Consider the following 210,357-nt stretch of genomic DNA (forward strand, 5'->3'; position numbering starts at 1 on the left):
CACATCTTACCGCGACTTTCGAGTCTGTCAACACCGTGTGAAGCGTGTTTCGAACTCTGCCCCGTTCGAGCGCTGCGCCGAAGTGCAGCCCGTCAAGCGGGGCGCGAATTATGCATAGACGAAACCGGTTTGCAAAGACCCTGACACAGAAATTTGTAGAAGCCGGTTAAAGCGCGCCGCGTGTTCAGTGCGAGCGCCTTCGCGTCGCTACTCGACGGTCACCGACTTGGCGAGATTGCGCGGCTTGTCGACGTCGGTGCCGCGCGCCAGGGCGGTGTGATACGCCAGCATCTGCACCGGAATGGTGTGCACGATGGGGCTGAGCACGCCCACATGTCGCGGCGTGCGGATCACGTGCACGCCTTCGGACGCACTGAAGTTGCTGTCGGCATCGGTGAACACGAACAGTTCGCCGCCCCGTGCGCGGACTTCCTGCATGTTCGATTTCACCTTTTCGAGCAATGCGTCCTTCGGTGCGATCACCACGACCGGCATCGCATCGTCTACCAGCGCCAGCGGCCCGTGCTTCAGCTCGCCCGCCGGATACGCCTCGGCATGGATATACGAGATTTCCTTGAGCTTGAGCGCGCCTTCCAGTGCAATCGGATAGTGCACGCCACGTCCGAGGAACAGCGCGTGGTGCTTGGGCGTGAACTTCTCGGCCCAGGAAGTTATCTGCGGCTCGAGATTGAGCGCGTGCTGCACGCTGCCCGGCAGCTGGCGCAGATCCTCGATGTAGCCGGCCTCCTGTTCGGGCGGCAGACGCCCGTTGAGCTTGGCCAGCGTGACCGCCAGCGCAAACAGGCCGACCAGCTGGGTGGTGAAGGCCTTGGTCGAGGCCACGCCGATCTCGGCGCCGGCGCGCGTGTAGAACACCAATCCGCTCGCACGCGGGATCGCGCTCTCCGGCACGTTGCAGATCGACAGCGTGCGCGTATGCCCAAGCGACTTGGCGTACTTGAGCGCCTCCATGGTGTCGAGTGTCTCGCCCGACTGCGAGATGGTGACGATCAGATGCTTCGGATTGGCCACCGCCGTGCGATAGCGGTACTCGCTGGCGATTTCGACCGTGCAAGGCAGGCCGCTGATTGCCTCGATCCAGTAGCGCGCGACCGAACCGGCGTAGAAGCTGGTGCCGCAGGCCAGGATCTGCACGCCTTCGATCTCACGCAGAACATCATCGGCATCCTTGCCGAACAGGGCCGGCTCGAATGCCGCGGCATCGATGATCGCTTCGATGGTGTCGGCGAGCGCGCGCGGCTGCTCGTGGATCTCCTTCTGCATGAAGTGGCGATACGGCCCGAGTTCCAGCGAGGCCAGCGACACGTCCGACAGGTGTTCTTCGCGCGCGACGTTCTCACCATTGCCGTCGAAGACCTGCACTGCGGCACGGGTCAGCACGGCGGTGTCGCCTTCCTCGAGGAAGATCACCCGGCGCGTGGCCTGCAGGATCGCCGAGACATCGGAGGCGACGAAGTTCTCGCCCTCGCCCAGGCCGACCAGCAGCGGACAGCCCATGCGCGCGACCACCATGCGTTCGGGGTCGGACTTGTCGACGACGGCCAGCGCGTAGGCGCCTTCGAGCTCCTTGACCGCCGCCTGCAACGCTGCGAGCAGGTCGAGCCCCTGCGTCTGGTGATGATGGATCAGATGCGCGATGACCTCGGTATCGGTCTGCGACTCGAACACGTAGCCGAGCTGCGTCAGCCGCTCGCGCTGCGCCTCGTGGTTCTCGATGATCCCGTTGTGGACCAGCGCCAGCGTGTCGTGACTGATGTGCGGATGCGCATTGGATTCGGTGACGCCGCCGTGCGTGGCCCAGCGGGTGTGGCCGATGCCGAGCTCGGCATGAAGCCCCTCGGCGGCCGCGGCTGCCTCCATCTCGGCGACACGGCCCGTGCGACGGACACGCCGGACACGCCGGACAGCGTCACCGGTGACCACCGCGATACCGGCCGAATCGTAGCCGCGATACTCCAGCCGCTTGAGGCCCTCGACGAGCACGGGGACCACATCGCGACCCGCGATCGCACCGACGATTCCACACATGCGGCCTGCTCCTTCTGATAAGACGCCCATTCTAGCGACGTGGCCGGGTATCGCTCGCACCAGAACGCCGCGGCGTTCAGCGCCAGACCGCGCGTCCAGCTCCAATGCTCGACGTGCACCGGCGTCAGGCCTCGGAGGCCGAGGCGCGTCGCCCTCAATGCATGGCCAGCGCCGCAGCACGCTTCCGTCTCGGGGCGACGTGTCTCACGCCTGTTCTGAAGCGCTGGGTCGAGCAGGACCCGTGCAGCTGTTCCCAGCATTCCAACCTCGTCCGATTCGCTCGCAGACGCCAGGTGCGGCGGACCCGCATCCGTCCGGCCACGGACGTCCGGACAATGCGCGGACAGCACCCATCCAGAAATTTATTCAATCAAATCATATGGTTGAAGTTGGCACGCAGCATGCTTTGAAGGAACCGAACCCAACGGATCTTCCGCATGTCGCAGCCCGCTTCCAATCCGCCGTCCCGCCCCGCCGGTATCCGCGATACCACCGGCCAGGACACCGTGCGCTCGGTGCCCCGTACCGGACGTCGACGCCCGTGGCTGATCGCAGGCATCGCGGCCGCGCTGGTGGTCGCCGCGGTGGTCTGGCTGTTGACCGGCTGGGCCTCGGGCGCGCGTTCGGTCGACGCACAACGCCTGCGCTTCGCCGAGGTCACGCGCGGCGACCTGGTACGCGACATCGCCGCCGAGGGCCGGGTGATCGCCGCCAACAGCCCGACGCTCTATGCGATCTCGGGCGGCACGCTCACCCTGAAGGTGGTCGCCGGCGATCGGGTCGAGAAGGGCCAGGCGCTGGCCGAGATCGACAGCCCCGAGCTGCGCAGCAAGCTTGCCCAGGAAGAGGCCACGCTGGCCGGCTACGAGGCCGAAGCCGGCCGCGCCGCGCTCGATGCGCAGTTGCGTCAGGCCGCCGCGCGCAAGGTGCTCGACCAGGCCAGGATCGACCGCACTGCCGCCCAGCGCGATCTCGAGCGTTACCAGCGCGCCTTCGAAGGCGGCGCGGTGGCGCAGGTCGATCTGGCCCGCGCGCAGGACACGCTGCAGAAGACCGAGATCGGCGTGACCTCGGCCACCGAGGATCTCGGCCTGCAGGGCCGTGGCGCCGGGCTCGACACCCGCAACAAGCAACTGGTCGCCGAACGCCAGCGCAGCGTGGTGGCGGAGATGCGTCGCCAGGTGGACGCGCTGACCCTGCGCGCGCCCTTCGACGGCATCGTCGGCCAGGTGCAGGCGGTGCAGAGCAGCAATGTCGCGGCGAATGCCCCGGTGCTGTCGGTCGTCGACCTGTCGGTGTTCGAGGTCGAGATCAAGGTGCCGGAAAGCTTCGCGCGCGATCTCGAGATCGGCATGCCGGCCGAGTTGCGCAGCGTCGGCACCACGTATCCGGCCAAGGTGTCGGCGGTTTCGCCCGAGGTCGTCAACGGCGAGGTCGTCGCCCGCCTGCGCTTCGACGCAGGCAGCCAGCCGCCCGGCCTGCGCCAGAGCCAGCGCCTGACCGCACGCATCCTGCTCGACACGCGCAAGGACGTGCTGATGGTCGCGCGCGGTCCCTTCCTCGACCAGGAAGGCGGCAGCGCGGCCTATGTGATGGACGGCAACACCGCCGTGCGTCGCCCCATCACCGCCGGCGCCAGCAGCCTGTCGGCCGTGGAGATCATCGAAGGGCTGCAGCCGGGCGACCGCGTCGTCGTCGCCGGCACCGACCAGTTCGACAACGCGGAACGCATCCGCATCTCGGGACTTTAGACCATGAAGACCTTCCACGATTGCCCGTTTCCCGCCGCCTGGAGCGCCGACGAACTCATCGGTGCCGTACCGCGTCCGCTGTCCTCGCTGTTCGCGAACGGCATTCCCGCCGACCCCGGCGCCCTGCGGCCGGCGGGCTTCACGCGCATCCGTCGCCGTCCGCTCGATCGCGGCCTGCCGACCCTGTTCCGCGTCCGCTGAGCGCGACGCGTCTTCCTTCTTCCGCTTCACGCCACAGGACACATACCCATGCTCGACATGCGCCAGGTCGCCAAGGTCTACCGCACCGAACTCGTTGAAACCCATGCCTTGCGATCGCTCGACCTGCACGTCGCCGAGGGCGAGTTCGTCGCGGTCACCGGCCCGTCGGGCTCGGGCAAGACGACCTTCCTCAACATCGCTGGCCTGCTGGAAACGTTCACCGGCGGCGAATACCGCATCGATGGTGTCGAGGTCCGCGGCCTGGGCGACGACGCGCGCTCGAAACTGCGCAACGAGAAGATCGGCTTCATCTTCCAGGGCTTCAACCTGATTCCCGATCTCAACCTGTTCGACAACGTCGACGTGCCACTGCGTTATCGCGGCATGGGCGCCGCGGACCGCAAGCTGCGCATCGAAGAATCGCTGTCGCTGGTGGGGCTGGGCTCGCGCATGAAGCACTTTCCGGCAGAACTGTCAGGTGGCCAGCAGCAGCGCGTGGCGATCGCCCGCGCCCTCGCCGGCAGCCCGCGCCTGCTGCTCGCCGACGAACCGACCGGCAACCTCGACTCGCAGATGGCGCGCAGCGTGCTGGAGCTGCTGGAGGACATCAACGCGCGCGGCACGACGATCGTGATGGTGACCCACGATCCCGAACTCGCCGCGCGCGCGCACCGCAACGTGCACATCGTCGACGGCATGGCGACCGACCTGCAGACACTGCACGCCGCGCCGTCGCCTGCGTCGCGCGCCACCGCAGACGCCTGAGGAGACCGGACATGTTCGGCTACTACCTGCAGCTCGCGCTGCGCAGCTTCCGCAACAGCAAGGTGCTCACCGCCCTGATGGTGCTGGCGATCGCGCTCGGCATCGGCGCCAGCATGACCACGCTGACGGTATTCCACGTGCTGTCGGGCGACCCGATTCCCGACAAGAGCGATCGGCTGTTCTACGTGCAGCTCGATGCGGCCAGCATGGACAGCTACGTCGCCGGCGAGGAGCCCGACGGCAACATGCCCCGCTTCGATGCCGAAACGCTTTTGCGCGAAGCACGCGGCACGCGTCAGGCGATGATGAGCGGTGGCTTCGTCGCCGTCGCGCCGGACGGCACGCGCGAGCCCTTCTTCACCGACGCACGCTACACCTCGGCCGATTTCTTCCCGATGTTCGACGCGCCGCTCGCCTATGGGGGCGCGTGGACCGCCGAGGATGACGCGGCGCGCGCCCGGGTGGCGGTGATCTCCGCCGAGACCAACCAGAAGGTCTTCGGCGGCGGCGACAGCACGGGCAAGACGATGCGCATCAACGGCGCGGACTTCCGGGTGATCGGCGTGCTCGACGCCTGGCTGCCCACGCCGCGGTTCTGGGATCTGACCCTGCAGAGCTTCAACGAACTCGAATCGGTCTTCATTCCCTTCTCCACCGCGATGGAACAGAAGCTCAGCCGCATGGGCAGCATGAACTGCTGGGGCGATTCGGGAAGCGATCCGAATGCACTCAACGCGCCCTGCAGCTGGGTGCAGTACTGGGTGGAGCTGCCCGCTGCCGGCGATGCCGACGCGTACCGCGACTATCTCGCCAGCTACTCGGATCAGCAGCGCAGCGCGGGACGGTTCGAGCGTCCCAACAACGTGCGACTGCGGGATGTGCCCACCCTGCTCGACCACCGCCAGGTCGTGCCCAGCGACGTGCGGCTGCAGCTGTGGCTGGCGATCGGCTTCCTGCTGGTGTGCCTGGTCAACACTGTCGGCCTGCTGCTGGCCAAGAGCCTGCGCCGGGCGTCCGAGATCGGCGTGCGTCGTGCGCTCGGTGCCTCGCGCCGGGCGATCTTCGCGCAGTTCCTGATCGAAGCCGGCGCGATCGGCGTCGCCGGCGGCATCGTGGGTCTGGGCCTCGCCCTGCTGGGCCTGTGGGCCGTGCGCCAGAACCCGAGCAGCTATGCCGAGCTCGCCAGGCTCGATCTGACGATGCTGCTGACCACGTTCGCCCTGTCGATTGTCGCGAGCCTGCTCGCCGGCCTGCTGCCTGCCTGGCGTGCGATGCAGGTGACGCCGGCCATCCAGCTCAAGTCGCAGTGATCCGACTTCCTTCGAGGACCTCCATGGACATCCGCCCCATCTTCTCGACGCTGCGCCGGCACAAGACCGCGGCCGCACTGATCGTGATCGAGATCGCACTGGCCTGCGCGATCATCTGCAACGCGATCTACCTGATCGACCGCCGCATCGACCACATGTCGCGCCCCAGCGGCACGGTGGAAAACGAGCTGCTGCGCATCCAGATGCCCAGCATCGACGAGACTGCCGACGTCGACCGCAAGGCCGGCATCCAGCGCGACCTCGTCGCCCTGCGTGCAATTCCCGGCGTGCGGCATGTCGCCGCCGTCTCGCAGATCCCCTATGGCAACAGCAGCTCCACCAGTGGCGTGCGGCTCAATCCGGACCAGCGCAACAACACGATCCTGGCTTCGCCGTATCTGGGCACCGAAGACCTGCTGGATACCTTCGGTCTGCAACTGATCGCCGGACGCCGGTTCAATCCGGACGAGTTCGTGGACATGGGCGATCTTTCGCGCGAGGGCGGCGGCATCAGCATTCCGTCGGCGATCGTCAACCGCGCGATGGCCGAGCGTCTGTTCCCGGGCGAGGACGCCATCGGCAAGCAGTTCTACAGTTGGGGCGACCGGCCGATCCGGATCGTCGGCGTGGTCGAGACGCTGGCGCTGCCCAACGACAGCAACGGCAGCGTGACCGCGACGATGCTGTTTCCGGTGCGCGACGACTCCAACGGCACCAACTACGTGATCCGTACCGACCCCGCGCAGCGCCGGCAGGTACTCGACGCCGCGGTGGCAGCGCTCAAGCAGATCGATCCGAACCGCGTCGCCGTCAACAGCGACCTCATGAGCGACCTGCGCGAGAAGTACTACCGCGAGGACCGGGCGATGGCGATGCTGCTGGTCGTGGTCTGCATTGCGCTGCTGGTGGTCACGGCACTGGGCATCGTGGGCCTGGCCAGCTTCTGGGTGCAGCAGCGCAACAAGCAGATCGGCATCCGCCGCGCGCTCGGCGCCACGCGCGCGCAGATCCTGCGCTACTTCCAGCTGGAGAACTTCCTGCTGGCGACGATGGGCATCGGCCTGGGCATGTTGTGCGCCTATGGGCTCAACCAGCTGATGATGTCGCGTTACGAGCTGGGCCGGCTGCCGCTGGTCTACCTGCCGATCGGCGCGGTGGCCCTGTGGCTGCTCGGGCAGATCGCGGTCTACTGGCCGGCACGCCGCGCGGCCTCGGTGCCGCCGGCCGTGGCCACCCGCAGCATCTGATCACCGTTGCGCGTCGCCGGTTGCGTCCACCGCAGCCGGCGACGACCATGCCTCTCCACTCACGCATCCATCTCTCCGGACAGCCTCCACCCGATGCCCAAGATCCTCGTCATCGACGACAACCCCGCCGTCGCCACCGCGCTGGAGGTGCTGTTCTCGCTGCACGACATCGCCACCGAACATGCCGCCACGCCGGAAGACGGGCTTGCGCGTCTGCGCGCCGGCGGCATCGATCTGGTGGTGCAGGACATGAACTTCCACACCGACACCACGTCGGGCGAGGAAGGCATCGCGCTGTTCCACGACATCCGGCGGTTCGATCCCGACCTGCCGGTCGTGCTGCTGACGGCGTGGACGCATCTCGAATCGGCGGTGGACCTGATCCGTTCGGGCGCCGCCGATTACCTCGGCAAGCCCTGGGACGACGGCAAGCTGCTGGCGACCGTCAATACGCTGCTGGAACTGTCGTCCACCCGGCGGGAGCTCGACGCACGCACTCGCGGCGATCGCCGCCGGCGTGATGCGCTGGTGGACGGGCGCGATCTGCGCGGCCTGGTCTGGGACGATCCCTCGAGCGAGACCACGCTGTCCTTGGCGCTGCAGGTCGCGGCCTCGCCGTTGCCGGTGCTGATCACCGGCCCCAACGGCAGTGGCAAGGAAAAGTACGCCGAGATCCTGCACGCCAACTCGTCGGTACGCGACGGACCCTTCGTCGCGGTCAATTGCGGCGCGTTGCCGAACGAGCTGGTCGAGGCCGAACTGTTCGGCGCCGAAGCCGGCGCCTACACCGGCGCGACCCGCGCGCGCGAAGGTCGCTTTGAGGCGGCCGACGGCGGCACACTGTTCCTCGACGAGATCGGCACGCTGCCACCGTCGGGCCAGGTCAAGCTGCTCCGCGTCCTCGAGACCGGACGCTTCGCACGTCTGGGCGGCCACCGCGAGCGCAGCGTCTCGGTGCGTGTGCTCAGCGCGACCAATGCAGACCTGCCGGCGATGATCGCCGATGGCCGCTTCCGCGAGGACCTCTACTACCGGCTCAACGGCATCGAGCTGCGACTGCCGCCCTTGGCGCAGCGGCCGCGCGACATCCTGCCACTGGCGCGGCATTTCCTGGCCGGGCGCAAGCCGCTGTCCGAATCCGCCGAACGCGCCCTGCTGCAGCACGGCTGGCCGGGCAACGTGCGGGAACTGCGCAACGTGATCCAGCGCGCCGAACTGCTGGCGCGTGGCGCGACGATCGAAGCGGCCGATCTCGCCCTGCCCGCCGCCGCTTCGGTGTTCGTCGCCGATGCCGATGCACACGAGCCCGATCGCGCGCAGATCGAAGCTGCGCTGTCGCGCGCGGGCGGCGTGCTCGCACAGGCGGCCGGCGAACTCGGCCTGTCACGGCAGGCGCTGTACCGGCGCCTCGACCGGCTCGGCATCCGGCGCGACTGACATGCGCTGGCTGCAGCGGCTGCCCTTGACCGCGGTGGTCGTTGCCATCGCGATGTTGCACGTCGCCATCGGCGCGGCCCTGGCCATGCTGCTGTTGCGCTGGCTGCCGGTCTGGGCGGCAATCGGCGCCGGCGTGATCTGCACGCTGCCGACGCTGGTCTGGTCGATGCAGCGCGCCTTCGCGCCTGCGCATGCGCTGTTCCGCGCCCTCGCCGGCACCGTGGCCAGCTACCGCGACAGCGACTACGGCTTTGGTGTCGCCTGGGCGGGCCGTGGCGCGCTGGGCGAACTGGTCGCCGCGCACAACGAACTCGGCGAGACGCTGCGCGCGCAGCGGCTGTCGCTGGTGCAGCGCGAACTGCTGCTCGACACGATGGTGCAGAACACGCCGGTGGCGATGCTGCTGCTAGACCCCAACGACCATGTGGTGCATGCGAACCTCGCCGCGCGTCGTGCGCTCGGCGGTGGGCGGCGCCTCGAAGGCCAGACGTTCTCGACGCTGCTGGCCGATGCGCCGCCGGCGCTGGCCGATGCCTTCGCGCGCGGCGGCGATGGTCTGTTCACCGTCGGTGACGGCGAGAACGAGGAGATCCACCACCTCTCGCGCCGGCATTTCCGGCTCAACGGCCGGCGCCACGAACTGCTGCTGCTGCGGCAGATGACCACCGAGCTGCGCCGCCAGGAAGTGCAGACCTGGAAGAAGGTCATCCGCGTCATCAGCCACGAGCTCAACAATTCGCTGGCGCCGATCGCCTCGCTCGCGCACTCGGGCGCGGAGCTGTTGCGCCGCGGCCAGACCGAACGCCTGCCGGGCGCCCTGCGCACCATCGAGGAACGCGCGCGGCATCTCGAAGGCTTCATCCGCGGCTACGCGCACTTCGCCAAGCTGCCGGCGCCGCGGCGCGAGCCGGTGCAGTGGCGCGCCTATCTCGACCAGCTGCGTTCGCAGGTCGAGTTCGTCGATGCGATGCCGATCGATCCTGCAGCCAGCGCGCATTTCGATCCCGCGCAGGTCGAGCAAGCGCTGCTCAATCTGTTGCGCAACGCGCACGAGACCGATGGCGACCCCACGCAGGTGTCGGTCGCGCTGCGCCGCGCCATCGATGGCTGGCGCGTCGACGTGCTCGACCGCGGACCGGGTATGAACGAGGCGGTCCTCGCCAACGCGTTGCTGCCGTTCTATTCGACCAAGCGCAATGGCACGGGTCTGGGCCTGGCGCTCGCGCGCGAGATCGCCGAAGCGCATGGAGGCCGCATCGCCCTGCTCAATCGCGAAGGCGGCGGCCTGTGCGTGTCGCTGGTGCTGCCGGACTGAGCCTCCGGCGCCGCCGGCGCGCCGAGATCAACGCTTCTTCGGCCGTTCCCAGCCTTCGACGATGGTCTGACGTCCGCGCGCGACGGCGAGCTTGCCGTCCGGAACGTCATTGACGATCACCGATCCGGCCGCGGTCGTCGCGTCGTCGCCGATGCGCACCGGCGCGACCAGTGCGGCGTTCGAACCGATGAAGGCGCGGTCGCCGATGACCGTCTTCGACTTGTTCACGCCGTCGTAGTTGCAGGTGATCGTGCCGGCGCCGACGTTGCTGCCGGCGCCGATCTCGGCATCACCGAGGTAGGTCAGGTGATTGGCCTTGCTGCCGACGCCGAGCGTGGTGTTCTTGGTCTCGACGAAGTTGCCGATGTGCACGCCATCGGCAAGCACGGTGCCCGGGCGCAGGCGCGCGAAGGGACCGATGGTCACCGCGCCCTCGGTCCGGGCGCCTTCGAGATCGCAGTGCGCGCGCACTTCGGTCCCGACCCCCAGCGCGACATCCTTCAGACGGCAGAACGGGCCGACGCGCACGCCATCCCCCAGCGACACCCGGCCCTCGAAGATCACGTCGACGTCGATCTCGACATCACTGCCCACCTTGACCTCGCCGCGGATGTCGACCCGCGCCGGATCGGCGAAGCGCGCGCCGGCCACGCACAGCGCACGGACCGCGCGCAGCTGCCACGCGCGTTCGAGCTGCGCGAGCTGCCAGGGGTCGTTGGCGCCTTCGGCCTCCAGCGCGTCGTCGACCATGACGATCTGCGCGGCGCTGTATTCGTCGGCGGCCATGGCGAAGACGTCGGTCAGGTAGTACTCGCCCTGCGCGTTGTCGGAGGACAGTCGCGCGAGCCAGGCCTTCAGCGCGGTCGCCTCGGCCGCGAGGATGCCGGTGTTGACCAGGTTGATGCGGCGCTGTTCGTCGTCGGCATCCTTGTGCTCGACGATCGCGCCGACGTGACCTTCCGGATCGCGGACGATGCGCCCGTAACCTGTGGGATTCTCGAGCTGCGCGGCGAGCACCGCGAGTCGCCCGTCGACGCCGATCAGCCGGCGCAGCGTCTCGGCGCGCAACAGCGGCACGTCGCCGTAGAGCACCAGCACCTGCGCGCCGTCCGGCACCTCGGGCATCGCCTGTCGCACCGCATGCCCGGTGCCCAGCTGCTCGCGCTGCTCGGACCAGTGCAGGTCCGGCTGGTCGGCGAACGCCGCCTGCACCTGCTCGCCGCGATGGCCGTAGACGATGTGGATGCCCGCCGGCTCGAGCGCGCGCGCCGCCTCGACGACATGCCACAGCATCGGCCGCCCGGCGATCTTCTGCAGCACCTTGGGCAGCGACGATTTCATGCGCTTGCCCTCGCCCGCGGCGAGGATGACGACGTGCAGGGGTGCGGTCATGGGGTCGGGCTACTGGAAAGGGCGCCTGATGATAAGCGACGCACCCGGGGCAGGCGCCGACGACCCGATCACCGGCCCGCGCCCGCAAGCGAATGCAGCCCTCGCCGGGCGCACGAGGTTCGACCGCCGCCGGGAAGCGCCTGCGCGCGCCGGTCACAGGGATTCGCGAATGTTCGACACACCCGGGACGACCATGCGCGACGCGGCCGACGCATGAGGAAAATCTAACGCCGGCTGCGTACGATGCCAGCCGTCGCCCGCGCCTCCTGCACCCGACGCCCACACGATGAGCCTGACCAAACAAGGACGCGACTATCTGGCGATCGGCCTGCTGCAGTGGCTGGTCGACTGGGGCGTGGTCGTGGGTCTCACGCATGCCGGGCTGCCCGTTGCACCTGCGAACGTCATCGGGCGCATCACCGGTGCGCTGCTGGGCTACTGGCTCAACGGCAAGCTCACGTTCGCCGGCGACGGCACCGCGATGGGGACGACGCAGTTCCAGCGCTTCATGCTGATGTGGGTGACGACGACCCTGGTCAGCACCTGGGCCATGAGCCAGATCGACGACGTGCTGGGACTGAAGTGGGTGTGGCTGGCCAAACCCGCGATCGAGCTCGCGCTGGGCGCCATTGGCTTCGTGCTGTCGCGCTACTGGATCTACAAGCGCTGAAACGCGCGGCGTCCGCTCAAGGCATCGAAACGCCCTGCGCCTGCGGCGACCGCAGCAGCGGCAGCACCAGATCCAGCGGCAACGCGGGCACTGTGCCCTGATGGCCCGACACCGTGGTCGCGCGGAACACCGAATTGAGGATCGCCTCTTCGGTGGCGTCGGCCACGGCGACGAACAGCGGCGTCATCGCGTCGTTGGCCAGCACTCCGACATCATGCGAGGCCGCAGCCGGCGAACGCCTCACGTTCTGCGCAGTCGAGAACGCGATCACATAGTCGCCCGAGCCGTTACTCATCGATGCACCGGTGCGACCGAGCCCGATCAGCGCGCGCGTCGCGAGCCTGCGCAGCAGGCGATCGTCGAGCGGCGCATCGGTGGCGACGACGATCATGATGCTGCCGTCGCCGGTCGTGGGCGGCGCGGTCGCGGCGGTCGACTGCAGCCAGGCCTGCGGGTCGGGCAACCGGTCGCCGACCGGCACGCCGGCGATGGTCAGACGGCCCCCGAAATTGCTCTGCACGAGAACACCGACCGTGTAACTGCCGGCATCGGTACGCGACACACGCGAACTGGTGCCGATGCCGCCCTTCCAGCCGAATGCGACGGTGCCGGTACCGGCGCCGATGCTGCCTTCCTCGATGTTGTCCTCGGATGCGCCATCCAGCGCTGCGCGCACGTGCCCGGCGCGCAACGGACGCGCGCGAATGTCATTGAGCCAGCCGTCGTTGGTTTCGCCGACCACCGGATTGATCGAGCGCACCTGCTCCATGCCCGGCAGCGCGAGCTGCCGTTCGACCAGGGCATCGGCCGCGCGCCAGACGCCCAGGGTGCCGGTCAGCAGGATCGGGGTTTCCAGTTCGCCGAGTTCCTGCACCTGGGTCACGCCCAGCAATTTGCCGAAACCGTTGCCGACGACGATCGCCGCCGGGACGCGATCGCGAAACAGATCGCCGCCGTGCGGCACGATCGCAGTGACACCGGTGCGGACCGCGTCGCCTTCGACCACGGTGGCATGGCCGACGCGGACGCCCGGCACGTCGACGATGGCGTTGCGTGGACCGGGATCGAGGGTGCCGATCACGACCCCGGTGTCGCGCAGGCGGGGGCGCTCGGGATCGGATGCGGTGGCGGACAATGCCGTTGCGCCCAGAGCCAGCACCGCACATGTTTTCAGCATCAAGTGATTCATCTGTGCGACTCGGCCGTGTCTGTGACGTGCATTGTGGGTCTCTGCATAGACTCGGGAAACTACTCCCCGTCATTCCGGCGAAAGCCGGAATCCAGTGCCTTTCAGCTTCAAGGCGAGCAAAAAAGCTGGATTCCGGCTTTCGCCGGAATTCCGGGATCAGTTGCATAGGCTTCAGTCGCGCGGCGGCGCGCACGTGGATGCAATCGCCAAACAAAAACGCCGGCACATGGCCGGCGCTCTTTGGTACCGCGTGAAGCGATGCCTCAGTGCTTGAGGTTCTTGCGCAGACGTTCGAGCGCCTGCAGCTGGACCACGGCCTCGGCCAGCTTCTGCTGGGCTTCGGCCACGTCCATCGCCTCGCTGCGGCCGGCCAGAATGCGCTCGGCTTCGTCCTTGGCCGCCTTGACGGCGGCCTCGTCGATCTCGTTGGCGCGGATCGCGGTGTCGGCCAGAATCGTCACGACCTGGGGCTGCACCTCGAGGATGCCGCCGCCGATCGCGAAGTCGAGCACTTCGCCGTTGGGCTGGGTCACGACGACCTTGCCCGGCTTCAGGCGCGTGATCAGCGGGGCGTGGCGCGGCGCGATGCCGAGTTCGCCGAGCTCGCCGGTGGCCACGACCAGCGTCGCTTCGCCGTGGAAGATCTCGGCCTCGGCGCTGACGATGTCGCAACGGATGGTGGTGGTCATGGTGTGTCTCGCTCTGCTCGACGTTGGAAGATGAAGCGTGAGGATGGCCGCGTGCTGCGCACGCTCAGGTGGTGAGAAGTCAGAACTGACGTCCTGACTTCCTCACGCCCTCACGGCTCTTTACGCCGCGATCTTCTTCGCCTTCTCGACCGCTTCCTCGATGCCGCCGACCATGTAGAACGCCTGCTCGGGCAGGTGGTCGTACTCGCCGTCGACGATGCCCTTGAAGCCGCGGATCGTTTCCTTCAGCGGCACGTACTTGCCCGGCGAGCCGGTGAAGACCTCGGCCACGTGGAAGGGCTGCGAGAAGAAGCGCTCGATCTTGCGCGCACGCGACACGGCCTGCTTGTCCTCTTCCGACAGCTCGTCCATGCCCAGGATCGCGATGATGTCCTTGAGCTCCTTGTACTTCTGGAGCGTGGACTGCACGCGCTGCGCGGTGTCGTAGTGCTCGGTGCCGATGACGTTCGGGTCCATCTGGCGGCTGGTCGAGTCCAGCGGATCGACGGCCGGGTAGATGCCCAGCGAGGCGATGTTGCGGCTCAGCGTCACCGTCGAGTCGAGGTGGGCGAAGGTCGTCGCCGGCGACGGGTCGGTCAGGTCGTCCGCGGGCACGTAGACGGCCTGGATCGAGGTGATCGAACCCGACTTGGTCGAGGTGATGCGCTCCTGCAGCACGCCCATTTCCTCGGCGAGCGTCGGCTGGTAGCCCACGGCCGACGGCATGCGGCCGAGCAGCGCCGACACTTCGGTACCGGCCAGCGTGTAGCGGTAGATGTTGTCGACGAACAGCAGCACGTCCTTGCCCTTGCCGGACGCGTCCTTCTCGTCGCGGAAGTACTCGGCCATCGTCAGGCCGGTCAGCGCGACGCGCAGGCGGTTGCCCGGCGGCTCGTTCATCTGGCCGTAGACCATCGCCACCTTGTCGAGGACGTTGGAGTCCTTCATCTCGTGGTAGAAATCGTTGCCTTCGCGGGTACGCTCGCCCACGCCGGCGAACACGGACAGACCTTCGTGCGCCTTGGCGATGTTGTTGATGAGTTCCATCATGTTGACGGTCTTGCCCACGCCCGCGCCGCCGAACAGGCCGACCTTGCCGCCCTTGGCGAACGGGCACATCAGGTCGATGACCTTGATGCCGGTTTCCAGCAGCTCGGTGGTCGAGGCCTGGTCCTCGTACGACGGGGCCGCACGGTGGATTTCCCAGTGGTCGGAGGCCTGCACGTCGCCGGCTTCGTCGATCGGGCGACCCAGCACGTCCATGATGCGGCCCAGCGTGCCGGTGCCGACCGGCACCGAGATGCCGCGGCCGGTGTTGGTGGCGACCAGGTTGCGCTTCAGGCCGTCGGTCGAACCGAGCGCGATCGCGCGCACGATGCCGTCGCCGAGCTGCTGCTGGACTTCCAGCGTGATCTCGGTGCCGTCGACCTTCAGTGCGTCGTAGACCCGCGGAACTTCGTTGCGTGCGAACTCGACGTCGACGACCGCGCCGATGATCTGAACGATCTTGCCCTGACTCATTGCTGCATTCCTCTAGAAGAATTCTGGTGCGCGGTGCGGATCAGACCGCTGCGGCGCCGCCGACGATCTCGGAGATTTCCTGGGTGATCGCTGCCTGGCGGGCCTTGTTGTAGACCAGCTTGAGCGTGTCGATCAGCTTGGTGGCGTTGTCGCTCGCAGCCTTCATCGCGACCATGCGCGCGGCATGTTCGGAGGCCACGTTCTCCATCACCGCCTGGTAGACGAGCGATTCGATGTAACGCGTCAGCACGTGGCCGAGCACCGACTCGGCATCCGGCTCGTAGATGTAGTCCCAGTCGTGCTTGACCACCTGCGTCTCCGATGCCGGCAGCGGCAGCAGCTGATCGAAGCTGGCCTTCTGGGTCATCGTGTTGACGAAGTGGTTGTAGGCCAGGAACACACGGTCCAGGCGGCCGTCGGTGTAGCCGTCGAGCATCACCTTGATGATGCCGACCAGCTGCTCGACTTCCGGCGTGTCGCCGATGTGGGTCACGCTGGCGAGCATGTCCACCTTCAGGCGGCGGAAGAACACCGTCGCCTTCTGGCCGATCGTCACCACGTCGACCTGCACGCCCTTCTCCTGCCAGGCGCGGATCTCGCCAAGCAGCTTGCGGAACAGGTTGTTGTTCAGGCCGCCGGCCAGGCCGCGGTCCGAGGACGCGACGATGTAGCCGACGCGCTTGACCTCGCGCTCGACGAGATAGGGATGCTGGAACTCGGAACTGGCCTGGGCCAGGTGTCCGATCAGCTGCTTCATCGCGTTCGCGTACGGGCGCGAGGCGCGCATGCGGTCCTGCGCCTTGCGGATCTTCGACGCGGAGACCATCTCGAGCGCGCGCGTCACCTTGCGGGTGTTCTGCACGCTCTTGATCTTCGTCTTGATTTCTCTGCCGCCTGCCATATCCGCTCGCTCTGCTCGCTTGAGTTGGGGGTGAGGTGGAGCGCCCGCCGCGCGGGCTCAGATGTCGGTGGATGCGAGACACGCAACCACTGACCACCTCACTCCTGACCTACTGACGCCTTACCAGCTGCCGGTGGTCTTGAAGTCGGCGATGCCCTGCTTGAAGGCACCTTCGATCTCGTCGTTCCAGCCGCCGGTCTGGTTGATCTTGCCGACCAGTTCGCCCTGCGTGTTGTCGAAGTGCGCGTGCAGGCCTTCCTCGAACGCGAGCAGCTTGGCGACCGGCACGTCGTCGAGGTAACCCTCGTTGACGGCGTAGATCGTCAGCGCCTGATGCGCGATCGACATCGGCTTGTACTGCTTCTGCTTCATCAGCTCGGTCACGCGCTGGCCGCGCTCGAGCTGCTTGCGGGTGGCTTCGTCCAGATCCGAGGCGAACTGCGCGAACGCCGCCAGCTCACGGTACTGGGCGAGCGAGATGCGGATGCCGCCCGAGAGCTTCTTGATGATCTTGGTCTGGGCCGAACCACCGACGCGCGACACCGAGATACCGGCGTTCACGGCCGGGCGGATGCCGGCGTTGAACAGGTCGGTTTCCAGGAAGATCTGGCCGTCGGTGATCGAGATCACGTTGGTCGGCACAAACGCCGAGACGTCGCCCGCCTGGGTTTCGATGATCGGCAGCGCGGTCAGCGAACCGGTCTGGCCCTTCACTTCACCCTTGGTGAACTGCTCCACGTATTCCTCCGAGACGCGGGCTGCGCGCTCGAGCAGACGGGAGTGCAGGTAGAACACGTCGCCCGGGTAGGCTTCGCGGCCCGGCGGACGCTTGAGCAGCAGCGAGATCTGGCGGTAGGCGACGGCCTGCTTGGACAGATCGTCGTACACGATCAGCGCGTCCTGGCCGCGGTCCATGAAGTACTCGCCCATGGTGCAACCGGCGTAGGCCGAGATGTACTGCATGGCGGCCGACTCGGACGCGGTCGCGGCGACGACGACGGTGTGCGCCAGCGCGCCGTTCTCTTCGAGCTTGCGCACGATGTTGGCGACGGTCGAGGCCTTCTGGCCGATCGCCACGTACACGCACTTGATGCCGGTGTTCTTCTGGTTGATCACCGCGTCGATGGCCATCGCGGTCTTGCCGGTCTGGCGGTCGCCGATGACCAGCTCGCGCTGGCCGCGGCCGATCGGGATCATCGCGTCGACCGACTTGTAGCCGGTCTGCACCGGCTGGTCGACCGACTTGCGCCAGATCACGCCCGGCGCCACGCGCTCGACCGGCGCGCTGAGCTTGGCGTCGATCGGGCCCTTGCCGTCGATCGGCTCGCCCAGCGCGTTGACCACGCGACCGAGCATTTCCGGACCCACCGGCACTTCGAGGATGCGGCCGGTGGTCTTGGCCACGTCGCCTTCGCGCAGGTGCTCGTAGTCACCCAGCACCACGGCGCCGACCGAGTCGCGCTCGAGGTTCAACGCCAGTGCGTAGGTGTTGTTGGGCAGTTCGATCATTTCGCCCTGCATCACGTCGGCCAGGCCGTGCAGACGCACGATGCCGTCCGAGACCGAGGTCACGGTGCCTTCGTTGCGCGATTCGGCCGACAGCTTGACCTTCTCGATGCGGGACTTGATCAGCTCGCTGATCTCGGAGGGATTGAGTTGCGTGGTAGCCATCGGGAGTTCCCTTGGGCCGGCGTTGCCGCCGACGTTGCAATTGAAAATCGTGTCAGTGCGTCAGCGCGGACTGCAGGCGCGCCAGCTTGCCCTTGAGCGAGCCGTCGATCACCACGTCGCCCGCCGCGATCACGGCGCCGCCGATCAGCGACGCGTCCACGGCCGTCTCGACCTGGACCTCGCGGCCGAAACGGCGCTTGAGCGCGGCGCGGATCTGTTCCACTTCCGCGTCCGGCAGTTCGGCGGCCGAGGTCACCGTCGCCAGCACCACGTGCTCGGCTTCGGCGCGCAGCTGCTCGTACTGGCCCGCGATCTCCGGCAGCTGCGCCAGACGACCGTTGGTCGCCAGCGTCGCGAGGAAACCGGCGAACTTCTCGTCGGCGCCCTCCGGTGCGAGCAGGGCGACGGCGTCATCGTGCGACAGCGCCGGATGCGCCAGCAGCGCGGCCGCCTGCGGATCGGCAGCGACGCGGGCCGAGAACGCGAGCGCGTCCGACCACGGCGCGAACTGGCCGCCGTCGCGGGCGATCGCGAACGCGGCGCGGGCATACGGACGGGCGATCGTCATGGCCTGGCTCATCGGGCTCAGATCTCCGCGGCGAGTTCGTCGAGCAGCGCCTTGTGGGCGTTGGCGTCGATCTCACGCTTGAGCAGGCGCTCGGCGCCGGTCACCGCCAGGGTCGAAACCTGACGACGCAGCTCTTCGCGCGCGCGGGTGGCCGACGCCTGGATCTCGGCGTCGAACAGTGCCTTCTGGCGCAGGCCTTCGGTGACCGCTTCGGCCTTGGCGGCCTCGACGATCTGGTTGCCGCGCTGGTGCGCCTGCTCGATGATCTCGTTGGCCTTCGCACGCGCGGCCTTGAGTTCTTCGTTGGCGGTTTCCTGCGCCTGCGCGAGCGCGCGCTGGCTGTTGTCCGCCGCAGCCAGACCTTCGGCGATCTTCTTCTGGCGCTCTTCGATCGCATTGAGCAGCGGCGGCCAGATCTTGGTCGCGATGATCCAGATCAGGGCGGCGAATGCGATCGCCTGGGCAATGAGGGTCAGACCGATATTCATGGGCTTGTGACTGCCTGTCGTGAAGGGTCGGGCGCGCGGACGCGCCCCCTGTCATCCACCGGTGCGGTCATGCGCGAAGCACGCACCGCACCGGACGCGTCAGCTTCGATCAGCCCGCGATCTGCGCGGCGATCGGACCGACGAACGGCGAAGCGAACGCGAACAGCAGGCCGACGGCGACCGAGATGATGAACGCGGCGTCGATCAGGCCGGCGGTGATGAACATGCGGACCTGCAGCACCGGGATCAGTTCCGGCTGGCGCGCGGCCGACTCGAGGAACTTGCCGGCCATGATGGCCAGGCCCAGACCCGCACCCAGCGCAGCCAGGCCGATCATGATGCCGATGGCCAGAACGGTCGAAGCCTGGATCTGGGCGAACGAGGTCAGTGCGATTTCCATTGTTTTCTCCGGAGCGGATTGCTTGGTAAGGGTGGAACAGGGATTGGGGTGTTGCGAAAGCGGTGTCGCGTGACGCTGCCGATCAGTGGTCGTCTTCAGCCAGGCTGAGGTAGACGATCGACAGCATCATGAAAATGAAGGCCTGCAGCGGAATGACCAGCAGGTGGAACAGCATCCAGCCCAGGCCGAGCACGCCGCCGCCGAGCACGCCCAGCAGGCTCGCGCCGCCGAGGACCCAGATCAGCAGGAACACGATCTCGCCGCCGAACATGTTGCCGAACAGTCGCATCGCCAGCGAAATCGGCTTGCTCAGCCATTCGACGATGTTGAGGATCAGGTTGAACGGCACCATCCACTTGCCGAACGGCGCGAACAGGAATTCCTTCGACATGCCGCCCACGCCCTTGGCACGCAGCGCGAAGAACACCGTCAGGAAGAACACGCTGATCGACAGGCCCAGCGTCGCGTTGACGTCGGCGGTCGGCACCGGCTTCCAGTAGTGCACGCCCATCAGTTCGAGCGGCTTGGCGATGAAGTCCGCCGGAATCATCTTCAGCAGGTTCATCAGCAGGATCCAGAAGAACAGCGTGATCGCGATCGGCGTCACGAGCTTGCTGGAACCGTGGTACGTGTCACGGGCCTGCTTGTCGACGAACTCCAGGCAGATCTCCACGAAGGCCTGCCACTTGCCCGGCACGCCGGCGGTCGCCTTGCGGGTCGCCAGCCAGAACGCGAACACCATCAGGCCACCCATCAGCAGCGCGGTGATCAGCGTGTCCAGGTGCAACGTCCAGAACCCGCCCTCGCCGACCGGCGCGACCAGGTTCTGCAGGTGGTGCTGGATGTAGCTGGTTGGGGTCAGTTCCGCATCAGCTGCCATGAGATCGAAAACCCTAATGTTGTTGGATCAGTGCCTGGCCAGAGGCCGGGCCATTGCGAGCAACTGCGCGAAGAGCGCGACGATGACCCCGGCGAGCATCGGCACCGGCGGCAGACCCGCCCATCCCACGCCCAGCAGCAGAACCGCCACCACCACGACCCACTTCAGCGCCACTCCGGCCAGCAGGCGCGCCAGCGCACCTGCCGATGGATTGACCCCGCCCCCGAGCGCGATCACGCTCGACAGCCAGCCCCCCAGCGCGATCGCCGCGCCACCCAGGCCTGCCGCCAACGCCCAGTCGGCTCCCTTTGCGAGGAAGGCCAGCGCTGTCACCGCGACCGCGACCGCCTGCCAGGCGATTGCGCGCTGTGCCAGCCGCCGACCTGCAGCGACGGACGTCAACACTTCGAGGATCCCGGGTTCTGGAGGGCACGGTGCGCGTCGAAACGGCTCCGTCGAGCCGCAAAAGTATAGCAGCGGCGTCATTTGCCAGACAACCGGCGCAAGTCCCGAATCGGGTTCCGGGGCACATCGGCGGCGGTCAGCAGTCAAGCGCAGCGCGTATTCATTATTTTCCTGCAGATTGTCCGGAACTTCGGAACGCCGGACCGGTCCTACCCTGCGTGTCCGATCTGCCGTCCTTCCTCGTCGGTCCCGTCTGCAGATCGCCACCCGAGCCCCGGCCCCCTCGCCGGGGCTTTTTCTTGGCTTCTCGCCACGCGCTGTTTGGCCCTATGCCGTGGCCCGCGATCCGGCCGAGCACGGGAGGCGTGCAGATATCGTGTCGACGTTCTGTCGCGATCGCCGGCAATCGTCTTTCAGCTGACGACTTCACGCGCGCAAGACCGCGCGTTAACGAACATCGGCCGCCTCTCCCCAGAAGATCGCCACGATGTCCCGACCCCGCACCCGCCTTGCCCTCGCCATCGCCTCCACCGCCCTGCTGGCCACGCTCGCCACCGCCGCGCAGGCCCAGAGCCGCGACGACCGCTTCGTGCTGCGCCTGAGCGCGTTCAACCCCGAGGCCGAGCTGGGCTTCTCCGGGAACGGCACCGTGACCGACGGCACCGACTCGGCGACCTTCGCCTTCAACGAGGATTTCGACACCGGCCGCGAGTGGCGTCCGCGTGGCGCGATCGGCTTCCGCATCAGCGACCGCCAGGCGCTGGTGGGCAACTACTACGACTACCGCCGCGACGAGACCTGGACCTACGGCGGCAACGTGCTCGACACCGGCACCATCATTCCCGGCGGCGAGCCGATCGAGATCCCGGGCGCGCGCATCGACGGCCGCCTGTCGTTCAACCTGGCGAGCCTGAACTACGAATACGCCGTGGTGAAGAACGAGAACTTCGAGTGGGGCCTGGGCCTGGGCGTGACCTACGCCGAGCTGGAAGCCTTCGCCAACGGCAGCTCCACCGGCACCGATCTCGTCGATCCGCAGTTCGAGACCGTCAACTGGAAGCGCGACGGCTTTTCGCCGGGTCTGCACACGCGCCTGCAGTGGATTCCGGCCGATCGCTGGTCGGTGAGCCTGGAAGCCCAGTACCTCGACACCCGCTGGGGCGATTTCCTCGACGAGCGCGGCCACTTCGAGCGCGGCGGCCTGCTGGTCGAATACATGATCAGCGAGCGCGTCGGCATCCACGCCGGCTACGACTGGTTCCGCCTGAAGCTGTCCGACGACTACCGCGGCACCGCGCGCGCCCCGGACGGCATCGATGCCGGTCCGTTCCCCTACGGCGGCAAGGTCACCGGCGACCTGAAGGTGCACGGCCCGATGGCAGGCCTCACGTTCCGCTTCTGATCCGGCCACACCGCACGAAAAAGCCCCGGCATGCCGGGGCTTTTTTTCGGGCTGCTGAAGCGGATCACTTCTTCTTCGGAATGTAGAGATCGGTGATGGTGCCGTCGAACACTTCGGCCGCCATCGCGACCGATTCGCTCAAGGTCGGATGCGGATGGATCGTATGGCCGATGTCGGCGACTTCGGCGCCCATCTCGATCGCCAGCGCAGCCTCGGCGATCAGGTCGCCCGCATGCACGCCGACGATGCCGGCGCCGACGATGCGGTGCGTGGCTTCGTCGAAAACCAGCTTGGTGAAACCCTCGGTGCGGCCGATGCCGATCGCGCGACCGCTGGCCGCCCACGGGAACTTGCCCACGCCGACCTTCAGGCCCTTGGCCTTGGCCTCGGTCTCGGTGATGCCGACCCATGCGATTTCCGGATCGGTATAGGCGACCGACGGGATCACCCGCGCCACCCACTCCTTCTTCTCGCCGGCGGCGACTTCCGCCGCGAGCTTGCCCTCGTGCGTGGCCTTGTGCGCCAGCATCGGCTGGCCGACGAGATCGCCGATTGCGAAGATGTGCGGCACGTTGGTGCGCATCTGCGCATCGACGGCGATGAAGCCGCGATCCGACACGCGCACGCCGGCCTTGTCGGCCGCGATCTTGCCGCCGTTGGGCGTGCGGCCCACGGCCACCAGCACGCGGTCGAAGGTCTTCGTGTCCGGAATGCTCTCGCCGTCGAAGACGACATCGATGCCGTTCTTGGCCGCCTTGGCCTCGACGACCTTGGTTTTGAGGTGCGCGGACACGCCCTGCTTCTTCAGACGATCGGCGAGCGGCTTGACCAGATCCTTGTCGGCGCCGGGCATCAGCTGGTCGGCGAGCTCGACGACGGTCACTTCCGCGCCGAGTGCGTGATAGACCGTCGCCATCTCCAGACCGATGATGCCGCCGCCGACGACGAGCAGCTTCTTCGGCGTCTCGGCCAGTTCCAGCGCGTCGGTCGAATCCATGACGCGCGGGTCGTCCCACGGAAAGCCGGGAAGCTTCAGCGCCTGCGAGCCGGCGGCGATGATGCACTGTTCGAAACGCACGAGCTGGGTCTTGCCGTCGCTGCCGGTGACTTCGATCTCGTTCGGCGACACGAACAGGCCTTCGCCGGTCAGTACGCGAACCTTGCGCTGCTTGGCCATGCCGGTCAGGCCCTTGGTCAGCTGGCCGACGACCTTCTCCTTGTAGGCGCGCAGCTTGTCGAGCGCGATGGTCGGCGCGCCGAAATCCACGCCGTAGTCGCTGGCGTGCTTGGCCTGGTCGATGACCTCGGCCGCATGCAGCAGCGCCTTCGACGGAATGCAGCCGACATTGAGGCAGACACCGCCGAGCGTCTCGTAGCGTTCGATCAGCACGGTGTCGAGGCCGAGATCGGCCGCGCGGAATGCGGCGGTGTAACCGCCCGGGCCGGAACCGAGCACGACGATGCGGCATTCGACATCGGCCTGACGGCCCGACGACGGCGCGGCCTTGACCGCTTCGGGTTCGGCCGGCGCCGCAGGCGAACGCGCGACTGGCGGATTGCTGCCGGGCGCTTCGCTCTTCTTCGCCGGCGCGTCAGCCTTCGTCCCGGGCGCGGACGCCTTGGTGTCGGCGGCGGGCGCATCGCCCGCGCCTTCGACTTCGATCACCGCGACCACGCTGCCTTCCGACAGCGTGTCGCCGACCTTGACCTTCAGCTCCTTGATGACGCCGGCCTGCGTGGCCGGCACTTCCATCGTGGCCTTGTCCGATTCCAGCGTGACCAGCCCCTGGTCCTGGGCGACGGTGTCGCCGACGGCGACCAGCACCTCGATCACCGGCACATCGTCGTAGCCGCCGATGTCGGGCACTTTCAGTTCGAGGGTCTTGGCCATCAGGAATTCTCCGGGGTCTGCTGCGTGGGGTCGGCCAGCGCCATGCGCGACGCCGGGCGGCGGGCCCAGGTCAGCGAGTACAGGTCGTGGCGGCGGTCGTTGAGGTTCTGCACGGTGCCGTCGTTGCGGGCGACGACGAGATCGTTGAGGCGCAGGTCGGCGAACGCCACCTGCTCGACGTTCGGCGTGGTGTCGGCGGCGACGCCGTCACGCGCGAACGGGAAATCGCAGGGCGTGAGGATGCAGCTCTGCGCGTACTGGATGTCGAAGTTGTTGACGCCCGGCAGGTTGCCGACGTTGCCCGACAGCACGACGTAGCACTGGTTCTCCACCGCGCGCGCCTGCGAGCAGTAGCGCACGCGCAGATAGCCTTCGCGGGTGTCGGTGCAGAACGGCACGAACAGGATCATCGCGCCCTGGTCGACGAGGTGACGCCCGAGTTCGGGGAACTCGCTGTCGTAGCAGATCATGACGCCGATCGGACCGCAGTCGGTCATGATCGCCTGCGCGCTGTCGCCGCCGCCGATGCCCCACCAGGTGCGCTCGTTGGGCGTTGGATGCAGCTTGTCGCGGGTGTGCAGCGAGCCGTCGCGCAGGGCGACGTAGCAGATGTTGCGCACCTTGCCGTCGGCGTCGTTGCTGGTCCGCGTGGGATGCGAGCCGCCGATGATGTTGATGTTGTGGCGCACCGCCAGTTCGCACAGCAGCTGTGCGAAGCGCTCGGTGTAGCCGGTCAGCGCGAGCAGCGAATCGACCGGCGACAGCGGTTTGTTCTCCACCGACAGCAGCTGCAGCGTGAACAGTTCGGGGAACACCACGAAGTCGGCGCGGTAGTCGGCGGCGATGTCGACGAAATATTCGACCTGCGTGGCGAATTCCTCGAACGAGGCCACGCGGCGCTGCTGATACTGCACCGTCGCCACGCGCACCGAATCGGGCAGCGGACGCTGGGTGCCACGCGTGGTCGCGTTGGCGTCGATCTTGGGATTGCGCCAGACCAGATGCGCGGCGTAACCGGCGGACTCGAGATCCTGCGGCAGATAGCCCGGCAGGACGCCGATCAATTCGAACCCGTTGCGCAGCTGGAAGCTCAGCGCGCGATCGCGCACGCGGCCCGCCCGCACGTCCTCGACATAGGCGCGCACGTCGCCGCGATAGCGCTTGGCACGACGCGAGAAGCCCGGCAAGCGGCCACCGAAGACGATGCCCTTCAGGCCGAGGTCCTGGCACAGCCGCTTGCGCAGCTCGTACATGCGCCGGCCGATGCGCAGGCCGCGGTGCGCCGGATCGACGCAGACTTCCATGCCGTAGAGCCAGTCGCCGGTCGACAGATGCCGCGAGGCGTAACCGCCGCCGGAGATCTCCTGCCAGCGGTGCGGAGACATCGCCGCACGCTCGTCGATGCGGAACGTCGCGCAATAACCCACCGCGGCATCGTCGTAGAACGCGACGAACACGCCCTGCGGGAACTGCGCGATCTGCCCGTTGAGCATCTCGGCGGTGTAGCCGTTGTCGCGCCCGTAGATGCGCTCGCTGAGCGCGACGATCGCCGGGATGTCGGCGATGCCGGCATGGCGCAACGTCAGCCGCGCCCGCTCGCGCGTGGACGTTTCGGTCATGCCGGCGACCTTTCGTTTTGAACCCGCTCAATGTCCGTCGCGAGCGCAGCCAGGTGACGCGTGGCGGAGCGCAGGAGGCGCAGCGTACGCGTGGTACGTGAGCACTCCGAGCACCGCACGCGCGTCAGATGGCAAGCGCAGCAGGACATTGCGCGGGTTCTTACAGCAGCACCCGGCGCATGTCGCCGAGCAGCTGCGCCAGCGTCGCGGTGAAGCGCGCCGCGGCGGCGCCGTCGATGACGCGGTGATCATAGGACAGCGACAGCGGCAGGGTCAGGCGCGGCTGGAAGACCTTGCCGTCCCAGACCGGCTTCATCGCCGACTTCGACACGCCGAGGATCGCGACTTCCGGTGCGTTGACGATCGGCGTGAAACTGGTGCCGCCGATGCCGCCGAGCGAGCTGATCGAGAAGCAGCCACCCTGCATGTCGGCCGGGCCGAGCTTGCCGTCGCGCGCCTTCTTCGCCAGCGCCGACAACTCCTGCGAGATCTCCAGCACGCCCTTCTTGTCGGCATCGCGGATGACCGGGACGACCAGACCGTTGGGCGTGTCGGCGGCGAAGCCGATGTGGAAGTACTTCTTGAGCGTGAGGGTCTCGCCGCTCGCGTCGAGCGAGCTGTTGAAGCGCGGGTACTGCTTGAGCACCGCGACCGAGGCCTTGATCAGGAAGGCGAGCATGGTCAGCTTGATGCCGGACTTCTCGTTTTCCTTGTTGAGCTGCACGCGCAGCGCTTCGAGGTCGGTGATGTCGGCATCGTCGTGTTGCGTGACGTGCGGGATCATCGCCCAGTTGCGTGCGAGATTCGCGGCCGAGATCTTCTGGATGCGGCCCAGTTCCTGGACCTCGACCTCGCCGAACTTGGCGAAGTCGACCTTCGGCCACGGCAGCAGGTTGAGGCCGCCACCAGCCGCCGCCGGCGCACCGGCGGCCTGCTTGGCACCGCCGCCCTGCGCCAATCCGCCTTGGAGCAAGCCCTTGACGAAGGACTGCACGTCCTCGCGCACGATGCGGCCACCCTTGGCGCTGCCCTTGAGCTGCAGCAGGTCCACACCGAGCTCGCGTGCGAACAGGCGCACCGCGGGACTGGCGTAAGGCACCTTGTCGGGCAGGATGGCGTCGGCTTCGAACCGCACCGGCGGATTGCCGGCACCGGCCGGGCGATGCTCCATCGACGCCTGCGCGATCGGATCGGCCTTGGCCTGCGGCGCGACCGGCTCGACGGCGACGTCGTCCTTCGGCTTGGCCGGCGCGGCCTCAGGTTCCGGTGCGGACCTGGCGCTGCCGCCGGCGGCTTCGATGATCGCGACCACGCTGCCTTCCGACAGGGTGTCACCGACCTTGACCTTGAGTTCCTTGATGACGCCGGCGACCGCGGCCGGCACTTCCATCGTGGCCTTGTCCGACTCGAGCGTGATCAGGCCCTGGTCCTGTTCGACCGTGTCGCCGACCGACACCAGCACCTCGATCACCGGCACGTCGTCGTAGCCGCCGATGTCGGGGACCTTCGATTCCTGCGCGCCACCGCCAGCCGACGACGCCTTCGGCGCTTCGGTCTTCGCGGCAGGTGCGGCCGTCTCGGCCGCCGGCTTCCCGGCAGCGGGCGTGTCGGCCTTTGCCGGTGCGTCCGCCTTGGCGGGCGCCGCGGGGGCGTCGGCCTTGGCCGCGCCTTCGGCTTCGATGATCGCGACCACGCTGCCTTCCGACAGGGCGTCGCCCACCTTGACCTTCAGTTCCTTGACCACGCCGGCCACCGACGACGGCACTTCCATCGTGGCCTTGTCCGATTCCAGCGTCACCAGCCCCTGATCGACCGACACCGTATCGCCAACGGCGACCAGCACCTCGATCACCGGGACATCGTCAAACCCGCCAATGTCGGGAACGCGTGCTTCTATCAGGTCGGCCATGCGGCCCTCCGGGCATCTCGTGACCGGCTATTGTGGCGCCCCGCTCCGTCCGCGCCAACTGTTACGTGGCGTACGGAAGCGCATCGTGGCGCCGATCGGGCGCGTCGGCGACCACTGCACGCACACGACACCTCCACCAGTCGCACAGCGCGGAACACAGCGTCGCAATGCGTGCATTCGAGTGGCGTACAGCACCTGCGATGCCGTTGACAGGTGCGCGTTTCGCGCCACTGGCGTCTCTGCGCTGAACGCGCGATCCGGGTTCCCGAAGAACGCGTGAAGCGTTGGAAACGCTTCAGAAATCGCCAATCGCCGATTCAGGATGCGATTGCCAGCATGGCCCCGCCTTCCCGCAGAGGAAGGTCGCAGCGCCGCCTCCCGCACGCCGCGATAGGCCAAGACCGCCGGGCACTTCCACTTGCCCGGCTTCCAGAAGAAGAAGGAGTCACCCCATGCTGAAGTCCAACAAGCGCGTCCTTGCTCTCGCCACCCTGGCCAGCTTTGCCCTGTCGTCCGCCGCCTTCGCGCAGGACAGTGGCGATACCGCGTCGGGCAAGCGTTTCTCGGTCGTCGGCGGTGCCACCCTGCTGCAGCCGACCAAGCACAGCGCCAACGACGGCATCGAAGTCGATGGCGGCCCGGCGCCCACCGCATCGGTGTCGTACAACTTCACCGACAACATCAGCGCCGAACTCTGGGGCGCGCTCGATACCTTCGACCATCGTGTCAAGGGCAACGCCGGCAAGATCGGCACCGTCGAGTCGCAGCCCATTGCGCTGAGCGGCCAGTACCACTTCGGCCAGGCCGACAACACCTTCCGTCCGTTCGTCGGTCTGGGCTACCACCAGTCCAACATCAGCGGTGAAGACCTCAATCCGGGTGGCGACCACGTCAGCCTGAGCACGCCGAAGGGCGCGATCGGCACTGTCGGCGTAGACATGAACATCACCCCGACCTGGTTCGCCCGTGCCGATGCGCGCTACCTGCGCAGCCGTGCGGACATCAACCAGGCAGGCGCGTCGACCGGTCAGGAGCTCAAGCTCGACCCGTGGACCGTCGGTGTCGGCATCGGCGCACGCTTCTGAGTCCTCTCTCTCCCCAGAGTCGTGCCCAGCGGCCCCGCCTCGTGCGGGGCCGTTTTTGTATGGGAGGGGCGAGACGTCGCCATCCCGTATCGGCGCGCTCCGACTTGGACGATCGCAGCTGGCCTTCTAGAGCCAGCGCCCCAGCCGCCACTGCAGCAGCACGGCATACATCGCGTGGTAGCCGACGACCAGACCGGCAACGGCGAACAATCCGGCCGGCTCACCCAACGGCCCCCAGGCCGCGAGCGCGGCATGATCGCCACGCATGCGCTCCCAGGCCTGCCAGATGCCGGCGAACACGCGCGCCACCACGACCAGCGTCAGCGCCAGCACCAGCCAGCGGTTGGGCGTGTACCAGACCTGGCCCGGACGATGTTCGACCCGCGTCAGCGCCCAGCCCAGCCCGCCGAGCACCAGCCCACCCAGCACGCCGAGCGCTGCGTACGGAAATGCATGGACGACGAAGAGCTGCGCGATGCCCATGCCTGCGAGGAACAGCAGTGCCGACGCCGGAATCAGCCAGGCGTTGAGCCGCGTCAGCCAGCGCAGCGGGCGACGGCGCGAGGTGCCGACGCGGTAGCGGTTCCACAGCGCCAGCGGCCACAGCAGGAGCAGCAGCGCGAACACCAGCAACAGGACGACGGCAAGCAGCAGAAGGGGCATGGACGTTTCGCGATACGCAGCGAGCGGAAGCCCGCATGATCGGCGATCGCGCGCGCCGCGGCGATGAAAGGCTGCGCTATGGCCGTGGCGTCCCGTCGAGCCGCTTGACCTCGGAATCGACGGTGCCGGCGTCCGACAGCACCTTCTCACGCCGGAACATGTACAGCCCGCTGGCGACGATGATGCCCGCGCCGAGCCACGTCATGCCGTCGGGCAACACCTGCCAGACGAACAGATCCAGCAGCACCACCCAGACCAGCGCGGTGTATTCGAGCGGCGCAACCTGGCTGGCCTCGCCCAGGCGAAACGCATGCGTCAGACCGACCTGTCCCAGCGCACCGGTCACACCGATCAGCGCGAGCACCCACCAGTGCTCGCGCTGCAGCGGCTGCCAGTCCGGCAGCGCCAAGGCGCCGGCGAACACCGCCATCAGCACCAGGAACCAGAACACCAGCGCCTCGGGGCTGTCGCGCTGCGCGAGCTTGCGCACCGTCACCGACGCGATTGCGTAGCACAGCGCCCCGCCGACGACGGCCAGACCCGCCAGCGTCGCCATGCCCTCCCCGGTCGGGCGCAGCACCACCAGCACGCCGACCACGCCGAGCCCGATCGCCGTCCAGCGCCGCGGCCCCACCTTCTCGCCCAGCAGCGGCACCGCCAGCGCGGTCACCATCAGCGGCGACACGAAGACGATGGCGTAGGCCGTCGACAGCGGCATGCGCGCCAGGCCGTAGACGAAGCCGGCGATCATGCCCACGCCCAGCACGCCACGCAGCAGATGCAGCGGCCAGTGGATGCGCAGCAGCGTGCCCGCGCGTCCGCGCAGCAGCAGCCAGCCGACGATCAGCGGCAACGTCGCCAAACTGCGGAACGTCGCGACCTGGAACGCCGAGTAATCGTTGGCGATCCACTTCATGCCCGCGTCCATGCCGGCGAACGCCAGCACGGCGAACAGCATCCACAGCGCGGCGGCGCGGGCGTTGGTCGGAGCGGCGGAAGCGGACATGAGGGCGGGCAATGCGGAAAATCGGGACGCGCATCCTCGCATGGACGCCGATCGCAGGCAGCCGAGTGGCTCGCGACGACGTTGCGCATCCAGAGCCCTCCCCGCATCTCGGGGGGAGGGTTGGGTGGGGGCGAATCGTCAGGCCTCGTGAGCGCCCGACTCACGCATTCGAGATCGCTTGAAGCCCGTCCTCTGACGGCCGGAATGTTCGCCCCCATCCCATCTTTCCCCCGCAAGCAGGGGAGGAGTCGATCAAGGCACCTCTTGGCATTACCGACGTGCGGTGCTCAAGCGCAGCACCGGGACGCGCACTCAGCCCTTCAGCGTCGCCGTGTCGATGACGAAGCGGTAGCGGACGTCGCCTTTCAACATGCGCTCGTAGGCGGTGTTGATGTCGGCGATGTCGATGCGTTCGATCTCCGAGACGATGCCGTGCTCGGCGCAGAAATCCAGCATTTCCTGCGTCTCGCGGGTGCCACCGATCAGCGAACCGGTCAGGCGGCGGCGCTGCATGATCAGCGAGCCGGCGGCCACCGGCGCCGGCTGTTCCGGCACGCCGAGCAGGATCATCGTACCGTCGGTCTTGAGCAGCGACAGATAGGCGTTGTAGTCGTGCGGCGCGGACACGCTGTCGACGATGAAGTCGAAGGTCTTGGCCAGCGTCTTGAACGTCGCTTCGTCGCGCGTGGCGGCGAAATCGTGCGCGCCGAGCTTCAGCGCGTCCTCGCGCTTGGACTCCGAAGTGCTGAGCACGGTCACGCGCGCCCCCATCGCCACGGCGAACTTCACCGCCATGTGGCCGAGGCCGCCGAGACCGACCACCGCCACCGCATCGCCCGCCTTGACGCCGAAGTGGCGCAGCGGCGAATACGTGGTGATGCCGGCGCACAGCAGCGGCGCGGCGGCATCGAGCGGCAGGGACTCCGGCACGCGCAACACGTAGGCCTGGTCGACGGTGATGCGGGTCGAGTAGCCGCCATAGGTCGGGGCGCTGCCGTCGCGCTCCATGGCGTTGTAGGTGCCGGTCATGCCTTCTTCGCAGAACTGCTCCTCGCCGCGGGCGCACTGCGGGCACTCGCGGCAGGAATCGACGAAGCAGCCGACGCCGACGGCGTCACCGACCTTGAACGCGGTGACGTTGGCGCCGACTTCGGCCACGTGGCCGACGATCTCGTGACCGGGCACCATCGGGAAAATCGAGCCGCCCCACTCGTCGCGGACCTGGTGCAGGTCGGAATGGCAGACGCCGCAGAATGCGATGTCGATCAGCACATCGTCGGCGCCCGGCGCGCGACGCTGGATCGTGTGCGGCGCCAGCGGCGTGGTGGCGTCGGCGGCGGCGTAGGCGGGAGTGTCGAGCATGGCGAAGGTCTCGTCGGCGTGTACGGGATCGCCTAGTGTGCGCGCCGGACTGCGGCCCTGGCAGGGCAGCAGCGGAACAGCCCATACCACCGGTGCGGTACCCTGCGCGCCTTCGTCCCGCCAGCAGGTGCCCCGCATGCCGTCCTTCGACATCATTTCGGAAGTCGATTCCCACGAACTGACCAACGCCGTCGACCAGGCCAACCGCGAGCTCACCACGCGTTTCGACTTCAAGGGCGTGGACGCGAAGTTCGAGCTCGACGCGTCGACGATCAAGCAGTCGGCACCGAGCGACTTCCAGGTCCAGCAGATGACCGAAATCCTCCGCCAGCGCCTCGCCGCGCGGAAGATCGACATCAAGTGCCTGGAGTTCGGCGACATCGAGACCAACCTCGCCGGCGCGCGCCAGACCGTGACCGTCAAACAGGGCATCGAGCGCGAACTGGCAAAGAAGATCCAGAACACGCTCAAGGAAGCCAAGCTCAAGGTCGACAGCCAGATCAACGGCGACAAGCTGCGCGTCAACGGCAAGAAGCGCGACGACCTGCAGGCCGCGATGGCGCTGCTGCGCGGGCAGGACTTCGAGCTGCCGCTGCAGTTCGACAACTTCCGCGACTGATCCGATGGTCCCGAGCGCCGACCCGATCGCCGACACCCGCCTGTGGCTGGAGCGCGCGGTGATCGGGCTGAACCTGTGCCCCTTCGCCAAGGCGGTCATGGTCAAGGACCAGGTGCGCTTCGTGCTGAGCGATGCGACCACGCCCGAGGCGCTGCTCGAAGTGCTGGGCGAGGAACTGCTGCGGCTGCGCGACACGGCGCCGTCGCAGATCGACACCACGCTGATCGTGCATCCGCAGGTGCTGGGCGATTTCCTCGAATACAACGATTTCCTCGACGAAGCCGACGGCCTCATCGAGGCGCTGGAGCTCGATGGCGAGCTGCAGATCGCCAGCTTCCATCCCGACTACCAGTTCGCCGGCACCGCGCCCGACGACATCGGCAACTACACCAACCGGGCGCCGTACCCCACGCTTCATCTGCTGCGCGAGGAGACCGTGGCGCGCGCGGTGGACGCGTATCCCGAACCGGACCGCATCATCGACCGCAACCTGGCGACGCTCGAGCAGCTCGGACACGCCGGCTGGGCGCGGCTGTTCACCGCGGCGAACTGAGCTGATCCTTCTCGACCGCGGCCTGTCCCCGGTGTGGGAACGCGCTCGCGCGCGAAGGGCCCTCCCGGCAAAGCCCCTCGCGCGCAAGCGCGCTCACACCGGGGCATGGCGGCCGAGTTGATAAATAAACATATGTTTATACAATGGCGGTCACCGAGGACTCCGCCGCCATGCCGCACGACCACAACCACGATCACGACCATGCCCACGACCACGGCGCCGGGCACAGCCACGCGCCTTCGGTCTCGGCCGCCAATGAACGGGGGGTGCTGACCGGCTTCGCGCTGACCGCGGGCTTCATGCTGGTCGAGGTGGTCGGCGGCGTGCTGTCGAACTCGCTGGCGCTGATCGCCGATGCCGGCCACATGCTCACCGACGCCGCCGCGCTGCTGCTGGCCTGGGTGGGCTTCCGCATCGGCCGGCGCGCATCGGACGCGCGCCGGACCTTCGGCTACATGCGCTTCGAGGTGCTGGCCGGTCTGGTCAATGCGGTCACGCTGTTCGGCCTGGTGCTGTGGATCGTCTGGGAAGCGATCCAGCGCCTGCGCGCACCGGGCGAGGTGCTGGCCGGACCGATGCTCGCGGTCGCCGTCGTCGGCCTGCTGGTCAATTGCCTGGTGTTCTGGATCCTGCATCGCGGCGACCAATCGCACGTCAACATCAAGGGCGCCACCCTGCACGTGCTCGGCGATCTGCTCGGCTCGGTCGCGGCGATCGTCGCGGCGCTGGTGATCCACTTCACCGGCTGGATGCCGATCGATCCGATCCTCTCGGTACTGGTCTGCCTGCTGATCCTGCGCAGCGCCTGGTCGCTGCTGCGCAATGCCTTCGACATCCTGATGGAAGCGGTGCCGCCGGACATCGACATCGCCACCGTGCGCGCGCATCTGCGCCAGACCGTGCCGGGCGTTGCGGACGTCGACCACGTCCATGTGTGGTCGATCACCTCCGGCAAGGTCCTGGCGACGCTGGAACTCACGCTGGCCGACGAGGCCCATGCCGCACGCGTGGTGCCGGCGGTCAAGCGCGCGCTCGCCGAGCGTTTCTCGATCGGCCACGCGACCGTCGAAGTCGTGCACACGCCGCAGGCGCAGTGCGCGCTGGAGCGTCGCGGCAGGCACACGCACCATCACCACGATCACGACCACGCCCACGACGGCCCGCACGGACCGGAGCGCGCGCGGTGATGGCCGTCAACGATGCGCGGCTGTCGATCCTCGCCGAAACCTTCAAGCTGCTCGGAGATCCCACCCGCCTGCGCGTGCTGCTGACCTGTCTCGACGGTCCGGTCGCGGTCGGCGAGATCGCACGTCGCACCGGCGCCTCGCAGCCGCTGGTCAGCCACCACCTGCGCCTGCTGCGGGGTGCGCGACTCGTGCGCGGTGCGCGACAGGCGCGACAGGTGCTGTACGAGGCCGACGATGCGCACGTGCGCGACATGCTGCGCGACATGCTCGACCACGCCGGGGAGCATGCCTGAGCACCGGGCGCACGTTCACGTCGACGGCAGACGCCGTGCCCACACTGCGCGTATCCAGAGCCTCCGGGGGCATCGCATGTCGAGACCAGTTCGCACCGTTTTTCCGATGCTGCTGTTGGCCATCGCCGCGATCCCGAGCGCACACGCGGCCGCCGACGAGGCCTCGGCCGGATTCACACGGTGCATGGAGGCCGCAGAGGGCGTGACCGTCGACATGCTCAACTGCATCGACGCCGAAACGGTGCTGCAGGATGCGCGCCTCAACAGCGAGTACCGGCGCACGCTGGCGACGCTGACGCAGGAACGGCAAGCCCAGCTGCGTGCCGTACAGCGCGTGTGGGTGCAGTTCCGCGACGCGAACTGCAGCTTTCTGGCAGACCCGGACGGCGGCACGCTGCACACGGTGCTGTCGGTCGATTGCAGGCGACGCATGACGACCGAACGCGCTAGCGAGCTGGCCGACCTGCGACGCTGAGCACGCACCGCGTGCGTCGCGTCGCGCGGATCCAGCCCGTTGCTCAGGCGGTTCGCGCCGTTCCCGGCAGCCAGGGTACGAGCAGGCCGCGCACCACGTCCAGCGACTCGACGATGCGATGCCCCAGCGCGCGTACCGTGTCGTCCGGCGTCAGCAGATCGGGCACCTGGATCGCGGTCATGCCGGCGGCCAGTGCGGCGCGCACGCCGGTCGGAGAATCCTCCAGCACCAGGCATTGCGCCGGAACAACGCCGAGACGCTCGGCCGCGAGCAGATAGACATCCGGCGCGGGCTTGGGCGTGGCGACGTCGCTGCTGGTGCAGACCACATCGAAATGCGACAGCAGTCCGGCCGCGGCGAGTTTGCGCTGCGCCAGTGGCGACCGCGTCGAGGTTGCGACCGCCCGCGGCACGCCGTGCGAGGCCAGCAGCTCCAGCAGCGCGACGATGCCCGGACGATGCGGCACACCGGCTTCGGCGACCGCGACATAACGCGCATGCCCGTCCTCGAGCAGCGCGTCGGCCGCGGCCGCGCCGATCTTCTCACCGAGACGCGCACGACACACGGCGTCGGTGTGGCCGATCAGGCACAACCACCAGTCCGGATCGATGTCGGCGCCATGCTCGGTCGCCGCGGCGCGCAATGCGTCGAGGATCGCGCGCTCGGAATCGAGCATCAGCCCGTCCATGTCGAAGATCACCGCCGCCGGACGGAACGGCAGCGGCGCGATCTCCACGCTCATCCGGCGTCCATCAGCGCCGCGAGATCAGCCGCGTCCAGCGCACGCCAGTCGCCCTCGGCCAACCCATCCAGTGCCAGCCCGCCTACACGGCTGCGATGCAGCGCGACGACGTGGTTGCCGGTCGCCGCGAACATGCGCCGCACCTGGTGGTAGCGGCCTTCGGTGAGGGTAAGGCGCGCGTGCGTCTCGTCGATCACCTCCAGCGCCGCGGGTTTCAGCGGCGTTGTTTCCGACTCCAGCATCAGCGTGCCGCTGGCGAACAGCGTAGCCTCGTCGCCGCGCAGCGGCTGCGCCAGCATTGCCTCGTAGACCTTCGGCAGCGCGGCCTTCGGCGAGATGATCCGGTGCAGCAGCTGGCCATCGTCGGTGAACAGCAGCAGCCCGCTGGTCTCGCGGTCCAGCCGCCCCACCGTCGACAGCACCGGCGCGCGCAGGCGGAATCGCGGCGGCAGCAGGTCGTACACCAGCCGGCCGGTGTCCTTGGTCGAACACGTGTAGCCGGCCGGCTTGTGCAGCATCAGCGCCAGGCCCTGCGGCGGGTCCAGCGGTTCGCCGTCGACCCGCACGTCGTCATGGCCGACCTGGTCGTCGGCATACAGCACGTCGCCGGCGGCATCGGTGACCCGGCCCTCGCGGAACATCCAGGCGACCTGCTTGCGGCTGCCGTAGCCGAGATTGGCGAGCAGTTTGACCAGCTTCATCGCGGCTGCTCCGCGTGCACGATCTTGAAGCCCGCCATCGCCGCGACCTCGCGCACCTGCGCGAAGCGCGCGCCGAGGATTTCTTCGTAGGGCAGATGCCGGTTGGCGACCAGCCACAACTGACCGCCCGGCTTCAGCGCGCCGGCCGCGGCCGCGATGAAGGCACGTCCGATGTCGGGCCGTTCGCTGCGACCCTGGGCATGGAAGGGCGGATTGCTGACGATGGCGTCGTAGCGGCGCGACAGGCCACGCGTCACGTCGGCCCACTGGAAGTCCAGCGTCACGTCGTCGCGCAGACCCGTGAGGTTGCGGCGTGCCAGCGCCAGCGCGCGGCCTTCGGCCTCGACGACGTCCAACGCGCGGATGCCCGCGCAGCGTTGCAGCAGTTCCGCCGACAGGAATCCGTAGCCGGCGCCGAGATCGGCGACGTGGCCCGACAGCGTGTCCGGCAGTTGCGCGGCCAGCAGTGCGGATGCCGGGTCGATGCGATCCCAGGCGAACACGCCGGGCCGGCTGACGAAGCGGCCGCCGAGAATTGCGCGCGGCGCGTCGAGCGCGGCCCAGCGTGCGAGCAGCGCGGTGTCGGCGCGATCGTCGCGCTGCGCCCAGAACACGCGGCACTTGTGCTTGCTCTGCACGGCGATGTTGCCGGCGAGTCTGGCCAGATCGTCCTGCGACGATTTCGCGCCCTCGTCGTTGGCGACACTCGCGACGACCCAGCCGCCCGGCGCGGTCGCCTGCAACGCGCGCGCCAGTTCGGCGCGCGCCTCGTCGCGCTGTCGCGGGGGCAACACGAGGACCAGCAAACGCTGCGGCAGCGCGTCTTCCGGGTCGACCGGCAAGGTCTCGAAGCCGGCGCGCTGCAGCTCGGCGTGCGCCGGCGCGAAACTCTGCGCGCACAGCAATCCGGGCCAGCGACCGCCGGTGGTCGCCACGCCGGCCCGCGCACGCAGGAACAGCGCGCCCTCGGACGGCCACGGCAGCAGGCGCTGCTCGAACGGCAGGAACAGGGCATCGAGGGCGGGATCGGACATGCGGATCGAAAAGCGTCGAAGGCGGCCGCGCATTCTACCGGGGCGACTCCGGCGTCCCGCAGACGCGCTTGCCGTCACGGATCGGACCGGACGCACGCTTGGGCAACATCCCATTGATGTTTCGCCAACATCCGCGCCGCCACGATGACCGGCATCCCCCGAACCGAGGAGTCCGCAATGCCCATCCATGCCCTGTTCGTCGGCGGCACGATCGACAACAGCGAACTCGATCTCGACGGTCCCGAGCCGCCGGTCCGCTATCCGCCCGACACCGGCGGCGGCCAGTCCCGCTACCGCCTGCACGCGATCGGACGTCGCGACGACGAAGTCGTCTACGCCGTCTACGGCGGGCCGGACATCGCCCATGAAGAGGTCCAGCGCATCAGCGAGGAGCGCGATTACGCGCGCCGCTTCGAGGCCAGCGAGACGATCGTCGGCTGATCCACCGCGCGCCCGGCCTCGATCGCCGGGCGCGCATTGTCATTCCTGCAATGCGCGCAGCGTCACCGACGGCGGCGCATCGAGCACGCGGCGCGTGGCCCATAGCCCGGCGAGCAGAGTCATCAGCACGCCGATGCCGCCGCCGACCGCGGCCAGGGTCCAGTTCGGCGTCCACGGCAAATCGAACACCTGCACCGCGATCACGCCGGCCAGCACCGACGCCGCGATGGCCGCGACCAGGCCCGCGAGCAGGCCGATCGCCGCGAATTCCGAGGCCTGCGCGAGCCGCAACTGCGCCCGCTTGCCACCGAGCACCCGCATCACGCCGCCTTCCAGCAGACGCTCGTCCTGGCTGGCGCTGACCGCCGCCAGCAGCACCAGCACGCCGGCGGCGAGCGAGAACCAGAACACCACCTGCACCACCGTCGACACCTGGTCGGCGGTGCTGCGCACCTGGGTCAGTACCGCGTCGATGTCGACGACCGAGAGGTTCGGGAACTGCTGCACGAGATCGGCGGTGAACCGCGGCCGGTCGGGCGGCACGCGCACGGCTGTGATGTGGCTGGCCGGATACGCATCCAGCGCGCCGGGCGAGGCGACGACGAAGAAGTTCGGCCGGAAACTCTCCCACTCGATGCTGCGGAAACTCGTGATCGGCGCCTCGAAGCGCTGGCCGGCGATGTCGAAGGTGATGCGGTCGCCGAGCTGCCATCCCAGATCCTTGGCGAAGCCTTCCTCGACCGAGATCTCCGGCGTCGCCGGCGCCGTGTCGCCCCAGAAGGTGCCGGCGGTGACGCGGTTGTCGTCGCGCAGATCGCTTTGCATCGACAGGTTGAACTCGCGCTCGGCGCGGCGCTGCGCCTGCCTGTCCTGCGCCTCGTCGCCGGTCCTGTCGGCGTAATCGGCGCCGGTGACCGGTGCGCCGTTCCGCTCGATCAGGCGCGCGCGGATCATCGGGAACAGCACCGGCGGCTCGACCGACTGCGACGCGATGAAGTCACGCACCGGGTCGAGCTGGTCGGGCTGCACGTTGATGATGAAGCGGTTGGGCGCTTCCTGGCCGAGCGCGAGCTGCCAGCGGTCGAGCAGATCGGTGCGCACGAAGGTCAGCAGCAGCAATGCCATCAGGCCCAGGCCCAGCGCGGTGACCTGGGCGACGCTGGTGCCGGCGCGCCGGCTCACGTTCGCCAGGCCGTAGCGCAGGCTGCCGCGCAGCCGCGTGCGCAGCGCGCGCACCAGTGCGATCAGCCCCCAGGCCAGCAGTGCGAGCACCGCGAACGTCGCGGCGATGCCGGCCAGCATCGCGCCGCCCAGCGTCGCCGAGCCGGCCTTCCACCACAGCAACGCGGCGAGACCGACGAAGCCGGTCGCACCGACCAGCCATGCGCTCGGTTCGAAACCGCCGAGATCGCGCCGCAGCACGCGCAACGCCGGCACGCGGCGCAATGCCAGCACCGGCGGCGCACCGAAGGCCATCAGCACGACCAGGCCCACGCCGTAACCCTGCAGCGCCGGCATCAGGCCCGCGGCCGGAATCGACAGGCCCAGCATCGATTCGAGCCAGCGACCGACGCCCCACTGCAGACCGAACGCGATCACCACGCCCAGCGTGCAGGCCATCAGTCCGAGCAGCAGCAGTTCGCCGACGTGGATGCCGACCAGCGTCCGCTGCTGTGCGCCCATGCAGCGCATCACCGCAACCGACGACAGGTGCCGCGCCGAGTGCTGGCGCGCGGCCATCGCCACCGCCACCGCAGCGAGGATCACCGAGACCAGCGCGGCCAGACCAAGGAAACGGCCGGCGCGGTCGAGCGAGGAGCGCACTTCCGGGCGCGCGTCGCTGATCGTCTCGACGCGCTGACCGCGACCGAGCTGTTCGCGTGCGACACGCGCGAAGCCGTCGACCGCGTTCGCGTCGCCGGCGATGACGAGCCGGTAGCGGATGCGGCTGCCCGGCTGGATCAGCCCGGTGGACTCCAGATCGGACAGGTGCAGGAAGACCTTGGGCGCGACGTTGAAGTAGTCGATCGACGCGTCGGGTTCCTGCAGCACCAGCGCGGTCAGCCGGAAGCTGCGGTTGCCGAGCGTGACCGTGTCGCCGACCGATGCGCCCAGCGTGTCGGCACCCGCGCGGCTCATCCACGCGGTGCCGGCCTCGGGCACGGCCTCGGCGTCGCGCTCGACGCCATCGGCGCCGGCGATGCGGAAGCTGCCGCGCAGCGGAAAGCCGTCGCCCAGCGCGCGCACGTCGCCGAGCTGCAGGTTGGCGGTCTCGCCCGCGCCGACGCGGATCATGCTGTCGAGTTCGATGGTGTCGACCGACTGCAGACCGGGCGCATTCGCCGCGTCGCGGATCGCGCCAGCGATCGGCGCATCGCCGCGCACGACCGCATCGCCGCCCAGCAGGCGGTTGGCCTCGATCGCCAGCGCGCGCTCGGCGCGGTCGGTGACGAAGCCGACCGCGGTGACCGCGACGACGGCGAGCACGAGGGCCGCGAACAGGATGCGGATGTCGCCGGCCGCGAAGTCGCGACGCAACTGGCGCCAGGCCAGGCCTGCGGTCCTCATGCGGCGACGGCCTCGTCGGCGACTAGACGGCCGCTGTCGATGCGCAGGCGGCGCGCGCAACGCGCGGCGAGGCGGTCGTCGTGCGTCACCAGCACCAGCGTGGTCCCGGCATCGGCATTGAGCGCGAACAGCAGGTCGACGATCGCCTGTCCGGTCGCGGTGTCGAGATTGCCGGTGGGCTCGTCGGCGAACAGCAGCGAGGGCCGGGTCACGAAGGCACGCGCAAGTGCGACGCGCTGCTGTTCGCCGCCGGAGAGCTGACGCGGGTAATGGCCGAGGCGTTCGCCCAGACCGACACGCGCGAGCACATCGCGCGCCGGACCTTCGACATCGCGATCGCCGCGCAGCTCCAGCGGCAGCATCACGTTCTCGAGTGCGGTCAGCGACGGCAGCAGCTGGAAGCTCTGGAACACGAAGCCGACCTTCTCGCCGCGCACCTGCGCGCGGCCGTCCTCGTCGAGCGTGGAGATCGGCGCGCCGTCGAGCAGCACGCGGCCCGTGCTCGGCGTGTCGAGTCCGGCCAGCAGCGACAGCAGCGTGCTCTTGCCCGATCCCGACGCGCCGACGATGGCGACGGTGTCACCGTGCCCGACGCGGAAGCCGACGTCCTGCAGGATCGTCAGCGGCCCCGACGGCAGCGCCACCTGCTTGCCGAGCCCGTCGACGTCGAGCGCGTCGGCGGTGGTGAGGCGGGGCGTGCTCTGCTCAGCTTGCGTGGGGCGTCCGTCGTGCATATAGATCCTTCGCTGTTTCGAATCGCCGGCCTGCCGTTGCGGCAACGCCGGATCAACCGGAGACGTGGGTGATGACACTGGGAACTGCGGCCGTGCGCCGCCGGATGCAAGCGCAGGTCGCGTGCTGGATGCTGGCGTGTCTGCTGGCCCTCCCCGTTCTAGCACAGGCGCAAGCGGCGCAGACCGTGCCATCGGGCGAGGCGAAGACGGTACTGGTCATGGGTGATTCACTCTCGGCGGGCTACGGCATGGCGGCGTCCGAAGGCTGGGTGTCGCTGCTGCAACAGCGCCTGCAACGCGAAGCACCGGGCTGGCGCGTGGTCAATGCGAGCATCTCCGGCGAGACCAGCGCCGGGGGTGCTTCGAGGATCGTCGAGGCCGTGGTCCGCGAGCGACCCGAGGTGGTGATCATCGCGCTGGGTGCGAACGATGGCCTGCGCGGACTGCCGCTGGCCGATGCGCGTCGCAACCTCGCGCGCATGATCGGCGCGTCCCAGCACGTCGGCGCGAAGGTGCTGCTGGTCGGCATGCGCATGCCGCCCAATCTCGGCGCGGACTACACACGTGGCTTCGAAGAGAACTACCGCCTGCTGGCGAAGACCTTCGACACCGCGCTGCTGCCGTTCCTGCTGGAACCGGTCGCGACCGACCGCGCCAACTTCCAGGACGACAACCTGCACCCCACGGTCGCCGCGCAGCCGAAGATCCTCGACCACGTCTGGCCCGCACTGCGCCCGCTGCTCGACTGAGCGGCGCAGGAACGGTTCGGGAAGATCACCGTGGCGTGATGCATCCGCTGGCGGCGTCGCCCGCGTAGACGTCGCGAGCCCGTGCATCCGCACGGCGCCAAGCCCGTCTCCGGACGACACGAGGATCCGTCATGAAGCACACCCTGCTCTCTGCTGCCCTGCTCGCCAGCTTCGCCCTGACCGCCTGCCAGAAGGAGGCCCCGGCCGACACCGCCGCGGTCACGCCGCCGGCCGAAACGCCTGCCACCGCGCCGATGACGCCTGCCCCCGCCGAGCCGGCGATGGGCGCCGAAGCCGATGCCACCGCACAGACCGAGAATCCGATGGTCGGCGGCGCGCCGATGTATGCCGACCGCGACATCGTGACCAACGCCTCGGCCTCGCCGGAGCACACCACGCTGGTCTCGGCCGTGCAGGCTGCCGGTCTGGTCGACACCCTGAAGGGCCCGGGCCCGTTCACCGTGTTCGCTCCGACCAATGCCGCGTTCGCCAAGCTGCCGGCGGGCACCGTCGACGGCCTGCTGGCGCCGGACAAGAAGGCCGACCTGACCAAGGTGCTGACCTATCACGTGGTACCGGGCAACATCGACGCGGCCGCGCTGACCCAGCAGATCCAGGCCGGTGGCGGCACCGCGATGCTCAAGACCGTCGAGGGCGAGTCGCTGACTGCCAAGGCGGACGGCGGGACGGTCACCCTGACCGACGCCAAGGGCAATGTGGCCCGCGTGACCACGGCCGATGTGCGCCAGAGCAACGGCGTGATCCACGTGATCGACACGGTGCTGATGCCGTAATCGCATCGACCTGCAGCAAGCATGAAGGCGGCCTCCGGGCCGCCTTTTTGCGTCAGGGTGTCGTCGGGGCCGGGCGCTGCAGCAGCGGGTAGGGATTGACCGGCTCGCCGGTCCACCACTGCTTCTCGGGCGTGAGGCGGAAGATCGCGAAGTGCAGATGCGGCGCGGCGGGGTCCGCGTTGCCGGTGCTGCCGACGGTGCCGAGCACGTCGCCGCGCCGTACGGGCTGGCCCTCGACGATGCCCGGCGCATAGGCCTGCAGATGCGCGTAGTAGTACGCGTACGTGCCGGTCGGCTCGAACTGGTAGATCGTCAATCCACCGCGATCGCTGGTGAACAGTTTTTCGATCGTGCCGTCGGCCACCGCCAGTACCGGCGTGCCGGCCGGCGCCATGATGTCGAGCGCCTCGTGCCGGCGTTCGCTGCCGCGCGCGTCGTCGAAGGTGTCGTGCAGCGCGGCGAAGTCGACGCCCTGCACCGGCACGAGCAGATCCGTCGGCGGCGCACCGGTCGAAGTCGCCGGTGACGCAGGTGCAGGAGTCGGGGGTGCTGCAGGCGCGGCCGGCGTGGCCTGGGACGTCGGGGACGGCGACGCCCGCGTCACCGCAACCGCATCGTCGGGGAATGCAGGCGGCGCCGACGTCACCGGCTGCGCCGCCAGGCCGTCACCCGTCGTGCGCTGCACCAGCGGCCCGTCCTGCCAGACGAACCAGGCGACGTTGACCAGCAGCAGCACCGCGATCAGCGCGATCCAGATGCCCGGCCGTTTCATCGGTCACTCCTCCAGCACGGCGGTCGTGCCCGGCTTGACCACCTCGGCAACGCGACGTGCGCTCCAGTTGGTCATGCGGATGCAGCCGTGGGACTGGGTCTTGCCGATGTTCTGCGGCTCGGGCGTGCCGTGGATGCCGTAGTGGGGTTTCGACAGATCGATCCACACCGTGCCGACCGGATTGTTCGGTCCCGGCGGCAGCGTGGCCTTCGAATGCGCGGCGTCGGCATCCCAGAACAGGTCGGGGTTGTAGTGGAAGGTCGGATCGGTGGCCACGCCCTCGATCTTCCATTCGCCGATCGGCAACGGGTCGCGCTCGGTGCCGGTGGACGCCGGGAACTGCGCATAGGTCTTGCCCGCCGCGTCGACCAGACGCACGACCGAATCCGACTTGCTCACGACGACCCGCGCGGGCTCGGCCAGTGGCGTGGCTTCGGCGACATTCGGCACCACGATGCGCGTGCCGGCCTTGAAGTCGCTGCCCGGGTTGAGCCTGCGCAGCAATGCGGGAGATGCGTGGAAGCGCTCGCCGAGCGCCTCGACGACGTTCTCGAAACCCAGTGCCTGCTGTTTTGCCTGCGCCATCATGTCGTCGGGCACCGGTTCGAAGGGGCCCGCGACATCCTCGGCCGTCAGCGTGTGCGCCACCAGCGCCTGCACGCCCTCCCCGGTCAATGCGTCCCAGGTGCCGGTGTCGAGTTCGCCGCTCGTCTCGAGGCCGCGGAAGCGCTGGTAGGCGGCAATCGCACGCGTGGTGTTGGTGCCGCCGCGGGCGTCGATCTCGCCCGGCGAGAAGTGCGCGCGATCGAGCAGCACCTGGGCGCGCAGCATCGCGGCGTCGCCCGCATCCAGCTCGGCGTCATTGACGGTCTCGGCGGTCAGCGCCGTCCCTGCATCCGCCGACCGGGTGGTCGCGTCATCGGCGGACGCGGCGCCGGTCTGTGCGAACGCAGGCACGGCCATTGCGCACAACGCGAGCGCGCACGACAGCGCGAGAACATCGGGAATCCGGCGGACGGTCATGGCGCGCTCCTTGGGCGGTAATGCGCCGCATGCTCCGGACCGCGATGCGCCGGCTGCGTGAAGCCGCCCGCGGAGTGTTCAGCGTGCGGGGCAGTGCAGGAACGTCGACGTGCGCAGCCATGCCGGATCGTCGGCATAGGCGAACAGCAACTGTCCGTCCTTGAGGTCGTCGATGACCTCGCGCGCGACCGCACTGCGCACGGCCGGGCAGCCCCAGCTGCGACCCAGCCGGCCCTGGCGGCGCGCCTGAGCCGGGTCCACGTAGTCGGCGCCGTGCATCACGATCAGGCGTTCGCGGGCGCGGGCGTTGATCCCCGGCTCCAGACCATCCATGCGCAGCGAATAGCCGTTCTGTCCGGTGTAGGTCTCGGCCATCGCGAACAGCCCGAGGCTCGACTGGTAGCTGCCTTCGACATCGGAGAACACCGTGGGCACGTTGCCGCCGCTGCCCCGCCCGTGTGCGACGTGTTCGGCATGCAGCAGGCGCCGCCCGTCGACGTCGAACACCCACAGGCGCACCTCGGTCGAGGGCCGCGCGTAATCGATGACCGCAAGCCGCGGTCCGACCTCGCGATCGCGCGCTGCGCAGTCGCGCGCCTGCAATGCCATCGCCAGCACCTTGCGGTCTAGCGCGGGGGCGAGTGCGGACAGGCGCGACAGCAGGTCGTCGGCGCGCGCGAGCGGGGGCGCGAGCAGCGCGATGACCAGCAGCAGGCCTGGCAGACGGAGCGACATGCCGCACAGCCTAACGCCGCGCCACCACGCTGGCGGTACAGACGCAAGACCACGGGGCGGGACCCGCGCCTCGCGGAGCCGAACGGACCTGCAATGCGTGCGCCGAAGCGCTTGACTCCCGCTCAAGTGTATTGTTGTATTGATACACATGGACGCAAGCCTGCTCTCGATCCAGCCCAACGCCCCGGAACCGCTGTACCGGCAGATCACCGGGCAGATCCGGCGCCTGGTCGCAGGTGGCCAGCTGCGGGCCGGCCAGGCCCTGCCGTCGGTGCGGGAGGTGGCCGGACTCCACGCGATCAACCCGATGACCGTGTCCAAGGCCTACAGCCAGCTCGAAGCCGAAGGCCTGCTGGTGCGGCTGCGCGGCAAGGGCATGGTCGTCGCCGATCTGGCGACGCCGCCCGACCTCGTCGCGCGCTGGGCACTGGTCGACCCCGCACTCGACGCCCTCGCGCGGCATGCGCGCGAACTCGAACTCCCGGCCGACGCCCTGCTCGACCGGCTCAAGACCCGCCTCAAGGAGGACCTGCCATGAACGCGATGCTCGACCGTTCCGCCGTCGCCGCTTCCAACCCCGCCGCCGCGCCCGCGACCGCACCGCTCGCCGCGAACGGCCTGATCAAGCAGTACGACCAGACGGGCGTGCTCAAGGGCGTGTCGCTGGCCGTCGAGCCGGGCACGGTGCTCGGTCTGATCGGCCGCAACGGCGCCGGCAAGAGCACGCTGATCCGCGCGATGCTCGGTCTGATCGAACCCGACGCCGGCACCGCGACCGTCTGGGGAGAGTCGGCGCTGCGCATGGGCGATGCGGTCAAGGAACGCCTGGGTTACGTGCCCCAGCAACCCGAGGCGATGGCCTGGCTGCAGGTCGGCGAGATGCTGGATTTCATCGGCCGCTTCTACCCGCGCTGGAACGCGGCCTACGTCGACGCGACGCTCGAGCGCTGGCAGCTGCCGCGCAACCGGCTGCTGGCGAAACTCTCGCCCGGCGAGCGCCAGCGCGTGGCGATCATCCGTGCACTGGCATCGCAGCCGGAACTGCTGGTGCTCGACGAACCGGCCTCGGCGCTGGACCCGGTCGGTCGCCGCGAACTTCTGCGCGAGATCGCCTCGCGTGCCGGCGACTCGGGCACCACGGTGCTGTTCTCGACCCACATCGTGTCGGATCTCGAGCGCGTCGCCTCGCACGTCGCCTTCCTGCACGAGGGCCGCCTGCTGCTGCACAGCGAGCTCGACAGCCTCAAGGAGCGCAACCTGCGCCTGCACGTGCCCGAGGCGGTGGCCGCGCAACTGCGCGAGGACGTGCCCGGCGAAGTCTCGCGCCGCCCGCATCCCTACGGCGGCCTGTCGATCACCGTGCTGCGCGGCGAGGGTGCACCGTGGCCGGATCTGGTGCAGGTGCCGGGCGTACGTGCCGAGGCCCTGCCGCTGGAGGATCTGTTCATCGAGGTGTCGGCATGAACGCGGTGGCGGTGTCGGCACCCTCGCGCGGCCTGTTCGGCGACACGGGCGCGGCGCTGGCCGCCTGCACGTTGCGCCGGCACCGGTTCCTGATGGGCATCGTCTACTGCGTCCTGCTGGGCCTGGGCGCGCTGCTGGGTGCAGTCGGCCCCACAGGCTCGGAGTCGCGCGCCGATGGGCTGGGCTTCTTCGTCCTGGTCGCCAATTTCTCGATCTGGGCGGGATGGTTCGCGAGGCTGTTGCTGTTGCAGAGCACGGCCTCCCGCCTGAGAGCGCCGGGCGTCACGGCGGCGGTCCGACGGGCGCTGCTGTGGGCCGCGCTGGTGACGCTGGTCGTGCCCGCGACCATTCTGTTCTCCGTAGGCGTACCGACTTCGGTCGCGTTGGGCGCGCCGCTCCTCGGCGTGCTCGGTGGCCTGCTGTTCTCGGTCTTGCCTGCGCCAGCCGCGTTCGCGTTGCTGGTGCTCCCGGGTCTGGCGCAGATGTTCTCGTCGTATCTGCCGCCGATGCAGCCGTGGCATCTGGCGGCCGCGACTGCAGCAGGCGCGATGGTGCTGGCTGTCTGCGTCCGCAGCCTGCTGCGCGCGCGGGATCCGGAAGCGATTCCCGCCTGGCGTCGCCCGCTCATGCTGCAGGCACCTGCCGGCATGGTCGTCTGGACCGATCCGAAGAGCGCCGCAGTACACGATGCCCCGGCCATCCACGACGGCTGGATGGTGGCGATGCCACGGCCGGATCACGCCGGCCCGCACGCACCGCGCGCGGCGATCGATATGTTGCTTGCCGGTCCGATGGGCTACCTCGAGCGACGCGCGACCTGGAAGCAATGGGGATTCATGATCCTGGCCATCGCGGTGCTGATGATGATCCCGTTCCGGGGTGACACGCCCCTGATCCGGAACGCGCTGCTCGTCGGCGTCGTCGTCGGACTGCTCGCGAGCGGCTGGACACTGGCCCTGCGGCTGGAGCGGCAACGTCGCCGTCTTTCTGCAGAACTGTCCGAGCTCGCGTTGCTGCCGGGCCTGGGAACGCCTGCGCAAGCAGGGGCCCGGATGCGGCACAGCGTGATGCGCCGGCTCGGTCAACTGATGCTGTTCGCCTTCGCGGGTCTGCTGCTTCTTGCCTGGATGCGTGGACTCGCGTGGCCGCATGTCGCCCTGCTCCTGGGCATGCTGGCCGGCACCGGCGCGGCAAGCCTGCTGATGTGCGCGACGGCAGTGTCCGGAAGCACCGTCGCCAGCGTGCGCATGTTTCTGCTCATGTTGCCGCTGATGATCGCGGCGGCCGGAACGCTGATCATCGCGATGATCCGCATTCCGCTGGACGGCCAGGGGCTGATCTGGACCGTGGTTTGGACGATCCTGACTGTCGCCTACGGCGTCGCCGCTCTCGTTCCGTTGCGTCGCAGCCGCGCCCGGCCCCATGCCTTTCTGCTCGACTGAACCCGATGTCTTGATTGCCGGTTAAGCCCGCCCGGCGCATGCTCGGATTCCAGTCCACAAGCGCCGTGCGGGCCGCCGCACACGAGGGAGTCATCGCGATGCACCGCCGTTCCCTGCCCCTGCTGCTCGCCGCCGCGCTCACTGCGCTCGCGGCCCCCGCGTTCGCCGCCCGCAACGTCACCGATCCGGATCTGCCCCGCAGCCTCGGCGGCGACAGTCCGGTCGCCGTGCAGTGGACCGATCCCGAAGCCTTTTCCGACATCCGCAACAGCGGCAACCGCTGGGAGGCGCGACGCGGTGACTGGGTCGAGCAGATCGCGCGCTACGTGCGCCAGCGCGCGGAGCGCGAATTGCCGGCCGGCTCGACGCTCGACGTGACGATCCGCGACATCCGTCGCGCCGGGATGTACGAGCCCTGGCGCGGACCGCAGATGGACGATGTGCGGGTGATCAAGGACCACTATCCGCCGCGGATCGATCTCGATTTCGTCCTGCGCGACCCGGCCGGCAACGTCGTCGCCGAGGGCGCCCGTGAGCTGCGCGACATGGGCTTCATGAACCGCGCCGGCGTGGCGATGAACAGCGATGCGCTGCGCTACGAGAAGCAGCTCATCGACGACTGGCTGCGACGCGATCTGCGACAGGCGATGGCCCAGCGCTGATCGCCCCGTACGAGAACAAAAGGCCGCACATGCGCGGCCTTTTGTTTGCGTCTCCTGGCGCGATGCCTACCGCCCTGTGGGAGCGCGCTCGCGCGCGAGGGCTTCTCCGGCCAAACGCTTTCGCGCGCAAGCGCGCTCCCACAGAAGCGGAGCGGCGAAAAAAAAGGCGGCGCATCCGCGCCGCCTTTTCCTGACAACTCAGCGCACCACGTTGAGGAAGTGGATGTGCCGCTGGTACTGGTCGAGCACGTCGTGGATCAGCTCGTCCTTGCGCCAGCCCATAACGTCGTAGTCCTGGCCGCCTTCGCGCAGATGCACTTCGGCGCGGTAGAAGGTATCGCTCGCCTTCCGGCGACGGCGCGGATCCTCGAACATGAAGCTCGGCGGCTCGTAGGGAATCGGACGCACGGAGTAGAAGAAGTCCATCTCCTCGCCGTGGCCGACCTGCAGCCACACGCGGCCGTCCTCGCCGGTGTCGACCGTGACATCCAGCGCCTGCTTGCGCAGTTCGGTCGCCACATCCTCGAACGCCGGCTTGACCTGCGACTGCAGGAACGCCAGCACTTCCTTCTGCAGCGGATGGTGCGCCAGCGCCTTCAGGCGTGCGCGCCAGTCACCACCACCACCGGCCACCGGCGCCAGGCGTGCGTCGCGGATGCTGGTGCGCTTGACGACTTCCAGGCGCATCGCTTTCACCATGCCCCAGCACATCAGGATCATGACCACCGTAAACGGCAAGGCACTGGCGATGGTGCCCGCCTGCAGCGCCGACAGACCACCGGCCAGCAGCAGCGCGATCGCGATCGCACCCACCAGCAGCGCCCAGAAGATGCGCTGCCACACAGGCGACTCTTCCTCGCCCTTCGACGAGAGCATGTCGATCACCAGCGCGCCGGAGTCGGCCGAGGTGACGAAGAAGATCACCACCAGCAGCGTGGCCACGGCCGAGGTCACGGTCGCCAGCGGGTAGTCCTCCAGGAACTGGAAGATCGCCACCGAACTGTCCGCGGACACCGCCTGTACCAGCGACTGGCTGCCTTCCACCATGACCTGGTAGAGCGCGCTGTTGCCGTAGATCGTCATCCACAGGAAGGTGAAGCCCAGGGGCACCAGCAGCACGCCGACGACGAACTCGCGGATCGTGCGGCCGCGCGAAATGCGCGCGATGAACATGCCCACGAACGGCGACCAGGCGATCCACCAGCCCCAGTAGAACAGCGTCCAGCCACCGAGCCAGGTCGGGCGCTGGTCGTAGGCGTAGAGGTTGAACGTCATCGAGAACACGTTGGAGATGTACATGCCCGTGTTCTGCACGAAGGCCTGCAGCAGATAGACCGTCGGGCCCATGACCAGCACGAAGGCGAGCAGCGCCACCGCAAGGATCATGTTGAGCTCCGACAGTCGGCGCACGCCCCGGTCCAGGCCGGTGAACACCGAGCCGGTCGCGATGAGGGTGATGACCGTGATCAGCACCACCTGCACGCCGGTGCTGACGGAGACGTCGAACAGATAGTTCAGACCCGCATTGATCTGGATCACGCCCAGCCCCAGCGAGGTCGCCAGGCCGAAGATCGTGCCCAGCACCGCGAAGGTGTCGACCGCATGGCCGATCGGTCCGTGGATGCGCTCACCGATGATCGGGTAGAGCGAAGAGCGGATACGCAGCGGCAGATTGTGGCGGTAGGCGAAGTAGGCCAGCGACAACGCGACTACGGCGTAGATCGCCCAGGCATGGATGCCCCAGTGGAAGAAGGTGATGCGCATCGCCTGGCGCGCTGCGGCAACCGTTTCGGCATCGCCGACCGGCGGGTCGGCGTAATGCATGATCGGCTCGGCCACGCCGAAGAACATCAGGCCGATGCCCATGCCGGCCGCGAACAGCATCGCGAACCAGGTCGCGTAGTTGTAGTCGGGGCGGCTGTGGTCCGGGCCGAGTCGCAACCTGCCGAACTGGCTGATCGCGATGCCGATGATGAAGACCAGGAAGCCGGCGACCGCCAGAATCGTGAACCAGCCGGCCTCCTCGGAGACCCACGCCTTGGCGCGGTTGAAGACCGTCTCGGACGCCTCCGGCGCGATGAAGGACATCGCGACCAGCAACAGCACGATCGCCGCCGAGGGATAGAACACGGGACCGAGGATGCGCGAGTGCCAGCGTTCTGGCGGCGCGGCCGGATCGGTGTCCGGACGCACGGTGGAATCGTTCATGGGAAGTCCTCTTGGCAGGCGGCGACAGCGCAACGCGATGGAGCCTGCGCCGAGAGCTGCTGCAGCCGGGTGAAAAGCGCCGGCGCGTGCCGGCGGTACGACGGAATGCCCGGCCGGAACGGCCGGGCACGCGATCAGAAGTAGAAGCCGATGTTGACGTTGAGTCGCGAGTGCCAGCCGTCGTTGGCCGGATCGCGCACGCCGATGCCGGGGCCACCGGCGAACCACATGTTCTTGCCGGCGATCCAGTCGACGTAGGTCAGCATCGGCCCCTTGCCGAAGCTGCAGCCGGTGACGTTCTGGATGGAATCGCGCAGACCGGGGTCGCTGCGCACCGGCAGCGTCGCGCTGGCGTTGTTGTAGCAGGTGATGCTGTCGAACCAGCCGGTGCGCTGGACGTCCCAGGCGACGTTGAACGTCGGCACGTCGGCCTGCGAGGCGATCTCGAACGGGAACATGAAGGCCGACATCGCGATGCGCGACTCGGGATTGTCGTAGCGGTAGCGCGCCCACTGCGCCTGCAGCGTGAGCGGACCGCGCACCCACTGACCGTGGATCGCGGCACCGGTGTGGTCGTGCTTGCCGCCGTCGAGACGGTTCTCGATGCGGCCCGCGAAGGCCGACGCGCCCCAGGTCGTCTCCCAGCCGTTCGCTTCGCTGCTGTGCTCGTAGCGCACGATGCCGCGCTCGCGTTCGCGGTACGGCAGATCCTCGGTGGTCGCCACGTCGAAGGAATAGCGATCGTAGTTCGCGCCGGTGCCGTACTCGTCGCCGGAGAACACGCCCGCGTGCCACTGGTGGGCGCCGGACTGGCGCTGCCAGACGACGCCGAGGTCGTAATCGTCCTCGATGCCGAGGTAATAGCCCGAACCGAACCAGAAACTGTGCGAAGCCGTGGGCAGCAGACCGAACGGCACCTGCTGGATACCGGCGCGGATGTCGGACGTCGCACCCTCGCTGCCGTCCTCAAGCTTCCAGCCCGCGTAGGCGTGGTGCACGGCGTCGAAACCGTCGTACCAGCGGTATTGCAGCGAGAAGAACGCAGGACCGGCGTTGCCGCGCGCATCCACCCTCAACAGTTCGAGTTCGGGCCCGCTGCTGGGGCCGTAGTCGAGCCATCCGTAATTGAAGCGGACAGCGCCGCCGAGTTCGAAACCGGGTGCGTCATCGGCGCCATCTTCAGCCGACACCACCGGGGCCGCAGCCACCAGCACACCACACAACAACATCCTGAAACCGCGCGAAATCACGACGGGTCTGCCCTCCTCGAGAAACTCGTAAATGCAATGCAGACCGACCATCTTAACGATCCATGCACGCGGACCCAAACCCTGGCGCCTTTGAAATGTCCGAAAACGCCGGGAAAAACACGGGTTTCATCACCACAAGGAATATGCAACGCGCACGCGTCGACATTCCCCACCGCGCGAAACGCTGTGTCCGATGCAGAAGATTCGAAAGTCGATGACCGGGCGCATGGCCCGCATGCATGCGTCCCCGCATGCGGCCGCTATGATCGCGATCCCACGATGATGTTCATGTGCAGGGCCTTTGCGATGACGGTCTATGTCGACGACGCGGTCCATCCCTGGCGCGGTCAGCGCTGGGCGCATCTGCTCGCCGATACGCTCGACGAACTGCACGCATTCGCTGCGCTGCTCGGCGTGCCGCGGCGCGCGTTCCAGGACCGCACCAGCGGTGCGCATTACGACGTCACGGCGGACATGCGCGAACGTGCGATCGCGCTCGGCGCGCGTCCGATCTCGCGACACACCGATCGTGCGCTGGTGCATGCGGTGATCGCGAATGCACGTCGACAGGGCCGCGGCGAGGCGCCCTAGGTGAAGCCGGCACGTGGCGGCGGTATCCTGCGCGCAGTTCCCACGCCACCGTACCTGCCATGACCGACACGCCCCCCGATCATCTGTCCAACGACCCGCGCAGCCCGCACTACGACGAAGCGGCGATGAATCGCGGCATCGGCATCCGCTTCAACGGCAACGAGCGCCGCGACGTCGAGGAGTACTGCGTCAGCGAAGGCTGGATCCGCGTGGCTGCCGGCCGCGCGCTCGATCGCCGCGGCCAGCCGCTGACCGTCAAGCTGCGCGGGACGGTGGAACCGTATTTCCATCTCGACGCCTGACGCTTGCCCGCCCGCGCTTTTTCCGGAGACGCCCGATGCAGTACCTGCTGCTGATCTACACCGATGACGCGTTGATGGACGGACTGGCGGAAGGCGAGTTCGACACGATGATGCGCGGCTGCCTGGAACACGCGGATGCGCTGCAGGCCGAAGGCACGCTGGTCGGCTTCCAGCAACTCGAACACGCCAGCACCGCGAAGACCCTGCGCACGCGTGGTGGTCGCACACAGGTGTTCGACGGTCCGTTCTCGGAGACCAAGGAAATGCTCGCGGGCTTCAATCTGATCGAAGCCGACAGCGAGGAAGAGGCGCTGCGCATCGCCCGGGAATTTCCGTGGGCGCGGACCGGCAGCATCGAAGTGCGACCCGTGCGCGACGTCGCGCAGGTGCGGGCGCGCGCGGGCGCCTGAGTTTCCGCGTTGCCTGATGCGAAGGGCCGCCGTGTGCGGCCCTTCGCGTTGCAGGGAAGTGCCTGATCGAAGTCAGCGGTCGCGTAAGCCGCCCGATGATGCGTGGCGGCATGCGACGGAGGAGCGGTCCTGCGCATCGTCAGCCGCACCCGGCCCGCTGCGAGCCCGCGCGGCAAAGACCGTCAGATGCCGCCGGAAGGCGACACCTGCACTGCACGCTTGCTGCCCGTCGAGCGCAACAGCACGTCGCGCAGGTTCAGCCGCCGCGCGCTTCGGCGACGATCTGATCGGTAATCGCCTGCACCTGCTTGGTCGTCATCGGCGCGAAGATGCCCTGCCAGGCGCTCGACGTGGTGTCGTAGCTGCGGGTCGCGGCGACCCTGCCGCCCGGTACCTCGATGAACTGCGCACTGGCCTTGATGTGTGCATTGCCGGTCATCACGCCGAGGCCGTAACGCGCGCCGGTGGACACGTAGCGATAGCTGTCGACGCGCACGACCACGACCACGCCGGGCGGATCCAGCGAGGACGGACGGCTGTCGCGCACGCTGCCCTGGAGGCCGGCGGCCGTCGCGGACGTGCGGATGGCGTCGTTCCACAACGCGCGGAAGTCGGCCCAGTCCTCCTGCGCGCGGGCGGTGTCGCTGCCTTCGACGACCAGCACGATCTGGCGGACATCGCCGTTGATCGCGACAGGATCGACCGGCGCGGCCGCGGGCCGCTGCACGGTGGCCGCGCACGCGGACAGCAGCGCCGCGGCAGCGAGAAGGCTCAGGGAACGGAACGCGCGCAGGGCGCGGGATGCGGGTGTTGCAGGGGCAATGGCGTGCATGGCGGGCCTCGTCGGATGGCGGTCACGCACGCATCGGACACGTCCCCTGCGCCGCGTCCGGTGCGCGCGTCCGCAGCCTAGCGCGGGGGCATTCGGGTTTCGTGAAGTCCGACTCCGCCATCCAAGCGGAAGCCGAAACTCCGTCATTCCGGCGGCTTCTAACGGACGTACGTCCGGTCAAGCCGGAATCCATTTTGACCCTTGCGAGAAGCTCGCCAAGAAGCAACGGCCGAACAGCCAAATGGATTCCGGCTTCCGCCGGAATGACGAGATTATTGGTCTTTCGCGACACCTCCGTTCGCGCCGGAAAAGGCAACTCGCGCTGCAGAGCCGCTACAGCAGCCCGTCCCGCTTGACCGCCAGATACCGCTCCACCAGCGCCGACGGCAACTCTTCGCCGGTGACGTCCAGCACCGCGATGCGGTGGTTGCGCAGCGCATCGTGCGCGGCCTTGCGCTGGGCGAGATAGCGTGCGGTCGCGCCGGCATGGACGGCGTCCTGGTGTTCGCGGACCTCGGTCGACAGCACCTCGTCGAGCGCACGCTCGCGCAGCGAGGCGACGATCACCACGTGCCGCTTCTGCAACATGCGCACCGCGGCCAGCACGTCCTCGATGTCCTCGTCGCGCAGGTTGGTCACCAGCATCAGCAGGCCACGGCGCCGCTGGCGCAGCGAGAGTTCCGTGGCGGCGGCGAGGTAATCGGTTGCGACCGGCTGCGGTTGCAGGTCGTGGCTGACGCGCAGCAGCGTGTCGACCGCGCCCATGCCGCGTTGCGGCGCCATCCATCGGCTTTCGCCACCGGTGGCGAACAGACCGACCGCATCGCCCTGGCGCAGCGCGAGATAGGACACGACGAGCGCGGCATCGAGGGCGTGGTCGAAATGCGACAGCGCGCCGTCCTGCGCGAGCATGCGCCGGCCGGTATCGAGCACCACGACCAGCTGCTGGTTCTTCTCGTCCTGGTACTCGCGCGAGATCAGCTTGCGCGACCGCGAACTGGCCTTCCAGTCGATCTGGCGCAGGCTGTCGCCGACACGGTATTCGCGCATCTGGTGGAAGTCCGTGCCCTCGCCACGCCGCCGCTTGATGTGCGCGCCGACCAGGCGCGAGGCACGGTCGGCACTGAGCAGGGCGAAGCGCGTCAGCGGTGCGAAGTTCGGAAACACGCGCACCTGCTGGCGCGTGCCCGCGTCGCGCCGCTGCCGCCACAGACCCAGCGGCGAACGCAGTCGCAGTTGCACGCGTTCGAACACCGCCGCGCCGCGGACGTCGGGTTGCAGCGTGTAGTCGACGCGCGACACCGTGCCGGGCGCCAGTCGCAGGCGACGCGGCAGGCCCTCGACACGCCAGCCCGGCGGATGCAGGTCGAAGACCTCGATGTGCTGCGCCTGCGGACCGCCTTCGATCTGCAACCAGACGTGCCTTGCGATGCCGATCGGCCAGGCCTCGGACATCGTGCGCGCGACATCGGGCGTGGGCCGGCGCGTCAGCAGCATCAGGTCGAGCACCGACAACACCACCAGCACGCCGCCGAACACGTTCCACGGCAGCACCGCCGGCGACCACAGCGACGACGCGATGCCGCCCAGCCCCCAGACCACGAGCAGCACGATGAGCGCCAGCGTCGGCCTCATCCGTGCGCGTCCCGGTAGGGGCGCGACATGGCCAGAACCTGTTCAAGATCCGTCGCGAGCGCAGCAGGGTGGCGCGTGGTGGAGCGCAGGAAGCGCAGGAAGCGCAGGAAGCGCAGGAAGCGCAGGAAGCGCAGCGTACGTGTGGTACGTGAGCATTGTGGTCGCCATCCATGGCGCCCACCCTTCGGGCCAGCGGCAAGCGCTGTCAGGGATCGCAGTTCTGCAATCCCTTCCGAGCACCGCACGCGCGCCACCCGGCAAGCGCAGCAGGATATTGAACAGGTTCTCACTTGCGCGGCGCTTCCACGCGCGCGAGCAGCGCCTGCAAGACCTGATCGGCGTCCTGGCCTTCGATCTGCAGTTCCGGCGCCAGCGCGATGCGGTGGCGCAGCGCCGGCGTCGCGATCTCGCGGATGTCGTCGGGGGTCACGAAGTCGCGACCCGACAGCACTGCCTGCGCGCGCGCCGCGCGGACCAGCGCCAGGCTGCCGCGCGGGCCGGCACCGAGTGCGATGCCCGGCCACTTGCGGGTCGCGGCGACGATGCGCACCGCGTAGTCGATGACCGCCGCATCCACCACCGTCGCCGCCGTGCCCTGCTGCAAGGCGACGATCTCGCCGGGCTGCAGCACGGTTTGCAGTTGCGACAGATCGAAGTCGGCCGCGACCTTGCCGCTGCTGATCGCGGTGACCATCGCGACTTCGTCGGCGTGCTCGGGATAGTCGATCAGCACTTTCAGCAGGAAGCGGTCGAGCTGCGCTTCGGGCAGCGGGTACGTGCCTTCCTGCTCGACCGGGTTCTGCGTCGCCAGGGTCATGAAGGGCGGCGGCAGTTCGAAACTGTGGCCTTCGATCGTGACCTGCTGCTCCTGCATCGCCTCGAGCAGCGCCGACTGCGTCTTGGCGGGCGCGCGGTTGATCTCGTCGGCCAGCAGCAGGTTGGTGAAGATCGGGCCGCGGCGGACCACGAAGGTCTCGCTCTTGGTGTCCCAGACCGCGTGGCCGCTGACGTCGCTGGGCATCAGGTCGGGCGTGAACTGCACGCGGGCGAAGTTGCAACCCAGCGCCGCCGACAGCGCGCGCACCAACAGCGTCTTGCCCAGGCCCGGCACGCCCTCGATCAGCACGTGGCCGCCGGCGAGCAGCGCGACCAGGATCTGGTCGAGCACTTCGGGCTGGCCGATGAAGGCCTTGGAGACTTCGTCGCGCACCGCGGCGACGCGCGCGGCGAGCGCATCGCCGGTGATCGGGGCGGACGGGGACACGGGCAGCTCGGTCATGGTTCGGCTCTCAAAGTGCGTTGCGCATCTGGATCAGTCGGGCGATGCGCTGGCGGAAGCCGGTCGCATCATCGGGTCGGGGCGCCTGCAGCGCGTCACGCACCTCGCGCGGCGACAGGCCGGTGCGCGTGGCGATCGCTTCGATGCCGGCCTCGCCTTCGAGCGCGGCAGCCAGCGGGTCGCGGCGGCGCAGACGCTCGAGGAAGGCGGCACGGACCGCGTCATAGAGCAGCGGCGCGCGGCCATAGCGCACGAGGTGTTCGCCGCTGGCGCCCACGTGCTCGAGCAGCGCGCGGCGCGCGACCGGCGGCGCCGGCAGGACCGGGCCGAGCCGCTGCGTGCGCATCCACAGCCACGCCAGCAGGGCCAGCAGCAACGGCCCCCAGGCCATCCAGCCGTGCCGCAGGATCTGCACCCAAAGTGGCGGCACGCTGGCTGCGTAGATCAGGTGCATCGTGCCCTGGCCCCAGTTCGGCGCGAGCAACTGCCGCGTCAGGATCAGATGTGGCGGCTCGCGCAGCGCGTCGTTGCGCATGAAGTCGAAGTCGGCCAATACGTCGATCACGCCGTCGCCGTGGGCCAGTCGCGCGAACACCAGGCCGTCCTCGCCGCCCTCGCCCCATTCGGCCAAGGGCTCGGCATCGACCAGCAGGAAACGGCGCCCGTTGCAGAACTCGACGTGGCCTTCCTGGCCTTCGACCAGCAGCGGTTCGCACTGCGTGCGCCCGGCGACGGTCTGCACGCTGATGCGCGCCAGCAGATCGCCGGGGCGCGTCCGTTCGTCGCTGCGACGCGGCAGCGGCGTGCGCACCAGCAGATGGCCGCCGGCGTCGACCCAGTCGAGCAGCGCTTCGACTTCCGAGGGCAGCAGATTGCCGGGATCGCTGAAGAGCAACACCGTGTCGCGCGGACCGGGCGGCACGGCCGCCAGCTGCAGACGCTGGCGCGAGCGCGCGGGCACGCCATCGGCCACCAGCGACTCTCGCAGTGCGTACAGCGGGTTGTAGGCGGCCTCGCCGCGCGGCGGCAACTCGACGGTGTCGTCGACACGTTCGTGGGTGTGCAGGAACCACAGCACGCCCAGCGCGACGATCAGCGCGCCGAGCAGTGCGAAGCCGATGCGGGCGGGCCAGCGCATCAGGCGCGCCATCCGAAGCGCGGTGCCAGCCGCGCGAGCAGCGCATCGAGGCCGGCGTCGTCGGGCAACCGCTGGCCGTAGGCGGCGCGCTGCCACACGCGGACCATGTCGGCGAAGGCGTCGCGGTCTTCGTCGTCGGGCAGCCGGCGCGAGGCGCGCAGCACCTGCGCTTCGGTCGCGCCGGGCACCAGGGTCACGCCGGCGCGCACGGTCATCGCCTCGACGCTGCCGCGATACAGCAGCGCCAGCGCGCGACGATGCCGGCCTTCGGTCCACAGCCGGCGAACCTCCGCGACGAGATCGTCGGGCAGCGCTTCCGGCAACGGCGGTGCGTCCTCGACGACAATCTCGCTGGGCTCGCGCAGCGGTCCGAGGGCGTCGCGCATCCACGGCCACCAGCGCCGCGCGGTCCACGCCAGCACAAGCACGAGGATTGCCAGCACGATCCACAGCCCGTATTCGGCGATCAATGCGAACACCTGCCCGACGGCAGCCAGGACACCGAGGTTCGGACCGGCGCGGTCCTTCCGGTCGTCCTCGTCGTCGGTCGGCTTGCGCTGCCAGCGCTGAATCTCGCGCTTGTTGTCGAGCAGCGGATCGGCATACGCGCGTTCGACCGCCTGCGCGAAGGCCTCGCTGTCTTCGACCTCGCCGAACACGCCGGGCAGCGTGGGCGCCTGCGGTGTCTCCGCGTCGACATCCTTCTGCGGCGTGGACGCGTGATCGTCGTGGCGCCAGGTCTTGGTCGGATGGATCTCGCGCGCGGTGTCGCCGGTGTCCTGCGCCGCGCCGTCCTGCGCATGCCCCGACAGCGGCATCGCCAGCAGGCCGGCCAGCAGCAGACCCACTGCGAACGTCGCTGCCGGTGCCAGCCGCGCGCGCAGACGGCGGAAGGCGATCTCCAGATCCCAGGCTTCGAGTTGCGTGCGTCGATTGAGATACAGGCCGAAGCCTGCGCCCACGTAGAACGGCTCGACCAGCGACATTGCCGCCCAGAACGCCAGATTGCCGAGCACCTGCACCCAGCGCGGCGGCTGTTCGGAGATCAGCGCCCACATCGCGCGCGCGGATTCGGACAGCAGTTCGGTCGGCAAGAACATCAGCACCAGCAGCGCCAGCGACAACAGCAGCGCGGTCACGAACAGCTGGCAGATCGTCGTCAGCAGCAGTGCGTGGCCGCCGATGCCGTCGGCGACGAGGCGACGGCGTTGCGCGAGCGGCGGCCCCGACAGGCCTTCAAGCAGATCGACCGGCAGCGTCACCGCGCGCCACGGGCTGAAGCGTCGCCAGGTCAGATGGCCGATCAGCGGGCGCCAGCCCCACTGCAGCTGCGCCGCTGCGGTCGCACGGAAGCCCGGCGCGGCACCGAACACCGCGCGCGACAGCACGAACATCGGCACGCGGTCGAAGGCCGGCTTGATCCACCACAGCAACAGCGCGGCCAGCCAGAGCTGGTCGATCGCCCAGCCCAGCGCATTGAGCAGCACGAAGACCGGCAGACCGAGCAGCAACGACGGCAGCCAGATCGCGCGCGCATGGCGGCGCACCAGCGCATTGCCGAGTTCCATCGCCTCCCAGGCGCTGCGCGGCCGCAGTTCGACCTGCACGGTCTCAACGCGCATCGGCCACTCCGCGTCCACCGCGCCACAGCCACAGCAGCGTCAACAGCCACAGACCGCCACCGACGCCGAACTTGACCGGATCGGGAATCGACGCCGTCGACGACCAGAACGCCTCGACGAACGCCGCGAACACCAGCATGAAGAGAATGCCCAGGCACAGCCGTCCACCTTCGCGACCGGCCTGCACCAGGGCATCGATCCGGCGCAGTTGCCCGGGTGCGACCAGTGCCAGGCCCAGCCGCAGGCCGCCGGCGCCGGCGATGACGATCGCGGTCAGCTCCGGCGCCGAGTGACCGACGACGAAGCGCCAGAACGGTCCGCCGTGGCCGATCGCCTGCAGGTGCCCGGCCACGGTGCCGATGATCACGCCGTTCGACAGCAGCACGAAGATCGTGCCCAGCCCGGCCAGCAGCCCGCTGGCGAAGGTGCGGAAGCCGATGCTGACGTTGTTCCAGATGTAGTAGCCGAACATCTGCATGTCGGTCTGGCTTTCGCGTGCCAGACGTTCGGCATGCGAGGCCGGGTCGTACATCGCCTCCATCTGCGCCAGCTGTCCCGGTGACATCACCCCGTAGGCGAGTTCGGGCTGGACCTGCAGCAGCGCGTACATCACCACCAGCGGCAGCGCGAACAGCACCAGCGAGGCCCACAGGCAACCGCGCTGCGCGCGCACCAGCCGCGGAAAATCCGCCATCAGGAACCGCAGCGCACTGCGCCACGGCGGCGGCGCGGGCCGGTACAACACGTTGTGGCCGCGCTGCATCAGCGCCTGCAGCCGCGCGGTCACCTGCGGGCTGTAACCGCGGTGCCGGGCCAGTGCCTGCTGCTGGCACAGGCGGCGATAGCGCGAAGGCATGTCCTCGTCGGCCAGGCCTGTCCAGCTGCGGCGCGTGGCGCGCGCCCGGCGCGGGCTGCCTTCGCGCGCATCGAGCCACTGCTCGAACGCATCCCACTCGGCCGCATGCCGGGCGACGAACGCCTCCTGCCTCATGCGCGACGCCCCAGCAGCCAGTTGGCGACGCCGAGCAGGCGCATCACACCGGTCTCGCCGCGCGCTCCGGTGACCGGCGCGACGATGTCGGCCAGTTCGCGCTGGCGCGCGTCCGTGAGCGCATGCGCGCGTTCGGCGAATGCGATCACCGCCAGTTGTTCGTGCGCCTGCAGCGGCGCGGCCGGCGCGAGCGGCGAAACCTGCAATGCGGCGGTGCGGGTGCGCTCGCGCGGCGCGTGGATCACCAGCGTGCCGGCGACCATGTCGCCGAGCCGTCGGCTCCAGGGATCGGCAAGGCTCGCCACCAGCCCGGCGCCATAGCCGAACGGCAGCATGTCGACGGTGCGCATCAGATTGCGCACGAAGCTTGCCATCCAGCCGATCGGTGCGCCGTCGGCGGACACCACGCGCAAGCCCAGCGCGCGCTTGCCCGGCGTCTGCCCGCCGTACATCGCCTCAAACACCACCGGGTAAGCCCAGAACACGACGAACAGCAGGATCAGATACACGCCGTTGCCGAACGCGCCGAGCATCCCCAGCACCATCGAGATCGCCATCAGCAGGGCCATGCGGATCGCCAGATCGATCAGCCACGCCAGCGAACGCGGCACCGGACCGGCGGCGGGCAGCCGCAATGCGACGCCCTCGGGCGTGTGGACCTCGCGCACGGTGTCGAGCATCAGGCGTCGCGACTCCATGCGCGCCGATGCGACCGTGTTCCTGCGGTGTGCGTCATGCGTCGTCCCTGCGCCGGCGTGCTCAGCCCGCCACGGCGGCGAGGTACTCGTCCTTGAGCCGCACGTAGTGCGCGGCACTGTAGTACAGGCCTTCGATCTGCGCGTCGTCGAGCGTGCGCACGCAGCGCGCGGGATTGCCGACCCACAGTTCGCGCTCACCCACGACCTTGCCGGGCGTGACTACCGCGCCGGCCGCAATGAACGCGTGCTTGCGCACCACCACGCCGTCGAGCACCAGCGCGCCCATGCCGATCAGCACCGCGTCCTCGATCGTGCAGGCGTGGATCACCGCCTTGTGGCCGATGGTCACGTCGCTGCCGATGACGGTCGGAAAGCCGCCGAGCTTCGCGTGCGGGCCGGCATGGCTGACGTGGATCACCGTGCCGTCCTGCACGCTGGTGCGCGCGCCGATGCGCACGTGGTTGACGTCGCCGCGGATTACCGTGGCCGGCCACACCGACGCGTCGTCGCCGAGCTGCACGTCGCCGATGACGGTCGCCGCCGGGTCCACGTAGACGCGTGCGCCGAGCGTCGGTGCGGTGTCGCGATAGGGTCGAAGGTCCATGGTTCGAGTCTACCCGCGGCCCGCCGGAATGGCGCGATGGCGGCGCTACACTGCGGCGATGGACGCCCCTGCCCCCGCCGCCGCGACGCCGCTCGCCGATCTGCAGCCCACGCTCGACGCCCTGCGCGCGGCGTGGCGCGACCGGCGTCCCGATGCCGCGCAGCGGCGCGACGATCTCGCCCGCCTGCGCGCCGTGTTCGCGCGCCGGCTCGGCGACATGGCCGATGCGATCTCCGCCGACTTCGGCCATCGCGCGCGGCCGGAGTCGTTGATCGCCGACGGCATGACCGTGCTGAGCGAGATCGACGCGCTGCGCCGTCACCTGCGCGGCTGGATGCGCCCACGCCGCGTCGGCGCCGGCTGGCGGCTGTGGCCGGCGCGCGCGGAAGTGCGGCACGTGCCGCTGGGCGTGGTCGGCGTCATCGCGCCGTGGAACTATCCGGTCAACCTGGCGCTGATTCCGCTGGCGACCGCGATCGCGGCCGGCAACCACGTGTATCTCAAACCCTCCGAACACACGCCGCGCAGCAGCGCCTTCCTGCGCGAACTGCTGGCCGAGGTGTTTCCGCCCGGGCGCGTCGCCGTCGCCCTCGGCGATGCCGATGTCGGCGCCGCGTTCGCCGGCCTGCCGTTCGACCATCTGGTGTTCACCGGTTCGACCGCCGTGGGCCGCAAGGTCATGGCCGCGGCAGCGCCGAACCTCACGCCGCTGACGCTGGAACTGGGCGGCAAGTCGCCGGCCATCGTGTGTCCGGACTATCCGCTCGACAAGGCCGCCGCGCGGCTGGTCACCGGCAAGCTGTTCAACGCCGGCCAGACCTGCATCGCGCCCGATTACGTGCTGGTGGATGCCGCGCGCCGCGACGCCCTCGTTGAAGCCCTGCGCTACGAGGTGCGCGGCCGCTATGCCGATGCCGGCGTGCGCGCCGCCGACTACACCCACATCGTCAGCGACGCGCAGCACGCGCGGCTGACCGGTCTGCTCGACGATGCGCGCGCGCGCGGGCTGACCGTGCTGCCGCTGCTCGACGAGGTCTCCGGAGCGCGTGCACTCGCGCCGACCGTCGTGGTCGACCCCGACGACGATGCCGCGGTGATGCGCGAGGAAATCTTCGGCCCGATCCTGCCGGTGATCGCCTACCGTTCGCTGGACGCGGCCATCGCCTTCGTCGAAGCACGCGAACGCCCGCTGGCGCTGTACCCCTTCGGCGAACGCGCGCAGGCGGAAGCCGTCCTGGCCCGCATCGTGCCCGGCGGCGTCACCGTCAACGACACGCTGCTGCACTTCGCCGCGAACCGCCTGCCCTTCGGCGGCGTCGGCCCCAGCGGCATGGGCGCGTATCACGGCCGCGCAGGTTTCGACGCGATGACCAAGGCGCTGCCGGTGCTGTGGCAGTCGCGCATCGCGGTGACCGACTGGTTGCGGCCGCCGTACGCCCGCATCGCGAAGCTGGTGGATCTGCTCGCGCGCTGACGCGCGGCGCTTGGTCAGCGCACTGGCGCGGACTGGTACCACCCGCGTTCGTAGGCCAGCGATCCCCACAGCGCCTGCGCATGCGCCTCGCGCGCCAGCAGCGGCGAGAGCGGCGCCGGCTCGAGCGGCGTGCCGGGCGTGTAGCGGTACTGCGCGGGCGGCTTGTCGGGCTGCAGCACCACGACGTCGTCGCCCTGCAGCCAGGCGAAGTTGCGGTCGTATTGCATCAGCGCCCGGCCCGGCAGCCGCATCGCCGCGTCGGACAGGTCGCGGCCGGTCATCGGGGTCGCGTCGCCGATGCCGATCAGCGACAGCAGCGTCGGCCCCAGGTCGATCTGGCTGGCGAGGCGGGCATCGCGACGCGGCGCGATGCCGGCGCCGAGGATCAATCCGGGAATGTGGAAATTGTCGATCGGCACCAGGTCGCGCCCGAACACGCGCGAGTCGTGGTCGGCGACGACGAGGAACACCGTGTCCTTCCAGTAGTCGCTGGCCATGGCGCGATCGAAGAAGCCGCCCAGCGCATGGTCGGCGTACCTGGCCGCGTTGTCGCGCGTCTGCAGCGGCTGCTCCACCGGCGTGATGCGGCCCTCGGGAAACTCGAAGGGGTCGTGGTTGCTGGAGGTGAACACGAAACCGAAGAACGGTGTGCCGGCTGCATGCAGGCGCGCGAATTCGGCATCGGCACGGGTGAACAGATCCTCGTCGGACACGCCCCAGGACCCGACGAACGCCGGATGGCGATAGTCGCGCTGCTCGACGATGCGGCCGAAGCCGTTGCCGAGGAAGAAGCCGCGCATGTTGTCGAAGTGGCTTTCGCCGCCGTAGTAGAACGTGGTGTCGTAGCCGTGCGCGCGTAGCACCTGCGCCAGGGTGAAGAAGCCCTGCTGGCTGCGGTCACGCTTGACCACCGCCTCGGCCGGCGTCGGCGCGAAACCGGCGACGACGGCCTCGATGCCGCGCACCGAGCGCGTGCCCGTCGCATAGAGCCGCTCGAACGCCCAGCCCTGCGTGCTGAGCCGGTCGTACTCGGGCGACAACGGACGTCCACCGAGGCTGCCGATGAACTGCGCGCCGAGGCTTTCCTCGAGCACGATGACCAGATTCTTCGGCTTGCCCTGCCACGTCGGCACGCGTGCGGCGCGCGTCGGCTGGTGCGGGTCGGTGAACGCGGACGCCGGCAGGCCGGTGCCGCGGCGCACGGCGGCGACCACGTCGGCATCGGGCAGTGTGCCGTACAGCGCCTGCGCGGTTTCCTCGTGGCGCGCCCAGCCGTGCAGCGCGAATGCCAGCGAGTAGAACGAGTTCAAGGGCAGCACGTTGACGGTCGGGTTGTGGCTGAAGGCCAGCATCGCCGGGTTCATCGGCCGGTGGCCCAGCGTCGAGCGCACGCCGAGCGCGGCGCCCAGCAGGATCACGATCACGAGCAGGACCCGCCAAGGCAACGCGATCTCCGTGCCGAGCACCGACGGCCACCAGCGGCGCGCCAGGCGGGTCGTGCCCCAGGCCGCCAGCGCGGTCAGCACCAGCACCGCGATGCATTCGACCAGCCTGCCCTCGAGCAGCATCGCCAGCACTTCGCGCGGATACACCAGGTACTCGACGAACAGGCGGTTGGGCCGCAGCCCGTACTCGTGCATGAAGCCGGGCGTGACCAGTTCCAGCCACACCAGCAGGGTCATCGCCGCGGCCAGCCAGACGATCGCCACGCGCCGCACGCCGCGCCCTGCCAGCGCGCGTGCCGGCACCAGCAACAGCAACGCGGCCAGCGGACCGAACAGCAGGCACAGGCTGGCGATGTCGACGCGCAGCCCCTGCAGCAGCACCGGCGCCCAGCCGTCGACGTCCGACACCTCGGCGTGATGCCACAGCGACAGGCCCAGACGCGAGGCGCAGAGCACCACCAGCCCGAGCATGCACATGCCCAGTACCGGGCCCAGTCGCGCCAGCGCAGCCTGCAGAGTCCGCATCGTCGATTCCGTGCACCGCGCAGCGCGGCGATGCCAGCGTCGGCGGTGCCATGTCGGACCGCGGTGGGAAAGATGTCGGAGAACTGTCGGAACCCGCGCGGCGGGCGCCGTATCATCCGCAGCGTCAGGGAGTCGAGGCGACGCGGAGGCCGGATGCGACTGCTGGTGGTGGAAGACAACCGCAACCTGGTCGGCAACCTGTTCGACTACTTTGAACCGCGCGGCCACGAGATGGACGCCGCGCCCGACGGCATCGTCGGCCTGCATCTGGCGGTGACCCAGCCCTACGACGCCATCATCCTCGACTGGATGCTGCCGCGCCTCGACGGCCGGGCGCTGCTGCAGCGCCTGCGCGAACACGCGATCGACACGCCGGTGATCATGCTCACCGCCCGCGACGAACTGCCCGACAAGATCGCCGGATTCCGCGCCGGCGCCGACGACTATCTGACCAAGCCGTTCGCGTTGCCGGAACTCGAAGTGCGGCTCGAGGCCGTGCTCGCCCGCGCGCGTGGCCGTCGCACGCCGCGCACCCTGCAGGTGCACGATCTGCGGCTCGATCTGGACACGCTGGAGGCGAGCCGCGGCGGCCAGGTGCTGCACCTCTATCCGGCCGGGCGCAAGCTGCTCGAAGTGCTGATGCTCGCCAGCCCGGCCGCGGTGGAACGCCAGCAGCTCGAACACGCGCTGTGGGGCGATGCGCCGCCCGACGGCGACATGCTGCGCTCGCACGTCTACGAACTGCGCCGCAGCGTCGACGGTCCGTTCGAGACCAAGCTCATCCACACCCTGCCCCGCTATGGCTACCGCCTGGTCGCGCCGGCCGGCGCGGAGTCGGTTGCGTGAGCCGACCGCACAGCCTGCGTCGCCGCATCCTCTACTGGCTGGCGGCCTACGCGCTGCTGCTGGCGGCGGGCGTGTCGCTGCACGGCTTTCTGGTCAACGAGTACGCCGAGCGCCTGCTGTGGGATTCGATGCTGCGCACCGAGTTCACCCATCACCTCGAGCGGCGCGCCACGGACCCGACCTACCGCTGGAGCGATTCGGACAGCCTGCGCCTGTACGCCGGCGATGCCGATGCGCCGCCGGAAACGCGCGCGCTGCCGGACGGCATCCACGACGAGGTCGAGCTGCAGGACGGCACCGAGATCCTGGTGCTGGTCGATCACGTCGATGGCGTGCGGCACGTGCTGACCCTCGACATCACCGAGATGGAACGCGAGGAAGACCGGCTCACGCTCTTCATCCTCGGCTCCTCGGTCGCGCTGGTGCTGCTGATGGGCACGCTGATGGCGATCGGCCTGGGCCGCGCGTTGCGGCCGCTGACCACGCTCGCCGACGACATCGCCGCGCTCTCGCCAGACCGCGCCGGCCAGCGTCTGGTGCCCGAACCGCGGGCGAGTTCGGAGTTGCTGGTCATCGCCAGCGCGCTCAACGACTACCTGCAGCGCAACGAACGCTTCGTCGAACGCGAGCGCGACTTCATCCACACCGCCAGCCACGAACTGCGCACGCCGGTGGCGGTGATGGCGGGCGCGGCCGAGCTCGCGCTGGCCCCGGCCGACGTGCCCGCGACGACCGCGCACCAGCTGCAGCGCATCCTGCGCACCGCCGACGACATGGACCGCATGATCGCGCTGCTGCTCGCGCTGGCGAAGGATCCGGCCAGGCTCCTGCAGACCGGGCAACCGGTGGACCTGTCCGCGCTGTTGCCGGCGATCATCGACGACCATCGCCACCTCACCCGCGACAAGGCGCTCGACATCGCGCTCGACGCACCGCCCGCGTGCACGATCCTCGCGCCGCCCGGCGTGGTGCGCGCGACGGTCGGCAACCTGTTGCGCAATGCGATCGAACACAGCGACGACGGTCGCATCGAGGTGGTGCTGCAGGCCGATGCGACGGTGGTGATCCGCGACCCCGGCCACGGCATGTCGCCCGAACAGATCAGCGCGATCTATTCGCGCATGGCGCGCACCGGCGTGCCGACCGGCGACGGCATCGGTCTGGAGCTGATCGCACGGGTCTGCGAACACCTCGGCTGGGCGCTCGACATCCGCGCCGCGCCCGAAGGCGGCACCGTCGCCACCCTGCGCATGCGCGCGACCGGCGGCGGTGCGGACGCTAGAATCGCCGGATGAAAATCGCCAGCTGGAACGTCAACTCGCTCAACGTCCGCCTGCCGCACCTCGAACAGTGGTTGCGCGACGCGCAACCCGACGTGGTCGGCATCCAGGAAACCAAGCTCGAAGACGCCAGGTTTCCCGATTCCGCCCTCGCCGCGCTGGGCTATCGCAGCGTGTTCTCCGGGCAGAAGACCTACAACGGCGTCGCCCTGCTGGCGCGTGACCGCGCGATCGCCGACGTGCAGGTCGGCATTCCCGGCTTCGAGGACGAACAGAAGCGCGTCATCGCCGCGACCATCGACGGCGTGCGCGTCATCAACCTCTACGTGGTCAACGGGCAGGACGTCGGCACGGACAAGTACGCCTACAAGCTGCGCTGGCTGGCCGCGGTGCACGAATGGGTGGCGCGCGAACTCGCCGCGCATCCGAAGCTCGTGGTGCTGGGCGATTTCAACATCGCCCCCGACGACCGCGACGTGCACGACCCGGCGGTCTGGAACGACGGCCACATCCTGACCTCGACCGCCGAGCGCGATGCGCTGCGCGGTCTGCTCGGCCTGGGCCTGCACGACGCCTTCCGCCTGCACCACGAACAGGGCGGCATCTTCAGCTGGTGGGATTACCGGCAGGCCGGCTTCCGCCGCGATCTGGGCCTGCGCATCGACCTGACGCTGGTGTCCGATGCACTGCGCGACGCGGCGGTCGCCTCCGGCGTCGATCGCGAGCCGCGCACCTGGGACCGCCCCAGCGACCACGCACCGGCCTGGGTCGAACTGCGCGACTGAGCGCGCGTCAGGTGCCGGCGAGCAGCGCGTCGAGTGCGGCGCGCGGCAGCTTGCCGGTCTCGTTGCGCGGCAGCGCGTCGACCCGGCGCAGGCGGCGCGGCAGGAACACCGGATCCTGGCTTTCGCGCAGCGCGTCGAGCAACGCGGCATCGGTGAGCGCGTCGTCGGCGACGACGACCGCCTCGATGCGACGCACCCCGTAGGCATCGGCGACCGCCGATTGCAGCACCACGCCATCGCGCACGCCGTCGATGGCAAGCAGGCGCCGGGTCAGATCGCCCAGCGAGGCGCGCTTGCCGGCGATCTCGATCATGTCGGCCTGCCGCCCGCGCAGCACGAAGCCGCCGGTCTCGTCGAGCTCGACCAGATCGGCGAGCAAACGCGGCTCGGCCAGATGCGGCGCATGGACCAGGGTGCCGTCGGGCACCGGCTGCAGGCGCACGCCCGCGTAGGGTGCCCATGCCGCATCGCGCGCGGTACGGCGACGGGCGAAGATCAGGGTCTCGGTCGAACCGAACAGCTCGCGCACCTCGCAGCCGAAGCGCGCCTCGGCCGCCGCAGCCAGTTCGCGCGTCAGCGGTGCGGTCGCGGTGGCGATCGCGGCAATCGGCGGCAGTTCGATGCCGGACTCGACCAGCGAACGCAGGTGCACCGGCGTGGTCACCAGCAGCGCCGGACGCGGCGCATCACGCAGCGCGTCGGCGATGTCGCCGGGAAAGAACGGGCGGCCGCCATGCACGGCGACATTGCCGAGCATCGGCAGCAGCACCGACATCTCCATGCCGTACATGTGCTGCGGCGGCACGGTCGCAACGACCGGCAGGGTCGCGTCGCCGTGCAGGTCGGCAAGCATGGCGAGGTTCTGCAGCGTGCCCGCGTGGAAGGTCGCCCACGGCTTGGGGTTGGCGCCCGGCACGCCAGTGCTGCCGGACGTGAAGCCGATCGCGACCAGCGCATCGAGCGCGATCTGCGGCGTGTCGCCCGCTTCGGTCGGCAGCGCGTCGGGCAGTCGCACGTAATGCGGCGGTGCGGGCGCGTGCGTGAGCGCGTGCGCTCCGGGGCAGCCGCAATCGTCGAGATCGCCGATGCAATAGCTGTGCGGATGACGGCTTCGCACGTCGTCGATCGCGCCGCGCGTGCGCGACGGCGGCAACAGCGTGGTCTGGCCGCGCATCGCAACCGCGCAGAACGCGACGAGGAAGCGGTAGCGGTCCTCGCACAGGTTCAGTGCGAACGGCGCGTCGGGCAGCAGCGCGGCGACACCACGCACGTGGCCGAGGAAGGTCGACAGCGTCACCGCGCCATCGGGACCGAAGGCGATCGTTCGCGCGCCATCGCCAGCGACCAGCGCACGCGATACACCTGCCGTATCCGGCCTGCCGCCGAGTTGCGCGCCCTGTTCCAGTACCACTGCCGACATCGTGCTGCCACTCCGGAGAAGACGTCCCGCGCGCAGCGAAAGCCCGCGGAACAGCGGTTTAGCTTACGCTGGACGCCCTGCGGGATGCCAAGTGCGGATGTTCAGCGAAACACACAGCCTGCGCGCCGGCCCGGTGCATTGCGCGTGGCGCGATTACCGGCGCGGCCAATCCGCCGAAGCCCTGGTGCGTCCCTGGCTTGCCGACACGCTTGGCACCGATGCCTTCAGTCTCGACCGCGATGCCCGCGGCCGCCCGCAGTTGCGGGTGCCCGGCCGCCCGGGTCTCGACGCCAACTGGAGCCACAGCGGCGACGCGCTGCTGGTCGCGCTGGGCGATGGCGTGGCGGTGGGTGTGGACATCGAGTGGATGCGACCACGGCCGCAGGCGATGGCGTTGGCGCAGCGCTTCTTCACCGCCGACGAGGCCACTGCGCTCGCCGCCCTGCCGCCGGCGCTGGCCGAAACCGCCTTCGTGCGGCTGTGGTGCGCCAAGGAAGCGGTGCTGAAGGCGCACGGGCACGGCCTGTCGTTCGGACTGGACCGGTTGCGGTTCGAGGCGCGTGGCGACGACTGGGCGCTGGTCGATTGCGATGCGGAACTCGGCGGGCCGGGCGACTGGACGTTGCAGGCGTTCGTGCCGTTGCCGGGGTATCTGGCGACGCTGGCGTGGCGGGCCTGAGCTGACGCTCCGGGACGACACGCGAGAGGCAAGATCAAGTTGGGTCCCAGCTTCCGCTGGGACGACGAGCAATCTCACTACCGTCGTCCCAGCGAAAGCTGGGACCCATTTTCGAGACGGAAGGATCGGCGCTGGAAAGGCGCGGGCTGCCATCATGCGATGCGGCACGCCGTGACAATCGGACGGTTTTTCGTGGCGCGCCTCCCGGCTTCTACAATGCCCCCATGAACACCCCCATCGACGCCGCCCTGCGCACCGAACTCGAAGCCGGCTTGCGTACCCTCAGCCTGTCCACCGATCTCGCCGAACCGCTGCTGGCCTACCTCGCCCTGCTGCTGCGCTGGAACGGCACCTACAACCTGACCGCCGTGCGCGATCCGCGCGAGATGGTCGTGCGCCATCTGCTCGATTCGCTGGCGATGGTCCCGCACGTCGATGGCCTGGCCACGCTGGCCGATCTGGGCACCGGCCCCGGCCTGCCCGGCATTCCGCTGGCGATCGCCGTGCCCGGCCTGCACGTCACGCTGGTCGAGTCGAACGGCAAGAAGGCGCGCTTCATGCGCGAGGCGATCCGGCAGCTGAAGCTGACCAACGCCGAAGTCGCCGAGTCGCGCATCGAGGCCGTCGACCGCCCCGGCGCCTTCGACGCGATCACCGCACGGGCGCTCGCCACCCTGCCCGACATCCTGCATTTCGGCGGGCATCTGCCCAGGGCCGACGGCGGCAGGCTGCTGGCGATGAAGGGCGTCGATCCGGTCGACGAGATCGCCGCCCTGCCCGCGGGCTGGCAACTCGAATCGGTCACGCCGCTGTCGGTGCCGGGCCTGGACGCCGAACGCCATCTGGTCGTCGTCGCCCGCGTCTGAAGCGGTCTTCCCGGTCACACCCCGGATCAGCCCCAGTGCCGGCGCATCCGTGTCCGGCGGATGATCGGTCCGGTTACGCCCGGCCGCGCTTGGGGGGCATAATCCCCGGTCCGGCCGCCGCCCACGCGGTGTCCGGCTCCCTTCCTGAACCGTGCACGGAGCCCATGGCCCGCATCATCGCCATCGCCAACCAGAAGGGCGGCGTCGGAAAGACGACAACGGCCGTGAACCTGGCCGCGGCGCTCGCGCGCACGCCCAAGCGCGTCCTGCTGGTCGATCTCGACTCGCAGGGCAACGCGACGATGGGCTGCGGCATCGACAAGGACGCCGTGCCGGTCACCAGCTGCGACGTGCTGCTGGGCGAGGTGGAAGGCGGCGATGCCATCGTGCAGACCGAGGAAGGCGTCGACCTGATTCCCGGCAACACCGATCTGACCGCGGCCGAACTCGAACTGATGGGCGCCGAAGGCCGCGAACAGCGCCTGCGCACCGCGCTCGATCCGCTGCGCGCGCGTTACGACTTCATCCTGATCGACTGCCCGCCGGCGCTGTCGCTGCTCACGCTCAACGCGCTGACCGCAGCCGATTCGGTGCTGGTACCGATGCAGTGCGAGTACTACGCACTCGAAGGCCTGTCGGCGCTGCTGCGCACGATCGATGCGCTCACGCAGACGCACAATCCGAAGCTCGAGGTCGAGGGCGTGCTGCGCACCATGTTCGATGTGCGTAACAACCTCGCCAACGCGGTGTCGGCCGAGCTGACCAACCATTTCGGCGACAAGGTGTTCCGCACCATCGTGCCGCGCAACGTGCGTGTGGCCGAGGCGCCCAGCCACGGCCAGAGCATCGTCGGCTACGACAAGGGCTCGCGCGGCGCCATCGCCTATCTCGGCCTCGCCGGCGAAGTGATCCGCCGCCAGCGCGAACGCGACGCCACCCGCACCACCCAGGACGCACCCGCCACGGAGACCCCGGCATGACCGCTGCGAAGACGCCAGCCAAGAAGCGCGGCCTGGGCCGTGGGCTCGAGGCACTGCTCGGACCCAAGGCCGCCGCCGAGGCGCCGCCGAGCCTGGAGGCGACCGAACAGGACACGCTGCGGGTGCTGCCGATCGACGCGCTGACCGCCGGCAAGTACCAGCCGCGCAAGCACTGGGACGAGGACAAGCTCACCGAGCTTGCCGAGTCGATCCGCGCGCAGGGCGTGATCCAGCCGATCGTGGTGCGCGAGCGCCCCGACCGCACCTTCGAGATCATCGCCGGCGAACGCCGATGGCGCGCGTCCAAGCAGGCGGGTCTGGCCGAAGTGCCGGCCGTCGTGCGCAACGTCGAGGACCGCACGGTCGTCGCGATGGCGCTGATCGAGAACATCCAGCGCGAAGACCTCAATCCGCTGGAAGAAGCGCAGGCGCTGCAGCGCCTGATCGACGAATTCGACCTGACCCATGCGCAGGCCGCCGAAGCCGTCGGCCGTTCGCGTGCCGCGGTGTCCAACCTGCTGCGCCTGCTGGAACTGCCGCCGGCGATCCGCATCCTCGTCGAATCGAAGCAGCTGGAAATGGGCCATGCCCGCGCCCTGCTGACGCTGTCGCCGGAGCTCGCCAGCAAGCTCGCCAGCGACGCGGTCGAACACGGCTGGTCGGTGCGCGAAGTCGAGCACCGCGCCCAGCAGTTTGCTGCCGGCCGCGTGCCGAACGCGAACGGCCGCACCGCCTCGAAGACCAAGGCCCGCCCGCAGGCCGACATCGTCTCGCTGGAGAACGAACTGTCGGAGACGCTGGGCACGCGCGTGTCGATCGCCAACGGCCGCGGCAACAAGGGCCGGCTGGTGATCCACTACGGCAACCTCGAAGCGCTCGACGGCGTGCTGGAGCGGTTGCGCGCGGAGCGCTGAGCGTTGCCCGGCCGCGTCCTCGTTCAAGCGGCGCCTGCGCTTTTGGATCACCTTCGATAACGGCACATCTCTTCCCCGTCATCCCGGCGAAAGCCGGGATCCAGTGTCTTGCGCACAGCGACTCGACGGAACGACACCTCAAGTCGCTGGATCCCGGCTTTCGCCGGGATAACGAAACGTGGAGTGCGCGGATCTTCGGTGAAGCCTCGCAGCTCTCAACCGCGCGGACGCACTACCGGCCGCTGCAGCGGCACCCTCTCCACCGGCTCGCGCGGCGTGAGTCGTTTCTTCGGCAAGCGCGGCACGTCCAGATCGGGCCGGGTCACACGCCGCGGCACGCTCTCGACGAGACACCCGCGGAACAGGTAGTCGCCGGTGATCGCCTGTGCGGTGCCGTCCCGATACGCGACGAACTTGATCCGAGTGCCGCGATCGGCGTAGAGCGGGCCATCGACGCCCGCGGTCCAGACGATCTCGTCGTCCACCCGGCGCATCTCGTACCAGCCATCGGCACCGGATACGCGCGCTGCGAGATCGCCGGCGCGCAGGCCTGGCCCACGCAGCGACGCGCGGACTTCGCGGATTTCCAGATAGCGATCCGCCGGCACGAAATCCGATGACGCACCGCCTCCGCTGGTGTCAGCTGGCAGCTCGAACGTGCCGCGGTTCTCGAACGGCTGCGCGCATAGCAGCGTGACCGGTCGGATGTCTTGCGGCAGGCGATCGGCGACACGCGGGCCGGTTTGCGCGCGGTGTCGGGCGGTGCAGATGCTGCCGGTAAACAGACCACGGTCATGCAGAGAAGCACGGCCAGACGGATATGTCGTTGACGCATCGGAATGCCCTCGAAGTACGCGCTGCATGCGCTCCACAGGTCCAACGCGGAACGCGCGTGGAGCGGCCGCCCTGGGCGCAACGACGTGCTGGAATTGTGTAACGCGTCACGGGGCCACTACCCTGACGCGATGGTCCGTCGTCCCGCCCGCTCGTTCTGGTCGCGCCCGCTGATGCTGGCGCTGCTGGTGCTGGGCCTGGTGGTGGCGCCGGTGCTGGTCGCGATGGGCAACACCTACGAGGCTGCGCACGGCGAGACCGCCGAGCAGCACGACCATGCGGCAGATGCCCACGACGACGGCGGTGACCTGCTGCACGCGGTCGCACACTGCGCCACCTGCGGCGCGCACACGCCGGGCCTGCCGCCGCTGGCCGCGCCCATCGCGGCGACACCGGCCGTGCACCCCGACACCCGTGCGATCGACGCCGCGCCACTGCGCGCGCCCGATTCCCTGCTGCGGCCTCCGATTTCCGCATGACGCCAGTGCCGGCCTGAGGCCGGCGTTCCGTCATTCCGAAACCGGAGACACTCCATGTTGTTGCGATTGGCGGCCCTGGCCGCCCTCGCCGCTGCGCCGTGCTTCGTGCACGCGCAGACGGCGCCCGTGCCCGTGCGCACGGATTCCCCTGCGTTGACGCTCGATGACGCGTTCGCGCGCGTTGCCGATGCCCATCCCGCGCTGCGCCTGTTCGATGGCCAGCGCGACGTCCTTGATGCCGAACGCGAAGCCGCGCTGCTGCGGCCCGCGCTGGAAGCCGGTGTCGAGATCGAGAACCTCGGCCTCGACGCGGGCACGCGTAGCGTTGAGACGACGCTGTCGCTGGCCGGCGTGTTCGAACGCGGCGGCAAGCTCGATGCGCGTCGCGCCCTCGCGCAACGTCGCATCGATGCATTGGCACCGCAGCGCGAAGCGGCGCGCATCGATCTGCTGGCCGAGACCGCACGTCGACATCTGGACATCGTCGTCGCGACGCGGCGACAGGCCATCGCGCGTACCGATGTCGCGCAGCGCACGCGCTTCGTCGACGCCGCGCGCCAGCGCTTCTCTGCCGGCGCTTCATCCGAGGCGGTCGTACTGACCGCGCAGGCGGCGCAGGCGCAGGCCGAACTCGAGGTCGCGCGAGCGGGCATGGAAATCGACAGCGCACGTCGCAGCCTCGCGATGCTGTGGGGAGACCCCGAGGCCGCGTTCGAGATCGTTGAAGGCGATCCGCTGGCGTTGCCCCACATCGCCGATTTCGCCCGACTGCGCACGCTGCTCGCGCAGTCGCCGGAGCTGCTGCAGTTCAACGACCGCGAACGCATCGCCGAGGCGCGACTGCAGCTCGCCCGCAGCGATGCCACGCCCGACATCGGCTGGTCGGCCGGCATCCGTCACCAGCGCGAGAACGGCGACACCTCGCTGGTCGGCGGCTTCACCGTGCCGATCGGCAGCCGCGCACGCGCCCAGCCCGCCATTCGCGCCGCGGCCGCGGAACTCGCGCTGGTGTCGATCGAACGCGAAGCCGGCGACCGCACGCTGCAGGCGACGCTGGCCGAAGCGCATGGTCGATATCGCGTCGCGCAGGCCGAAGTCGCGCTGCTGCAACGCGACGTGTTGCCACGCCTCGCGCGTGCCGCAAGTGCAAGTGAGCGCGCCTGGCGCGCCGGTGCGGTGTCCTACCTCGAATGGTCGCAACTGCAGGACGCACGCAGCGATGCGCTGCGCCAGCAACTCGACGCCGCGCAGGCCGCGCAGATCGCCCTGATCGAACTGCAGCGCCTGACCGGCCAGTCACTCGTGGTCGCGCCTGCGACGTCCACCCCGGATTCCGGAGACGCCCCATGAGGACGTTCGCTTTCCGTATCACCGCACCGATGGTGCTCGCCCTGCTGCTGGCAGCCTGCAGCGATCCCGCGTCCACGCCCGCATCCGCCGACGCGGCGCACGGACATGATGATCACGCCGATGCCGGGCATGGCGAAGACGGTCATGCCGACGCCGGCGAACACGACGACCACGGCGACGAGGCCACGGTCATCCCGGCCGACGTCGCCGAAGAAGTCGGCATCCGCGTCGCGCCCGCGGCCGCTGGCACCATCGCCGACCAGCACGAAGTGCAGGGCCTGCTGACGACACTGGAAACCGGCAATGCCCGCGTCACCGCACGCTTCCCCGGTCCCGTGCGCCGCCTGCATGCCGAAGTCGGCGACCGCGTGCGTGCCGGCCAAGTGCTCGCGACGATCGACAGCAACCTGAGCCTGTCGAGCTACACCGTCACCGCACCGATCGCCGGCACCGTGCTCGCGCGCAATGCGTCGGTCGGCGAAAGCGCCGCCGAAGGTGTGGTGTTGTACGAACTCGCCGACCTGTCGAAGCTGTGGGTGGACCTGCACGTGTTCGGCCGCGATGCCGAACATCTCGCCGCGGGTTCGCCGGTGACGATCACCCGGCTCGGCGACGGCGCGACCGCGGACACGCGCATCGACCGCGTGTTGCCCGGCACTGCGACCGCGAGCCAGAGCACGATCGCCCGCGCGACGCTCGACAACGCCGACGGGAAATGGCGCCCCGGTTCCGCCGTGCGCGCGATGGTCACCGTGTCGACGCAACCGGCCGATCTGGTCGTGCCGCTGACGGCCTTGCAGCAGATGGACGGCGCCGACGTGGTGTTCGTGCGCGAGGGCGAGCGCTACGAGAAGCGAGTGGTGACGCTGGGCCGGCGCGATGCGCGGCAGGTCGAGATCACGGGGGGCATTCGCGTCGGCGAGGACGTGGTGGTGGAACAGAGCTACACGGTGAAGGCGGATCTGGAGAAGGCGGGGGCGGAACATGCGCATTGAACAGCCGTGTTGCGCGATCTCCTTCTACCGTCATTCCAGCGAACGCTGGAATCCATTCTCGCGGCGATCTAGCCCAAGCCAGTCTTCACGCAGTACAGCCAACGTCAAAATGGATTCCGGCTTTCGCCGGAATGACGGGGCCGTGGGCGGATGGTGTGCGTGGAAATCCCGACTGACCACAAGCGGGGCCCGCCCCCATGCTTGAGTCCCTCATCCACCTCTCCATCCGTCACCGCTGGCTCGTCCTCGCTGCCACATTGATGCTGATCGCCATCGGCGGCTGGAGCTTCACCAAGCTCCCGATCGACGCCACCCCCGACATCACCAACGTCCAGGTACAGATCAACACCGCCGCACCCGGCTACTCGCCGCTGGAAACCGAGCAGCGCGTGACCTTCCCGATCGAGACCGCGCTCGCCGGTCTGCCGCGTCTCGACTACACGCGCTCGCTGTCGGCCTACGGGCTGTCGCAGGTCACCGTGGTGTTCGAGGACGGCACCGATCTGTACTTCGCGCGGCAGCAGGTCGCCGAGCGCGTGCAGCAGATCCGCGGCCAGTTGCCGGACGATGTGGACGCCTCGCTCGGACCGGCCGCGACCGGTCTGGGCGAGATCTTCATGTACACGGTCGAAGCCGCGCCCGATGCACGCAAGCCCGACGGCACGCCCTACACCGCGACCGACCTGCGCACACTGCAGGACTGGGTGCTGCGGCCGCAGTTGCGCACCGTACCCGGCGTCACCGAGGTCAACACTATCGGGGGTTTCGCGCGGCAGCTGCACATCACGCCGGACCCGGCGATGCTGGTCGCGCTCGACTTCAGCTTCGAGGATGTCGTCACCGCCGTCGCCAGCAACACGCGCAACGTCGGCGCCGGTTACATCGAGCGTAATGGCCAGCAACTGCTGGTGCGTGTGCCCGGGCAGGTCGCCGACCTCGAGGCGATCGGCAACATCGTGCTGGCGCGGCGCGATGGCGTGCCGATCCACGTGCACGACGTCGCGACGGTCGGCGAAGGACGCGAACTGCGCACCGGCGCGGCCACGCAGGACGGCGAGGAGGTCGTGCTCGGCACGGTCTTCATGCTGGTCGGCGAGAACAGCCGCACCGTCGCGCAGGCCGTGGCCGCGCGCTTGGACACCGCCAATGCCAGCCTGCCCGAAGGCGTGCGCGCGACCGCGGTCTACGACCGCACCGCACTGGTCGACCGCACCATCCGCACCGTGGCGAAGAACCTGATCGAAGGCGCGCTGCTGGTGATCGTGGTGCTGTTCCTGCTGCTGGGCAACGTGCGCGCCGCGCTGCTGACCGCACTGGTGATTCCGCTGACGATGCTGTTCACCGTGATCGGCATGCGCCAGGGCGGCGTGTCCGGCAACCTGATGAGCATGGGCGCGCTCGACTTCGGCCTGATCGTCGATGGCGCGGTGATCATCGTCGAGAACTGCCTGCGTCGTTTCGGCGAAGCGCAGCAGCGGCTCGGGCGCCTGCTCGACACGCAGGAACGCCATGCCGTCGCCGCATCGGCGAGCGCGGAAGTGATCCGTCCCAGCCTGTTCGGCCTGGGCATCATCGCGGCGGTCTATCTGCCCGTGTTCGCGCTCGAAGGCGTGGAAGGCAAGATGTTCCACCCGATGGCGATCACCGTGGTGCTGGCGTTGACCGGCGCGATGCTACTGTCGCTGACCTTCGTGCCGGCGAGCATCGCGTTGCTGTTGCGCGGTCGCGTGGCCGAGCACGACAACCGGGTGATGCGCGCCGCGCGTCGCGGCTATGCACCGGCACTCGACTGGGCATTGCGTCACGGCGGCTGGCTGGTCGGCGGTGCGCTGATGCTGGTGCTGGCCTGCGGCTGGCTGGCGACGCGCATGGGCAGCGAGTTCATTCCCAGCCTCGATGAAGGCGACATCGCCCTGCACGCGATGCGCATTCCCGGGACCGGCGTCGAACAGTCGGTGGCGATGCAGCGCGCGCTCGAACGGCGCCTGCTGACCGCGCCGGAAGTCGCGCACGTGTTCTCGCGCATCGGCACGTCCGAGGTCGCCAACGACCCGATGCCGCCATCGGTCGCCGACACCTTCGTGATCCTGCACCCGCGCACCGACTGGCCCGATCCGCGCAAGACGCGCGCCGCCCTGGTCGCCGAACTCGAAGCGGTCGCCGAGACCATGCCCGGCAACAACTACGAGTTCACCCAGCCGATCCAGATGCGCTTCAACGAGCTGATCTCCGGCGTGCGCAGCGATGTGGCGGTGAAGATCCAGGGCGACGATCTGGCGCAACTGCAGGCACTCGCCGGCGAGGTCGAGCGCGTGCTGCAGGGCATCGACGGCGCGGCCGACGTGCGCGTGGAAGCGGTCGACGGCCTGCCACTGCTGGAGATCGCACCCGACCCGCGGGCGATGGCCCGTTACGGACTCAACCCCGGCGACGTGCAGCGCTTGGTGGCCGCGGCAATCGGTGGCGAGACGGCCGGACAACTGTTCGAAGGCGACCGGCGTTTCGACATCGTCGTGCGCCTGCCCGAATCGATGCGCGGCGATCCGGCGGCACTCGCCGATCTGCCAGTGCCGCTCGGCATCGATGCGAGCGGCGACGAGTCCGGACGCAGCGGCACCTGGGCCAGCGGCGTGCCACGCACGGTGCCGCTGCGCGAAGTCGCGACGATCGGCACGCAGCTCGGACCGAACCAGATCGCCCGCGAGAACGGCAAGCGCCGCATCGTCGTCACCGCCAACGTGCGCGGCCGCGACCTCGGCAGTTTCGTCGACGAACTGGAGACCGCAGTGGCGGCGTCGGTGACGCTGCCGACCGGCTACTGGATCACCTACGGCGGCACGTTCGAGCAGTTGCAGTCGGCCGTCCGGCGCCTGTCGCTGGTCGTGCCGCTGACCCTGCTGGTGATCCTGTCGCTGCTGTTCATGGCCTTCGGTTCGCTGCGCGATGCGCTGGTCGTCTTCAGCGGCGTGCCGCTGGCGTTGACCGGCGGCGTGCTCGCACTCGCCGCGCGCGGCATTCCACTGTCGATCTCGGCGGGCGTGGGCTTCATCGCGCTGTCGGGCGTCGCGGTGCTCAACGGTCTGGTGATGCTGAGCTTCATCCGCACGCTGCGCGAGGAAGGCGCCGACCTGCGTAGCGCGATCGTCGACGGCGCACTCGGCCGCCTGCGCCCGGTGCTGATGACCGCGCTGGTCGCCTCGCTGGGCTTCGTGCCGATGGCCTTCAACGTCGGCGCCGGCGCGGAAGTGCAGCGACCACTGGCAACGGTCGTCATCGGCGGCATCGTGTCGTCGACGCTGCTGACCCTGCTGGTGTTGCCGGTGCTGTACCGGTGGGTGCATCGCGGGGCGGAACAGGGCTGAGCGCGGGACAGCCGCACGGGCGGCGCCCGAGCGCTCGCCCTCGCCCGCAGCCTCGGCAAAGGCGCGGGCGCTGGCGTGGCCGCAAGGGCAGCCGGACAGTGCGCCGGAACCCCGGCTGTCCGTTGCACTGTAAAATCGCCGTCTTTTGCGCGCTTCGCCCTTGGACGCCCCACTCCGCCCCGCCTTCCACGGCCCGACCTTCGTCCGGCTGCTGGCCCGCCTGACCGACGATGCGCTGCCGCAGGGCGGCACGACGCCGGCCGAGCGGCTGAGTCAGTGGATCGACTGGACGCGGGCCGTGGTGTTGTCGAAGGTGCTGGACGCCAAGGGCGCCGAGGCTGAACCGGACGCGCAAGTGCCTGATCGGGACGACGCCGAGGCCTGCGCGCGGGCCCGGTCGACCTTGCTGGCGGCGATCGCCGCCGCGCCCGAACTCACTGCACCGCAGCCGCAGCCCGCTACGCCGGACGCAGAGGCAGGCAGGCCGGCGGTCGCGATCGACTTCGCCCCGTTCCGCCAGCGCCACATCACCCTGCAGCGCTCGATGCAGGCGGCGACCGGCCGGTTGCGGGGCGAGCTGCGCGAGCGGCTGGCGCAGCAGTCGGCCGACATGGCGCGGCTGGCCGAGGTCGACGCGGTGATGGAAGGCGCGCTGAGCCCGCGCGAACACGCGCTGCTGGGCGCGGTGCCGGCGCTGCTCGAAACGCATTTCGAGCGGCTGCGCGCCGCCGCAGGCGATGCGGCCACGGATCCGTCCGCGGCCTGGCTCGATGGTTTTCGCAGGGACATGCAGGGCGTGCTGATCGCCGAGCTGGATGTCCGTTTCCAACCGGTCGAAGGGCTGCTCGCAGCGCTTCGCACCCACTGACGCAGTGCCCATGTCCTCAAGCAACCGCACCATCGCCCTCGTTCCCGCTGCTGTCTTCGCCCTCGGTCTGGCCGTGGTGGCGTGGATCGCCATCGGCTACTTCGGCAACAACACGCTGGCGCTGGCCGTCACCCTGCTGATCGGCGCCTGCTACGTCGTCGGCGGCCTGGAACTGCTGCGCTATCGCCGCGCCACGGCGTCGCTGGCCGCTGCAGTCGATGGCCTGTCGACGCGGCCCGACTCGCTTGGTCCTTGGCTCGACACGCTCGATCCCAGCCTGCGCACCGCCGTGCGCCTGCGCGTGGAAGGCGAGCGCGTCGCGCTGCCGGTGCCTGCGCTGACGCCGTATCTGGTCGGCATGCTGGTGCTACTGGGCATGCTGGGCACGCTGCTGGGCATGATGGTGATGCTGCGCGGCACCGGCATGGCGCTGGAAACGGCGACCGACCTGCAGGCGATCCGCGATTCGCTGGCGGTGCCGGTCAAGGGCCTGGGCTTCGCCTTCGGCACCTCGATCGCGGGCATCGCGACCTCGGCGATGCTGGGTCTGGCCTCGGCCCTGCTGCGTCGCGAGCGCGCGCGCACCGTGCAAGGGCTCGATGCCGCCAGTGCGACCACGCTGCACGTGCATTCGCAGGCGCACCAGCGCGCCGAGACCTTGCGCCTGCTGCGGCAGCAGACCGAGGTGATGCCGGCGCTGGTCGATCGCCTCGGCGCGATGATGGCGACGATCGAGCAGCAGAGCGCCGCGTCGGGTGAGCGCCAAGCCGCCAGCCAGAGCGCCTTCCACGACCGTACCGAAGCGGTCTACACGCAGCTCGCCGCATCGGTCGAGCGCGCCCTGCAGACCAGCGTCGCCGAGAGCGCGCGCGCCGCGACCGCGGCGCTGCAGCCGGTGTTCGAGACCACGATGGCCGCGCTGTCGCAGGAAACCGCCGCGCTGCAGACCACCGTGCGCGATGCGGTCGAGCGCCAGTTGCAGACGCTGTCGAGCGGCTTCGAGACCTCGACCGCGACCGTCGCCGCGCGCTGGCAGGCCGCACTCGACGGCCAGACCGCCTCCAACGAAACGCTGGCGCGCGATCTGCGCGGCGCACTCGACGGCTTCAACACCACGTTCGAACAACGCGCGAGCGGTCTGCTCGACACCGTGGTCGCGCGTCTCGATACCGCGGCCGAACGCAGCAGCGCGCTGCACGACACCGTGCGCGATGCAGTCGACACGCAGCTGCAGGCGCTGACCACCGGCTTCGATGCCTCGACCGCCGCCGTCGCGGAACGCTGGCAGCAGGCGCTCGACGCGCAACAGGCCGCGCATGCCGCGCTGACTGCCGATCTGCGCACGGCGCTGGACGGCATCGGCATGCACTTCGAGACGCGTGCGACCGCGCTGGTCGACGGTGTCGGCACGCGCCTCGAGGCGACGGTCGGCGACGTGTCCGAAGCCTGGAACGCGGCGCTGTTGCAGCAGGCCGATCGCAACGAGGCAATGAGCGCGCGTCACGAGCAGGCGCTGAACGCTGCCGCGGCGACCTTCGAAATGCATTCGGCCTCGCTGCTCAAGACCATCGACGCCTCGCACGGCGAGCTGCAGACCGCGCTCGCGGCGCAGGACGCGCAGCGCCTGTCGGCGTGGACCGACAGCCTCGCCGCGATGTCGGCTGCCCTGCGCGAGGACTGGGCGCAGGCCGGCGCCGAGACTACCCGCCAGCAGCAGGCGATCGGCGAAACGCTGGCGCACACCGCCGACACCATCGCCGCGCAGACCCAGGCCCATGCCAGCGCGACCATCGCCGAGATCTCGCGCCTCGTCGACACCGCGTCGGAAGCGCCGCGCGCGGCTGCCGAAGTCATCGCCGAACTGCGGCAGTCGCTGTCGGAAAGCATGGTCCGCGACACCGCGATGCTCGAAGAGCGCACGCAGATGCTGTCGACGCTCGACACCTTGCTCAGCGCGGTGAACCACGCCTCGACCGAACAGCGCGCGGCGATCGACGCACTGGTCGCGACCTCGGCCGATCTGCTCGAACGCGTGGGCACGCGCTTCACCGACCACATCGAAGCCGAGACCGGCAAGCTCGATGGCGTGGCGACGACGCTCAGCGTCGGCGCGGCCGAAGTCGCCAGCCTCGGCGAGGCCTTCGGCGCGGCGGTCACGGTGTTCGGCGAATCCAACGACGCACTGGCCGCGCGTCTGGCCGGCATCGAAGACGCGCTGGAAAAATCGTTGGCGCGCAGCGACGAGCAGCTCGCCTACTACGTGGCGCAGGCGCGTGAGGTCGTCGATCTCAGCGTGCTGGCGCAGAAGCAGATCATCGAGGACCTGCAGCAGCTCGGCGTGACGCGCGCCGCGTCCGCATGAGCGTCGAGCTGGAAGGCGATCACGAGTCGAGCGCGCCGATCTGGGCCGCGTTCGGCGACCTGATGTCGGTGCTGCTGGGCGCGTTCGTGCTGATCCTGGTCGGCGTGATCGGCGTGCAGCTGCAGCTGGAACTCAAGCTGGACGCGGAGATCGCCCAGCGCGAGGCCGAGACCCAGCGTCGCCAGACGCTGGAACAGGCGCTGGCCGCACCGCTTGCCGCGGGGCGCATCACCCTGGTCGACGGCCGCATCGGCATCCGCGGCAGCGTGTTGTTCGCCGACGCATCGGACCAGTTGCAGCCCGAGGGCCGCGACCTGCTGCGCAGCCTCGCCGGTCCACTGACCGAATACCTGGCCTCGCGCGACGAGATCCTGATGGTCAGCGGTTTCACCGACGACCGTCTCGTGCGCGACGGCAACCGGTTCTCGGACAACTGGGAGCTGTCGGCCCAGCGCGCGCTCAACGTGACCCGTGCGTTGATCGGCGACGGGGTGCCGGCCGAGTCGGTGTTTGCCGCCGCCTTCGGCGCGCAGCAGCCGGTGCGCTCCAACGACGATGCCGAAGGCCGCGCGCAGAACCGGCGCGTCGAGATGGCCCCGGTGCCGCGGCAGCAGGCCGCAGCCCAGACCGATGCCCCCTGAGCTCGACGCCATCGCGCAGGTGATCGACGGATGGCGCACGCAGGGCGCCGACCGCGTCGCACCGCTGCGCTTCCATCGCATCGCCGCGCTTCATGCGCGTGCAGCGCAGCGCGATGGCGACGCGCGCCGTCAGCTCGAAGCGAAGCTGTCGGCGCTGGTCGAGGCGTACGCACACGAGATCGCGGAGGCCGATGACACGCACACCATGGCGCGTGCACGCGGGGATCTCGGTGTGCTCGCCGACGACATGACGGCGCGCGCGCGCGACGACGCGGCCTATCCCGAACTGCCCGCCGTCGACGATTTCCGGCGGCTGTGGTCGACGTTGCGTACGCGCACCCAGGTCCGCAAATCGCTGGCGCAGGCGCCGACCGGCGCCGGTCCGCTGAACTCCGCGGCCCTCGCCCATCGTTCGCTGACGCTGATGGGCGGCCTGTCGCCCGGATATCTGCAGCACTTCCTGTCCTACGTCGACACGCTGTCGTGGCTGGAAACCCTGCAGGACGCGGGCGTGCTGACCGGCAAGGAGACGGCGCTGCCGGTCGGGGCGAAACCGCGTGCGAAGCCGAGGGTGCGCAAGAAAAGTTGATGGGTGCGCACAAACGACTCGACGCCTTGCACGCGAACGCCGCCAGTGCTCGCCCCCTTCCCCCGCTTGCGGGGGAAGGCTGGGATGGGGGCAAAGAGTCAGATCGAAGCAAAATCGGATGGCCCGAAGGCCTGGCGCTCGAGTTGCAACTTCGCGTGGTCTGACGGTTCGCCCCCACCCAACCCTCCCCCGCGCGCGGGGGAGGGCTTCAAAGGCCCGTGATGGCATGCGTCAAGACGAGCACGCAAAAATCGCTCGACTCAGACGCGCGTCAAGCGCCTGCCCAGCACGGCCACTGCCACCAGCGCGATCGCGACCAGCACGAAGGCTGCCGGCAACGACCAGCCCTGCGCCAGAAATCCGATCAGCGCCGGACCGGCGAGCACGCCGGCGTAGCCCATCGTCGTCACCGCGGGAATCGCGACGCTCTCCGGCATCGCGGTCTGGCGACCGGCCAGGGTGAACATCACCGGCACGATGTTGGCGCAGCCGATGCCGACCAGCGCATAGCCGAGCAACGCGACGCCGAACACCGGCACCAGCGTCGCCAGCAGCAGGCCGGCGCCCGCGATCAGGCCACCGGCGAGCACGGCGGTCGCGCGCCCGATCTTCGCGATGACCGCGTCCCCGACGAGGCGCGCCAGCGTCATCGCGAGATTGAAGGCGACGAAGCCCCAGCCGGCGTGCTGCAATCCGACACCGCGCACTTCGTGCAGGAACACCGCGCTCCAGTCGAGCATCGAACCTTCGGTGAGAAACGAAACGAAGCAGACGATGCCGATCGCGATGACGATGCCGCGCGGCAACGCGAAGCTCGGCGCGTCCTGCGGCGCGCGATCGGTACGCCATGCACGCGCAACCGCCACGACCAGCGCCAGCGCGATGCCGACCGCGGCGAGCGTTGCCGCAAACGCACTTGTCCCGGCAGTCAGCAACAGTGTCACGCAGGTCGCGCCGACCAGGCTGCCGATGCTGTAGAACGCGTGGAAGCCGGACATCATCGGCCGGTCGGCATCCCGCTCCACCGCGACCGCCTGGATGTTCATCACGCAGTCCATCGCGCCGATCGCCGCGCCGAACACGAACAGCACCAGGCCGAGCGAGACCGGCGTCGAGGCGACGGTCAGCACGGGCAACGCGAGCAGCATCAGCGCGGCGGTCGCCAGCATCACCGCGCGGCAGCCGAGGCGCGCGGCGAGGATGCCCGACAGCGGCATCGCCACGATCGAACCCAGACCCAGGCACAACAGGAGCACGCCGAGCATGCCGTCGTCGAGGCCGATGCGCGTCTTCGCGAATGGCACCAGTGGCGCCCAGCTGGCGATGATGAAGCCAGGAATGAAGAACGCGGTGCGGGTGGCGTGCTGCTGGAAGCGCGCGCTCGGGAAGTTCATGGCGGTGTCCGGTAGGAGGCAGGCAGCGGATCAGGCCGATGCGACGCGATGCACCCGCGTGGCGCCGGTGTCGAAGCGCGCGACGAGGTCCGCATCGAGCCGGTCACCGAGCACCAGATGGTCGATGGCGTCCATCGCGAGCAGATGGCAGTGCCCGCGCGCGCCGACCTTGTCGTCGGTGGCGACGACGATCGTCATGTCGCTGGCGGCGACCATCGCCTGCTTGAAGGCGACTTCCTCGGCATCGAGGCCCCAGGCGCCGGTATCGGGTTCGACCGCGCAGGTGCCGGGCACGCAGACGTCGGCCTGCCACGCGGCGAGTTGCCCGATCGCGACGGCACCGATCGCGCCGCCGCCCGGTGCGATGCGCCCGCCGATCACCACCAGTTCGACCGACGCATCGCCGGCGAGCACGGCCGCCACGGCAGGCGCGTTGGTGATGACACGGACCTGCCGGCCGGCGAGCGCGCGGGCGATCTCGATATTGGTCGACCCCGCGTCCAGCAGCACCGACTGCCCGTTGCGTACGAGTCCGGCGGCATGGCGCGCCAGTGCAGTGCGCTGCGCGTCCGGACGCGCGGCGCGCTCGACGAGCGGCGGGAAGTCCGGGGTCGGCAGCAACGCGCCGCCATAGACACGCCGGCACAGGCCGGCGGCCGCCATGTCGCGCAGATCGCGGCGCACCGAATCCTCCGACACGCCGAACGCGGCCGCGAGTTCATTGGCGACCACGCGGCCGTCCCGCTGCAGGCGCTCGAGGATCTTCTGCTGGCGCTCCTGCGGCAGCACCTCGTGTGCGATGCGGACCATGGCCTAGCGCGCCAGCAGACCGTACGCGCGCAGCGCGTCGGCCAGTTGCGTCGGAGACTCGAAGCGCACCGCCTGCCAGCCCAGCGCGCGAGCGGCCTCGACGTTGCGCGGCGCGTCGTCGATGAACAGCGTGCGCGCCGGCTCCAGCCCGAAACGCTGGCGGGTGCGCTCGAAGATCGCCGCATCCGGCTTGGCCATGCCCTCCTCGCCGGACACCACGATGCCTTCGAACCACTGCAGGAAGTCGAAGCGTTCGCGCGCGAGCGGGAATTTCGATTGCGACCAGTTGGTGAGCGCGAACAGCCGCACGCCGGCCTCGCGACGCAGGGCATCGAGCAGCGCGACCGTCCCATCGAGCGCGCCGCCGAGGGTCTCGGGCCAACGCGCGTCGAACGCGGCGATGCGTGCGCGCTCATCGGGGAACGTGGCGCTGAGGCCCTCGACCGCCTCGCGCCAGTCGCGCCCGCGATCCTGGGCGTCGTTCCACGTCGGCGAGCAGACCTCGGCGAGAAAGCGTTCCATCCGGCCTTCGTCGTCGAAGAGCGTCCGGTAGAGATGGCGTGGGTTCCAGTCGATCAGCACCCCGCCCAGGTCGAAGACCACCGTGTCGACCACGGCGGGCGCAGGCGGCGGCACGGCGGAGAACGAGGCGAAGGCGTAGCGTCGGTAGTCGGCGTTCATTGCACGATTGTGCGCGATTGAACTTGAATCGTGCAATAACGTGCAATCCGGCAGCGGCCACGGCACCCGCGTCGCTTGCGGAATCCGCCAAGACCTTGCGCGACAAGGAGAATTTCAGCAGAATGGTCGGCTCGTTGCGTCCGGACCATCTCGACATGGCCGACCAGCCCCACGGAAGCGCGGTTCGGTGGCGGTGGTGCGACGAGGTTCCTTCCCGTTCCGTGCGATGGCCCTGCTGCCATCGGGGCCGCCGTCTTCCTGGCTAAGGGAGGCAACAATTACTTCGAGGTGCGTAATGTCCCGAGTCTGCCAAGTCACCGGCAAGCGTACGACGCATGGCAACAACGTGTCGCACGCCATGAACAAGACCCGCCGTCGCTTCATGCCGAACCTGCATGAGCGTCGCTTCTGGGTCGCCAGCGAAAACCGCTGGATCAAGCTGCGCGTGTCCACCAAGGCCCTGCGCACCATCGACAAGAACGGCATCGATGCCGTGATCGCCGAGCTCCGTGCCCGCGGCGAGAAGGTCTGAGGAGTAGAACATGGCAGGCAAGCGCGACAAGATCCGTCTGATTTCCTCGGCCAACACCGGGCATTTCTACACCACGGACAAGAACAAGAAGAACACCCCCGGCAAGATGGAGATCAAGAAGTACGATCCCGTCGTCCGGAAGCACGTGATCTACAAGGAAGGCAAGATCAAGTGACCTGACGGCCCACGCGCGAAGCGCGTGGCTGCCGGAAGGTCGTCCCGGCTAACGCCGGGATCCAGTGCCTCTGCGAAACCCGCCGACAGGCGGGTTTCGTGTTTTCAGCGCCCGCGCTTCAGCGCGGCTGACGTTGCGACATCCCCGCGCAGGCAGGGGATCCAGTGTCTCCAAGCAGAACCCGCCGCGAGGCGGGCTTTGTGTTTGTGCGGGCCACGCGCAGCAGCGCGTGGCTGCCGGAAGGTCATCCCGGCGAACGCCGGACACGCTGTTCAACAACCGGATGGCGGGTCATCCAATGCCTCTACGAAACCCGCCGACAGGCGGGTGTCGTGTGCGTGGACGTTGCGCAAGCCCTCCCTCGCCTGCGGGGGAGGGTTGGGTGGGGGCGAACGATCCGAAAAGTCGAACATCGTCTCGAGCGAATCTCGCGATTCGGCCGAACGCCGGCGCACCTTCGCGAACGGACGCTCTGCCTCCATCCCGATCTGCCCCGCAAGCGGAGGGAGGCGCAAACCGGTTCACCCGTGCGGACATGCCCGATGCCACACTCGTCCGCATGTCGAATCACGACCTGCACGTCGGCCTGTGGATCCTCGTTGCCGACTGGCTGATCCGGATCGCCGCCCTGTGGTGGATCCCTGCGCGCACGCGGCCGTCGGCGGCGCGCAGCTGGCTGCTGCTGATCGGCTTCGTGCCCCTGCTCGGCCTGCCGGCGTATCTGCTGCTCGGCCATCCGTGGCTGTCGCGCGAGCGGCGCGAACGCCAGGCGCGTGCCTCGCGGCTGATCCGCCAGCGCCAGTCGCCATTGACCGCGCTGCGCTGGCGTCCGCGCGATGCGTTCTCCGCGCAGGCGGACATCGCCCGCCTGGCCGAACGGCTCGGCGACTTCATGCCGACCAACGGCAATGCCGTCGAGCTCTACGATGACTACGCCGCGTCGCTGCAGCGCCTGGTCGCCGACATCGACGCCGCGCAGCGCGAAGTGCATCTGCTGTATTACCTGATGTTCGACGATGCAGCCGGGCGCTGCGTTGCCGAAGCGCTGCAGCGTGCCGCGCGACGCGGCGTGGGGTGTCGCCTGCTGCTCGATGCGGTGGGCGCGAAGCGCGGCCTGCGCGCGTTCCGCCGCGAACTGCGCAACGCCGGGGTCAGCGTGCAGGCCACCCTGGCCGGCGGACTGGCCTGGCGACGCAGCGCGCGCATGGATCTGCGCAACCATCGCAAGATCGCGGTCATCGACGGACGGCTCGCGCTGACCGGCTCGCAGAATCTCGCCGATCCCGGCTTCGTGCCGGGGCATCCGAACCGGGAAGTCGTCGCGCGCGTACGCGGGCCGGTGGTCGCGCAACTGCAGGCGCTGTTCGCCAGCGACTGGTACATCGAGACCGGCGAAGTTCTGGAGGTCGACGCGCCACCGATCGCGCCTAGCGGCCAGGTGCCTGCGCAGCTGTTGCCGAGCGGACCGGCGTATCCGTTCGAGAACGCGCGCGATGTCTTCATCGCGCTGGTGCAGCGCGCACGCCGGCGCGCAGTGCTGGTGACGCCCTACTTCGTGCCCGACGAGGCGACGCTCGGCGCGCTGCGCGTCGCCGCGCTGTCGGGCGTGTCGGTGCAGCTGATCCTCTCGGCGACCAACAACCAGCGCCTCACCGCCTGGGCGCAGGCGGGCTTCTACGACGAACTGCTGGCGGCGGGCGTGCGCATCGCGCTGTACCGGCCGCACTTCCTGCATGCCAAGCACCTGAGCATCGACGATGACATCGCGCTGGTCGGCTCGAGCAATCTCGACATCCGCAGTTTCATGCTCAATGCCGAGGCCGGCCTGCTGTGCTTCGATGCCGGCATAGTCGCGCGCCTGCGCACGATCGAGCAGGACTACCTGCGCCAGTCCGACGTGCTCGACGCCGACGACTGGCGCAAGCGGCCGGCATGGCGGCGCAGCGTCGAAGGCATCGCGCGGCTGGCGGATTCGTTCCTGTAGCCGGTACGCGCGAGGCGACGTGCGCGCTCGCGCTCATGCAGCACTAACGCAGCCTCAGAAGCCGCCGCCGGCGTCCAGCCAGGCCTGCTCGTCCGGCGTGTTGGTGCGCCCCAGCGCGCGATTGCGATGCGGGAAGCGGCCGAAGCGCTCGATGACGTCGAGATGCGCCTGCGCGTACTTGCGGTACTCGGCGTTGTCGACGTCCGCGAACAGCGCGACCGAGTGCCGCTGGTCCGCCAGATCTTCCGAATGCTCGAACGGCAGGTAGACGAAGCCGCGCAGGTCGGCGTCGAAGCTGCGGTCGGAGCCCGCGTCGATCATGCGCTGCGCGTAGTGCCGTGCCAGTGGATCGGTGGCGAAGGCATGGCCACTGCCGCGGAAGACGTTGCGCGGAATCTGGTCGAGCAGGATCAGCAGCGCCAGTCCGCCCTCGGCGGTGTCCAGCCAGTGTTCGAGTTCGCGGCGCCCGGCCTGGAAATGCGCATCGCGGAAGCGTTCGTCGCACTCGCGGTCGAAGGCGTCGCCGCCCTGGAACCATTTCTGCATGCCGGCGTCGCGCCAGAACGCGACGACCGTTTCGGGTGTGAGGGTGTCCATGCCGGCCAGACTAGCGCGGCCCGACGACCGGCGCACGACGCGCTGCATTCCTGCGGCGCCGCCCTATACTCGGCGCGATTGCCCATCCAACGGAGTGCTTCATGACGCGTCGCCTGTTCCGCCTGCTGCCCGCCTTGTTCGTCCTGTCCGGCGTCCTGCTGCTGGCCGCCTGCCAGCGTGGAGACGCCGACAAGGCCCTGATCGAGGCGCCCGCCGTGGGTGACGTCTATGCCGCCGAACTCAGCGCGTTCTCCGACTACGAGTTCACCGACGAGGACAACAAGCCGATCGATCCGGCCTACGGCCTGCTCAAGGTGGTGGCGGCCGATGCCGACGGCGTCGTGGTGATCACCGAGAACGCGGCGTCGGCGGAGAAGTCCGTGTCGCGCAGCGACATCCGTGGCGACCTGTCGACGATCGAGTTCGACGAGAGCGAGCAGATCCGGATCGGCAAGGCCGACCTGGTCAAGGCGCACACCGATGGCCTGATCTATGTGGTGAAGCGGCCGGACGCGAAGTGAGTTCCGCGATCGCCTGATGCGAAGAAGCCCGGCGCGTGCCGGGCTTCTTTCTGGGCGTTCGATGGGGTTCGCTGCGCTCCACCCATCCTGCGGCCCTGTATTACTCGTCGAAGCGCAGGTGCCGCACCGACTTGCCGTGGCGACGGATCAGCTTCAACGCTTCGATGCCGATGTTGATGTGCCGCTCGACGAAGTCCGCACTGACCTTCGCGTCCGAGGCCTCGGTCTTGACGCCTTCCGGGATCATCGGCTGGTCGCTGACCAGCAGCAGCGCGCCCGACGGAATGCGGTTGGCGAAGCCGGCGGCGAACACCGTGGCGGTCTCCATGTCGATCGCCATGCAGCGCATCATCCGCAGCCGCTCCTTGAAGGCGGCATCGTGTTCCCAGACGCGGCGGTTGGTCGTGTAGACGGTGCCGGTCCAGTAGTCGTGGCCGAGGTCGCGGATCATCGTCGACACCGCACGCTGCAGCGCGAACGCCGGCAGCGCCGGCACTTCCGGCAGCAGATAGTCGCTGCTGGTGCCCTCACCGCGGATCGCCGCGATCGGCAGCACCAGGTCACCGAGCTGGTTCTTGCGCTTCAGGCCACCGCACTTGCCCAGGAACAGCACCGCCTTGGGCATGATCGCCGAGAGCAGGTCCATCATCGTCGCGGCGTTGGGGCTGCCCATGCCGAAGTTGATCATGGTGATGCCGTCGGCCGTGGCGCTGGGCATCGGCCGGTCCAGGCCCACGACCTCGGCGCCGGTGAGGCGGGCGAAATGGTGCAGGTAGCCACCGAAGTTGGTCAGCAGGATGTGTTCGCCGAACTGGTCGAGCGGCACGCCGGTATAGCGCGGCAGCCAATTGCCGACGATCTCTTCTTTTTCTTTCATCGTCTTGTTCTCCGTGTACGCGGCCATTCTCGCACGCGGCCCCGGCGTGCCGTGGAACGCGCAGCGCGTCCCGGTGCGTGATGCGCAGCCGCGGTTACACTCGGTCGCATCGCCCGGCGCAGAGCGCCGGGCCGGGGAAGCACCATCCGTCCACACGTCTTCGGGGAGTCACCGATGTCCCGCCTGTTGTCCGCCGCGCTCGCGGTCGCCCTGTTCGGTGGCTGCGCCACCACGTCCACGTCCGGCACTGCCGGTGCGTCCAAGGACACCTCCCACGTCGGCGCCGCCGCCTACGCCAGCACCTATGTACCGATCGCGTCGGCGCCGACGCTGATCACCAACGCCACCGTGCTGATCGGCGACGGCCAACGCCTCGAAGGCGCGGACGTGCTGCTGCAGGACGGCCGCATCGCCGCGGTCGGCAACGGCCTCCAGGCACCGGCCAACGCGCAGCGCGTCGACGGCACCGGCAAGTGGGTCACGCCCGGCATCATCGACGTGCACTCGCATCTGGGCGTGTATCCGAGCCCGGGCGCCAGCGCGCACAGCGACGGCAACGAGATGACCGCGCCCAACACCGCGCAGGTCTGGGCCGAGCATTCGGTGTGGCCGCAGGATCCGGGCTTCGGCGCGGCGCTCGCCGGCGGCGTGACCTCGCTGCAGATCCTGCCCGGCTCGGCGAACCTGATCGGCGGCCGCGGCGTGACACTCAAGAACGTCGCGGCGACGATGGTCACCGACATGAAGTTCCCCGGCGCGCCGTACGGGCTGAAGATGGCCTGCGGCGAGAACCCCAAGCGCGTCTACGGCCAGAAGGGTGGCCCGGCCACGCGCATGGGCAACGTGGCCGGCTATCGCGCGGCGCTGATCGATGCCGCGGACTATCGCCGCAAGCAGTCCGGCGATTCTCCGGGCAAGCGCGATCTCAAGGTCGAAACCATGGCCGGCGCGATGGATGGCGACATCCTCGTGCACATCCACTGCTACCGCGCCGACGAGATGGCGCAGATGCTCGATCTCGCGAAGGAGTTCGACTTCAAGGTCACCGCGTTCCACCACGGCGTGGAGGCCTACAAGATCGCCGACCGTCTCGCGGCCGAAGGCGTCTGCGGCGCGCTGTGGGCCGACTGGTGGGGCTTCAAGATGGAGGCCTTCGACGGCATCCAGGAGAACATCGCGATCGTCGACCGCGCGCCGGGCGGCTGCGCGATCGTGCATTCCGATTCCGACGAAGGCATCCAGCGCCTCAACCAGGAAGCAGCCAAGGTCATGGCGTCGGCGCATCGCGCCGGCATCGAGATCACGCCCGAACACGCGATCCGCTGGCTGACCGAAAACGCGGCCAAGTCGCTCGGCGTGCTGGACCAGACCGGCACGCTGACCGCCGGCAAGATGGGCGACGTGGTCCTGTGGAACGGCAACCCCTTCACCGTCTACGCGCTGGCCGAACAGGTATGGATCGACGGCGCGCACGTCTACGACCGCGCCGATCGCACGCGCCAGCCGGTGTCGGATTTCATGCTCGGACAGGGCGCTGCCGCCAATGGAGGTGCCCGATGAGCCGCCGTCTGCCGCGCGCACTGACGCGCCTGCTGGTCACCGGCGCGCTGATCGCCGCCACCCTGCCCGTCGCTGCGCAAACGGTGCTGATCCGTGGCGCGACCGTGCACACCGCCGGTGCGCAGGGTTCGCTGCAGAACACCGATGTGCTGGTGCGCAACGGCCGCATCGCCGGGATCGGCGCGGGCCTGTCCGCGGGCGATGCGCAGGTCGTCGAAGCGCAGGGCCGTCCGCTGACACCGACGCTGTTCGGCGGCGTGACCGGCATCGGCATCGAGGAAGTCTCGGGTGAGAGCGGCACGCGCGATGACCGCCTGTCGCTCGGCGACGACAGCCACATGGCGGTGCGTCCGGAGTTCGACGTGACGTTGGCCTTCAATCCGGACTCGATCGTCATTCCGGTCGCGCGCGTGGAGGGCATCGGCTTCACGCTGATCTCGGCCGGCAGCGGCAGCTCGATCATCGGCGGACAGGGCGCGGTCATGCGTCTGGACGGCAGCGAGGAACCGGCCGGCCCGAAGGTGCTGTACCTGTCGCTCGGCGCCGACGGCGCGGCGCAGAGCGGCTCGTCGCGTGCGGCGCAGTGGATGATTCTGGACCAGTTGATCGACGAAGCGCGTGGCCGTCTGCCGGCCGATTCGCACGTCGCCGCGCTCACGCCCGCAGGCAAGCGCGCACTGGCGCCCTACCTCGATGGCCGCGGCACGATCGTCGTCGGCGTCAACCGCGCGTCCGACATCCGTCAGCTGCTGCGCTGGTCCAAGCGCCACAACCTGCGCATCGCGATCCGCGGCGCTGCCGAAGGCTGGCGCGTTGCATCGGAACTCGCCGCGGCGAACGTGCCGGTGTTCGTCGATCCGCTGGTGAACCTGCCGTCGGACTTCGACCAGATCGGCGCGACGCTCGAGAACGCCGCACGCCTGCAGGCCGCCGGCGTGCGCGTCGGCTTCGCCCAGGCCAGCGATGCCTCGCACAACGCACGCAAGCTGCGTCAGCTCGCGGGCAACGCGGTCGCGCATGGTCTGCCGTGGGAGGCGGGCCTCGCCGGCCTGACCCGCGTGCCGGCAGAAACCTTAGGTGTCGGCGATGCAATCGGCACGATCGCGGTCGGTCGCAAGGCCGATCTCGTGCTGTGGTCGGGCGATCCGCTGGACGTCAACAGCACCGCCGACCAGGTCTGGTTTGACGGCCGCGCGATCGAGATGCGCTCGCGCCAGACCGAGCTGCGGGATCGGTATCTGCCGCAGGCGACGCCGGCGAACGAAGGCGGGATGCCGCGGGCGTATCGGAAGCGGTGATGTCTCGAGCCCTCCCCTGCGCGCGGGGGATGAGAGCGATCCGTTTGCGCGGCATGCCGCGCGGATCGATCGAATGCCCGGTGTGCTTCGCCGGGCCGGACGGGTTGGGTGGGGGCGAACCGTCAGACCTCGCCGCGCTTGAATTCAAGCTGACCTTTGAGGATCCGCTTACCGCGCGATCGGATCGATTGCCCCCATCCCAGCCTTCCCCCGCGCGCGGGGGAAGGAGTCGTCACTGCACGAGTCCACTCACCGCGCGTCCGCCGGAATCCCGTCGAGATCCGGATCGACCGCCAGCTTGCCGGCGATCAGCACCGCCTGCGTGCGGTTGGACGCGCCGAGCTTGCGTAGCACGGCAGTCATGTGCGCCTTGACCGTCGCTTCCGACACACCCAGCTCGTAGGCGATCTGCTTGTTGAGCATGCCGTCGCCGAGCATCTGCAGCACGCGGAACTGCTGCGGGGTGAGATCGCGCAGGCGCGATGCGACATCGTGTTCGCCCGGCGTCACGGCCGGTGCGGAAATCGCGGCTTCGGGCACGAAGCGGTCACCATCGAGCACCTGCGCCACCGCGCGCGCCAGGGTTTCGGCGTCGGCGGACTTGGGGACGAAACCCGAGGCGCCGTGGTCGAGTGCGCGACGCATCACCGCCGGCTCCTCGCGCGCGGACACCATCAGCACCGGCAGTTGCGGGAACTGCGCACGCAGGTGCACCAGCGCGCTGAAGCCGTGCACGCCGGGCATGTTGAGATCGAGCATCAGCAGGTCGGCGTCCGGCTCGGACTCGACCATCGCGTACAGCGCATCGACATTGTGCGCCTCGCGCAGGCGTGCGTCGGGCACGGCGCGGGCGATGGCGCCACGCAGGGCTTCGCGGAACAGCGGGTGATCGTCGGCGATCAGCAGGGTCGTCATCGGAGCGGAGATCGTTCCATCGTCAGTGTGAGGTCGCATCGCCGTGACCCGTGGGAGACCGGCGGGCGCGCCACGGGCTCGCGGCGCGCCCGGCAGTGTCAGCCGCCCGGGATGTACCGCTCCTTGACCAGCGAGTCGACGACCGACGGATCTGCCAGCGTGCTGGTGTCGCCGAGCTGGTCGGGCGCGTTCTCGGCGATCTTGCGCAGGATGCGGCGCATGATCTTGCCCGAACGCGTCTTCGGCAGACCCGGCGCCCACTGGATGTGGTCGGGCGACGCGGTCGGGCCGATCTCGCTGCGGACGTGCCTGACCAGCTCCTTGCGCAGGTCTTCGCTGTACGCCTCGCCGGCCTTGAGCGTCACGTAGGCGTAGATGCCCTGGCCCTTGATGTCGTGCGGGAAGCCGACGACCGCGGCCTCGGCGACCTTCGGGTGCAGCACCAGCGCGCTTTCGAGTTCGGCGGTGCCGATGCGGTGGCCGGAGACGTTGATGACATCGTCGACGCGGCCGGTGATCCAGTAGTAACCGTCCTCGTCGCGGCGACAGCCGTCACCGGTGAAGTAGTTGCCCGGATAGGCCTTGAAGTAGGTGTCGATGAAGCGCTGGTGGTCACCGTAGACACTGCGCATCTGGCCGGGCCAGGAATCGGTGATGACGAGATTGCCTTCCGTCGCACCTTCGAGCACGGCGCCGTTGGCATCGACCAGCGCCGGCTGCACGCCGAAGAACGGCTTGGTCGCCGAACCGGGCTTGGTGTCGATCGCGCCGGGCAGCGGCGAAATGAGAATGCCGCCGGTCTCGGTCTGCCACCACGTATCGACGATCGGGCAGCGGCCGTCGCCGACCACGTCGGCGTACCAGCGCCAGGCTTCGGGATTGATCGGTTCGCCGACGCTGCCGAGCAGACGCAGGCTCTTGCGCGAGGTCTTCTTGACCGGCGCTTCGCCCTCGCGCATCAGCGCGCGGATCGCGGTGGGCGCGGTGTAGAAAATCGTGACCTGGTGCTTGTCGATGACGTTCCAGAAGCGCGAGACGTCCGGATAGTTCGGCACGCCTTCGAAGATCAGCGAGGTCGCGGCATTCGCCAGCGGGCCGTAGACGATGTAGCTGTGGCCGGTCACCCAGCCGACGTCGGCCGTGCACCAGTACACGTCGTCATCGCGCAGGTCGAAGATCGCCTGGTGCGTGTAGCTGGCGAACAGCAGGTAGCCGCCGGTCGTGTGCAGCACGCCCTTCGGCTTGCCGGTGGACCCCGAGGTGTAGAGGATGAAAAGCGGGTCCTCCGCGTTCATGCGCTCGGGTTCGCAGGTGTCGGGCTGGTCGTCGACGACGGCGTCGTACCAGCGGTCGCGCGGCATCTGCATCTCGACCGCGCCGCCGGTGTGGCGCACGACCAGCACGGTCTCGACGGTGTTGGTGCCCGGCAGCTTCAGTGCCGCGTCGACGTTGGCCTTCAGCGGCACGCTCTTGCCGCCGCGCAGGCCTTCGTCGGCGGTGATGATCAGCTTGCTGCCGCAATCGGAGACGCGGTCGGCGATCGAGTTTGGCGAGAAGCCGCCGAAGACCACGCAATGCACCGCGCCGATGCGCGCGCAGGCCAGCATCGCGACGGCGGCCTCGACGATCATCGGCAGATAGATGGTGACGCGGTCGCCCTTGCCCACGCCGAGATTGCGCAGCGCATTGGCGAGCTTGCACACGCGCGCATGCAGATCGCGGTAGCTGATGTGCTTCGCTTCGGTGTCCGGGTTGTCGCCTTCCCAGATCAGCGCGGTCTTGTCGCCCTTGCGCGCCAGGTGGCGGTCGATGCAGTTGACGCTGACGTTGAGCTCGCCGTCCTCGAACCAGCGGATGCGGAAGTCCTCGAGGTCGTAGCTGACGTTGCGGATCTTCGTCGGCGCCTTGAACCAGTCGAGCCGCTGCGCGGCCTCACCCCAGAACCCGTCCGGGTCCTGCACCGAGCGCGTGTAGTCGCGCGCGTAGGCATCGGCGGTGATCGTGTCGGGACCGGCGAAACCGGCTGGCACCGGATGGATTTCTGCAGAGCTGGACATCGTGGAGACCTCTGTCGAACACGTCGGGCCAGTGTGCCGGATTCGCCTGTGCGCATCGTCAGACCTTGGTCTAACCGGCGCGTACGGGTATCGACCAAAGGGGAATGGGCGCCGACCGGCGCAACGTGCAGTCTGCGTGAAACGGACCACCGCGCCTGCGGCCGGCCGCCTGTTCCGCCTTGCACACCTGGCTTGAAGTCCATCCCTTGGGAGGGGAGACCCGATGACACAGATCAAACCGGCACGTCCGCGCCTTCTGGCCGCCGCCGTGCTCGCCGCGCTCACCCTGCCCGGCGTCGCGTTCGCGCAGACCGCCAAGGAACGCGAGCTCGAAGCCCGCGTCGCCCAGCTCGAGGCGATGGTCCAGCAGCTGGTGACGCAACAGCAGCAGACCGACACCGCGGTGACCGAAGTGCGCACCGCCCAGGCTGCCCAGCCCGCACCGGCACCGGCGGGCACCGGCGCCGCGGCACCGATCCAGGCCACCACGATCACCCCGACCGCCAATCCCGGCACCAAGTTCACCGTCGGCGGCATGATCCGCACCGATGCGATGGTGACCAAGACCACCGACGGCGACATCGCCAAGGGCACCGCGGGCCGCGACTTCTACGTGCCCGGCGCGATTCCGGTCGGCGGCAATGCGCCCGACACCTACTCCGATGCGCACCTGAAGTTCTCGCGCCTGTGGTTCGACGCCAGCACGGTGCTCGATTCGGGCGACAAGCTCGGCGCCCGCGTCGAACTCGACTTCTTCGGCGGCGCGCTCGGCAATTCGGCGGCCACCAACACCTACGGCGCGACCCTGCGCCACGCCTACCTGACCTACAACAACTGGCTGGTCGGCCAGACGTGGTCGAACTTCATGGACACCAATGCGCTGCTCGACGCGGTCGATTTCGTCGGCCCGACCGACGGCGTCGCCTTCGTGCGCCAGCCGCAGCTGCGCTACACCAGCGGGCCGTGGGTGGTGTCGATCGAGAGCCCGGAAACGACCGTGCAGCCCTTCGGCGGCGGCGCGCGCGTGATCGCCGGCGACAACAGTGCGATTCCCGACGTCATCGCCCGCTACACCCACAAGGGCGACTGGGGCCACGTGAGCTTCGCGGGCATGGCGCGGCAGCTCAAGTACGAACCCGTCATCGGCAACGACAACACCGACACCGGCTTCGGCGCGCAGGTCAGCGGTTTGGTCAAGCTCGGCGACAGCACCGACATCCGCTACCAGGTCAGCGGCGGCGAAGGCATCGGGCGCTACATCGGTCTGGCCACGGTGCAGCAGGACGTGATCGCCGACGGCGCCGGCAACATCGATGCGCTGGGCGGCTGGGCGGGCTACTTCGGCCTGCGCCAGGTGTTCACCCCGAAGGTTCGCGGCAACCTGTTCTATTCGCGCTCGCAGTGGGACAACAACGTCGCCTGGACCGGCCTGGGCGTCACCCGCAAGGTCCATTCGGTGCACGCCAACATGATCTGGTCGCCGGTGCCCAAGCTCGACTTCGGCGTCGAGGCGATCTGGGGCGAGCGCACCCTCGAGTCGGGCACCGACGGCGAGCTGATGCGCCTGCACACGATGGCCCGCTACTCGTTCTGATCCATCCCGGCGGCGTGGCCACGTGCCGCGCCGCCGTCGCGCCACCGCCGCATGCCCGCGGCCCCCACCCGTTCCACCGCTTGATCCGCAACCGCATGCAGCACGTCTGACCGGGTGCCGGCATCCGCCGCGCCCGACCGCATCACGAACGCTTCGGAGGGGAAGCTTCCATGTCCAGCACGACCGCCAATGCACCAAAAGGCGAGCTGACGAAGGGCCACAAGAAGGTCATCTTCGCGTCCAGTCTCGGCACCGTTTTCGAGTGGTACGACTTCTATCTGTACGGCTCGCTCGCGATCATCCTGTCGCGCCAGTTCTTCAGTGGCGTCAATCCCACCACGGGCATGATCTTCACCCTGCTGGCGTTCGCCGCGGGCTTCTTCGTGCGTCCGTTCGGCGCGGCGTTCTTCGGCAGCCTGGGTGACCGCATCGGCCGCAAGTACACGTTCCTGGTCACGATCATCATCATGGGCGTGTCGACGTTCCTCGTCGGCGTACTGCCCAACTACGCGACCATCGGCATCGCGGCGCCGATCATCCTGATCGTGCTGCGCCTGGCCCAGGGCCTGGCGATGGGCGGCGAGTACGGTGGCGCGGCGACCTACGTCGCCGAGCACGCACCGCCCGGCAAGCGCGGCCTGTACACCAGCTTCATCCAGACCACCGCGACGCTGGGCCTGTTCCTGTCGCTGGCGGTGATCCTGCTGTGCCGCTGGCTGCTGGGTGTCGAGGCGTTCGAGGACTGGGGCTGGCGCATTCCGTTCCTGGGTTCGATCGTGCTGCTCGGCGTGTCGGTGTGGATCCGCCTGCAGCTGTCGGAGTCGCCGCTGTTCCAGCAGATGAAGGCCGAGGGCAAGGGCTCGAAGACCCCGTTCCGTGATTCGGTCAAGGGCGGCAACCTCAAGCTGATGGCGCTGGTGCTGGTCGGTGCGACCGCCGGCCAGGCCGTGGTCTGGTATGCCGGCCAGTTCTACGCGCTGTTCTATCTGCAGAGCATGCTGAAGGTCGATCTGACGGTGTCCTACCTGCTGATCGCGGCGGCGCTCGTGCTCGGCACGCCGTTCTTCCTGTTCTTCGGCTGGCTGTCGGACCGCATCGGCCGCAAGAAGATCATCATGGCCGGCTGCCTGATCGCGGCGGTGTCCTACTTCCCGATCTTCAAGGGCCTGACCCACTACGCCAACCCGGCGATCGAGGAAGCCGTGGCGACCTCGCCGGCCGTGGTGGTCGCCGACCCGAACACCTGCAGCTTCCAGTTCAACCCGACGGGCACGCGCAAGTTCACCAGCTCCTGCGACGTGGCGACTGCCGCACTCGCGAACGCCGGTGTGCCCTACAGCGTGGAAGCCGCGCCGGCGGGCACGCTGGCCGAGGTGCGCGTGGGCAGCAACAGCGTCGCGTCCTATGAGGCCGAAGGCCTGGCCGGCGATGCGCTCAAGACCCAGCAGGGCAGCTTCACCACGGACCTGCGCGGCGCGCTCAATGCCGCCGGCTACCCGGAGAAGGCGGATACCTCGCGCATCAATATCCCGATGACGATCTTCCTGCTGTGGATCCTGGTGATCTTCGTGACCATGGTCTACGGTCCGATCGCGGCATATCTGGTCGAGCTGTTCCCGACCCGCATCCGATATACCTCGATGTCGCTGCCCTACCACATCGGTAACGGCTGGTTCGGCGGCTTCCTGCCGGCGATCTCGTTCGCACTGGTCGCAGCCACGGGCAACATCTACTACGGCCTGTGGTACCCGATCGGCATCGCGCTGATGTCGCTTGTGATCGGTACGATCTTCCTGCGCGAAACCAAGGACGTCGACATCACCAAGTAAGTGCGACACACGCGCGGGGCCACGTCCCCCGCGCGTTCTCCACCGGACGCCGGCCCGCGAGGGCCGGCGTTCTTCGTTTCGGACCCCGTGATCAGGCGTCGGCCGTGTCGTCGGCCAGCGACGCGGCGAGGTGGTCGACATAGGCGCGGATGCGCGACGACACGCCCGAGTTGCGGTAGTACACCGCGTGCACCGGCTGGCGCACGTCGCGCGTGTCGTCGGCGAGCACCTCGACCAGTCGCCCCGCGTGGCGATCGTGCATGGCCGTGAAATCCGACAGACAGGCGATGCCGGCACCGGCCACCGCGAGCGCGCGCAGGGTTTCGCCGCTGGACGCCGCGATCGCCGGCGTGACGACGAGCGGTTCGTCATCGGCGGCCTGCAACGGCCAGACATTCAGATGCGGCAGACCGGTGAAGCCGAGCAGCGTGTGCGCCGCGAGCGCGGCGACATCAGCCGGCGTGCCATGCGCCGCGAGATACGCCGGCGATGCCAGCATGCGCAGACGGCTGTCGAGCAGATGCCGGGCGATCAGGCTCGAGTCCTTCAACGGACCCACGCGGATCGCGATGTCGGTGCGCTGTTCGAGCAGATCGATGGTGCGGTCGCTGCTGGTCAGCTCCAGCGTGATCTGCGGATACGCGACGCGGAATGCGGCCACGCGCGGCACCAGGACGTGCAGCAGGAACGAGGTCGCCGCATCCACCCGCAGCACGCCGGCCGGACCGTCGCGCAGTGCGCGTATCCGGTCCTCGGCCATGTCCATGCGGGCGAGCACGTCGCGGGCGTCCGCGAGAAAGGCGCGACCTTCTTCGCTCAGCGCGATGCGCCGCGTCGTCCGCTGCAGCAGCGTGGTGCCGAGCTTCTCTTCCAGACGTCCGAGCGCGCGGCTGATGCCCGACACGGTCTGGTCGAGCTGGCGGGCGGCCGCCGTGATGGAGCCGCTGTCGACCACCGCGACGAAGGCCTGCAGCTCGTCCAGCGTGGTCTTCATGGGCAGCGGCTCGTTGGGAGGACAGAGGCCGATTATTGACCGGAACGCAAAAGACATCTCACGCAGCGCCGGTTTTTCGACCGAATCGGTCGGCGCAGACTGCGCCGCATTGCCCACGCGAGACTTCCCATGCATCTCTTCCTGACCGGCGTCACAGGCTTCATCGGCGGCTCGCTCGCCACCGCCATGCTGCGCGACGGCCACACCATCCGCGGCCTGGTCCGCTCGCCCGACGCCGCCGCGCGGGTCGAGGCCCTGGGCATCACGCCGGTCCTCGGCACGCTCGACGACCGCGACCTGTTGACCGCCGAAGCCCGGCGCGCGGACGCGGTGATCAATGCCGCCAGCAGCGACCATCGCGGCGCTGTCGAGGCGCTGCTCGACGGCCTGCGCGGCTCGGGCAAGGCCTTCCTGCACACCAGTGGCTCGAGCGTGATCGGCGACGACGTCGCCGGCAACGCGCTGTCGCCGCACGTGTTCGACGAGGACACGCCCTTGATCGTCGAAGCCGGCAAGCAGGCGCGCCACGCGGTCGACACGCTGATCCTCGCCGCGGCCGATGACGGCGTGCGCAGCGTCGTGCTGTGCAACACGATGATCTACGGCAGTGGCACGGGCCTGGCACGTGACAGCGTGCAGATTCCGCCGCTGGTGCAGCAGGCGCAGCGCAGCGGCGTGGTCCGCATCGTCGGCGCCGGCATCAACCGCTGGTCGAACGTGCACATCGAGGACGTTGTCGCGCTGTACCGCCTCGCGCTGGCCAATGCGCCGGCCGGCGCGTTCTACTTCGTCGAGAACGGCGAAGCCTCGTACGCGGAACTGGGCGCGGCGATCGCGAAGCGGCTGGGGCTCGGCCCGGTCGAGTCGTGGACCGTCGACGAGGCCTCGAAGGTCTGGGGCGAAGGCCACGCACGCTACTCGTTCGGCTCCAACAGCCGCGTACGCGGCAAGCGCGCGCGTCGCGAACTGGGCTGGGCGCCGCAGCACGATTCGGTCACGCGCTGGATCGAAACGGAGATGCCGCTCGACTGAGCAGGCCTTTCGTAGGATGGGTAGAGCGTAGCGAAGCTAATCGTGGCGGATTCGAAGATCAATCGTTTTCGATGGTGCGCCGTAGTTTCGATCGTCGGCGTCGCAGCTTTAGGCGACGCCGACGAATCGCTCTGCGCTACATCTATCCCACGTCCTAAATCTCAGGCCGCCGGAACTCTATGACGTAGTTCTCACCGGAGACTTCAACAACACGACCGATCAAGTCATCACGCACAGCAAAGGTCTTTGGAATCTTGCTGCCGTCCTCGCCTCGTTGAACACGATCAGGCTCCAGTGCTCGCGCCAGAACCAAGCGAACCGAAGCCCCGCTCTCGAACGCTCGAATCACATTCATACGAAACTCGGAATTGCCGGCACCACTCCATCGATCAAATCTGTCACCAAAGGCCAAGACATTTCGACCGCGACCTTTGAGGTGATGATGATCCCAGAGACTGACGACCAGAGTGTCGCTATCCACCCAGGAACTTACTGACCAGTTGACGTTCTTCAGGGTTGCCCCATATCTACGGAACGCCTCGGAAATTCCAATTTTCATCGGGTATCTGGATTCACTTCTGCGGCGGCGCGGCGAGTTCGCGCGCGTCGAGATAGCCGTCTCGGTTGGTGTCCTGGCGGTTGAAGGTCGCCGCCAGCTTGACCATGTGCTCGGCGCGGGTGATCGCCCGGCCCTTGCCGCCCGGCAGCTCGTCGGGCGTCAGCACGCCGTCGCCATTGCGGTCCATGCGGTCGAAGGCGTAGCTCATCCACGCCTGGTATTCGGCCAGCGAGACGCGGCCGTCGCCGTCGGTATCCATGCGCTGCAGATACTCACTGGTCTGCGTGACCTGCGCCGATGCGCTGGCGATCAGCAACGCTGCACACCACGCGCAGACGACGGCGCGTGCCGCATTCCGCGAGGACAGTCGCGTCTTCAGGCGCGGACGCTCTGCAGCGAATAGCCCTTCAGCCGCGCCGAGTATTCCTGCAGCGCGCGGATCCCGCTGGCCTCGGCTTCGCGACACCAGGCCTGCAGATGCGCGAGCGTCTCACCCGCATTCTGCGAGCGCGCCTCGAGCAGTGCCGACAGCCGCGCGCGGTACTCGACCAGCGTGCGGATGCGCGGCCGCTGCGCAACCCAGCTGTGCAGCTGCGCGCGTGCATCGGGCTTGAGCCAGCGACCGTCGTCGACCAGGCCCTTGCGCAGCTGGCGCGGCAGCAGCGCGCGGATCTTCGCACCTGCCGCCTGCGCTTCTTCGCGCAGTGCCGGCTTGAGCACATTGCGCTGGAAGTCGGTCATGGCCTGGAAGCGGTGCGCCAGCAGCGCCTTCATCGTGTCGGTGTCGGGCACATGGATGTTCGGGCGGATGTCGAGCGAGGGCGCGACGCGCAGCACCTTGGCCAGACGCACCGACTCCAGTCCCTTGATGACCGCCCAGCCGATGTCGAACTCCCACTTGCGCAGCGCGAACTTCGCCGAGCTGGGGAACGCATGGTGGTTGTTGTGCAGCTCCTCGCCGCCGATCCACACGCCCCACGGCGTCAGGTTGGTCGCGGTATCGGTGGTCTCGAAGTTGCGGTAACCCCACCAGTGGCCGAGGCCGTTGACGACGCCCGCGGCCCAGAACGGAATCCAGGCCATCTGGATCGCCCAAACGGCGACGCCCTTGAAGCCGAACAGCACGAAGCTGAGCACCAGCAGCAGCGTCGGGCCGAGATTCGCGTGCGGGGTGTAGAGCTTGCGCTCGATCCAGTCGCCCGGCGTGCCCTTGCCGTACTGCTCGATGTCCGCGCGCATCCCGCGCGCTTCCCGGTACAGCTCCACGCCCTGCCAGAACACGGTGCGGATGCCCTTGAACTGCGGGCTGTGCGGATCGTCCTCGGTCTCGCACTTCGCGTGATGCTTGCGATGGATGGCGACCCACTCGCGCGTGATCATCGACGTGGTCAGCCACGTCCAGAACCGGAAGAAATGCGCGATGACGGGATGGAAATCCACGCCGCGATGCGCTTGGCTGCGATGCAGGTACAGGGTGACGGCGAAGATCGTCAGCTGCGTGGCCACCAGCAGCCAGACCAGCGTCGCGAGCCAGCCGAACTGCAGCAGACCGCCGGAGAGAAAATCGAGAATCGCGGAAGACATGAGGACGTCGAGGTTGCGTGAACCCCTGCATCATGGCGCCATCCATGAGGCCTTTCCATCCCTCCCGGGCCGTATGGTCGAGGTCGCGATTCAGCCTTGCCACGCCCGTCGCATTCATGCCGCCCTGCAGCGTGTGCGGGGATGAACGTCATGGCGGCGCGGTTGCTTCGACGCCTTCGGCGAACGGTGTTCGCAGACACATCAGGCGCGCCTGATACGTAGCGGCCCTGCGATTCCGCTCGGGTGCTATTGCGAGCCCGCGCGCCCGACCGCCATCGCGCGACGCGCGTATCCGACCACGCATCGCCGCGCACGCGACACGCCGATGTTGTCGTTGCAGGCATGCGCTGCGCGCCCGGCAGTTCCGTCGCGATGCGTGCGGAACGCGGGTCAGGGTCGGCAGGCGGCCCGCGATCTCTGACCGGCGTGACGTCGTCGGAATGCGCGCTCGCCACGCCCAGCATCCTCTGCACTCGGCCCGCCGGGTGTTCCGGATACGCATGCCCCGCGACTGCAACATGCCGCCCTGCCCGGCCTGTGCGATAGTCGGCGCGCACTACCGCTGCACCGCTGTTTCGTCTTGGCATACCGACTCTGGGAGGGGTTCCATGCTCGAGCAACACGGTTTTTGGCTGGCACTGGTCTGTGCCGCCATCGCGATTCTCTACGGCGTGGTCTCCGCCGCCTGGATCAACCGGCAATCGGCCGGCAACGCACGGATGCAGGAGATCGCAGGCGCGATCCAGGAAGGCGCGCGCGCCTATCTCAACCGGCAGTACCTGACGATCTCGATCGTCGGCGCCGTGCTGTTCGTGCTGATCGGCGTGTTCCTGGGCTGGGCGACCGGCATCGGCTTCCTGCTCGGTGCGGTGCTGTCGGGTGCGGCCGGTTACATCGGCATGAACGTGTCGGTGAAGGCCAATGTGCGCACCGCCGAGGCCGCACGCCGGGGCATCGGCGCGGCGATGGACGTGGCGTTCCGCGGCGGCGCGATCACCGGGATGCTGGTCGTCGGCCTCGGCCTGCTGGGCGTCGCCGGTTACTGGATGCTGCTGCCGCGGTTCGGCATCGAAGGCGAAGCCGCGCTGCACGCGCTGGTGGGTCTGGCCTTCGGCAGTTCGCTGATCTCGATCTTCGCGCGCCTGGGCGGCGGCATCTTCACCAAGGGCGCCGACGTCGGCGCCGATCTCGTGGGCAAGGTCGAAGCCGGCATTCCCGAGGACGACCCGCGCAATCCGGCGGTGATCGCCGACAACGTGGGCGACAACGTCGGCGACTGCGCGGGTATGGCGGCCGACCTGTTCGAGACCTACGCGGTCACCGTGATCGCGACGATGCTGCTGGGCTTCCTGATGTCGGCCACGGTCGGCGCGAACGGCGTGCTGTATCCGCTGGTGCTGGGCGGCGCATCGATCCTTGCGTCGATCGTCGGCACCTTCTTCGTCAAGGTGAAGCCAGGCGGCTCGATCATGGGCGCGCTGTACAAGGGCGTGATCGTCTCGGGGGTGATCGCCGCGGCGCTGTTCTGGCCGATCACCACGCAGCTGATGGCCGACAACACGCACGGCGCGACCAATCTCTATCTGTGCGCGCTGATCGGACTGGTGCTGACCGGCGCGATCGTCTGGATCACCGAGTACTACACCGGCACGCAGTACGCGCCGGTCAAGCACATCGCACAGGCATCGACGACCGGCCACGGCACCAACATCATCGCGGGTCTGGGCGTGTCGATGAAGTCCACCGCGATGCCGGTGGTCGCGGTGTGCTTCGCGATCTGGGCGTGCTTCTCGTTCGCCGGCCTGTACGGCATCGCGATCGCGGCGACGGCGATGCTGTCGATGGCCGGCATGATCGTCGCGCTCGATGCCTACGGCCCGATCACCGACAACGCCGGCGGCATCGCCGAAATGGCGGAGCTGCCGTCGGAGATCCGCGACATCACCGACCCGCTCGACGCGGTGGGCAATACCACCAAGGCCGTGACCAAGGGTTATGCGATCGGCTCGGCGGCGCTCGCCGCGCTGGTGCTGTTCGCCGACTTCACCCACAACCTCGAGGCCAAGTATCCGGGCACGGAGTTCCGCTTCGATCTCGCCGATCCGGCGGTGATCATCGGCCTCTTCGTCGGCGGCCTGATTCCGTATCTCTTCGGCGCGATGGCGATGGAAGCGGTGGGCCGCGCGGCAGGGGCGGTAGTCGAGGAAGTGCGGCGCCAGTTCCGCGAGATTCCCGGGATCATGCAAGGCACCGGCAAGCCGCAGTACGACCGCGCGGTCGACATGCTGACCAAATCCGCGATCAAGGAAATGATCGTGCCCTCGCTGTTGCCGGTACTCGTGCCGGTCGTGGTCGCGCTCGGCATGAATGCCCTGATGGGACCGGGCGCCGGCATCCGTGCGCTCGGCGGCCTGCTGATCGGCACCATCGTCACCGGCCTGTTCGTCGCGATCTCGATGACCACCGGCGGCGGCGCCTGGGACAACGCCAAGAAGTACATCGAGGACGGCCATCACGGCGGCAAGGGCAGCGAGGCCCACAAGGCGGCCGTCACCGGCGACACGGTCGGCGATCCCTACAAGGACACCGCCGGTCCCGCGATCAACCCCCTCATAAAAATCATCAATATCGTCGCATTGCTGCTCGTACCCCTGCTCTGACCGGAGCCGATCCCGCACGGCATATTCGCCCCTCTCCCGCTTCCGGGAGAGGGGAACGGGATGAGGGCGCACCGCCGGTGCGGATCAAGAGCATCAACATCGCCGCTTTGCTGCTCGTCCCGCTGCTCTGATGCCGAACGGACCCGCCTGCATGCCAGGCGGGTCCATTGCATCTCCGGCGGATGGGTAGAGCGACCGCGCTACCTTTCGAACGTGCCGCGCGCCATGTCGAACCAGGGCGTGCACAGCACCTGCTGATCGTCGGCGTAACCGAAATCGGCCTGCCAGACCTCGACCGCGCCGGTGGCGTCCGGAGACGACAGCCGCGCATCGTCCGCGACCGCGACGCCGATGCACCACTGCACCTGTGCCGGTGCATCCAGCCAGTTCGCGAACGCGAACGATGCATCGACCTGTTCGCCCGGGTGGACGCGGCGTGCGAGCGGCGTTGGCGGAACGGTCGGTGTGGGGGTCGGCAGCGCACGCGCGACATGCGACAGGACTGCGCGATCACCATCGCGCGTCTCCAGTCTCGGCACGCCGACATCGCCCGTCTTCTGTCGCCGCGTGAGCACCGCGTGCCGGTCGCCACGGTCGAAGACCACCAGGGCCTGCGTGCCCGTGTTGCGGAGCCGGTAGTCGACGCGCAGCGCCGCGCCTTCACGCACGAAGATCGCCTCGAGGACAACGCCGTCGGCTTCGACATGGGCGCGGGCGGAATCGGTGGGCGGCATGGCAGACCTCTCGGGCGTTCCGGATGTGTGACTGGACAGCGCGGGCGCCGGCGCCAGCGCGCCGACGAGGCAGGACATCGCGATGGTGAGGCGCCATGCAGCATGTACCTGTGGACGTGAGCGTGGCGCCCGCACCGTGGACGCGGGCGCTTTGGGAATCATGGGAAAGACACCTCGCGTGCTGGTTGCAGCCTGCACCGCGCGATCGTCAGCGTGCCGGTGCAAAGCAGAAAGGGCGACGCGTCATGCGCCGCCCTTCCAGACGTGACGGTTCGATCAGAGCGCGTAGCTCGGGCGATCCGGCATGCCCAGTTCGCGGCGGATGCCGTTCTCGGTCAGATGGATCGGGTTGTGGGTGATCGCACCGGTGCCGTCGAAGTCATACGGCGTGGCGCTGGTCTCCAGTCCCACGGCCTGTCGTTCGGCATTGGGCACCTGGCCACTGTCCGGACCCGTGCCGCGATAGATGCCCTGCAGGAAGGTACCGTTGACGCCGTTGTAGGCGTGCGACATCTCGTGGAACAGCACCACCGACGGCGCCGGGAACGCATCCATGTGGAACGACGGGTTGTAGCTGATGGTTACGTCGCCGCCGGCGCCCGGACGGCCGTTGACGATGTCGGCGTCGTTGCTGAAGGTCTGGGCGTAGCCGTTGTCCTCGTTCGACAGTTCCTGGATCGTCACGGTATTGCCCTTGGCCTCGGCCGCCTTGTCGAACTCGGCCAGCATCTGCTGCCCGTTCGGCGAGGACCTCAGGAAATCCAGTTCGGATTGCATGCGCTGCACGAAGGCATCGGAGCCCTGCACGCGAACGCCGCGGTCGCCCAGCGTGTTGTCGATCTCGACATTGACCACGGTCGGCTTGGCGCCGGTCGCGGCATTGATGAGGTCGCTGGCTTCCGAATAGACCGTGGTCTGCGCATGCGCGCCTTCGATCGTGTCGCTGCCGGCGCCGGCGTAGACGGTGGTGCGCCCCTCGCCGACGTTGACCACATCGTCGCCACCGCCGGCCGAGATGATGTCGAAGGTGCCGCCGCCGTGGATGACGTCGTCGCCGCGGCCACCGTCGATGTAGTTGGTGCCGCTGCCGGCATGGATGGTGTCACTGCCATCGCCGCCGTAGATCACGTTCTCGCCGCTGCCGCCGAAGATTTCGTTGGTGCCGCCCGTGGTGTGGATGTCGTTGCGGCCGCTGCCGGTGACGCGGATGGTGTCGTCGCCGTCGCCGCTGCTGATGCGGTTGTCGCCGTCGCCTTCCACGGTGATGTCGTTGTTGCCGTCGCCGGCGTCGACGATCACGTTGACCTTGACGTTGGGCGCGACCTGGATGGTGTCGTTGCCGGCCCCGGTGCGCAGCGTCAGCTCCTGGCCTTCGGCCAGATTGACCTCGTAGCTTTCGCCGTTGACGGTGACGTCGAGCGTGCCGTCGTCGCGCTGGCTCACGCCGACGTCGTCGTTGCCGCTGCCCGTGGTGAACACCACCTGGTCGCGGCTGATGTAGCCCTGCGCCTGGGTGCGCTCGCGGGTGACTTCGACTTGGCCGTCGCTGTGCAGCGGATCGCTGACGACCGGCTTGCCGTCGGGCGTGCTGGTCTGCGTGCGACCGCTCGAGTTGTTGCGGCCGCCGTCGATCGCGATCGCGCCGTTGGGCGCACGCTCCGGCGCGTCGGCCGAGACTTCCGGACCGTCGCCCAGCGCGCCGATGTCGGCATGGTCGTCGACTGCGCCCGGGCCGCCATGGTCATGGGTGTGCGGCGGCGCCAGCGGGTTTTCCCAGTAACCCTGGGTCGTCGCGGAATGGGCGGTCGGGGACAGCGAATCGAGCGTGGTCATCGGAATCGGGCCTGCAGGACGGAAGTCGGGTGTCCATGTGTACGCCTGCGTATGGACTCACCATACTGGGGCGTACCCTTGGTCCGGCGGGATCTTCGAAGTTGCGGCTGCAACCATTGCCGGCCGATCGCCGCTGCGCCGCAACATCGGATGCCCGTAAAATGGCGCTTCTATCGACCACTGGAAGCGCAACGCAATGGGCCTGGACTCCGTCCCCACCGGCAAGAACCCGCCGGACGAAATCAACGTCATCATCGAGATCCCCAAGGACGCCGAGCCGGTCAAGTACGAGGTGGACAAGGAAAGCGGCGCGATCTTCGTCGACCGCATCCTGTCCACGCCGATGCGCTACCCCTGCAACTACGGCTACGTGCCCAACACCGTCTGCGGTGACGGCGACCCGGCCGACGTGCTGGTGGTGCTGCCGCTGCCGCTGATCCCCGGCTCGGTGATCCGCTGCCGCCCGGTCGGCGTGCTGAAGATGACCGACGAGGCCGGCAGCGACGAGAAGATCCTCGCCGTGCCGGTGGAGAAGGTGTTCGGCGGCTACGCGCACGTCGACGACCTGGACAAGGTGTCGGCCCATTGGCTCGAGCGCATCGGCCACTTCTTCGAGCACTACAAGGATCTCGAGAAGGGCAAGTGGGTGAAGATCAGCGGCTGGGGCAACGCCGCCGAAGCGAAGGCGATCCTCAACGACGCCATCGCCGCCTACAAGGCCGGCTGAAACCCCGGGACGGCGGGTCACCCGCCGTTCCACTTTGCGACGCGCCGCCGGGTCTGCCGGCGGCGTGCTTGCTAGCATCGCCGGATGCCGACGCCACGGGGGTGGCGCGGTCTTTTCCGGGGATCTCCGTTCGTGCACATCCTGTTCGTGGGCGGCGACGACAGCCTGCCGTCCGATCTTCTCGCCCTGGTCGCCGACATGGACGACGGCTGGCACGTGGAACGCGCCGCCGACGGCACCGCCGCCATGGCCCGGCTCATCGATGCGCCGCAGGACGTCGTGGTGGTGGCGCCGCACCTGCCGGACATGGCGCCGGAATTGCTGCTCGAGCGTATCCGCGCGCTGCGCCCCGCGACCTCGCGCATCGCCGTCGCCACGGGCCACCCGTCGGTGCGGCTGCTCTCGCTCGCCCACCGCTTCCTGCCTGCACCGATCGACGAGGCCCAGCTGCTCGAAGCGATCGCCAGTCTCGACGAGCTGCGCGAACTGCTCGACGATCCGGCGCTGCGCGAGCGCATCGGACGCATCGAGAAACTGCCGTCTCCGCCGCAGACCTACCTCGCGCTCGTCCAGGCACTGGAATCGGACGACACCAGCGCCGCCGATATCGCACAGCTCGTCTCCGGCGATCCCGCGATCGCGGCGCGCGTGCTGCAGCTGAGCAATTCGGCCTACTTCTCGCTCGGACGCAGCATCACCGATCTGCGTTCGGCGGTGACGCGGCTGGGCCTGGTAACGATGCGCGACCTGGTGCTGGCCAGCGAAGTCTTCGCCTACGCCGCGCGCAGCGATCTCGACCGCCCCGCGATGCAGCAACGTGCGCTGATGGCTTCGCAGCTCGCGCGTCGCATGCTGCCCGAATCGAGTCTCGAGCTCGGTGCCACGGCCGCACTGCTGGCCGATATCGGCCTGTTGCTGCCGGGTATCCGCGACGAGCGTGTCCCCGATGATTCCCCCACCGATGACGCCGCCGGACATACCCGGGCCGGTGCCTATCTGCTGGGGCTGTGGGGCCTGCCGATGCCGATCATCGAGGCCGTCGCCTTCCAGCGCGACCCGCTCAAGGCCGGTACGCGCAGCTTCTGGATCACCGGCGCCGTCCACGTCGCGACGGCCCTCGCCGCCGAGCAGCCCGTGCACGAGGAATACCTGCAGCGCACTGGCGTGCTCGGCAAGCTCGATGGCTGGCGCGCGCATGCGGCGCAGCTGAGGGGCATGGGCGGTGCGCGCGCCTCCTGAGCACGCGCTGACGTGCCTTAAGCCGTGGAAGATGGGATCCCCGATACGGTGCATGGTCGCGCCGCTTTCCGTGGCCGATGGCGTAGTCGCGTCAGCAGCCTGACGGCGTGCGCTAACACGGGACGCTGGATGCCCGCCGTGCTGACCGTCTGCCGCGTGTGCCTGACGCTCGGCGTCGAGCCGCATTCCGGCCGCGAAGGCACGAGCGCGCTGCACCTACAAAAAGCTACGGCCCCTTTCGGGGCCGTAGCGATTCACACAGAACTTCGATGGATCAGAAGCGCTGCTGGTACTTCATGTAGGTGAAGCGACCGATGTCGAAGCCACCGTAGTACGAGAAGCCACTGTTGGGCTGCGTGTACAGCACCGGACCCACGCGGTCGAAGACGTTGTTGACGCCGACCGAGATCGTCGCGTTCCACGGCGCGCGCCAGCGGACCTGCACGTCGTTGAAGGTGTTTGAGCCCGTCTTGTTGATCGGGAACTCGTTGCCCTGGAAGTCGACGTAGTCCGGGTTGTTGCACATCGTGGAGAAGTAGCACTCCTCCTTGATGCTGGAAAAGTAGCGCGCGGTCCACGTCGCACCGAAGTCACCCAGATCCCAGTTGAGGCTTGCGACCGAACGCATGCGGAACGTGCTGCCGAAGCTGACCTGCGGCGACACGACCGTGTTTTCGGTGTTGTCCGACTTCACACCGAAATCGCTGTAGTAGGTCGTGGCCCAGTTGACCGCGAAGTTGCCGACACTGGTCTCGGGGAGCGCGTAATTGACCTCGAAGTCGTAGCCTTCCACTTCCCAGTAGCCGGCGTTGCGGCCGGTACGGGTCAGGGTGTTGACCACGCCGTTCTCGTCGCGCGTGAAGTAGCCGCACTGCGAGTCGATGCCGTAGATGTAGCAGTCGGCGAGGATGCCCGACGCAGTGAACGAGGTAACCACGTTGTCGATGCGCGTCTTCCACCAGTCAAGCGACACGCCCAGGCCCTGCACGAAGTTCGGGCTGTAGACGATGCCGAGCGAACGGCTGACCGAGGTTTCCGGGGTCAGATCGGGGTTCGAGCCACTCAGGAACGGCGTGCCGGTCTGGCCGGCGTAAGCCAGCGTGCCGCCCTGGCCGGTCTGCTGGAAGCCGACGTTGCCGTCTTCGTCGTCCGGATAGGTGAAGTTCGCATAGCCGGCGATGTCGGCGGCGCAACGGGCGTAGACCGCCGGGTTGTTGGCGGCCGAACCGCTGACCGTGTCACACGGATCGGCGTACCAGTCGAACGTCTGGCCGGTGCCACCGTAGAGGTCGGAGACCGCCGGCGCGCGGAAGCCCTCGGCCCACGTACCGCGGACGAGCACGTCGTCGATCGGACGCCAGCGGAAGCTCGCCTTGCTGTTGGTGGTGTCGCCGAACACGTCGTAGTCGGAGTAGCGGCTGGCGACGTTGAGCGCGAGCTCCTGCGCGCCCGGCACGTCGGCCAGCAGCGGGATGTCGAGCTCGATGTAGCCTTCATTGACGCTGTAGCCGCCCGAGGTTTCCTGCGCGGCCAGGTTGGTCGAATTGCCGGTCTGCGCGAACGCGTCGGGCGAGTAACGACCGTTGACGCGACGGTTCTCCAGACCTGCCGCGAACGCCAGGTCGCCGGCCGGCAGCGTCGCGATCGTGCCGCTGAGGTTGGCGAAGTAGTTGTGGGTCGTCGTCTCCGACGTCGCGTTCTCCATCAGGAAGAAGCGGCGCTGGATGTCCTCGTTCGACAGCGAGTTCGGGCCTTCGCTCAGCTGCGGCGCCCACGGGGTGCAGTCCGCCAGCGGGATCGGGTTGGCGGCCGAGCCGCACTGGACCACGCCGTCGCTGTTGAGGAACGACGGGCCGACGGCCTGAGCGACGGCGAGCTTGTTGAAATCGCCACGGCCACGGATCGTCGCGTCGCCGCGCGTGAACAGATAACCAGCATCCCAGTCGAAGAACTTCTCGCCCACTTCGAACGAGCCTTCGAACACGCCGCTGAAGCGGTAGGTGTCGAGACGACGCTGCGTGGTGCGCGGCACTTCCCAGCCGCGACGGCGGAAGTCGAGCGCTTCACCGGTCGGGTTGAAGTAGCTGTCGGCACTGATCGGCGTCTGCACGTCGACAGCTGCGCTCTGGTACGGATAGCCCGCCACCTGCACGTCGGTTTCGCGGCGGTTGAAGCTGCCGTCGGCGCGGAAGCGCACATTGTCGGTCAGATCGAAATCGGCGCTGGTGTAGATCGAGGTGCGCTCCATGCCGGTGCGGACCATCATCTGCTCGGCGGCGTTGCTCGTGTCACCGTTGGCGCCACCGACCTGCGGACGATAGTCGTCCAGGTTAGTCGGATCGCCGCCGGGATTGAGCACCAGCCACTGGGCCGGGTTTGCGGGGTTGCGGATGTTGCCGACCTGACCGACCACGGTGTAGCTGTAAGCCGGCTGGCCCGGATAGGTGTCGATGGACCAGAAGCGGTCCTTCGCCCACACCGGCTCTTCCTTGTCGTACTGCGCGCCGAAGATGATCGAGCTGCGCTCGCCGGTCGAACCGATGGTGAAGTCGAACGACTGGGTCTGTCCGTCACCCTCGCCGTACTGACCGACATAGGCGTTCATTTCGGCACCGTCGAAGTTGCGACGGGTGATGACGTTGATGACGCCCGCAATCGCATCGGAGCCGTACAGCGAAGACGCGCCGTCCTTCAGGACTTCAATGCGCTCGACAGCGGAAGACGGGATCGTTGCCAGATCCTGCAGACCGTCGTTGTTCACGCCGAGGCGACGGCCGTTGAGCAGCACGAGGGTGCGCTCGGGACCGAGATTACGCAGGTCGACGTAGGTACCGCCGGGGCTTTCACCCGAACTCAGCGGCGAAGAACGGCTCAGTGCCGGGCTGCCGGTCGCGGCGATGTTCTGCAAGATGTCGCCGACGGACTGGAAGCCCTGGTTCTCGATCTCGGTGCGCGAGATCGTCTGGATCGGCTGCGCGTTCTCGACGTCAACCTTGCGGATGCGCGAGCCGGTGACCTGGATGCGGTCGAGTTCGGTGGTGCCGCTCGCGGAGCTTTCCTGCGCGAACGTGATCGCCGGCGCAACGGCGGCGAGGATCGCGGCCGGCAGCAGGCCCTTCCGCAATGCGGGGGTGCGAAGGTTCTTCAAAGTTCTCTCTCCAGAGGGTGTGCGTTACTGACGCGTTAAGACGCCAGTGGCACGTTACGTCTGGAACCACCCCGAAGGCCTTGCTTCCACCACTGTCTGGGTTTGCCGATTCTGCTGTTTTCGCGTAGCAGCCCTATTCAATACGACGCATGTCACACCGCAGTGTTAAGCCGACGCGTATACCTCGTTGGCTTTGCGGCGTGCAGCCGTGCGATATCGGCTCGCCGGCACGCCATGATGGTTCTTGAACGCACGCGCGAAGCTGCAGCAGTTGTCGAAACCGGTCGCCGCAGCAACCTCCCCGACCATCATCGAGGTCGTCTTGAGCAGGTGACCGGCCCGTTCGAGGCGCAGACGCACCGAAAGCGCCTGCGGACTCTCGTCGTACAAGGCATGGAACGCCTTGGAGAAGTACCAGCTCGAGAAACTGGTCAGATCTGCGAGCTCGCTGATGCGCACCACGCGGTCCGCGTTGCCTTCGAGGTACAGCTTCGCCCGTTGCATCCTGCCGAACACCTGACGCTTGCGACTGCGGGACCGGCCCGGGCAGCGGCGCACGCGCGCCGCGAGGTCGCGTTGGACGTGAGCGAGCTGCAGGAGCAGAGGACGCACCGAAAGCGCGTCGCCCGACGACTGCGCAGCTTCACGCCACAGGCGCAGCAGCATCCGCAGCTCGCGGGCTGGAAGGCGACCGCGACCGGCGTACAGGCTGCCGTCGCTCAATGCCTGGAGAGATTCCAACGCTGCCGAATCGAGCGCGATGCCGATGCACAGGCCGTGGGGCCCGCTCTGCACGAGTGGCGCGGATTCCTTTTCGAACGCCATCCAGTCGCCGCGGCGCATGCGGAAGCGCCCCTCTCGCGACTCGATCCAGCCGTCTCCACGGATCTGGACCCAAAGATTGAAGACCGGTGCGGAGACCTGGATGCCACCGAGGCGCGCCGAGCCCAAACACTGGGCCACGCCATCGAGCTTTTCGAATCCGAGCATCTGGCCGCGAGCGGCCCACAGACAGTTCGACATCCCACACCATGCATACGCTGAGGAACGACTGTTGTGCCGGCTTCCCCGAATGCTTACCCGATATCACACGTAGAGTTTGCCGAAATCGTCGCGAAACCTGATCCGAAGATTTTACGAAGTCTTTTTTCTCAGTGAGATCAACCACTTGGCGATACCTTCTTGCGCATGCGCTGCTTCCGGCAGCGGCATGAATCCGATGTCGCTGCCGTCTTCGGACGCCAACGAGATAAACCAGGCCCCGCCATAGGTCGAGAATCCGTTGGTCGTGCTGCGGGTGACCGGATCCACGCACTCCACGCCATCCGGCACGAGTGACCCCTCGACCTGACGGAAGCGGGACACTTGCGCCCAGCACGCGGGCGTCGCTTCCAGATAGGCGACGTCGCCATCCTCCGCCAGCGTCCAGCTCCGATAGCGCCAGCGGGACGGCAGTCGATCGCTCAATCTGACGACCGTGTCGGATGCGAGCGAGGGTGCCACGCTCCACAGGCCGTTCGAATCCAAGCGCGTGTACAGCAAGCGTCTTCTGGCCGGATCGAAGCGGACGTGCGAAACGCCCTCGATGCGCGGGCCAGAGGGGCCCGTGGTGCGGCCGTACGCGACCAGCGACAACGCGCTCGCGCCTTCCCGGTCCCCTTCGAGCACGTAAACCGCGTCATCTGGTCCGTAAAGTGCCTGCGCCGGATGCTTCCCGCGCAACGCGACAGGCTCGATACGCCCGGACGCAGGTTCCACTTCCAGAATCACAGGCGCGTTCTGCGCGTCCAGCGCCGTGACCAGCAGGCGACGCCCGTCGGAAGACCACGTCGGCGACTGTCGCGTGTCGGGACGGACGCCTTCGATCGGTCGCAAGGACTCGAGCGAATCGAGGCGCGCCCACCACAGTTCGAAGCGGCCCGCGCGGTCGGAGGAGAATACGATCTGTGTCCCATCGGGCGACACCGTCGGCTGGGAGTCACGGCCCGAGGACGGAAACAGACGCTGCCACTCTCCGCTGCCGCCATCAATCCGGAACAGTCCGAACTGCGGGCGCCGGTGCACGAACGCCAGCATGCCCGTCCGCGCAGAGATGGACGGCGACTGCGCGTCTTCGATGCCGAGGTCGCTGACCGTTCCATCTGCAAGATCCGCGCGATACAGCCGCGACTCGCTGTCGACGCGCAGCCCGAACACCATCGAGGCCCCATCGGGCGCCCAACTCCAGCCGCGCATCTCGGCGCCCAGCCGCGTGATCTGCTCCGGCACCCCGCCTTCGATCGGCACGCGCCACAGATCGCCCATCTGGGGATTGCGGATGAATCCGATCCAGCGACCGTCGGGCGACACCTGCGGGGCGAAGTCGATGTCACCGGGGGCGCCCGCATAGTCGAGGTTGCGCCAGCGCCCACCGACCGGATCGAGAATCCGAAGGCGCGTCGACACGTCGGCGCCGGTCATGGTCCCGAACAACAGACCGCTCCCATCGGGCAGCCAGTCGAAACTGAGCAGATCGCTGCCGTCGCATCGCGCGATCTCGCGCTCGTCCCCGACGCCCGTCGACGCGACCAGCAACACACGGCATGCGCCGCCGGCTTCCCAGCGCGCGAATGCGATCTCCCGCCCGTCCGGGGCCCATGCGGGCAGATCGTCCCGCGAACCATCGGGTGGACGTGACAACTGGCGCGGGACCGCGCTTGAGGTGGTCTGCACGAAGATCGCGGACTGCCGCGTTGCATCTCCGGTGCCGGTGGAGGCATACGCGACCATCGAGGCGTCCGGCGACAGGGACGGCGACAGTTCGAAGCCCGCAGCGCTGGTGATCAGCCGGTAGGGGCGGCTGACGGGCGAGGGACCAGGACTGCCCGCGACGGTGTCATCCGGCAACCGGCCGGCCTCGTACGCGGTCCACAGGCCCAGCACGGCGATGCCGACCAGCATCAGCACCGCGCCTGCAAGCCACCAGCGACGCGCCGGGGCAGCAGGCGGCGGCGGAACCGAAAGGGCGGTCCCGGCGGGCACCGCCACAAACGCGGGGTCGGTCGTGGTGACGACCGCAGGCACCGTACGCCCTTCGAACGCCAGCACTTCGACGGCCACCGTCAACCGGTAACCGCCCTTGGCGATGGTTTCGATGTAGGCCTTGCCCCCCTCCGAACCGCTCGCGCCGGCACCGAAGGCCTTGCGCAGCTGCGTGATCGCCTGGGTCAGGACATCGTCGGTAGGCAACGTGTCGGGCCAGACCTCCGCCAGAAGCTCGTTGCGGCCGACAACCTCCCCCGGCACGCGCGCGAGCGCCCGCAGCACGCCGATCGCCTTCGGCGTGACGCGCCGGGCGGAACGGGCTTCGGGCATTCGGATCTCGCGCGTGGCGAGATCGACGACACCTTCGCCGACGCGGAGACGCGCGGGCGTCGGCGCGCCGGAGGACATCGATCCGGACATCACATTCCCAACGAACAAGCCACCAAGAGTAGTCAACACAGCCTGAATGACGCGCAGACTGCGGCCAGATTGCGCAAAGCGCGCGTGGCACAGGTCATGGGTGCCGCTCGGGTCAGCCCCAGCTGTGCACGGCGCATGTAGCTTCTATCGTCCAGCGCTCCGATGACAGCCTATGGGGCGCGAATGGACGCAACACTTGCAGGCACCGCATTCATGCCCACCGGATCCGCAGAACTGCAGGGGTCGGGCTCAGAGAGCGCTGTCTGCGCAGCCCTCGCGGAGACTGTGGATGCGCACGTACACGCACGGCTGGACACCGGTGACATCGAAGGCTTTCTCGCCGAGACCGGCGCGGCGATCACGCTCGCCGAGCGCAGCCCGGTGTTCGCCGAGGAACTGGCTCCGGCGCTGGGCGACATCCGCGACGCGCTCTCGAACCTGCCCGCGCAGTCGCTGTCGCGTGTCGAGCGCGACGCGGTCGAGGCGACCGTCGAGCGGATCGATGCCTGGCTCGGCCGCGTCGAATCCCCTGAAGGACCGGACGGTCCCGAAGGCGCCACGGAAGTGCCCGGTGGCGGACTGGAGGCGCACGAGGACGTCGGCGGACATCTGATCGAGCGCCACGTCGGCAAGAGCGAGCAGTGGCTGCTCGACCGGGTGAGCCGCGAGAACATCAGCGCGGCATCGAGCTTCCGCGATCTGCCGCAGGCCGAGCAGTTCGTCTCGGCGACCATCGCCGATCATCAGGAGCGCGTCGACGCCTGGGTCGACGGCAGCGGCGGCAACCGTCTGGTGATCGACACGACCTTCGACGCGAGCACCGGCATTTCGGTCACCCGCGGCGACACCAGCGCGGTCGACGTCTTCTCCGTGCGGCTGGTGCTGGAGCGTTCGAGCCAGCTCGACATCGGCTATAGAATCGTGACCGGCTATCCCAACAAGCCCTGACGAGTGCGTGCCGCCGATGAGTGCCTATCCCTCGCTCGAGAATTTCTTCGCCGCCTACTTCCACCAGGACTGGGCCGCCGAGCACGACACGCCTGAAGCGGTGGTCGCGTATTTCCGCGACGGCGAATCGCCCGAACATGTGTCGCGCACGCGTGCCGAGGCCGAGGCGCTGCTCGGCGAGCCGCTCGACGAGGCCGCGCTGGGCGCACGCATCGCCGCGCTCGGCAGCGAGTACGACCCCACGCGCGACGGGGCCACCTGGCGCGGCTGGCTGCAGCGCCTGGCGCAGGATCTGGGCGAAGCGCGCGCGTCCTGAGCGCGCGGAAAAAAAACGGGCCCTGCGGCCCGTTTCCTTCAATCAACTCCGGCGGAGCGTCGATCACATCGCCGGTGCGCGTGCGCCGGCCTGGTGCGGATAGTTGGCGAAGATCTCGGCGATCGTCGAATTGATCCGCTGAGCGCGCTGGTCCGGACGGTTGTTGCCGACGCGGCCCACCGCAATGCCTTCCCACACCAGACGCTTGGCGCGGGCGTCGACCAGATCGACGTTCATCGTGCCTTCGGTGTAGCGGTACACGCTGGTGCGCTCGTTCCAGTACGGCACCGCGAAATATCCACGGGCGCGATAGCTGTAGTAGTACGCGTAGTCAACCGTCGGGTAGCTGCTGACATCGGTGCGACGCTCCATGTAGGCGTTGATGTTCACCCACAGGTCCGGGTTCGATTCGCTGTAGCGGTAGCCGCGGCGCTCCATTTCGGCGCGGACGGCCGCTTTTGCGATTTCGCTGGTCTGGGTCTCGTAGCCTTCCTTCTCGATCGCGAGCGGCGAATAGAAAGACCACGTGCGATAGGCCGAGAAGTCCGCGCGCGGATCGGCTTCGGTGGTAATGCGGGGGCCGGTGGCGCAACCGGCGAGCAGCGCGAGGCCGCACAGCGCCACGAGCCAGGCGGCGACGCGGGACGTCGAGGTCTTCATATCGGGTCTCCCTGTAATGGGCGGATCGTGACGCGCTGTCCCGATACCGCTACTGAATGTACGCCGGCCTGCGTCGAACGGATGCGACGGCCGGATGAACGGTTCACCCGGCCGCCAGCCACTCATTCCGGCCGATAGACCTCGCTGCCCTGCGCGCGGAATTGCGCGGACTTTTCGGCCATTCCGGCCGCCAGCGCATCGGACGTTTCCAGCCCCTGCTCGGCCGCGTACTCCCGCACGTCCTGGGTGATCTTCATCGAACAGAAGTGCGGACCGCACATCGAACAGAAGTGGGCCGCCTTGTGCGCGTCCTTGGGCAGGGTCTCGTCGTGGAAGGACTCGGCCTTCTCGGGATCGAGTCCGAGATTGAACTGGTCCTGCCAGCGGAACTCGAAGCGCGCCTTGCTCAGGGCGTTGTCGCGCACCTGCGCGCCGGGGTGGCCCTTAGCAAGATCGGCGGCATGCGCGGCGATCTTGTAGGCCATGATCCCGTCGCGCACGTCCTCGCGGTTCGGCAGCCCCAAGTGTTCCTTCGGGGTCACGTAGCAGAGCATCGCCGTGCCGTACCAGCCGATCATCGCCGCGCCGATCGCGCTGGTGATGTGGTCGTAGCCCGGCGCGATGTCGGTGGTCAGCGGCCCCAGCGTGTAGAACGGCGCCTCGCCGCACTCGCGCAGCTGCTTGTCCATGTTCTCCTTGATCAGCTGCATCGGCACGTGGCCGGGGCCTTCGATCATGGTCTGCACGTCGTGCTTCCACGCGATCTTGGTCAGCTCGCCCAGCGTTTCCAGCTCGCCGAATTGCGCGGCATCGTTGGCGTCGGCGATGCAGCCCGGCCGCAAACCGTCGCCCAGCGAGAACGTCACGTCGTAGGCCTTCATGATCTCGCAGATGTCTTCGAAATGCGTGTAGAGGAAGTTCTCCTTGTGGTGCGCCAGGCACCACTTGGCCATGATCGAACCGCCGCGCGAGACGATGCCGGTCACACGTCTGGCGGTCAGCGGCACGTAGCGCAGCAGCACGCCGGCGTGGATGGTGAAGTAGTCCACACCCTGCTCAGCCTGTTCGATCAGCGTGTCGCGGAAGATCTCCCAGGTCAGCGCTTCGGCGCGACCGTCCACTTTCTCCAGCGCCTGGTAGATCGGCACCGTGCCGATCGGCACCGGCGCATTGCGCACGATCCATTCGCGGGTTTCGTGGATGTGCTTGCCGGTCGACAGGTCCATGACCGTGTCGCCGCCCCAGCGGATCGCCCAGACCAGCTTCTCCACTTCCTCGGCGATGCCCGAACTCACCGCGCTGTTGCCGATGTTGGCGTTGATCTTGGTCAGGAAGTTGCGACCGATGATCATCGGCTCGCTCTCGGGGTGGTTGATGTTGTTGGGCAGCACCGCGCGGCCGCGGGCGATCTCGTCGCGCACGAACTCCGGCGTGATCGCCTGCTGGATGCTCGCGCCGAACGCCTCGCCCGGGTGCTGCGCGCGCAGGTGCGCGTCGCGCACGAGATCGAGCCGCTGGTTCTCGCGGATCGCCACGTACTCCATCTCCGGGGTCACGATGCCGCGGCGTGCGTAGTGCATCTGGGTCACGTTGGCGCCCGCCTGCGCGCGGCGCGGCAGCACGCGCGAGGGAAAGCGCACGTGCGCGAGCTTCGGGTCGTGCTCGCGCGCGCGACCGAACTCGGAGCTCAAGCCGGTCAGCACTTCGGTGTCGCCACGCGCCTCGATCCAGCGCGCACGGATTGCCGCGAGGCCCGCGGACAGATCGATGGACACATCGGGATCGGTATAAGGACCGGACGGGTCGTAGACCGTCACCGGCGGATTGTCCTCGCCGCCGAACAGCGTCGGCGTGCGGGTCTGCGCGATCTCGCGCATTGCCACCCGGATGTCGGGCTGCGAGCCGGTCACGTGGATCTTGCGCGAGCCGGGAATCGGCCGCGTCACGGTTTCGGACAACTGGTCGGTCTGCTGCTGCAGCGTGGAAGGCACGGCGTTCATGGCATTCGTCCTGAAAATGAGCGGACGAAGCGGCGGCGCCGGGCACGCGCAGCGACCGGCCGCACGCACATGCGGAAGGACGGATCTGCAGCGGGTCCTGCGAAGCTTCCCTACGCCGGTATCAGCCGGATCAGGTTCGAAGGGACTGTCTCAACCGGCGACGCCGGTACCCCCGCTTCGGCGCGGATTAGAACACGGGGGCGCCGCACGCCCAAGGCCACGACCCGATCGTTACCGCGAAAACCGTTGACACCCTTTGCGACGGCGTGATTCCCTGCGGAAATGACGCACCGCACCAACCGCCGCCTGCACGCCGCCATCGCCCGCCCGGCGAGCGCGGCCCCGCGCGCGGGCGCTGCGTCCATCACCACGATCGTCACCATTACCGGCACCGGTACCACCGGCCACGGGATGTGGACGCGCGCCGCCAGTTGATCTGACCGCCCGCTCCGCATCCCGACCCGGGATGCGGACGCCACGTCCCGCCCGCCGGCTGCGGAGCTCCACCCAGGAGTCTCCCGATGTCCGCTGTCGCCCCACTCGATCCGCCCGCCTTCGCGCGTGCCCCGCAACGCGCCTGCCACGTACACAAGTTCGGCGGCAGCAGCCTCGCCGACGCGGCGCACATCGCCCGGCTCGCTGCGCTGGTTGCCACCGACGCACGGCTGCGCCCAGTCGTGGTCTCGGCGATGGCCGGCACCACCAACGCGCTGGTCGCCCTGGGCGACGCCGCATGCGCAGGCGAGGACTGGAAGCCGGGCTGGGCCGCGCTGCGTACGCGACATCTCGAAACGGCCGACGCGTTCGAATCCGATACGGGCGGCGCATTGCACATCGCGCTGGAAGCGGATCTCGGCGTGCTCGCCCGCGATCTGCAGACACTGGAGGCGCATGCGGATGCGCGGGACGACGACGCGACACTCGCGCGCATCCACGGCTGCGGCGAGCAGCTGTCCTCGCGGCTGGCGCAAGCCGCGCTCGGCCCGGAGTGGCACCGGCTCGACGCGCGCGAGGTGCTGGTCGTCCACGCCGCCGAGATGGGCGCCGTCGTCGACTGGGATGCGAGCCGGGCGAAACTCGCCGCCTGGCGTCTGGCGCACGGCGCGCGCGATGTGGTGATCACCGGCTTCGTCGCCCGCGATGCCGACGGCCGCGACACCACGCTGGGCCGCAACGGCAGCGACTACTCGGCGGCGATCTTCGCCAACCTGTTCGACGCCGACGCGCTGACGATCTGGACCGACGTCGACGGCGTGCTGTCGGCCGATCCGCGCCTCGTCCCCGACGCCGTGTGCCTCGACGCGATGTCGTATGCGGAAGCCTGCGAACTCGCCTACTTCGGCGCCAAGGTGCTGCACCCGCAGACGCTGGCGCCGGTGCAGTCGCGCGGGGTGCCGGTGCGCATCCGCAACAGCCGCAATCCCGCCGCGCCGGGCACGCTGATCGCGCCCGAGGCCGCGCCGGCCGCATCGCCGGTCAAGGGCCTGAGCCTGGTGCGCGATGTCGCCGTGCTCGAACTCGTGGGCAACGGCCTGGTCGGCGTGCCCGGCATGGCGGAGCGCCTGTTCGCCGCGCTGCACGGCGCCGGTGTCTCGGTGACGATGATCTCGCAGGGGTCGTCCGAGCACTCGATCTGCTGCGTTGTGCGCGCCGAACAGGCGCAGCGCGGACACGACGCGATCGTCGAGGCCTTCGCCGATGCGATCGCCGAAGGCCAGGCGCAGGGTGTCGCGATGACGGGCGATCTGTGCGTACTGGCCGCGGTCGGCGACGGCATGGTCGGCGCGCAAGGCGTCGCCGCGCGCCTGTTCGACGGCCTGGCGCAGGCGCATGTCAACATCCGCGCGATCGCGCAGGGCGCGAGCGAACGCAACATCTCGGTCGCGATCGCGCAGGACGACGCCACCCGCGCACTGCGTGCCGCACATGCCGCGTTCTGGCTGTCGCCGCAGACGGTGTCCGTCGGCGTGATCGGTCCCGGCAACGTGGGACGCGCACTGCTGGCGCAGCTGGGCGAGGTGATCCCGGCGCTGCGAGCGAGGGCCGGCGTCGACCTGCGCCTGCGCGCGCTCGCCAGCGGCCGGCGCATGCATCTGGCCGATGCGGCACTGGACCCGGCGACTGCAGGCACGCTGCTCGACGAAGCCGCCGCGGCGTGCGATCTCGACGCCTTCGCCGCGCACGTCCGCGGTGGCCACCTGCCGCACGCGATGATCGTCGACTGCAGCGCCAGCGACGCGGTCGCCGCGAAGTACGCCGACTGGCTCGCCGCCGGCATCCACGTGGTCACGCCGAACAAGCACGCCGGCAGCGGCGACTGGCAGCGCTACCTGCGCATCGCCGACGCGCGTGCGCAGGGCGCCAGCCGTTTCCTGTACGAGGCCACGGTCGGCGCCGGCCTGCCGGTCATCGTCACGCTGCGCAACCTGCTCGACACCGGCGACAGCCTGCATGCGATCGACGGCATGCTCTCGGGGACGCTGGCCTGGCTGTTCAACAGCTACGACGGCCGCCGTCCGTTTTCCGAGCTCGTCCGCGAGGCGCAGGCGCTGGGCTACACCGAACCGGATCCGCGCGACGACCTGTCGGGGCTGGATGTCGCCCGCAAGCTCGTGATCCTGGCCCGCGAGGCCGGACGCACGCTGTCGCTGGACGATGTGGCGATCGAAAGCCTGGTCCCCGAAGCACTGCGCGAGGTGCCGCTGGCGGTCTTCCTCGAGCGCCTTCGAGAGCTGGACGCGCCGATGCAGGCGCGGCTCGAGGCCGCTCGCGCCGACGGCTGCGGTCTGCGCCACATCGCCCATCTCGGCGCCGATGGTGAGGCGAGTGTTGGCGTGCGCGCGCTTCCCGCCGATCATGCGTGCATGCATACACGCCTGACCGACAATCTCGTCCAGTTCACCACCGCCCGCTACGCCGACAATCCGCTGGTCGTGCAGGGCCCTGGCGCCGGCCCGCAGGTCACCGCCGCCGGTGTGTTCGGCGACGTGCTGAGCATCGCGCACGCGCTCGGCGCCCGCACCGGCTGGCGCCACGCATGAGCAGCGCACCCGATTTCAGAGGCACGATTGCGCGCGCGTTCGCGCCTGCCAGCGTCGGCAACATCGGCGTCGGCTTCGACGTCCTGGGCCACGTCATCGACGGACCGCGCGATATCGCGCACGTCCGTCGGATCGACGCGCCGGAGGTCCGCATCGAATCGATCTTCGGCGATGTCGACGGCGCCGACCGGCTGCCTCTGAAGGCTGCCGACAACACCGCCGGACGCGCCCTGCAGTCCTTGCGCGAGGCGTTGTCGCTGCCGTTCGGTTTCGCGCTGACGCTGGAGAAGGGCATCCCGCTCGGCTCCGGACTCGGGGGCTCGGCCGCCTCCTGTGTCGCGGCGCTGGTTGCGGCCAACGCGCTGCTCGACGCGCCGCTGTCGCGCGAGGCGCTGTATCCGTTCGCGCTCGACGGTGAATCGGTCGCGTCCGGCGCACGCCACGGCGACAACGTCGCGCCGATGCTGCTGGGCGGCGTGACGCTGTCGACCGCCGACCGCGCACTCGCACTCGATGTGCCCGACTGGCTGCATGCGGTCGTCGTGCATCCGGCGCAGGTGCTGGAAACGCGCCGCTCGCGCGCGGTGCTGGCCGAGCCGTATGCGTTGCACGACGTGGTGGCACACAGCACGCACCTCGCGCTGTTCCTCACCGGCCTGCAGCGTGGTGATCGCGCGCTCATTCGCGAGGGCCTGCACGACGTGCTGGTCGAGCCGCGGCGTGCGAAGCTGATTCCCGGGTTCGACGCGGTCAAGGCCGCCGCGCTCGCCCACGACGCGCTCGGCGCCAGCATTTCCGGCGGCGGGCCCAGCGTATTCGCCTGGTTCGACTCGCGCGCGGCTGCCGACCGGGCCGCGCCTGCGATGCGCGCAGGCTTCACCGCCACGGGCATCGAGGCGCAGGCCTACGTGTCGCCGGTTGCGGGTCCGCGTGCCGACCTGCTCGACGGAGACGCGATATGAACTTCGTCAGCACCCGCGGAAAGGCGCCCGCGGTCGGCATCGACGCGGCACTCGTCGCCGGCCTTGCATCCGATGGCGGGCTGTACGTACCGGAATCGATTCCGAGGCTCGACCTGACAACACCGCGCCCCACGCTCGCGGCTACCGCGCAGGCCGTGCTCACGCCATGGTTCGCCGGGTCGCGCATCGCGGCGGAACTCGACGCACTCTGCGCGCACGCCTTCGCGTTCGAAGCGCCGTTGCGCCCGCTGTCGGGCACGGGCGACCACGTGCTGGAACTCTTCCACGGTCCCACGGCGGCGTTCAAGGATTACGCGGCGCGCTTCCTCGCCAGCGCACTCGGCGCGTTGCGCGATCCCGCCGCACCCGACACCACGATCCTCGTCGCCACGTCCGGCGATACCGGCGCGGCAGTCGCGTCCGCCTTCCATTGCCGGCCCGGATTTGCGGTCGTCATCCTGTACCCCGAGGACCGTGTCTCTCCGCGTCAGGCCCATGGGCTGGAATGCTGGGGCGACAACGTGCGTGCCTTCCGCGTGGACGGCAGCTTCGACGACTGCCAGCGCCTCGCCAAGCAGGCGCTGGCCGATCCCGATCTGCGCGCACGCGTCACGCTGGGCACCGCCAACAGCATCAGTCTGGGGCGTCTGCTGCCGCAGGCCGCGTACTACGCGCATGCCGCTGCGCACCACTTCGCGAACACCGGCGGCCTGCTGCACGTCATCGTGCCGACCGGCAACCTCGGCAATGCCAGTGCGGCATTCGTTGCGCGTGCGATGGGCGCGCCTCTCGGCGAGATCCGCCTCGCCTGCAACGCCAACGACACGCTGCCACGCTTCTTCGACGGCGGCGACTACGCCGCGCAGCCCACACGGGCGACGCTCGCCAACGCGATGGACGTCGGCGCACCGAGCAACTTCGAGCGCCTGCGCCACTGGCATGCCGATGACGCGGCGCTGCGCGCCGCCTTCGTCGCCGAGTCGGTCGACGACGCGACGATCCGCGCGACGATCGCGGCCGCGCCCGCGCGCCACGGCATCGTCGCCTGTCCGCACACCGCGACCGCTCTGCATCTGCTGGCGTCGCTGCGCGCGGCAGGCGACACGCGCGACTGGGCGGTGGTGGCGACCGCACATCCGGCGAAGTTTGACACCATCGTCGAGCCGCTGATCGGAGCGCCCGTGGCCGTGCCGCCGGCGCTGGCCGACTGCCTGTCGCGACCGGCACAAGGCGCGCCGTTGGACAACGATCGCGCGGCGCTCGCGCGCGTACTGCTCGGCGAAGCGTCCGGCTGATCGACGCCAACGAAAAAGGGCCTCCACGCGGGAGGCCCTTCGAATACTGCGGTAACGGCTAGCGGTCAGTTCGCCGGGCCGACCTTCAGCTGCGCGGTATCGACGCGTGTCACGCCCTCGATGTCTGTGGCGATCGCCTTGGCGCGATCGATCTGCGCCTGCGACTCCACATCGCCGGACAGGCTCACTGTGCCGTTGGTCGTCTCGACCTTGATGTCCAGGCCGGCAACGTCGCTCGATGCCAGCAGATCGGCCTTGACCTTGGTGGTGATCCACGTATCCGACACCGGCTGGTCGGATTCCGACTGCGCGGCGACGGTGCGCTCGGAGCGGTCCTGCATGTCCTGTGCGACGGCCGTGCCTGCGATGAGCATCGAGCCGGCGATCGCGGCGCCCAGAAGGGTGGTGTGCATCTTCATGGCGGTGTGTCCTTGCATTGGGTGTGACTGGAGTGTGCGAACGCATCCGTGCCTGCGAAGTGAAGCGATTCCTGTTCACGGACCACTGATGAGGCGCTTGTTATCAGCCGCTCATGAAATCCGCAGCCACGACCTCGCACGCCCTGCCCGCCGACCATCAGAACGTGCTCGCCGCGAAAGAAGCAGGGCTGCGCTGGGTCTGTGACGATCAGCCCGGTCTGAGTCGGCGACGCGTCGGCAAGGGCTTCAGCTATCGCGATGCGGATGGTCACGTTGTCCGCGACCGCGAGACGCTCGAGCGCGTGCGCAAGCTCGCGATTCCGCCTGCGTATCGCGACGTGTGGATCTGTGCGCGCGCGAACGGCCACCTGCAGGCAACCGGCCGCGATGCGCGCGGCCGCAAGCAGTATCGCTATCACCCCGAGTGGAGCGCAGTGCGTGGGCTGGGCAAGTTCGACCGCATCGTCGCATTCGCCGCAGCATTGCCGAAGCTGCGGCGCGCACTCGCGCGCGACCTGAAACTGCCGGGTCTGCAGCGCGATCGCGTCCTCGCCATCGTGGTGTCGCTGATGGCGCAGACCTTCGTGCGCGTGGGCAACGACAGCTATACCCGCAGCAACGGCTCCTTCGGCCTGACCACCTTGCGTAACCGGCACTTCGAGCTGATCCGTGGCGGTCGCGCGCGCCTGAAATTCCGTGGCAAGAGCGGACAGGAACAGGACATCGAACTCGACGATGCGAAACTCACCGCGCTGGTGCGCAAGGTGCAGCAGCTGCCGGGGCAGGCGCTGTTCCAGTACCTCGACGACGACGGCGAGCGTCACGGGATCGACTCGGGCATGGTCAACGAATATCTGCGCGACGCGATGGGCGGCACGTTCACTGCCAAGGATTTCCGCACCTGGGGTGGCACATTGATGGCGTTCCGACGCTTCGCCGCCATGCCCTTGCCCGAAGGCCGCAAAGGCGGCGCACCGACCGAACGCGCGCTCGCCAAGCAGGAGAAGATCGTCATCGCCGACGTCGCCGACGCGCTCGGCAACACGGTATCTGTGTGCCGGAAGGCCTACATCGATCCGGTGCTCTATCCCGCTTGGCGCGACGGCAGTCTGCAGCGTGCAGCCGCCACCGCGCGCGGAGCGCGGCAGTGGGAGATGGCCTGCCTGAAGCTGCTTCGGCGCGCGCATCGCAGCGTCCGCAAGTAGGACGCGGCGCCCGCGAATCGTTCGCCAAGTAACTGTTGACACGTCCTGCACGGCCGTGTTTTTCTCGACTCCATGACGCAGCGCAACAACCACCCGCAGACCGCCATCGCCGCACGCCTCCAGGCGCGCGACGAGCGCCTGCCGGTCGCGCTCACCTCGGCCATTCTCCTTCTCGTACTCCTTATTACCGTCCTACCAGGCGCGGGAATGGGGTTCGTGTAGGAAATACGAAACCCACGGTCGAAAGAACCGAAAACCCCGCGCCGAGAGGCGCGGGGTTTTTGTTTGGCCGGTCGAAAAGCCTCGCCGCATCCCCGCCTCCTTCCACCCGCAATCGGACATCACTTCCCATGAGCAATGCCACACCCTCCATCGCGATCGTCGGCTACGGCAGTCAGGGCCGCGCGCACGCGCTGAACCTGCGCGATTCCGGCTTCCAGGTCGTCGTCGGCCTGCGTCCCGGCGGCCCGACCGAACGACAAGCCAAGGCCGACGGCTTCACCGTCAGGACGCCTGCCGATGCGGTCGCCGACGCCGATCTGGTGGCCGTGCTGACGCCCGACATGGTGCAGAAGCAGCTCTACGCCGACGTGCTGGCGCCGCACATGAAACAGGGCGCCTGCCTGCTGTTCGCGCACGGCCTCAACGTGCACTTCGACATGATCGCCCCGCGCGCCGATCTGGATGTGGTGCTGGTGGCGCCCAAGGGCCCGGGCGCGCTGGTGCGCCGCGAATACGAAATCGGTCGCGGCGTGCCCTGCATCTACGCGGTGCATCAGGACCCCACCGGCAACGCCGAGCAGCTGGCGCTGACCTATGCCGCGGGCCTGGGCGGTGCGCGCGCCAACATCATCAGGACGACGTTCAAGGAAGAAACCGAGACCGACCTGTTCGGCGAGCAGGCGGTGCTGTGCGGCGGCGCGTCGTCGCTGGTGCAGGCCGGCTTCGAGACGCTGGTCGAGGCCGGCTACCAGCCCGAGATCGCGTACTACGAGGTGCTGCACGAGCTGAAGCTGATCGTCGACCTGTTCTACGAGGGCGGCATCACCCGCATGCTCGAGTTCGTGTCCGAGACCGCGCAATACGGCGATTTCGTCAGCGGGCCGCGGGTCATCGACGCCTCGGTCAAGGCCCGCATGAAGGACGTGCTGACCGACATCCAGAACGGCACGTTCACCCGCAACTGGCAGGCCGAATACGACGCCGGCCTGCCGAACTACCGGAAGTTCCAGCAGGCCGACAAGGACCACCCGATCGAGCACGTCGGCAAGCAGCTGCGCGCGAAGATGACCTGGCTGGGTGAGCAGACCGGGGCGCAGGCCGGCGCGCCGGCGCAACCGCAGAGCGAGGCCGCCTGATGAACGGCGCCCGCTGGCTGGTGCAGGCCCTGGAAGCCGAGGGGGTCGAGACGATCTTCGGTTACCCGGGCGGCGCGATCATGCCGTTCTACGACGCGCTGCACGGCGCGTCGCTGAAGCACGTGCTGGTCCGCCACGAACAGGGCGCGGCCTTCGCCGCGAACGGGTTCGCACGGGCCAGCGGGCGCACCGGCGTATGCGTCGCGACTTCGGGTCCCGGCGCATCGAATCTGATCACCGGCATCGCCGATGCGATGCTGGACTCGGTGCCGATGGTCGTCATCACCGGTCAGGTGGCGACGCCGCTGATGGGCACCGATGCATTCCAGGAACTGGACGTGTTCGGCATGACCCTGCCGATCGTCAAGCACAGCTTCCTGCTGCGCAGCGTCGACGAGCTGCCCAATGTCGTCGCCGAAGCCTTCCGCATCGCGCGTTCGGGCCGTCCGGGCCCGGTGCTGATCGACCTGCCCAAGGACGTGCAGATCGGCGATGCCACGCACCTGGGCGCGCATGTGCCCTCGCAGGCCGACGCCATGCCGGCCTGCGCCGACCATGCACTGCATGAAGCGGCGGCGCTGATCTCGCAAGCCGAACGCCCGGTGGTCTACGGCGGTGGCGGCATCATCCTGGGCGATGCGCTGGAGGCGTTCCGCGAGTTCGCCGACCTGACGCAAATCCCGACCGTGCTGACGCTGCGCGGTCTGGGCGCATTGCCGCCGTCGCATCCGGCGAACCTGGGCATGCTGGGCATGCACGGCACCCGCGCAGCGAATCTGGCGGTGCAGGAATCGGATCTGCTGATCGTCGTCGGTGCGCGCTTCGACGACCGCGCGACCGGCAAGCTGGCCGAGTTCGCGCCGCATGCGCGCATCGTGCATCTGGACGGCGACGGCTGCGAGATCGGTAAGCTGCGCGACACCGATGTGTCGGTCTGCGGCGATGTCGCCACCAGCCTGTCGCGCCTGGCCGCGCCGTGTGCGGCGCAGATGCAGGGGCGTCATGCGGTCGCGCGCAGCGCGTGGCGCGAGCTGTGCGCGCAGCGGCGCGAGACATTCGCCGCGCGCTACGACGCACCCGGCGACAAGGTCTTCGCGCCGGCACTGCTGAAGCGCATGAGCGAACTGGCGCCCGATGCGGTCGTGGCCTGCGACGTCGGCCAGCACCAGATGTGGGTCGCGCAGCACTGGCGTTTCGACCATCCGCGCAAGCACCTGACCAGCGGCGCGCTGGGCGCGATGGGCTTCGGCCTGCCGGCTGCGATCGGCGCGCAGATGGAAGATCCGTTGCGACGCGTGGTCTGCGTCAGCGGCGACGGCTCCTTCATGATGAACGTGCAGGAGCTGGCGACGCTGAAGCGCTACCGCGTGCCGGTCAAGATCATCCTGCTCGACAACTCGGCGCTGGGCATGGTGCGCCAGTGGCAGGAGCTGTTCTTCGAGCGCCGTTATTCCGAGATCGACCTGTCCGACAACCCGGACTTCGCCGAAGTGGCACGCGCCTTCGGCATCCAGGCGCTGTCGGTCGACAAGGCCGCCGATGTCGATGCCGCACTGGCTGCGCTGCTGGCCGCCGACGGCCCGGCGCTGCTGCACGTCGCCATCGACACCGCCGCCAACGTCTGGCCGCTGGTGCCGCCCAACCACAACAACGCGCAGATGCTCGATGCCGACGAGGTCACCTCGCTCGACGTCGGCGCACCGGCCGTGCCCGCTGCCGGACCCGTTACCACTGTCCCCAAGGAATCGAGCCATGCGTTACCAGTGTGAGATGACCCTGCGCCGCGCCGAAGGTGCGCTGGTGCGCGTGCTGGGCACGACCGAACGCCGCGGCTTCCGCCCGGTCGCGTTCGAGGGGGACGCGCGCGAGGACGGCGATCGCTGGAGCCTGCGCATGACCGTCGAAGGCGACCGCGCCGCCAGCGCGCTGCAGGGCCAGCTGGCCAAGCTCTACGACTGCCTGTCGGTGGAGGTCTCGCCGTGTCGTTGAACGTCGCCGCCGAAGCCGCGCCGGTTGCGGCGCCGTCGGTCGCCGAGACGCTGTCGTCGACCCGACCGCAGGTCTGGTTCGATGGCGCCCTGCACGACATCGACAGTCTGCAGGCCGGCCTGACCACGCATGCGATGCACTACGGCAGCGGCGTGTTCGAAGGCATCCGCAGCTATGCGACCGCCGGTGGCGCCGCCGTGTTCCGTCTGCCCGAGCACATCGAGCGCATGCGCCAGGGCGCAGCGCTGCTGGGCATGGCCTTCGATCCCGCGGTCGCGACCGGTGCGGTGCTGGCGACGCTGCGCGCCAACGGCCATCGTGATGCCTACATCCGTCCGCTGGCGTGGTTCGGCGAAGGCAGCTTCGGCCTCGACGTCGAAGGCCATGCCGAGCATCTGATGGTCGCGACCACCGCGACCCAGGTGCACCTGGGCGGCACGCGCGCGCGGCTGGGCATCAGCAGGTGGCGGCGCAATTCCGCCGACTCGCTGCCGCCGCTGAAGCTGTGCGGCGCCTACGTGAACTCGATCCTGGCCAAGCGCGAGAGCAAGTCGCGTGGCTTCGACGAAGCATTGTTCACCGATGCCGACGGCTTCGTCGTCGAGTGCACCGGCGCCAACGTCTTCATCGTCAAGGATGGCAGCGTGACCGCCGTGCAGCACCGCGACGCGCTGCCGGGGGTGACCCGCGACACGTTGATCCAGCTGAGCGGCGCGGACTCGCGCGCGGTCACCGTCGAGGAGCTGTACGACGCTGACGAGGTGTTCGCCTGCGGCACCGCGGCCGAAGTCGCCCCGGTGCACGGCGTCGAGGACCGCAGTTATGGCGATAACCCGGTCACCCGCGAACTGGCCGCGCTGTATGCGCGCGTCGTGCGCGGCGAGGCCGAAGCCGCGCGCAGCTGGCTGACGGCGGTCTGAGCATGTCCGAGCCCGACGTAGGCCGCGAGCCGCGCGCGACCGCCAGCGATGTGTTGGCGGCGCAGGCGCGGCTGCGCCGGCATCTGGACGTCACGCCGATGCACTACGCCGAGCGTTTCGGCTGCTGGCTGAAACTGGAGAACCTGCAGCGCACCGGCTCCTACAAGGTGCGCGGCGCATTGAATGCCTTGATGGCCGCGCGCGAGCGCGGCGACGACCGCACGGTGATCACCGCCTCGGCCGGCAACCACGCGCAGGGCATGGCGTGGGCCGCGTATCGCCTGGGCGTCCCGGCGATCACGGTGATGCCGAAGAACGCGCCCGCGACCAAGGTTGCCGGCGTCGCCCACTGGGGTGCCACCGTGCGCCTGCATGGCGACACCTACGACGAGGCCAAGGCCTTCGCCGCCGAGTTGGCCGCGCACAACGGCTTCCGCCTGCTGTCGGCATTCGACGATGTCGACGTCATCGCCGGCCAGGGCACGGTCGGCCTGGAAATCGCGTCGGCACTGGTCCCGGACGTGGTCATCGTGCCGATCGGCGGCGGTGGGCTGGCGTCGGGCGTGGCGCTGGCGCTCAAGTCGCAGGGCGTGCGCATCGTCGGCGCGCAGGTCGAGGGCGTCGATGCGATGGCGCGCGTGCTCCGTGGGGACCAATCGCCGTTCTCGCCGATCGCCACGCTGGCCGACGGCGTGCGGGTCAAGGACCCCGGCCTGCTGACGCGCGCGCTGCTGACCGATCTGCTCGACGACGTGGTGATCGTGCGCGAGGCCGAACTGCGCGAAACCCTCGTGCGTCTGGCGCTGGAGGAACACGTGATTGCCGAAGGCGCCGGCGCGCTGGCGCTGGCCGCCGGCCGCCGCGTTGCGGGCAAGCGCAAGGTGGCCGTGGTGTCGGGTGGCAACGTCGATGCCGGCGTGCTGGCGCAGCTGCTGTCGGAAGTGCGTCCGCGCGCGCCGCGCAAGCCGCGGCGCCGGGTCCGCGAACCCGTCGCCGAGGTGCCGGCCATTGCGGCCGTCATTCCGACCGTGCCCGCGGCCGCGCCGCGCCGCCGCAACGATCTGACGTCATCCGCGCCGTCCGGAGGCGGCGAACCGCGACTTCGACGCGCACCCGTACCCGCCGCCGAACGCACGCCACACCGAATTCCCGAGGAAATACCCGCATGACCGCTCCGGACACCATCCGCATTTTCGACACCACCCTGCGCGACGGCGAACAGTCGCCCGGCTGCAGCATGACGCCGCAACAGAAAGTCGTGATGGCGCGCGCGCTCGACGCGCTGGGTGTCGACATCATCGAGACCGGCTTTCCGGCCAGCTCCGAATCCGACCGCGAAGCGCAGCGCCTGATCGCGCGCGAGGTGCGTCGGCCGACGCTGGCGGTGCTGTCGCGTTGCCTGCCGGCCGACATCGAGGCCTCGGCGCGCGTGCTGGAAGGCACCGCCAATCCGCGCCTGCACATCTTCATTTCCACCAGCCCGCTGCACCGCGAGCACAAGCTGCGCATGAGCCGCCAGCAGGTGCTGGACATGGCCGCGACGAGCGTCGCCCATGCGCGCAGGCTGGTCGGCGACGTCGAGTTCTCGACCGAGGACGGCACCCGCACCGAAGACGATTTCCTGGAAGAGGTGATCGCCGCCGCGATCGCCAACGGCGCGACCACGATCAACGTGCCCGACACGCTGGGCTACGCGACACCCGAGGAAAGCCGCGCCCTGTTCCAGCGCCTGATCGCGACGGTACCCGGCGCGCGCGACGTGATCTTCAGCGCCCACTGCCACAACGATCTGGGACTGGCGGTGGCGAATTCGCTGGCCGCGATCGAAGGCGGTGCGCGTCAGGTCGAATGCACCATCAACGGCATCGGCGAACGCGCCGGCAATGCCGCGCTGGAAGAACTGGTGATGGCGCTGAAGGTGCGCAACGCCTTCTACGACATCGACACCGGCATCGACACGCGCAGGCTGGTCCCGACCTCGCAATTGCTGCGCCGCCTGACCGGTATGTCAGTACAGCGCAACAAGGCGATCGTCGGCGAGAACGCGTTCGCGCACGAATCCGGCATCCACCAGCACGGCATGCTGCGTCACCGCGGCACCTACGAGATCATGAATCCGTCCGATGTCGGCTGGCCCGATTCGAAGCTGGTGCTGGGCCGCCACAGCGGCCGCACCGCGGTCGGTCACCGCCTGCGCGCGCTGGGCTACACGCTGGAAGACGCGCAGCTGGAACAGGTCTTCATCGCGTTCAAGGATCTGTGCGAACGCCAGCGCGTGGTCGAGGACAGTGACCTGGAAGCGCTGATGCACGGTGACGTCAGCGGCCAGGGCTGGCGTCTGGCGTCGATGACGGTCAGCGACCGCGGCCAGCGCGCGAGTGCGCAGATCGAGCTGTCGGATCCCGAAGGCGCCAAGGTGTCCGAAAGCGCGCTGGGCGATGGCCCGGTCGACGCACTGTTCGCCGCACTGGCCGCCGCGACCGGCGTCGAGCTGGCGCTGGAGAGCTATCAGGTCCACAGCGTCGGCATGGGCCGCGACGCGCGCGGCGAAGCCAGCGTCAGCGTGCGCCACGGCGACGACATCCACGAAGGCACCGGCACCAGCCGCGACATCATCGAGGCCAGCGCGCTCGCGTGGCTGGACGTCGCCAACCGCATCCTGCGCGCTTCGCGCACCGTACCGGCGCTGCAGGCCGCGCACGCCTGATCACCATGCCCTGCCCCTGCATCCGCATTCCGAGCCCGCAATGACCGCCAGTCCGAAAACCCTGTTCGACAAACTGTGGGACGCGCACGTCGTGATCCCCGAAACCGAGGCCGCGCCCGCGGTGCTCTACATCGACCTGCACTTGATCCATGAGGTCACCTCGCCGCAGGCCTTCACCGAACTGCGCGCGCGTGGCCTCAAGCCGCGCCGCCCGGACCGCACCAAGGCGACGATGGACCACTCCACGCCGACCCTGCCGGCCGGCCCGGATGGGCGCCTGCCCTATGCCAGCGAAGCCTCGGAGAAACAGGTGGCGACGCTCGCGCGCAACTGCGCCGAGTTCGGCATCGAGCTGTTCGACATGAGCTCGGACCAGCGCGGCATCGTCCACGTGATCGCGCCCGAACAGGGCTTCACCCTGCCCGGCATGACCATCGTCTGCGGCGACAGCCACACCTCAACGCATGGCGCCTTCGGCTCGCTGGCCTTCGGCATCGGCACCAGCGAGGTCGGCAACGTACTGGCGACGCAGTGCCTGCTGCAGCGACGCGCGAAGACGATGTCGATCACCGTCGACGGCGCGCTGGCACCGGGCGTCGGTGCGAAGGACGTGATCCTGCACGCGATCGGCGTCATCGGCGTCAACGGCGGCACCGGTCACGTCATCGAGTACCGCGGCTCCACCATCGAGGCGATGGACATGGAGCAGCGCATGACCCTGTGCAACATGTCGATCGAGGCCGGTGCGCGCGCGGGCATGGTCGCGCCGGACGAGGTCACCTTCGACTGGATCGCACGCACGCCGCGTGGTCCGAAAGGCGCCGACTTCGACGCGGCCGTCGCGCACTGGCGCACGCTGCGCAGCGACGAGGGTGCGCGCTTCGACGTCGAGGTGCACATCGATGCCGCCGACATCCGCCCCACCCTGACCTGGGGCACGCATCCGGGCACCGCGATCGGTGTCGACGTGCCGGTGCCGGCGCCGGTCGATGCCGCCGAGCGCAAGGGCCAGGACTACATGCGCGTAGTCGCCGGCCAGCCGCTGGCGGGCATGCCGGTCGACGTGGTCTTCGTCGGCTCGTGCACCAACGGTCGCCTGCGCGACATGCGCGAAGTCGCCGACGTGCTGCGCGCGCATCGCGTCGCGCCCGGCGTGCGCATGCTGGTGGTGCCGGGCTCGGAAATCGTCAAGCGCGAGGCCGAGGCCGAGGGCATCGACGCGATCGTGCGCGCGGCGGGCGCCGAGTGGCGCGAGCCGGGCTGCTCGATGTGCATCGCGATGAACGGCGATCTGGTCGCGCCCGGCCAGCTGGCCGTGAGCACCAGCAACCGCAATTTCGAGGGCCGTCAGGGCCCCGGCGCACGCACGCTGCTGGCCTCGCCGACGACGGCCGCCTGGGCCGCGGTGCGCGGCGTCGTGGCCGACCCGCGCGAGCGCTTCTCCGACCACCGGGAGGTGGCGTGATGACCGCGAGCAACGCGAGCGGCTTTCCGGTCCGCTCCGCCAGCGTGGTGCTAGCGCAGACCAACATCGACACCGACCAGATCATCCCCGCGCGCTTCCTGTCGACGACCGAGCGCAGGGGCCTGGGCCAGCACGCCTTCAACGACTGGCGCTGGCGCGAGGACGGCAGCGCAAACCCCGATTTCGCGTTCAACCAGCCGCACAATGCCGGCCGCTCAGTGCTGCTGGCCGGACGCAATTTCGGCTGCGGCTCCTCGCGCGAACACGCGCCGTGGTCGCTGCGCGATCTCGGCCTGCAGGTCGTGGTCAGTAGCGAGATCGCCGACATCTTCCGGGGCAATGCGCTGAAGAACGGCCTGCTGCCGGTCGTGCTGCCCGAGGCCGTCGTGCAGGACCTGATGACCCGCCCGGACGACGTGCTGACCGTCGACATCGAAGCGCGCGAACTGCGCACGCCCGACGGCACCGTCCACACCTTCCCGCTCGACGCCTTCGCGCGCACCTGCCTGCTCGAAGGCGTCGACGAAATGGGCTATCTGTTGGCGCGCAGCGCCGGCATCCAACATTACGAGGACACGCACCATGCACGCTGACATCGTCGTACTGCCGGGCGACGGCATCGGCCCGGAAGTGACCGCTGCCGCGGTCGACGTGCTGCAGGCCGTCGCCACGCGCTACGGCCACCGCTTTTCGCTGCACACGCACCTGATCGGTGGCTCGGCGATCGACGCGACCGGCAAGCCGCTGCCCGACGACACCCTCGCCGCCGCGCGCGATGCCGATGCGGTGCTGCTGGGCGCGGTCGGCGGCCCGAAGTGGTCCGATCCGAATGCCACGGTGCGCCCCGAGCAGGGGCTGCTGGCGATCCGCAAGGCGCTGGGCCTGTACGCCAACCTGCGTCCGGTGCGCCCGCATGCCGCGGCGATCGGCGCCTCGCCGATCAAGTCGCATCTGCTCGCCGGCGTCGACCTGCTGGTCGTGCGCGAACTCACCGGCGGCATCTACTTCGGCGACAAGACCCGCGATGCCGACGGCGCCAGCGACCTGTGCCGCTATTCGATCGCCGAGATCGAACGCGTCGTGCGCCGCGCCTGCCTGCTGGCGCGTGGCCGCCGCGGTCACGTGACTTCGGTCGACAAGGCCAACGTGCTCGAGACCTCGCGGCTGTGGCGCGACGTCGCCAGCCGCATCCAGCGCGAGGAGTTCCCGGACGTCACCCTCGAACACCAGCTGGTCGATTCGATGGCGATGCACCTGCTGTCCAAGCCGCGCGCCTACGACGTGATCGTGACCGAGAACATGTTCGGCGACATCCTGACCGACGAGGCCTCGATGCTGGCCGGCTCGCTCGGCCTGCTGCCGTCGGCGTCGCTCGGCGAAGGCAGCGTCGGCATGTACGAGCCGATCCACGGCTCGGCGCCCGACATCGCCGGCCAGGGCATCGCCAACCCCTACGGCACCATCCTCAGCGCCGCGCTGCTGTTGCGCTATTCGCTGGGCCTGTCCCAGGAGGCGGCGTGCATCGAAGCGGCGGTGGATTCGGCGCTGGATGCGGGCGTGTTCACCGCCGATCTCGCATCGGAAGGCAGCGCGGTCTCCACGCGCGAGGCCACCGCCGCAGTGCTCGCGCGCATCGAATCGTGCGAAACCGAAGTCCTGGGCGACTGACCACGCCCGCAACGCGCTCCACGCCGTCCGCCGCTCCTGCGAGTCACCGATGCCCGAGTACCGCTCCAGAACGTCCACCCACGGCCGCAACATGGCCGGCGCGCGCGCGCTGTGGCGCGCGACCGGCATGCAGGACGCCGACTTCCACAAGCCGATCGTCGCGGTCGCGAACTCGTTCACCCAGTTCGTGCCGGGGCACGTGCACCTCAAGGACATCGGCCAGCTGGTCGCGCGCGAGATCGAACGCGTCGGCGGCGTGGCGAAGGAATTCAACACGATCGCCGTCGACGACGGCATCGCGATGGGCCATGACGGCATGCTGTATTCGCTGCCGAGCCGCGAGATCATCGCCGACTCGGTCGAGTACATGGTCAACGCGCACTGCGCCGACGCGCTGGTGTGCATCTCCAACTGCGACAAGATCACGCCCGGCATGCTGATGGCCGCGCTGCGGCTCAACATCCCCGTGGTGTTCGTGTCCGGCGGGCCGATGGAAGCGGGAAAGACGAAACTCGCCGAGCACGGTCTCGACCTCGTCGATGCGATGGTCGTCGCGGCCGATCCGAATGCTTCGGACGAGAAAGTCGCCGCTTACGAGCGCAGCGCGTGCCCGACCTGCGGCTCGTGCAGCGGCATGTTCACCGCTAACTCGATGAACTGCCTGACCGAGGCGCTGGGCCTTGCGCTGCCGGGCAACGGCTCGATGCTGGCCACGCACGCCGATCGCGAACAGCTGTTCCTGCAGGCCGCGCGCACCGTCGTCGAACTCTGTCATCGCTGGTACGGCGCCGAAGATCCGACCGCGCTGCCGCGTGGCATCGCGACCTTCGAAGCCTTCGAGAACGCGATGACGCTCGACATCGCGATGGGTGGTTCCACCAACACCATCCTGCATCTGCTGGCCGCAGCCCAGGAGGCCGAAGTCGCCTTCAACCTGCACGACATCGACCGCCTCTCGCGCCGCGTGCCGCAACTGTGCAAGGTCGCGCCGAACATCCAGACTTACCACATGGAAGACGTGCATCGCGCCGGCGGCATTGTCTCGATCCTCGGCGAACTCGCGCGCGGCGGCCTGCTGCACGTCGACCAGCCGACCGTGCACAGCCGCACGCTGCGCGATGCCATCGCACGCTGGGACATCACCGTCACCGACGACGATGCAGTGCACACGTTCTTCAAGGCCGGTCCGGCCGGCATTCCGACCCAGACCGCTTTCAGCCAGGCGACGCGCTGGGACACGTTGGACGATGATCGCGCGGGCGGCTGCATCCGCGATGTCGCGCATGCGTACTCGGAAGAAGGCGGCCTCGCCGTGCTGCGCGGCAACCTCGCGCCCGACGGCTGCGTGGTCAAGACCGCAGGCGTCGACGCATCGATCCACGTGTTCGAAGGCAGGGCGAAGGTATTCGAGAGCCAGGACGCCGCAGTGAGGGGCATCCTCGCCGACGCGGTGCAGGCCGGCGACGTGGTCGTGATCCGCTACGAAGGCCCGAAGGGCGGGCCGGGCATGCAGGAGATGCTGTATCCGACGAGCTATCTGAAGTCCAAAGGCCTCGGCAAGCAGTGCGCACTGCTGACCGACGGGCGTTTTTCGGGCGGCACGTCCGGCCTGTCGATCGGCCACGCCTCGCCGGAAGCCGCCAGCGGCGGCACGATCGCGCTCGTGCACGACGGCGACCGCATCCGCATCGACATCCCGCAGCGGCGCATCGAGCTGCTCGTCGACGAGGCGACCCTCGCCGCACGTCGCGCCGAGCAGGACGCGCGCGGCTGGAAACCCGCCGAGGCACGACCGCGCAAAGTCACCAGCGCGTTGAAGGCGTATGCGCTGCTGGCGACCAGTGCCGACAAGGGCGCGGTACGGGATCTGTCGATGCTGGGTGCATGAGCGGCGCGTCAGACGGCCTGAACACCAATGATGGTGTACTACCGGGATACGGGACGATCACCGAGAGCCCGGCCGCAGTGCGCTCTCCGACTTGAGACTCGCGCAAAGTGGCTCGGCACAGCATGGACTTTCATCGAGCAGCGGCATCACGGAATGTGCGAACGGATTGGCAATCGGACATCTCTCGTGAGATGTATCTCGCTCGCGGCGGGCTTCGCATCCATTCTTCTGTTTTTGACGATGGGCATTGTCGCGCCTCGCGCGCCCGAGTCGATTCAGCTCCTGCTCGGCTTGCTGATGATTTCGGCATTCGCGCTGTTCTTCGCGACTTTCGTGTTCGGCCTGCGTGCATTTCCAGCGACCAGCCTCCAGGGAATCTTGTGCAGAGCTGTGCTCTTTGTTCTGACGTTCGGAAATCTGGTCGTCGGCATCTCACTGATCAGCATCCTCAGCGCTTAAGTGATCGGTGTGGACTGAGCGCTTTCGACGCAGTCGTCCCGCTCGAAATCACCCGCCCCGAGATCGACGGTCATGTGCCGCACGGCCTGTCCAGGAACCCCGCGTGCGGAATGACGATCCACATGTTCGGCGCTGTCGACGCGCTGTTGGAACTGTGAGACCTGACGGTTTAAAAGGTCTGATGTCGCAGGCCAGACCGGACCCCGCACCATGATGCGATTGCTTGTTTCAGCCATGCTGGCGCTCGCCACGCCGTCTGACGGCGACAACACGCCCTGGTCGTCGAATCCACGCATGCTGGCATGCGCGCCGGAAGTACTGCGGCCTCCGGCGCCCCTGGTGCTTTCGCTGGGACCGGGTCACGGCCGTGAACTGGCGATCCGGCGGGTGGCGGACGACCGCTGGTATTTCCTCGTCGTCCAGCAGCCGCTGGAGGGCACGCCCCTGTTGATGACTCCCGAGGCGTTCACGCGCGCGAAGCGGGTCGAGGTGCCGATGTCGTTCGAGGGGCGCGCGTCGGTCGAGTCGCCGCTGGCGCCCGTCTTCCGTACACCCGGCGCCTACGAGGTCTACGTCTCCGACGCACTGGAATCCGACCTGGGCGGCCATGTCTGCAAGATCGAATACCGCGGCGTGTCGTCGCGCGCCCGGCCCGGCACGGCGGAACCGGCGCGCGGCACCTGATCGGCCGGCCCGGCCACCCGCACGGCGGACACGTCCCTGCACGTGCACCGGCCTCGGTCGCGGCACTGGCGAGAACGCGCCGCTAACGGATGCCTGCCTACCATCCGGCGTCCCCGCGCAGGCGGCGCCAGGAGGGTCGTGGATGCAGGCGATTCGATACGTTTCGATGGGCTGTGCGATCGCGTTGGCGCTCGCGGCATGCACGCGCAGTCCGGCACCCACGGACGATCCGGCATCCAGCACCGCAGCGACGCCTGCACCCGCCGCGCCCGATGCGCCCCGGGCCGATGACGCCGCCGTCGATCCCGCGGTGCCCGAGATGCCGGTCATTCCGACGATCGTCGTGCCCGACATCGTCGGCGTGACGCCGGCCCAACGCGCACTGGAGCGCTCGCTGGCGTCGATCCTCGATCCCGTTGCCGGGATCCGCGTGCAGCCTGCGCGCTGCGACGCCGACGGCGCGCTGCTCGACGGTGGTGGCATCACCCGCATCGACGAGACCGGCACGCTCGTGCGCAACGGCGATGCCGGCATCTTCCGGCTCGAGGCCGACGGCAGCGGCACGGCCAACTTCGAGGGCGGACTGGTCACGGTCAACGCCGACGGCAGCGGCACGCTCAACGGCGTGGCCGAGGCGGACGGCAGCGAGGCGATCGTGCGCGTCGAGGCCGACGGATCGGGCACCTACAACGGCGCGTGGGGCCTGATCCGTCTTGACGGCCAGGGCGGCGGCACCTGGAACGGCGAGCGCGGCCTGATTGCGACCCACGGCGATGGCAGCGGCAGCTGGAACGGCCCGGAAGGCCTCATCCGCATCGAAGCGGACGGCTCGGGCACGTGGAACGGCCCGCACGGCCTGATCACCAATCACGGTGATGGCACCGGCACCATCGGGCCGCCCGCGCGCACCGTGCAGATGCCGCCGATGCCGCGTGTCGCATCCGCGGGCCGATTCCCGCCGCTGCAGAAGTTCGCACCGCCCGGTGCGCCCTGCGGCTACGTGATCACGCTGGACGATCGCGTGCTGTTCGATTTCGACAAGTCCGACATCCGCTCTGATGCGGCGCGCACCCTCGACGTGCTGGCCGGCGCGCTGCGCGATGTGGAACGCCGCGCGATGGAAGTCCGCGGCCATACCGATTCGAAGGGTGACGGCGCCTACAACCAGGCACTGTCCGAGCGCCGCGCGAACGCCGTGCGCGACGCGCTGCATGCGCGCGGCGTATCCGGCGACATCGGTGCACGCGGGTTCGGTGAAGGGCAGCCCGTCGCGCCGAACACGCTGGACGGTCAGGACAACCCGTCCGGCCGCCAGCTCAACCGTCGCGTCGAGATCTTCGTCCGCGCGTGATTTTTTCCGGTCCCACGTTGAGGAGTTGTGCATGAAGCCGCTCGCCCTGACCTCGCTGATCGCTGGCCTGTCGCTCGCCCCGGCGCTCGCCGCAACCGCCGATGATTTCAGTCTCGGCTACGACGTCGACCGCTATCCCGCCACGCAGCTGAGCGTGAAGTCCTGCCTCGCGGCGCTCGCGCGCGGCGCGGCCGCGGTCGGGTACGTCACGCGCACGCAGAGCGACCAGGGCACGCTGGCGACGCACGTGTCCGGCCCGGCCGGCGGTGGCCGGGCGCTGGTGTCCTACTGCATCAGTGCCGGTACCCACACCGCGTTCGTGGTGCAGGCGCTCGACTACAGCAGCCCGGACAGTCGCGCCACCGATGCGGTCAAGGCGCGCGTGACCGCCGAGGTCCGCAAGGCGGCGGGCGCACGCTGACGCCCGCGCGGACACGCCCTGCTGCCATCAGTCGACGGCGGGCAGTAAGACCGTCGCGCGCAGGCCGCCGAGCGTCGGCGAGGCGTCGAGCACGATGCTGCCGCCGTGCAGGTCCAGCACCTGGCGCACGATCGACAGGCCCAGTCCACTGCCGACGACGCCGGTCCCCAGCTCGCGATGGAAGCGGTCGAACACACGCGCCCGCGCATCTTCGGGAATGCCGGGCCCGTCATCCTCGACGACGAGATGCACGCCGGTGTCACCACGCAGGATCGACACCCGCACGCGACCGGCATCCGGCGCATAGCGGCAAGCGTTGTCGACGAGATTGCCGACCAGCGCGTCGAGCGCGGCCTCGTCACCGAGCACCAGCTGCGCGTCACCGGCCAGTGCGATGTCGAGCCCGCGTGCCGCATCGAGCGCACGACGCTCGGCGACGTGCGTGGCGGCGAGGGCGTGCAGGTCGACGCGCTGCGCGGCCTTCACGTTCGCACCCGGTTCGACGCGGCTGAGCGCCAGCAACTGTTCCACCAGGCGTTCGATCCGCTGCACGGCCGCGTCGAGCAGGACCTGCGCCGCGTCCCGCTCGGCCGCATCGCGCGCGGTGCGCTGGTTGTCGGCATGCACCTTGAGCGCGGCGATCGGCGTGCGCAGTTCGTGGGCGGCGTCGGCGGTGAAGCGACGCTCGCGCTGGAACGCGGCATCGAGCCGCGCGAGCAATGCATTGATCGCCACGACCAGGCCCTGCACCTCGCGCGGCACGCGTCCGGGTTGCAGCGGCGCCAGCCGGTCGGCCGCGCGCGCTTCGACCTCGTCCGATACCCGGGCCAGCCCGCGCAGGCTCCAGCCCACCAGCAGCCAGACGAACAGCGCCATCAACGGAATCGCGACCAGTAGCGGCAGCAGCGTGCCCTCGGCGATGTCCTCGGCCAGCTCCATGCGGATGTCCGACAGTTCGCCCGACTGGTACCAGCGGCCGCGCGGCGAGCGCAGGGTGAAGGTGCGCCAGTGCGCGCCGTCGATGACGACATCGGCGTAGCCCGCGACCAGCGGCGCCAGTGGCACGTCGGGGCCGCTGTCGGAGCGCAGCAGCAGGCGGCCGCCGGCATCGCGCGCCTGGAAGGCGAGCTTGGTCTCGTAGGCGTGTCCGGTCGGGAAGGCGAGCGCTTCGCCCACGCCGTCGGCGCTGCCCTGCCAGACGGCCACCACGATCGGCGCGCCGTCTGCGTGCACGGCCACGTCGCCCAGCGGTTCGTCGACCAGGCTCATCAGCACGCGCGAGGAATGGGCGAGCTTGGCGTCGAACATCTCGCCCGCCTCCTGCAGGCCGGCGCGATAGCTGAAGGCACCGGCGACGATCATCACCAGCGTCATCACGCCGATCAGGCCGACCAGCAGCAGGCGGCGGATCGATCTCATGCGGCGTCGTTCGCGGGATCGTCGAGCGCGTAGCCCACGCCGCGCACGGTGCGGATCAGCGCCGGATGCAGCCGCTTGCGCAGGTGATGGACGTGCACGTCGACCGCGTTGCTGGCCACGTCCTCGTCCCAGCCGTAGAGCCGCTGCTGCGCGGTCTCGCGCGTGACGATGCGGCCGGGATGTTCCATCAGCAGGCGAAGCAGCGCGACCTCGCGACGCGGCAGGTCGACCACCCGGCCCTGCCACGTGACGGTCAGTGATGCGGGGTCGAGCGCGAGACCGGCGAAGGCCAGCGTCGGGCTGGCCTGGCCGCTGCTGCGCCGGAGCAGCGCACGCACGCGCGCGAGCAGTTCGCCGTTGTCGAAGGGCTTGCCAACGTAATCGTCCGCGCCCAGGTCGAGCCCCAGCATCCGGTCGGCGGCACGCTCGCGCGCGCTCAGCACGAGGATCGGCACGGTGGCGCCGGCGCGGCGCGCCTCGCGGATCACGTCCAGGCCGTCCTTGCGCGGCAGTCCGAGATCGAGCACCACCAGATCGAGTCCGCCACCGCGGATCGCTGCCAGCGCACTGGCGCCATCCTGCAGCCAGTCGACCGCGTACGCGGCGCGGCGCAGCACCGTGCGCAGGCCTTCCCCCAGCGATGGATCGTCCTCGACAAGCAGGATGCGCATCGCCGCAGTCTGTGGCGATGCTCAGCGGCTGGCAAGGTGCCGGCGGACCTCGGCGAGCCTGGCCGTGGCCTCGGCCCGGCGCCCGCGATCGGCGATCTCGCGACCGGGCCGGGCCGGCGCGGCGATCGCCTTTTCGAACGCCGCCGCGGCGCCCGCCCAGTCGCCCTGGTCGCGGAGGAAATCGCCGTAGAAGTAGTTGGCGTCGATGTCCTCGGGCGCGATGGCGAGCGCGCGCTGCAGGTGCATGCGGGCCTTGGCGTCGTCGCCGAAACCGACCGGCCAGCCGGGCACCTGGTAATAGAGCGCGCCGAGGCTGGTGTGCGCCGCGCCGCCGAGTGCGGTGTCGTCGACGGCGATGGCGGCTTCGAAATCCTTGCGCGCCTGCTTGACCAGCGACAACGCGCCCAGTCCGCCGCGCTCGCCGGCCAGGCTCGAGCGGACGATGCCGTCCCAGATCAGCGCGCCGGGATCGCGCGGATGCGCGGTCACCAGGGCCTGCGATCGATCCGCGAGCGCGGCCAGGGCTGCTTCGCGCTGCGGCTTGGGCGTGGCGTAGGCGGCCTGCGCCCACTGGTCGCGCACGGCGATGACCGGCGATGCGGTGTCGGCGGCCGTGGCCAGCGTGGGCAGGGCGATTGCCGCGGCGAGCAGCGCGGCGGCCAGGCGGTCAGAGCGGAAGCGGATCATGGCGGTTTTCCCGGTAGTCGTTGGACGGTGTGCCACCGGCGTGGTGGCGGATCTGCGGCAGTTGCCTGGCGAGGCTGCGATCGACCACGCCGGGCAGCAGCGCGTTGATGCGCGCGAACAGCCCTTCGGGCCAGCCGAGCTGGCGCCGGCGGGTGCCGCGCTCGATCGCGCGCACCAGCGCTTCGGCCACGCGCTCTGGCGCGTCGACGCGCGTGCCGAGCGTCTGGTTGAGCGCGTCGACGGCCGGCGTGTTGAACGGCGTGCGCGTCGCGCGGGGTGCGATGTACTGGAACCGCACCGGCCCGTCGGCATGCTCGCGGCCCAGCCCTTCGATCAGACCGCGCAGGCCGAACTTGCTGGCGCTGTAGGCGGCGAATCCCGGAAATGCGAGGCTGCCGAAGGTCGATCCCACGGCGAGCACCGCTGCCTGCGGATGCGCCTGCAGCACCGGCAGCAGGCAGCGGATCAGCTGCATCGGTGCGAGCAGGTTGCTGCGCACCAGCGCCTCGAACTCGGCCTCGTGCTGCGCGCCGAACATGCCGAAGGCCGGACGCGCGTGCGCGATCACCAGGATCGACGGCGACGGCAGCAACGTGCGCGCATGCGCCAGCAGCGCGGCGCGGTCGGCCGGCTCGGTCAGATCGGCGGCGAACGGGGTGATCGCGCCGGCCGGGTGGCGCCGCGCCAGCGCATTGAGCGGTTCGGGATGGCGCGCGACCGCGAGCACGTGCGCGCCGCGCGCGACCAGTCGCGTCGCCAGTGCCGCGCCGATGCCACCGCTGGCGCCGGTCAGCACGACGGTCTTGCCATGCAGGTCCATCACGCGGCCTCCGCCTGCGGCAGCGCCGGTGCCGGCACCTGCAGGTTGCGGAACACGTCGCCGTAGAGCCGGTAGAAACGACGCGCGGCATAGATCACCGCGGCCTGGTCGTCCGGATCGTCGAGGCGGTTCATGAGCCCCTCGAAGAAGCCTGCATGTTCGATGTCGAGATCGCCGTGCGAGAGCAGGTAACTGAAGGCCGAGCGCGGCAGTCCCAGCGCGGTCTCGATGCTGGTCGCCGCGCGCGTGGCGAGCGCGACGCTGGTGCCTTCGAGCACGAGCACCATGCCGAAGAAGCCGACCGGATTGCCGCGGGCGATGGTGTCGTAGGCGTAGGCGACCATCAGTTCGGTCGCCAGCGACGGCTCCGATGCCGCGGCCGCGGCGCGATCGGCGCCGCAGGCGGCAATGTCGTCGAGCACCCACTCCTGGTGGCCCATTTCCTCCTCGATGTATTCGCCGATCGCGGTGCGCAACCATTCCAGCCGCGCGGGCAGGCGCGCGCCGCAAGCCATCAGCAGCGGCACGGTGTGGCGCACGTGGTGATAGGCCTGGGTGAGGAAGTCGACATAGGTCTCGCGTGCGATGCGGCCCGCGAGCGCATCCTGGATGACGGGCAGGGTGACCAGGGTGGCGCGCGCGTCGGCAGTTTCGGCGAGCAGGCGGTCGTGGAAGTTCATGCGGGCAGGTCCTGAGGGTAGAGGGAGGCCGGAGAAACGGAGTCGCCGTAGGCACGGGCGATGGCGTCGGCGTAGGTATGCGCGATGGCATCGCGACGCGGCCGGCCGTTCGCGGTCAGCAGGCCGTCCTCGGCGCTGAAGGGCCGCGTGGCGCGGATCACGCGGTCGACGCGTGCGTAGTCGGGCAGCCCCGCGTTGACCGCATCGAGCGCACGCTGCATCGCCGCGGCATCGGCGTCGCGGCGCAGCCAGGCGACCGCGACATTCGTCGGCCGCGCCTCGCCGAGCACGATGGCCTGCGCGAACAGCGGATGCTGGAGCAGTTCGCTTTCCACCCATTCGGGCGAGACGTTGCGGCCGAACGCGGTGATGAACATGTGCTTGCGCCGACCGGTCACGTGCACGAAGCCGTCGTCGTCGACGTGGCCCAGATCGCCGGTGGCGATCGCCCCGGGCGGCGGCGCGTCCTCGCCCAGGTACGACAGGCAGCGCACGCCGTCGACATGCAGTTCGCCGTCGACGACGGACACGCGCGCATGTGGCAGGGGGCGACCGACGCTGCCCGGACGCACCGCGCCCGGGCGGTTGAGCGCGACCACCGAGACGCATTCGCTCAGGCCGTAGCCTTCGAACACCGGCAGTCCGATCGCCGCCGCGCGCGCCAGCAGCGCCGCGCCGACCCGACCGCCGCCCACGGCGACGAAGCGCAGCGACGCCGGCAGCGGCACGCCCTGCTCGGCCGCGCTGACCAGCGCCAGCAGCAACTGCGGGAACACGATCACGCTGTGCGGCGCGTAGCGGTGCAGGCAGGACAGCAGCCGCGGCACGTCGAGACCGGCGGCGCCGCTGTAGCCGATCTCGGCCAGCGGCGGCACCGCGATGTCGGCGCCCGACAGCAGCGCACCGTAGAGGCCCGAGATGTTCTCGAGCAGCGTCGACAGCGGCATCAGGCACAGGTGCCGGACCGGCGCGAGTGGACGCGAGGCCTCGACCAGCGCGCCGGCCACGGTCAGCAACGCGTCGTCGGCGATGCACACGCCCTTCGGCTGACCGGTCGTGCCCGAGGTGAACGTGATGCAGGCGGTACGCGCGGGCAGCACGGTGGCGGCCGCCTGCAGCGCACGCGCGCGCAGCCCCGGCAGCAGCGCGTGCGTATCCGCCGGCGGCAGTCCGTCGTCGACGAGTACCAGCAGATCGGCCCCGCTGCGCGCGAGCGCATGCGCGGTCTGCGCGGGGCTGAAGAAGGTCGGCAGCGGCACGTGGACCAGGCCGCGCGCGCGCAGCGCGAGATCGAGCGCCAGCCAGTCGGGACCGTTGTCGAGGCGGCTGGCGACCACGCGCGCGCCGCGCGTCTGCAGGGCTTCGGCGATGTCCAGTGCACGGCCGCGCAGCGCGTGCGCCGCCAGCGCGCCGTCGGCCGTCAGCACGCGTGTCGGCGCCCGTTCCAGCGCGTCGAGCAGATCGGCGAAGCCGCTCATGCCGGCACCGCCGCGCACTGGGCATGCACGCCGTTCCACGGCGCGACCGCGGGTGTCGCCCGGGCCTGCAGGAACGCCTGCCCGGCCGCGAGATCGCCGAACAGCACCTGCGGCTGGACCTCGTAGTAACGCCCCCAGTCGGTGCCGTCGTCGCGCACGCGCGCGCGGTCGGCGTCGGCCAGCACGACGGTGGACAGGTGCAGGCGGTCGAAGGCATTGCGCAACTGGCGGGTGGCGGTGAACAGCACCCAGCGCAGGCCGGCCGCATGCAGCGCGCCGGTCAGGTGCACGATCAGTGCGCGCGCGTCGCCTGCCGACAGCGCGGCGAGATTGCCCACCTCGACCAGCGCGTCCCGCGTGACCGCACGCCCCAGCGAAGCGGCAACGACCGTCTGCGCCGGCGCGTCGAGATACTGCTCGACGAACAGCGGTCCCTCGCGGCCGGTGCGCAGGCCGACCGCGGCGACCAGCCGGTCGTCCGCGTCCCGGAACGCGAGCAGGTGTGGCAGGAACCCGCGCAGGCGCGCGCCGTAGCGCGCGAGGTACACATGGGCGATGAAGGCCTCGACCTCGGCCCGATCGACGGCGCCGGTGTCGACGACGTCGCAGCGCACCCAGGTGGGCGATGCACGACGCTCGGTACGGGGGGAAGCGATGTCCATGGCGCGGCATGCTCTGGCCACGCGATTAAGCCTCGATTAGCCCGTTGTTAGGACTTCGTTGATGCGCCGCCCACCGCGTCGCCGGTCGCCTCGCGTTCATCCCGGCCCGCGCGCTCGTCGTCGCCCACGCGGAACCATGCGGCATACAGCGCCGGCAGGAAGATCAGCGTCAGCAGGGTGGCCACGGTGAGACCGCCCATGATCGCGACGGCCATCGGGCCGAAGAACACGCTGCGCGACAGCGGGATCATCGCCAGGATCGCCGCGAGCGCGGTCAGCACGATCGGGCGGAAGCGCCGCACCGTCGCGTCGACCACCGCATCCCAGCGCGCGTGGCCGGCGGCGATGTCCTGCTCGATCTGGTCCACGAGGATGATCGAATTGCGCATGATCATGCCGGCCAGCGCGATCGTGCCGAGCATCGCGACGAAGCCGAACGGCACACGGAACACCAGCAGGAACAGCGTCACGCCGATCATGCCCAGCGGCGCGGTCAGCAGCACCAGCGCGGTGCGCGAGAAGCTGCGCAGCTGCAGCATCAGCAGCGTCACCACGACGAACAGGAACAGCGGCAGGCCGGCCTTGATCGAATCCTGGCCCTTGCCCGAATCCTCGACGGTGCCGCCGGTTTCCAGGCGGTAGCCGGCCGGCAGATCGGCGCGGATCGCCTCGAGCGTCGGCAGGATCTGCGCGACCACGGTCGGCGGCGTGGTGTCGTCCCGGATGTCGGCACGCACGGTGATCGTCGGCAGGCGGTCGCGATGCCAGATGATGCCGTCCTCGAAGGTCGGTTCGAGTCGTGCGATCTGGCCCAACGGCACGGATTGCCCGTTCGACGTCGGAATGGCGAGGCTGTCGAGCATGTCGAGCTGGCCGCGCTCGTCGTCCGGGCCGCGCATCACGATGCCGATCAGCTCATTGCCCTCGCGGTATGTGCTGACCTGCAGACCCGACAGCGAGCTCGACAGGAACTGCGCGAGGTGCTGCGAGCTCACGCCGAGCACGCGTGCGCGTTCCTGGTCGACGACCAGGCGCACGATGCGGCTGGGCTCGTCCCAGTCCAGATTGACGTTGGCGACGTGCGGGTTGTCGCGCACCTTTTTGGCGATCGCATCGGCGATGGCGCGCACGCGCTCGACGTGCTCGCCGGAGATGCGCAGCTGCACCGGATAGCCGACCGGCGGCCCGGTCTCCAGACGCGTGACGCGCAGTTGCAGCTCGGGAAACTGCGGCGCGACCTCGTCGGTCAGCCACGCGCGCACGCGCTCGCGCGCCTCGACGCCGGTCGTGGTGACGACGAACTGGGCGAAGTTCGCCTGCGGCAGCTTTTGATCCAGCGGGAGGTAGAAGCGCGGCGAGCCGCTGCCGATGTAGGCCACGCGCGACTCGATGCCGGCGTGGTCGGCGAGCAGCGCGTCGAGCCGCCGGGCGGCGGCTTCGGTCGCGCGCAGCGAGCTGCCTTCGGCGAGTTCGACGTCGACCATCAGTTCCAGCCGTGTCGAGTCCGGGAAGAACTGCTGCGGCACGAAGCGGAACAGCAGCAGGGATGCGACCAGCGCCGCCGCGGTCGCGCCGATGACCAGCCAGCGATGCGTCAGCGACCAGTGCAGCCAGCTGCGGAAGCGGCGGTAGAACGGCCGCTGGTAGGGATCGTGGTCGTGCGCATGCGGATCGCGCGGCGCCAGCGCAAACGCTAGGCGCGGCCAGCGCGCGGCGGCACGGCCGCGCATGTCGCGCCAGCGCGCGGGCAGCGAGCCGGGGCGCGGCGGTTGCGGATTCGCGAGGTCGGGCAGCATCTTCGCGCCGAGCAGCGGAATGAACAGCACCGCGGCGATCCACGACACGACCAGCGCGATCGTCACCACCTCGAACAGCGAGCGCGTGTACTCGCCGGTGCTCGACGCGGCCGTCGCGATCGGCAGGAAGCCCGCCGCGGTCACCAGGGTGCCGGTCAGCATCGGGAACGCAGTGTGCGTCCAGGCATAACTCGCCGCCGCGAGCCGGCTGTCGCCCTGCTCCATGCGGATGGCCATCATCTCCACGGCGATGATCGCGTCGTCGACCATCAGGCCCAGCGCGAGCACCAGCGCGCCAAGCGAGATCTTGTGCAGGCCGATGTCGAACTGGTCCATCGCGATGAAGGTCATCGCCAGCACCAGCGGAATCGATACCGCGACCACCAGCCCGGTGCGCAGGCCCAGCGAGACGAAGCTCACCAGCAGCACGATGATCACCGCCTCGGCGAGCACCTTGACGAACTCGCCCACCGAATCGCGCACCGCACGCGGCTGGTCGGACACCTTGCGCAGGCTCATGCCGACCGGCAGCGTTTCCTGCAGCTGCGCAAATTCGGACTCCAGTCGCTTGCCCAGTTCGAGAATGTCGCCGCCCTCGTGCATCGCCACCGCGATGCCGATCGCGTCCTGGCCCATGAAGCGCATGCGCGGCGCCGCGGGATCGGCGAAGCCGCGCTCGACGGTGGCGATGTCAGCCAGCCGCACCGTGCGGTCACCGGCGCGGATGGGAAACTCGCGGATGGCCTGGACCGAATCGAACGGCCCGTCGACGCGCAACTGCACGCGCGCGCTGTCGGTCTCGAAGAAGCCGGCCGGGGCCAGCGCGTTCTGCTCGGCCAGCGCCTGCTGCACGGTGGCCATCGGAATGCCCAGCGTGGCCAGGCGCGTGTTGCTGACCTCGATCCAGACCTTCTCGTCCTGCAGGCCGACCAGTTCGACCTTGCCGACGTCGTCGACGCGCTGCAGCTCGCGCTGGATGCGGTCGGCGTAGTCCTTCTTGATCGCGTAGTCGAAGCCGTCTCCGGTGAGCGCGTAGATGTTGCCGAAGGTGTCGCCGAACTCGTCGTTGAAGAAGGGCCCCACGATGTCCTGCGGCAACGACGGCCGCAGATCGGCGACCTTCTTGCGCACCTGGTACCAGAGCTCGGGAATCTGCGCCGAGCGCATGTCGTCGCGCGCATGGAACACGATCTGCGATTCGCCCGGTCGCGAGTACGAGCTGACGAACTCGTAGTCGCCGGTCTCCATCAGCTTGCGTTCGATGCGCTCGGTGATCTGCTGCGAGACCTGCTCGGCGGTCGCGCCCGGCCACTGGGTCTGGATCACCATCGCCTTGAAGGTGAAGGGCGGGTCTTCCGACTGGCCCAGCCGGCCGTAGGAGAAGATGCCCGCGATCGCGACGACCAGCATCATGTAGACGACGAGCGTGCGGTTGGCGAGCGCCCATTCGGAGAGGTTGAAGCGGGTCATGGGGCGACGCTCCGATGCCGCGCGCTGTCATCGCATTGCCGCGGCGGATGCATGCCCCCACCCATCCTCCCCCGCAAGCGGGGGAGGTGAGGTTGCCCCGGGCGGGACCGGCTTGCGATCGACGCGTTGCTCATTTCGCGTCTACCGGCTTCGGGCGTTCCGGTTGTTGGGGCCGGTTCTCGCGATCGACCGGGCTCACCCGCTGCCCTTCGCGCAGCAGATGGCCGCCGGCCGCGACGACGAGGGCGTCGGGCTGGAGCCCCGACAGCACCGGCACCGTGTTCGCGCCGAAGGCGCCGGTCTGCACCGGCACTGCGTGCACCGTGCCCGTGGCGCGATCGACCACCCACACTGCCTTGGCGTCGCCGGCACCTGGCTGGATCGCGGTCAGCGGCACCTGCAGGATCCCGCCCGACGGGTCGCCCGACAGATAGACGCGCGCGCTCTGGCCCAGCGCGACCTCGTCGAGGGCGTCACCGTCCAGCGCCACGCGCGCGGCATAGGTCCGCGCCTGCGGGTCGGCCGCCGCGGCGATTTCGCGGATCGTGCCGGATACGCGCACGCCGGGCCGGTTCCACAGTTCGATCTGCGCCGGCTGTCCGATCGCGAACTGGCCGATGCGCGATTCCGGCAACGCGATCGCGACCTCGCGCCCGTCGTCGCCGGCCAGCATGAAGATCGCCTGCCCGGCCGCGACCACCTGTCCGGCCTCGGCCTCACGACTGGCGATCACGCCGTCGCGCGGCGCACGCAGCTGCGTGTAGCCGGCCTGGTTGCCGGCCACGTCGGCCTGCGCACGGGCGGCGCGCAGCTGCGACTGCGCGGCCTTGTAGGCGGCGTCCTGCGCATCCATCTGCGACCGGCTGATGAGCTGCTGGTCGACCAGTGCGGCGTAGCGGTCGCGATCGGTGCGGGCGCGGGCGTACTCGGCCTCCGCCGCGGCCACCTGGGCCTGCGCCGACTGCTGCTGCAGCCGCAGATCGTTCGGCTCGATCTCGGCGAGCACCTGGCCGCGCCTCACGTGCGCGCCGGCGTCGACGTGCCGGCGCAGCAGTTGGCCGCCGACCTGGAAGGCCAGCGCGCTTTCCTCGCGCGCGCGGATTTCGCCCGGAAACGCGGCGACGCCGCTGCCGGCGCCATCGGCGGGCGTCACCACCAGCACCGGACGCGCAGGCGGCTCGGGCGTCTCGCGTTCGCCGCAGGCCGACAGGGCCAGGACGCCGGCGATCAGCAAACCGAAGACGCGCCACGGGGCGTGCCGGGTCGAAGCGCGAAGCAGGATCAGGCGGCGCATGGAGACCGTCCGTGGACAGGGGATACGGAGCCGTATCGTATATTTTCAGAACTGATTGGTATAGTATTCCGCGCCATGTCCACGCGTCCGTCCCCGTCGTCCCCAGCCTCCGCGCCCGAGAAGGTCGCGGCCGGTCCCGGCCGGCCCAAGGATCTGGCCAAGCGCGCGGCGATCCTCGAAGCGGCCGAACGCATGTTCCTCAAACAGGGCGGCTACGAGGGCGTCAGCATGGACCAGATCGCGGCCGAGGCCGGCGTCTCCAAGCTGACCGTCTACAGCCACTTCGGCGACAAGGACACGCTGTTCACCGAGGCCGTGGAGCGCTACTGCGAGCAGCAGATGCCCGCGTCGGTGTTCGAAACCGCGCCGGAAACGCCGGTGCGCGCGCGCCTGATGGAGGTCGCCGAGGCGTTCTTCTCGATGATCTCCTCCCCCGAGGCCGTCGCCGGCCACCGCCTGCTGTGCACGCCGCAGATGGTCGAAAAGCGCCTGACGCAGCGGTTCTGGAAGGGTGGGCCGGAGCGCGTGCAGTCCGCGTTCGCCGCGATGCTGCGACGCCGGGTCGAGACCGGTGATCTCGACATCGAGGATGCGCTGGTGCCGACCGCGGCCGCACAGTTCTTCTCCCTGCTCAAGGGCGATCTGCACCAGCGCCTGGTGTTCGACTGCGACGATGCGGGCGCCTGCGCCCGGATGCGGCGCGCGCACCTGGACGCGTCGGTGGACATGTTCCTGCGTGCCTACGGGCGTCGCTGAACCCGTCACATCCCGCCCCCGCGTGCCGTCTGGGCCGGTGACTTCCGGCACTGCGTCGGCCGTACCACCCCCGCGATGATTGAACCGCGCCTGCGACCGCTAGAATTGCGGGCTGGCGAACGAAGGAACCCGCAACAATGACGATCGACTACGCCAAGGCCCGTGCGGCGATGGTGGAACAACAGGTCCGGCCCTGGGACGTGCTCGACCCGCGCGTGCTCGAGACCATCTCGCGCCTGCCGCGCGAAGCATTCGTGGCCGATGCGCGTCGCGCGCTGGCCTATGCCGATCTGGAACTGCCCATCGGCCATGGCGAGACCATGCTCAAGCCGGTCGTCGAAGGCCGCGCGCTGCAGGCGCTCGCGCTCGAACAGGGCGACGAGGTGCTGGAGATCGGGACCGGCAGCGGCTATCTGACCGCGTGCCTGGCCTACCTGGCGCGCGATGTCGTCAGTCTGGAACGCCACGAGGACCTCGCCGATGCCGCCCGCGGCCGCCTGCAGGCGCAGGGCATCGCCAATGCCGAGGTGATCGCCGCCGATGCGTTCGCATGGAACACCGACCGCCGCTTCGACGCGATCTGCGTCGGTGGTGCCGTCGACGTGGTGCCCGAACGCTTCGTGCAGTGGCTGCGTCCCGGCGGCCGCCTGTTCATCGTGCGCGGCCGTGCGCCGGCGATGGAAGCGGTGCTGGTCCACCGCGAAGGCGACGACGTCAACGCCACGCGCATCGAATCGTTGTTCGAGACCGGGCTCGCCTACCTCGCAGGCGCCGCGCCGGTGCCGCAGTTCTCTCTCTGATCGTCGAAGGATCCCCATGTTCCGCCGCCCCCTCTTCCTGTCGCTTGCGCTCGCGCTGACGTCCAGCCCCCTGCTGGCCGCCGACCTCGTCCAGACCTACGAGCTGGCCCGCAACAACGACCCGACCCTGTCGATCGCCGAGTCGCAGCGCCTGTCGACCAAGGAAGGCGCGGTCCAGGCGCGCGGCGCCCTGCTGCCGCAGATCGGGGGCAGCGCCTCGCTGACCGACAGCCGCGTCGCCGGCGTCTCCGGCCGTGCCCGCACGCGCAGCTACGGCGTCAACGCCAGCCAGGTGCTGTTCGACTTCGGCCAGTTCGCCACGCTGCGCTCGCAGCGCGCGCTGAGCACGGCGGCCGACTTCCAGCTCGACGCCGACAACGATTCGCTGATCACGCGCACCGCCGCGGCCTATTTCGACGTGCTGGTCGCGACCGAAACGCTGGCCGCCGCCGAGGCTGCCGAAGCGGCGTTCAAGCGCCAGTTCGACTTCGCCGACAAGCGCCTCGAAGTGGGTCTGGCCCCGATCACCGACGTGCACGAGGCCCGCGCGCAGTACGACAGCGCGCGCGCCAACACCATCGTCCAGCGCAATGCGCTGCAGGATTCGTATCAGGCGCTGGGCGAGATCACCGGCCAGCCGATCGCCGACCTGCGTGGCCTGCCCGACGACTTCACCCCGCAGCTGCCGGAAGGCCGCGATGCCGAGGCCTGGGTCGCGACGGCGGTGCAGCAGAACCCGCAGCTGCAGGCCCTGCGCTACCAGGTGACCTCGTCGGAGTACGGAGTGACGGCCGCGAAGTCGGGTCACCTGCCGACCCTGGATCTGAGCGCCAGCTACGGCAACAGCGACACCTGGGGCCGTGACAACGCCGAGGCCGCACTGCGTCGCGGCGAGACCAACAGCATCGGCGTCACCCTGACCGTGCCGATCTTCAGCGGCGGCATCACCCAGTCGCGCGTGCGCCAGTCGATCGCCCAGCGCGACATCGCCGCCGACCAGTACGAGGCGCAGCGTCGCGCGATCGAACGCAATACCCGCAGCGCCTACCAGAACCTCGTCGCCGGCATCACGGAGGTCGAGGCGCGTCGCCTGGCACTGGTGTCCGCCAACAGCGCGTACGAAGCCTCGCAGGTCGGCCTGGAAGTCGGTACGCGTACCGTCATCGACGTGCTGATCAACCAGCAGAACCTGTTCTCGGCGCGTCAGGCCTATGCCTTCGCCAAGTACAACTTCCTGCAGAGCCGCCTGCTGCTCGAACAGGCCGCCGGCACGCTGGACATCAGCCACGTGCAGGACATCAACCGTCAGCTGACGGTCGACGTCAACAGCATGGGCGCGTCCACCGGCACGGGCACGCAGACGCAGTAAGCGTTTTGCAGTTCAGATCGACGACGGCGCGGGTCGCAGGATCCGCGCCGTTTTCGTGTCCGGCGCCGGCAGGTCCGGCTCGATCAGCGCCAGCGTGCGCGCCAGCGCACCCCGACCGTTCTCGACCAGCGCCCGGCCGGCAGCCGCCATCGCCTCGCGCGCGGCAGCGTCTTCCAGCAGGCTCTCGATGTGGTATTGCACCGCGTCGGCATTGGCGCCGATGCGCAATGCGTCCGCGCGTCCGAGCTGTTTGGCGATGTCGGTGAAGTTCTGCAGATGCGGTCCGGTGACGACCGGCGTGCCGACCGCGGCCGGTTCGAGCAGGTTGTGCCCGCCGATGTCCTGCAGGCTGCCGCCGACGAAGGCGACGTCGGCGCAGGCGAAGAACAGGCCGAGTTCGCCGAGCGTGTCGAGCACGAAGACGTCGTCGCCGGCATCGGGCCATGTGGTCAGCGCACGCGTGGCGACGCGCCAGCCCGCATCGACGGCGAGTTGCGACGCGCCGCGGAAGCGTTCGGGATGACGCGGCGCCCAGATCATCAGCAGGTCCGGCCAGCGCGTGCGCAGCCGGCGGTGGATGTCGATGACCGCGGCTTCCTCGTCGGGGTGCGTACTCGCCGCGATCCACACCGGGCGCGCGCCCGCGTGGCTGCGGAACTCCGCCACCAACCCGGCGATCTTCGCCTCGTCCAGGGTGATGTCGAACTTCAGATTGCCGGTGTCGATCACCGCTTCGTGCAGTGCACCGAGCTTGACGAAGCGCTTGCCGTCATCGGCCGATTGCGTGGCCACGCGCTTGACCGTGCGCAGTGCGCGACCGACCAACGGCCGCAGCACGCGATAGCCGCGCAGCGAACGCGCCGACAGTCGCGCGTTGACGATGACCGTCGGCACGCCGGCATCGCGACAGCAGAACAGCAGGTTCGGCCACAGTTCGGTCTCGACGATCAGGCCGATTTCCGGGCGGAAATGGCGGAGGAAACGCCGCACGGCGCCGGACAGATCGTAGGGCAGATAGACGTGCTCGACGCGTTCGCCCCACAACGCGCGCACGCGCTCCGAACCGGTCGGCGTGATCGTGGTGACCAGCAGCCGGCGCGCCGGGTCGCGTGCGAGCAGGGCATTGATCAGGGGCGCGGCGGCGTTGACCTCGCCCACCGAGACCGCATGCACCCACACCGGCGTCGAGATCGGCGGCGTGCGATAGATGCCGTAGCGCTCGTCCCAGCGCAGCAGATAGGCCGACTGCCGGAAGCCGCGCCAGATCAGGTGATAGACCGTGATCGGCGCGAGCACGACCAGCAGGGCCGAATACAGGCCGCGCAGCAGTCGTTCGGTGGTGTCGGCACGCATCCGCACAGGATAGCGGAAGGCCATGTCGGCACCGGGGACCGTGGGCACGCGCTCGCGCGCGATCGCGTTGCGGAACGGAACGTGCGCCTTCGCGAGCGCACGCCTGCATCGGCACATCGTCCGCATCCGGCGTCTTCAACCCCGTCCGACGCCCGGCTTCTACAATGGCCGCATGTCCAGCGCCTCGTCCGATCTGTCCCGCCCGCCGCTCACGCCCCGTCATTGGCCGGCATGGTGCGGCATCGGTCTGATGGCCCTTGCCGCGCGGATTCCGTGGCCGCTGCAACGCGCGCTCGGCCGCGGACTGGGCAACGTGCTGCGTCTGACGCTGGCGAGCCGACGGAAGGTCGCGGCGCGCAATCTCGAACTCTGCTTTCCGGAGCTCGATGCCGACGCGCGCGACGCGCTGCTGCGCCGGCACTTCCATGCGCTGGGGATCGGGCTGTTCGAGTTCGGGCGTGCGTGGTGGGGCTCGATCGCGCCGCTGCGGCGCGGGTTGATCGTCGAAGGTGTCGAACACGTCGAGGCCGCATGGGCCGCGGGCCGCGGCGTCATCGTGGTATCGGGCCATTTCACGACGCTGGAAGTCTGCGGCCGGCTGATGTGCGACTACGTGCCGCTGGCCGGCATGTATCGCCCGCATTCGGAGCCGGCGATGGAATGGGCCGTGCGCCGCGGTCGTGCGCGTTACGCGGCGGCGATGTTTCCCAAGCGCGACGTGCGTGGCGTAGTGCGGCATCTCAAGCGCGGCGGCCTGCTCTGGTATGCGCCCGACCAGGATCCCAGCGGTGGTGACGCGGTTTACGTGCCGTTCTTCGGCCGCCCTGCGCACAGCCTCACCTCGACCCATTCGCTGGCGCGCTTGTCGGGCGCGACCGTGCTGTTCTACCGCCACGTACGGCGCGAGGACGGCGGCTACACGCTGACCCTCACGCCCGCGCCCGAGCCCTATCCCACCGCCGATGCGGCTGCCGATACGGCGACGGTCATGGCCGGCATCGAGACGATGGCGCGCGCCGCACCGGACCAGTACCTGTGGATCCACCGGCGCTTCAAGCGGCAGCCGGATGGTGCGTCGTTGTACTGAGTGACGCCGGACGTGTCAGGACATCGCCTTCAAAGCCCTCCCCCGCCAGCGGGGGAGGGTTGGGTAGGGGCGAGCGCCCAGATCATGCGATGTCGGGGCACGCTCGCGTCACTCGATGAGAAGTTCCCGGCCGACACCTGATCGTTTGCCCCCATGCCGGCCTTCCCCCCCACGCGGGGAAGGCACAGACAAACGCGTCACCCGGGTCGACCTCAGCGCACCGCGCCGTCGTCGGGCTGCGCCGGCTCCACCCGTGCCAGCAGGCTGCCGGCATAGAGTGCCGACAGCAGCAGCGTGAAGCCGCCCCAGAACGTCGAATAGAACGCCAGGTGCGTGTTGAGCGGGAACACCGTGACCGCCAGCGCGAGCATCGCCGGGCGCGCCTGTTCGCGCGCCGCGGGGCTGGCGAAGCGCCAGGCGCGCCAGGCCATCGCCACGCCGGCCAGCCACATCAGCAGGCCGATCAGGCCGGTCTCGCTGCCGATTTCGAGCACGATCTGGTGCGCATGGAAGGCCGGCCCGTCACCCCAGGCCGCGCGCGCGCCGGCATGGGGATCGCACTGCGGGAACGCCTCGCGGAAACCGCGCGCGCCGACACCGTTGATCGGGTTCTCGCGGACCATGCACAGCGCCGCGCCCCAGATGCGCGTGCGACCGGCCAGCGCGTCGTCGACGCCGGCCTGGTCGGCTGCGGACAGCCCCGTCACGGTGCGCTCCACGCGCTCCTGCACCAGCGGCGAGGTCAGCGTGACCACGACCGTAACCACCGCGGCTGCCGCGAACACGATCAGCAGGCGCCGCCAGCCCAGCAGGCGCCAGCCGGAGAACAGCAGCACCAAACCGTAGGTCAGCCACGACGCTCGCGAGCCCGCGAACAGCAGCACGATGCCGATCGCCGCGCTCGCCACGATCCAGCCGGCCGTGCCGAAGCGGCGCCCGGACCAGTACAGCGCGAACGGCGCCAGGCTCGCCAGCACGATGCCGAGCTTGAGGTTGCACGGGCCGAGCACGCCGCCGATGCGATCGGCCGCGGCGACCTGTTCGAGCGTGCACATCGGCCGGTTGCTGATCAGCTGCTTGAGCTGGTCGATGCCGAAGAACAGCGGACTGGTGCCGAAGAACACTTCGCACAGCGCGTCGAGCGTCCACACCGCCACGATCACCGCCAGACCGCCGAGCGTGATGCGGCGCCCCCGCCGCGTCGCCACAGCCGAGGCCACCAGCCACAGGAACGGCAGATAGCGCAGGTCCACCAGCGCTTCGCGCAGGGCGCGTCCGACATCGACCGAATCCACCGCCGAGATCAGTTGTGGCAGCCAGTAGGCGAAGAACAACACGCTGGTCAGCGCCCAGGCGGGTGCGCTGAGCAACTGCGCGCCGCCGCGGAAGCGCGCGCCAACCAGATGGACGATCGCGGCCAGCGCGCCCAGCACCATCACGCCTTCGGCATAGCCCGGCGCGGGCCACAGGATCACGAAGGCCAGCACCCAGTGCGGCGCCCAGCGCCAGCCCACGGGGCGCGGCGTGCGCGCGGTGGCGTCAGTTGTCGTCGTCGAACTCGTCATAGACCGCGAGGGTCGCCTCCTGCATCGCACGCAGCGTGTCGGGCATCGTACCGGCTCGCGATGGCCCTCGCGTGACCAGCGCGCGTGCGGCGCGTGCGAGCGCGTCGCGGTCGAAGGGCGTCACTGCACCTTCGGGCTGCAGTTGCGCCAGCAGTTCGCCGACACCGCCGTGGGCCCAGCCTGCGACCGGACGCGCGCACGACAGCGCTTCGAGCACGGTGCGCCCGAAGGCTTCGGGCTTGCGCGAGAGCTGCAGCACCAGATCGCTGGCCGCGTAGGCGCGCGCGATCGCGTCGGTCGGTTCGGTCATCGCCAGCGCATCGCCGCAATGCAGTGCGTCCGCTTCGCGCTGGAGTTCGGCGATATAGGTCTCGCGGCCGGCTTCGCGGGCGCCGGGCATCCACAGGCGCGCGTCGAGGCCATCGTTACGCAGATCGGCGAGCAGCGTGATCGCGTCGATGTGTCCTTTCAGGCGCGTACCGCGGCCGGGCAACAGGAGCAGTGGACCGGTGCCGCCGAGCTGCGGCCAGCGCGCGGCGACCTCGGCGCGCGCCGCGACATCCGGAGACGGCGCCGGCGGAAATTTCGCCGGATCGATGCCGCGCGGAATGACGCGCAGGCGGTCGCGTGGCGTATCCGGGTAATGCCGCAGCAGGTAGTCACGTACCGTGTCCGACACGCAGATCACCCGCTCGCCGCGCGCCATGATCGCGCTGTAGCGCGAGGGCGAGTTGAGGCCATGCATCGTGGTGACGAAATGCGGGCGGCGCGCCTCGGGCATTCCGCGCAGCGCCCACCAGCCGATCCACGCGGGCAGTCGCGAACGCGCATGGACGATGTCGGCGCCGGCCTCGGCGAACAGGCGGCGCAGCGTGCGCACGTGACGCAGCACCCACGGTGACTTGGCGCCGATGTCGAGCGTGACGTGGGTCGCGCCGGTCGCTTCCAGTGCCGGCACGAGGCGGCCGCCGGCCGACACGACGATCGCGCGATGGCCGGCGTCGACCAGCGCCTGCGCGATCTCGATGGTGGAGCGTTCGACGCCGCCGGACGACAGCGCCGGCAGCAACTGGACGACGGTCAGCGGTCGACGCATGCGGCCGCGATGTCCGGGCGATTCAGTCGACGAGGACGAAATGCGCACCGCAGTACGGGCAGTCCGATTCGCCGTTCTCGGCCTCGATCGGCAGGTACACGCGCGGGTGCGAGTTCCACAGCGCCATCGACGGCAGCGGGCAGCTCAGCGGCAGGTCGGCGCGGCGCACTTCATAGCGCTGGGCGGCGTTGGCTTGCGTCGGCTGGACGTTGGCTGCGGTCATGACGGCGGAGTTCATCGTGTGGAGGCGGCCATTCTAGCGCGCCGCCATGCAGGCGGGCTCAGCCCGGCAGCGTGAACAGCAGCAGGGTCGCGCCCTGCGGGCCGGCGACGATCGCGGTGTCCACTGCCTCGTCCTGCCAGCCCAGGGCATCGCCGGTCGCCAGCGTGTGGTCGTCGACGATGGTCTCGCCGCGCAGGATCTGCAGCCAATGGCGCCGGGTGGACTCCAGCTTCAGGTCGAGACACGCGCCGGGTGCAAGCGTCGCGTGCCGCAGCCAGGCCTGCTGGCGCACCGGTAGCGCGTCGGTGCCGATATCGGGCGACGCGCGCAGCGTCCATGCGCCATCGGCATCAGGCGCCATGCGCTGCACGCCGTCGGCCGGCGGCAGGTTGACGCGATCGGGCTGCAACGCGATGCGCAACACGCGCGCCTCTGCGCTGCCGGTCTCTTCGACCGGGGTATCGCTGGCATGGCCGGCGCCGGTCCAGGCCAGCGTGCCGGCCTCCAGGGCGACACCGTCGCGGCGCAGCGTGCCGTCGAGCACCAGGGTCAGCAGCTCCATGTTCGCCACGCGCTGCGCGGGCACCGTGGTCCCGGCGGGCAGGCGTTCTTCGTTGAGCTGGCGCAATGCGCCGAAGCCCATCCAGTCGGCGTCGTGGTAATCGCCGCTGGAAAACGTGCACAGGCGCGTGCGCGTGCCGTGGCGGCTGGTGCCGCGCGTGTCGGCGGGTCGGTGGAGTTTCATGGCAGATCCGGAACGCGGAAACGAAAACGCCGGCGCACGGGTCGCGTGCGCCGGCGTCGGGACGCGATGTTACTGCGCGGCCGGGGCAGCCGGCGCCGCGCCCTCGGCGACGATGGCCTCGGTGGTGATGCGCAGCTCGACGTCGTCGCTGACGTTCGGCGCATAGGCGCCGACGCCGAAGTCGCTGCGCTTGATCTTCGCGACGGCATCGAAGCCGGCGGCGGCGCGCTTGGCCATCGGCTGCTCGCCGAACTTGTTGATGGTGACGTCGAGCACCACCGGCTTGGTGATGTCCTTGATCGTCAGGTCGCCGGTGACCTTGAGCTTGTTGGTGCCGGCCGACTCGACCGCGGTGCTCTTGAAGGTGGCGTTGGGGAACTTGGCCGCGTCGAAGAAATCGGCGCTGCGCAGGTGGTCATCGAAATCACCGACGTGCGAGTTCAGACCCGACAGCGGCAGCGTGACCTCGACCGACGAGGCGCCGACGTTCTCGGCGTTGTAGACGATCTGGCCGGAGACGTCGCCGAAATGCGCGACCGGGTTGGAGAAGCCGAAGTGGCTCCACTGGGCGATCACGTCGGTGTGCTTGGGGTCGAGGATGTAGGTGCCCGAGACACCGGCGATCGGCTCGGCGGTCGGCGCGGTCTCGGCGAGCGCCTCGGAGGCCGGCGCGGCGGCGGCTTCGGTGGCGGGCGCGGCGGTCTGCGCAGGCGCGGCCGGCTCCTGCTGGGCGCAGGCGGCGAGAGCGATGGCGGCGGCAAGCGGGAGCAGCAGGTAACGGTGGCGCATGGCGGAATCCTCGTGGATCGGACGGGTGGTGGTGGGAACCGCGCGCAAGGCTGCGCGCGGGCGGAACGCAGGTGTCAGACGATGCGCGCAGCTTCGTCGAACGGCAGGCGCGGCGAGCGCGGGAAGATCGTCGACGGATCGCCCTTGCCCAGGTTGACCAGGAAGTTGGACTTGATCGAGGTGCCGGCGAAGAAGGCCTCGTCGACCTTGGCATTGTCGAAACCCGACATCGCACCGGTGTCCAGACCCAGCGCGCGCGCGGCCATGATCAGGTAGGCGCCCTGCAGGCTACCGTTGCGGAACGCCGGGACTTCGCGGTCTTTGCGCGGGCCGTCGAACCAGCTCTTGGCGTCCGTGTGCGGGAACAGGAACGGCAGCTTCTCGTGGAAGTCCTCGTCATGGGCGACGATCACGATGACCGGCGCGGACATCGTCTTCTCGTAGTTGCCCTCGCTCAACGCGGGGCCGAGCTTGGCCTTGGCCTCGTCCGATTTCACGAACACGAAGCGCGCGGGCGACGAGTTGGCCGACGTCGGCGCGAACTTCAGCAGGTCGTAGAGCTGGTGCAGCGTCTCGTCGCTGATGTCGCCGCTGAACCCGTTGTAGGTGCGGGCGGTGCGGAACAGCTGGTCGAGCGCGGCATCGGACAGGGTGTCGGTCATCGGCATCCTCGTGGGAAAGCGGGGTGGGACGAAGGCCGCAGTGTAGAGTCCTGCGGCAGCGCGACCGGTACGCCGGTCGGAACGGATGATCACATACGTGGAACGTCGACCAGGCAAAACCCGCGATTGCAGACGGATCTGGGCGGTCAGCGATGGCCGCGCCGGCAATGCCCGTCAGGCCGAAGCGCTGGCCGCCGCGCTGTCGCCGCGCGCCGAGGCCTTGCATCTCGAGCCGCGCGCGCCCTGGCGCTGGCTCGCGCCGCGGCGCCTGCCCGCCTCGGCTTGCGCCTTCGGTGACGCCTTCGCCACGCATCTGGACGACACGCCCGACGTCGCGATCGGCTGCGGCCGTCAGGCTGCGCTGGCGACGCGCCTGGCCGGCGCGCGTGGCGCGCGCACGGTGCAGATCCTCGACCCGCGCATCGATCCGCGGCTGTGGGATCTCGTCGTCGTGCCCGAGCACGACCGCCTGCGTGGACCGAACGTACTGGTCGTGCGCGGCAGCCTGCATCCGGTCGACGATGCGTGGCTGGCCGATGCGCGCGATGCGTTCCCGGCGCTGGGCGACCTGCCCGGCCCGCGGACCGCGGTGCTGCTGGGCGGCGACTCGCGGCACGGCCGTTTCGACGTGGCCGCGTTCGCGGCGCTGGCGGACCGGCTTGATGTCGTGACGCAACGCGACGGCGGCAGCCTGCTGCTGACCGCGTCGCGCCGCACGTCGCCCGAGGTGCGCGACGCGCTGCGCGCGCGCTACGCGGAGCGCGCCGCACTGGTCTGGATCGACGAGCGCAACGGCGCGAATCCCTACGCCGGCATGCTCGGCTGGGCCGACCGCATCGTGTGTTCGTCGGACTCGGTCAACATGCTCTCGGAAGCCTGCGCGACGCGCGCGCCGGTGTTCGTGTACGCGCCCGGGCCGCTCGACGGCGCGCCGCAGCGCTTCGTCGACGGCCTGCTGGCGGACGGGCGGGCACGTGCGTTCGAGGACGCGCTGCCGGACTTCGACGTGGTGCCATTGCGCGAGACCGCGCGGATCGCGGCCGAGGTGCGGGAACGCCTGGGCGTGCGTGTCTGACGCGCCGGGGTGCGCATTGGACACCCGCTGACGTCAGCGCAGCTCCAGCAACTGCTCGAACCGGTCGATGACCGCCAACGCACCGCAGCCATGCAGGTCGAAATCGCGGCGGTAGCCGTAGCCGACCAGCACCAGCGGCGCGCCGGCGGCGATCGCGGCGCCGGCATCGGCCGCGGAATCGCCGACCATCAGGCATCGGGTGATGTCCACGCCGAAGCCTTCGGCCAGATGCAGCAGCGGCAGCGGGTGCGGTTTGCGTTCGGGCAGATCGCCGGCGCCGAGCACCGCGTCGAAAAAACCGTCGATCTCCAGCGCTTCGAGCAGCGGCGGCACGAACTGCGCCGGCTTGTTGGTGCACACCGCGAGCCGCACGCCGCGGGCGCGCAGGGCCTGCAGCGTCGACACAACACCGGGGTAGAGCTGCGGATCGAGCAGCAGGCAATCGGCGTAGTGGCGCATGAAACGCGGCATCACCGCCTCGATGTCCTGCAGGTCGCCGGCATGGCGCAGCGCGGACGTGATCAGCTGCCGTGCGCCATCGCCGATCCAGCTGCGCACCGTGGCCTCGTCGACCTGCGCATGGCCGAGCTCGGCCAGCAGACGGTTGACCGCGGCGGCGATGTCGGACGCGCTGTCGACCAGCGTGCCATCGAGATCGAACAGCACCACCGGCCAGGGAAACGCGTGTGACGCGGCGGAATCGCCCATGAAACACCTGCACGGATGACGAAGCGGGCCGGCCATTGTGCGGCATCGGGCCTGCAACACTGCGTTGGCCGGCAGGGGTTCACCCGCGCCGCACGCTTGCCTATGCTGCGGCCCGCGGCGATGCGCCGAACGCTGGAGTCCCCACGATGTCCATCACCACCACCGCGACCACGTCCTCCAACGACGCGACGCGCCTGCTGCGCACGCTGTGCAACCACTGGCGGCACAAGTTCGAGATCACCCGCGACGACGAGGAAGGCCACGCTTTCATTCCGTTCCAGGGCGAGGACAACGGCGCCGACTTCTTTGTCGAGGACGGCACGCTGCGCATCGTGCTGACCCAGCCGACGGCCGAGGACAGCGAGCGCTACCAGACGGTGATCGAGAACCACCTCCAGCGTTTCGCGCGCGATGAGACGCTGGTGTTCGACTGGCAGCCGGGGTGATGAACCCCATCCGGATCTGCGTCTAGCTCGTCATCCCAGACGGTAGAAGTTGATTCGCGAGCGCCGTGCATTGCTGCAACCGGCGCTCCAACGGCACGCCACCTACCGGTACCGCGCCTCCAGCAGATCCAGGTCGTGCACCAGCTTGCGTGCGACCTCGTCGGAGATCTCGCGGTGCCGTGCCAGCTCGTAGATCCGCTCGCGCTCGGCATGCACACCGGCCAGACGCAGGGCGCGTTCGGCGTCGTCAGCGCTGCGCAGCGCGGCGGCATCCATGCCGGCCCGCACCTCGCGCTGGAAGCGGTCTTCGTACAGCGCCATGACCCGAACCGAGGCGCTGGCATAGAGATCGGGATTGGCCTGCGCGGCCGGCAGCGCGTGCTGCGCGCGTTCCACCGCGGCGACGGCCGCCACGGCCGCTTCATGCCGCGCCCGGTCGAACTCGCGGTCGTCCTCGGTTTCCTCGGGCACTTCCAGTCCGCGCAGCAGGCGCGGCAGCACGAAGCTGCCGAGCAGCAGCGACAGGATGATCACCGCCGCGGCGAGGAAGATCGCGAGGTCGCGCGTCGGGAACGGCGTGCCGTCGTCGAGCAGCAGCGGCAGGGTCAGCACGCCGGCCAGGGTGATCGCACCGCGCACGCCGGCCAGTGACATCGCAGCCACCAGCCGGACGCTGGGACGCCGCTGCCGGTCGCTGCGATACAGCGCGATGCGCAGCGACACCCACACCCACAGGAACCGCAGCGCGAACAGGCCGCCATAGATCGCGAACACGTAGACCGCCAGCCACCACGGGTCGACGTGCCCGGCCTCGCGCACCGAGCGCACCGCGCGTTCCACAATCCACGGCAGCTGCTCGCCCAGCAGCACGAAGATGATGCCGTTGAGCGAGAACTGCACCGTGTCCCACACCGCCGCACGCTGCACGCGCGTGGTCGCGAGCGCGCGACCGCTGAGCTCGACGTAGCTCATCGTGATGCCAGCCGCGACCGCGGCGAGGATGCCCGAAGCGCCGATCTGCTCGGCCAGCAGATACGCGCCGAACGGCGTCAGCAGGCTGATCAGGATCGGCGTGCCGGCTTCCTCGCCGAACACGCGCGAGACCAGCGCATGGCCGCGGTTGATGCCGATGGTCAGCGCCACGCCCACCACGACGCCGGCCAGCGCCAGCCACAGGAACGTCAGCGAGGCCGACATCAGCGAGAAGGTGCCGGTCAGCGCCGCGGCGACCGCGAAACGGAAGCAGACCAGGCCCGAGGCGTCGTTGAGCAGCGATTCGCCTTCGAGGATGTGCATCACGCGCTTGGGGATCGGCGCGCGCGCGGCGATCGACGACACGGCCACCGGATCGGTCGGCGACAGGATCGCCGCCAGCGCGAAGGCCACCGCCAGCGGCATCACCGGAATCATCCAGTGGATCAGCAGGCCGGCGCCGATGACGGTGAACACCACCAGCCCCAGCGCCAGCTGCAGGATCAGCCCACGGTCGCGGAACAGCCCGGTCTTGGGAATCCGCCAGCCGTCGAGGAACAGCAGCGGCGGCAGGAACAGCACGAAGAACAGGTGCGGATCCAGCGTCACGCCCTGGCCGAACACACCGGCGATCGTCGCGCCCAGCGCGATCTGCACCAGCGGCAGGGGCAGCGGCAGCCAGCGCGGCAGCACGCGGGTCAGATAGCCACTGGCGACCACGGCCAGCAGCATCACCAGCACGACTTCGATCGAATGCATCCGGAGGGGTTGAGCGCGGGAAAGCCGCCACGATAGTCCTCCCCTGCGTGACCTGCAGGTCGCGTGCACCCGCCGATGCCTAGAATCGGCCCGACCCCTGCCGTGTGTGGAGTGCCCGATGGACAACCCGCTGCTCGATTTCTCCGGCCTGCCGCGTTTCGACGAGATCGAACCGGCCCACGTCCAGCCCGCGATCGACGCACTGGTGACCGAGGCCGAAGCCGCGCTGGCACTGGCCGGCCGCGCGCAGCCGGTCGGCTGGGACAGCGTGGTCGTGCCGCTGGAGGATGCGACCGAGCGGCTGGGCCGGGCCTGGAACCAGGTCGGCCACCTCAATGCCGTGGTCAACACGCCCGCGATGCGCGAGGCCTACAACGCGGCGCTGCCCAAGGTCACGAAGTTCTTCAGCGCCCTGGGGCAGGACCAGGCCCTGTTCGCCAGCTACCAGGCGCTGTCCGACCAGGCTGACGCCCTGGGTCTGGACGCCCTGCAGCGCCGCGTGCTGGCCCATGCGCTGCGTGATTTCCGCCTCGGCGGCGCGGCGCTGGACGACGACGACCGTGCGCGCTTCGCGCAGATCCAGCAGGCGCTCGCCAGGACCAGCGCCGAATTCTCCGAGCATGTGCTCGATGCGACCGACGCCTTCGCGCTCTACGTCGAGAACGCCGACGAACTCGACGGTCTGCCCGACGACACGCTCGCGGCCGCGCGCGCCGCCGCCGAGCGTGATGGACGCAGCGGCTGGAAGCTCACCCTGCAGATGCCGTGCTATCTGCCGGTCCAGACCTACGCGACCAACCGCGACCTGCGCGAGCGCCTGTATCGCGCCTACGGCCTGCGGGCGTCGGAATCGGGGCCCGAAGCGCTCGACAACGGCCCGCTGATCGCGCGCATTCTCGAACTGCGCCAGGAACAGGCCGCCCTGCTCGGCCACGCCAACTACGCCGAGCTGTCGCTGGCCACCAAGATGGCCACCGCGCCCGACGCGGTGCTGTCGTTCCTGCGCGATCTCGCCGCGCGCGCCCGGCCGCACGCCGAGGAAGACCGCGAGGCGCTGGCGGACTTCGCCCGCGAGCAGCTCGGCCTCGATACGCTCGAGCCCTGGGACATCGCCTTCGCCAGCGACCGCCTGCGGCAGGCGCGCTACGACTACTCGGCGCAGACGGTGAAACGCTACTTCACCGAAGATCGCGTGCTGGCCGGCCTGTTCGACGTGATCGGCTCGCTGTACGGCCTGCGCGTCGAACGCGACGACGCACCGGTGTGGCACGAGGATGCGCGTTTCTACCGGCTCGTCGACGCCGACGGCGCGCTGGTCGGCCAGTTCTATCTCGACCTCTACGCCCGCGAGGGCAAGCGCGGTGGCGCGTGGATGGACGACTGCCGCAACCGCCGCGCGACGGCCGACGGCGTGCAGACGCCGCTGGTCTACCTGGTCTGCAATTTCGGCCGCGGCACCGGCGGCCGCCCGGCCACCTTCACCCATGGCGAAGTCACAACCCTGTTCCATGAGATGGGCCACGGCCTGCACCAGTTGCTGACGCGCGTGGACACGCTGCCGATCGCCGGCATCAACGGCGTGGAATGGGACGCGGTAGAGCTGCCGAGCCAGTTCATGGAGAACTTCTGCTGGGAGTGGGACCGCGTGCAGGAGATGACCGCACACGTCGAGACCGGCGAGCCGCTGCCGCGCGATCTGTTCGACCGCATGCTGGCCGCGCGCAATTTCCAGAGCGGCCTGCAGACTCTGCGGCAGATCGAGTTCGCGCTGTTCGACATGCTGCTGCATTCGGAGTTCAAGACCGGCCGCGACGACGTGCTGGCCCTGCTCGAGCGCGTGCGCGACGAGGTCGCGGTCAACCGCACGCCGGCCTGGCACCGCTTTCCGAACCAGTTCAGCCACATCTTCGCCGGCGGCTACGCGGCCGGCTACTACAGCTACAAATGGGCCGAGGTGCTGAGCGCGGACGCGTACGCGGCGTTCGAGGAAGACCCCGCGCGCCTCGCCGACACCGGTGCGCGCTTCCGCACCGAAGTGCTGTCGCGTGGCGGCAGCCGCGATGCGATCGAGAACTTCCGCGCGTTCCGCGGGCGCGATCCGGACATCGCGGCGCTGTTGCGGCACAGCGGGATGTGATCGAGCTGGATCTGTCGCCTTCCCCCGCACGCGGGGGAAGGTGTTGTGCGCCGCGATCAGGACATCCAACGACGTCGCAACACGTTCCCACGAAACCCTCACGCCGGCTTTGCCAGCATCCGCGCGATTTCCCGCCGGAACCGCCGCCATGCGTCTGCTTGTCCTGTTGTGCGCCATCGCGATGCCGGTGATCGCCTGGCTGTCGCAGACCGGCGTGTTCGGCCCGGACCAGGGCACGATCTCCGACCGCTATCCCACGCTGCTCGTCGCCGCCGGCTACGCGTTCTCCGTCTGGGGCCTGATCTTCCTGCTCGATCTGCTCTACGCCGTCTGGCAGGCCACCGGCACGCGCCGCGCCGATCCGCTGCTGGGACGCATCGCGCCGGTTGCGGCGCTCGGCTTCTTCCTCACCGCGATCTGGATGCCGCTGTTCTCGGCGGGCCTGTTCTGGGCCTGCGTGGTGGTGATCTTCGGCGCGCTGGCGTCGCTGGCCTGGTGCGCGGTGCAGCTCTCGCGCCCGGGCGCCGCGTCGCGACACCGGCTGGCGTGGCTGGCCCTGTCGATCCACGCCGGCTGGCTGTCGCTGGCCGCGTTCCTCAACCTCGCCCAGACCATCGTCGCCCACGGCCTGCTGCCGACCGGCCGCATGCTCGGCTGGAGCCTGGTGCTGTGGGCGATCTCGGCGGTGGTGCTGCTGACGCTCAACTGGCGCATGCGCGGCAACATCGCGTATCTGGCGATCGCCTGCTGGGGCCTGTTTGCGGTCTGGTTCAAGCAGACCGACTGGCCGCTGGCCGGCGCGGTGACCTCGGCCTGGGTGGCGATCGCGATCGGCGTGGTGCTGGCGATCCAGACCGTGCTGCTGCGCCTGCGCCATCGCTGAGGGCCGGCGTGTTCACGCGCCGTGCGGGCGGGGCTTGCGAGGCTGTGCGCCCACATCACAGGGGGTGACGCCATGTTCCGATCCGTCCGTGCCATCGCGCTCTGCGCGCTCGCCGCCGTTGCCGTCCCCGCCGCAGCGCAGGTCACCACCGCGCCCCTGCAGCAGGTCGACGATGCGCCCGCGCTGTCGTCGCAGGCCGGACGCCAGACCGGCGTGGTGACCTACGATCGCGAAGACGGCCAGCAGGTGATCATCCGGTCCTACGAGCCGCGCTCGGCGCGTTCCGAAGCCTACCGTGTCGATTTCGCGGCGCTGGATGTCGACGGCGACGGCTTCGTCAGTCGCGCCGAGGCCAAGGCGCATCCCACGCTCGACGCCGAGTTCAATGCCATCGACAGCAACCGCGACGGCCGCCTGAGCCGCGAGGAGCTGGCGGGCTGGCTGCGCTGATCGGTCGCACCCGCGGGCACGTCGTGGCGCACGCGCTGCGCTAGCCTATGCCGCCGCCCGCACGGGCCGGCACCGGAGCCAGGATGTGAGCCACCCCCTCGATGACGACCTCGGCTCGCGACGGCCGCGCGGCCCGCTGCTGATCGGCGCGGTGTTCGTGCTGATGTTCGGCATCTTCATCGGCGCGATCGCCACGACCGTGCTGTTGCGCACGAGCATCGGGTCGGCCGGCGATCTGAAGGCCCGCGAGGCGATCGCGCTGCAGGCGCTGATCGACGGTCCGCAGGGCCTCGCAACGCCGGACGCCGCATCGGAACGGACGGTCGCCGCGTTCGCCCACAGCTGGATCGTCAGCACGGCCGCGATCGATGCGGTGTCGTCGCTGGACGAACGCGCGAAGCTGGTGGAGATCGCGCGCTGGATGAACGCCACCGCTGCGCTGTCGTCGCGCGAGGATGCCGTCTCGCGCTGGGCGATGATCGCCGCGCGCTGCGTCGAGACCCATGCCGATGCGCCCAAGGACGCGGCGAACTGCGTGCGCGACGACATGCCGCTGGATGTGCCGATCCCCGAGCACCTGCGCAAGGACTGAGGTCCGCATACGAACCGCATACGAAGAACGCCCGGCCTGCGCCGGGCGTTCTTCGTTGCAGCGGGTGACGCTTCGATCAGTCGCGCGACTGGCTGACGATGCGGCCGTCCTGCGGGTCGAGCTTGAGGTCGACGCGCTGGCCTTCCTTCGTATCGGCCTCGGCCTTCCACATGCCGTCGTCGAACTCCACGTCTTCAATACGGGTGAAGCCGGCGGCGGTCAGCTTGGCGCGGATGTCGGCCTCGCCGAGACTGGTGGCACCGGCGGTCTCGGGATACACGCGGCCGGTGGCCGGGTCGAGGCGCACGTCGATCTTGTTGCCGTTGGCGTCGGTGACGTCGGCCTTCCACACGCCGTCCTTGAACTCGACGTCGTGGATGTCGGTATAGCCACCTTCGGTCAACGCGGCGCGGACCTGGGTGCTGGTCATGGCGTCCTGGGCGACGGCGGCACCGGCGGCCAGCGACAGCGCCAGCACCAGGCCACGGAGGGCGATCGTCTGCTTCATGGCAACGCTCCTGCGGTTGGGGTGGGGCGAGTCTTGGGACGACCGCGCGAAGTCGGGGTGAACAGGCACGTCGATGCATTCCGGTGCGTTCATCGAAGCCGCGCGAAGGCGGCGGCGACGCGGATTGCGCGGCTGAACGGGTTCAGGCCGCGAGCAGCAGACGCAGGTCGTCCACGAAGCCGGCGTAGGCCTGTGCCTGCGCCTCTTGATCGCCCTGGCGCAGCACCCAGGAGGGATGCACGGTCGCGAACGCACGCACGCCGTCCTCGCGCGTGCGCCAGATGCCGCGCTCTTCGGTCAGCCGCACGCCCGGCCCGAAGACCGCGCGCGCGGCGCTCGCGCCCAGACACACGATGCGCTCGGGCTGCACCTGCGCGATCTCGGCGCGCAGCCAGCCGTTGCAGGCTTCGATGTGGGCCACGTCGGGACGCTTGTGCAGGCGGCGCTTGCCGCGCGGTTCGAAGCGGAAATGCTTGACCGCATTGGTCAGGTACAGCGTGTCGCGCGGGATGCCGAGCTCCTCGAGTGCGCGCGAGAACAGACGCCCCGCGGGGCCCACGAACGGCCGACCCGACAGATCCTCCTCGTCGCCGGGCTGCTCGCCGACGATCATCGTGCGCGCCGTCGCCGGTCCCTCGCCGAACACCGTCTGCGTCGCCGGCTGCCACAGCGGACAGCGGCGACAGTCGCGCGCCGATTCGCGCAGCGCGTCGAGCGTGCCCGCGACGACCGGAGCCGGCGCAGGCGCTGCGGGAATGCGGCGGCGCGGCGCCTGATGTTCGCGCTCGGCCATCTCGCGCACGCGCAGGCCGGCATCACGGACCAGATCGGGCAGCAGCGCGGTTTCGGGCAGATGCTTCCAGTACTTCTGCGGCATCTCGGTGCGCATCATCGTGGTGTTGAGCCGCGCCGGATTGAAGATGTTGGCGTAGTAGGTGCGCCACAGATCCTCGCGCGCATCCTCGGCCGGCGCATCGGCGCGCGTGCCGCCGCCGGCGAAGGCCAGGGCTTCGCCATCCCAGATCGCGCTGCGGTAGGGGGTCACGATGGCCCAGCGCATGCCGGCGAAGCGCCGCGCGAAGAACGGCGCGACGCGATCGACGATGTACTGGTCCGGCTCGAACCAGGCGATGTAGCGGTCGGTGTCGCCGGGCACTTCGCGGAAGCGCACGAACGCCTTCATCTTGTGGCTGTCGCGCTTGACCGCCTGCGCCATCGTGCGGGCGCGATGCACGTCCGGATCGGCCGCGCGCAGCAACAGCGCGCGCTCGCCCTGCGCGATGCGCCAGAGCATGCGGTACAGCAGGCCGTGCCGGTCCTCGGCGCGATGGCAGAGCACCGCGTCGGCGAGCGTCAGGAATTCGGCCGGCACCCGCGGCGCGCTGCGCGTGGCCGGCAGCGTCGACAGATCGCTGCCCCCGAGCAGCGAGCCCTGCGCGCCGCCGGTCCAGTCGAGGTCTTCGGGCGCGAGGCCCGCACACAGCGCCGCGCGCGCGGCGCTGCGCCACGCGGCGGTGTCCCAGGGCGGATCGACTTGGGCGGAGATGCGCGACGTCGAAAGTTGGCGATTCATGCGCTTCTACGCAGCGCGCTGATCGCCGGGCGTTCTTCGACCTGTCCGCCGCCATCAGAATGAGCCCTCCCCCGCCCCGCGGGGGAGGGTTGGGTGGGGGCAAACGGTCCGATCAAAGGCTCATTCGACTCGTGCGGCTGCCGAGGCAAGTACGCGCTCGATGCATTCTTCCTGGCACCCACGGTTCGCCCCCATCCCAGCCTTCCCCCGCACGCGGGGGAAGGGGCAGACCGCGGCGCATCGAGGCTCGACCGGAACACCGCACTCACCAGGCGGTCAACGGCGAGAGATTCATCCCTCGCGATCCCGAGACGACCCGGCATCTCGATCAGAACAGACTCGCCTGCCGCGGCTGCGGGGCGAGTTCGGTGCGCAGGCGCGCGGTGTCGTCGAGGCGCTGGCGCGGGTGGTGTCCGGGCGTGATCACGAACGGCATGATCTTCTTCAGCGGCACGCGCAGGCGGGCGAGATCGTCCAGCCGCAAGGCGCCATGCGGTCGCGCGGCGATGATGCGTTCGACATTGCGCGTGCCCAGGCCGGGCACGCGCAGGAGCATCTCGCGCGGCGCGCGGTTGATGTCGACGGGAAAGCGCGTCGGGTTGCGCAGCGCCCAGGCCAGCTTGGGATCGACGTCGAGATCGAGCATGCCGGCCGTGGTGTCGGCAGCATCGGTCACCGGATCGGGTGCGATCTCCTCGACATCGAAGCCGTAGAAGCGCAGCAGCCAGTCGGCTTGGTAGAGCCGGTGCTCGCGCAGCAGCGGTGGCGACTGCAGCGGCAGATTCTTGGACGCATCGGGAATCGGACTGAAGGCCGAGTAGTACACGCGCCGCATCCGGTAGGTACCGTACATGCGGTTGCTGGTTTCCAGGATGCTGCGGTCGTTGGCGGCATCGGCGCCGACGATCATCTGCGTGCTCTGCCCGGCCGGCGCGAACCGCGGCGCCTTGGCGCGGCGCACGGTCACCGCCTGGCGCTTCACCCGGCGCGCGTCCTTGTCCTCGTCGATGCGCCACTTGAGTTCGCCCATCGCGCCATGGATGCCGGCGTGGGTCTTCTCCGGCGCCAGCGCCGACATGCCGGCCTCGGTCGGCAGTTCGATGTTGATGCTCAGGCGGTCGGCGTAGCGCCCGGCGGCGGCCAGCAGTTCCGGCGCGGCATCGGGAATCGTCTTGAGATGGATGTAGCCGGCGAAACGATGGTCCTCGCGCAGGCTGCGCGCGACCTCGACCATCTGCTCCATCGTGTAGTCGCCGCTGCGGATGATGCCGCTGGAGAGGAACAGACCTTCGATGTAGTTGCGCTTGTAGAAATCCAGCGTCAGCGTCACGACCTCTTCGGGCGTGAAGCGCGCGCGGCGCACATTGCTCGATACGCGATTGACGCAATAGGCGCAGTCGAAGATGCAGAAGTTGGTCAGCAGGATCTTCAGCAGCGACACGCAGCGCCCGTCGGGCGTGTAGGAATGGCAGATGCCCATGCCCTCGGTGCTGCCGATGCCGCCGGTCTTCGACGAGTCGCGCCTGTTCGCACCGCTCGACGCGCAGGAGGCGTCGTACTTGGCGGCGTCGGCGAGGATCGCGAGTTTGTCGGTCAGGTTCACGCGCCTACCTTGCCGTGGAAGCGTCTCAGCTTCTGAGACTGCCCGAGCTTCCACGCACGAGGCCGCACGCGCGTGAACGAAGGTGACGCGTGCCGTGCGTCACCCAGGTCATGCCGGCGTGTGATCGTCGTATTCACGTTACGTGGCCGCCCGCGTCGATAGGGTCTCCGCGGGCCTGTCGACCGGCGGCCCGCGACACGTGCTCTGCAGGGCGGCCAGCATCGACACCCAGTTCCGAATCCCACGACGCGCCAGCGTCCTGTCCGTCGTCGCGCTCGCCGGCGCGTTGCTGTCCGCCTGCACGGGCCCCCAGTCCGCACTCGATCCTGCCGGCCCGGCCGCGGCCGAAATCGCGCGCGGCTGGTGGCTCATGGTCTCGGCCTTCACCGCGGTCTGGGCGCTGGTGCTGGTGCTGTTGTGGCGTGCGCTGGCGCGCCGTGATGCCGATGCGCGCCTGCGGCGGCCGGACCGGCTGATCCTGTGGGGCGGCGTTGCGTTTCCCACCGTCGTGCTGGCCGCCCTGCTGGTCTACGGCAGCCTGACCAGCGCGCGCGTGACCGGCGTCGGCGTCGAGCCCGACGCGGTCGTCGACGTCACCGCGCGCCAGTGGCAATGGCATTTCCGCTATCGCGATGCGGATGGACAGGTGATCGGCGAGAGCGTCGATGAACTGGCCGTGCCGCTGGGCGCGATGGTCGAGTACCGCATCACCAGCGAGGACGTGATCCACAGCTTCTGGATCCCGCGCCTGGGCGGCAAGATGGATGCGATTCCCGGCCGCGTGAACACCCTGCGCCTGCGCGCCGAACAGCGCACGCCGATGCGGGGGCAGTGCGCGGAATTCTGCGGGCTGCAACATGCCCGGATGCTGTTTCCGGTGATCGTGATGGACGCCGGCGCGATCGCCGGCTGGCTGGCCGATCGTCCTGCCGCGCCGGCCGATGAACCGCCCGGCCCCGGCGCGCCTGCCGGACGCGCGCCGCCGCGCCACGGCGCCTCGGAGAACGTGCTGTGAGCGACCTGCGGCCCGACCACACGATTCCCACGCCGGGCGACCACCTGCGCCATACGGACCGCATCGCCGCGCTAGAACGCATCTGGGCCAACGGACGCGGCCTCGTCGGGCAGTTGACCGCGGTCAACCACACGACGATCGCATTGCGCTTCATCGTCACCGGCCTTTGCTTTCTGCTGGTCGGCGGCATGCTGTCGATGTTCATCCGCCTGCAGCTGGCGTGGCCCGGATTGAACGTGCTCGACCCCGAGCGCTACGCGCAGTTCGTGACCATGCACGGCACGACGATGATGTTCCTGTTCGCGGTGCCGATCATGGAAGGCTTCGCGATGTACCTCATCCCGAAGATGCTCGGCACGCGCGATCTGCCGTTCCCGCGCCTGTCGGCGTTCGGCTGGTGGTGCTACCTGTTCGGCGGCCTGTTCCTGTATTCGAGTTTCATCTTCGGCAGCGTGCCCGACGGCGGCTGGTTCATGTACACGCCGCTGACCGATTCGACGTATTCGCCGGGCAAGGGCGCCGACTTCTGGCTGATCGGCGTGACCTTCGCCGAGATCGCGGCCGTGACGGCGGCGGTGGAACTGATCGTGGCGATCCTGATCACCCGCGCGCCGGGCATGGACCTGACCCGCATGCCGCTGTTCGCGTGGGCGATCCTGGTCACGGCCTTCATGATCGCGTTCGGCTTTCCGCCGCTGATCCTCGCCAGCCTGCTGCTGGAGATCCAGCGCGCGTTCGACTTCGCGTTCTTCGAGGTCGCGCGCGGCGGCGACCCGCTGCTGTGGCAGCACCTGTTCTGGCTGTTCGGCCATCCCGAGGTCTACATCATCTTCCTGCCCGCGGCCGGCGTGGTGTCGACGCTGGTGCCGACCTTCGCGCGCCGTCCGATCGTGGGCTACACCTGGATCGTGCTGGCGCTGATCGCGACGGGTTTCCTGAGCTTCGGCCTGTGGGTGCACCACATGTTCGCGGTCGGCATTCCGCTGCTGGCGCTCGCGTTCTTCAGTGCGGCCAGCATGGCCGTGGCGATTCCGACCGGCATCCAGGTGTTCGCGTGGATCGCCACGCTGTGGGCCGGCAAGCCGTGGCTGCGCGTGCCGATGCTGCACATCATCGGTTTTTTCATCACCTTCGTCTGTGGCGGCCTGACCGGCGTGATGCTGGCCTTCGTGCCGTTCGACTGGCAGGCCCACGACACGCACTTCGTCGTCGCCCACCTGCACTACGTGCTGATCGGCGGGATGATGTTCCCGATGTTCGCCGGGCTGTACTACTGGCTGCCGCTGGCGAGCGGGCGCATGCCGTCCGAATCGCTGAGCCGCAGCGCGTTCTGGCTGGTGTTCATCGGCTTCAACCTGACCTTCCTGCCGATGCACATCACCGGCCTGGTCGGCATGCCGCGCCGCGTGGAGAGCTACGCGATGGAGCTCGGCGTGCACTGGCTCAACCTGGTGTCGACGGCGGCGGGGTTCGTGCTCGCGGTCGGCATCATCGCCATCCTCGTCGACGTGGCGCTGTGCTTCGTGCTCGGCCGACGCAACAGCGAGAATCCGTGGCAGGCGCCGACGCTGGAATGGGCGCTGCCGCACCCGGCGCCGAAGTACAACTTCGCGTCGCTTCCCGAGGTGTCCGATCGCAATCCGCTGTGGCGCGATCCCGACCTCGTCGCCGCGACGCGCCGCACCGACGGCCTGCTCGCCGACGCGCACGGCGGCTGGCGCTGGATTCTCGGCACGTCGATCCAGTCGGCGCAGCCCGAGCAGGCGATCCGCCTGTCGAACTCGACCTGGTTCCCTCTGCTGTGCGCACTGTGCATCGCAGTGCTGCTGGCCGGCTTCATCACCTCGCAGTACTGGCTGTCGGTGCTGATGCTGCTGCCGCTGATCGGCCTGTTCCTGCGCTGGCTGTGGACCGTCAACGGCCGTGATGCGCCGCTGCGGATCGAAGTGAAGCCGGGCTTGTGGCTGCCGACGCAGGCCGCGGCGAAGAATGCGCCGGGCTGGTGGGCGCTGGTCGGCACGTTGCTGATCGACGGCTCGCTGTTCGCATCGCTGGTCTACGCGTACTTCTACCTGTGGCTGCATGCGCCCGCCTGGCCGGCCGGTGGCGCCACGTTCACCGCGCTCGCCCCGGCTGCGGCTGCACTGGCCGCGCTGCTGCTTGCCGGCATCGCCGCGTGGCGCGCATCGGTCGCGGTGCGCGCCGGCCACGCGCAGCGCGCGATCGGCTGGCACGTGCTCGCCGTCGTCGCCGGACTGGGGTTCCTCGCGCTGCAGTTGCCGACGATCGCCGAGGCGGTCGGCGCGCCGCAGCGGCACGCCTACGGCTCGGTGGTGTGGACGCTGGCCGGCTTCCATGCCCTGCACGTGGCGGTGGCCGCGCTGATCGGCGGCTTCGTCGCGCTGCGCATCGCGCGCGGCCATGTCGACGCGGATCGACCGCTGGAGACCCGCATCGCGACCGGCTTCTGGCGCTACGTGGTCGCGCAGGGCGCGATCGCATGGGCGGTGCTGCATCTGTTCCCGAGGTTCGCATGAGCCTGGTCCGCACGCCCGGGCTGCTGCGTCTGTCGCTGCCGCTGGCGGTCTGGGCGCTGCATTTCGTCGCGATCTACAGCCTGCAGGGCCTGGCCTGCGCACGCGCGTTGTGGCGGACGCCGTGGGCGGGACTGGAAGCGATGACCTGGGTGCTGTGGGGCCTGACCGCCGTGGCGCTGGTCGCGATCGTCGCCAGCGCCATTCCCGCGTATCGCGCGTGGCGCGCGTTGCGTGCCGACCCCGACGGCCGCGCCGACACGGTGCGCCAGCGCTTTCTGCATGCACTGGCCGCCCTGTGTGCGTTGATCGCCACGATCGGCGTCGTCTTCACCGCCGTGCCGGTCGCGCTGCTGCCGACCTGCGCCTGATCCGGACCCCCGATGCGCAAGAGCCTCAAGCAACCCGTTCCCCGCACGCAAAGCCACACGGTGGAAAGCGTGCTGGCGATCGCCAAGCACCCGATCCATCCGATGCTGGTGACCTTTCCCATCGCTTTCCTGTCGATGGTGGTGGTCACCGACGTGCTGTACCTGTGGCTGGGCGCGACGTTCTGGGCGGAACTCTCGTTCTGGCTCAACGTCGGCGGTCTGGGTTTCGGCGTGCTGGCCGGCATCGTCGGCACGATCGACATGATGTCGATCCGCGTCGTGCGTCGGCACGTCTCGGCCTGGAACCACTTCATCGTCGCGGTGATGGTGCTGGCGATGGCCGCACTCGGCGTGTGGCTGCGCCTGCCGGGTCATGCCGAGGCGGTGTGGCCCTGGGGCCTAGTGTCGTCGGCGACGATGGCACTGCTGGTGATGGTGGCCGGCTGGCTGGGCGGGACCCTGAGCTTTCGCCACGGTATCGGCGTCTACGGCGACGAGGAAACCGATGCCGCCAGCGGACGCGACGCGGAGCGCAAGCCGCCGGCCGAATAGCGCGCGTCCGTCGCTGCGGATTTCAGGGCGTCGCGTCGTCGCCGAGTCCCGGCACCAGATCTTCGGCGTCCACCGTTCGCGCGGGCGGTGCCGGCAGATCCCCAAGCGTCTGCGGCTTGGCGCCGGTGAGCCCGGCGATCACCAGCAGCAGCACCAATGGCACCCAGCCGATGACACGGAAGAAGGTCGCGCCGTGCTTGCAGCGGTCGTGACCCAGTTCGTACAGCAGCAGCCCGTAGTACAGATGCAGCAGCACCGCCATCGCGACGACGACGAGCTTGAGCACGAGCCATGCGCCGGTCGGATTCCAGGCGATCAGGATGCCGCCGAAGGTGATCGTCAGCAGGGCGGCCGGGGTCATGATCCGGAAGAACAGGGTGTTGGTGACCGGATTCCAGAACTCCGGATCGGCATCGATCTCGCGGCGGTTGCGGGCGACGAACAGGCGCGGCAGGAAGAACAGGCCGGTGAACCAGACCGTCATCGCCAGGATGTGCAGGACCTTGAGCCAGAAGTACACCGGCGCTCCGGAAATCGATACCGGCGTGCAGGGTACGCAGGCGCGCATCAAATCCTTGTGGCCTCGACGCGCGCTGCAGCGCGCGGCTGCTACGGTCGATCCATGTCGCGCTCCGTCCTCCACGCATCGGCTGCGGCCGGCTTCGCGCTGCTGCTGGCCGCGGCGCCCGCCGCGGCGGTGACGCCGGACGGTCCGCCGCCGCCGCTCGCGCAGGCCTGGTCGCTTTCGCTCCGGACGCTGCTGCCGCTGGCGGCCGTGGTGGCGATGTACACCGTGGGCATCTGGCGCACGCGGCCGCCGTTCCTGCACGGGATCGCCGGTGTCGCCGGCCTCGTCGCGCTCGCGCTGGCGGTGCTGTGGCCCTTCGATGCCTGGGCCGCCTATGCGCTGTCGGCGCATGTGGCCCAGCACATGCTGCTGCTGGCGCTGGCACCACCGCTGCTCGTGATCGCGCGGCCCGCCCGGCTGCTGGCGGGCTGCGTGCCGGCGCGTCCGCGCGCGACGGTCGAACGATACGCGGCAACGTCGATGCGACGCCTGGAGGCGCCGCTCGGCCTGGCGACGCTGGTGCACGTGGTCGTGCTGTGGGCCTGGCACCTGCCGGCGGCGACGTCCGCCGCGCTCGTCAGCGAACCCGTGCATCGTCTGATGCTCGCCAGTGTGCTGCTGGCCGGCCTGTGGTTCTGGAGCGCGGTGCTGGCGCGGCTGCAGACGCGCGATGGCGCGATCGCCGGCGCCCTCGTCGCGCTGGTCACGGCGATGATGCTGATGGGATTTCTCGGCGCACTGCTGACGTTCTCGCCGCGGCTGCTCTACCCCGCCTACACCGACCGCGCACTGCTCGCCGGCCTCGACGCGCTCGCCGACCAGCAACTCGCCGGCCTGCTGATGTGGGTGCCGGGCGGGTTGCCCTATCTCGCGGTCGGCCTGTGGCTGGCGGTCGTCTGGCTGCGCGGCGTGCAGCGGGCGGCGGCGTGAACACCCGCTGGCGGCGACTGCTCGGCTGGTTGCTGGTCTGGATGGCGCTGGCCCTGCTGCCGATGTGCATCGCGCTGGCCGGTGACCCGCCGGCGGTGCGCGACCGCATCGTCGAGACCGGCGCGATGCTCGGCCTGCTGGGTCTGGGCGTGCTGTCCGCGCAGGCGCTGACCTCGGGCCGGCAACGCTGGTTCGCGCGCGGACTCGGCCAGGACGATGTACTGCAGTTCCATCGCCAGACTGGTCTGCTGGGATGGGGCCTGGTGCTGGCGCATCCGTTGACGATGTTCCTGGGCGATGCGCGGTTTCTCGACTATCTCGACCCGCGCGAGGACTGGCTGCGGGCGACGCCGCTGTGGACGGTGCTGCTCGCGGTCACGTGGCTGGCGACCACTTCGCTGTGGCGGCTGTCGTTCGGCCTGCAGTACGAGCACTGGCGCCTGCTGCACGGCGCGCTCGCGCTGCTGGTGGTGACGATCGGCCTGGGCCACGCGCTGATGGTCGACCACTACACCGGCCCGCTGTGGAAGAAGCTCGCGCTGACGATGGCGGTCGGCGCCTCGCTGTACGCGGTGATCGAGAACCGCGTGCTGCGGCCGCGCGGGCTGGCGCGCCGGCCGTGGACGGTGCAGTCGGTCGAGACCGCGCGCGACGGCAGCCACGTATTGCGGCTCTCGCCTGCGGGCCACGACGGCCTGCGCTTCCGCCCCGGCCAGTACGCGTGGATCACCATCGGCGATACGCCGTGGCGTGTGCAGCAGCACCCCTTCTCGATCAGCTCGAGCGCCGAGTCGTCCACGCTGGAGTTCACGATCAAGCCGCTGGGCGATTTCACCGCGCGCATCGGCGCGATTCCGGTCGGCACACGCGCGTTCGTCGAAGGGCCGTACGGCGAGTTCGTGTATCTGCCCGATGCCTGCCCGCAGGGCGCGGTCTTCATCGCCGGCGGCGTCGGCATCACGCCGATCCTGAGCATGCTGCGTACCGCGCGCGACGGTGGCGCGACTGCGCCGATGTGGCTGATCTACGGCAATCCGGCCTGGGACGACGTGCTGTATCGCGACGCGCTCGATGCGCTGTCGAAGGAATTGCCGTTGACGGTGATCCACGTGCTCGAAGACGCGCCGGACGACTGGGACGGCGAGACCGGCCACATCGATGGCGATCTGCTCGACCGGCACCTGCCCGAGCTCGCGTCGTTGCCGGTCTACGTCTGCGGACCGGACGCGCTCGCCAATGCGGTCGAACCGGCCCTGATCGCGCGCGGCGTCACCGCCGACCGGCTCTACTCGGAGCGTTTCGATCTCGTATGAGCAGTGGAGGATGCCAGCCGTGATGCATCGCCATCTGCGCCGCGCCGGCGTGATCGCCTCGATCGTGCTGGTGTTGATCGCGATCGCGGCGGCTTGGTTGCGCTGAAGAACCGGACGCCGCTGGGATCATGCGTCCCGCGCGTTGCCGCGACGTCACTTCCGATTTCCCGCCCGGATTGACGACGTGTGGACCCGCGCGCTCGCAAGCTGGCCCGCCGTCGCCGGTATCGCCATGACTTCGGATTGGACCCGCTTCGCCGCGATCGCGTGGCCCGTGCTCGTCGCCCTGCTGCTCGGCCTGGTGGTGCACTGGAGTCTGCGCAAACTCGCCCGTGCCGCCAGCCGACACGCGCGGGAGCATCTGCGTGCACGCATCGCGCAGGTCGTCGCGGTGCCGGCCGCGGTCGCGCTGCCCCTGCTGTTTCTCGCGGTCGCCTTGAATGCGACGCCGCTCGATCCGGTGCTGCTCGGCCAGCTGCGGCACTGGATCGCGATCGGCGGCATGTTGTGCCTGACCTGGCTGCTGGCACGCGCGGTGGGTGCGGTGGAGGACCGGATCCTGCGCGAGCATCCGGTCGACGTCGAAGACAATCTCACCGCGCGGCGCGTGCAGACGCAGACGCGCGTGATCAGCCGCGTGATCCAGGCCGGCGTGGTGCTGATCGGCGTGTCGCTGGCGTTGATGACCTTTCCGCAGGTGCGCCAGGTCGGCGCGGCGCTGCTCGCATCGGCGGGCATCATCGGCCTGATCGCCGGCGTCGCCGCGCAGCCGGTGTTCGGCAATCTCATCGCCGGCCTGCAGATCGCGCTCGCGCAGCCGATCCGCCTCGACGACGTGGTGATCGTCGAAGGCGAGTGGGGCCGCATCGAGGAGATCACCTCGACCTACGTGGTCGTGCGCGTCTGGGACGAGCGTCGACTGGTGGTGCCGCTGCAGTGGTTCATTTCCAACCCGTTCCAGAACTGGACGCGCCAGACCGCGCAACTGCTGGGCACGGTGTTCCTGTGGCTGGACCATCGCGCGCCGATACCGGTGATCCGCGAGGAGCTGCAGCGCATCTGCGAAGCCGACCCGCGTTGGGACAGACGTGTGTGCGTCACCCAGGTCACCGAAACCGACAAGCACACCATCGAGGTGCGCCTGCTGGTCAGCGCGCGGAATTCCGGCGAGCTGTTCGATCTGCGCTGCGCGGTGCGCGAGGCGATGCTGGCCTTCCTCGATGCCCATCACCCCAAGGCGCTGCCGCGCGTGCGCAACGAGGTCACCGACGGCGATGCGCGGCGCGCGGCCTCGCACACGGTCGCGCCGGTGGCGCATGGCGACACGCAGTCGCCGGGCGCCGAATCGGTGGCCCGCGGCGATCTCGACACGGGCTTGCCGGTCCGGCCTGCACAGTGACCGCTCGCATTCACCACGGAGCATCGCGATGAAGACCCGCACCCTCGGCCTCGGCGGCCCCACCGTGTCGGCCCTCGGCCTCGGCTGCATGGGCATGAGCGCGTTCTACGGCGGCCGCGGCAGCGATGCCGACGCGATCGCCGTGATCCACCACGCGCTCGATCAGGGCATCACCCTGCTCGACACCGCCGACATGTACGGCCCGCACACGAACGAGGAACTGGTCGGACGCGCGATCGACGGACGCCGCGACGACGTGTTCCTCGCCACCAAGTTCGGCATCCAGCTCGACCCGTCGGACCCGCAGGCGCGCGGCATCAACGGCCGTCCGGAATACGTGCAGCAGGCCTGCGAAGCCTCGCTGCGCCGGCTGAAGGTCGACACCATCGACCTGTACTACCAGCACCGCGTCGATCCCAATGTGCCGATCGAAGACACGGTCGGCGCGATGGCGCGTCTGGTCGAGCAGGGCAAGGTGCGCCATCTGGGCCTGTCCGAAGCCTCGGCCGAGACGCTGCGCCGCGCCGCCAAGGTGCACACGATCGCCGCGCTGCAGAGCGAATACTCGCTGTGGTCGCGCGACCCCGAGACCACAGGCACGCTCACCGCCTGCCGCGAACTCGGTGTCGGCTTCGTGCCCTATTCGCCGCTGGGCCGCGGGTTTCTGACCGGCACGATCCGCACCGTCGAGGATTTCGACGACGACGATTACCGCCGCCATTCGCCGCGCTTCCAGGGCGCCAACTTCGACCGCAATCTCGCGCTGGTCGAGCAGGTGCAGGCGATCGCGCAGGACTACAACGTCACGCCCGGCCAGCTCGCGCTGGCCTGGGTGCTGGCACAGGGCGAGGACCTGGTGCCGATTCCGGGCACCAAGCGCATCGGTTTCCTCGACGAGAACATCGGCGCGCTGGACATCCACCTGACCGAGGACGACCTGGCGCGCATCGATGCGATCTTCCCGCCGGATGCGGCGGCCGGGACGCGCTATCCGGAAGCCGGCATGGGCGCGTTGAACCGCTGAAGACGGCCCTTTCCCCCGCGTGCGGAGCATCGGGCCCTTCACGGGTCGAAGATTGGGATGGGGGCAGATCGTGCGTCCGAGCTGACGTTCCATCAGGCACGAAACCTCACGCTCGTGCCGGTTTCTTCCTCGATCTGATCGTTCGCCCCACCCAACCCTCCCCCGCGCGCGGGGGAAGACTTCAAGCAGAAGCGACTTATCGCGCAGCCGCGTCCGCCGTGCCTTGCGCATACCGCCGCGCGACCACCGCGCAGACGATCAGCTGGATCTGGTGGTACAGCATCACCGGCAGCACGATCGCGCCGAGGCCGCCACTGGCGAACATCACCTTGGCCATCGGCAGCCCGGTAGCCAGACTCTTCTTCGACCCGCAGAACACGATCGCGATCTCGTCGGCGCGGTTGAATCCGAGGCGGCGTGCGATCCAGGCGATCAGCAGCATCGCGATCGCCAGCAGCACCGCGCAGGCCACCGCCACGGCGACGAGCGTCCACACCGGCGTCTCGCGCCACAGCCCTTCGACCACCGATGCGCTGAAGGCGGTGTAGACCACCAGCAGGATCGTGCCCTGATCGGTCCAGCGCAGCACTGCGCGCCGACGCGTGACCCAGCCGCCGACCCACGGCCGCAGCAGATGCCCGACAACGAAGGGCAGCAGCAACAGCAGCATGATCTTGCCGATCGCAGTGACCGGATGCGCCATCGCGCCCTCCGTGCTGCCGACCAGCAGGCCCATCAGCAACGGCGTCAGGGCGACGCCGATCAGGCTCGACAGCGACGCGCTGCAGACCGCCGCCGGCACGTTGCCGCCCGCTATCGAGGTGAACGCGATCGACGACTGCACGGTCGACGGCAGCGTGCACAGGAACAGCAGACCGACGTAGAGCTCGGGCGTCAGCAGCCAGCCCGACAGCGGCTTGCCCAGCAGCCCCAGCAGCGGAAACAGCGCGAACGTGCACGCAAGGATGGTGAGGTGCAGGCGCCAGTGCAGCGCACCGGCGACGATGGCCTCGCGCGACAGGCGTGCGCCGTGCAGGAAGAACAGGGCCGCGATCGCCACGTTGGTGACGATGTCCAGCACCGCGGCTGCGCGCCCCTGCACCGGCAGCAGCGACGCCAGCGCGACGGTCGCGAGCAGCAGGAGGGTGAACGGGTCGATGCGGGGACGGACGGACATGCGGCGTGTTTCCTGTCGCAGACGCCGCCGGCAGCGTGCCGGCGGGGCTGCATGGTCGCAGCCACGGCACCCGGCGGCCAGTGAACGACGCGTGGCGCGCTGCGTTCACACGCTGCCAGCGCGCGCGTGTTCATAGTTCGGCTTCCTCGGTTCACGACGCCACGATGCAGACCCTGATCTTCGCAGCGGCGACCGGCCTGCTCGCCATTGCGACGCTGCTGCCCACGATCCGCAGCGGTGCGTGGTGGATCCGCGGCTTCGATTTTCCGCGTCTGCAGCTGGTGGTCCTCTCGGCGCTGCTGCTGGTCGTGCAACTGGTGGTCAATCCGATCGACGACCCGTGGACCACCGCGATCGTCGGCGTCAACGCTGCCTGCATGCTCTGGCAGGCGTGGTGGATCATTCCCTATACCCGGCTGGCGCGCGTCGAAGTCGAGGACGCGCCGGCCGATGCGCAGGCGCGCATCCGCCTGCTGGCCAGCAACGTGCTGACGACCAATCGCAACGCCGACCTGCTGATCGCACAGGTGCGCACGCAGCAACCGGACGTGCTGATCGCGGTCGAGACCGATGCTTGGTGGGAATCGCGTCTGGATACCTTGCTGGACGTGCTGCCGCACGCGGTGCGCTGCCCGCTCGACAACCTCTACGGCATGCACGTCTACTCGCGCCTGCCCCTGCACGACACGGAAATCCGCTATCTGGTCCAGGACGACATTCCGTCCGTGCACGCGACGTTGGAACTCGATGGCGGCCGCCGCATCGTGCTGCACGCACTACATCCGCGCCCGCCCAGTCCCACCGAGGCTGACAGCTCCGCCGAACGTGATGCCGAACTGGTGGTGGTGGGGCGTGCGGCGGAATCGGCGACCCTGCCGGTGATCGTCGCAGGCGATCTCAACGACGTGGCGTGGTCACGCACCACGCGGCTGTTCCGAAAGCTCAGCGGCCTGCTCGACCCGCGCATCGGCCGCGGCATGTACAACACCTTCCACACGAAGCTGCCCGGGCTGCGGTGGCCGCTCGACCATCTGTTCCACAGCCACCACTTCACCCTGGTGCACATGCAGCGGCTGGGCGACGTGGGCTCGGATCACTTTCCGATCCTGGTCGAACTGGCGCTGTCGCCCGGGGAGAACGACGCGGATGCGGGCCTCGAGCCGGATGCAGAAGACGAGGCGGACGCCGATGCGGCGATCGCCGAAGCCGGCGCGGCCAACACCTCGGCACCGGTCAAGGGTTGAGCATCGCCGTCAGGCGACGGCATACACGCGACGTGCGAACCGTCAGCGGTCCAGTCGCGCCCGCAGGTCGCGCAGGTCGCGCTTGGCGATGTGGCGCAGCGTGTCGTCGCGCCACGCATCGGCCGCTTCGGCGCCGGACGACGCCATGCGGCGCTCGTACTCGGGCTGCATCTGTGCACGGCGGAGTTCACGGATCCGCCGGTACTCGTGCTTGAGCGCCGACATGCGCCGCAGCGGCCGTGTTTCCTCGATGGGCTGCAGCCACGGCTGATGCGCGGTCTGCTGCGCGACTTCGCCCGGCGACTCGGCACCGGCGTGCGGTCCGCTCGCGCGTGCAGGCGAAGCGCAGGCGGCGACCAGCGCCAACGCGCAGCCACATGCGGTCGAAACGGCCCGGATGTCCATCGCACCCTCCCATGCGGAGACGGACGCGCGAAACGTAGCAGGGAATGCGCGAACGAAATGTTCAGTTCGCGCGTTCAGCCGGACGGGACGACGAACGGTCAGCCGGGGCCGGGCCGCAGGTCGAATCCGAGGCCATGGCCGATGACCCGCATGCCCTCGTCATCGTCGCGCGGCGCGATGACGCCCGCGACCGTGTCGTCGCCGGTGTCCCAGGTCCACAGCGTGTAACCGGCGACGCGCAGTTGGTCGTAGGCCGCTTCGAGCAGCGCACTGGTCGAGGCGCCCGCCAGCGCGTCGTCGTCGGTCGGATCTTCGACGTCCCAGTTGATCTCGACGCGAAAACGCTCGGACAGCGTCGTCAACGCGTCGATCAGCGTCGTGCGCTCGTCTTCAGCGATACGGAAACTCGAACGCCAGTCGGTCGCGGCCTCCAGCGCCGCCTGCACCGACTCGGGCGCGTCGTCGTCCCCGAGCGTCTCGCGGAAGGCCTGGAACTGCTGCACGGCGGACTCTTCGTCGCCGGGGTTGATGCGCAGCAGCCACTGCCAGGCCAGCACTTCGATGTCGCCTTCGTGCTCGCTGTCGTCCCCCTCGTCGTCGGCCGCGCCGAAGGCGAAGTTGTCGTCGGGGTCGAAGTCGTGGTCGCGGGCGGACATGGCGCTGCTCGTGGATCGGGCCACATAGTGTGCCGCGGCCATCGGGCCGCGGCACGTTCTGCCTGCGCCGCGTTGCGCTTGGGTCAGCCGCGCGCGGTGGTCTTCTTGACCGCGCGCTTGCCGGTCGCGGCGGTGCGCTGGGTTGCAGCCTTCTTCGTCGTGGTCGCCGTCTTCCTGGCTGGCGCGGCCTTCTTCGCGGTCGTCTTCGCCGACTTCGTCGCCGTGGACTTCTTCGCCGTGCGCTTCGCGCCGCCGCGTGCGTCGGCATGCGACGGCGGCAGGCGCGAGGTCTTGCGGTCGCCGCGCAGGTCGACGATGCGGTTCTCGCCCATCACCTCTTCGCGCTTGGTCACGCGCGCCACCGCGAAGGCGATCGCCTTGCCGATCAGCGAGCCCGGGCCGTCCCAGTATTCGGCGGTACGCACCTCGACCTCGATCAGCGTCAGCTTGGGGTCGTTGACGCCGCGCGGGAAGTAGGCCTTGAGCGCATCGTTCCAGAACGCCTCGATCTTCACCGGGTCTTCGTTGACCATGGCATCGCCGGTCATCGAGACGTAGGTGTTGCGGCCCTTGGATGCGTAGGCGAGGTTGACCTTGGAGTTGCGCGCGATCTCGGCGACCTTCGGGCTGTCGGACGCGACGAAGAACCACACACGCGAGCCGTCGAACTGCGCCTTCTGCGTCGACAGCGGGCGACTGACCAGATAGCCGTCCGGACCGACGGTGGTGAACATCGTGATGTCGATGTCCTCGATGAGTTTCGCGATCATCTGCGCGTCCTTCGCGCCCTTGGTGCTTCGCGATGCCATGTCGCACTCCGCATGTGGATTCGCGCGCAGTGTCGGCAGCGCCGCGACCAACGGGTGTGAAGGCGCCGCGGCGCGCGGCCTCAGCAGGCGCTGGGCGAGACGTCGCGACGACGCCGTTCGGCGCGACGCGCGAGCAGATAGATCGCCAGACCCGCGGCGGCGGTCACGGCGCCGACGACGCCGGTGGAGGTCGGCGCGAATCCGGCGGCGATCGCCATGCCGCCCAGCCACGGGCCGAGCGCGTTCGCGGCGTTGAACGCGGCGTGGTTCGAGGCGGCGGCCAGCGTCTGCGCATCGCCGGCGACATCCATCAGGCGCGTCTGCAGCACCGGCGCCAGTGCGCCCATCGTGCCGACCGCGACCAGCGACAGCAGGATCGACCACGGCGCATGCGCGGCCAGCGGGAAGCTGAGCAGCACCAGCAGCGACCAGCCCAGCGTCACCGGCACCGCGCGGAACGCGAGACGGTCGACCAGCCAGCCGCCGGCGATGTTGCCCAGGATCGCGCCGACGCCGAACGCGGCCAGCGCGACCGGCACCCACGACTCCGCCACGCCGGTGACCTGCACCAGCGTTTCGGTGACGTAACTGAAGACGCAGAACATGCCGGCGAACCCGACCGCGCCGATCAGCAGCGCATACCAGACCTGGGGCGTGTTGAACGCGCGCAGTTCACGCATCGGCGTCTGCGGGCGCTCGTCCGGATCGGGCGCGAGGAAACGCGCCACCAGGGCCACGGTCAGCACCGACAGCGCGGTAACAAGGCCGAAGGTCCAGCGCCAGCTGAAGTGCTGGCCCAGCCACGTCGCCAGCGGATTGCCGACGAGGATCGCGATCGACAGACCCAGCAGCACGCGCGCCATCGCAGTGCCGCGTTGCGCGGCCGGGCTGATCGAGGCGGCCACCAGCATCGCCACGCCGAAATAGGCGCCGTGCGGCAGGCCGGCAACGAAGCGCGCGACCAGCATCGCGGAATAGTTGGGCGCGAGCGCGCTGGCCAGGTTACCGAGCGCATAGAAAGCCATCAGCGCAAGCAGCAGCGGCCGGCGCGGAATGCGCGCGCCGAGAATCGCCAGCAATGGCGCACCGACGACGACGCCGACCGCGTAGGCACTGATCATGTGCCCGACCGCGGGCGCGTCCACGCCGAAGCCGCGGATCAGTTCCGGCATCAGGCCCATCATCGCGAACTCGCTGGTGCCGATCGCGAACCCGCCCATCGCCAGCGCGAACAGGATCAGCGTGCGGGTGCGCTGCGGCGGCAGCGCCGGTGCGGTGGCCATGCGGAAGCTCCGGAGCGTGACCGGCAATTATTGTGCATCGCAGCATCGGCGTCACGGCCGTGCCGGGGACCACAGCGTTGCACGGGCGCCGCTGTTCAGGCCGACAGCGCTGAACACGTGCCGACGACGACCGCTGGACGCGAGGGGCGCAATAGTCGCGGCCCCTTCCGCTTCCGGCCGGCCCCATGACCCTGACCGCCTTCGGACTGAACTGCACGCTCAAATCCGGCGATGCCGCATCTTCGACCCAGAAGCTGCTCGACCAGCTGCTCGACGCCATGGCCGGCCACGGCGCGGAGACCTCCAGCGCGCGCGTCGCCGATTTCGACGTCAAGCCGGGTGTGACCGCCGACGAGGGCGACGGCGACCAGTGGCCCGAGCTGCGCAAGCGCATCATGGACGCGCAGATCCTGGTCGTCGCCACGCCGATCTGGATGGGCCACCCGTCCAGCATTGCCCAGCGCGTGCTCGAACGACTGGATGCGGTGCTTTCGGAGATCGACGACGACGGCGTCTACCCCACTTTCGGCAAGGTCGCCGTGGCCGCGGTGGTCGGCAACGAGGACGGCGCCCATCACGTCTGCGCGCAGCTCTATCAGGGCCTGACCGACGTGGGCTTCACCATCCCCGGCGGCAGTCCGCCGTACTGGGTGGGCGAGGCGATGGGCAGCGTCGACTACAAGGACCTGCCGAAGACGCCGGACAAGGTTGCCGAGACCATCGCGACCATCGCCAGCAACGCCGTGCACCTGGCCGGCGTGCTGCAGGCGCAGCCGTATCCCAAGCCCAGGCGCTGAGCGACGGTGGTCCGGATCGGCTGCGCGGGCTGGTCGATCGGATCGCGCGTCGCCGACCTGTTCGGCGACGGCGCCAGCGCGCTGGCGCGCTACGCGAGCCGCTTCGACCTAGTGGAAATCAACTCGTCGTTCCATCGCGACCATCGCCGCGACACCTACGCACGCTGGGCCGACAGCGTGCCGCCACGCTTCCGCTTCTCGATCAAGCTGCCGCGTGCGATCACACATGACGCACGTCTGGCGGGCTGTGGTGCGCAGCTGGACGCATTCTTCGCCGCCGCGGACGGGCTGGGCGACCGGCTCGACTGCGTCCTGGTGCAACTGCCGCCCGGTCTCGACTTCGATGCGCGCACCGCGAGCACGTTCTTCCGGATGCTCGCGCGGCGCTGGCATGGTCGGGTCGCCTGCGAACCGCGTCATGCCGGGTGGCTGACGCCGCCCGCCGACGCCCTGCTCGCGCGGCACGGCATCGCCCGGGTCGCTGCCGACCCGGCGCGCCACGGCGACGATGCACGCCCCGGCGGTGACCTGCGCTTCGCCTACTGGCGCTGGCACGGCACGCCGAAGATCTACTACAGCGACTACGACGCCCATGCGCTCGATGCGATCGCGCGCGCGGTGCGGGCGGGACCGGCGGATGCGGTCGTCGTCTTCGACAACACCGCGGCAGGTCACGCCGTGCGCAATGCCGCTGCATTGCAGGCACGGCTGGGTTGAGGTCGTCATCACGTCGCGACGACACCCTGTGGCAGGATGCGCCGTCCTTTTTCCCCGCGTTGCCTCGTGACGTCCCCAGCGCTCGCCGCCAAGCTCGATTTCATGCCTGCGCACAGCGGCATGGCGCAGCGCATTGCGGCCTTCGACTGGTCGTCGACGCCGCTCGGTCCGATCGACGGCTGGCCGCAGTCGTTGCGCACCACGCTCGGCGTGATGCTCGACTCGCGCTTCGGCATGTGCCTGTGCTGGGGACCTGCACTGACGCTGTTCTACAACGATGCCTACGCGCCGATGCTGGGAGGCAAAGAACAGCGGGCGCTGGGCCAGCCGCTGCAGGACATCTGGTCGGACGTGTGGGACGACATCCGTCCACTCGTGGAGCAGGTGCTCGAAGGCACGCCGACGCTCAGCGAGGACATGCCGCTGACGATGCTGCGCAACGGCTATCCGGAAGAAACGTTCTGGACGTTCTCATATTCGCCGGTGCGCGACGAGGAAGACCGGATCCAGGGCCTGCTCAACATCACCACTGACGTCACCCGCAAGGTCCAGAACGAGCGACGGCTGACCGCGGATGTCGCGCAGCTGGGCCGCATGTTCGAGCAGGCGCCCGGGTTCATGGCGATGCTGACCGGGCCCGACCACGTCTTCCAGTACGTCAATCCGGCCTACCAGCAACTGATCGGTGACCGACAGGTCGTCGGCCGCAGGCTCGCCGACGCGCTGCCCGATGCGGTGCAGCAGGGCTATCTGGCGCTGCTCGACGAGGTGTTCCGCAGCGGCCAGGCCTTTGCCGCCGACAACATGCGCTTCGTGGTGCAGGCCTCCAGCGGTGGCGCCACGGCCGAACGCTTCCTCGATTTCGTCTACCAGCCGATCAGCGATGAACATGGCGTGGTCGGCATCCTCGTCCAGGGCGTCGACGTGACCGCGCGGCGGCTGAGCGATCTCGCGCTGCACGCGCGCGAGGCCGAGCTGCAGACGCTCAACAGCGATCTGGAACGGCAGGTCGTCGAACGGGCGCGCGACCGCTCGCTGACCTGGCAGGTCACGCCCGACCTGCTGGCCGTGGTCGACCCGGACGGCGTGATCGAGAGCATCAATCCGGCTTGGGAGCAGCTGCTGGGCTGGAGCACCGAGGAACTTGTCGGCCACCGCTGGATGGCGCGCGTCAGCAGCGACGACCATGCGGTGACCCGCGCGGTGCTCGAGTCGCTGCGCGCCGGCAAGCCGGTGCTGCGGTTCGAGAATCGCTGGCACACCCGCAGCGGCGGCCTGCGCACGCTGTCGTGGGTGGCGACGCCGGAAGGCGGCCGCTTCTACTGCAGCGCACGCGACGTCACCGACATCAATGCCGCCGCCGACGCGCTCGCGCGCTCGCAGGCGCAGCTGCGCACCTTGTTCGAGACCAGTTACCAGTTGCAGGGCATGTGCACGCCCGACGGCATCGTCACCGACGCGAACCGGCCGGTACTGCAGGCGGTCGGCGCGGGGTTCGAGGACATGATCGGCGTGGCGCTGTGGGACACGCCCTGGTTCACCGGCACGCCGGGCATGCCGGCGCGGATCCGCGCGATGTTCGAGCGCGCGGTCGCGGGCGAGACGCCGCGTGACGAGATCCAGCTGCAGTTGCCCGCCGGCCTGCGCTGCCACGATCTCTCGCTGCGACCGATCTACGACGACGGCCGCGTGATCGCGGTGGTGCCCGAGGCCATCGACACCACCGACCGGCGCAACGCCGAAGAAGCCTTGCGCCAGTCGCAGAAGCTCGAGGCGATCGGCCAGCTGACCGGCGGTGTGGCGCACGACTTCAACAACCTGCTCACGCCCATCGTCACCGCGCTGGATCTGGCCAGCGATCCGCACGCGCGACCGGACCGTCGCGCGCGCATGCTGTCGGTCGCGCGCCAGTCCGCCGATCGCGCCGCCACGCTGGTACAGCGCCTGCTGTCGTTCGCGCGCCGGCAGCCGCTGCAGACAACGGACGTCGACGTGGCCTCGCTGGTCGCCGGCATGGCCGAACTCGTCGAGAGTTCCAGCAGTCCGCGCATCCGGCTGGTGCTCGACATCGCCGACGACCTGCTGCCGGCAATCGCCGACCCCAACCAGCTTGAAATGGCGATCCTCAATCTCAGCGTGAACGCCTGCGACGCGATGCCCGAGGGCGGCACGCTGACCATCGGCGCGCGCAATGCCCGCGCACTCGACGAAATCCGGCAGACGCCGGTGCACTACGTCGTGGTGTCGGTCGCCGACACGGGCGTGGGCATGGACGAGCAGACGCGCCAGCGCGCGATCGAGCCGTTCTTCTCGACCAAGGGCATCGGCAAGGGCACGGGCCTGGGCCTGTCGATGGCGCACGGCCTGGCGTCGCAGCTCGGCGGCCGGCTGACCATCGACAGCGCGCCCGGCGCCGGCACCACCATCCATCTCTGGCTGCCGGTGGGCACATCCCACGGCGCCGTTCCAGACAACGAGGGCAAGACAGTGGACACGACAGACAGCCGCGGCATCGCACTGGTGGTCGACGACGAGGATTCGGTGCGCATGTGCACCGCCGACGCGCTGGAGGACATGGGCTACCGCATCGTCGAGGCCGGTTCGGCCGAAGAAGCTTTGCGCGCGCTCGACGACGGTCTGGCACCGGCCATCCTCGTCACCGATCACCTGATGCCCGGCATGACCGGCGCCGAGCTCGCCCGCACGGTCCGCGCGCGACTGCCTTCGACCGCGATCGTCATCGTGTCCGGCTACACCAGCATGGCCGACTTCGACACCGGCCTGACCATCCTCAACAAGCCGTTCCGCCAGCACGAACTGGCCGCGAGCGTGGAATCGGCAAACGCCGCTGCGCCGCACGCCGCCTGACGGCGACGACCGCGCAGGCGACGTCGCATCGACGCGCGGCCGCGCAGGCTGCGCGCATGGTTCCCGAATCCGCCAGCACGCATCGCCCGCCACTGCGCGTCCGCGCGTTCGCCATGCGCCCTCGCCCGTGCGCCGGCTGAGCCCCACGCTGCAGGCCTACGGCAACCGCCACGGCGGCAGCGGCGTGCGCGCCTTCGCGATTCTGGGCGACACCCTCTCGGTCGAATTCGTCGACGGCGCGGTCTACGACTACCGGCGCCGCGATGTCGGCGCGCGACGCTTCGACGCGGCCTGCGCCGCGGCGCGCACGGGGCGCGGCCTGTCCACCTGCGTCAGCCGCCACCTGCGCGACCGCTTCGCAATCCGCCACGCGAACCGGGCCGACTGGGCGCGCGCGCATCGCGACAACGCGGCGCCATCGGCACGCCGCACGTCCTCGAAGCCCTGATCCGGCTCAGCCGGCGCGGGTGTCCTGGCTTGCGATGATCCGCGCCATCAGCGCGTGCAGCTGCGCAAGGTGCCCCGAGCCGGCGACGCCGGTGGTCTCGTCGGACGTCATCGCCACCGTGAGTCCCAGCGACGGCACGATGTAGAGCATCTGCCCGCCGTGGCCCCAGGCAAAGCGCACGTCGTGATCGGCGATGCGCCGCGCGAACCAGCCGTAGCCATAGCCGTCGCCGGTGTAGACCGAGCGCGTGCGCGGCCGCCACGACTGCGCGATCCAGCTGGCCGGCAGCAGCTGGGCGCCCGAAGCCGCACGGCCGTGGTTGCGGTACAGCTCGCCGAACGCCAGCAGCGACCGCGGCGTCATGGCCATCTGGTTGCCGCCGAAGTGCAGGCCTTGCGGATCGGTGTCCCAGGACGCGATCGCGAAGCCCGCCTGCGGGCCCAGCCACTCGCTCGCGAGCGTCCGCACCGGTTTGCCGCCGACCCGCGCGAGCACCGCCGACAGCAGATGGGTCGAACCGGTCGAATAGATCATGCCGCCGCCGGGCGCGTCGACGAAGGGCTGCGCCAGCGCCGCACGCACCCAGTCGCGCTGCGACACCCAGCGCCCGTAACCGCGGCCGGACGTCGACTGCAGACCGGCCTGCATCGACAGCAAGTGCCCGATGGTCACCTGCGCCAGCCGCGGATCGGGATCGCGCGGCAGACGATCGGCGAGCAGCGGCGCGACCGGCTGGTCCACGCCCTCGAGCAGGCCGCGCTCGATCGCGATGCCGACCAGCGCCGACATCACCGTCTTGGAAGCGGATTTGATGTTGGCTGGACGCGTCGTCGACGCGCCGTGGTAGCCGCGCTCGGCCAGCATGGCACCGTCGCGCGCGACCAGCACCGTGCGCAGCGGCGCGAGGCGTACCGCGTCGTCGAGCACGCCGTCGAGCGCAGGCGAAGCGGCCTGCGCACGTGCGGCGTCGGGTGCGACTGCCGCCACACACATGGCCAGCAGCACAACGAACGTACGGAGCATGCGATCCATCACCCGAGTATCGCCGCAGTGACGCAACTGTCGATGAAACCGCGCAGGCTCAGTCGAGGTCGCGCACGATCAGCGCCTGGTGCGCGCCGACACCGGCCAGCAGTCCCGACGCCATCGCCAGCGGCACGCTGTGCATCGGCTGGGAAAGGTCGCCGGCCGCGAACACGCCGGGCACCGTCGTCTGTTTGAACGCGTCGACGCGCAGATGCGGGCCGAGCGGGCCTGCATCCCAGGCGCAGCCCAAGGAATCAGCGAGTCCGTCGACCGGCTCGACCCGTGACCCCACGAACAACGCCTGCACCGGCAGTTCGCGTCCGTCTGCGAGGCGTACGCCGGCGAGCGCGGGTGCGTCGCCGAGCAACGCGGTTACCGGAGCGCGTTCGAGGGTGACGCCGCGTTTCGCGAGCTTTGCGGCGGTGTCGGCATCCGGCTCGAAACCGTTCTCGAGAAAGCAGGTCGTCGGCCCCCAGTCCGGCAACATCATCGCGCGGTGCAGGCCCATCGCGTCACCGGCGAAGACGCCGAGCGTCTGTCCGGCCACCTCGTAGCCGTGGCAGTACGGGCAGTGCAGCACGCTGCGACCCCATCGCGCCTGCAGGCCGTCGAGCGGCGGCAACACATCGCGCATGCCGCAGGCCAGCACGAGGGTACGGGTGCGCAGAGTCCCCCCATCGGCAAGCCCGATGGTGAATCCGTCCGCATCCGGTGCTGCGCTTGCCGCTTCGGCTTCGAGAATCGAGGCGGTCCGGTAGCGGCGCAGCTCCGCGCGCCCCTTCGCCAGCAATGCAGCCGGCGGGGTGTCGTCGTGGCCGAACACGTTGTGCACGGCCGTCGCGAAGCGGTTGCGCGGTCGGCCGGCATCGATCACCAGCACCTGCCGCCGCGCGCGGGCCAGGGCCTGTGCGGCCGACAGGCCGGCACTCCCGCCGCCGATCACGATCGAGTCGTAATGCATCATCAGCCCTCATGTCACTTCAGTTGTTTCATGATCGGCGAAACCAGCAAATCATGCAACATCCGAAGTTTCGTGAGTTATCTGCGATATCGTGGCGCGTCCTTTCCGCAGGCCCCGCAATGCGTCACGACAGCCGCCTCAGCCGCATGCTCCACGTCCTGATCCATTTGGCCGAAGGCGATGGCCGCGCGACCTCGGACGAGATCGCCGCGATGCTGGACACCAATCCGGTCGTTGTGCGGCGGACCATGGCCGGACTGCGCGATCACGGCTACGTGCAGTCGGAAAAGGGTCACGGCGGCGGCTGGTCGCTGGCGGTGCCGCTGGCATCGATCCGTCTGCTCGACATCCACGAAGCCCTCGGTGCACCGGCGCCGTTCGCGCTGGGTCTGGCCAACGACGACCCTGACTGCCTGATCGAGAAGGCCGTCAACGCGCACCTCTCCGACGCGATGGCCGCGGCCGAAGCCCTGCTGCGCGACCGCCTGGCCGCGGTGACGCTGGCCGACATCGCCCAGGACTTCCAGACCCGGCTGGCCGCCGGCGGACGGCGCCGCGGCGCGCGCGGACGGTCCGCGTGACTTCAAGCACGCGCCACGCGCACGGATCCCGGCGGATGCTCGCCGCCATGCACCCGGGAATGCTGCCCATGTCCGTCCATACCGCACTCGTCGCCTTCGTTCTGGCGGGCATCTCGTGGTCCGCGTCGGCCAGCGACGACAACACCCCGCGGCTGTCCTCCGACCAGTGCTCGGTCTCCACGCCCTACAACGTGCTGGTCGACACCGGCGGCGTGTGGCTCTACCGCGACAGTGGCGTGCCGAAGGAGATCTTCTTCCACGACGGCACGCTCAGCGTGGACCGCGCGGTGCAGACCGTCAGCGCAGCCGATGCGACGCGCCTGCGCCGGCTCGAATCGGGTGCGCGCACGTTGATGCCGCAGGTGACCACGGTCGCTCGAGAGAGCACCGGCATCGCCTTCGACGCGCTGGCCGGCGTGGTCGAGGTCATGACCGGCAGTGCGCGCAAGGTGCGCCAGGTCGAGCGCTTCCGCGCCGACACGCTGGTCTACATCGACGGCACGCTGGGCAAGGGGCGCTGGGACCAGGACGTGTTCGGCGACGGCTTCGAATCGCGCATCGAGGAGGCCGCCGAGAAGATGACCGGCAGTCTGGGCCGCAGCGTGATGTGGCAGGTGTTCACGGGCCGCGCCGGCCGCATGGAGGCGCGCGCGGAGCGCATGGAGGCCGATCTGGACCGTCGCATCGAAGCGCGCAGTACCGCGCTCGAAGCCCAGGCCGATGCGCTGTGCGCCCAGGTGCGCGATCTGCAGGCAATCCAGGCCGCGCTCGACTACCGCTTCGAAGGCCGGAAACTGGTGATGCTGGAAGACGCGCCGCGCGAGCGCGACATCGGTGACGCCGCGCCGTTGGACGCGGTGCAGCCCGCGGACTGACGCGCGTCCCGGCGCGACCGCGAGGCACGTGCGCGCATCCGGCGGCATCGGCGCAGTTTCGCAGGCGATGTTCAGCAATCCGGTCTCGGCCCCCGCGACGCCGCGTGGGACAATGGGCGCATGGGCGACCCCACTTCCACCTCGCCGGCCCCGCAGGCGGCCGACGCGCCGCCGCGCGTACTCACCGATGCACTGAAGGCCGACATCCGCGCCGCCTACGCGAAGCTGCAGGCCAACACGCCGGGCTTCACCACGCGCCGCTCGCAGAGCGCGATGATCGGGCTGGTCTCGCGTGCGCTGGCAACCTCGGGCGGCATCGGCGTGGCCGAGGCGCCGACCGGCGTCGGCAAGTCGCTGGCCTACCTCACCGCCGGCGTACCGATCGCGCTGGCGACGAACAAGAAGCTGATCATCAGTACCGGCACCGTCGCGCTGCAGTCGCAGCTGGTCGAGCGCGACATTCCCGCGTTCCTCGCCGCGACCGGACTCGACGCGCGCGTGGCGCTGGCCAAGGGCCGCACGCGTTACCTGTGCACGCGCAATGCCGCCGAACTGCACGCAGAGCACAGCCAGGGCACGATGCTGCTCGACGGCGCGGGTCTCGACGAGGGCGGCGACTACGAGCGTCAGCTCTACGACCGCCCGCTGGCGCCGCACGAGATCGACGCCGCCCGCCGCCTGCTCGAAGCGCACGCCGACCGCCAGTGGGACGGGGACATCGACGCCGCACCCGAACCGGTTTCGCCCACACTGCGCACGCGCATCACCACGCCGGCGTCCGGCTGCGCCGGGCGGCGCTGCAGCTTCGCCCAGCAGTGCCCGGTGCTGAAGGCGCGCAACACCGTGCGCGAGGCGCAGATCGTGGTCACCAACCACGCGCTGCTGCTGTCGTCGCTGTCGATGGGCGACATCGAAAACGGCCAGCCGCTGCTGGCGCTGCCGGGCGAGATGCTGCTGGTGCTCGACGAAGGCCACCACGTCGCCAACGTCGCGATCGACCAGGGCGCCGCGCGCCTGCCGCTGGCCGACATGGCCAAGCGCACCGGGCGCATGCAGATCCTGATCGCCGGCAGCTATCGGCTGGTCGACAAGGAGAAGATCGGCACGCTGCTGCCGAACGAGGCGATCGAGCTCGCGTCGCGCGTGTCGAAGGCGCTCAAGGCCTTCCAGCTCGACGTCGACCGCGTGTGGCAGCCCGAGCCCGGCGACCGCGACCCGATGTGGCGCGCGCCGCTCGGCAAGCTGCCCGAGGATTGGGCACCGGCGATCGAAACGCTGGCCGAGGACACGCGCGCCCTGCTCAACTGGGTGCACGCCGCGCAGCAGGCGGTCGCGCGCACCAAACAGGAGGATCCGGGCCGCGAAAAGCTGCAGCGCAGTCTGGGCATGGCGCTGGAGATGGTCGAGCAGCAGCACGACCTGTGGACCGGCTGGCGCCGCGAGGACCGCGAGGGCGCGCCGCCGATGGCGCGCTGGATCACCGCCACGCGTGACGGCGATCTCGCCCTGCACTGCTCGCCGGTCTCGGCCGCGCACGTGCTGCGCACGCTGCTGTGGAAGGAGATCGACTCTGTAGTGATGACGTCGGCAACGCTGACCGGCGGCGGCGATTTCCAGTCCTTCGCCATCGACACCGGCCTGCCCGAGCACGCCGAGATGGCCTCGCTGCCCTCGCCGTTCGACCTGCCCAACCAGGCGCAACTGATCGTGCCGCCGTTCCCGGTGGCGCCCGACGATCGCGAAGGCCATCCGAAGGCCGTCGCCGAATGGCTCGCGCGCGAACTCGACTGGCACAAGGGCTCGATGGTGCTGTTCACCTCGCGCTGGAAAATGGAGAAGGTCGCCGAGCTGATGCCCGCCTCGCGCCGCGCGGCGATCCAGGTGCAGAGCAGCGGCAACAAGTCGCAGGTCGTCGCCGCGCATCTCGAGCGCGTCGCCGCCGGCAAGGGCTCGGTGCTGTTCGGTCTCAATTCCTTCGGCGAAGGTCTCGACCTGCCCGGCGAGGCCTGCACGACCGTGGTCATCACCCAGGTCCCGTTCGCGGTGCCGACCGACCCGCAGACCGCGACGCTCGGCGAATGGCTCGAAGCGCGCGGTCTCAACCCGTTCAACCTGATCGCGATTCCGCACGCGCTGCGCACATTGACCCAGTTCGCCGGCCGGCTGATCCGCACGTCCACCGACACCGGTCGCGTGGTGATCCTCGACTCGCGCCTGCTCAGCCGCCGCTACGGCCGCAAGATCATCGATGCGCTGCCGCCGTTCAAGCGCGTGATCGGCTGAAGCCGAGCGTGCCCTTCATGTGGGAGCGCGCTTGCGCGCGATTCCGGAGTTGTTTCGAGTGATGGTCTGCCGGAATCGCGCGCAAGCGCGCTCCCACGATTGCCGTTCGTAGGATGGGTAGAGCACAGCGAAACCCATCGCGCGACACCGCTCAGCCCTCGAACAACCCCGCCTGCACCGGCAACTCGTCCGGCTCGCGGAAGCCACCGATGCCCACGCCGACCAGTCGATAGCGCGTCGACGCCGGCAGTTCCACCCGCTCGCGCAACGCCAGCGCGATGCGCGTCAGTTCCGCCTGCGACGCCGGTGGCGCATCGGGCGTGAAGCTGCGCGTGAGAATGCGGAACTGCGCGGTCTTGAGCTTCAGCACCACGGTGCGCCCGACCCGCGCGGTCTTGCGCGTCGCGGCCCACGTCTTTTCGGCGAGCCGCTCGATCATCGGTGCGAGCTCCTCGATCGGCAGATCACGCTCGAAGGTGTCCTCGGACGAGATCGACTGCACCGGCTGGTCCGGCTCGACGGGACGCTCGTCGATGCCACGCGCGCGCCGGTAGAGGCTGGCGCCGAAGCTGCCGAAGCGCGCTTCGAGCGCTTCGAGCGGCAACGCACGCAGGTCGCCGACCGTGGCCACGCCCAGATCCGCGAGCTTCTTTTCCATCACCTTGCCGACGCCGGGAATCAGCCCGACCTTCAGCGGCATCAGGAAGGCGTCGACCTGCCCCGGCTTCACGACGAACAGCCCGTCGGGTTTGTTCCAGTCCGACGCGATCTTGGCGATGAACTTGTTCGGCGCCACGCCCGCCGACGCGGTGAGCTGCGTCGCTTCGCGGATCTGCGCGCGGATCGCCTGCGCGGTCGCGGTCGCGCTCGGCGACGGAATCTTCGGATCGGTGACATCCAGATAGGCCTCGTCGAGCGACAGCGGCTGCACGAGGTCCGTGTGCGCGTGGAAGATCTCGCGCACTTGCCTGGAGACCGCCTTGTAGCGCGCGAAATCCGGCGGCACGAAGATCGCGTCGGGGCACAGACGCTCGGCGGTGACCGCCGGCATCGCCGAGCGCACGCCGAACGGCCGCGCCTCGTACGAGGCCGCGCACACCACCGAGCGCGCGCCGCGCCAGGCCACGACGACCGGCTTGCCGCGCAGCGACGGGTCGTCGCGCTGCTCCACCGAGGCGTAGAACGCGTCCATGTCGATGTGGAGGATCTTGCGCACGCGCCCATTATCCGCCCGCCGGTCGCAGAAACCGCGCCTGCGCGGCCTGTTCACGATCCACCGACTTCCGACTCACGCCCGCGCGCGCAGGCTTGGCACTCGTTTCCATCGGAGCGCAGCCATGAGCCGCGGCGACAAGTCGTCCTATACGGACAAGCAGAAGCGACAGGCCGAACACATCGAGGACTCGGAGCGCGACAAGGGCCGTTCGAAGTCCGATGCCGAACGCATCGCCTGGGCCACGGTGAACAAGCGCGATGGCGGTGGCAAACAGTCCGGCTCGGGCCGCAAGGGCCACTGACTCAGTCGACCGCGTCGGCAACCGGCAAGCGGACGATCGCCACGGTCGCATCGTCCGGGTCCGGGGTGATCGAGAAACCCAGCTGGCGGCACATCGCCAGCATCGTCGTGTTTTCGCGCAGTACCTGGCCCTCGACGACGCGCAGGCCCTGCCAGCGGGCGTACTCGATCATGATCCGCATCAGGCGCCATCCCAGCCCCGCGCCCTTGAGGTCGGAGCGCACCATGATTCCGTACTCGCCGGTGTCGTAGTTCGCATCGGCCAGGAGACGTACCGCACCGAGCATCTCGCCGGTCGTCGGGTCGATCGCCGCCAATGCGATCGAGCGTGCGTAGTCGAGCTGGGTGAGGCGCGCGATGAACTCGTGGCTGAAATGCCGCACCGCGCTGAAGAAGCGCAGGCGCAGGTCCTCGGTGCTCACATGTTCGAAAAAGGTCCGGAACATCGCCTCGTCCTCCGGCCGTACCGGACGCACGAAGGCATCGCTGCCGTTCGACAGCGTGATCGTGCGCTCCCATTCCACGGGATACGGAAAGATCGCGAAGCGCGGGTGGCCGCGTCCCTTGTGCAGACGCTTGACCGGCGCGAGCAGCACCCGCGCGTCCACCGCGATGACGCCCTCGGCGTCGGCGAGCAACGGATTGATGTCCAGCTCGCGCAACTCGGGCAGATCGGCGGCCATCTGCGCCAGCTTCACCAGCACCAGCGCGACCGCGCGCTCGTCGGCAGCGGGCACGTCGCGATAGGCCTTGAGGATGCGTGACACACGGGTGCGGCCGATGGTTTCGTGGGCCAGCCGCAGATCCAGCGGCGGCAGCATCAATGCCTTGTCGTCGATGACGTCGACCGCGGTGCCGCCGCGCCCGAACACGATCACCGGCCCGAAGGTCGCATCGTCCGCGATGCCGGCGATCAGCTCGCGCGCCTTGGTCCGCGCGGCCATCGCGTGCACGGTGACGCCCGCGATGTGCGCGTCGGGACGCAATGTGCGTGCGCGCTGCAGGATGTCGTCGGTCGCCTGGCGCACCGCCTGCACCGTACCGAGATTGAGCCGCACGCCATCGACATCCGATTTGTGCGCGATGTCGATGGCGTCGATCTTCACCGCCACGCTCGCGCCGCGAGCGAACAGCGTTTCGGCGGCCGCGGCGGCAGCGTCCGCATCGACCGCCCGGACCACGTCGGCGATCGGAATGCCGTAGGCGCCGAGCAGGCGCGCGGTCGCCACCGGATCCAGCAGCGTCCGGCCGCGCGCCAGCGCGTCGTCGACGATGGCGCGTGCGGCCTGCAGGTCGACGACGAAATCGTCGGGCAGACTGGGCGGGGTTTCCATCAGCGCGGTCTGCGCCTCCTGGTGTCGCACCAGATACATGAAGCCACGCACGGCATCGGCTTCACTGTCGAACACCGGCACGCCGGCCTCGCCGAGCGTCCTGCGCGCCTGCGGCTGCTCGCCGAGCCAGACCGCGAACACCGGCTTGCGCGTGGCCATGCGCGAGCGTGCCTGCAGGGTGCGGACGACAGCGTTCGCGGTCTCGTCCGGGTCCGACAGCACGGTCGGCACCTGCATCACCAAGACCGCGTCGTTTTCCCGGTCTTCGAGCAGCGCCTCCAGCGTGGCCGCGTACCGGTTGCCCTCGGCATCACCGAGCATGTCGACCGCGTTGCGCCGCGACCAGCCGCGATCGAGCGCGGTGTCGAGCGTGTCGAGCGTCGTCTCCGAAAGCGAGGCCCGGGTGCCGCCCAGATCGACGAGTCGATCGAGCGCCAGCATGCCGACGCCGATGCCGTTGGTCATCACCGCCAGACGCTTGCCCGGCAGGCCGCCGAGGTGCGAGAGCGTCTCGGCGGCAGAGAAGAGTTCGTCGAGGGCATGCACACGCAGCAGGCCCGCACGCCGGAAGGCCGCGTCGTACACCGCATCCGGTGTGGCGAGTGCCGCGACGTGAGTGGTCGCCGCGCCCTCGCGCCGTGCGTGCCGGCCGGGCTTGACCACGACCACCGGCTTGGCACGCGCCGCCGCACGCGCCGCGGTCAGGAACTTGCGTGCATCGCGGATGCGTTCGACATACAGCAGGATCGCCCGCGTGTGCCGGTCGGTGGCGAAATAATCGAGCAGATCGGCGAAGTCGACGTCGAGCGCGTCGCCCAGCGACGCAACCGCGGAGAAGCCGATGCCACGCGGGCGGCTCCACTCGATCATGCCGGCCGCGACGGCGCCGGATTGCGAGATCAGCGCCAGATCGCCGGGGATCGGTGCATGCGCTGCGAAACTGGCGAAGAGCTTCGCGTGTGGCGCGATCACACCCAGGCAGTTCGGGCCGACGATGCGCAGGCCGTGCGCACGCGCCACCTCTGCCAGTGCCGCATTGTGCGAACCCGCGCCGTCGCCCATGTCGCGCGTGAGTACGATCGCGGCTTTCGCGCCCTTCCGTGCCGCGGCTTCCGCGACGCCCGCGACATCTGCGGGTGGCACTGCGATGACCACCAGCTCGGGCACGAACGGCAACGCGTCCATCGTGGCGGAAGACTGGACGTCATCGATCGCTGCATACCGTGGATTAACGAGGCCGATCGGTCCGTTGAAACCGCCCGTGCGCAGCTGCTGCAGCACCAGCCGTCCCAGCGAACGCGGACGCGGGCTCGCGCCGACGACCACGACGGACGCGGGGCGGAACACCGATTGCAGCGCGTAGGTACTCATCGCGGCAGACGCAGCCGTCCAGGACGAGCAAAGACGATACACGAGGCGTTGCATGCGGCTTGCACTGGACTGGCGGCCGGCATGTCACTGAACCTCGCGTGGGTTTGCTTCCACCACGGAACACGCGTGCAGCTGGCTGCGTTGGAGTGCGTTGTCTGGACTGAGCGGACGAAGTGCGAGTACGAGTCTGGAAACACCGCTCACGCTTGGTATTCCGCCTTAGCGGGCTGCATCGCGCTTGTCGTCGCAATACGCAGTGCATTCCATGTCGCACCACACTCGTGAACCTTCGCGTCGCCCCGAACGTGCAGCGGTCCGTCGCGCGCCTCACCGGATCGAAGGCAGCGCAATCGCGCTGTTCCGACATGTTCGACGCACGGTGCGTTCCGCGCTTCATGCCTCGCTACATGCGACCGCGCGCCTCGTCTAAGCTGCCGCGATGGGCAACCCGGACCACTTCCAACTCCGCATCCGGCTCGGCGACAGCGTGCTGGGCCCCGGGAAGGCGGATCTGCTCGAGGGCATCCGTGACACCGGCTCGATCTCGGCCGCAGGTCGCCGGATGTCGATGAGCTATCGACGCGCCTGGCAGCTCGTCGAACAATTGAACCTGTACTTCGGCGCGCCTGTGGTGGCCACGCTTACCGGCGGACGCGGGGGCGGCGGTGCGGAGCTGACGCCACTCGGCGAGGAGATCGTCGCAACCTATCGCCGCATGCAACAGCAATGCGCGGTCGCGATCGGCGATGACCTCGCCCGCCTGCACGGACTCGCCGCCCCGGACGCCGGGCCGTCTAAGGGCTGACGCGCACGCGGACTGCGCCGACTGTGGCGTGTTCGAAGTCAAACACGGCACGCGACCAGATCGATGCATGCCTGCACACAGGCATTCGTTGACGGCCGATGCGCGCGCGTTCGATTCCGTTTCGAGACAGTCGGGAAACTTCCGCGCGACCTGCCGGCAACGCTGGTGGGCCCACCAGGACTCGAACCTGGAACCAAAGGATTATGAGTCCTCTGCTCTGACCATTGAGCTATAGGCCCGCGGATTGGGATCGTAGCAAGCGGGGCGGCGATGTGCGGGTATCGGGCGCGCGACTTTGCCGATCCTGGATTCGATCTCCACGCACCCCAGATTCTCATCGCGTCGGCGCGATATTCCCGCCGTTACCCGACTTTCACCGCACAAAGAAAAACCCCCGCCGGATTCCGGCGGGGGTTTTGGGTAAAGACCCTGGCGATGACCTACTCTCGCATGCTAGATGCACACTACCATCGGCGCATGTACGTTTCACTTCCGAGTTCGGAATGGGATCGGGTGGTTCCATACAGCTATTGTCACCAGGGAGAGGGTGGAGGGTCGCCGGTCGGTCCGGTTGTCGGTCGCGGTGATGCGATCGAACGTGGGACTGACAGCGCTCACGCTCTCAGGGGTTGGGAAGTAGCGAACATTTGAGACACTCAACGTGTCGGGCCAAGGAGCTTCGATTGACGAAGCAACTTGAGGTTATATGGTCAAGCCGCACGGATCATTAGTACTGGTTAGCTCAATACATTGCTGTACTTACACACCCAGCCTATCAACCACCTGGTCTTGATGGTTCCTTCAG

190 protein-coding genes, 1 tRNA gene, 2 rRNA genes, 1 pseudogene and 1 riboswitch are annotated in these 210,357 nt (G+C 69.1%); of the genes and pseudogenes, 102 read left to right on the forward strand and 92 right to left on the reverse strand.

Features of this window, described 5'->3' with window-relative positions; all coding sequences use genetic code 11:
• Positions 1-207: 207 nt before the first annotated feature.
• Positions 208-2,049, reverse strand: coding sequence for a glutamine--fructose-6-phosphate transaminase (isomerizing) (glmS, locus tag E2F49_RS13565; protein ID WP_133394384.1), 1,842 nt, complete (start codon positions 2,047-2,049; stop codon positions 208-210).
• A 437-nt stretch (positions 2,050-2,486) separates the two neighbouring features.
• Here glmS and E2F49_RS13570 point away from each other — a divergent pair, with 437 nt between their 5' ends.
• The 7 genes from E2F49_RS13570 (at position 2,487) to E2F49_RS13600 (ending at position 10,075) form a co-directional block, all read left to right on the forward strand.
• On the forward strand, positions 2,487-3,800 hold the full coding sequence (locus E2F49_RS13570) for an efflux RND transporter periplasmic adaptor subunit (RefSeq protein ID WP_133394385.1): 1,314 nt from the start codon (positions 2,487-2,489) through the stop codon (positions 3,798-3,800).
• Between the two features lie 3 nt (positions 3,801-3,803).
• Positions 3,804-4,001 carry a hypothetical protein gene (locus tag E2F49_RS13575; protein WP_133394386.1) on the forward strand — a complete coding sequence of 66 codons (198 nt, stop codon included), beginning with the start codon at positions 3,804-3,806 and terminating at the stop codon, positions 3,999-4,001.
• A gap of 48 nt (positions 4,002-4,049) precedes the next feature.
• Positions 4,050-4,766 (forward strand): ABC transporter ATP-binding protein, encoded by a 717-nt coding sequence (locus tag E2F49_RS13580; RefSeq protein WP_133394387.1) that lies wholly within the window; start codon positions 4,050-4,052, stop codon positions 4,764-4,766.
• A gap of 11 nt (positions 4,767-4,777) precedes the next feature.
• The gene (locus E2F49_RS13585) at positions 4,778-6,076 is read left to right on the forward strand and encodes an ABC transporter permease (protein ID WP_133394388.1); all 1,299 of its coding nucleotides are present in this window, start codon (positions 4,778-4,780) and stop codon (positions 6,074-6,076) included.
• Positions 6,077-6,099: 23 nt separating this feature from the next.
• A complete protein-coding gene (locus E2F49_RS13590) occupies positions 6,100-7,323 on the forward strand; it encodes an ABC transporter permease (protein WP_133394389.1) in 1,224 nt (407 codons plus the stop codon).
• A 93-nt stretch (positions 7,324-7,416) separates the two neighbouring features.
• Positions 7,417-8,760 carry a sigma-54-dependent transcriptional regulator gene (locus E2F49_RS13595; protein WP_133394390.1) on the forward strand — a complete coding sequence of 448 codons (1,344 nt, stop codon included), beginning with the start codon at positions 7,417-7,419 and terminating at the stop codon, positions 8,758-8,760.
• Position 8,761: 1 nt separating this feature from the next.
• Positions 8,762-10,075, forward strand: coding sequence for a sensor histidine kinase (locus tag E2F49_RS13600; RefSeq protein WP_133394391.1), 1,314 nt, complete (start codon positions 8,762-8,764; stop codon positions 10,073-10,075).
• Between the two features lie 27 nt (positions 10,076-10,102).
• Here E2F49_RS13600 and glmU read toward each other — a convergent pair whose 3' ends face one another.
• On the reverse strand, positions 10,103-11,467 hold the full coding sequence (gene glmU / locus E2F49_RS13605) for a bifunctional UDP-N-acetylglucosamine diphosphorylase/glucosamine-1-phosphate N-acetyltransferase GlmU (protein ID WP_133394392.1): 1,365 nt from the start codon (positions 11,465-11,467) through the stop codon (positions 10,103-10,105).
• A gap of 286 nt (positions 11,468-11,753) precedes the next feature.
• On the opposite strand from glmU, the gene E2F49_RS13610 reads away from it, so the two are divergent.
• Complete coding sequence (locus E2F49_RS13610) at positions 11,754-12,137, forward strand: GtrA family protein (protein WP_055249940.1); 384 nt, start codon at positions 11,754-11,756, stop codon at positions 12,135-12,137.
• Positions 12,138-12,153: 16 nt separating this feature from the next.
• On the opposite strand, the gene E2F49_RS13615 is transcribed toward E2F49_RS13610, so the two are convergent.
• The 10 genes from E2F49_RS13615 to E2F49_RS13660 form a co-directional block, all read right to left on the reverse strand.
• Positions 12,154-13,314 carry a DmpA family aminopeptidase gene (locus E2F49_RS13615; protein ID WP_208004908.1) on the reverse strand — a complete coding sequence of 387 codons (1,161 nt, stop codon included), beginning with the start codon at positions 13,312-13,314 and terminating at the stop codon, positions 12,154-12,156.
• A 275-nt stretch (positions 13,315-13,589) separates the two neighbouring features.
• Complete coding sequence (locus E2F49_RS13620) at positions 13,590-14,015, reverse strand: F0F1 ATP synthase subunit epsilon (RefSeq protein ID WP_133394394.1); 426 nt, start codon at positions 14,013-14,015, stop codon at positions 13,590-13,592.
• 120 nt (positions 14,016-14,135) lie between these two features.
• Positions 14,136-15,536: a F0F1 ATP synthase subunit beta gene (gene atpD / locus E2F49_RS13625; protein ID WP_055249943.1), complete on the reverse strand. Its 1,401-nt coding sequence runs from the start codon at positions 15,534-15,536 to the stop codon at positions 14,136-14,138.
• A 40-nt stretch (positions 15,537-15,576) separates the two neighbouring features.
• Positions 15,577-16,437, reverse strand: a complete 861-nt coding sequence (gene atpG / locus E2F49_RS13630; RefSeq protein WP_133394395.1) for a F0F1 ATP synthase subunit gamma — start codon at positions 16,435-16,437, stop codon at positions 15,577-15,579.
• A 120-nt stretch (positions 16,438-16,557) separates the two neighbouring features.
• Positions 16,558-18,108 carry a F0F1 ATP synthase subunit alpha gene (gene atpA / locus E2F49_RS13635; RefSeq protein ID WP_133394396.1) on the reverse strand — a complete coding sequence of 517 codons (1,551 nt, stop codon included), beginning with the start codon at positions 18,106-18,108 and terminating at the stop codon, positions 16,558-16,560.
• Between the two features lie 52 nt (positions 18,109-18,160).
• Positions 18,161-18,688, reverse strand: coding sequence for a F0F1 ATP synthase subunit delta (locus E2F49_RS13640; RefSeq protein WP_133394397.1), 528 nt, complete (start codon positions 18,686-18,688; stop codon positions 18,161-18,163).
• Positions 18,689-18,693: 5 nt separating this feature from the next.
• Entirely contained in the window at positions 18,694-19,164 is a 471-nt protein-coding gene (locus E2F49_RS13645) for a F0F1 ATP synthase subunit B (RefSeq protein ID WP_055249947.1), read from the reverse strand.
• 109 nt (positions 19,165-19,273) lie between these two features.
• Positions 19,274-19,564 (reverse strand): F0F1 ATP synthase subunit C, encoded by a 291-nt coding sequence (gene atpE, locus E2F49_RS13650; RefSeq protein ID WP_055249948.1) that lies wholly within the window; start codon positions 19,562-19,564, stop codon positions 19,274-19,276.
• A gap of 82 nt (positions 19,565-19,646) precedes the next feature.
• Positions 19,647-20,444 (reverse strand): F0F1 ATP synthase subunit A, encoded by a 798-nt coding sequence (atpB, locus tag E2F49_RS13655; RefSeq protein WP_055249949.1) that lies wholly within the window; start codon positions 20,442-20,444, stop codon positions 19,647-19,649.
• A 27-nt stretch (positions 20,445-20,471) separates the two neighbouring features.
• Complete coding sequence (locus E2F49_RS13660) at positions 20,472-20,849, reverse strand: ATP synthase subunit I (RefSeq protein ID WP_133394398.1); 378 nt, start codon at positions 20,847-20,849, stop codon at positions 20,472-20,474.
• Between the two features lie 487 nt (positions 20,850-21,336).
• Here E2F49_RS13660 and E2F49_RS13665 point away from each other — a divergent pair, with 487 nt between their 5' ends.
• Complete coding sequence (locus E2F49_RS13665; protein WP_133394399.1) at positions 21,337-22,251, forward strand: porin family protein; 915 nt, start codon at positions 21,337-21,339, stop codon at positions 22,249-22,251.
• A gap of 64 nt (positions 22,252-22,315) precedes the next feature.
• On the opposite strand, the gene lpdA is transcribed toward E2F49_RS13665, so the two are convergent.
• The 3 genes from lpdA to aceF all read right to left on the reverse strand — a co-directional run bounded on the left by lpdA (position 22,316) and on the right by aceF (position 27,670).
• Positions 22,316-24,142, reverse strand: a complete 1,827-nt coding sequence (lpdA, locus tag E2F49_RS13670) for a dihydrolipoyl dehydrogenase (RefSeq protein ID WP_133394400.1) — start codon at positions 24,140-24,142, stop codon at positions 22,316-22,318.
• On the reverse strand, positions 24,142-25,761 hold the full coding sequence (locus E2F49_RS13675; protein ID WP_055249953.1) for a bifunctional GNAT family N-acetyltransferase/carbon-nitrogen hydrolase family protein: 1,620 nt from the start codon (positions 25,759-25,761) through the stop codon (positions 24,142-24,144). Before E2F49_RS13675 ends, lpdA begins: the two co-directional genes overlap by 1 nt.
• 160 nt (positions 25,762-25,921) lie before the next feature.
• Complete coding sequence (gene aceF, locus E2F49_RS13680) at positions 25,922-27,670, reverse strand: dihydrolipoyllysine-residue acetyltransferase (protein WP_133394401.1); 1,749 nt, start codon at positions 27,668-27,670, stop codon at positions 25,922-25,924.
• A 452-nt stretch (positions 27,671-28,122) separates the two neighbouring features.
• On the opposite strand from aceF, the gene E2F49_RS13685 reads away from it, so the two are divergent.
• Positions 28,123-28,755, forward strand: coding sequence for an OmpW/AlkL family protein (locus E2F49_RS13685; RefSeq protein WP_133394402.1), 633 nt, complete (start codon positions 28,123-28,125; stop codon positions 28,753-28,755).
• Positions 28,756-28,881: 126 nt separating this feature from the next.
• Here the strand turns inward: E2F49_RS13685 and E2F49_RS13690 are convergent, their stop codons facing one another.
• From E2F49_RS13690 to E2F49_RS13700, 3 genes are all read right to left on the reverse strand, one after another.
• Positions 28,882-29,418 carry a hypothetical protein gene (locus tag E2F49_RS13690; protein WP_055249959.1) on the reverse strand — a complete coding sequence of 179 codons (537 nt, stop codon included), beginning with the start codon at positions 29,416-29,418 and terminating at the stop codon, positions 28,882-28,884.
• Positions 29,419-29,494: 76 nt separating this feature from the next.
• On the reverse strand, positions 29,495-30,424 hold the full coding sequence (locus tag E2F49_RS13695; RefSeq protein WP_133394403.1) for a DMT family transporter: 930 nt from the start codon (positions 30,422-30,424) through the stop codon (positions 29,495-29,497).
• Positions 30,425-30,736: 312 nt separating this feature from the next.
• On the reverse strand, positions 30,737-31,786 hold the full coding sequence (locus E2F49_RS13700; RefSeq protein WP_133394404.1) for an NAD(P)-dependent alcohol dehydrogenase: 1,050 nt from the start codon (positions 31,784-31,786) through the stop codon (positions 30,737-30,739).
• 136 nt (positions 31,787-31,922) lie between these two features.
• Between E2F49_RS13700 and E2F49_RS13705 the strand changes: the two genes are divergently transcribed.
• The 5 genes from E2F49_RS13705 to E2F49_RS13725 all read left to right on the forward strand — a co-directional run bounded on the left by E2F49_RS13705 (position 31,923) and on the right by E2F49_RS13725 (position 34,913).
• A complete protein-coding gene (locus tag E2F49_RS13705; protein WP_133394405.1) occupies positions 31,923-32,405 on the forward strand; it encodes a YajQ family cyclic di-GMP-binding protein in 483 nt (160 codons plus the stop codon).
• 4 nt (positions 32,406-32,409) lie between these two features.
• A complete protein-coding gene (locus E2F49_RS13710; protein WP_133394406.1) occupies positions 32,410-32,958 on the forward strand; it encodes a DUF1415 domain-containing protein in 549 nt (182 codons plus the stop codon).
• Between the two features lie 170 nt (positions 32,959-33,128).
• Positions 33,129-34,145, forward strand: coding sequence for a cation diffusion facilitator family transporter (locus E2F49_RS13715; RefSeq protein ID WP_133394407.1), 1,017 nt, complete (start codon positions 33,129-33,131; stop codon positions 34,143-34,145).
• On the forward strand, positions 34,145-34,438 hold the full coding sequence (locus E2F49_RS13720; RefSeq protein ID WP_133394408.1) for an ArsR/SmtB family transcription factor: 294 nt from the start codon (positions 34,145-34,147) through the stop codon (positions 34,436-34,438). Before E2F49_RS13715 ends, E2F49_RS13720 begins: the two co-directional genes overlap by 1 nt.
• 106 nt (positions 34,439-34,544) lie before the next feature.
• Positions 34,545-34,913 carry a lysozyme inhibitor LprI family protein gene (locus E2F49_RS13725; protein WP_165971243.1) on the forward strand — a complete coding sequence of 123 codons (369 nt, stop codon included), beginning with the start codon at positions 34,545-34,547 and terminating at the stop codon, positions 34,911-34,913.
• A 43-nt stretch (positions 34,914-34,956) separates the two neighbouring features.
• Here the strand turns inward: E2F49_RS13725 and E2F49_RS13730 are convergent, their stop codons facing one another.
• The 3 genes from E2F49_RS13730 to E2F49_RS13740 are packed head-to-tail and all read right to left on the reverse strand — an operon-like array spanning position 34,957 to position 37,390.
• On the reverse strand, positions 34,957-35,655 hold the full coding sequence (locus E2F49_RS13730) for an HAD family hydrolase (RefSeq protein WP_133394410.1): 699 nt from the start codon (positions 35,653-35,655) through the stop codon (positions 34,957-34,959).
• Positions 35,652-36,356 (reverse strand): pseudouridine synthase, encoded by a 705-nt coding sequence (locus E2F49_RS13735; RefSeq protein ID WP_133394411.1) that lies wholly within the window; start codon positions 36,354-36,356, stop codon positions 35,652-35,654. The genes E2F49_RS13730 and E2F49_RS13735 overlap by 4 nt, the downstream gene beginning before the upstream one ends.
• Positions 36,353-37,390 carry a class I SAM-dependent methyltransferase gene (locus E2F49_RS13740; RefSeq protein WP_133394412.1) on the reverse strand — a complete coding sequence of 346 codons (1,038 nt, stop codon included), beginning with the start codon at positions 37,388-37,390 and terminating at the stop codon, positions 36,353-36,355. The genes E2F49_RS13735 and E2F49_RS13740 overlap by 4 nt, the downstream gene beginning before the upstream one ends.
• A gap of 183 nt (positions 37,391-37,573) precedes the next feature.
• Here E2F49_RS13740 and E2F49_RS13745 point away from each other — a divergent pair, with 183 nt between their 5' ends.
• Positions 37,574-37,831 (forward strand): hypothetical protein, encoded by a 258-nt coding sequence (locus E2F49_RS13745; protein WP_133394546.1) that lies wholly within the window; start codon positions 37,574-37,576, stop codon positions 37,829-37,831.
• 39 nt (positions 37,832-37,870) lie between these two features.
• Here E2F49_RS13745 and E2F49_RS13750 read toward each other — a convergent pair whose 3' ends face one another.
• Positions 37,871-40,399, reverse strand: coding sequence for an ABC transporter permease (locus E2F49_RS13750; RefSeq protein ID WP_133394413.1), 2,529 nt, complete (start codon positions 40,397-40,399; stop codon positions 37,871-37,873).
• A complete protein-coding gene (locus E2F49_RS13755) occupies positions 40,396-41,133 on the reverse strand; it encodes an ABC transporter ATP-binding protein (protein ID WP_133394414.1) in 738 nt (245 codons plus the stop codon). Before E2F49_RS13755 ends, E2F49_RS13750 begins: the two co-directional genes overlap by 4 nt.
• A 71-nt stretch (positions 41,134-41,204) precedes the next feature.
• Between E2F49_RS13755 and E2F49_RS13760 the strand changes: the two genes are divergently transcribed.
• Positions 41,205-41,882: an arylesterase gene (locus E2F49_RS13760; RefSeq protein WP_133394415.1), complete on the forward strand. Its 678-nt coding sequence runs from the start codon at positions 41,205-41,207 to the stop codon at positions 41,880-41,882.
• A gap of 281 nt (positions 41,883-42,163) precedes the next feature.
• Positions 42,164-42,676, forward strand: coding sequence for a fasciclin domain-containing protein (locus E2F49_RS13765; RefSeq protein WP_055251874.1), 513 nt, complete (start codon positions 42,164-42,166; stop codon positions 42,674-42,676).
• 52 nt (positions 42,677-42,728) lie between these two features.
• On the opposite strand, the gene E2F49_RS13770 is transcribed toward E2F49_RS13765, so the two are convergent.
• The 3 genes from E2F49_RS13770 to E2F49_RS13780 form a co-directional block, all read right to left on the reverse strand.
• Positions 42,729-43,448 carry a M23 family metallopeptidase gene (locus tag E2F49_RS13770; RefSeq protein ID WP_133394416.1) on the reverse strand — a complete coding sequence of 240 codons (720 nt, stop codon included), beginning with the start codon at positions 43,446-43,448 and terminating at the stop codon, positions 42,729-42,731.
• A 3-nt stretch (positions 43,449-43,451) separates the two neighbouring features.
• The gene (locus E2F49_RS13775) at positions 43,452-44,471 is read right to left on the reverse strand and encodes a L,D-transpeptidase family protein (RefSeq protein WP_243713610.1); all 1,020 of its coding nucleotides are present in this window, start codon (positions 44,469-44,471) and stop codon (positions 43,452-43,454) included.
• A 78-nt stretch (positions 44,472-44,549) separates the two neighbouring features.
• A complete protein-coding gene (locus E2F49_RS13780; protein ID WP_133394417.1) occupies positions 44,550-45,206 on the reverse strand; it encodes a murein L,D-transpeptidase catalytic domain family protein in 657 nt (218 codons plus the stop codon).
• 148 nt (positions 45,207-45,354) lie between these two features.
• Between E2F49_RS13780 and E2F49_RS13785 the strand changes: the two genes are divergently transcribed.
• The 4 genes from E2F49_RS13785 to E2F49_RS13800 all read left to right on the forward strand — a co-directional run bounded on the left by E2F49_RS13785 (position 45,355) and on the right by E2F49_RS13800 (position 48,774).
• Entirely contained in the window at positions 45,355-45,744 is a 390-nt protein-coding gene (locus E2F49_RS13785) for a GntR family transcriptional regulator (protein WP_133394418.1), read from the forward strand.
• Positions 45,741-46,670 (forward strand): ABC transporter ATP-binding protein, encoded by a 930-nt coding sequence (locus tag E2F49_RS13790; protein ID WP_425481388.1) that lies wholly within the window; start codon positions 45,741-45,743, stop codon positions 46,668-46,670. Before E2F49_RS13785 ends, E2F49_RS13790 begins: the two co-directional genes overlap by 4 nt.
• Positions 46,667-48,112 (forward strand): hypothetical protein, encoded by a 1,446-nt coding sequence (locus E2F49_RS13795; protein ID WP_133394419.1) that lies wholly within the window; start codon positions 46,667-46,669, stop codon positions 48,110-48,112. The genes E2F49_RS13790 and E2F49_RS13795 overlap by 4 nt, the downstream gene beginning before the upstream one ends.
• 98 nt (positions 48,113-48,210) lie before the next feature.
• On the forward strand, positions 48,211-48,774 hold the full coding sequence (locus E2F49_RS13800) for a DUF3016 domain-containing protein (RefSeq protein ID WP_133394420.1): 564 nt from the start codon (positions 48,211-48,213) through the stop codon (positions 48,772-48,774).
• Positions 48,775-48,972: 198 nt separating this feature from the next.
• On the opposite strand, the gene betT is transcribed toward E2F49_RS13800, so the two are convergent.
• A complete protein-coding gene (betT, locus tag E2F49_RS13805; RefSeq protein ID WP_133394421.1) occupies positions 48,973-50,982 on the reverse strand; it encodes a choline BCCT transporter BetT in 2,010 nt (669 codons plus the stop codon).
• A 134-nt stretch (positions 50,983-51,116) separates the two neighbouring features.
• Positions 51,117-52,211 (reverse strand): hypothetical protein, encoded by a 1,095-nt coding sequence (locus E2F49_RS13810; RefSeq protein WP_133394422.1) that lies wholly within the window; start codon positions 52,209-52,211, stop codon positions 51,117-51,119.
• 327 nt (positions 52,212-52,538) lie between these two features.
• Between E2F49_RS13810 and E2F49_RS13815 the strand changes: the two genes are divergently transcribed.
• Genes E2F49_RS13815 through E2F49_RS13825 form a run of 3 tightly spaced genes read left to right on the forward strand, consistent with a single transcriptional unit; the run spans position 52,539 to position 53,535 of the window.
• On the forward strand, positions 52,539-52,823 hold the full coding sequence (locus E2F49_RS13815; RefSeq protein ID WP_133394549.1) for a DUF4031 domain-containing protein: 285 nt from the start codon (positions 52,539-52,541) through the stop codon (positions 52,821-52,823).
• Positions 52,824-52,882: 59 nt separating this feature from the next.
• Positions 52,883-53,125: a DUF3297 family protein gene (locus E2F49_RS13820; RefSeq protein WP_133394423.1), complete on the forward strand. Its 243-nt coding sequence runs from the start codon at positions 52,883-52,885 to the stop codon at positions 53,123-53,125.
• 35 nt (positions 53,126-53,160) lie between these two features.
• On the forward strand, positions 53,161-53,535 hold the full coding sequence (locus E2F49_RS13825; RefSeq protein WP_133394424.1) for a YciI family protein: 375 nt from the start codon (positions 53,161-53,163) through the stop codon (positions 53,533-53,535).
• 256 nt (positions 53,536-53,791) lie between these two features.
• Here E2F49_RS13825 and E2F49_RS13830 read toward each other — a convergent pair whose 3' ends face one another.
• From E2F49_RS13830 to E2F49_RS13865, 8 genes are all read right to left on the reverse strand, one after another.
• Positions 53,792-54,367, reverse strand: a complete 576-nt coding sequence (locus E2F49_RS13830; protein ID WP_165971244.1) for a DUF4410 domain-containing protein — start codon at positions 54,365-54,367, stop codon at positions 53,792-53,794.
• Between the two features lie 333 nt (positions 54,368-54,700).
• On the reverse strand, positions 54,701-56,002 hold the full coding sequence (locus E2F49_RS13835; RefSeq protein WP_133394426.1) for a DUF58 domain-containing protein: 1,302 nt from the start codon (positions 56,000-56,002) through the stop codon (positions 54,701-54,703).
• A gap of 286 nt (positions 56,003-56,288) precedes the next feature.
• The gene (locus E2F49_RS13840) at positions 56,289-57,281 is read right to left on the reverse strand and encodes an AAA family ATPase (RefSeq protein WP_133394427.1); all 993 of its coding nucleotides are present in this window, start codon (positions 57,279-57,281) and stop codon (positions 56,289-56,291) included.
• A gap of 10 nt (positions 57,282-57,291) precedes the next feature.
• Entirely contained in the window at positions 57,292-58,419 is a 1,128-nt protein-coding gene (locus E2F49_RS13845; protein WP_133394428.1) for a DUF4350 domain-containing protein, read from the reverse strand.
• A complete protein-coding gene (locus E2F49_RS13850; protein WP_133394429.1) occupies positions 58,419-60,041 on the reverse strand; it encodes a DUF4129 domain-containing protein in 1,623 nt (540 codons plus the stop codon). The genes E2F49_RS13845 and E2F49_RS13850 overlap by 1 nt, the downstream gene beginning before the upstream one ends.
• Positions 60,031-61,032, reverse strand: a complete 1,002-nt coding sequence (locus E2F49_RS13855; RefSeq protein WP_133394430.1) for a stage II sporulation protein M — start codon at positions 61,030-61,032, stop codon at positions 60,031-60,033. The genes E2F49_RS13850 and E2F49_RS13855 overlap by 11 nt, the downstream gene beginning before the upstream one ends.
• The gene (locus tag E2F49_RS13860; protein ID WP_243713611.1) at positions 61,029-61,730 is read right to left on the reverse strand and encodes an RDD family protein; all 702 of its coding nucleotides are present in this window, start codon (positions 61,728-61,730) and stop codon (positions 61,029-61,031) included. The genes E2F49_RS13855 and E2F49_RS13860 overlap by 4 nt, the downstream gene beginning before the upstream one ends.
• 61 nt (positions 61,731-61,791) lie before the next feature.
• Positions 61,792-62,334: a gamma carbonic anhydrase family protein gene (locus E2F49_RS13865; RefSeq protein ID WP_133394431.1), complete on the reverse strand. Its 543-nt coding sequence runs from the start codon at positions 62,332-62,334 to the stop codon at positions 61,792-61,794.
• Positions 62,335-62,392: 58 nt separating this feature from the next.
• On the opposite strand from E2F49_RS13865, the gene E2F49_RS13870 reads away from it, so the two are divergent.
• Complete coding sequence (locus tag E2F49_RS13870; protein WP_133394432.1) at positions 62,393-63,808, forward strand: coniferyl aldehyde dehydrogenase; 1,416 nt, start codon at positions 62,393-62,395, stop codon at positions 63,806-63,808.
• Positions 63,809-63,822: 14 nt separating this feature from the next.
• On the opposite strand, the gene E2F49_RS13875 is transcribed toward E2F49_RS13870, so the two are convergent.
• On the reverse strand, positions 63,823-65,778 hold the full coding sequence (locus E2F49_RS13875; protein WP_133394433.1) for an LTA synthase family protein: 1,956 nt from the start codon (positions 65,776-65,778) through the stop codon (positions 63,823-63,825).
• Positions 65,779-65,931: 153 nt separating this feature from the next.
• On the opposite strand from E2F49_RS13875, the gene E2F49_RS13880 reads away from it, so the two are divergent.
• The 3 genes from E2F49_RS13880 to xth are packed head-to-tail and all read left to right on the forward strand — an operon-like array spanning position 65,932 to position 68,689.
• A complete protein-coding gene (locus tag E2F49_RS13880) occupies positions 65,932-66,624 on the forward strand; it encodes a response regulator transcription factor (RefSeq protein WP_133394434.1) in 693 nt (230 codons plus the stop codon).
• A complete protein-coding gene (locus E2F49_RS13885; protein ID WP_243713612.1) occupies positions 66,621-67,919 on the forward strand; it encodes a sensor histidine kinase in 1,299 nt (432 codons plus the stop codon). Before E2F49_RS13880 ends, E2F49_RS13885 begins: the two co-directional genes overlap by 4 nt.
• A complete protein-coding gene (gene xth / locus E2F49_RS13890; RefSeq protein WP_133394435.1) occupies positions 67,916-68,689 on the forward strand; it encodes an exodeoxyribonuclease III in 774 nt (257 codons plus the stop codon). Before E2F49_RS13885 ends, xth begins: the two co-directional genes overlap by 4 nt.
• A 7-nt stretch (positions 68,690-68,696) precedes the next feature.
• Here xth and E2F49_RS13895 read toward each other — a convergent pair whose 3' ends face one another.
• Positions 68,697-70,109 carry an AMP-binding protein gene (locus E2F49_RS13895; RefSeq protein WP_133394436.1) on the reverse strand — a complete coding sequence of 471 codons (1,413 nt, stop codon included), beginning with the start codon at positions 70,107-70,109 and terminating at the stop codon, positions 68,697-68,699.
• A gap of 97 nt (positions 70,110-70,206) precedes the next feature.
• On the opposite strand from E2F49_RS13895, the gene E2F49_RS13900 reads away from it, so the two are divergent.
• The 4 genes from E2F49_RS13900 to E2F49_RS13915 all read left to right on the forward strand — a co-directional run bounded on the left by E2F49_RS13900 (position 70,207) and on the right by E2F49_RS13915 (position 73,548).
• Positions 70,207-70,788 carry a 4'-phosphopantetheinyl transferase family protein gene (locus E2F49_RS13900; RefSeq protein ID WP_133394437.1) on the forward strand — a complete coding sequence of 194 codons (582 nt, stop codon included), beginning with the start codon at positions 70,207-70,209 and terminating at the stop codon, positions 70,786-70,788.
• Between the two features lie 224 nt (positions 70,789-71,012).
• A complete protein-coding gene (rsmG, locus tag E2F49_RS13905) occupies positions 71,013-71,654 on the forward strand; it encodes a 16S rRNA (guanine(527)-N(7))-methyltransferase RsmG (RefSeq protein ID WP_133394438.1) in 642 nt (213 codons plus the stop codon).
• 164 nt (positions 71,655-71,818) lie between these two features.
• A complete protein-coding gene (locus tag E2F49_RS13910; RefSeq protein WP_133394439.1) occupies positions 71,819-72,634 on the forward strand; it encodes a ParA family protein in 816 nt (271 codons plus the stop codon).
• The gene (locus E2F49_RS13915) at positions 72,631-73,548 is read left to right on the forward strand and encodes a ParB/RepB/Spo0J family partition protein (protein WP_055250027.1); all 918 of its coding nucleotides are present in this window, start codon (positions 72,631-72,633) and stop codon (positions 73,546-73,548) included. Before E2F49_RS13910 ends, E2F49_RS13915 begins: the two co-directional genes overlap by 4 nt.
• Positions 73,549-73,763: 215 nt before the next feature.
• Here E2F49_RS13915 and E2F49_RS16450 read toward each other — a convergent pair whose 3' ends face one another.
• Positions 73,764-74,411: a hypothetical protein gene (locus E2F49_RS16450; RefSeq protein ID WP_165971245.1), complete on the reverse strand. Its 648-nt coding sequence runs from the start codon at positions 74,409-74,411 to the stop codon at positions 73,764-73,766.
• A 102-nt stretch (positions 74,412-74,513) separates the two neighbouring features.
• Between E2F49_RS16450 and E2F49_RS13925 the strand changes: the two genes are divergently transcribed.
• From E2F49_RS13925 to E2F49_RS13960, 8 genes are all read left to right on the forward strand, one after another.
• Positions 74,514-74,861, forward strand: a complete 348-nt coding sequence (locus E2F49_RS13925) for a DUF2946 family protein (protein ID WP_055250032.1) — start codon at positions 74,514-74,516, stop codon at positions 74,859-74,861.
• A 54-nt stretch (positions 74,862-74,915) separates the two neighbouring features.
• Positions 74,916-76,211, forward strand: a complete 1,296-nt coding sequence (locus E2F49_RS13930; RefSeq protein WP_133394441.1) for a TolC family protein — start codon at positions 74,916-74,918, stop codon at positions 76,209-76,211.
• On the forward strand, positions 76,208-77,206 hold the full coding sequence (locus tag E2F49_RS13935; RefSeq protein WP_133394442.1) for an efflux RND transporter periplasmic adaptor subunit: 999 nt from the start codon (positions 76,208-76,210) through the stop codon (positions 77,204-77,206). The genes E2F49_RS13930 and E2F49_RS13935 overlap by 4 nt, the downstream gene beginning before the upstream one ends.
• Before the next feature lie 197 nt (positions 77,207-77,403).
• Positions 77,404-80,568 carry an efflux RND transporter permease subunit gene (locus E2F49_RS13940; protein ID WP_133394443.1) on the forward strand — a complete coding sequence of 1,055 codons (3,165 nt, stop codon included), beginning with the start codon at positions 77,404-77,406 and terminating at the stop codon, positions 80,566-80,568.
• 160 nt (positions 80,569-80,728) lie between these two features.
• Entirely contained in the window at positions 80,729-81,436 is a 708-nt protein-coding gene (locus E2F49_RS13945) for a DUF3348 domain-containing protein (RefSeq protein WP_133394444.1), read from the forward strand.
• Positions 81,437-81,446: 10 nt separating this feature from the next.
• On the forward strand, positions 81,447-83,798 hold the full coding sequence (locus tag E2F49_RS13950) for a DUF802 domain-containing protein (protein WP_243713613.1): 2,352 nt from the start codon (positions 81,447-81,449) through the stop codon (positions 83,796-83,798).
• Positions 83,795-84,439: an OmpA family protein gene (locus E2F49_RS13955; RefSeq protein WP_055250044.1), complete on the forward strand. Its 645-nt coding sequence runs from the start codon at positions 83,795-83,797 to the stop codon at positions 84,437-84,439. The genes E2F49_RS13950 and E2F49_RS13955 overlap by 4 nt, the downstream gene beginning before the upstream one ends.
• A complete protein-coding gene (locus E2F49_RS13960) occupies positions 84,429-85,028 on the forward strand; it encodes a DUF2894 domain-containing protein (RefSeq protein ID WP_133394446.1) in 600 nt (199 codons plus the stop codon). The genes E2F49_RS13955 and E2F49_RS13960 overlap by 11 nt, the downstream gene beginning before the upstream one ends.
• A 260-nt stretch (positions 85,029-85,288) precedes the next feature.
• Here E2F49_RS13960 and E2F49_RS13965 read toward each other — a convergent pair whose 3' ends face one another.
• The 3 genes from E2F49_RS13965 to E2F49_RS13975 are packed head-to-tail and all read right to left on the reverse strand — an operon-like array spanning position 85,289 to position 87,913.
• Positions 85,289-86,422 carry an MFS transporter gene (locus E2F49_RS13965; RefSeq protein ID WP_133394447.1) on the reverse strand — a complete coding sequence of 378 codons (1,134 nt, stop codon included), beginning with the start codon at positions 86,420-86,422 and terminating at the stop codon, positions 85,289-85,291.
• 30 nt (positions 86,423-86,452) lie between these two features.
• The gene (locus tag E2F49_RS13970; RefSeq protein ID WP_133394448.1) at positions 86,453-87,232 is read right to left on the reverse strand and encodes a DeoR/GlpR family DNA-binding transcription regulator; all 780 of its coding nucleotides are present in this window, start codon (positions 87,230-87,232) and stop codon (positions 86,453-86,455) included.
• 3 nt (positions 87,233-87,235) lie between these two features.
• Entirely contained in the window at positions 87,236-87,913 is a 678-nt protein-coding gene (locus E2F49_RS13975; protein WP_133394449.1) for an HAD family hydrolase, read from the reverse strand.
• Between the two features lie 295 nt (positions 87,914-88,208).
• Here E2F49_RS13975 and rpmB point away from each other — a divergent pair, with 295 nt between their 5' ends.
• From rpmB to cls, 3 genes are all read left to right on the forward strand, one after another.
• Positions 88,209-88,445, forward strand: coding sequence for a 50S ribosomal protein L28 (gene rpmB, locus E2F49_RS13980; RefSeq protein WP_055250051.1), 237 nt, complete (start codon positions 88,209-88,211; stop codon positions 88,443-88,445).
• A 10-nt stretch (positions 88,446-88,455) separates the two neighbouring features.
• Complete coding sequence (gene rpmG / locus E2F49_RS13985; protein WP_047137659.1) at positions 88,456-88,620, forward strand: 50S ribosomal protein L33; 165 nt, start codon at positions 88,456-88,458, stop codon at positions 88,618-88,620.
• 559 nt (positions 88,621-89,179) lie between these two features.
• Positions 89,180-90,604 carry a cardiolipin synthase gene (gene cls / locus E2F49_RS13990; RefSeq protein ID WP_133394450.1) on the forward strand — a complete coding sequence of 475 codons (1,425 nt, stop codon included), beginning with the start codon at positions 89,180-89,182 and terminating at the stop codon, positions 90,602-90,604.
• Positions 90,605-90,658: 54 nt separating this feature from the next.
• Here cls and E2F49_RS13995 read toward each other — a convergent pair whose 3' ends face one another.
• On the reverse strand, positions 90,659-91,201 hold the full coding sequence (locus E2F49_RS13995; RefSeq protein ID WP_133394451.1) for a DUF924 family protein: 543 nt from the start codon (positions 91,199-91,201) through the stop codon (positions 90,659-90,661).
• A 101-nt stretch (positions 91,202-91,302) separates the two neighbouring features.
• Between E2F49_RS13995 and E2F49_RS14000 the strand changes: the two genes are divergently transcribed.
• Positions 91,303-91,722, forward strand: coding sequence for a hypothetical protein (locus tag E2F49_RS14000; protein WP_133394452.1), 420 nt, complete (start codon positions 91,303-91,305; stop codon positions 91,720-91,722).
• A gap of 100 nt (positions 91,723-91,822) precedes the next feature.
• On the opposite strand, the gene E2F49_RS14005 is transcribed toward E2F49_RS14000, so the two are convergent.
• The gene (locus E2F49_RS14005; protein WP_055251897.1) at positions 91,823-92,599 is read right to left on the reverse strand and encodes an AMP nucleosidase; all 777 of its coding nucleotides are present in this window, start codon (positions 92,597-92,599) and stop codon (positions 91,823-91,825) included.
• Positions 92,600-92,773: 174 nt separating this feature from the next.
• Here E2F49_RS14005 and E2F49_RS14010 point away from each other — a divergent pair, with 174 nt between their 5' ends.
• Both E2F49_RS14010 and E2F49_RS14015 read left to right on the forward strand, forming a co-directional pair.
• Positions 92,774-94,159: an amidohydrolase gene (locus E2F49_RS14010; protein ID WP_133394453.1), complete on the forward strand. Its 1,386-nt coding sequence runs from the start codon at positions 92,774-92,776 to the stop codon at positions 94,157-94,159.
• Positions 94,156-95,457 (forward strand): amidohydrolase family protein, encoded by a 1,302-nt coding sequence (locus E2F49_RS14015; protein WP_133394454.1) that lies wholly within the window; start codon positions 94,156-94,158, stop codon positions 95,455-95,457. The genes E2F49_RS14010 and E2F49_RS14015 overlap by 4 nt, the downstream gene beginning before the upstream one ends.
• A gap of 249 nt (positions 95,458-95,706) precedes the next feature.
• Here the strand turns inward: E2F49_RS14015 and E2F49_RS14020 are convergent, their stop codons facing one another.
• Together E2F49_RS14020 and acs are read right to left on the reverse strand one after the other, a co-directional pair.
• Positions 95,707-96,372, reverse strand: coding sequence for a response regulator transcription factor (locus E2F49_RS14020; RefSeq protein ID WP_133394455.1), 666 nt, complete (start codon positions 96,370-96,372; stop codon positions 95,707-95,709).
• 98 nt (positions 96,373-96,470) lie between these two features.
• Positions 96,471-98,429 carry an acetate--CoA ligase gene (gene acs / locus E2F49_RS14025; protein WP_133394456.1) on the reverse strand — a complete coding sequence of 653 codons (1,959 nt, stop codon included), beginning with the start codon at positions 98,427-98,429 and terminating at the stop codon, positions 96,471-96,473.
• A 223-nt stretch (positions 98,430-98,652) separates the two neighbouring features.
• On the opposite strand from acs, the gene E2F49_RS14030 reads away from it, so the two are divergent.
• Positions 98,653-100,023, forward strand: a complete 1,371-nt coding sequence (locus E2F49_RS14030; protein ID WP_133394457.1) for a DcaP family trimeric outer membrane transporter — start codon at positions 98,653-98,655, stop codon at positions 100,021-100,023.
• 170 nt (positions 100,024-100,193) lie between these two features.
• Positions 100,194-101,852: an MFS transporter gene (locus E2F49_RS14035; RefSeq protein ID WP_133394458.1), complete on the forward strand. Its 1,659-nt coding sequence runs from the start codon at positions 100,194-100,196 to the stop codon at positions 101,850-101,852.
• Between the two features lie 91 nt (positions 101,853-101,943).
• On the opposite strand, the gene E2F49_RS14040 is transcribed toward E2F49_RS14035, so the two are convergent.
• Positions 101,944-102,846 (reverse strand): LysR family transcriptional regulator, encoded by a 903-nt coding sequence (locus tag E2F49_RS14040; protein WP_133394459.1) that lies wholly within the window; start codon positions 102,844-102,846, stop codon positions 101,944-101,946.
• 129 nt (positions 102,847-102,975) lie between these two features.
• Between E2F49_RS14040 and E2F49_RS14045 the strand changes: the two genes are divergently transcribed.
• On the forward strand, positions 102,976-103,878 hold the full coding sequence (locus E2F49_RS14045) for an NAD-dependent epimerase/dehydratase family protein (RefSeq protein WP_133394460.1): 903 nt from the start codon (positions 102,976-102,978) through the stop codon (positions 103,876-103,878).
• Positions 103,879-104,032: 154 nt separating this feature from the next.
• On the opposite strand, the gene E2F49_RS14050 is transcribed toward E2F49_RS14045, so the two are convergent.
• Genes E2F49_RS14050 through E2F49_RS14060 form a run of 3 tightly spaced genes read right to left on the reverse strand, consistent with a single transcriptional unit; the run spans position 104,033 to position 106,021 of the window.
• Complete coding sequence (locus tag E2F49_RS14050; protein WP_133394461.1) at positions 104,033-104,437, reverse strand: hypothetical protein; 405 nt, start codon at positions 104,435-104,437, stop codon at positions 104,033-104,035.
• 13 nt (positions 104,438-104,450) lie between these two features.
• On the reverse strand, positions 104,451-104,804 hold the full coding sequence (locus E2F49_RS14055) for an EF-hand domain-containing protein (protein ID WP_243713618.1): 354 nt from the start codon (positions 104,802-104,804) through the stop codon (positions 104,451-104,453).
• Positions 104,805-104,812: 8 nt separating this feature from the next.
• Entirely contained in the window at positions 104,813-106,021 is a 1,209-nt protein-coding gene (locus tag E2F49_RS14060) for a DesA family fatty acid desaturase (protein ID WP_133394462.1), read from the reverse strand.
• 608 nt (positions 106,022-106,629) lie between these two features.
• Between E2F49_RS14060 and E2F49_RS14065 the strand changes: the two genes are divergently transcribed.
• Positions 106,630-108,681, forward strand: coding sequence for a sodium-translocating pyrophosphatase (locus E2F49_RS14065; RefSeq protein WP_133394463.1), 2,052 nt, complete (start codon positions 106,630-106,632; stop codon positions 108,679-108,681).
• A gap of 200 nt (positions 108,682-108,881) precedes the next feature.
• Here the strand turns inward: E2F49_RS14065 and E2F49_RS14070 are convergent, their stop codons facing one another.
• Both E2F49_RS14070 and E2F49_RS14075 read right to left on the reverse strand, forming a co-directional pair.
• Positions 108,882-109,613, reverse strand: coding sequence for a hypothetical protein (locus tag E2F49_RS14070; RefSeq protein ID WP_133394464.1), 732 nt, complete (start codon positions 109,611-109,613; stop codon positions 108,882-108,884).
• 78 nt (positions 109,614-109,691) lie between these two features.
• The gene (locus tag E2F49_RS14075; protein WP_133394465.1) at positions 109,692-111,248 is read right to left on the reverse strand and encodes a M91 family zinc metallopeptidase; all 1,557 of its coding nucleotides are present in this window, start codon (positions 111,246-111,248) and stop codon (positions 109,692-109,694) included.
• 196 nt (positions 111,249-111,444) lie between these two features.
• On the opposite strand from E2F49_RS14075, the gene ppa reads away from it, so the two are divergent.
• Complete coding sequence (gene ppa, locus E2F49_RS14080; RefSeq protein WP_133394466.1) at positions 111,445-111,975, forward strand: inorganic diphosphatase; 531 nt, start codon at positions 111,445-111,447, stop codon at positions 111,973-111,975.
• Positions 111,976-112,059: 84 nt separating this feature from the next.
• A complete protein-coding gene (locus E2F49_RS14085; RefSeq protein WP_133394467.1) occupies positions 112,060-113,214 on the forward strand; it encodes an HDOD domain-containing protein in 1,155 nt (384 codons plus the stop codon).
• A 274-nt stretch (positions 113,215-113,488) separates the two neighbouring features.
• Here the strand turns inward: E2F49_RS14085 and E2F49_RS14090 are convergent, their stop codons facing one another.
• The 3 genes from E2F49_RS14090 to E2F49_RS14100 form a co-directional block, all read right to left on the reverse strand.
• Positions 113,489-116,362, reverse strand: coding sequence for a TonB-dependent receptor plug domain-containing protein (locus E2F49_RS14090; protein ID WP_243713614.1), 2,874 nt, complete (start codon positions 116,360-116,362; stop codon positions 113,489-113,491).
• 165 nt (positions 116,363-116,527) lie between these two features.
• Complete coding sequence (locus tag E2F49_RS14095; RefSeq protein WP_133394468.1) at positions 116,528-117,385, reverse strand: helix-turn-helix domain-containing protein; 858 nt, start codon at positions 117,383-117,385, stop codon at positions 116,528-116,530.
• Positions 117,386-117,496: 111 nt separating this feature from the next.
• Entirely contained in the window at positions 117,497-119,806 is a 2,310-nt protein-coding gene (locus E2F49_RS14100; RefSeq protein ID WP_341777529.1) for a winged helix-turn-helix domain-containing protein, read from the reverse strand.
• A gap of 285 nt (positions 119,807-120,091) precedes the next feature.
• On the opposite strand from E2F49_RS14100, the gene E2F49_RS14105 reads away from it, so the two are divergent.
• Together E2F49_RS14105 and E2F49_RS14110 are read left to right on the forward strand one after the other, a co-directional pair.
• A complete protein-coding gene (locus E2F49_RS14105) occupies positions 120,092-120,754 on the forward strand; it encodes an RNase A-like domain-containing protein (RefSeq protein ID WP_133394469.1) in 663 nt (220 codons plus the stop codon).
• Between the two features lie 16 nt (positions 120,755-120,770).
• Positions 120,771-121,070 (forward strand): contact-dependent growth inhibition system immunity protein, encoded by a 300-nt coding sequence (locus E2F49_RS14110; protein WP_133394470.1) that lies wholly within the window; start codon positions 120,771-120,773, stop codon positions 121,068-121,070.
• A gap of 63 nt (positions 121,071-121,133) precedes the next feature.
• Here the strand turns inward: E2F49_RS14110 and E2F49_RS14115 are convergent, their stop codons facing one another.
• Positions 121,134-121,730: a DUF4136 domain-containing protein gene (locus E2F49_RS14115; protein ID WP_133394471.1), complete on the reverse strand. Its 597-nt coding sequence runs from the start codon at positions 121,728-121,730 to the stop codon at positions 121,134-121,136.
• Positions 121,731-121,852: 122 nt separating this feature from the next.
• A complete protein-coding gene (thiC, locus tag E2F49_RS14120; protein ID WP_133394472.1) occupies positions 121,853-123,730 on the reverse strand; it encodes a phosphomethylpyrimidine synthase ThiC in 1,878 nt (625 codons plus the stop codon).
• An 89-nt stretch (positions 123,731-123,819) separates the two neighbouring features.
• Positions 123,820-123,914: riboswitch (TPP riboswitch) on the reverse strand.
• Between the two features lie 98 nt (positions 123,915-124,012).
• Here thiC and E2F49_RS16455 point away from each other — a divergent pair.
• The 4 genes from E2F49_RS16455 (at position 124,013) to thrC (ending at position 129,028) form a co-directional block, all read left to right on the forward strand.
• A complete protein-coding gene (locus E2F49_RS16455) occupies positions 124,013-124,165 on the forward strand; it encodes a hypothetical protein (protein WP_165971246.1) in 153 nt (50 codons plus the stop codon).
• 86 nt (positions 124,166-124,251) lie between these two features.
• Complete coding sequence (gene thrA / locus E2F49_RS14125) at positions 124,252-126,771, forward strand: bifunctional aspartate kinase/homoserine dehydrogenase I (RefSeq protein ID WP_133394473.1); 2,520 nt, start codon at positions 124,252-124,254, stop codon at positions 126,769-126,771.
• The gene (locus E2F49_RS14130) at positions 126,768-127,733 is read left to right on the forward strand and encodes a homoserine kinase (protein WP_133394474.1); all 966 of its coding nucleotides are present in this window, start codon (positions 126,768-126,770) and stop codon (positions 127,731-127,733) included. The genes thrA and E2F49_RS14130 overlap by 4 nt, the downstream gene beginning before the upstream one ends.
• On the forward strand, positions 127,730-129,028 hold the full coding sequence (gene thrC / locus E2F49_RS14135; RefSeq protein WP_133394475.1) for a threonine synthase: 1,299 nt from the start codon (positions 127,730-127,732) through the stop codon (positions 129,026-129,028). The genes E2F49_RS14130 and thrC overlap by 4 nt, the downstream gene beginning before the upstream one ends.
• Before the next feature lie 65 nt (positions 129,029-129,093).
• Here the strand turns inward: thrC and E2F49_RS14140 are convergent, their stop codons facing one another.
• On the reverse strand, positions 129,094-129,447 hold the full coding sequence (locus tag E2F49_RS14140) for a BON domain-containing protein (protein ID WP_133394476.1): 354 nt from the start codon (positions 129,445-129,447) through the stop codon (positions 129,094-129,096).
• A 113-nt stretch (positions 129,448-129,560) separates the two neighbouring features.
• On the opposite strand from E2F49_RS14140, the gene E2F49_RS14145 reads away from it, so the two are divergent.
• The 15 genes from E2F49_RS14145 to E2F49_RS14215 all read left to right on the forward strand — a co-directional run bounded on the left by E2F49_RS14145 (position 129,561) and on the right by E2F49_RS14215 (position 145,562).
• Positions 129,561-130,652, forward strand: coding sequence for a DNA topoisomerase IB (locus E2F49_RS14145; RefSeq protein WP_133394477.1), 1,092 nt, complete (start codon positions 129,561-129,563; stop codon positions 130,650-130,652).
• Positions 130,653-131,002: 350 nt separating this feature from the next.
• Positions 131,003-132,010: a ketol-acid reductoisomerase gene (ilvC, locus tag E2F49_RS14150; protein WP_133394478.1), complete on the forward strand. Its 1,008-nt coding sequence runs from the start codon at positions 131,003-131,005 to the stop codon at positions 132,008-132,010.
• Positions 132,010-133,779 carry an acetolactate synthase 2 catalytic subunit gene (gene ilvG / locus E2F49_RS14155; RefSeq protein WP_133394479.1) on the forward strand — a complete coding sequence of 590 codons (1,770 nt, stop codon included), beginning with the start codon at positions 132,010-132,012 and terminating at the stop codon, positions 133,777-133,779. The genes ilvC and ilvG overlap by 1 nt, the downstream gene beginning before the upstream one ends.
• Positions 133,763-133,999 carry an ACT domain-containing protein gene (locus E2F49_RS14160; RefSeq protein WP_133394480.1) on the forward strand — a complete coding sequence of 79 codons (237 nt, stop codon included), beginning with the start codon at positions 133,763-133,765 and terminating at the stop codon, positions 133,997-133,999. Before ilvG ends, E2F49_RS14160 begins: the two co-directional genes overlap by 17 nt.
• Complete coding sequence (locus tag E2F49_RS14165) at positions 133,990-134,919, forward strand: aminotransferase class IV (protein ID WP_133394481.1); 930 nt, start codon at positions 133,990-133,992, stop codon at positions 134,917-134,919. Before E2F49_RS14160 ends, E2F49_RS14165 begins: the two co-directional genes overlap by 10 nt.
• Positions 134,920-134,921: 2 nt before the next feature.
• Positions 134,922-136,088 carry a threonine dehydratase gene (locus E2F49_RS14170; RefSeq protein ID WP_133394482.1) on the forward strand — a complete coding sequence of 389 codons (1,167 nt, stop codon included), beginning with the start codon at positions 134,922-134,924 and terminating at the stop codon, positions 136,086-136,088.
• Entirely contained in the window at positions 136,085-137,626 is a 1,542-nt protein-coding gene (locus E2F49_RS14175; RefSeq protein WP_133394483.1) for a 2-isopropylmalate synthase, read from the forward strand. Before E2F49_RS14170 ends, E2F49_RS14175 begins: the two co-directional genes overlap by 4 nt.
• 40 nt (positions 137,627-137,666) lie before the next feature.
• Positions 137,667-139,091 carry a 3-isopropylmalate dehydratase large subunit gene (leuC, locus tag E2F49_RS14180; protein ID WP_133394484.1) on the forward strand — a complete coding sequence of 475 codons (1,425 nt, stop codon included), beginning with the start codon at positions 137,667-137,669 and terminating at the stop codon, positions 139,089-139,091.
• The gene (gene leuD / locus E2F49_RS14185; RefSeq protein WP_133394485.1) at positions 139,091-139,684 is read left to right on the forward strand and encodes a 3-isopropylmalate dehydratase small subunit; all 594 of its coding nucleotides are present in this window, start codon (positions 139,091-139,093) and stop codon (positions 139,682-139,684) included. The genes leuC and leuD overlap by 1 nt, the downstream gene beginning before the upstream one ends.
• Entirely contained in the window at positions 139,674-140,759 is a 1,086-nt protein-coding gene (leuB, locus tag E2F49_RS14190) for a 3-isopropylmalate dehydrogenase (RefSeq protein ID WP_133394486.1), read from the forward strand. Before leuD ends, leuB begins: the two co-directional genes overlap by 11 nt.
• Before the next feature lie 49 nt (positions 140,760-140,808).
• A complete protein-coding gene (ilvD, locus tag E2F49_RS14195) occupies positions 140,809-142,647 on the forward strand; it encodes a dihydroxy-acid dehydratase (RefSeq protein WP_133394487.1) in 1,839 nt (612 codons plus the stop codon).
• A gap of 240 nt (positions 142,648-142,887) precedes the next feature.
• On the forward strand, positions 142,888-143,106 hold the full coding sequence (locus tag E2F49_RS14200; RefSeq protein ID WP_133394488.1) for a hypothetical protein: 219 nt from the start codon (positions 142,888-142,890) through the stop codon (positions 143,104-143,106).
• Between the two features lie 210 nt (positions 143,107-143,316).
• Positions 143,317-143,790 carry a hypothetical protein gene (locus E2F49_RS14205; RefSeq protein ID WP_133394489.1) on the forward strand — a complete coding sequence of 158 codons (474 nt, stop codon included), beginning with the start codon at positions 143,317-143,319 and terminating at the stop codon, positions 143,788-143,790.
• A 142-nt stretch (positions 143,791-143,932) separates the two neighbouring features.
• The gene (locus tag E2F49_RS14210; protein WP_133394490.1) at positions 143,933-145,141 is read left to right on the forward strand and encodes an OmpA family protein; all 1,209 of its coding nucleotides are present in this window, start codon (positions 143,933-143,935) and stop codon (positions 145,139-145,141) included.
• A 31-nt stretch (positions 145,142-145,172) separates the two neighbouring features.
• Positions 145,173-145,562 (forward strand): DUF6180 family protein, encoded by a 390-nt coding sequence (locus tag E2F49_RS14215; protein ID WP_133394491.1) that lies wholly within the window; start codon positions 145,173-145,175, stop codon positions 145,560-145,562.
• Positions 145,563-145,589: 27 nt separating this feature from the next.
• On the opposite strand, the gene E2F49_RS14220 is transcribed toward E2F49_RS14215, so the two are convergent.
• The 9 genes from E2F49_RS14220 to E2F49_RS14260 form a co-directional block, all read right to left on the reverse strand.
• Positions 145,590-146,960 (reverse strand): ATP-binding protein, encoded by a 1,371-nt coding sequence (locus tag E2F49_RS14220; protein ID WP_133394554.1) that lies wholly within the window; start codon positions 146,958-146,960, stop codon positions 145,590-145,592.
• Between the two features lie 17 nt (positions 146,961-146,977).
• Positions 146,978-147,652, reverse strand: coding sequence for a response regulator transcription factor (locus E2F49_RS14225; protein ID WP_133394492.1), 675 nt, complete (start codon positions 147,650-147,652; stop codon positions 146,978-146,980).
• Between the two features lie 21 nt (positions 147,653-147,673).
• Positions 147,674-148,339, reverse strand: a complete 666-nt coding sequence (locus E2F49_RS14230) for a tetratricopeptide repeat protein (RefSeq protein WP_133394493.1) — start codon at positions 148,337-148,339, stop codon at positions 147,674-147,676.
• The gene (locus tag E2F49_RS14235) at positions 148,320-149,159 is read right to left on the reverse strand and encodes an SDR family oxidoreductase (RefSeq protein WP_133394494.1); all 840 of its coding nucleotides are present in this window, start codon (positions 149,157-149,159) and stop codon (positions 148,320-148,322) included. The genes E2F49_RS14230 and E2F49_RS14235 overlap by 20 nt, the downstream gene beginning before the upstream one ends.
• Entirely contained in the window at positions 149,159-149,839 is a 681-nt protein-coding gene (locus tag E2F49_RS14240) for an iron-containing redox enzyme family protein (RefSeq protein ID WP_133394495.1), read from the reverse strand. Before E2F49_RS14240 ends, E2F49_RS14235 begins: the two co-directional genes overlap by 1 nt.
• Positions 149,836-151,317 carry an AMP-binding protein gene (locus tag E2F49_RS14245; RefSeq protein WP_133394496.1) on the reverse strand — a complete coding sequence of 494 codons (1,482 nt, stop codon included), beginning with the start codon at positions 151,315-151,317 and terminating at the stop codon, positions 149,836-149,838. The genes E2F49_RS14240 and E2F49_RS14245 overlap by 4 nt, the downstream gene beginning before the upstream one ends.
• Positions 151,314-151,979 carry a thermostable hemolysin gene (locus tag E2F49_RS14250; RefSeq protein WP_133394497.1) on the reverse strand — a complete coding sequence of 222 codons (666 nt, stop codon included), beginning with the start codon at positions 151,977-151,979 and terminating at the stop codon, positions 151,314-151,316. Before E2F49_RS14250 ends, E2F49_RS14245 begins: the two co-directional genes overlap by 4 nt.
• Positions 151,980-152,026: 47 nt before the next feature.
• A complete protein-coding gene (locus tag E2F49_RS14255; protein WP_133394498.1) occupies positions 152,027-155,245 on the reverse strand; it encodes an efflux RND transporter permease subunit in 3,219 nt (1,072 codons plus the stop codon).
• A gap of 130 nt (positions 155,246-155,375) precedes the next feature.
• Positions 155,376-156,539, reverse strand: coding sequence for an efflux RND transporter periplasmic adaptor subunit (locus tag E2F49_RS14260; protein ID WP_133394499.1), 1,164 nt, complete (start codon positions 156,537-156,539; stop codon positions 155,376-155,378).
• A 75-nt stretch (positions 156,540-156,614) separates the two neighbouring features.
• Here E2F49_RS14260 and E2F49_RS14265 point away from each other — a divergent pair, with 75 nt between their 5' ends.
• From E2F49_RS14265 to E2F49_RS14275, 3 genes are all read left to right on the forward strand, one after another.
• Positions 156,615-157,295 (forward strand): TetR/AcrR family transcriptional regulator, encoded by a 681-nt coding sequence (locus E2F49_RS14265; RefSeq protein WP_133394500.1) that lies wholly within the window; start codon positions 156,615-156,617, stop codon positions 157,293-157,295.
• A gap of 137 nt (positions 157,296-157,432) precedes the next feature.
• Positions 157,433-158,095, forward strand: coding sequence for a protein-L-isoaspartate O-methyltransferase family protein (locus E2F49_RS14270; RefSeq protein ID WP_133394501.1), 663 nt, complete (start codon positions 157,433-157,435; stop codon positions 158,093-158,095).
• A gap of 16 nt (positions 158,096-158,111) precedes the next feature.
• Positions 158,112-159,464: a TolC family outer membrane protein gene (locus E2F49_RS14275; protein ID WP_133394502.1), complete on the forward strand. Its 1,353-nt coding sequence runs from the start codon at positions 158,112-158,114 to the stop codon at positions 159,462-159,464.
• A gap of 12 nt (positions 159,465-159,476) precedes the next feature.
• On the opposite strand, the gene waaA is transcribed toward E2F49_RS14275, so the two are convergent.
• Entirely contained in the window at positions 159,477-160,817 is a 1,341-nt protein-coding gene (waaA, locus tag E2F49_RS14280; protein ID WP_133394503.1) for a lipid IV(A) 3-deoxy-D-manno-octulosonic acid transferase, read from the reverse strand.
• Positions 160,818-160,989: 172 nt separating this feature from the next.
• Here waaA and lpxL point away from each other — a divergent pair, with 172 nt between their 5' ends.
• On the forward strand, positions 160,990-161,904 hold the full coding sequence (gene lpxL, locus E2F49_RS14285) for an LpxL/LpxP family Kdo(2)-lipid IV(A) lauroyl/palmitoleoyl acyltransferase (RefSeq protein ID WP_133394504.1): 915 nt from the start codon (positions 160,990-160,992) through the stop codon (positions 161,902-161,904).
• Positions 161,905-162,116: 212 nt separating this feature from the next.
• Here lpxL and E2F49_RS14290 read toward each other — a convergent pair whose 3' ends face one another.
• The 6 genes from E2F49_RS14290 to E2F49_RS14315 form a co-directional block, all read right to left on the reverse strand.
• Positions 162,117-163,469, reverse strand: coding sequence for an O-antigen ligase family protein (locus E2F49_RS14290; protein ID WP_133394505.1), 1,353 nt, complete (start codon positions 163,467-163,469; stop codon positions 162,117-162,119).
• Positions 163,444-164,565 (reverse strand): glycosyltransferase, encoded by a 1,122-nt coding sequence (locus E2F49_RS14295; protein WP_133394506.1) that lies wholly within the window; start codon positions 164,563-164,565, stop codon positions 163,444-163,446. The genes E2F49_RS14290 and E2F49_RS14295 overlap by 26 nt, the downstream gene beginning before the upstream one ends.
• A 22-nt stretch (positions 164,566-164,587) precedes the next feature.
• Positions 164,588-164,788 carry a zinc-finger domain-containing protein gene (locus E2F49_RS14300; RefSeq protein ID WP_425481391.1) on the reverse strand — a complete coding sequence of 67 codons (201 nt, stop codon included), beginning with the start codon at positions 164,786-164,788 and terminating at the stop codon, positions 164,588-164,590.
• A 58-nt stretch (positions 164,789-164,846) separates the two neighbouring features.
• Positions 164,847-165,533 carry a pirin family protein gene (locus E2F49_RS14305; RefSeq protein WP_133394507.1) on the reverse strand — a complete coding sequence of 229 codons (687 nt, stop codon included), beginning with the start codon at positions 165,531-165,533 and terminating at the stop codon, positions 164,847-164,849.
• Positions 165,534-165,602: 69 nt separating this feature from the next.
• Positions 165,603-166,322 carry a YceI family protein gene (locus E2F49_RS14310; RefSeq protein WP_133394508.1) on the reverse strand — a complete coding sequence of 240 codons (720 nt, stop codon included), beginning with the start codon at positions 166,320-166,322 and terminating at the stop codon, positions 165,603-165,605.
• Positions 166,323-166,396: 74 nt separating this feature from the next.
• Positions 166,397-166,984 (reverse strand): malonic semialdehyde reductase, encoded by a 588-nt coding sequence (locus E2F49_RS14315; protein WP_133394509.1) that lies wholly within the window; start codon positions 166,982-166,984, stop codon positions 166,397-166,399.
• A gap of 97 nt (positions 166,985-167,081) precedes the next feature.
• Here E2F49_RS14315 and E2F49_RS14320 point away from each other — a divergent pair, with 97 nt between their 5' ends.
• On the forward strand, positions 167,082-168,059 hold the full coding sequence (locus tag E2F49_RS14320; protein ID WP_243713616.1) for a mitochondrial fission ELM1 family protein: 978 nt from the start codon (positions 167,082-167,084) through the stop codon (positions 168,057-168,059).
• A gap of 33 nt (positions 168,060-168,092) precedes the next feature.
• On the opposite strand, the gene gph is transcribed toward E2F49_RS14320, so the two are convergent.
• Complete coding sequence (gene gph, locus E2F49_RS14325; protein ID WP_133394511.1) at positions 168,093-168,767, reverse strand: phosphoglycolate phosphatase; 675 nt, start codon at positions 168,765-168,767, stop codon at positions 168,093-168,095.
• A 146-nt stretch (positions 168,768-168,913) separates the two neighbouring features.
• Here gph and E2F49_RS14330 point away from each other — a divergent pair, with 146 nt between their 5' ends.
• Positions 168,914-169,213, forward strand: coding sequence for a DUF2218 domain-containing protein (locus E2F49_RS14330; protein ID WP_133394512.1), 300 nt, complete (start codon positions 168,914-168,916; stop codon positions 169,211-169,213).
• Between the two features lie 102 nt (positions 169,214-169,315).
• Here the strand turns inward: E2F49_RS14330 and E2F49_RS14335 are convergent, their stop codons facing one another.
• Positions 169,316-170,944, reverse strand: coding sequence for a Na+/H+ antiporter (locus E2F49_RS14335; protein ID WP_133394513.1), 1,629 nt, complete (start codon positions 170,942-170,944; stop codon positions 169,316-169,318).
• Positions 170,945-171,062: 118 nt separating this feature from the next.
• Here E2F49_RS14335 and E2F49_RS14340 point away from each other — a divergent pair, with 118 nt between their 5' ends.
• The 4 genes from E2F49_RS14340 (at position 171,063) to E2F49_RS14355 (ending at position 175,006) form a co-directional block, all read left to right on the forward strand.
• Positions 171,063-173,081 (forward strand): M3 family metallopeptidase, encoded by a 2,019-nt coding sequence (locus E2F49_RS14340; protein ID WP_133394514.1) that lies wholly within the window; start codon positions 171,063-171,065, stop codon positions 173,079-173,081.
• A 148-nt stretch (positions 173,082-173,229) separates the two neighbouring features.
• Positions 173,230-173,964, forward strand: coding sequence for a hypothetical protein (locus E2F49_RS14345; RefSeq protein ID WP_133394515.1), 735 nt, complete (start codon positions 173,230-173,232; stop codon positions 173,962-173,964).
• A 72-nt stretch (positions 173,965-174,036) separates the two neighbouring features.
• A complete protein-coding gene (locus E2F49_RS14350; protein ID WP_133394516.1) occupies positions 174,037-174,414 on the forward strand; it encodes an EF-hand domain-containing protein in 378 nt (125 codons plus the stop codon).
• Positions 174,415-174,499: 85 nt separating this feature from the next.
• Positions 174,500-175,006, forward strand: coding sequence for a hypothetical protein (locus E2F49_RS14355; RefSeq protein ID WP_133394517.1), 507 nt, complete (start codon positions 174,500-174,502; stop codon positions 175,004-175,006).
• Between the two features lie 76 nt (positions 175,007-175,082).
• On the opposite strand, the gene E2F49_RS14360 is transcribed toward E2F49_RS14355, so the two are convergent.
• The 3 genes from E2F49_RS14360 to E2F49_RS14370 all read right to left on the reverse strand — a co-directional run bounded on the left by E2F49_RS14360 (position 175,083) and on the right by E2F49_RS14370 (position 178,690).
• Positions 175,083-175,514 carry a PepSY domain-containing protein gene (locus E2F49_RS14360; protein ID WP_133394518.1) on the reverse strand — a complete coding sequence of 144 codons (432 nt, stop codon included), beginning with the start codon at positions 175,512-175,514 and terminating at the stop codon, positions 175,083-175,085.
• A gap of 142 nt (positions 175,515-175,656) precedes the next feature.
• Entirely contained in the window at positions 175,657-177,087 is a 1,431-nt protein-coding gene (locus E2F49_RS14365) for a UdgX family uracil-DNA binding protein (RefSeq protein WP_133394519.1), read from the reverse strand.
• Positions 177,088-177,415: 328 nt separating this feature from the next.
• A complete protein-coding gene (locus E2F49_RS14370) occupies positions 177,416-178,690 on the reverse strand; it encodes a putative DNA modification/repair radical SAM protein (RefSeq protein WP_133394520.1) in 1,275 nt (424 codons plus the stop codon).
• A 142-nt stretch (positions 178,691-178,832) separates the two neighbouring features.
• On the opposite strand from E2F49_RS14370, the gene E2F49_RS14375 reads away from it, so the two are divergent.
• Genes E2F49_RS14375 through E2F49_RS14390 form a run of 4 tightly spaced genes read left to right on the forward strand, consistent with a single transcriptional unit; the run spans position 178,833 to position 183,162 of the window.
• Positions 178,833-179,705, forward strand: coding sequence for a cytochrome c oxidase subunit II (locus E2F49_RS14375; protein WP_133394521.1), 873 nt, complete (start codon positions 178,833-178,835; stop codon positions 179,703-179,705).
• Positions 179,702-182,242 carry a cytochrome c oxidase subunit I gene (gene ctaD / locus E2F49_RS14380; RefSeq protein ID WP_133394522.1) on the forward strand — a complete coding sequence of 847 codons (2,541 nt, stop codon included), beginning with the start codon at positions 179,702-179,704 and terminating at the stop codon, positions 182,240-182,242. Before E2F49_RS14375 ends, ctaD begins: the two co-directional genes overlap by 4 nt.
• Positions 182,239-182,610 (forward strand): hypothetical protein, encoded by a 372-nt coding sequence (locus E2F49_RS14385; protein WP_133394523.1) that lies wholly within the window; start codon positions 182,239-182,241, stop codon positions 182,608-182,610. The genes ctaD and E2F49_RS14385 overlap by 4 nt, the downstream gene beginning before the upstream one ends.
• A 12-nt stretch (positions 182,611-182,622) precedes the next feature.
• Positions 182,623-183,162: a DUF2231 domain-containing protein gene (locus tag E2F49_RS14390; RefSeq protein ID WP_133394524.1), complete on the forward strand. Its 540-nt coding sequence runs from the start codon at positions 182,623-182,625 to the stop codon at positions 183,160-183,162.
• Positions 183,163-183,184: 22 nt separating this feature from the next.
• Here the strand turns inward: E2F49_RS14390 and E2F49_RS14395 are convergent, their stop codons facing one another.
• Complete coding sequence (locus tag E2F49_RS14395; protein ID WP_243713617.1) at positions 183,185-183,682, reverse strand: CopD family protein; 498 nt, start codon at positions 183,680-183,682, stop codon at positions 183,185-183,187.
• Positions 183,683-183,784: 102 nt separating this feature from the next.
• Here E2F49_RS14395 and E2F49_RS14400 point away from each other — a divergent pair, with 102 nt between their 5' ends.
• From E2F49_RS14400 to E2F49_RS14415, 4 genes are all read left to right on the forward strand, one after another.
• Positions 183,785-184,660, forward strand: coding sequence for a cytochrome c oxidase assembly protein (locus tag E2F49_RS14400; protein ID WP_133394526.1), 876 nt, complete (start codon positions 183,785-183,787; stop codon positions 184,658-184,660).
• Positions 184,657-185,973, forward strand: a complete 1,317-nt coding sequence (locus E2F49_RS14405; RefSeq protein WP_208004909.1) for a ferredoxin reductase family protein — start codon at positions 184,657-184,659, stop codon at positions 185,971-185,973. The genes E2F49_RS14400 and E2F49_RS14405 overlap by 4 nt, the downstream gene beginning before the upstream one ends.
• Before the next feature lie 232 nt (positions 185,974-186,205).
• Positions 186,206-187,372 carry a mechanosensitive ion channel family protein gene (locus tag E2F49_RS14410; RefSeq protein WP_133394527.1) on the forward strand — a complete coding sequence of 389 codons (1,167 nt, stop codon included), beginning with the start codon at positions 186,206-186,208 and terminating at the stop codon, positions 187,370-187,372.
• 28 nt (positions 187,373-187,400) lie between these two features.
• On the forward strand, positions 187,401-188,396 hold the full coding sequence (locus tag E2F49_RS14415; protein ID WP_133394528.1) for an aldo/keto reductase: 996 nt from the start codon (positions 187,401-187,403) through the stop codon (positions 188,394-188,396).
• Positions 188,397-188,592: 196 nt separating this feature from the next.
• Here E2F49_RS14415 and E2F49_RS14420 read toward each other — a convergent pair whose 3' ends face one another.
• The gene (locus E2F49_RS14420; protein WP_133394529.1) at positions 188,593-189,573 is read right to left on the reverse strand and encodes a bile acid:sodium symporter family protein; all 981 of its coding nucleotides are present in this window, start codon (positions 189,571-189,573) and stop codon (positions 188,593-188,595) included.
• Positions 189,574-189,737: 164 nt separating this feature from the next.
• Here E2F49_RS14420 and E2F49_RS14425 point away from each other — a divergent pair, with 164 nt between their 5' ends.
• A complete protein-coding gene (locus tag E2F49_RS14425; RefSeq protein ID WP_133394530.1) occupies positions 189,738-190,817 on the forward strand; it encodes an endonuclease/exonuclease/phosphatase family protein in 1,080 nt (359 codons plus the stop codon).
• A gap of 42 nt (positions 190,818-190,859) precedes the next feature.
• Here the strand turns inward: E2F49_RS14425 and E2F49_RS14430 are convergent, their stop codons facing one another.
• The 4 genes and pseudogenes from E2F49_RS14430 to E2F49_RS14445 all read right to left on the reverse strand — a co-directional run bounded on the left by E2F49_RS14430 (position 190,860) and on the right by E2F49_RS14445 (position 193,970).
• Positions 190,860-191,222, reverse strand: a complete 363-nt coding sequence (locus tag E2F49_RS14430) for a hypothetical protein (RefSeq protein WP_133394531.1) — start codon at positions 191,220-191,222, stop codon at positions 190,860-190,862.
• 98 nt (positions 191,223-191,320) lie between these two features.
• Entirely contained in the window at positions 191,321-191,878 is a 558-nt protein-coding gene (locus tag E2F49_RS14435; protein WP_133394532.1) for a DUF6630 family protein, read from the reverse strand.
• A gap of 302 nt (positions 191,879-192,180) precedes the next feature.
• Positions 192,181-192,687, reverse strand: a pseudogene (locus E2F49_RS14440) (pyridoxamine 5'-phosphate oxidase family protein); the annotation flags it as partial.
• An 80-nt stretch (positions 192,688-192,767) separates the two neighbouring features.
• Complete coding sequence (locus tag E2F49_RS14445; RefSeq protein ID WP_133394533.1) at positions 192,768-193,970, reverse strand: MFS transporter; 1,203 nt, start codon at positions 193,968-193,970, stop codon at positions 192,768-192,770.
• A gap of 185 nt (positions 193,971-194,155) precedes the next feature.
• Between E2F49_RS14445 and E2F49_RS14450 the strand changes: the two genes are divergently transcribed.
• From E2F49_RS14450 to E2F49_RS14465, 4 genes are all read left to right on the forward strand, one after another.
• Complete coding sequence (locus E2F49_RS14450; protein ID WP_133394534.1) at positions 194,156-194,767, forward strand: flavodoxin family protein; 612 nt, start codon at positions 194,156-194,158, stop codon at positions 194,765-194,767.
• A 6-nt stretch (positions 194,768-194,773) separates the two neighbouring features.
• Complete coding sequence (locus tag E2F49_RS14455; protein ID WP_133394535.1) at positions 194,774-195,484, forward strand: DUF72 domain-containing protein; 711 nt, start codon at positions 194,774-194,776, stop codon at positions 195,482-195,484.
• Between the two features lie 66 nt (positions 195,485-195,550).
• Entirely contained in the window at positions 195,551-198,352 is a 2,802-nt protein-coding gene (locus E2F49_RS14460) for a PAS domain-containing protein (protein ID WP_165971247.1), read from the forward strand.
• A gap of 127 nt (positions 198,353-198,479) precedes the next feature.
• Positions 198,480-198,800: a hypothetical protein gene (locus E2F49_RS14465; RefSeq protein ID WP_133394537.1), complete on the forward strand. Its 321-nt coding sequence runs from the start codon at positions 198,480-198,482 to the stop codon at positions 198,798-198,800.
• Between the two features lie 6 nt (positions 198,801-198,806).
• Here E2F49_RS14465 and E2F49_RS14470 read toward each other — a convergent pair whose 3' ends face one another.
• Complete coding sequence (locus E2F49_RS14470) at positions 198,807-199,823, reverse strand: serine hydrolase domain-containing protein (RefSeq protein WP_133394538.1); 1,017 nt, start codon at positions 199,821-199,823, stop codon at positions 198,807-198,809.
• A gap of 58 nt (positions 199,824-199,881) precedes the next feature.
• Positions 199,882-200,790, reverse strand: a complete 909-nt coding sequence (locus E2F49_RS14475) for an NAD(P)/FAD-dependent oxidoreductase (RefSeq protein WP_208004914.1) — start codon at positions 200,788-200,790, stop codon at positions 199,882-199,884.
• A 116-nt stretch (positions 200,791-200,906) separates the two neighbouring features.
• Here E2F49_RS14475 and E2F49_RS14480 point away from each other — a divergent pair, with 116 nt between their 5' ends.
• The 3 genes from E2F49_RS14480 to dinG all read left to right on the forward strand — a co-directional run bounded on the left by E2F49_RS14480 (position 200,907) and on the right by dinG (position 204,526).
• Entirely contained in the window at positions 200,907-201,368 is a 462-nt protein-coding gene (locus tag E2F49_RS14480) for an Rrf2 family transcriptional regulator (protein ID WP_133394540.1), read from the forward strand.
• Between the two features lie 68 nt (positions 201,369-201,436).
• The gene (locus E2F49_RS14485; protein ID WP_133394541.1) at positions 201,437-202,243 is read left to right on the forward strand and encodes a DUF2884 family protein; all 807 of its coding nucleotides are present in this window, start codon (positions 201,437-201,439) and stop codon (positions 202,241-202,243) included.
• Positions 202,244-202,363: 120 nt separating this feature from the next.
• Positions 202,364-204,526, forward strand: coding sequence for an ATP-dependent DNA helicase DinG (gene dinG, locus E2F49_RS14490; protein ID WP_133394542.1), 2,163 nt, complete (start codon positions 202,364-202,366; stop codon positions 204,524-204,526).
• 151 nt (positions 204,527-204,677) lie between these two features.
• Here the strand turns inward: dinG and dinB are convergent, their stop codons facing one another.
• Positions 204,678-205,742, reverse strand: coding sequence for a DNA polymerase IV (gene dinB, locus E2F49_RS14495; RefSeq protein ID WP_133394543.1), 1,065 nt, complete (start codon positions 205,740-205,742; stop codon positions 204,678-204,680).
• Between the two features lie 121 nt (positions 205,743-205,863).
• Here dinB and E2F49_RS14500 point away from each other — a divergent pair, with 121 nt between their 5' ends.
• On the forward strand, positions 205,864-206,043 hold the full coding sequence (locus E2F49_RS14500) for a hypothetical protein (RefSeq protein ID WP_055250204.1): 180 nt from the start codon (positions 205,864-205,866) through the stop codon (positions 206,041-206,043).
• 1 nt (position 206,044) lies between these two features.
• On the opposite strand, the gene E2F49_RS14505 is transcribed toward E2F49_RS14500, so the two are convergent.
• Complete coding sequence (locus tag E2F49_RS14505; protein WP_133394544.1) at positions 206,045-208,747, reverse strand: bifunctional acetate--CoA ligase family protein/GNAT family N-acetyltransferase; 2,703 nt, start codon at positions 208,745-208,747, stop codon at positions 206,045-206,047.
• A gap of 439 nt (positions 208,748-209,186) precedes the next feature.
• Between E2F49_RS14505 and E2F49_RS14510 the strand changes: the two genes are divergently transcribed.
• The gene (locus E2F49_RS14510) at positions 209,187-209,552 is read left to right on the forward strand and encodes a winged helix-turn-helix domain-containing protein (protein ID WP_133394545.1); all 366 of its coding nucleotides are present in this window, start codon (positions 209,187-209,189) and stop codon (positions 209,550-209,552) included.
• A gap of 163 nt (positions 209,553-209,715) precedes the next feature.
• Here the strand turns inward: E2F49_RS14510 and E2F49_RS14515 are convergent.
• The 3 genes from E2F49_RS14515 to E2F49_RS14525 all read right to left on the reverse strand — a co-directional run.
• Positions 209,716-209,791, reverse strand: a tRNA-Ile gene (locus E2F49_RS14515).
• 188 nt (positions 209,792-209,979) lie between these two features.
• Positions 209,980-210,093: ribosomal RNA gene (gene rrf / locus E2F49_RS14520) — 5S ribosomal RNA — on the reverse strand.
• Positions 210,094-210,258: 165 nt separating this feature from the next.
• A 23S ribosomal RNA gene (locus E2F49_RS14525) occupies positions 210,259-210,357 on the reverse strand; the annotation flags it as partial.

Origin of the sequence: Luteimonas terrae (assembly GCF_004358165.1) — a bacterium.
In the GTDB taxonomy this organism is placed as follows: domain Bacteria; phylum Pseudomonadota; class Gammaproteobacteria; order Xanthomonadales; family Xanthomonadaceae; genus Luteimonas; species Luteimonas terrae.

Coding starts and splice junctions, on each gene's coding strand:
- E2F49_RS13610 (WP_055249940.1), top strand. CDS start 11,754: ATGAGCCTGACCAAACAAGGACGCGACTATCTGGCGATCGGCCTGCTG.
- acs (WP_133394456.1), bottom strand. CDS start 98,429: ATGTCCAGCTCTGCAGAAATCCATCCGGTGCCAGCCGGTTTCGCCGGT.
- E2F49_RS14175 (WP_133394483.1), top strand. CDS start 136,085: ATGACCGCTCCGGACACCATCCGCATTTTCGACACCACCCTGCGCGAC.
- E2F49_RS13685 (WP_133394402.1), top strand. CDS start 28,123: ATGCTGAAGTCCAACAAGCGCGTCCTTGCTCTCGCCACCCTGGCCAGC.
- E2F49_RS13585 (WP_133394388.1), top strand. CDS start 4,778: ATGTTCGGCTACTACCTGCAGCTCGCGCTGCGCAGCTTCCGCAACAGC.
- E2F49_RS16450 (WP_165971245.1), bottom strand. CDS start 74,411: ATGCAGCGCGTACTTCGAGGGCATTCCGATGCGTCAACGACATATCCG.
- E2F49_RS14230 (WP_133394493.1), bottom strand. CDS start 148,339: ATGATCCGCTTCCGCTCTGACCGCCTGGCCGCCGCGCTGCTCGCCGCG.
- glmU (WP_133394392.1), bottom strand. CDS start 11,467: ATGACCGCACCCCTGCACGTCGTCATCCTCGCCGCGGGCGAGGGCAAG.
- thiC (WP_133394472.1), bottom strand. CDS start 123,730: ATGAACGCCGTGCCTTCCACGCTGCAGCAGCAGACCGACCAGTTGTCC.
- E2F49_RS14265 (WP_133394500.1), top strand. CDS start 156,615: ATGTCCACGCGTCCGTCCCCGTCGTCCCCAGCCTCCGCGCCCGAGAAG.
- E2F49_RS14500 (WP_055250204.1), top strand. CDS start 205,864: ATGAGCCGCGGCGACAAGTCGTCCTATACGGACAAGCAGAAGCGACAG.
- E2F49_RS13930 (WP_133394441.1), top strand. CDS start 74,916: ATGTTGTTGCGATTGGCGGCCCTGGCCGCCCTCGCCGCTGCGCCGTGC.
- E2F49_RS13580 (WP_133394387.1), top strand. CDS start 4,050: ATGCTCGACATGCGCCAGGTCGCCAAGGTCTACCGCACCGAACTCGTT.
- E2F49_RS13735 (WP_133394411.1), bottom strand. CDS start 36,356: ATGAAGCTGGTCAAACTGCTCGCCAATCTCGGCTACGGCAGCCGCAAG.
- E2F49_RS14015 (WP_133394454.1), top strand. CDS start 94,156: ATGAGCCGCCGTCTGCCGCGCGCACTGACGCGCCTGCTGGTCACCGGC.
- E2F49_RS14240 (WP_133394495.1), bottom strand. CDS start 149,839: ATGAACTTCCACGACCGCCTGCTCGCCGAAACTGCCGACGCGCGCGCC.
- rpmG (WP_047137659.1), top strand. CDS start 88,456: ATGGCAGGCAAGCGCGACAAGATCCGTCTGATTTCCTCGGCCAACACC.
- aceF (WP_133394401.1), bottom strand. CDS start 27,670: ATGGCCGACCTGATAGAAGCACGCGTTCCCGACATTGGCGGGTTTGAC.
- E2F49_RS14385 (WP_133394523.1), top strand. CDS start 182,239: ATGAGCCTGGTCCGCACGCCCGGGCTGCTGCGTCTGTCGCTGCCGCTG.
- E2F49_RS13840 (WP_133394427.1), bottom strand. CDS start 57,281: ATGACCGAGCTGCCCGTGTCCCCGTCCGCCCCGATCACCGGCGATGCG.
- dinG (WP_133394542.1), top strand. CDS start 202,364: ATGGGCGACCCCACTTCCACCTCGCCGGCCCCGCAGGCGGCCGACGCG.
- E2F49_RS13795 (WP_133394419.1), top strand. CDS start 46,667: ATGAACGCGGTGGCGGTGTCGGCACCCTCGCGCGGCCTGTTCGGCGAC.
- E2F49_RS14225 (WP_133394492.1), bottom strand. CDS start 147,652: ATGCGCATCCTGCTTGTCGAGGACGATCCATCGCTGGGGGAAGGCCTG.
- E2F49_RS13705 (WP_133394405.1), top strand. CDS start 31,923: ATGCCGTCCTTCGACATCATTTCGGAAGTCGATTCCCACGAACTGACC.
- E2F49_RS13935 (WP_133394442.1), top strand. CDS start 76,208: ATGAGGACGTTCGCTTTCCGTATCACCGCACCGATGGTGCTCGCCCTG.
- thrC (WP_133394475.1), top strand. CDS start 127,730: ATGAACTTCGTCAGCACCCGCGGAAAGGCGCCCGCGGTCGGCATCGAC.
- E2F49_RS13870 (WP_133394432.1), top strand. CDS start 62,393: ATGGACGCCCCTGCCCCCGCCGCCGCGACGCCGCTCGCCGATCTGCAG.
- atpG (WP_133394395.1), bottom strand. CDS start 16,437: ATGGCAGGCGGCAGAGAAATCAAGACGAAGATCAAGAGCGTGCAGAAC.
- E2F49_RS13820 (WP_133394423.1), top strand. CDS start 52,883: ATGACCGACACGCCCCCCGATCATCTGTCCAACGACCCGCGCAGCCCG.
- E2F49_RS13960 (WP_133394446.1), top strand. CDS start 84,429: ATGCCCCCTGAGCTCGACGCCATCGCGCAGGTGATCGACGGATGGCGC.
- E2F49_RS14020 (WP_133394455.1), bottom strand. CDS start 96,372: ATGACGACCCTGCTGATCGCCGACGATCACCCGCTGTTCCGCGAAGCC.
- E2F49_RS13830 (WP_165971244.1), bottom strand. CDS start 54,367: ATGCACGCCATTGCCCCTGCAACACCCGCATCCCGCGCCCTGCGCGCG.
- E2F49_RS14390 (WP_133394524.1), top strand. CDS start 182,623: ATGCGCAAGAGCCTCAAGCAACCCGTTCCCCGCACGCAAAGCCACACG.
- E2F49_RS13895 (WP_133394436.1), bottom strand. CDS start 70,109: ATGTCGGCAGTGGTACTGGAACAGGGCGCGCAACTCGGCGGCAGGCCG.
- E2F49_RS13760 (WP_133394415.1), top strand. CDS start 41,205: ATGACACTGGGAACTGCGGCCGTGCGCCGCCGGATGCAAGCGCAGGTC.
- E2F49_RS14075 (WP_133394465.1), bottom strand. CDS start 111,248: ATGACCACGCTCGATTCGCTGTCCCCGACCGCCCATTCCGCGACGACC.
- E2F49_RS13695 (WP_133394403.1), bottom strand. CDS start 30,424: ATGTCCGCTTCCGCCGCTCCGACCAACGCCCGCGCCGCCGCGCTGTGG.
- E2F49_RS13600 (WP_133394391.1), top strand. CDS start 8,762: ATGCGCTGGCTGCAGCGGCTGCCCTTGACCGCGGTGGTCGTTGCCATC.
- E2F49_RS14480 (WP_133394540.1), top strand. CDS start 200,907: ATGCGTCACGACAGCCGCCTCAGCCGCATGCTCCACGTCCTGATCCAT.
- E2F49_RS13640 (WP_133394397.1), bottom strand. CDS start 18,688: ATGAGCCAGGCCATGACGATCGCCCGTCCGTATGCCCGCGCCGCGTTC.
- E2F49_RS13765 (WP_055251874.1), top strand. CDS start 42,164: ATGGGCGCCGAAGCCGATGCCACCGCACAGACCGAGAATCCGATGGTC.
- glmS (WP_133394384.1), bottom strand. CDS start 2,049: ATGTGTGGAATCGTCGGTGCGATCGCGGGTCGCGATGTGGTCCCCGTG.
- E2F49_RS14170 (WP_133394482.1), top strand. CDS start 134,922: ATGTCCGAGCCCGACGTAGGCCGCGAGCCGCGCGCGACCGCCAGCGAT.
- E2F49_RS14435 (WP_133394532.1), bottom strand. CDS start 191,878: ATGTCCGCCCGCGACCACGACTTCGACCCCGACGACAACTTCGCCTTC.
- E2F49_RS14430 (WP_133394531.1), bottom strand. CDS start 191,222: ATGGACATCCGGGCCGTTTCGACCGCATGTGGCTGCGCGTTGGCGCTG.
- E2F49_RS14305 (WP_133394507.1), bottom strand. CDS start 165,533: ATGAAACTCCACCGACCCGCCGACACGCGCGGCACCAGCCGCCACGGC.
- E2F49_RS14290 (WP_133394505.1), bottom strand. CDS start 163,469: ATGACGAGTTCGACGACGACAACTGACGCCACCGCGCGCACGCCGCGC.
- E2F49_RS14350 (WP_133394516.1), top strand. CDS start 174,037: ATGTTCCGATCCGTCCGTGCCATCGCGCTCTGCGCGCTCGCCGCCGTT.
- E2F49_RS13810 (WP_133394422.1), bottom strand. CDS start 52,211: ATGTTGTTGTGTGGTGTGCTGGTGGCTGCGGCCCCGGTGGTGTCGGCT.
- E2F49_RS13725 (WP_165971243.1), top strand. CDS start 34,545: ATGCTGCTGTTGGCCATCGCCGCGATCCCGAGCGCACACGCGGCCGCC.
- E2F49_RS14275 (WP_133394502.1), top strand. CDS start 158,112: ATGTTCCGCCGCCCCCTCTTCCTGTCGCTTGCGCTCGCGCTGACGTCC.
- E2F49_RS13620 (WP_133394394.1), bottom strand. CDS start 14,015: ATGACCACCACCATCCGTTGCGACATCGTCAGCGCCGAGGCCGAGATC.
- E2F49_RS13815 (WP_133394549.1), top strand. CDS start 52,539: ATGACGGTCTATGTCGACGACGCGGTCCATCCCTGGCGCGGTCAGCGC.
- E2F49_RS14340 (WP_133394514.1), top strand. CDS start 171,063: ATGGACAACCCGCTGCTCGATTTCTCCGGCCTGCCGCGTTTCGACGAG.
- E2F49_RS13850 (WP_133394429.1), bottom strand. CDS start 60,041: ATGCGCGTTGAGACCGTGCAGGTCGAACTGCGGCCGCGCAGCGCCTGG.
- E2F49_RS14260 (WP_133394499.1), bottom strand. CDS start 156,539: ATGCGCCGCCTGATCCTGCTTCGCGCTTCGACCCGGCACGCCCCGTGG.
- E2F49_RS14065 (WP_133394463.1), top strand. CDS start 106,630: ATGCTCGAGCAACACGGTTTTTGGCTGGCACTGGTCTGTGCCGCCATC.
- cls (WP_133394450.1), top strand. CDS start 89,180: ATGTCGAATCACGACCTGCACGTCGGCCTGTGGATCCTCGTTGCCGAC.
- E2F49_RS13940 (WP_133394443.1), top strand. CDS start 77,404: ATGCTTGAGTCCCTCATCCACCTCTCCATCCGTCACCGCTGGCTCGTC.
- E2F49_RS13675 (WP_055249953.1), bottom strand. CDS start 25,761: ATGACCGAAACGTCCACGCGCGAGCGGGCGCGGCTGACGTTGCGCCAT.
- E2F49_RS13715 (WP_133394407.1), top strand. CDS start 33,129: ATGCCGCACGACCACAACCACGATCACGACCATGCCCACGACCACGGC.
- waaA (WP_133394503.1), bottom strand. CDS start 160,817: ATGCGTGCCGACACCACCGAACGACTGCTGCGCGGCCTGTATTCGGCC.
- E2F49_RS14420 (WP_133394529.1), bottom strand. CDS start 189,573: ATGTCCGTCCGTCCCCGCATCGACCCGTTCACCCTCCTGCTGCTCGCG.
- ilvC (WP_133394478.1), top strand. CDS start 131,003: ATGAGCAATGCCACACCCTCCATCGCGATCGTCGGCTACGGCAGTCAG.
- E2F49_RS13775 (WP_243713610.1), bottom strand. CDS start 44,471: ATGACCGTCCGCCGGATTCCCGATGTTCTCGCGCTGTCGTGCGCGCTC.
- E2F49_RS14205 (WP_133394489.1), top strand. CDS start 143,317: ATGATGCGATTGCTTGTTTCAGCCATGCTGGCGCTCGCCACGCCGTCT.
- E2F49_RS13835 (WP_133394426.1), bottom strand. CDS start 56,002: ATGAGGCCGACGCTGGCGCTCATCGTGCTGCTCGTGGTCTGGGGGCTG.
- E2F49_RS14300 (WP_425481391.1), bottom strand. CDS start 164,788: ATGACCGCAGCCAACGTCCAGCCGACGCAAGCCAACGCCGCCCAGCGC.
- E2F49_RS13700 (WP_133394404.1), bottom strand. CDS start 31,786: ATGCTCGACACTCCCGCCTACGCCGCCGCCGACGCCACCACGCCGCTG.
- E2F49_RS14415 (WP_133394528.1), top strand. CDS start 187,401: ATGAAGACCCGCACCCTCGGCCTCGGCGGCCCCACCGTGTCGGCCCTC.
- E2F49_RS13975 (WP_133394449.1), bottom strand. CDS start 87,913: ATGAACGCCGACTACCGACGCTACGCCTTCGCCTCGTTCTCCGCCGTG.
- E2F49_RS13995 (WP_133394451.1), bottom strand. CDS start 91,201: ATGGACACCCTCACACCCGAAACGGTCGTCGCGTTCTGGCGCGACGCC.
- E2F49_RS14030 (WP_133394457.1), top strand. CDS start 98,653: ATGACACAGATCAAACCGGCACGTCCGCGCCTTCTGGCCGCCGCCGTG.
- E2F49_RS14335 (WP_133394513.1), bottom strand. CDS start 170,944: ATGCATTCGATCGAAGTCGTGCTGGTGATGCTGCTGGCCGTGGTCGCC.
- lpdA (WP_133394400.1), bottom strand. CDS start 24,142: ATGGCCAAGACCCTCGAACTGAAAGTGCCCGACATCGGCGGCTACGAC.
- atpB (WP_055249949.1), bottom strand. CDS start 20,444: ATGGCAGCTGATGCGGAACTGACCCCAACCAGCTACATCCAGCACCAC.
- leuC (WP_133394484.1), top strand. CDS start 137,667: ATGACCGCCAGTCCGAAAACCCTGTTCGACAAACTGTGGGACGCGCAC.
- E2F49_RS13750 (WP_133394413.1), bottom strand. CDS start 40,399: ATGAGGACCGCAGGCCTGGCCTGGCGCCAGTTGCGTCGCGACTTCGCG.
- gph (WP_133394511.1), bottom strand. CDS start 168,767: ATGGGCGATTCCGCCGCGTCACACGCGTTTCCCTGGCCGGTGGTGCTG.
- E2F49_RS14365 (WP_133394519.1), bottom strand. CDS start 177,087: ATGAATCGCCAACTTTCGACGTCGCGCATCTCCGCCCAAGTCGATCCG.
- E2F49_RS14270 (WP_133394501.1), top strand. CDS start 157,433: ATGACGATCGACTACGCCAAGGCCCGTGCGGCGATGGTGGAACAACAG.
- E2F49_RS14450 (WP_133394534.1), top strand. CDS start 194,156: ATGACCCTGACCGCCTTCGGACTGAACTGCACGCTCAAATCCGGCGAT.
- E2F49_RS13720 (WP_133394408.1), top strand. CDS start 34,145: ATGGCCGTCAACGATGCGCGGCTGTCGATCCTCGCCGAAACCTTCAAG.
- E2F49_RS13875 (WP_133394433.1), bottom strand. CDS start 65,778: ATGCGGACTCTGCAGGCTGCGCTGGCGCGACTGGGCCCGGTACTGGGC.
- ppa (WP_133394466.1), top strand. CDS start 111,445: ATGGGCCTGGACTCCGTCCCCACCGGCAAGAACCCGCCGGACGAAATC.
- E2F49_RS13575 (WP_133394386.1), top strand. CDS start 3,804: ATGAAGACCTTCCACGATTGCCCGTTTCCCGCCGCCTGGAGCGCCGAC.
- E2F49_RS13665 (WP_133394399.1), top strand. CDS start 21,337: ATGTCCCGACCCCGCACCCGCCTTGCCCTCGCCATCGCCTCCACCGCC.
- E2F49_RS14445 (WP_133394533.1), bottom strand. CDS start 193,970: ATGGCCACCGCACCGGCGCTGCCGCCGCAGCGCACCCGCACGCTGATC.
- E2F49_RS14505 (WP_133394544.1), bottom strand. CDS start 208,747: ATGAGTACCTACGCGCTGCAATCGGTGTTCCGCCCCGCGTCCGTCGTG.
- E2F49_RS14005 (WP_055251897.1), bottom strand. CDS start 92,599: ATGAAAGAAAAAGAAGAGATCGTCGGCAATTGGCTGCCGCGCTATACC.
- E2F49_RS14085 (WP_133394467.1), top strand. CDS start 112,060: ATGCCGACGCCACGGGGGTGGCGCGGTCTTTTCCGGGGATCTCCGTTC.
- E2F49_RS14010 (WP_133394453.1), top strand. CDS start 92,774: ATGTCCCGCCTGTTGTCCGCCGCGCTCGCGGTCGCCCTGTTCGGTGGC.
- ilvG (WP_133394479.1), top strand. CDS start 132,010: ATGAACGGCGCCCGCTGGCTGGTGCAGGCCCTGGAAGCCGAGGGGGTC.
- atpA (WP_133394396.1), bottom strand. CDS start 18,108: ATGGCTACCACGCAACTCAATCCCTCCGAGATCAGCGAGCTGATCAAG.
- E2F49_RS13645 (WP_055249947.1), bottom strand. CDS start 19,164: ATGAATATCGGTCTGACCCTCATTGCCCAGGCGATCGCATTCGCCGCC.
- E2F49_RS13690 (WP_055249959.1), bottom strand. CDS start 29,418: ATGCCCCTTCTGCTGCTTGCCGTCGTCCTGTTGCTGGTGTTCGCGCTG.
- E2F49_RS13845 (WP_133394428.1), bottom strand. CDS start 58,419: ATGCGCTGGCCCGCCCGCATCGGCTTCGCACTGCTCGGCGCGCTGATC.
- E2F49_RS13590 (WP_133394389.1), top strand. CDS start 6,100: ATGGACATCCGCCCCATCTTCTCGACGCTGCGCCGGCACAAGACCGCG.
- E2F49_RS14095 (WP_133394468.1), bottom strand. CDS start 117,385: ATGTCGAACTGTCTGTGGGCCGCTCGCGGCCAGATGCTCGGATTCGAA.
- E2F49_RS13800 (WP_133394420.1), top strand. CDS start 48,211: ATGCACCGCCGTTCCCTGCCCCTGCTGCTCGCCGCCGCGCTCACTGCG.
- E2F49_RS14145 (WP_133394477.1), top strand. CDS start 129,561: ATGAAATCCGCAGCCACGACCTCGCACGCCCTGCCCGCCGACCATCAG.
- E2F49_RS14140 (WP_133394476.1), bottom strand. CDS start 129,447: ATGAAGATGCACACCACCCTTCTGGGCGCCGCGATCGCCGGCTCGATG.
- E2F49_RS14485 (WP_133394541.1), top strand. CDS start 201,437: ATGTCCGTCCATACCGCACTCGTCGCCTTCGTTCTGGCGGGCATCTCG.
- lpxL (WP_133394504.1), top strand. CDS start 160,990: ATGTCCAGCGCCTCGTCCGATCTGTCCCGCCCGCCGCTCACGCCCCGT.
- E2F49_RS13790 (WP_425481388.1), top strand. CDS start 45,741: ATGAACGCGATGCTCGACCGTTCCGCCGTCGCCGCTTCCAACCCCGCC.
- E2F49_RS13595 (WP_133394390.1), top strand. CDS start 7,417: ATGCCCAAGATCCTCGTCATCGACGACAACCCCGCCGTCGCCACCGCG.
- rsmG (WP_133394438.1), top strand. CDS start 71,013: ATGAACACCCCCATCGACGCCGCCCTGCGCACCGAACTCGAAGCCGGC.
- E2F49_RS13825 (WP_133394424.1), top strand. CDS start 53,161: ATGCAGTACCTGCTGCTGATCTACACCGATGACGCGTTGATGGACGGA.
- E2F49_RS14510 (WP_133394545.1), top strand. CDS start 209,187: ATGGGCAACCCGGACCACTTCCAACTCCGCATCCGGCTCGGCGACAGC.
- E2F49_RS13865 (WP_133394431.1), bottom strand. CDS start 62,334: ATGGACCTTCGACCCTATCGCGACACCGCACCGACGCTCGGCGCACGC.
- E2F49_RS13955 (WP_055250044.1), top strand. CDS start 83,795: ATGAGCGTCGAGCTGGAAGGCGATCACGAGTCGAGCGCGCCGATCTGG.
- E2F49_RS13770 (WP_133394416.1), bottom strand. CDS start 43,448: ATGAAACGGCCGGGCATCTGGATCGCGCTGATCGCGGTGCTGCTGCTG.
- E2F49_RS14110 (WP_133394470.1), top strand. CDS start 120,771: ATGAGTGCCTATCCCTCGCTCGAGAATTTCTTCGCCGCCTACTTCCAC.
- E2F49_RS14345 (WP_133394515.1), top strand. CDS start 173,230: ATGCGTCTGCTTGTCCTGTTGTGCGCCATCGCGATGCCGGTGATCGCC.
- E2F49_RS13970 (WP_133394448.1), bottom strand. CDS start 87,232: ATGGTCCGCATCGCACACGAGGTGCTGCCGCAGGAGCGCCAGCAGAAG.
- E2F49_RS14410 (WP_133394527.1), top strand. CDS start 186,206: ATGACTTCGGATTGGACCCGCTTCGCCGCGATCGCGTGGCCCGTGCTC.
- E2F49_RS14040 (WP_133394459.1), bottom strand. CDS start 102,846: ATGAAGACCACGCTGGACGAGCTGCAGGCCTTCGTCGCGGTGGTCGAC.
- E2F49_RS14315 (WP_133394509.1), bottom strand. CDS start 166,984: ATGACCGACACCCTGTCCGATGCCGCGCTCGACCAGCTGTTCCGCACC.
- E2F49_RS13710 (WP_133394406.1), top strand. CDS start 32,410: ATGGTCCCGAGCGCCGACCCGATCGCCGACACCCGCCTGTGGCTGGAG.
- E2F49_RS14255 (WP_133394498.1), bottom strand. CDS start 155,245: ATGACCCGCTTCAACCTCTCCGAATGGGCGCTCGCCAACCGCACGCTC.
- E2F49_RS14060 (WP_133394462.1), bottom strand. CDS start 106,021: ATGTCTTCCGCGATTCTCGATTTTCTCTCCGGCGGTCTGCTGCAGTTC.
- E2F49_RS13860 (WP_243713611.1), bottom strand. CDS start 61,730: ATGGAGTCGCGACGCCTGATGCTCGACACCGTGCGCGAGGTCCACACG.
- E2F49_RS14000 (WP_133394452.1), top strand. CDS start 91,303: ATGACGCGTCGCCTGTTCCGCCTGCTGCCCGCCTTGTTCGTCCTGTCC.
- E2F49_RS13950 (WP_243713613.1), top strand. CDS start 81,447: ATGTCCTCAAGCAACCGCACCATCGCCCTCGTTCCCGCTGCTGTCTTC.
- E2F49_RS13910 (WP_133394439.1), top strand. CDS start 71,819: ATGGCCCGCATCATCGCCATCGCCAACCAGAAGGGCGGCGTCGGAAAG.
- E2F49_RS13730 (WP_133394410.1), bottom strand. CDS start 35,655: ATGAGCGTGGAGATCGCGCCGCTGCCGTTCCGTCCGGCGGCGGTGATC.
- E2F49_RS13965 (WP_133394447.1), bottom strand. CDS start 86,422: ATGAACTTCCCGAGCGCGCGCTTCCAGCAGCACGCCACCCGCACCGCG.
- leuD (WP_133394485.1), top strand. CDS start 139,091: ATGACCGCGAGCAACGCGAGCGGCTTTCCGGTCCGCTCCGCCAGCGTG.
- E2F49_RS14245 (WP_133394496.1), bottom strand. CDS start 151,317: ATGAGCGGCTTCGCCGATCTGCTCGACGCGCTGGAACGGGCGCCGACA.
- E2F49_RS14115 (WP_133394471.1), bottom strand. CDS start 121,730: ATGAAGACCTCGACGTCCCGCGTCGCCGCCTGGCTCGTGGCGCTGTGC.
- E2F49_RS13900 (WP_133394437.1), top strand. CDS start 70,207: ATGTTCAGCGAAACACACAGCCTGCGCGCCGGCCCGGTGCATTGCGCG.
- E2F49_RS13880 (WP_133394434.1), top strand. CDS start 65,932: ATGCGACTGCTGGTGGTGGAAGACAACCGCAACCTGGTCGGCAACCTG.
- E2F49_RS13915 (WP_055250027.1), top strand. CDS start 72,631: ATGACCGCTGCGAAGACGCCAGCCAAGAAGCGCGGCCTGGGCCGTGGG.
- E2F49_RS13785 (WP_133394418.1), top strand. CDS start 45,355: ATGGACGCAAGCCTGCTCTCGATCCAGCCCAACGCCCCGGAACCGCTG.
- E2F49_RS14235 (WP_133394494.1), bottom strand. CDS start 149,159: ATGGACCTGCATGGCAAGACCGTCGTGCTGACCGGCGCCAGCGGTGGC.
- atpE (WP_055249948.1), bottom strand. CDS start 19,564: ATGGAAATCGCACTGACCTCGTTCGCCCAGATCCAGGCTTCGACCGTT.
- E2F49_RS14045 (WP_133394460.1), top strand. CDS start 102,976: ATGCATCTCTTCCTGACCGGCGTCACAGGCTTCATCGGCGGCTCGCTC.
- E2F49_RS14425 (WP_133394530.1), top strand. CDS start 189,738: ATGCAGACCCTGATCTTCGCAGCGGCGACCGGCCTGCTCGCCATTGCG.
- leuB (WP_133394486.1), top strand. CDS start 139,674: ATGCACGCTGACATCGTCGTACTGCCGGGCGACGGCATCGGCCCGGAA.
- E2F49_RS13740 (WP_133394412.1), bottom strand. CDS start 37,390: ATGTCCGATCCCGCCCTCGATGCCCTGTTCCTGCCGTTCGAGCAGCGC.
- E2F49_RS14470 (WP_133394538.1), bottom strand. CDS start 199,823: ATGCTCCGTACGTTCGTTGTGCTGCTGGCCATGTGTGTGGCGGCAGTC.
- E2F49_RS14100 (WP_341777529.1), bottom strand. CDS start 119,806: ATGTCCGGATCGATGTCCTCCGGCGCGCCGACGCCCGCGCGTCTCCGC.
- E2F49_RS14130 (WP_133394474.1), top strand. CDS start 126,768: ATGAGCAGCGCACCCGATTTCAGAGGCACGATTGCGCGCGCGTTCGCG.
- E2F49_RS14250 (WP_133394497.1), bottom strand. CDS start 151,979: ATGGACATCGCTTCCCCCCGTACCGAGCGTCGTGCATCGCCCACCTGG.
- E2F49_RS14475 (WP_208004914.1), bottom strand. CDS start 200,790: ATGATGCATTACGACTCGATCGTGATCGGCGGCGGGAGTGCCGGCCTG.
- E2F49_RS14330 (WP_133394512.1), top strand. CDS start 168,914: ATGTCCATCACCACCACCGCGACCACGTCCTCCAACGACGCGACGCGC.
- xth (WP_133394435.1), top strand. CDS start 67,916: ATGAAAATCGCCAGCTGGAACGTCAACTCGCTCAACGTCCGCCTGCCG.
- atpD (WP_055249943.1), bottom strand. CDS start 15,536: ATGAGTCAGGGCAAGATCGTTCAGATCATCGGCGCGGTCGTCGACGTC.
- E2F49_RS14400 (WP_133394526.1), top strand. CDS start 183,785: ATGTCGCGCTCCGTCCTCCACGCATCGGCTGCGGCCGGCTTCGCGCTG.
- rpmB (WP_055250051.1), top strand. CDS start 88,209: ATGTCCCGAGTCTGCCAAGTCACCGGCAAGCGTACGACGCATGGCAAC.
- ilvD (WP_133394487.1), top strand. CDS start 140,809: ATGCCCGAGTACCGCTCCAGAACGTCCACCCACGGCCGCAACATGGCC.
- E2F49_RS14050 (WP_133394461.1), bottom strand. CDS start 104,437: ATGAAAATTGGAATTTCCGAGGCGTTCCGTAGATATGGGGCAACCCTG.
- E2F49_RS14360 (WP_133394518.1), bottom strand. CDS start 175,514: ATGAAGCAGACGATCGCCCTCCGTGGCCTGGTGCTGGCGCTGTCGCTG.
- E2F49_RS14295 (WP_133394506.1), bottom strand. CDS start 164,565: ATGCGTCGACCGCTGACCGTCGTCCAGTTGCTGCCGGCGCTGTCGTCC.
- E2F49_RS14035 (WP_133394458.1), top strand. CDS start 100,194: ATGTCCAGCACGACCGCCAATGCACCAAAAGGCGAGCTGACGAAGGGC.
- E2F49_RS16455 (WP_165971246.1), top strand. CDS start 124,013: ATGACGCACCGCACCAACCGCCGCCTGCACGCCGCCATCGCCCGCCCG.
- E2F49_RS14210 (WP_133394490.1), top strand. CDS start 143,933: ATGCAGGCGATTCGATACGTTTCGATGGGCTGTGCGATCGCGTTGGCG.
- E2F49_RS13925 (WP_055250032.1), top strand. CDS start 74,514: ATGGTCCGTCGTCCCGCCCGCTCGTTCTGGTCGCGCCCGCTGATGCTG.
- E2F49_RS13855 (WP_133394430.1), bottom strand. CDS start 61,032: ATGAGGCAGGAGGCGTTCGTCGCCCGGCATGCGGCCGAGTGGGATGCG.
- E2F49_RS14200 (WP_133394488.1), top strand. CDS start 142,888: ATGGGCATTGTCGCGCCTCGCGCGCCCGAGTCGATTCAGCTCCTGCTC.
- E2F49_RS14160 (WP_133394480.1), top strand. CDS start 133,763: ATGCGTTACCAGTGTGAGATGACCCTGCGCCGCGCCGAAGGTGCGCTG.
- E2F49_RS14215 (WP_133394491.1), top strand. CDS start 145,173: ATGAAGCCGCTCGCCCTGACCTCGCTGATCGCTGGCCTGTCGCTCGCC.
- betT (WP_133394421.1), bottom strand. CDS start 50,982: ATGAACGATTCCACCGTGCGTCCGGACACCGATCCGGCCGCGCCGCCA.
- E2F49_RS13615 (WP_208004908.1), bottom strand. CDS start 13,314: ATGCTGAAAACATGTGCGGTGCTGGCTCTGGGCGCAACGGCATTGTCC.
- E2F49_RS13780 (WP_133394417.1), bottom strand. CDS start 45,206: ATGTCGCTCCGTCTGCCAGGCCTGCTGCTGGTCATCGCGCTGCTCGCG.
- thrA (WP_133394473.1), top strand. CDS start 124,252: ATGTCCGCTGTCGCCCCACTCGATCCGCCCGCCTTCGCGCGTGCCCCG.
- E2F49_RS13755 (WP_133394414.1), bottom strand. CDS start 41,133: ATGCACGACGGACGCCCCACGCAAGCTGAGCAGAGCACGCCCCGCCTC.
- E2F49_RS13570 (WP_133394385.1), top strand. CDS start 2,487: ATGTCGCAGCCCGCTTCCAATCCGCCGTCCCGCCCCGCCGGTATCCGC.
- E2F49_RS14310 (WP_133394508.1), bottom strand. CDS start 166,322: ATGCGCCACCGTTACCTGCTGCTCCCGCTTGCCGCCGCCATCGCTCTC.